Raw genomic sequence first — 230,686 nt, 5'->3', positions numbered from 1 at the left:
TACCCTACGGCTTTAGTTGGATCAACCCCAAATATTTTGCGCGTACGTTCATCCCAGTATAATTTGTCATTCACCACATCCAGGTCGAACACCCCGAAGTGAGCTGCTTTCTGGGCTAAATGAAGTTGCACCAGCACGGCATCGACGTCCGCCTTGGCATTACGCTGGTCGGTCACTTCATTGGCCACGATCTGTACACTGATGACCTCGCCTTTCCCGTTCCTGATAGGCTGATAGACGAAATTGAAATAGGTGGTCACCCATTCAGCACCGCGCTCGATCATCGTTTTGACATCGTTGCCGTAAAGGGGATGGCCTGCGTCCCTGACCTTTAAGATCAGGTTAGTTAAAAACTCGCTTTCAGATGCGGAGAGCACTTCACCCAAAGGCTTACCGATCGCCTGGTTATCAATACCCCATAATTCCAGCAGCTTGGTGTTGCCCGTATGTATCTTAAAATTTATTGCATCGATCACACCTACGGCAACGGGTGCGCTTTCCAATAGTAATTCCGCTTGCTGACTCGTTACGACCAGCGTATCATGCGTGTGTTCTAACTGGTCATAGGCGGTGCGGAGTTCTTCGCCGTAAGCCTCCATTTCACCGTTTACCGCATTCAGCTCCTCATTGACCTGTTGTAGCTGTTGGGAATTTAAAGTGCGTTCCGTAATATCGATCGCTGTATTGACGACCCCATAGATCCTGCCACCGTCGTCCCTAAGCGGCTTGAAGGAAAAATCAAAATATTTGGTCTGAAGCTGCCCGTCCACCAGCAACTCAGCCTGGCCATCCGGGTTATGGTATTCATTTCCACTCGTGTAAACATCGGTCAGTAATGCAAAAAAGCCCTGATCCCGGATCTCCGGAATAGCGTCCAGTAATTTCATGCCGGTCACACCAGCTTCTTTGGACCAGATCGCCAGCATTTGCGGGTTAACCGCACCGATAGTATGTTCAGGGCCTGTGAAAATAGCGGCTCCTATCGGGAGCGCATTAACCATAGTTTGTTGAGCGTAAGGGGAAAGCATGCGGACAAATATTGTCAAAAATAAGGTTTTTAATTAATAGGACAAAAAATTGGCTTAGCAGCAATTTCGCGGAATTAGTAGAGGCATCAATGTGATAACTGCTTAGCTAAACTTACAAACAAAAAGGATTCTATCCTGCATCAAAATGCGGGCATTCTATCTTGGAAAGAATCAGCTGTTCTCCAATCCAGATCCCAGGTCGACAGCTACGGCGGTTTCCAGCGAGTTTTCTGTTAGGATGGGCATACTGAAGTAGAATGTCGAACCTTTACCCAGTTCGCTTTCGATCCATACTTTGCCCTGGTGCCGTTTCAATATTTCCGATGAAATGAATAAGCCCAAACCCAGTCCTTCAAACCGCATAGCCGTATTGTCAACCCGGTAATACCGGTCAAATAACCTATTCACATGGGTCGGGTCAATGCCGATACCGAAATCCTGTACTGACACCACCAAATGATCGGATTCCAATTTACTGCTGACAATGACCTTCTCACCCTGTGGTGAATATTTGACCGCATTGGAAAGAAAGTTGTTCATGACCTGTTCCAGCCGAAAATGATCTCCGGTAAAGCTGATATCCACTGCATTTTCCAGGACGATATCATGCTTGACCGCCATGTGCCGGATATTCTCCACGCTTTCGGTCAGTAACTGTCGAAAACTGAAAGGCTGCATATCATATTCCAGTTTACCGGAATTTATTCTGGTAACGTCCAATAAATCGGCGATCAGCTTTTCTAAACGCTTGATGTGATCTGATGATTTCTGCGCGAAACCAGCTATGCGGTTGATATCCCCGCCCCGGAGCAGAAGCTGATTAAAAGCCTTGATACTGGTGAGCGGCGTTTTAAGCTCATGACTGGCGATCGAAATAAATTCATCCTTTTTCTGCTCATTTCTCTTTTGCAGATCTATATTCGTATTGGTACCCAGCCAAAGCTGGATCTTGCCGTTCTCGATCAACGGTACCGCGCGACCCAAGTGCCATTGATAATCACCATCGGCGAACAACAACCTGAATTCAACGACATACTCATTACCGTTCTCGATCGCGTGTAGCCACAGATCCATCGCCTGGGGCAGATCTTCAGGATGGATAAATCGCTGCCACCCTTCGCCAACGATAGCATCCATGTTTGCCCCGAAATCTTTGATGACCACCTGGTTCACATAATCGATCGCGCCTGATGCATTTGCGGTCCAGACCTGTTGCGGAATCGTATTTAACAGAAAGCTGAAGCGTTCCTTGCTTTCCTCTAACTGCCCGATCAGGTCGTGTAAATGTTCCTGCGTACTGACCAGCTCTTCATTCGTGGAGGCCAATTCTTCATTAGACGCGACCATCTCCTCGTTGATAGCACTCAGCTCTTCATTGGAAGCCGCCAGTTCCTCAGTAGTTTCCTGCAATTCCATCCGGCTTTGCTCTAATTGCTGACGCGACCGGACCGACTCGGTCACATCGACCACAGATGCCAGGATAGATTCTACCTGCTGGTCCTCGTTAATGATCGGATCATACGAGAAATTGACGTAAATATTCTTTTCAGAGCCATCCGGACGCTTGATCAGTACGGGTAGTTCCGGAAAGGCGATCCGTTCACCGGTATCAAAAACATTTGCAAGCAATTCCGGAAACGGTTGACCGACAAGTTCGGGAAAAACATCAATAAGCTTCTTTCCTAATGTTTGATCAGCGTCGCGCTGCCAGATCTCGTACATAGCAGCATTAGCCTGCTCAATGACCAGTTCCCGGCCGTTCAAGATCGTTAGTGCCACTGGTGTGGTCTGCACCATAGCATCCAAACGGTGTTTAGCCGCCTTAACAAATCTGCTGGCCAGCACCTGTTCGGTAACCTCTGTAGCTACGATCATCACACTATGCGTTTCCCCGTTCTCATCCTTGATCGGCTTGAAAACAAAATTGGTAAAGATCTGTCGCAGCTCCCCCTCATATTCCATCATCCCCGGAGCTTCGATGCCATAATAAACCTCTCCGCTGGCGTAGACATTTTCAAGGATCTGGAAAAATGCCTGTCCCTGTATCTCCGGCAGTGCGTCATAAATGGTCTGCCCGATCACAGCAGAAGACTTGCCCCATATCTTAAGTATATATTGGTTCGCTTGTTCTATGATAAAATTGGATCCGATCAATACGGCGATCGCAACCGGTGCATCATCGATCAGGTAGCGCATCTTGGCCTCGCTGGAGGTCAGCAAAGCAGTTCGTTGCGATACACGGTCTTCTAATTCGGCATTTAACTGGTTGAGGTGTTCCTGCGTTTGCTGGAGTTCCTCGTTAATAGAACTTAATTCTTCATTCGCTGCCGCCAGTTCTTCATTCAGAGCTTGCTCGTTCTCCAGATTATGCAGGTGCAGCTTTTCCTGTTCGACAGCTTTTCGGCCTAAGACCGCGTCAGTAACATCTGATGCGGTATGCAGCATACAATAAACAAGACCGTCGGCATCTTTGATCGGCCGGTATTCATAATCATAGTAGCTCGTCTGTAGTTGACCGTTAATCTCTAATACCGCAGGTATGTTTATCCCTGAAAAAGTTTGCCCTGTCCGGAAGGTATCCCGCATCTGCTCCAGGAATGGCTGTCCGACCAGTTCCGGAACAGCGATCTCTAAAGGAAGGCCGACGATGTCACGGGATTTGCCCCAGAACTGTAACATCGCTTCGGTCACCGCTTCGATAATTAGATCTTCCGTAGTATAAATAGCCGTAGCGATTTGTGAGCCGGAGAAGATGTCCAGTAATTGATCGCTATTAAGCAGTCGTGTCTTGTTCATTTATTTAAAGCAAACGATAAAATTAATAAATTATTTGCAGATCAAGTTTTGGGTAGAATTGGAGTTTCCTTATATCGGACTAATTATTATGCTATGAATTAAAAACTTATAATAGTTAAGTTTACGAAGATGGTATGTTATAAGCCGGCTGGCGACTGAATGTTTACTGATTTACCCAATGACAACATCGGTGTATACGATTGGAAATTTAGGCCGATCTAAACAACGCAATAATAGAAAGGTGGAAGTATGAACGAACACTATAGAAACAAGCGCTTTTTTAAGATTAAATTAGATAGCTAAATAAGATAAGCATCGGTTGACTTTACTTAGGCCTCTTATCCGAATGTTTACTGCTGGATGTTGTCAGCTTTGTAAAACCTGTTATTTTTGGGCATAGAATATGCCATATGTCACAGGATTGGATCAATAGATGGAATGAGCGCTACAGCAATAGCGATTTTGCTTACGGTGAGTTCCCGAATGAATACCTTCGAAAACAACTGACAAAATTAACACCGGGTAAAATACTTTTTCCCGCCGAAGGAGAGGGAAGAAATGCAGTATTTGCAGCCGGTCTGGGTTGGGAGGTGTCTGCTTTCGATATCAGTGGCGAAGGGCAGGAAAAGGCGGAGCAACTTGCCCGGAAGAATCAGGTTAGTATAGATTATCAAGTAGGGGAGATACAAACATTGGGTTACTTTGACGAGGAATTTGATGCAATCGCCTTGATTTATGCCCATTTCCCTGCAGCTATTAAATCACAAATACATTAAGCGCTTAGCCCATTATTACGCAAAGGCGGGACAATCATATTTGAGGCATTTAGTAAAAATCATCTTACGTATTTGAATAGAAACGAGAAAGTGGGCGGACCGAAAGATATTGAATCCTTATTTTCTATTGAAGAAATTCAAGCAGACTTCGCCAATTATGAGGTTATAGAGCTCGAAGAGTTAGAGGTTGATCTACATGAAGGACTTTATCACAACGGATTGGGTTCTGTTATTCGGTTCGTAGGCCGTAAACGATAGTACTATCATGTGATTCTATGGATGCGTAAAAGCTAATATAACTATAGTTAAGTGAGCTATCTAAATATCACCTCCGCAAATTATTTTGTGTCGTAATGCTTACGGTTCATATAGTTCCTAAGCTATGTAAACCACTAAAATTCCATCAGACGTTCCGCGGCAACTTGGAAGTGTGTTTCGCCGAAATTTGAGGTTGTTCCGAGAGGCCTGGTCAGGTGTTCCAGGGCAAACTGACCCTTTAACGCTGGTAAAATACCATGCTACCCATTACATTAATAATACATACGGCTAAACGGTCTGCCCGTGATTTATGAGAATCCAGGTACGACTTCAGCAGATCATCTTTTGCCGATAGCTCCATTTTTTTGAATTTTGTGCAGTATCATTAGCTGTAAAAACGGATCCCAAAAACTAACTGCGCGGAGATGTTCGGTTAACGGGTACATAATTATTCAAATTTGCAAAATGGCTTATATAGATAATATACCCTATCCGTGTATGTGAGGCATAACCCCGAGGCATATATTTAGTTGGAGATCAACGCTTTTGATTTAAAGATTTTTTTTATTTTAGATATAGTAATGGTGATGCAAAAGGTCAGGGTCTGGATCGTAAGTTGTTAATCACATAGTTCTTGAATCTTTTAATCACATAAATACGTATTGTTGCTATGCCACAACGGGAGCTGGAACGACTGCAGACGGTCAACCGATTTTTAAAATTACAGATCAGTAAAGAAACTGAGCTGCAAAAGATCGTGGAGCAGGCTGCAGCGTTGTGCAGTGCCCCAATAGCGATGATCACTTTTATGGAAGATCAATTGCAGCATATTAGATTTCGTGTAGGCACTGATCTTACGCAATTGCAGTATGATCGCTCTTTTTGCCAAAAAGCGATCCAGCAAGACGAAGTGTTTATTGTCGCAGATGCAAGTACAGATCCCTATTTTTCTGAGAATCCTTACGTCAAGAATCAACCGAATATTCGCTTTTATGCGGGTGCCCCACTCTGGACCAGTGAAGGAAATGCGATCGGAACGGTTTGTGTTTACGATGTAGAAGCTAAAAAGCTGAGTGCGATCCAGCAGCGGATGCTCAAAAGTATGTCTAAACAAATCGTTCATTTTTTGGAATTCGACGCCAGTCTGCAATTGCTCAAAGAGCAGTACATTGCCGCCAGAAATGTGGCGATCACCTTGCGTTCTTTTTTTGAAAGCTCCAGCTCCAATCATATCTTATTGGACCAGGAGATGTGTGTGGTAGCTTTTAATCAAGCATTTGATGATTTTACATTTGCTACTCAGGGAAGGCGTTTGATCCCGAACACCCTGTTGGTAGATTATCTACATGTCGGCTTTCGTTCGGATTTTACAGCTGCGTTCAACAAAGCACTGGAGGGTGAAAAAGTCACCCTCGAACGGCACCTTCAATACCAGCAGGGGCGGATCTGCTGGTATATGACCTTTGAACCGGCGTATGACCGTGAGCGGCAGATCATCGGCGTATCTTTCAACAGGATCGATATTACTGACCGCGTTAGGCATGAGGAGCGTGTTAAAGAGCAACAGCAAGCGCTTCGCAAGATACGCAACTTGGAATTGCATGAGCTGTATACGCCAGCCAGAGAGATCGTTCGCCTGATGGATGAAGTGAAGAATGATAGTGAACTGACCCACCTGGAAGAGATACAACTACTGGCGGAGGCTGTAAAGGAATTGCAGGAAAAAATTATGATTTAACTTCACAAAGTCAATGCCTAAACGTGAATTAGAAAGGTTGCAAGCCGTCAACCGTTTTTTAAAGTTAAAGATCAGCAAGGAAGAAGAGTTGCAGGAGATCGTGTCCCTGGCGGCAGACGTCTGCGGCACGCCCACTGCGCTGATCACCCTGATCGATGCAGATATGCAGTACATACCCGTTAAACAAGCGTTTGATTTTAAGACCACACCACGTACACAAGCGTTTTGCAACTATGTTATTGAGCAGCAGGATGTGATGATCGTGCCGGATGCTAGCTCTGATGAACGTTTTGTGAACAATCCACTGGTTACGGGGGATCCGAATATTCGTTTTTACGCAGGAACGCCATTAACTACGCAGGACGGACTTAATCTGGGTAGCCTATGCGTGATCGATCAGGTACCGGGTCAATTGAGCGAAGAGCAGCAGCAGATGCTGCAAATGCTGGCTCAGCAAGTGATCCAGCTACTCGAATTTGATGCCAGCCTGGAATTATTGAAAGATCAATTCCTATCCGCAAAAAAAGAAGAATTGACCATGCGGTCGTTCTTTGACAGTTGTACTTGTGCCCATCTGCTTTTGGACCTGGACCTTAAAGTGATCGCTTTTAGCAAAGCAATGAGCGACTTTATCAAGGCACATCACCACATCAATATTGCGCCGGGTTTTGCGATCATGGACCTGATCGATCCTGTAGATCGCGACAGGGTAATCCTCGCCTGCCAGGATGCATTGCAGGGAAGATCAACTCGTATGGAACGACACTTGGCGTTTAAGGATACTGCTTACTGGTGGGACGTGGCTGTGCATCCCGCCCGCAATCCCGATGGTGAGATCATCGGTGTGTCTTATAACGGCAGCGATATATCCGAACGCGTACGTCAAAAGAAAAGCGCAGAAGCCCAGCGGCTGCAACTCGACAAAATTGCCTTTGTACAGTCTCATGAACTCCGAAGGCCGGTGGCCACCATCAAAGGCCTGTTGACCTTGATCGACATGGAAGGCTTTTTATACAATTCCGGGCGGTTGCTCGGCCTCAGGGAAAACAATGAACGCTTAGACAAGAATATTCACCGGATCGTATCTTATACAACTAATTAGTCCCGTTATAATTTATAGCACCTTTTGGTGAATAAATACGTATAAAAAAATGCCAGCTGCCGACTAAGCTCCCAACCATTGTGAACAAAGAAAATCATCTCTTGCCAGCCAACGAACAGGATCGTCTCCGTGCGCTAACTAAATACTATATACTCAATACCCTTAGCGAAGCGGAATTTGACCGGATCACCGAGCTGGCTTACATCATCTGCAAGACACCGATCTCCCTGATCACCTGGTCGATGAGCAAAGGCAGTGGTTCAAGTTAAAAGTAAGGCTCGACATTAGCGAGACCCGTCGGGAACTGGCTTTTTGCCAGCATACTATTTTAGGTAACAATCTATTTGAAATACAAGATGCGACACAGGACGATCGCTTCAGAGATAACGAACTGGTTACAGGACGGCCAGATATTCGTTTTTATGCGGGATATCCACTGACAGACTAACAGGGTTATAACCTTGAAACGCTCTATGTCCTTGATCGTAAGCAAAGGGCATTGGATGAAGACCAGAGAAAAGCATTGCAGCTTTTATCCAAAGAAGTGATGACACTGATTACCGAGCGCAGGCAAAAGGAAGAGATACGGAGTTTGAAAAGCTTTATGCCCTATCCAGCGACCTAATCTGTTCGGCTGGCACGGACGGTCTTTTCAAAAAAAGGTTCATCAGAACGTTTAACACCGATTATGCGATAAAATCACTCTATTACCTATGCTCTCAAATACTCTTAATCTATAAATTAAATGCGATCAAAATCTCTCTGAAATACTGGCCAAACTCTTCAAATCGTCTAAAAAATAATTCGAAAAATATTCGGCTTGGGCTACTTGAAAATGGGGCTCTTACGAAGAAATTTGTGAGAGCCTTTTTCGTTGTTAACGCATTGTTAACGAAATTGAAGCTTGCTTTCGCTTACAGTAAAGATACAAATTGTGAGCGGCACTTTGGTTTATCTCCCTCTAAAAATCAAAACAGTCTTCTATTGCACAGCTTTTTACACTCTTTTTGAGATTGCAGTTAACCTTTAATTCGTTCTGTGAAAGAATTGAGATGCAAATGAATGAGAGAGACTGCATCACGTATTCCCCTGTTTACTTTAGATGCGTCTTTCAAAATAGTGACTAGATTAGGACTTATGATATTATCAATAAATCCCGTGGTCGATACGATGAACTGCGAATAGGTTGCTGATAGCACATTTTAACCAGCTGTCTACTCGCACCTATCAAATCCTGTAATTTCGAGTAAACCTTAATTACTGTAAAAACCCAAAAGAATACATGGCTATTAAACTTACAGATTTTAGTGTTTTGAAGCACCAAACAATAGCTAGCCCTTTTCAATCGGCTCCTGCATTACGGCATAAGAGGGCGTTAAATATTCATCTAATACTTTCGCATGAATGCTGCCATCTATTATAGTGGAGTTATTAATTATATTATTGAAGTAAATTTTACTTCACCTAATTTTAGTTTCCAACTATTAGCTAAAATGCGTTTTTTTGTTAAAAGCTATTTAAATATGACATGTGGTAAATTTATGAAAAGTGAAAAGCAATTTGAAATTGCATCAAGTAACGATTCTAATGAAGATGAAAAATTAGTAGTTGAAATTTATGAAGTGATAATGCCGGACGTAGAACCAAGTGAAGAAGATTATATCTTTTCAGATGAAAAATAAAAACGCCTAACTCCGGAACAGAAATATATCTTCTCCAGTTTACTTCATCACATCACGTACTAATGCTGCTTTATTAACTTGTTTTAAAGTGCTGACTTTTCTGTTTACCTATTTTTTAGGTAATGTGGCCTTTTGGTACAAATCTGGCCAATAAGCAACTCACCACTCCCTGGCTTCATCTAACAAATGCTTGTAGTTTTCCCCAACCGGTATTTGCTCAGTACCGATGAGAACACAGTTGCGATTAATCCGCTCAGCGTATGACGTGTTGATTAAGTATGAGCGATGAACCCTTAAAAAGGTAGATATGGGCAGCAATTCGCTCAGATACTTCATAGTCATGTGCGTGAGATAACTGCCTTTGGTGGTATGCAATTGAATATAATCTTTGATAGATTGTGCGTACATCAGCTCGCTGTGCATGACTTTGATTAGCTGGCCGGATACCTTGAAATAAGTGTATTTGTTTTCTACGGTGGCTTCAAACTGATACGTTTTCAGCAGCCGCCTGATGCTTTTCGCAAAGCGCTCATAGGTGATTGGTTTAACGAGGTAATCAACCGCTTCCAGCTCAAATCCGTCAACTGCATATTCACTAAAGGCCGTGGTGAAAATTACGGCGGGCGGATTCTTGAGTGATCGCCATAGGTCCAGTCCGCTCAGTTTGGGCATTTTTATATCTAAAAGCACCAAGTCTATTTGCTTGTCCGTAAGCGCTTCAAACGCTTCCAGTGCATTGCTGCAAATAGCTTCCAAGTGCAGCTCTGGCGTCGACGCAACAAACCTCTCCAGTACCTGCCGGGCCAACGGTTCATCATCTACGATAACGCACCTGATCATGCTTGCATAAGTGTTAAGTTAACGTGAAATTGCTTATAGTCTTCTTGCACCTCAAGGGTATATCGGTTCGGATAGAGCAACTCCAGCCTTTTCCGCACATTTTCTGTACCGATTCCCGGTACCTTCCGATAGGCGTTGCCTTTTGGTTTACTGTTCACCACCTCTAAGATAAGCTCTCTTTCGGTCGCGCAGACGACGATACGGACGAACCCGTCATCCGTTTCTTCCGCTAATCCATGTTTAAAGGCATTCTCTATGAAAGGTAGCAGCAATAATGGCTCAATTTGATGAGAAGCCTCTACTACCTGTACATCAAAAGTTATCCTTTTCTCCTCAGTATACCGCATCTGTTCCACTTCTACGTAGTTGTTCAGGAACTGTATTTCGCGCTGCAAGAATACCTTATTTTGATTGGCTTCGTACAATATATAGCGCATAAGTTCCCCTAAACGGGCCACCATCGGTGCCGTCAGAGGCGACTGCTGCAAGGCCAGCGAATAGATATTGTTAATGGTATTAAAAAAGAAGTGCGGATGTAGCTGTGCTTTCAAATAATTCAGTTCTGAAAACAACTGCTGCTCCTTTAACGTCTTCATGGCCTCGTTTTGCTGCAGGGTACGGATCAGAAAAGCTAAGCCTAAAAGCGGAAAAAACACCGAGATAAACAGATAATTCACCGCAAAATTCAGGCGATAGCCCAAAGTACGCGCGCGAATGTCAGCCGAAATAAAATCTGCATGTACGATAATCCAGTTCAATATATAATGGTTAGCTATCTGGTTTACGAAGACAAAACCAGTGAGGCAAAGCAATACACCCCAGATATTACTTTTAAGCACATACCGTTTAAGGAACAGCCAATAAAAGCCACCATACATGATAAAGCTAAAAGCGCCGCATACCAGCCGGTAATCCAGGTCTTCCGCAAAGCGGGATACATCATGCTGTTCATAAGTACTGAACTCTAGGTCACTGATGATCGAAATCATAAATGAGATAAAGAAGAGCACAAAAAGCTCGATGCGCAGGTATCTCCAGTTCCACTTTAAGCTAAGCTTTTGCATATCAGCAAAGTAAGTATAATCAATCTTATCAACTGAATGGTAATTTACAGATTTCGACTAAGCCCTATATTTTTTAGACCAAAACCTGAATAACGGCTTAGTCGAATTTTCAGGTACATTGGTCTAATTATGTATAGCACAAGGGTTAGCCGTAAATACATTTGGCTAAAACAAACTAACTTCACTATATGAAATATTTATTCAATGTTATCCTCCTTGCCAGCATGGTTCTAACGGCTTCTAGCAAATCTAACCCCGGGTATACGATTACCGGGACGGTAAGAGGCCTGGAAAATGGTACTTGGCTTTACTTGCGTTTGGCCAAACCCGATAAGGATATCGATTCGTGCCAGGTTAGTGACGGCCGCTTCCAAATGAAAGGTCGCATTCAGCAGAAAGCTACCCAGGTTTATTTACACACTGCCCGTTATACAAACTACGTAGCCTTCTGGCTGGAGAACGTACCCATCCAAATTCAAGTCAAAGCTGGAGAGTTTAAAAAAGGAATAATTACCGGTTCGGCAACCGAAGAAGAAAACAAATGGTTTGAACAACTCAAAAAGCCATTGGCAATCCAGGTAGATAGCATAGAGGAAGCACGCAATGCGACGCAAGACCAAGCCACCCGCAAAAAGCTTTCTGATCAGTTATCCGGATTAAAAAAGAAAGAAATACAGATGGACCGTAATTACGTACGCAACCACCCCAAGTCGCTGGTTGCAGCACACGTGCTCAGCGTTTACGCCCGCACCTGGGGCAAAGATACAGCCGCTGTTTTGTATAGCGGCATGAGTAGCGATTTGAAAAATTCCAGTTATGGCAGAGAGGTCAGTGAATTTATTGCTTTAAACCGCGATATCAAGTTGGGCGGTCCTTATGTGGATTTTCAGCAAACCAATACACAGGGCAAGCAAATTAAGTTGTCCGGTATCAAAGCCAAGTATATCCTGCTCGACTTCTGGGCATCCTGGTGCGGGCCGTGCCGCGAGGAAAACCCCAATTTAGTTAAAACCTATGCACAATTTAAAGACAAAGGCTTTGCCGTATTGGGCGTATCACTCGATGAAAACAAAAAGTACTGGCTGAAAGCAGTGGCGGATGACAAGTTAACATGGGAGAATGTTAGTGACTTGCGGGGCGATCAAAATAAGGCGGCCATGATTTACGGCATTAGCGCCATTCCTAACAACTTTTTAATTGATGCCAAAGGCACCGTTATCGCCCGCAACTTGCGTGGTCGAGCACTGGATGAAAAGTTGAAGGAATTACTACCCTAAAACTAATGTGACTTTTGAAGTGGCGCCATGCCACTTCATATTATAAGATTTTCTACTAAGTGGTTCGAATTTTGCCCGGTCTGGGCGGACAGAATTGATGCTCCCCACACTGGATATAATTCGAACCATTTTGATAAAACAATTAGAGTTCCTGAGCGATCTAAAGGCTATCTAAACAAATCTTATACTTTCGAGAGTTACAGAGCCGATAAGTGCGTGGGGACTCTTTAAATTAGCGGGTCACCTAGTATACACCACTTCGCTAAAGATAAGTAAGCTGCAAAATGAATAATATTGATACCAAAAGAATTTCAAGACTTACAGCAATCTTAACACAATTGCAGTCTAAAAGGATTTTAACTTCAACTACGCTTGCCGAAAAATTTGATGTAAGTGTCAGGACAATTTATAGAGATGTTAAAGTTTTGGAGCGTGCGGGTGTTCCTATATACATGAAAGATGGAAAGGGATACTCATTAATGGATGGGTATAGAATACCACCTGTTATGTTTACAGAAGATGAGGCAAATGCTTTAATAACGATTGAACAGGTGGTTATGAAAAGTAGTGACAGCTCTTTAATTACCGCTTATTCCGGAGCAATCAATAAGATAAAAGCAGTACTATCCTATTCAACTAAAGACAAAGTAGAATTATTAGAGAACAGAATTGCTGTAAGCCCCGCTATACCCAATGCTATAACGAGCAACTCTTTAACTGTAATTCAAAATGCATTAACATCATTTAAGGTATTAGATATCACTTACAAGTCGGCATCGAAAAATGAAATTACAAAAAGAAGCATCGAGCCATTTGCCTTGTATTATACGCTGCAAGAAAACTGGTCGCTCATAGCTTACTGCAGATTAAGACAAGATTACCGGATGTTTAATCTGGATAAAATTATAACCGTCACCCAGATTAATACAAGTTTCAAACCACATGAATTAACACTTGCCTCATATTTAAAAGATAAAGAAAAGAACTTCCGATACCCCTGACATACCGTTGTCATAGCACCATATTACTTTCGTAAAACATTAAGTAATAAATGGCAATATCATGAAATTAACATCCTTAAGAATTATAACTGCTAACATAAAAACTCTGGTTCGGTTTTTTGAACAGGTAACCGGATCATCCGCTCAATGGTACACAGATGATTTCGCAGAACTAGTTACCGGAACGGCTACCCTGGCCATAGGAAGCACAAGAACAATGAGTTTATTTGGCGAAAATTTAATAACCCCGGCCAGTAATAACAGTGTAATCATTGAGTTTAGAGTTGCGAACGTGGATGAGGAATTTGAAAGGATCAAGGATCTTATTGATAACATTGTTCAAGAACCAACCACCATGCCATGGGGTAATCGTTCGTTATTATTTCGGGATCCGGATGGTAATTTAATTAACTTTTTCACACCAGTTACGGTTGACGCGATAAAAAATTCAATTAAATTTTTGGTCCAAGCTGGATCGAATTCGAAGCAAATAGTAGAACAATTAAAAAAACGAATTCAGCCTGTGGTGAGTCTTATCACCCTACCATCAAAAATGTATAAACAAAAAAGCCTTACCGGGCATGGTAAGGCTTTTTACATTGGCTCCTGAGGTTGGACGTAATTCGAACCAAATCCTGAAACAATTAAACATTTTGAACGAATTGCAAGTGGCATAAAGGGGATTCGATTTAATTGCTTCAAAATAACAAGATTTAATTGCTGTTGAGGTCGATCGGTAATGTGAACCAAAAAGTGCTACCTTGCCCCGGTATGCTTTCTACCCCGATCAGTCCATTGTGTCGTTCGATGATCTCTTTACAGATATACAAACCGATACCAAATCCTGAGATAGACTTTGTTTCTTGTCCTTCAACTCTGTAAAAGCGATCAAAAAGCTTTTCCTTATCCGGTCCACTGATTCCAATACCATCATCTGTTACACTTATATGAGCATAATTACCCTTGGTTACGCATACGATTTGAATAGTTGTTTTCGGCGGCGAATACTTAGTAGCATTACTGATGAAATTATTGATTACCTGTTCTATCTTGTCCTTATCGACATAGACCCAGGTTTCTTCTACCGGTGCAAAAATGATCTTATGACTACTTGATTCAGGTACAATATTTTCCTCCACCTCCTTTATTAAGATGGCCATATCGAAGCGCTTCTTGTCTATGTAAATTTTTCCTGCCTCCAAGCGCGATACGTTCAGGAACCCGTTAATAAGTGTGGTCATTTTACCGAGCTGTTTGTGCGCCCGGGCAAGCATCCCCGCTATTATAGCATCGCCACTGGCTGATACTTTCTTCTGCGCAACCTGGACATAGCTGATGGTGGATGTAAGTGGGGTTTTTAGCTCATGACTTACCATCGAAATAAAATCGTTTTTTCGCTGCTCGTTCTGTTTGCGCTCTGTAATGTCTATAGATGAACCGATATATCCGGTAAAACTGCCATCAGGCTCAAAACGCGGCGAGCCGAAAGTGAGCAGCCACCGATACTCGCCACTTTTATTTAATATCCGGTATTCACCAGTATAAGATTCCCTTTTTTTGAGTGATTCTAAATAGAGACTGATATACGGGGGCTTATCATCGGGATGAACAAGATCAGACCATCCGAATTTTAAAAGATCCTGTACGCTTCTACCGGTAAGTGCAGACCATGCCTGATTAAAATAAGTAATGTCACCTGTTTCGTTACCGACACCGATCAGGATACCTGATCCTTCAGCCATATTTCGGAAACGTTCTTCACTTTCAGCAATTGCTGCCTCGGCTTTTTTTATATCAGTGATGTCCCTTGTGGTACCCGACACCGCTGTAACATCACCGTTTGCGTCTAATACCGGCGCTAATATATAATCGTATATACGTTTACCTAAAATAGCATGGGGGAAAGCAACTTCACCGCGCACACGCTCCTTAGTAGCCGCAACCAAGTCGATCTCTCTTTCATGCATTGCAGCGTGCCACTCTTCGTAACCGTTTTCCCGCAATCCCCGTCCGATAGCTGTTTCCCAGGTTTTGCCCCACATGGTCAGTAAAGCCTTATTGGCATAAATGAATTTATAGTCGAGATCAAACATATACATCAGATCTGGAGTGCCGGATATAATTGTCTCATAAATTACCTTTTGCTTTTCTATAGCATCTTTCGCTGCCCGTAGAGACGCTTCGGTGGTTTTTCTTTCAGTAATATCAGTGAACATACCCACCGCGCCGGTAATTCTGCCACTGGCATCGGTAACCGGCGCGGCATTCATTGTCAGAAACACTTTGCTGCGATCCGGACGCTGTATGGCAAATTCAAAATTGAAAACCGGCTTACCGGTGGCGATCGCGATCATGGTGGGGTGTTCTTCGTTACTCATAGGCCTGCCGTCCAGATGTGTGTTATACCATTCCGGGGAATTGCTGCTGCGTTCTGAAAACAGATCGCTATCTGTATTCAGAATCTGGTGCGCCATCGGATTAGCATATATAATGCGTCCATTTATATCGGTAACACCTACGCCTTCGGCCATATGGTCTAGCACACGTGCCAATTGCTGTTCATTTTCCTGTAGTCGCTGTTTTGCTTTTGTCGTTTCGTTACATACCACTAACACCCCTTCCGGTGTGCCGCCTTGTACCCTTATCGGATTGTAAGAAAAGGTCCAGTAAACATCGTCTAAAATGCCATTACGGTAAATCGGAATGAGCTGGTCTTCCAGATAGACGGCATTACCGGTTTCCAAAACGCCGGCGATCAAAGGGTAAATTACCGGCCAGATCTCTATCCAGCACTCTTCACCTTTTTGGCCAAGTGCTGCCGGGTGTTTGCTTTCTTCTCCAGGACCTAGTATCTCCCGGTAGGAATCATTGTAAAACTGAATCTTATCCTTTCCCCACCAAATAAACATAGGAAAACTGGAATCCAGGATCAGATTGACGGTAGTAATTAATTGTACTGGCCATCGATCCATCGGGCCGATAGCTGTTCCAGACCAGTCGAAAGACCGGACCCTGTCGGCCATTTCGCCTTTTGCATATATTGATATAGGTAGCTCGGATCCGGAAAGCATAAATACTAATACAAACTTAATTATAACGGCAATTGTTTGCTGAGTAAACGAGTATATGACGCCCGAAGTTCCCATATCCTGCCTGAACTTATATCTGATATCCCCAGACTGGGCCCGAACCGGTTTTTGGAGAGCACTCTTTCTCAGATCTTCCATAAAATATTCGAAAATTGCTTTATATGGGCTACCAATTAAAGAACCCTTTAGCTTTTTGCTGCAGGTTCTTTTGTTTCAATGCGCTTCTATTTGTCTTTGAGCATAATCAGCACCCATTTCTTTCGCTTTGTGACGGGTATCATTTTCTATTACGGGCGTAAACTGCATTATTGCAAAAACAAAATCATGAAATACGCTTATTCTTCAATTCTGGCAATCACCATACTCCTATGGGCATGTAATGGTGACAAATCTACACGTGGCTCTACCGCAGATACCGGCCGCCTGGCTAAAGCAACTAGCAAACCCACTGCACTGGCTACGCCCAACAATTCAACCATCCAATCCATGTCCACTAACAACGAGATAGAGATTACCGCTAATGACCGGATGCAATACAGCGATACCTTATTTAAAGTAAGAGCCGGAAAGCGGGTTACGGTTAAACTAACCAATATTGGAAAAATGCCTAAAAATTCAATGGGGCATAATTTCACTTTATTAAAAAGTGGCACCGATGTGGGTGAATTTGCCAATGAAGCTCTAGCAGCCAGAGATCAGGACTATATTCCACCCGCAATGGAAAAAGCTGTTATTGCACATACTAAATTGGTTGGGCCTGGCGAGAGTGACCAAATATCTTTTACGATAAAAGAAAAAGGGTTTTATGATTTCTTATGCACTTTCCCTGGGCACTATGGTAGTATGCGGGGCAAGATAGCTGCTGAATAATCACTTAATATTTAATCATTATCCTGAAACGTGACCCATATCATATTTCAGGATAATGATCATCATTTCTCGCGTATAGTTTTTAGCCCAATTTCGAAGTGCAATAATAGCACTGAACATGGCTACGAATATACTTACTCCTACTACCTGTTATCACTGCGGTGATGACTGCACCACCAACACTTACCAACTGGAAGAAAAAAGCTTTTGCTGTGCGGGGTGCAAGGGTGTTTATCAGGTGCTTTCGCAAAGCGGTTTGTGTAATTATTATACCTACAACGATCATCCTGGCGCTAACCGGGCACGTACCGACAAACGCTTTGAATACCTTGACGAGCCAAGTGTGGTAAGTGACCTGATTGACTACACCGACGATAAGATGACGGTGGTTACGCTTTACATACCCTACATTCACTGTAGCTCGTGCATTTGGCTACTGGAGCAATTGCATCGTATAAACCCCGCCATCTACTACAGCCGTATAGATTTTTTAAAGAAACAGGTTAATCTGCGTTTTAATAATGATGCCATTAGCCTGCGCCAGGTGGTTGAGCTGCTGTTTGATATAGGATATGAGCCACTAATTAGTTTACAGGATATAGTTAAAAAGCAGGCTACCGGCAAGAATGATAATTTGGTAAAAAAGATAGCTGTTGCAGGTTTTTGCTTTGGTAATGTGATGCTGCTGAGCTTTCCGGAGTATTTCGGTCTGTCTACCAACGAGCAAACATTCAGGCAGGTATTTGGCTGGCTCAATATCCTTTTTTCGGTGCCGGTGCTGCTTTATAGTGGTGCAGGTTATTTTACCTCGGCCTGGTATAACCTGCGCAATAAGGTACTGAACATTGATTTTCCATTGGCCCTGGGCATTGCAGTATTGTTCTTGCGTACCCTTGCCGAAATTCTTACCCATAGCGGCCCCGGGTTTGCCGATACGTTATGCGGCCTGGTGTTCTTTTTACTGGTGGGTAAATTTGTACAGCAAAAAACATATTATCATATATCCTTTGAGCGCGATTACCGCTCGTTTTTCCCGGTAGCCGTACAGGTACTGCAAGATGGCAAAGAAACACCCGTACCCTTATCTGATCTGAAAGTGGGGCAGCGCATCCGTATCCGGCATAACGAAATTATTCCGGCCGATGCGATATTACTAAAAGGGGATGCCTTAATAGATTTTAGTTTTGTAACCGGCGAATCGGTACCGGTAAGCAAGACACTCGGTGAGGTGGTGTATGCCGGTGGCCGTCAAACCAGCGAAGCCCTGGAATTGGAAGTGATTAAACCTGTGTCGCAAAGTTACCTCACCCAGCTCTGGAACAACGAGGCCTTTACCCGCAAGCAGGACAACCGCATGAAAACCTTTAACGAGCGGGTGAGCAAACATTTTACCATGGTGTTGCTGGCTATTGCTATAGGTTCGTTTCTGTTTTGGCTACCTACTGATTTTCGCCGCGGGCTATCGGCTTTAACTGCAGTGCTTATTGTGGCCTGCCCGTGTGCACTAGCGTTAAGCACACCGTTTACCATGTCGGCAGCGCTGAGTGTGTTTGACAAAAACCTGTTTTACCTCAAAAACACAGCGGTAGTTGAGCAACTAGCCCGCATCAACACCATTGTGCTCGATAAAACCGGCACCATAACCACAGGCGGCAGTAATGCAATAAGCCTGCATGCTGAATTACCGGGCATAGCAATGCAGGCAATTTATACACTATGCAGCAATTCGGGCCACCCGCTTAGCCGTCAGATATGTCAGGCGTTAGGCCATTTTCCCTTGCTTCCTATGGAACGCTACCAGGAAGTGCCAGGCAAAGGCATTTCAGGCTTTGTGAACGGGTATCATATACAAATAGGTAGTGCCTCATTTCTACTGCACGGAAATACTCCTTACAGTACGGGCACCGAAGTACACATCATGATAGACGGTGTTCATTGCGGTGCCTTTCAGTTCAGGCAAAGCTTCAGGCCGGGATTGCAGAATATCTTCAGCCTGAAACCCCAATTCAAGTTTTACCTGCTTTCGGGTGATCAGGATCATGAGCGTGAAGCGATGGCCCGCTTTTTTGATGACGAAGGGTACATGCACTTTGGTAAGTCGCCACAGGAAAAGCTGGATTTTATTAAGTCGCTCCAACTGGCCGATCGTAAGGTGATGATGATAGGCGATGGCTTGAACGATTCGGGTGCACTTAAGCAAAGCGACCTTGGTGTGGCCATTACTGATGATGTGAACAACTTTTCGCCAGGCAGCGATGCCATACTGGATGGCCGGTCGTTAAATAAACTGCCTGCATTTTTCAGATTCGCTAAAGATGCGGTCACCATTATTCACATCTCTTTTCTTATTTCGCTAACCTATAATCTTATTGGATTAGGTTATGCCGTTACTGGAGCCTTATCGCCTTTAATGGCAGCTATACTCATGCCGTTAAGCACCGCCACCATCATATCCTTTACCAGCATTGCCACACATGTGGCGGCCAAAAACAGGCATTTATCATGAGCATAATTTACTTTTTAATAGGGTGCAGCATTTTGCTGGCACTAATTTTCTTAGGCGCATTTTTTTGGGCTCAGCGCCATGGCCAGCACGACGATCTGTACACCCCTTCTGTACGCATATTATTAGACGATGAACCCAAGGAACAATTAAAAAATGACGAAGGTCAGTTTTTGAGTTAGCAGTCATCATTTAGCCGGTAAAGCTGCCGGCCTACTTTTACAACATTAAAATAGTTACGATCAACAAAATCATTTATGCAACCCGAAAAATTTTACTACGATAACAAAATTGTGCGCAACTTCGGGATAGCCACCATCGTCTGGGGTATTATCGGTATGACGGTGGGGCTACTCGTTGCCATACAGTTGTACAGCCCGGGAGCTAACTTGGGTAACCAGTACACTACTTTTGGCCGCATACGCCCGTTACATACCAACGCCGTCATTTTTGCTTTTGTGGGCAATGCTATATTTATGGGCGTATACTACTCTTTGCAAAGGCTACTCAAAGCCCGCATGTTCAGCGACATTTTGAGCAAAATACATTTTTGGGGCTGGCAGCTCATTATTGTTTCTGCAGTGATTACACTGCCTATGGGTTTTACTACCTCCCATGAGTATGCCGAACTGGAATGGCCCATTGATATTGCCATTACGCTAATTTGGGTAGCATTTGGCGTAAATATGTTTGGCACCATATTTAAAAGGCGTGAACGGCATTTATATGTAGCTATATGGTTTTACATTGCCACGTTTATAACGGTAGCTGTTTTGCACATTGTTAACTCTTTCGAGTTGCCAATATCGGGCTTAAAAAGCTATTACCTGTTTGCCGGCGTGCAGGATGCCCTGGTACAGTGGTGGTATGGGCACAATGCGGTGGCATTCTTTCTAACTACCCCTTATCTGGGTATGATGTATTACTTCTTGCCTAAAATGGCTAATCGTCCTATTTATTCATACAAGCTTAGTATCCTGCACTTTTGGGCACTCATCTTTATTTACATATGGGCTGGCCCGCACCATTTGTTATATACCACATTACCAGGCTGGGCGCAATCACTGGGTGTCGCTTTTTCCATTATGCTTATAGCACCAAGCTGGGGAGGCATGATTAATGGCTTACTTACCCTGCGCGGCGCATGGGATAAGGTGCGCGATGACGTGATCCTTAAATTTATGGTGGTAGGCTTAACCGCTTATGGTATGGCCACTTTTGAAGGGCCTATGCTGGCGCTTAAACAGGTGAACTCCATTGCCCATTTCACCGACTGGATTGTTGCACACGTGCACGTAGGCGCTTTAGGCTGGAATGGCTTTTTAACCTTTGCCATATTATACTGGTTAATACCCCGTATTTACAAAACTGAACTTTATTCCAAAAAAATGGCTTCGTGGCATTTTTGGTTAGGAACACTGGGCATACTATTTTATGCTATTCCGCTGTACTGGGCAGGTTTTACACAAGGCCTGATGTTAAAGGAATTTACGCCTGAAGGTATGCTGAAGCACCCCAACTTTTTAGAAACCACTTTGCGCATTTTACCAATGCATGTAATGCGCTCCATTGGCGGCGCACTGTACCTGGTGGGTGTCATTGTAATGGCTTATAACTTGGCCCGCACCATGACCCGCGGTAGTTTGGTAAGTAACGAAGCTGCTGAGGCAATGCCGTTAGAGCCTGCTTATGTAAAACAAAAGGGCGACTCATGGCACAGAGTAGTAGAGCGCAGGCCAATACAGTTATTAGTTTTGTCACTGCTGGTAATCCTGATAGGCACTTTCATCGAACTTATGCCTACCATGACCATATCTTCCAACATACCTACTATAGCCAGCGTAAAACCCTATACACCTTTGGAGTTACAAGGTCGAGATTTGTACATACGGGAAGGTTGTTCTAATTGCCACTCACAAACCGTAAGACCTTTTAGGAGCGAAACTGAACGTTACGGCGAGTATAGCAAAGCAGGTGAATTTGTGTATGATCACCCGTTTTTATGGGGATCAAAACGTACAGGGCCCGACCTGCACCGTGAAGGCGGCAAATATGGTAATGCCTGGCACTACAACCACATGATGGACCCGCGGTTAATGTCGCCCGGCAGCATTATGCCAGATTATGATTGGTTAATTACGCAAACGCTCGATACGAGTACTACTGCATCAAAAATTAATGCCATGCGTACTTTGGGTGTACCATACGCGGCCGGTTTTGCCCTGAAAGCAAACCAAGACCTGGATCAGCAAGCCCGCAAAATTGGCGACGATCTGGCTAAAGATCATATCAAAGTAACACCCGATAAAGAGATCATTGCCATTATAGCTTACCTGCAACGTCTCGGCACCGACATTAAAGCCAATAAAACAGCTAATAATCAATAACCATGTTTAAGCAGTTTACCGAAAATATAGCAGATAATCAGATTTACCTGCTTTTATCGCTGGGCATTTTTCTGGCCTTCTTTATAGTAGTAACTATTATGCTGATACGCAGCCGCAAAGAGCATAATGATTACATGAGCGCTGTGCCCTTAAATGACAGTTTTGACAAACACGATAGTACCCTATATCAATGAAATACTTTAAATCTTTGATCACACTTTTTATCGTATTGGCTGCGCAACCTGCCTGGGCGGCAGACGATAACCTGATTCCGCCCGATGTAAGAGATTACCTGGGCTACGGCGCTATGATGGTGATGATGATCTTGATCATTATCGCAATGCTGGTATTAAACAACACATTCAAAGCATTAGCTAAGGCACTTTTAAGTCCTGCTGAGTATGCTGAAATGGAGGCCGAGCGTAAGCAGGCTAAAGTTAAAAAGCCCAAAGGGGAAGTGGTACTGAAGCTACTCTCTTTAAAGCCATTGTCTGAAGAAAAATCTATACTGATTGAACATGATTACGATGGTATACAGGAGCTGGATAACCCCACACCGGGCTGGTTTATGTACTTGTTTTATGCTACCATTATCTTTTCGGTAGGGTACCTTCTTATCTACCATGTGTTTGATGCAGCACCCTTGCAGGATGAGGAATATACCATTGAAATGAAAATAGCCGCCCAAGAAAAAGAAGTGTTTTTAGCAAAAGCTGCCAACCAGGTAGATGAGAAAACAGTAAAACTTTCAACTGACGCAGCCATACTGTCTTCGGGTGCTGTTATATTCAAACAAAGCTGCGCACCCTGCCATGGCGAACATGCGCAGGGAATGGTTGGCCCTAACTTAACCGATGATTATTGGCTGCACGGCGGTAAAATTAATGACGTATTTAAAACCATTAAGTATGGAGTTACGGCCAAGGGAATGCCCACCTGGGAAAAACAGCTAACCCCCAAACAAATTGCCGACGTAGCCAACTATATCAAATCGGTACGAGGCAGTAAGCCGGCTAACGCTAAAGAGCCGCAAGGAGACAAGGAAAACGAAGACGGCAATGCTCAGGCAACCCAAACGGCTATGGTAGTAGCCCGTTGAGTGGTGCAAAGTATACCTGAATTATAAGTAATAATTGTGTGATGATGTTATCTGAAACGAATAAGCTGGATGCGGTAAGTGATGGAAAGCGTAGATGGATGTATCCGCTTGTTCGTAAGGATAAATTGTACCAGTACCGCAGCTGGTTAAGCTATATATACCTTATCTTATTTTTTGCTGCCCCTTACCTGCGCATTAACGGGCAGCCGGTACTGCTGCTTAATGTGATTGAGCGCCGTTTTGTACTGCTGGGCCAGGTATTTTGGGCACAGGATGTTTTCATGTTTGTACTGGCTATGCTGGTATTTGTGGTATGCGTGGTATTGTTTACCATTGCCTTTGGCCGTGTTTTTTGCGGCTGGGTCTGTCCGCAAACGATATTTATGGAAATGGTTTTCCGAAAAATAGAGATATGGATAGAAGGCAGCCCTAAGCAACGACGCCTGTTAGACCAAGGGCCTTGGAACAAAGAAAAAATACTAAAGAAAACAGGAAAGCATATAGCGTTTATTGTGCTTTCGTTTATCATAGCCAATACTTTTCTGGCTTATGTTATAGGCAGCGAAAGTTTATTAAGAATTATTACCGAACCTGTTAACAGGCATTGGTCGGGCTTTGCCAGTATATGGATATTTACGGGCTTATTCTACTTTGTTTACAGCCAGGTACGAGAAATTGTGTGTACCGTTATTTGCCCGTATGGCCGTTTACAGGGTGTATTAACTGATAAGCACACGCTTATGGTGGCTTATAATTATCTGCGTGGCGAACCGCGCGGTAAGCTTAAACGTCCGAGCGAGGAGCCCAAAGGAGATTGTGTGGATTGCGGCTTGTGTGTAGATGTTTGCCCAACCGGCATTGATATTCGGAAAGGCACCCAGCTAGAATGTGTTAATTGTACAGCTTGCATTGATGCCTGTAACCAGGTGATGAATAAAATAAACAAGCCGCTTAATCTCATTGGTTTTTATTCCGAAGAGATGATCGAACAAAAGGTTAAGCCATCCTTTACGGGCCGGATGGCTGCTTACAGCAGCGTAATGGTAATATTACTGGGAGCCCTTACCTACTTTATACTTCAACGCAGCGACATAGATATTACGGTGATGCGGTCGGCCGGTTTACTTTACCAGGAACAACCTGGAGGTTATATAAGTAATATTTACAGCGCCGATATTGTAAATAAAACCAACAAAATACAATCAGTTAAACTGGTTGCCAATAATGCCGGTGTAAAGATCAGATATATACAACCACTAAGTAAGCTGGATAAAGAGCAATCAGTACGCACTACATTTTTTATGCTCATACCGGCTAGCCTTATCCATACAACCAAAACAGAAATCAAATTAAAAGTAATGCAGGGCAATAAGGTGTTGGGCACAGCCAGCACCACCTTTATAGGACCTATAAATTAAAAAAGATGAAACTTAACTGGGGAAATTATTTAATAATGGGCATGGGAGCTTTTATGGTTTTCATTATTAGCATGGGCGTATATATGTTCGCCCAAACTAAAGACGATTACGATAAGCAATACTATGAAAAGGGCATCAACTTCGACCAGGATTTTAATCGTGGAAAGCAGGTTTATGCTGATAGGGCCGTACCTAAAGTAAGCTTTGATGCACAAAACATGCTGGTACAATTTGCTGCGCCTGCAAAAGGCAAGCTACGCTTTACCCGTGCAGCCGACAGGCGGATGGATAAGCTGTTCCCGGTTGAGTGTATTAAAGCTGCTGATCCGGTAATAATACCGCTAACAGCGTTTGCCAAGGGCCCTTACAAACTGCGTGTTGAATGGCAAAGTAATCTTAAGCAATACTTGTACGAGCAAGATATAACGATTAAATGAGCGAAGATAAGATAGCTTTCTTTATTGGTCTGTTTGGAAGTGTGCATTGCATTGGCATGTGTGGCCCCCTGGCTTTTGCCATACCCGTTGCACAAGGCCGCGGCTGGCTGCTGTTGGGCGACAAACTCATTTACAACCTGGGCCGTACCTTTAGCTATTGCCTCCTGGGCTTGCTAACCGGCTTGATAGGCCAGCAGCTTTGGCTAGCCGGGCTGCAGCAATGGGTAAGCCTTTTTAGCGGGATATTCATTATCATGGCCGCTTTTGTCCGCTTGCTTAAACTTTCTGTAAGCAGAAGTGCCGCCGTTAAAAATCACATGGGCTGGTTCAATCGCTTACTTTCACATGCTTTAAAGCACCAATGGGGCCACTTATTTATCGGTGTTTTAAATGGATTTTTGCCTTGTGGTTTTGTGTACCTGGCACTAGCTGGTGCGGTTAATACAGGTAACGTAATTAGTGCCGTACAGTATATGTTTTGGTTTGGCATGGGTACAGTACCGCTTATGTTGCTGGCTACTATAAGTAGCAGTTTAATCAGTATACCGCTTCGGCGCCAGGTAAACAAAGTTATTCCATATATCATGCTGGTTTTGGGAGTATGGTTTTTACTGCGAGGTTTAAACCTTAATATTCCTTACCTGAGCCCACCTAAAACAGTAACAGAAACCAGCATGTGCGGGTAAGGCAGTGTTTAGCTCAAATTTAACAATTACTAAGATTACATTTTACCGTAATGCTCTCGTAATAAGATGTGGCTTTGGCACGAGGCTGAATACCTAGAGGCACTGACCCTGATATAAACGCATAAGATCAGATATTTACCTGACATGATATTTGACCCGGAAGTGTAATAAGCAATTGATCGTCTGCATTGAGCACATGAAAGCCTGTGGTCACTGGCAATCTTGACAGGCCGTACAATTGGTGCCAGACAAAAGCGTCAAGATATAGGGTATCAGGCCGGCCAGCAAATGGGATTCGTTACGCAGACCGTTCAAAAGAAACTAGCCGTTTAGTGGTTAATCGCATGTAATGGGTGGCGGTTATGAAACAGGCTTGCTTTAGCATACCTTGTCAATCCGAATAGGCCGTTGTTTACCTGCCCAATCTCAAATGTGTGCTGATAATGATAATTTCGCTCTTCATATTCCCATTCCAAGGTCAGCTCCCAATTTCCGGCTTCCAATCCTCTTAGCGCAACGGTAAGATCTGTGCTGACACCAGTATCGAACCTGCGGCAAATGCTTGCATTTGTTTGTTCTGAAAGGGGACGGAACCGCAGTTTACCCCTAACCGGATGCTCGAAAGAAAATTTAAGTGTTTTCATTATCAGTAAATTAACTGACTCAAAATTAACCCTTTCGAGAGCCTTACAAAGTGATTAGGGTCATGTTTTAGATTGACGCTGGTCTTAGTTCTTTTATCAGCTTTCCCGGAAATTTGCGTCATCATCAACAAACATGACATCATGAAAAAGATTGCTGTTCTTACCGACTTTTCCGAAAGATCTGCTAACGCTGCCGCTTATGCTTTAGCGATTGCATGCCGCCTAAAGGCAGATGTATTACTGTTCCATACTTTTTTGGTTCCTTCATCTGAAACCATGGGTGCGCAGATCGCCTGGCCAATGGAAGATTTTGAAGAAATTAAAGCTGGCGCTGAAGCCACATTGCAGGAAACAGCCCAACAACTGAGCACAGCACTTGACCGCTCCAAAGTTGGATTTTGCCCAAAGATAGAATGTCAGGCGCAGGAAGGCAATTTAAACGCGTGTATGGAAACGTCCCTTGCCGGGCGTGATGTCGTCCTGCTGGTCATGGCCAATCATCATAAGGGTTTCTCGTCGTTGATGCTGGGCAACCATACCCAGCAAGTGCTGGACAACACTGATCTGCCGGTATTGATAATTCCTGAAGCAGCCAGCTTCCAGAATGTCAAAAAGATTGCTGTTGCCACCGACCTTAAGGACGATGACCTGCAGATCATTCATTCACTGGCTAACCTGGCACGGCCATTCAATGCAGAAATTCTGCTCACTCACGTTTGTGAGCACACGCCGGAGAATATGCGTAAGGTGGAGGATTTTTTACATAAGGTGACTAATAAGATTAATTACCCTAATATCTATCATCGTGAGTTTGATGAACACAATACCCATAAAGGATTGCAAGATATGGCGGGCAATGTGCAAGCAGACTTAATGGTTATGGTGCATCGTCGGAAAAATTTCTTTGAACAGCTGCTGGGAATCAGTTATAGTCAGAAACTGGCTGCAGAAAGCAAGGTGCCGCTACTGGTATTCCCTTACCCAACAGAAACGTTACCTGTTTTTTAAAAAGCTTCATACTAAATATTTATCATGAACAAGTTAGATAACAAAGTAGCGGTCATTACCGGCGCAGCAGCCGGAATGGGCAAAGCCATTGCTCAACTATTTGCCAGGGAAGGTGCAAAAGTAGTGATCTCGGATATTCACTTTGATGGTCTCCAAAAAGTAATTAAAGCGATTCAGAAACAAGGTGGCAATGCCATCGCTGTAACGGGCGATGTGTCTGACCAGCAACATGCTCAGGAACTGATCGACACCGCGTTCGCTAAGTATGGCCCGCCGGACATCCTGGTCAACAATGCAGGCATCATGGATAACTTCGTTCCGGCAGCTGAAATAACGGATGAATTATGGGAACGCGTACTTGCCGTAAACCTCACTGGTCCGATGCGGCTCATTCGCAAGGTGCTGCCCATCATGTCCGCAAACAAAGGCGGTTCAATCATCAACGTATCTTCCATCGGCGGCCTGCAGGGCTCACGTGCGGGTGCGGCTTATACAGCCTCAAAGCACGCACTGATCGGCCTTTCCAAAAATGTAGCCTTTCAATATGCCGATCAGGGTATTCGCTGTAATGTCATTGCTCCGGGCGGTGTTAATACCAGCATTGGAGAAACACTTAAATCGCCCAACAAATTTGGAATCGCCAAAGCGATGTCGGGGGCGGCTTTCAATCCCCGCAGCGGCGAATCCGGCGAGATCGCAACGATCGCCTCATTCCTGGCATCGAATGATTCCAGTTTCGTGAACGGTGCTGTGATCGTTGCAGATGGTGGCTGGACAGCCTATTAAACCCAACTTTTGGAATGCAACTTACAGAAGAGTTTAGCCCTGCCTAATCAAAGACAGGGCTTTTTAGATGATCAGCACAGTTAATTACGCCGACTGCTACTCAGTAGCGATACATAATACAGGAGCGTTGCTAACGAGCCTAAAGCCGCAACCACATAGGTCATAGCGGCCCACCACAGGGCGTCTTTAGCTTCGGCATGTTCCTGCCGGGTTTGCATTACGCTGTGGTTGTTATCCAGCCAGGCCAGTGCACGGCGGCTGGCATCAAACTCAACCGGCAAGGTTACAAAGCTAAATGCCGTAACTATACCCAGCGCCACCACACCAATAAACAACACAAACGGATTGCCCGAAAAAATGAGCAGCATAACGCCAATCATCAGTGTCCATTGGGTAAGTGTTGAGGCCGTGCTTACAATAGGCACCATAGCCGAGCGGAAACTAAGCCAGCTATAAGCCTGTGCATGCTGCACAGCATGGCCGCACTCGTGCGCAGCTACGGCTGCAGCAGCCACACTACGGCTGTGGTATACATCTGCGCTTAAATTCACGGTGTGGTTTTCGGGGTTGTAATGGTCGGTTAACTGACCTTCAACCGATATAACCTGCACATTGGTAATACCATGATCGCGCAGCATACGCTGGGCAACTTCGGCACCCGAAAGGCCTGATGATAAACCTATCTCTGCATATTCTTTAAACTTGCTTTTGAAACGCCATTGTACCGCCAGGCTAATTAAGCCAATGGCTATCATTAACAACCAGGCTGAGTTAAACCCACCCGGGCCCATGTAACCTAATATGAATTGTAAATGAATCATGTCTTTTTAACTATTATACTATAAGATCATCAAAAAGTATTCCGTAGCGGTTCAATAAGGCGTTGCTGTGCTTGGAGGGAAGTTAAGTTATAAAAGCTGTCAATAATACAGTATGGCAATGTTAAAATGTCGTATGCATTAAATATTAATCCAACTGTATCACTCCAAAACCTTGCCGCGTATAGCTAATAACCTTATCACAATTTCGATGAAAAAGATGATTATAATTTTATTGCTGGCAGTTGCGGCCACCTCTTGTAAAAAAGAAAGATACCGCAATCCTGAACCATGTCCAACTGATTTGAATGTGCTGAACTATGTGCAGCGCTATTACGATGATGGCACCTATTACACCGAAAATTACACGTACGATTATAACCTTCGCCTTGCTAAGTCTGAGCACCGCAACCAGGCAGGTGCATTACTGTCTTCGCTGGAGTATCATTATTCCAATGGGCTGCTCACGGGCGTAACACTTAATTCATCTGCCAAAAAAGTAGCCGAACACAACTATTATTATGCAGGTACCGGCAAGCCTGCTAAGTTTGAGTACCTGGAATATGACACGAGCAATATACTTAAATTGGTTTTTGAGCAGTTGTATGAGTACAATAACCAGGGGCAGATCATAAAAACCACCGTTAATCATTACAATGGTTTTCCGTCATATTATACCACAAGCTCTTATTCCAATGGTAACCTTACCGGCCAAAAGCAGTACTCGCTGCCGGGAGGTGCGCTTACAACAGAGTTTGTTTATGAGTATGATAACAAAGCCAATCCATACTACAGGCAAGTGGGGCCAGCTTTAGACAATGCCAGGTACTATTCAAAAAACAATATAACCCGCGTTGCCAATATTACAGCCGGTAGCGGGGCGGTAACCGAATTAGTTACCGAGTATGAGTACCGGGACAACCTATGGCCTGTAAAATCATATTATAGATATAATAGCGGCACTAAAACCTTAGGCACAGTTTACTTTTATAAATAAGGAAAAGGTAGTACAACGCCATAACGCAATGGTGTTATGGCGTCTTAATTCCAGTTCATATTGGCCTCTGTAGGATAAATATATTATTGAGAAAAATTTAATCGCCACCACCACACCCGCTGCACCCAGAGCCCGAGCAGCCCGAGCACCCGCTGCCACACCCACTATCGCCACCGCTATGACCGTCATGACCACCGTGCGTATGTGAAGAAGAATCACAGCCGCCTGAGCTATCGCCTCCGCAGCCGCTAATTTCGTTGCTGCGTTCTTTATTGGAACTTCGCAAATTGTAAATGAGCAGGCCGATGAATACTGCAGCCACCAAGGGGATCTCTAAAGAAGGTTCAACATCTTTAATTACAACAAAAAAAATTAAGATTGAGACGGCAATTGCCCAAAACGCTATTGTTTTAAAAGCATTAAGGGTTGAGCGTTTAACTAACGCAAAGTTGCTGATATTTACCCTTTGAAAATTAATATCTGAAAATCGTGTCGAATTATCCAGCCAGATGTCGGCGGGCGGTTCAGTCTTAAACTTTTCGGTGTAAACCTTAAAAGACTGTGTATAATAGCCATTAAATTTTTTTGTTTCGTGGCTGCCGCCTTGCGTAGGGTTGTGATGAATTTCCTGGTTAAGCGTGTTCTTGCAAAAGTCGACCCAGTAGGACTTGGTATAGGTTAAGTGCAAATGCCAGGCTTGGTCAACCGCGTCTGATGGTGTAATACTACCTGAAGAAACACAGCATAAAAAAACGAACTTTTTGTACTCTTCTATTACACGGATCGTATAATTCTGATCCCAGCCATTTTCTCTGGCCAGCCTATCCGAAAATTTAAAGCTAGACTGATTGTCATCCAGTTCAAAGCGCTTAATTTTATCCCAAAGGGCAGATTCCGAAGCAGTCATCCGTCTTGCTAAATTACGCTCAACTTAGGCATTGTAAGTAAAATATGCAAATGCGTTTGTAAAACACGTACTGATGTTAATGGTAGCGGCAACATGATGTTGCCGCTACCATTTTTGCATGAGTTTTGGAATCACTTAAGAGCTTGTATCGTATTTGCCATTTAACTGGGCCTGGAGTTTTAGTTTTTTATGCCAGTAAACGTACGACACTAAAATGAACACAAACCCTAAAAGAATTGGTGCCCAATTCTTAACCGGATCGCCCACGGCAACAAAAGAGTAAACAGCGCCTATTAAATCGAAAGTAAACCCGGCATAGGCCCATTCCTTAAGTCTGGGAAAGCGGGGTACAAGTAAGGCAATTACACCTAAAATCTTTAATATGCTTAATAAGGGCAGTACATGAGGCCCATATCCAATGTGTTTCATCATAGCTTCGCCCTCTGCATTGGGCATCAGGCCGCCAATGGCCGAAAACAGCATAGCTACCGCTAATAAAATGGTAAATACCCAATAAATAATGTTTACTTTTTTCATGACAGGTTAAAGGTTGTTGATGGTTATGATATTGTTGTTCGTTTGCCTTTTAAGCTTTTACCTAAGCAAACCGTGTTTAATTTACTCATCTTGAGGCATAACTTCGAGCACCGCTTGCAGGCGGTCAAAGTTTTCCTCATTAGCCGGAGTAATAAAAGCTTTCAGCTTTTGACATTCCTCTGCCGATTCAAACGCCATTGTAAATATAACTTTGGTTTTTCCCGGCAGCTCTTCAAAAACAAAAGAGCCGGTAAAGGCATGGTTAGATTGCAGGTGATCGTAAACAATAAGCTCGGGCACAACAATTTGGGTAAACCTGTTTAAATTCTCGTAGCTGTTGCCATCGGGTGCATGCATGGTGAACATCCAGTTGCCTCCTATAGTAAAATCAAATTCTTTAAAGATATTAGTAAAACCTTTCGGTCCCCACCATTTGGCCAGGTACTCGGGCTGCGCCCATGCTTTGAATAGCTGCTCGCGCGAAAAGTTAAATACCCTGGTGCTTACAATTTCGTTTGCTTTATCTGTCATCATCTTATTCGGCTATAGATTTGAGATATTCTTCCAACACATTGAATGAACCACCAAAACCTTGCTGCATAGACTGGGGCATTTTAGCAAATTGTGCCATTTCGTCTTCTGTAGCATTTATGGGTCCGCCTTTCAATGTCATGATTGTTTTTCCGTCTGTTTCTTTCAGGGTGAGCACGTTCTTTATTTCAAGCGGCCAGTTTGAAAAGAAAGGCCCACGGATGATGTTACCTTCCGGATCGGCGAACGAGCTTACAAAAACAAGTTTGTGCGGGGCCGAAACTTCATGAAAAACAAACAGCCCCCACATTTCGGTACCATTGGGATGATCCATGCAGTAATGAAAAGTGCCTTCCGGCTTCAGATCAAATTTTTTAATGGTAATGCGGCTTCCTTTTGGTCCCCACCATTTGGCCAGGCGCTCGGGCTCCGTCCATGCTTTAAACACCAGTTCGGGCGGTGCATCCAGTATGCGGGTAATCTCCAGTACAGGTTCTGTTTGTGATGTCATATTTATGATTGTTTGGTTTGAATTTCCTTTAAGTAGTCCTCCAGCGAATCGAACCGGCTTTCCCAAAGTTTGCGGTACTGTTCTACCCAGTTTGCCACTTCGCCCAATTTTTCAAATCTACCCTCACAATAACGCTCGCGCCCTTTGCGCTTAATTTCTAGCAAACCGCATTCAGTTAGTATCTTTACGTGTAAGGATACAGCCTGCCGGGTTACGTCGAACTTTTCGGCAATAGCATTTAAATTTTGTGGCTTCTCCGCTATCAGGCCAAGTATCGCCCTGCGGGTCGGATCGGCTATAGCCTGGAATACATCTCTTCTGGCATCCATTTCAATAGTTTTTACTGCACACAGCCCCAGTTGGTAATTACCCTGTAAATAACTGATAATACTATTTGCAAGTATCTGCTTGCAAATATATACGCAAGCATGTACTTGCGCAAATTTTTATTATTTATTTTCTTTAAGGAGTAACGTTTTATATAAAAAACAAACTCGAGCCATTAATATTAGGCGTAGTATAGTTGCTGGCTTACAAAGTTTTGGTCAAGAGTGTGTGACTTACCGGATTTGCTTGGTTACTATCAAAGCCTGCTCGTAAAAAACTGTATAATAGTTAGTTAAATGATGCTCTGAACTCAAGCGGCGACAGTTGCGTTTTGCTTTTAAAGAGCTTGTTGAAAGACTGCGGGTATTCGAACCCCAATTGGTAAGCAATTTCACTAACTGATAACGAAGTTGTGGTTAATATATCCTTCGCTTTCTCAATTAGTTTGTGATGAATATGTTGCTGTGCATTAAGGCCGGTTAATGACCGAAGCATATCGCTTAAATAATTGGGCGATACATGGAGCATTTCAGCAATATAGCGTACGGTTGGCAGGCCCTGTTGCTGCACTTTGCCGCTGTTAAAATAGTCTGTAAGCAGTTCTTCCAGATTAGTCAGCAGGTCATTATTAGCTTGTTTGCGGGTGATGAACTGGCGGTTGTAAAAACGGTTACAATAGTTAAGCAGCAATTCAATGTGAGATAGTATCACATCCTGACTGTAATGATCGGTTGCCGACTCATACTCCAACCGAATGTTCCGCATCGTTGTATCTATCATGGCCTCTTCCTTTTCTGATAGATGTAGCGCCTCACTAACAGCATAAGAGAAGTAGCCGTAAGACTTTATTTTGGTTCCTAATGTATGCCCTTGTATAAAATCAGGATGAACCACGAGCCACCAGCCCGATAACTGAAGACCTGCAACGATATCGGTGGTTACTACCTGCCCCGGCGAAAAAAACGTCATCACCCCCTCATCAAAATCGTAGTAATTTTGGCCGTATTTCATCGTCCCCTCAAAATTCTTTTTCAGTGCAATACAATAAAAGTTATAGCAAACGCTGCGCAGGCTTTCATCTGTATAGCAGGTAATCTCACTAAAGTCAATAACACTAATTAATGGATGCGCTGGCTTGGTTATTTTTAAGAGCCGGTGTAACTCGGCTATAGAGTTGATGGCATAAGGGGCATGATGTTCTTTACTCATAAGCGATGAATTCTTTAAAGTGCGGGCAAGAGCAAGTTACTAAAATGCCGCTTACCCTTACTTAGGGTTATGCTATATTAGTAGATAGTGTTATATGTTTCCAGGCTTCTATCTCCTCCTGTTCTTTTCGGCGGTGTTCGGTAACCAACTGATAGGTATCGGGGCCCAGCAGCAAGTGTAATGGAGGGTTGGGCATATCCGTTAAATCCATTAATATTTTAACCAGCTTCTCCGGATCGCCTATTTGTTTTCCGCTAAACTCACGCCACATTTTTTCGGCCTTGTCTAATTGATACACATCAATTTTGTTTTGGGCAAATGTCATCGACCCTTTATCCATAAAGTTAGTGCGAAACTGGCCGGGTGCAACTACGGTTACCTTAACGCCAAAGGGCTGCACCTCTTGCGCCAGGGCTTCAGACAAGCCTACCACCGCAAACTTGGCAGCATTATAACTGGCGGCCTTTGCAAAACCTACATACCCTGCATTGCTCGATATATTGATAAAGTGCCCCGAGCCTTGCTTCCTGAAATAAGGCATGGCTGCCCTAATGATATTAACGGTGCCAAATAGGTTTACATCCATACTACCACGAAACTCCTCGTCCGTCATTTCTTCCATGCTGCCCACCAGTGAATAGCCTGCATTGTTTACAACCACATCTAATCGTCCAAAGTGTTCAATGGCTTTTTGGATACTATCTTTTACATTTTTATCTGCTGTAATGTCGACCGCTAAAGGCAACAAATTTGCTTTATCGTTCGGTAATTGGCTTTCCAGCGCTTTAACATCTCTTGTTGTGGCAGCCACTTTATTGCCGGTTGAAAGAAGGAGTTTTACCAATGCCAGCCCAATGCCTTTTGAGGCTCCGGTTACAAACCATACTTTTTTATGTTCCATAGCTTAATCATATTTATTAGGATACAAAGATGGTAAGGCCCGACGCAAGCAAATTATCCGAATCCCCGATGGTTGTATCCAAAAAGGCCGTAAGCTTCTGCTGAGCAGATTGAAAAGAAGATGCCGGGACTTAAAATACAGAAGTTAAAATGTGATATTCCTTGGCGACATGTTATATTTGGTAAGACTGCGTATAGAGTGTTGTGCTTGTTATAACCAAGATAACCAGTTATGGATTTGATTGCAATAAATAAGATATTGGAATACATTTCTGCTCGTCCAGAATCACAAACGGCCTTTTTAACATTTTTGAAAGAATATGAGCATGAATTTAGAAAGCGTTTTGAGCAAGCTAATGGCTTTAGCGGGGCGGGTGTAGGCGCAGGATCGTTTAGTTTAGGAACAGGAGAATATATTATAGAATACGAGTGGCGTGCACAATTGAATGCCATCTGCATCACTTGGCTAGGCAGTAGAGAGGAGCATCAAGCTTATATAAAAGATAAATGGAGAATGATGCAGCCTGCAGGAAGAAAGTTTGTAGTTGAGCATGTTGTTATTACAGTAAGCGGAGGCCGAACCAGTACTAAACGTACTGTTGTTCCTTATGATGACGCTATCGAACCCACAACACCGCAGCCCCTAATGGTAGCTGAATTTGAAGCAGATTCCTATCAAAAAGTTGGAGAAGCTTTGAGCACGCGTTTCGAGTACGAACAGGCCTTGGGAAGAACTATGTCTATTTTTAGTGCTGAGCCAACTACACCAGAGTTTGCAGAACTTAATTTGTTAATTACTGCTGTAAAAACTTATGAAGCGCAGTATGTAAAATTCCCAGAACTGCGTTTACTTGACCTTATAAATCATAGGATGGCTATGTTTGGATTAACGTCGGAAAACTTAATGACATTTTTCGGCACACAAGAAAACAAAGATCTGTTCTTTGCCGGTAAAAAGCAGTTAACTAAAGGTAAGCTGCAAAAGTTATTTAAAATGTTAGGTATAAAAATTCCGGCTTCCGAATTTGAGTAATTAATGCGGAGCTATTACTACACACAACATGGCATAATTCAGTCGCTCGTGTACAATGGGTAAGTGTTGCAGGTAGCATTACTGTTACCGTATGGGGAAATAAATGATTGCTTTGATTTACTACATTTGAAAAAAAGCCTTTAACGATGAGCGAGATCAACAAAGAAGAAGTTAAACAGGAAGTGTTTGACCTGTATGATGACTATGCACACAACCGACTCGACCGGCGTGCATTTATGCAAAAGCTTTCTCTTTATGCCGTTGGCGGATTAACTGTGCCATCATTAATGAGTTTTTTGATGCCCGATTATAAAGGGAACGTACAAATTATGCCCGATGATCCGCGTTTAACATCTGAATATATCAATTATGCCTCACCCAAAGGCGGCGGTACAATTAAAGGCCTGCTATCCAAACCAGTAGATGCCAAAAAGAAATTAGGAGGTGTTATTGTGGTTCACGAAAACCGCGGATTAAACCCTTACATTGAGGATGTGGCCAGAAGAGCTGCCTTGGCGGGCTTTGTTTCATTAGCGCCCGATGCGTTAACACCGCTGGGGGGTTATCCGGGCAATGATGATGAGGGACGTGCTATGCAAAGTAAAAGAGACAAGGGCCAGATGGAAGAAGATTTTATAGCGGCTTACAATTACCTGAAAAATCATAAAGACTGCAACGGCAAAGTAGGTGTTGTAGGCTTTTGTTATGGCGGCGGCATAGCCAATATGATGGCTGTTCGTGTGCCGGAACTGGCTGCTGCGGTACCTTTTTATGGCAGCCAGCCTACAGTGGCTGATGTGCCTAAAATTAAAGCGCCATTAATGCTGCACTATGCATCGCTTGATACCCGGATTACAGCCGGCTGGCCAGCTTACGAAACTGCTTTGAAAGAGAACGGCAAAAACTACCAGGCCTTTATTTATGAAAACGTGAACCACGGCTTTCATAACGATACCACACCCCGTTATGACAAAGCCGCCGCAGAGCTGGCCTGGAAGCGCACCATTGACTTTTTTAGTGCGCATTTAAAATAGATGTTCTCTATATAAACAAACAAAGCCCTAAAATACATGAGGCTTTGTTTGTTGACATGACCATACCTCCCCGCTTATCTATTTGATTGATTATTATCATAACGCTCCTGATTTACAGATGATCAGCAAGCCCGAGGGCGCAGCAGCTACTAATTGGGCTTTGTGAACATTGTTATCCTTTTGTGAAATTTTATTGAGCCCATACTTTGGGTTGCTTTATTTGCTACTTTAGTTTTTATGGAAACGTTGGTTTTAAGGTAATCAGTGTAATAGCCGCAGGTTTACTGCACCTTAATAGCGCAAAATGAATAGCTTACAACTGCAGTTTGCTATACAACTGTTTCCACTAATTCATCAATCATCATAACAAAAAACAAAACGCCATGAGTAAAATCACATTGAAAGACGGAACCGAAATTTATTACAAGGACTGGGGAACCGGTCAGCCTATTGTATTTCATCATGGTTGGCCTTTATCAGGTGATGACTGGGACGCACAAATGATGTTTTTTTTGCAACAAGGCTTTAGAGTTATTGCACATGACCGGAGAGGGCACGGAAGATCTAGCCAAACTGCCGACGGACATGACATGGAAACTTATGCGGCCGACGTAGCCGAATTGACTGAGGCCCTTGATTTAAAAAACGCTATACACATTGGCCATTCTACAGGTGGTGGCGAAGTTATTCGTTACGTTGCCAAGTATGGAAAAGATCGTGTAGCGAAAGCAGTGCTCATTAGTGCAGTTACGCCTATCATGGCCCAAACTGAAAGTAATCCTGACGGCATTCCTATGTCGATATTTGATGAGATACGCGAAGGAACAGCTACCAGCAGACCTCAATATTTCCAGGATTTCACCCTCCCGTTTTATGGATTTAACCGTGAAGGTGCTAAAGTATCGCAAGGCATCAGAGACAACTGGTGGCGCCAGGGGATGATGGGCGGCATAAAGGCCCATTATGACTGTATCAAAGCTTTCTCTGAAACTGATTTTACAGAAGATCTTAAAAGCGTAGATATTCCGGTATTGGTTCTGCATGGGGAGGATGACCAGATTGTTCCGTTCGAGCTTACCGGTGTAAAAGCAGCTAAGCTTTTAAAGAATGGAAAGCTAATCACTTATCCGGGTTTTCCACATGGTATGCCTACAACAGAGGCAGCAACCATTAATAAAGATCTTTTGGCTTTTATTCAATCATAAATAAATCGAAGTTCAGCAAAAAAGCTGTCGCTATGTTAATAGCGACAGCTTTTTGCATTATAAAGTTCGCGGACTTGGTGGTTGAGGGTATTGCTGCTGTGGCAGAGGTCGATTTTAATAATATTCCAATTGTGTAAGCATTTAGCTTTTTTCAATATCCATACGTTGTAATAAACCATCGTTTATCAAGTAAACATGGGTTACTTTTCCTTCAAACAATATATTGCCTTCTAAATCCTTCACCAGTTGGTCAACCTTAACTTCTAAGGTGCCGTTTTCTCTCTCGTAAAAACCAACCGGCGTTACCTTTGGGTCTATCTCTTTCCATTGCCGTTCCCAATAAGCGCTTACTTCATTGTGCCCGTTTGCATAATCACCCTCCCATGCCTTCGACCATTTTACGTCAGGATGCATAACTTGTAGTATTGCACCAATATCCCTGGCGTTAAAAGCAGCATAAGCACTTTCAATTAATTCCTGTTTTTTTAGCGTGTTATCGTTGTCCGTCATATTTCTCTTAAAGTTTAAACTGTAAAATGTTGGGGCACCAAAGCTGTATTGCTTACACCCCATAGTAATTAATGATAGCGTTATACAGACAAGTGCATTTTATTTAAGAAATATCACCTGTAAAACGCGTACAGCCTATTTGACTTATAAGAAACAAGTGACGTTAAGCAACGGTTACTTTTACTAAGCCAGCTTTTTATTCCGTTTATTGCTCAGATATTTCCTCACCGGGGTGTCGTAAACTACCATTACCAAATATGCCGCCCCAACCAGCAGAAATATACTTACCGTGATGATAAGAGCCAGTTGTGTAGTGTCTGGCTTATGGCTGGTGTAATAATTACCAAACATCCATAACACGGCATAATGTGTCATGTACAAAGGGTAAGAGATGTTACCCAAGAAACTACATACCTTTTTAAAGCCGGGTGTTAACGGAGTACCTGCCCCCAAAGCGATCAGTAAGGGGAAGTATAACAACACCACCAAAGGCTCAGATAGCCAATTCCATTTGGAGGATGGCATAACAAAGGCCAAAAACAATAACACACCAGCACCCAAAAATCCCAGCTTGTTCTTAACGATCCAGTTTGAACGGTAAATAAGCAGTCCTGCTAAAAATGAATACGATATCCGGGCGCTTCCGTCCCAAAAGGTAGGGCCGCTCCAGCCACCCAATAAATTGCCTGAATGGTAAGCTACCCAGCAAATAGCCACTGCCGAAACGATGGTTAACAGCAACAGGTAGCCACGCCTGATTTTACAAAGCACAAGTGCGTAAACTATATTGGCAACGTACTCCCAAAACAACGACCACGATGGTGCATTGAAACTGAACAGGTTGAAACCCCTGTCGGCTATTACAGGTAAGGGAATAAGCAATATGGAGCAAAAAAATGTCAGGATAATTTTATCGGTGTTGTATAATTCAGGATGGCCGCCAAAAGGGTCGAACAAAAATGCCAGCAAACCTAATACCGACCCTGCTACTACTAAGGGGTGCAGCCGTATGATTCTTGCTTTAAAAAATTCAAATACGCCCATTTTGGCTATACGATCATCATAGGCATACCCAATTACAAAACCAGAAAGGCAGAAGAAAAAATCGACAGCCAAAAAACCATGTCCGATAAAATTCTGGCTGGGGTTGGTATAAACCCATTCCATAAAATGGAACAGGACGACCGCCAGGGCAGCAACGCCCCTTAAACCATCCAAAACTTCAAAATGCTGTTTGGTTTGCAGAATTACCGGGTCGGTTTGGTTTGTATGCATTTGATGTGCCTGTCGGAGTTTACAATAAGTTAACAGCGTTATTGCGGTTGCCGCAAATTATCTAAAATTTATAGACCAGCCAAACACACAAGCGATTCAAGCAGTAATGGAAATGACGCAAACACCAGGCGCTTAAAGATTCTCACGAATCAAAATCTTTAATTTGGCTTTTCTTTCACATGAGTTCTTAGTGGACAACATCAAACTTCATTATGAAGGTTCTGGTCAATCTCAAACTATTTACAGTCGATCGAGAAAGTTTGCAACGCTGTGGCTGGTGGATTTTTGTCAGCATCAACAGGATTAAAATTCATCTGATAAAACAGATTCGACTGCATTTACTGCATTGCAAGAAAGGGGCCGGATCAAGTATCTTGTACTATATATTATTCCTGCCTGAATATTATCAGACCCGATTTACTAACGAGAAAATCTCGTTCTAAATTAATTTCCTTTTTGCCACCATTTTTACGGTCTTATTAGACGCCTGTCTCCATAGAGCTTCTTTCAATTTTAACGCGTAGCGCTGTTCATTTTCTTTATTGAGTTCACTTTGTAGGATGGTGAAATGCCGGCTGAGCTGCCTTTTTATTGCTGGTGAGTTGAACCCTTCTTTTATATTAATTCCTGAACCATAGGATTCCGATGCTGCGCGATAAGCATAAGATATAAAATTATTTCGTCCAGTATGAGCATATTTCGCCAGTAAATCTTTGGTTAAGATTTTGGTTGTGTCTGACCTCTTCCCATAGGCTTTCAACACAGTGTTTCGGATACCCGCTTTCATCTTCCTGAAATAACGGGACAAACTTCCTGGCCGGATGTATACACGCTCTCCATCAAACTCAAATCCTAAATACTGTAACTTTTTTCTCTTACCTTTTACAGCATTTTCGGAACCATCAAATGCAACTACCTTTTTATAAGTTTTTCTAAAATCAATGACCTCAGTTTTATCTTTTTGAATTTTAAGACCATGGTAGTCGAGCTGTTGGCAAAGACGATCACGTAAATAATCAACATCCTTTGTTTTACATATAATGAGAATATCGTCACAATATCTTCGATAAACACTTTGCATTGTTGAACATAAATTATGCATATGCTTGTCGAATTCCAGTAAGTAAACATTGGATAATGTAGAGCTGATTGCTGAACCTTGTGGAATACCACGAGGAATCTGACCAATCCCCAAAGGGTGGTCCTGGGCTGAATTTTCTAAAAATGAATTGTTACAAGCAACTAAATTCATCCGGCGTAGATACCCAAACTTTTCATGCACTTGCCTCCCACCTGTCAGTGTATAAGGCATAATATCTAGTAAACTTTTACCTCGTTCAATCTTATCAAAATTGAAATGCTTTTTCAGGGAATTTGCAGCTGCATAACTGTAGGTCGTCAAAGCTTTAAAGACCGCAAAAGTATTTTCATCCATTTTTGGTGTCTCGAGCACGGTCTGCCAATGGCGTTTTAGTTCTGCATGAGGAATTGTGTCGAAGTATCCCTTGATATCAAAGCCAATCGCCGTATAAGCCCCACCAGTTTTGCACTTTTCGCTTATCTGATCGAAGATTTCCTTTGCGAATTGAATATTACATTTTCCATCAAGATCGTCGCGATAAGCCAGTACACATTCTGAGAAACCTTTGCCGCGAATATACTGCTGGTATTTCCGCTTGAGCATCAAATCAAAATATGTGAATATTAAAGCATCAAAATGGGCCGCAAAAGAAATAGGACGTTCTTTTGTATCTAAACCGTAAGAGGACAATTCATCCTGATATCTGTACCGAGGGGTTTTTATGAAAATCTTTAAAAACGGAAAGAAAGGGTGGCGAGCGATACCCTTTCCTGAAGGATCTTTAAGAAGGTTCTTTAACTTAATTAATCCTTTTTCGACGTCAAATGGCCTATCGAAATGGGTATATCTTTTGGGAAATGATGTTCGAGCTTTTACCTCGAATTCCTCCCAAACATCTTGGTCAAACGGCATTAGGTTGAATTTAATGGGACATTAGCCAGGAAGCATAACAGTCTTAACTTCCTGGCTAATGCACAATGTCTTTGCACTGCTAAGTTTATGACCACTCCAATCATACGAGGACTTTTCACCTCTACGAACTTTATTCCACACTTGGCCGGTAAATATCTCTATCGGCACTTACGAATTAAGCTGACTGTTCAACTTAACCCCTCAGGGTATTATTAAGGCTTGACTGAGCCTTTATTCCAGCGCCCTGAACGTTAAAATCTTGCTGTTATAGATTTCTTCGGTATACTGTTTCCAGTGGAGCAAATTTAAAAGCTTAATAACAATGATTGCTAAACACCTCTCAACGGTATTACCGTCCTCCGGAACATCAGCAGCGCAGGATTACCTGGTACTGGCGGTTCTCGTCTTGCGTTTCATCGAGAATTTGCTTAACTTTAATCGTCACCCCTCGGCCTGATCATTTGATCTCTTCGGGCGCTCTAAGATAAATTTTTAATAGTTATTAAGATTTAATAGTTTTCCACATTGATTTAGATTTCAACAAATTAACGACGAAAGTAATTCAATAACCAGAACTTAAATGGCATTTACCTAGGCGACTCAAATTTGTAAGAAGTCTATCCGGTTATTTACCGAATAGAAGCATTTCGATTATCGGTAGTCAAGATAATTCCATAATCAATAGGTGAACCCATCAGTACATATCTCGACCTACTTACCAAAAGATTTGAGAAAGCTCACTCATAAAATCGTTCTCTTGTAATAACACAAAAGCCTTTGCTGGTCACAAAGGCTTTTGTATTTAAGCGTTCTCCACCAATTCCCTGATGGTTTCGGCCGATTCCATGACGTCGTAATTGCTATCTCCGGTGAATACCTTGGTTACATTGCCGTCAAAATCGGGCACTTCGTAAAAATAAAGTATGTTGTTGACGTTAAAATAAATTCTGCGGTTATCGGGCGCTTCAGTTAGTACAATCACTCTTGGCATCTCTTCTCCTTTTTATACAGCAACAGGCCTAACTTGCATAGGTTTGAATTTTAACCAGCTTAATTATCAAACCATTTATGACGAAAAATTACGCTTGGCTTTAATCTATGTGTAAAGAATCATTTTTTTAGTAACCGGGCTTTTAACTGTGCTTCATATAACGAAGGCGGATTAACCGGTTGATCTTTTGATTCCCAAACGGCTTGATTACGATTGGCAAAGCGCCCGGGTGCTTGCTTACCGGCTACCCCAATGGCATAATTAGTGCCCGACACCCAAGGATTTTGTACCGCCGCCGATTGAACCTTACAGTTCCACAACACCTGCGTAACACCCGACCAGCCATGCCCGGTGCCATAATTGCCCCTATCCTGCACGTTGATCTCGCCATCAGTATCAATATTATCATACAAAGTGCCAGCCGCCCAGCGTTGGTGCGGGCCAATATCAGCATGAGTGCGGCGGGCTTTGCAATGGTAAAACACATTAGGGCCACATACCCTGGCACCGGTTACATAATCATGCCTACCCTCCGTGGTTTCGCAGTTGGTAACCAAATTCAGTTGACCATCAATCACAAATGAATAACGCCGCCCGCCTGTAATTTGTGATTTAGCATCCAGGCATTTAGAATTAGTAACGGTGATGTTTTTTGAGGAGTTGTTAATATCCACACACGAATAACCGAAGTACCGCGACGTAACATGGTTTACCCAGCAGTTCTCGGCTTTAGAGAAAGCTACCGCACGCCAGCCATGATCTTCGTCATTATCGCCGGCATATTCGGATTCAAAGTAAATGTCCTCTATACCAACCTCAGCTATACGGCCTGCAAAATTGTATTTAAACAATTGCCCGCCGCCATATTTAGCTTCCATTTGCATTACCACGGGTGCATCAACAACTACCTTATTACCATTAACGGCCGTTATGGTACGCTCAAATTCCAGGTTAAATTCTTTGGGCTGCCATTGTAAGGTGCCTTCACGCGCATCAATGCGATCCATCTGCAAATCACTAATCCATGTCTGCGTTCCGGGCCGGTATATGACCACCTTATCACCAGGTTTAAACAGACCGGCAGCTTTTACATTAAAGCTGTGCGCACCTACAGGCACAAACGCATCGGTTATATCGGTACGGCTTCCGGCTATTTCCTGCAAACGGCCGTCGCCACTAACTTGCAGCAATGTGCGTTGCCCTTTACCTGTGGCTACAATACAGGTTCCATTTGCGGTATTGCCTTCGCCCCGTATTACAATACCACCTGTAGTAATCCGGATAGTACCCGGCACTAAATATTTGCCTTTCTTAAGCAAAACAGCACCGCGATAGCCATTAGCATCTGGCGCACGGGCCGATACCTCGTTAATCGCATCCTGTATAATTTGCTCACTACTGCCTTCCGCAGCCGGGCTTATGGTTTTCACTACCTGAACATTAGGCCATTCCTTTTCGCCGCTATGGTAGCCTACATTACTAAAATCGGGCAGCGTATTACCTTTGGCATCGGCCTTATACTGTAAGGAGCCGTCTTTTTGTAGCCTTACTAAATCTGCATCTACCAGCGCTTGATGGTAGGCAGTAAAAGATAGGGATATTAACGAAAGGCTTAAAGCCGGCCGCCACCAGTACGACTTTTTTAATTTCTGAATAAGCATAAGCAATGCTATGATAATTGGTTGGCTTAAAAGTAAAGTGTAGCAATACTTTATGCAAATAGATGTGCAATTAATAGTTCTATATCGTAAAGTGCTAGGTACGGTTGCCCTTTCGTCATGCCCGATTTATATTATGCCGGTACAGCAGCCATAAAAACACCTTCATGATGAATTAAAAACGAGATGCCCTGCAGTTTAACAACTGCAGGGCATCTTAGCACTTGTGTAATTAACTTACTGAAAAGTATCTTATTTACAATCTTCGAAAGAAGCCATTTGCTGACGCAAATCGGCAATGTAACCTTTTAGCGCCTCGGGCTCGCCGTGGTACTCAAATGTTACCTTATGCTTAGTTTGCCCCCGCTGTATTTCAATCCACTCCGCACCACCGTCGGCACAATCGGGGCAGCCATAAACGGCATTAAGCTTACTAAACTTTGCAAAATCTATTTTATCTATAATCTGCTTCCACTGCTCCTCCGTGAGTGACTTTTGGCAAGTCTTGGTTTCCGGCCCTCCATTCTTCCTGCGAATAAGCTGAACACCGCTTTGCTTAACGGTAAGCTCGTTGTTGCAATAGCCTGCACACATACCAAACGAAGTACCATATTTGATACTATCGCTGCTGCTAACATTTTCTTTATCGCAGCCAGAGAACAACAAACCTGCCGTTATTATGGTAATAATAACTGTTAAATTTAAAATCTTTTTCATAAAGTTTAACATTGATACACTCATTACGCATAATTAAGCTACTGTGCTACAGCATTATGAAAATTTTCATTCTTATACCAATTCCCTGCGGCCGCCGTTGTCCAGGCTACGGTATATAGCCTCAATTACCTTCATATCTTTAAGTCCCTCCTCGCCAGGTACACGGGTTGGCTTACGCAGGGCAACACATTGTGCAAAGTTATCCATTTGGGCAGCTTGCTGGTTCATTGGCTGGTAAACCAAGGGGCCCTTAGTAGTTTTGCCTTGAAGACCGTTATAATAAAAACTCGGACTAAGTTCAAAGCCGCCCCGCTGCGTAGCAGCCTTTAGGCTGCTCCAATTATTATTGTAGCTGCTTTTACACTGCGCTTTAAAGCCGCCAGGAAATTCTAACTCAAAAAACACAGTTTCATCAACTTCGTTAAATAAATCGGGGCGTGTCTTTTCCTGTTGTGCGGTAACAGCTATTGGTTCCTCACCAGTGGTGTAGCGAGCGGCTTGTATGGTGTAAATGCCCATATCCATCAGTGAACCACCGCCCGACATTGCCTTTTTTAAGCGCCAAGTAGGCGTGCTTCCCCATCTAAAACCGTTGGCTGCTTCAAGGCTGGTTAGAGCGCCCAGCACTTTTTGCTGCCCAAGTCGCATTACTTCCTGATGGTAAGGATCAAAATGCAAGCGGTAACCAATAGATAGCATTCGGTTAGCTTTTTTACAGACATTAATCATCTCAAGGCAGTCTGCCACGTTAAGGGCCATGGGCTTTTCACAAATAACATGCTTGCCGGCTTTAGCCGCCCTAATGGTAAATTCCTTGTGCATAGATACCGGGAGCACCACGTATACAATATCAATATCCGGGTTGTCTTTTATGCTATCAAAATTCTGATAATTGTAAATGTTATTTTGTGGGATATTGTACTTTTTTGCCCAATCCTTAGCTTTGGAAGGCGTACCGGTTACAATACCAGCCAGGTAACAATGCTGTGTTTGCTGCAATGCAGGCGCCAGTTGCCCGCTGCTGTAACCGCCCAAGCCAACCAGCGCAATACCCAGCTTTTTACCAGGCTTGGTTTTAGCCCAGGCCGGCCATACTGAGCTTAGAATAAGAGTGCCTGCGCCTATGCCGGCGAGCCGCATAAACGACCGCCGAGAGAATGGATGCGTATTTTTCATAGGAGTATAATGGGGTTATACTCAAACTTACAGAAATCTTAAGATAAAACGATGCGCAATTTTAATCGATTGTAGTGAATTAAAACTCATTATCTGTAAACAAAAAGTCCCGGCTCTTTCAGGAACCAGGACTTTCAAAAATGTGTTATTACTATTAGTTCATTTTGAACGGTGCGACCAAATAGAACTCAGGTATTTGTGCATCGAACAGGCTGTTATCCAATAGACGCTGCATCTGGTATTCACCTTTCATGCTGCCCATATCTGTCTTTAAATTACACCCCGATATATACTCGTGCGATTCACCTGGTTCAATTATAGGCTGCTGACCAATCACGCCTTCGCCTTCCACTTCCCGGCGGCTGCCGTTTGAGTCGAATATATGCCAGTGGCGGCGCATGAGCTGAACGGTGTAATCACTTAAATTCTCAATATGTATTTTATAGGCGAACATATAATGCTCGTTTGCCGGATTAGAATATTCAGGCTGGTACTGTGTTTCAACCGAAATCCTAACCCCGTCTGTAATTGTAGTAGTAGCCATATCCAAAGTTATATTATCGCAAATCAATAATCAAGCCATTTCAGCTGTATATCTTTCATTTATTTGCCATAAAATGTCAAATAGCTCCTCGATATTTTCCGTTGATACCAGTCTCGTCCTGAACTCTTTAAAGTTTTCCAACCCCTTAAAGTAGTTCGAATAATGGCGGCGCATCTCAAAAACACCTGTTTTAGGGCCTTTCCACTCTATTGATTTTTGCAGGTGTGTTTTACAAACATCAATACGCTCGGCAATAGTAGGCTTTTCGCGATGCTCTCCGGTTTCAAAAAAGTGTTTTACTTCTCTGAATATCCAGGGATAACCAATAGCCGCTCTGCCAATCATCATACCATCTACACCATATTCTAACCGCCAGTTGGCTGCTTTTTCGGGCGAATCAATATCACCGTTACCAAAAATTGGTATCTGTATGCGTGGATTTTTCTTGATCTTGCTTATTAAGGTCCAATCGGCTACGCCTTTATACATTTGAGCGCGGGTACGGCCATGTATGGTAAGAGCTTTAATGCCTACATCCTGCAGGCGTTCGGCCACTTCATAAACGTTTTTAGTGTTATCGTCCCAGCCGAGGCGGGTTTTTACAGTTACCGGCAGGTGTGTAGCTTCCACAACAGCTTTGGTCATGGCTACCATTTTATCAATATCCTGCAACAAGCTGGCGCCGGCGCCACGGCAAGCTACGTTTTTAACCGGGCAACCGTAATTAATGTCCATCAGATCGGGCCCGGCTTGCGTGGCAATCTCCGTAGCCTCGCGCATGCTGTTAATATCACTGCCAAAAATCTGGATGCCAATGGGGCGCTCATACTCAAATATATCCAGCTTTTGCCGGCTCTTTGCGGCGTCGCGTATCAAGCCTTCAGACGAGATAAACTCTGTATACATCATATCCGCACCGTTTTGCTTGCACACATAGCGAAAGGGCGGGTCGCTCACATCCTCCATGGGCGCCAGCAACAGCGGGAATTCTCCTAAATCAATATTTCCTATTTGTACCGACATGCTTATCTTTAACCACCGCAAAAATACGAATTTTGCGGCAACTCTATGATCACTGAAAAACCAGAATATAAAAGCAAGGCAGACTTTACCCCTACTGTACAGTTTGTTATCTTTTGTGCAGTTGCCATTGGCTTAATTACTGCCGGTAATGTTATAGCAATGGGCATTATATTTATGCTTTATGGTTTAGATGCCTTAAAGCTTATTATGGCTATGAACTTGACCTCTCCGCAAGCAATACAGTCGCTTTGGCTATTGCAGATTGTGGGAACAACATTACCTATCCTGTTTACACCAATCGTGTTCAGCAAATTTATTGTACGCAATACATCAGCATATTTGCTTGCCGGCACGCGCTTTCCGCTGGCATTACTGGCCATTGTTTTCTCGCTGATGATCATGAGCAGCCCTGTTATGGAAGTGCTGATTAACCTTAACCAAAAAATGGTACTTCCTGATTTTTTGAAGGCCATTGAAGATTGGATGCGCTCATCAGAAGAGGCGGCGCAAAAGGCTACTGAGGCTTTGTTAAAGATGAACACATGGTTGGATATGGTCAAATGCCTGCTACTGGTTGGCCTGGTAACGGCCATTGCTGAGGAACTAATGTTCAGGGGGGCACTACAAACTATATTTATCAGGTGGACCAATAACCCCCATCTGGCCATATGGATCACGGCAACCTTGTTTAGCGCATTCCATATGGAGTTCTTTGGTTTTTTGCCGCGGTTAATGCTTGGTGTATTTTTTGGCTACTTTGCTTATTGGAGCGGCAGCGTTTGGCCTGCGGTATGGGCTCACTTTTTAAATAACGGCTCGGCAGTGGTGTTAACCTACCTTTATCAACATAAAAAGCTCAACATTGACCCCAATAACCAGCATGCCTTTAATTACAGTTTGTATGCTTTAAGTTTGATAATTACTGTAGCTTTGTTATTAATTTACCGTAAAACAGCTCTCGAAAGAAACAACCTCAGCGCGCATTAATGGAAAAAAACTGGGTTAAAATTTATACCTCAACCGATTACTATCAGGCCGAGATCATTAAACAAGTGCTTATTGAGCACGAGATTGGCGCCGTACTCCTTAACCGGCAATCATCATCACACCGTAACTTTGGCAATGTTGAAGTTTACATTCACGAAGAAGATTTTAGCAAAGCCATTGAGCTGATGGTAATGAACCAGATTAGTTTATGAAAACACGTGCTATAACCGGCATTATCTTTATTGTGGTAATGCTGGGTTCATTTTTTGCCGGTCCGGCGGTATTTGGCCTATTTTATTTACTGCTCGGCATCATTTGCCTGCAGGAGTTCTATAAACTTCTTAAAAAAGCAGGCTTACATCCCAACCTTCCGGCAGGCATCATTAACGGCGTTTTAATTTTTGGCTACTTTGCTTTATTGTGCTACCGTAATGCAACCGCTACACCCGATGCCGCATTTGATTTTCCGCTTTACAGGTACGTATTTTTATTGCCGGTAACGCTGGCTGCTATACTGGTATGGGAACTTTACCGAGAGTTTAATAATCCGTTTAGTAATATAGCCTATACTTTATTCGGGATTATATTCGCACTTATTCCGTTTTGCTTTTTCCATGCACTGGCTTATGTAAGCACCGGCTACAACCCGCATTTTCCAATGGCTTTTTTGTTTATGCTTTGGGCTAATGACACGGGTGCTTACCTGGTTGGCCAGCAGTTTGGCCGTACCAAGCTGTTTGAGCGGCATTCTCCTAAAAAGACCTGGGAAGGCTTTATAGGCGGCGTTTTGATCAGCGCACTGGTTGGCTACATCATTAGCTTGTATTTTAACGAGCTACCCTGGCGTAACTGGGTATCTATTGCTATTATTATAGGTACCGTAGGCACTCTGGGCGATTTAATAGAATCGATGTTTAAGCGCAGCATCAACATTAAAGACAGCGGCGGCATTTTGCCAGGCCACGGTGGCTTGCTTGACCGCTTTGATGGATTGCTGCTTGCGGCTCCGGTTGTTTTTGCCTATTTGTACCTCATTTTTAATTAGTATTTTTGCTTTCTTTTATTTCAATAAGCTATGACTTTTCATAAAGAAGGATATACCTCCATGGCCCTGTGCATTCTGTTTATATTTGTACTGAATGCGCTGGTGCACTTTTTTTATCCGGATGCCGTAGTGCTCAAATGGATTGTATACATCCTGTCGTTTTTACTGTTTGTGATTATCCTGCAGTTTTTCAGAAGCCCTAAATTTGCCATAACAACGCATAACCAGCATGTGATTTGCCCGGCAGACGGCAAAGTAGTGGTGATTGAAGAGGTGGAAGAGACCGAATATTTGAAAGACAAGCGCATCCAGATTTCAGTTTTCATGTCGCCTGTTAATGTGCACGTAAACCGTAACCCTATAGCAGGTGTGGTAAAATATTTCAAGTATCACCCGGGTAAATATCTTGTTGCGTGGCACCCTAAATCATCTACTGAAAACGAGCGTACTACCATTGCCATTGAAAACCCGGAAGGCGTAACCGTACTTTTCAGGCAAATTGCCGGTGCCTTAGCCCGTCGTATTGTTTGGTATGTTAAAGAAGGACAGCAAGTGGAGCAGGGCCAGCAATTTGGCTTTATTAAATTTGGTTCACGTGTTGATATCTTCTTACCTATAGGTACACAAGTTAATGTGAACCTGGGTGATAAGGTAAAAGGCGGCCGTACTATTTTGGCCGAACTAACAGCTTAATTGCTTAACCATTTAAATCTTATAACCATGAACAAGTTTGTACTCACTCTGGCTGCTGCCATGGCACTATCGGCCACTCAATCATTTGCACAAGATAAAGGCAAAAAGAAATGCGGTGGCGATTGTTGCAAAAAAGAAGCTAAGGCGGCTACGTTAAAGAAGACTAATACGGCCGTTAAAAAAGCTTAGGTATTTATATTAAAAAGGAAAAGCCCGTTTGACAACATCAAACGGGCTTTTCCTTTTAGCATTTTAGCATTTAAAACAACTGCTCTATAATCTGATCTGTACTCAAGCCTTCAGCTTCGGCGTGGTAACTGCGTACTATGCGATGCCTTAAAATAGGCTTGGCAACGGCCTGTACATCCTCAATATCGGGCGAGTACTTACCGCTGATTACCGCATGACATTTAGCACCTAAGATTAAAAACTGCGACGCACGAGGGCCCGCGCCCCAATTGAGTAAACGCTTAACCTGCGGTGTAGCCAGTTCACCCTGCGGACGTGTTTTAGACACCATGCGCACGGCATATTCCAACACATGATCTGTAACCGGGATATTCCTTACCAATTGCTGAAACTCTATAATCTCGCGTGCACTAATTACCTTGTTCAGTTGCACAGTATTCGTGCTGGTTGTATTCTTTACAACTTGCAACTCTTCAGCAAATGATGGATAACCTAGCGTAACGTTAAACATAAAACGGTCCAGTTGAGCCTCCGGTAAAGGATAGGTACCTTCTTGTTCAATAGGGTTTTGGGTAGCTAACACAAAAAACGGCTGATCCAGCTTATGGGTAACACCTGCCGCTGTAACCGCCTTTTCCTGCATGGCCTCTAAAAGAGCGGCCTGCGTTTTCGGCGGCGTACGGTTAATTTCATCGGCCAATATAATATTCGAAAAAATAGGGCCTTTTATAAACTTAAAGTGCCGGTCTTCACCCAATATTTCCGCACCGATAATGTCTGACGGCATTAAATCTGGCGTGAACTGTACCCTGTTGAAATTAAGATCGAGCACGCGAGCAATAGTTTGCACCAATAAGGTTTTAGCCAAACCGGGCACACCTACCAACAAGCAATGGCCATTGCTAAATATAGAAATCAGTACCGACTTTATAACTTCATCCTGGCCTACTATAACTTTCCCTATTTCGGCCTTTGTGTTTAAGTATGCCTGCCTTAAGGCATCAGCAGCTTCTACTTCTGAACGGTACGACGACATACAGTTGGTATATTATGGCTTAATTTGAGCGGTTTGCGTTGTATTTACCCATTCTTTTAACTGAGTGCAAGATTGAAACTCAGGATCGATGCGTACATAGGTGTTCTTTCTTTTCTTTTCAAACCACTCACTTACTGTACGGTTAGTTTTATCGGCTTGCGCGTTCTCTTTTAATCGCGGAAGATCTTGCGCAAGGTTGGCCTTATGCGCATTGGTTACCGAACGCAGGTAAAATACCTTATAGGTAGATTTACCGTCTTGCGCTGTTACCAACTGTGGTTTCGAAATACTGTTTACCTTCATGGTATCAACAACCAGCGCTACCTGCGGATCAAGCTTATCGGTTGGGATAAGCGTTGAGCGCGACTGCACATCCTCCGCATTCATTAACATACCACCGTTGTACTTGGTCTCTTTATCGTCTGAATAAACAGAGGCAGCGGTAGAAAAATCGATCTGGCGATTCTTGGTGATCAGGGTATAAACACTATCGGCCTTAAGCCTCGCACGCTCTAAGCTGGCTGGCGTGGTAGCCGGCGTTACCAGTACGTGGCGCGCATGTACCTGCTCACCCCTGCGCTCAATAACCTGCAAAAAGTGAAAACCGTAATCGGACTCGAACACGGGAGATATTTCACCGGCTTTAAGTTTAAACGCCGTTGCTGTGAACTCTTTTACCATTTGAGAGCGATCAAAGAAACCCAAATCACCACCATCAGGCGCTGAACCCGGATCTTGCGAATACAGACGGGCTATCGTACCAAAATCTTCGCCGTTTTTAACACGGGTGCGTAAGCCTTCTGCCTTGTCTCTGTAAAATTGCTTTTCATCTTTGTTCAGTTTGGGCTGAAACACAATTTCGCCAACCTCTACCTCTTTGTTATAAGAGGGAAGGCTATCTTTAGGAATACGCTCAAAAAAACGCTGCACTTCCTGCGGAGTAACGCTAACCTTCTCGGTAATTTTTTGCTGCATCTTTTCTGCAACCAATTGCTCCTTAATATCCGAACGTATCTCATCCTTATACTGGATTACAGAGCGGCCCAGAAACTGCTCGAGGCGGTCTTGCCCGCCGGCACGCTGAATCATACCGCGCATACGGCGGTCAATTTGTGCGTCTACATCATCTTCAGTTACACTAACGCTATCTATTACGGCCTGTTGAGCCAATAACTTTTGCGTCAATAACCGACCTAAAATAGAACACTTAATGGCAGGGTCGGGTGAGCCGCCCTGTGCCAGGTACTGTGCGTATGATAACTCAATATCTGATTTTAAAATAATGCTTCCCCCTACTACGCCGGCCACTTTATCCAAAGTGTTTTTTTGCGCGTGGGCAAGGGTAAATGTCAATAAGCAACTTAATAATACAATTCCAAACTTTCTCATGTACACTTTAATTGAGCGCTTGCCTTAGTATGCAGCAAGCACTTGAAATAAACCTCCGAATTTCGCAAATTTTCTGCACTTCGGCGGTATAAATATAGCATTATATACCTGTGGCATAATAATATGCGAATATGCCCATAAAGCTACAGATGCTTTAGTTATTTTTGTTAAAATTTGTTAAAGTGAGACCCGATACAACGCCGGCCCAACTACGCCACTTTTTAACCGAAGAACTTTATTTGCTCGCAGCGGATAAAGCGTTTTATGGCAACGCCTCTGCTGCCCAGGCACCTGTGCCAGATGCTGCTCCACAAGAGCCTGCCATCGTTAAAGAAACGCCCGCTTTAACATTTAAGTACTTAGGCGGCAATCAAAAAAAGATGCTTGTATTATGCCATTACGCTGATGCCGAATATATGGCAGATGCACATTTAACAGCGCTTACCAATACCATAGGCCGCCTGGGTTATACCCTAAATGATGTGGCCATTGTTAACCTTTTCAATTATGAGGACTCGGCCTGGCCTCAATTAAACAGTTTTTTTCACCCTCAAAAGCTGCTGATATTAGGCAATGCCGCCTGTCCGCAAGGCTTGCCTAAACTTGGCCAAAACCAGATGCAACCATTAGAGGGTTTAAAAGCGCTCTATACTTATAGTTTTACTGAAATGATAGGCCAGAAAGAGAACACTAAAACTTTTTGGACCCAGATACAAACCTTGTAATATGCCCGCCACCTTAGTATTTGCCACCCACAACCAGCACAAGTTACAGGAAGTTGCCGCTAAAACGGGCGATAGTTTGCATTTGAAAAGCCTTACTGATATTGGCTGCCACGATGAGATCGTAGAAGATGGCACCACTTTCAGGCAAAACGCATCTATTAAAAGCCGTTACATATACAATAAGTTTCACCTTAACTGTTTTGGCGACGACAGTGGGCTGGAAATAGAAGCCCTGAACAATGAGCCGGGCGTTTACTCGGCACGTTATGCCGGCCAACATGGACAACACGAAGCCAACATTAATAAAGTTTTACAAAATCTGCAAGGCGTTACTAACCGGCGAGCCTGTTTCCGTACGGTAATTTCCCTGATCTGGAATGGTGAAGAGCACTTTTTTGAAGGCACTATAAACGGCAACATACGCCAGGAAAAGGCCGGGGCTGAAGGTTTTGGCTATGACCCGATCTTTGAGCCCGACGGCTATAATATCACTTTTGCCGAGATGAGCATGGCCGAAAAGAACCGCATCAGTCACCGCGCTATAGCGATGGAAAAGCTAATTGCTTTTTTGAATGAACAGGCGGTTTAATATTGATATGGGCAACTACGTTAGACTGCTGCCAGCTAATACTTATCTATTTCTATCCCTCCTCAGCGCGGATTTGCTTTGCAAGCTTTTTCCGCTTTCTCTTATCAATATAAAGCCCAATTAAGGATTCACTCTGGAGCTATCACGCCTCGTAGGCTTGGTGGTAGTGCCAGGACCTTTCATGGTACTGTCTGGCATAGGGCGTTTAACTGTTGCCGGATCTACCAGCGGTGACCCCGACTTGGTTGCAGTGGAATCGGCAGGTGGCGGCTTAATGCCTGGCGGGCTTGATTTGCGGCTCGTGCCTGCTGGCGCTTTTGCAAGTGTCTTTTTAACCGGCATCTTTCCTGTAGGCTTTTTCCTGGCCAATGGCGATATGATGGATTCCTTAGATACAGGCCGGTCTTTAGGTTTCCAGATAAAGCCTTTTAATATCTTATCATCGTCGGTAGCCTTGTCAATCGGCTTAATGTTTTGTTCTACTTTGGTATACTGTGTAATATTGCTGGCGCTGTTATTTTTAAAATTAACCCGTATGCGGCTGCTTATAGTACGCAGTAACTGGGTTACTACACCGCTATCGCGGTTAAAGTAAATAGTTTCGGCATTACCATCTACAAACAGGCGCTGCAGCTTGTTGTCGGCAAAAAAGCCCCGCATACGTTTGCCGGCCACCTGATTAAAATGGGTGGAGTCATTCTTTTCGATATTGACCGTAAAGGCCGAAAGGAATATATCCATGTTATCCAGCTTCTTGTTTTTTAACTGCAAATAAATCGTATCACCAGAAATTTGTGATCCTTGAGTCCAGAACATAGGGTTCACAAAGCAACGCATGGTAGAATCGCTGTAACTGTAGAACATAGAATCTGCCTTGGCCTGTAAATCCGACTTAAATATTTTTGCATTATGATGAGCGCTCAGGATACGGATACGGGCCGTATCACTCAAAGTAAACTGCCTTTGCATAAATACCGAATCGGGCCGCGAGGGCTTCACAGCTAAAACCGGCTTTTTCTTCAATGTCGAGTCTTTTACTACCTTCTTCTTTTGTGTTGTATCTACCGGTTTAGGTTTGCCAAAATAGTCGGGCTTTAAAAAGCTCATATCCATCTTAATATCGGCGGGCGGCATCGGTATCAGGTTTTTAGTAGTTGAAAGCCTTAAAGGCGTCTTTTTAACTATAGCCGCTTTTGTTGCCATTAAACTCGTATCGCGTATACCGGCCAGCCGCATTTTCTCTTGCATGGCGCGCAGTACTTTGTTAGTAACAATCTGGGTTTCGAGCGTGTCGGCACCCCAGTAAATGGTATCGCGCTTAACACGCGGTGGCGGCTTTACGGCTAATGAATCATTACTGGTTGCTGTGCTTTTAACCGGTAAATTTTTGGCATTCGCTGTAGATTTAACCACAGGTAAGCTAGTGGCAGGCGTTGATTTTTTGGCAGCCGTGTTTTTGCTCCCCTTTACCGGAGCTGGTGGTACAACAGCCGAGTCTTTTTGTGTAGTATCACGCTGCTCGGTTATAAATATGGCGTATGGGTTTTGGGTGACTATTACACGCTCATCAGCTTTATAATAAGTTCCAAGCTGGCCTTTAATGGTCACCTTTTGCTCCTTATCATCAAAAGTTACATTCTTTACTGCCCTGCCATATCCCTTTAAGCGGTCAAAATAAAGGCTATCGCCTTTTAACGATTTTGTATTTTGCGTGTACAAATTCTTTTTACTGAAGAATGCCTCTTCGGTAATGGTATGGTACTCGCCTCGCTCGGTGTACAGTGTATCTTTGTCTTTACCAATAATTCGGGTAGGGCCATAAAAGTAAGATATACGGGTACCTGAATTGTAACGCAAGGTATCGGTACGGATAGTAGCATCAATAGTAGTGAGTACCACATTGTATCGAAAGTAAGCATCACGTGTGGACGCAAAATAATAACCGTTTTTGCTGATCAGGGTATTGTCCTTATTTACCAGCTTACCACCGCCTGTATAAGTACCAATGCGGGTAGCGGTATTGTACGTAAGGTAATTAGTTGTTAAAGTGGCGTCGCGGTCAACCATGCGTACATTGTCTGTAACCAAGGCCACGTGTGTATTACCGTTGTAATACAGCTTATCACCATAAACGTTCAGCGTATCGCCCTGATTAATGTTCACATTGCCGAAGGCGTCAAATGAATTTTTTTGCGGATAAAAATAGGCGCTGTCTGATCGTAGTGTAGAATTCTCTTGTTGAAAAATGCCCTTGTATACCTTAATAACATCTTCTCCATTGCGCTTCATGCCCTCACTGCGGTCTGACCGAATCAGATTAACTATGGTAGTTTTGGGCTTTCGTTGTGCAGTAGCCGTGGCAGCAATCAGTAACAGGATGTATATAAAGAGACATTTTCTCACGCTGCAAAATTAGTTGTTTGGTTGCGGTTATTAAATTAATAATTTTGGCTATGCTGCCGGTTCATCGTTTTACTGCCTTTATACAACAGCACCACCTGTTTGAGGCCCAAAGTTCGGTACTGGTTGCCGTAAGCGGCGGCATGGACTCGGTACTGCTAACGCATCTGCTTAAAGCGGCCGGCTACAAATTTGGCATTGCACATTGCAACTTTCAGTTGCGAGGCGCCGAGGCTGATGCCGATCAGCAATTTTGCCGGCAACTGGCCATTAATATGCAGGTGCCTTTTCACACTATCAACTTCGACACCACAGGTTACGCCATCGAGCATAAAGTCTCCATCCAGATGGCAGCCCGTGAGCTGCGTTACCAATGGTTTGAACGAGTGCGGCAACAACATGGTTACCATACCGTTGCGCTGGCACATCACCAAAACGACACAATTGAAACTATATTGTTGAACCTTACCCGCGGCACCGGCATTGCAGGCTTGCATGGCATTTTGCCCCAAAACAACCAGTGGGTACGTCCTTTATTATACTTAAACCGGGGGGAGATTGAAGAGCTGATGAAATTAAACAACCTGGCTTACGTTGAGGACAGCTCCAATGCATCAACCAAATATGCGCGCAACAAGCTGCGGCATGAGGTAATACCCCGACTAAAGGAGTTAAACCCTAACCTCGAAAACACCTTTGAACGCAACCTAACCCATTTCCGGGAATTAGAGCAACTACTGGAAATGCAGCTGGCAGCCCTGAAGAAGGAATTGCTGTTACCTCATGGTAATGAAGTTCATTTACCACTGGATGGTATTCGCCGGCTTACGCCACAACGGTTGTTGCTCACTGGCCTGTTGAAAGAATTTGGCTTTAACGAAACTACCATAGACGACCTGATTACCGCCCTGCCTAAGCACAGCGGACGGGTGTTTGATTCGGGCACACACACCTTGATACTTGACCGTGAACGACTAATTTTAACACCCAAACAGCATCATATACCTGCGCCTGTTCTTATACAGGCAGATGACACTATTGTAGCTTATGGCATTAACCATATACAAATAACACAAGCTGAAACACCTTTTACTATACCGCAAAACCCTAGCATTGCAGCCGTTGATTCAGATTTACTAACTTACCCGCTAACCTTGCGCAACTGGCAACAGGGCGATTATTTTATACCGCTGGGGATGGCCGCCCGTAAGAAGTTAAGCGACTTTTTCATCAACCAAAAGATTCCGCTGCATCAAAAAACAAAGGTGCCCTTAATTGTAAATGGCAACAATGAAATAATTTGGCTTGCAGGTTACCGGCTCGACAACCGGTATAAATTAACACCGCAAACTAAAAAAGTTGCTATCTTCGAATTATTATAAAGTCATGACAGCTACAAAACCGGTTTTTACTGAAAAGCAATATCTTGGCCGCGAATGGATACCGGTTACCATACGGCTTGCGTTGGCTATGGTGTGCTTTGCCGTTTATTTTTTTAAAGATGAGAATGAACGCAATGCCGACTTACTGGTAGTTGTAGGGTTTGCAATCGTTATATTGTCTATTATATTGGGTTTTGTAGTACACTTCAGTACCAGGGTGCAAAATAAAAGCATTTTACTAAACGGCTTGTGGACCACCCGCCTTGTTAAAATTGATCTGAACAGTATTGTAAAGGTAGAAACCGCTCCTTACAGCCGCTACCTGTTCAATAACCCGGTATATAACCTACACTCAAAAGGAACCATTAGGTTTTACACGGCAGGTAATGACGCCATTCATTTAACCGACCGCGATGGATTGGTATATATAATTGGCTCACAGCACTGCAATGAGTTTTTAAGAGCCATACAGGGAGAAATGGCAAGTAAGAATCAAGAGTAAACAATACAGATGCAATGGCTCTTACATTTAAGTGCCCAACTCTCACCTCTAATTCTTAAAAAACTGTAAACACCCCTCTTGTATATGGCAGGTTGCGTGTTAGTTTTTCCATTTGCCGTTCAAACACGTCTTTCGACTCCACCGACCCCATTTCATTCATCTTTTTTGAGTAACGCCACAGCAATTCGCCATCGGTACCGTTAGCTACTTTTATAGTTAGGGTTACTTCTGCTGTTTTATCATAACCAAATATAGCTGCCGTTACAACCCCTGCATTTGGTGTGTTTTCCTTACGCAGCATATCGCCAAAAATAACGGCATCTACGCCTAAAGCTCTGGCAATTTCATCTTTAGAGTAAACGTCTAAACTACCAGTCATGCCGGCCTGCTGCAACAGGCGATTAGTTTCAAGCACGTTCTGAAAGCGGACTTTGTATTTAAAGAATTCACGCAGCAGCGAGGAGTAGACCTCGAATTGTACTTGCTGGGCAAGTTCTGCCTCCTGGCGGGCGTGCCATACCGTATCCAGATTCTTCGGCGTTTTACGGTACGTTATCTGCACATCAAACGGCAGTATAGCAACGGTGTGGTGCGCTTTGATAGCTTCTTTTAAGTGCGGGCTTTTGTAAACTTGCTTGGCGGGTTCCAGCAACTGGGCCATAGCCTGACAGGCGAAAAGACATACGGCGAGTATGAGTATAACTTTTTTCATGATAAGGTTTTTAAGTTTTTACAACAGACTGCAAAAACACGAAAAGGTTACACGAGGGGTTGAAAAAAATCAAGGCTTTTACTGTCATCTATAGGATACAATGCTATAAAATAAAGAAGCCGGCTTATAAATAATAAGCCGGCTTCTTTATAAAAAGATTTTACGAATTATTTAGAATAAGGGAAGTTTCTTGACAGCTTACGCATCTGCCTTTCTACCACATCATCTGTTGATACACCTAAACTTTCGTTCATTCTTTTAGTATAACGCCAGATTAACTCACCGTCTGCACCGTCCGAAATCTGTAGAGTTATAGCACCTTCGCCGGTTTTACCACCAAAGCCACCAAATAATGCTGCCGAAACAATAGCACCCGCTTCGGTCTTGGTACTTTGTTGTTCAAAAGTACCGTAAATAACAGCATCAACACCGAGTATTTTAGCTATCTCATCTTTTGTATGTATATCTAAGCTATCAAGTACCTTGTATTTTTTCAAAAGTGTATTTGTTTTATCTACGTCCTGAAAGCTCACACTGTAGTTATCTGCTTTACGTAACAAAAAAGTGTACATGCTCGACTGCACCGATGTGCCCAGTTTAATTTCCTGCTGACGATTACCTTCTGCATCAAACCCTTTTGGTGGTTTCTTATAACTGATTTTGGCAGTAAATGGCAATATGGCTACTAACTTGTGCTTCGCTATCGCTTCCTTTAACTTGGGGCTTTCGTAAATTTGCTTAGAGGTTTCAAACTGAGCAGATGCTTTAAAAGCGATAAATAGAATTGTGAATAAGAGTAAGGTTTTCTTCATACTAATTTGATTTTTCTATAAATATAGAAGTATGCTAATGACTGCAAAATACTTTCAAATAAAAAAAGCCGGTTTGTCAACCAGCTTAAAAATTTTAAATTAGAGAAAATCTTATTGTAATTAATAGTTACTTTTTCAGCCCTATCTCTCGCAATCTTTCATCCAGGTATTCGCCGGCAGTCATGTCGCTGTACAGTTTGGGATGCTGCTCATCAATACAGCTATCTAAACTGGTAAGATCCATGTTTGATTTAGGATGCAAAAAGAAAGGTACCGAGAAACGTGAATTTTTCATTTCTTCACGTGGCGGGTTAACTACACGGTGCGTGGTCGATTTCAGCTTGTTATTGGTTAAGCGCTGCAGCATATCGCCAACGTTCACTACCACATCCTCGCCATGGGCTTTTACCGGAAACCACTCGTTCTCGCGGGTAAGCAGCTCTAATCCATCAGCGCTGGCGCCAATTAGCAAAGTAATGAGGTTAATATCCTCATGCGCGCCGGCACGCACCGCATCAGGAGCCAACGAATCAGGATCCTCAATGGGGAAGTAATGCAGCGTACGCAATATTGAATTACCATTACGCACTTTATCATCAAAGTAGCTTTCGGGCAGTCCTAAATAGGTGGCAATAGCTTCCAGTAGTAAAGTACCTGCTGCTTCCAGCTTTTGATAAACCTCACGTGTTACAGTATTAAAATCAGGCAGTTCCTCTACATATACATTATCAGGGTACTGATTTTTAATAGGGTCACCATCGGAAACGGTTTGGCCAATTTGCCAAAACTCTTTCAAATCGGGCACTTTAAACCCTTTAGCAGTTTCTTTGCCCTTGCTGGTGTAACCACGCTGGCCGGCCAGTTCGGGCTTTTCGTACTTAAGCTTTACGTCCTCGGGCAACGCAAATAAGGCTTTCACCTGTTGGTAAAGGCTGTCTATTAATTCCTTGCTTAGCCCGTGGTTGGTAATGGTCACAAACCCCGTTTCGTTAAATGCCGTACCTATGGCATCCGAGAATTTTTTACGGCTCTCCGCATCGCCATTCTTGTAGGTATTTAAATCTAACCGCGGAATATTTACTGTACTCATAAGTCCTTATTTGAAATTGATGGGTAAAATTATTTAATAAATACTACAACGTAGCAGCATGTAAAAAAATTCTTTCAATAGGTGATAAGCCTCTACCACAAACTATTTACATACAATACACAACAAACGTTAAACGCTTTTGCTTTATATGTGTCCAACCTTCAGCAATTAAGCCATTAATACCTATTATAATGAGAAGGTTTATCCAATATACAAAGTTATGCTGCCTGGCCCTTTTGGTTACCGTGGCAGTGTCTCATAAAGCAGCCGCTCAAGACGATGAAATAACATTTCAGGATTTTTACGATGAGCTGCAACAATACGGCACCTGGCTTGACGACCCCGAATACGGCAGCGTATGGGTACCCGATGCAGACCAGGATTTTAAGCCTTATGCCACCAATGGCCACTGGGTAATGACCGAGTATGGTAATACCTGGGTGTCCGATTACGATTGGGGCTGGGCTCCGTTCCATTACGGGCGCTGGCGGTTTGATGATTATTATGGCTGGGAATGGATACCAGGCTATGAGTGGGGACCAGCCTGGGTTGACTGGCGCAGCGGCGATGGCTATTATGGCTGGGCGCCACTTGGACCAGATGTAAGCCTGGATGCGGCCTTTGGTAACGATTATTCCATTCCAGAAGATTATTGGGTATTTGCTCCGCAGGCTTACATCAACAGCCCGGTTATATACAATTACTATGTGCCACGCCCACGTATTGTAAACATCTTTCGCCGTACTAACATTATTAACAACTTTTACACCCGCAACAGCCGCCGTTACATTGCAGGGCCAAGGGCTTTTGATATTGAAAGAGTTACCCGCAACCGTGTGCAAGTCTATAACATTAATAACCTGAACAGACCCGGTAGACTTTCTATCCGTAATAATGACTTAAATGTTTACCGCCCGCAGGTTAGACGGGTAGATTATGCGCGTCCCGGCCGTGTGGTAAATGCAAGTGCTTATCGCAATGCTAATCCAAACTTTCGCATTGGTGACCGCAACAGGGGCGCTTCAGTAAATTATCAAAATGCAGCCCGGCTGGCTAACATTGCCCGCAGTAATGATGCCGCTAACCGCAATGTAGTTAGAATAAACAGTAACCGTAATGATAACCGCCCATATAACAATAACCGCGATAACAGACCAAACCAGCCTTCATTTCCCAACCAGGGTAACAGACCTAACTGGCCCGACAGGCAAAGCGACCAAAACGGAAATAACAGCTGGCAACGCCGCCAGCAAAATCAAAACGGGCAACAATTAAGCGACCAGCAACGTAAAGAAGCCGAGGAACGCCGTCAGCAATTTGAGCAGCGCAGGCAACAACAGCAAACCGGCGACCAACAACGCCAGCAGCGTGATTGGCAACGCCAACAGGTGGAGCAGCGCAGCCAGCAGCAACAAGGCACACCGCAACAGCAAGGGAATGACCAGCAACAACAGCAGCGTGAACAGCAACGGAGAGATTTTGAGCAACGCCGCCAGCGTGGGCAACAACAAACTGAACAACAGCGACAACAGGCCGATCAGCAGCGCGAACAGCAACGCCAGCAGTTTGAACAGCGCCGCCAGCAGCAGCAAGCTGACCAGCAGCGCCAGCAGGGTGATCAATTACGCCAGCAGCAAGAGCAACGCAGGCAACAACAGGATCAACAACAAGCCCAAATGCGCCAGCAGGCTGAGCAGCAGCGGCAGGCGCAAGCTGATCAACAACGCCAACAACAAGATCAACAAAGGCAGCAGCAAGACCAGCAGCGTCAACAACGCGAGCAGGCCGAGCAGCAACGCCGCCAACAACAAGATCAACAACGCCAGCAGCAAGACCAGCAGCGTCAGCAACGCGAGCAGGCTGAGCAGCAACGCCGCCAACAACAAGATCAGCAACGCCAGCAGCAGGAGCAACAAAGGCAACAACGCGATCAGCAGCGTCAGCAACAAACGGAGCAACAGCGTCAGCAGCGAGAAACGCAGTCTGAGCAACAACGCCAGCGTCCACAACGTGGCGATCGCCGCCCTTAGATAAAACGCAATAAAATAAGCAGCCTGAATAAACAAAAGGCTGCTTATTTATTATAAACTTGTATTTGACAATAATGATGAAACTACTATTTAAAACTTTACTGGTGCTTTTATTTGTAGGTGCTTTGGCACAAACCGGAAAAGCACAGATCAACTTTACAGCAACCAATTGGCAACAAGCATTAAAGCAGGCTTCGGCTCAAAAAAAGCTCATCTTTGTAGATGCATACGCTACCTGGTGCGGCCCCTGCAAAATGCTCAAAGCCACTACTTTTAGGGACAAACAGGTAGCCGAGTACTTCAATAAAAACTTTGTAAATGCGGCATTAGATATGGAACAGGGTAATAACCCAAGTTTGGCTCAGCAGTGGGGCATGCGCGCCTACCCTACCTTAATTATTTGCAACTCTAAAGGCGAAGTGATATTAAACACTGTTGGTTACATCAACGCCAAAGATTTGATGCGTTTTGCCCAGGATGCACTGGCATCTAAAACAGGTATATAAATAAAAAGTCGGATCACTCTCGCAGTTATCCGACTCTACATCTACCTATGAAAAACAGCCCTTTGAGTAGGGCTATAATATATAGGCAATTGTTATACCAAGAGTTAAAAAGCCCGTTTTTAGAGCGCCTGAGTTGTCTTTAAGTACTACTCAATTAAATATGTAGAAATATTTACTGTGGAGTGTGAAATTGATTCCCAAAAATTTCCCGATAGTTAAACTGTGTTTTACTCCCTACCATCAGTACGGTTGCCTACCGAGCTGGTATCCCGGCGGGAAGCTGCCGTATCATGCGGATTATTTGAGGGCCCGCCAAATTTATTGCGCGGATTATCCTTGCACGATGCCAATAACACTAAAAGCATTCCGGTTATGATATATTTCGACAGTGTATTTGAACTCATTATTTTTAAAAACATGCTCAAGGCAACTTTTGTTTAATAATAGTTACCAATTTACCATTCTGCAGGCTGTATACCTGTGCAACCAATTTTGTATTATAATATCTTAAACTATATAACCTATAACGTGTTAAATTCTTTATGGACCATAACGTATTCCTTTTAGCTACCGATCCGAATGACCCTTGCCGCGACGTTATACACTCACGTGATAGTGCGTTAAAGGTTAAAGTATACTGCGTTACAAACGAAGATTTTACGCCGGACACCAATGAGATTCAGCTTTTTGGCTATGCCGACAATAAACTGTATGCATTCGAGACGATAAACATTAGTCCCGAAGACGCACTTGATGTGATTAGCGCTATACAATGGTACGCCGATTATATAGAATTTCCGGACATGGAAATATTGCCCGAAGACCCACGAATTGACCAAAGTGCCACGGGGTAAGATCATTGTTGGTTTACCATAGTCCCTAAACAATCCTGGACATAACTTGTAAGTTTAGTATTTACTACCTAAATACACATCGTAATGGCAAATATTACCGAGCAGGATATTATTAACCACCTTAAAGAAAAAATTAATTTTCACCAGCAAGAAGCTAAAAGGCTGGAAGGTATTTTAACTGCCTTTTTGCCCGAACTGGTTGCGGACAACGGCAACCAAACTAATCACATATCGCAACCAGCCGCAAAAGCCAAACTTGTTAAGGATGCTGCCGAGCCTAAACCTTCAAAAGAGCTGGAAATTCCGGAAAAGTATGCTGATAATTTGCCCATTACCGCTAAAATAGCCTTTGCCCTGAAAGAAATCGGTTCGGGCTTTAACGAAGACATTGCCAACGCCATGGCACAATACGAACCCAAGTCTGACGCTAAAACCATCAGCAGGCAAATCTCGAACGTGCTATCAAACCTTAAAAGTAAAGGCCAGATTACCGTGGAAAAATTTGGCCGTAAGGACAAATACTCATTACCAGCTTAAAATTCTTTTTGTATTATAAAGTCCCTAGTTTTAAAAATGATGATGAAAACTGTCAGTTAAATTATTAATCTACAAACTAATGATTTATCCTGGTGTTAATAACATAAACGTTTAAACATCATAATGGCTGATAATCAACAAGAACAAGCGCTATCGGAAATTTACCGCGTTAGCCGGGCCCAAATAGAACATCATGACAATGCCGTTAACCAAAGGGTTATATGGCTATCTATCGGTCAATCTTTTTTTTTCAATGTGTATGCAATGCTGGTAACAGCCAAAGCACCATCACCCGAATTATTTCAGAAGCAACAAATGCTGGCTGTGATATTCCCAATTGCAGCGTTAGCTGTAGCAGTATTCACTTTCATTGATGTGATAGCTGGCTTATTCTACATGCGTAAGCTACGCAGAAACTATAAAGCAGTTACCGACGGCAGCTCAGCTGAAAACTATTACCCTATGCTTAATGGCAATAAGCGCGACCGGGTTTTTCAACGGATATCCCCTTTTATGATACCGCTGATATTCATTATTACCTGGGTTTATCTTTTAATGTTTGATCATAATTTATTATAAAAAAAGAAAGGCTTCCTAATTATCAGGAAGCCTCTTTTTTTTAGTTTAAATGAAAGCCTATTAAACGCCGCTGAATATAGAGAAGCCACCGTCAACGTTGATAACCGTACCGGTAACAAAGGCTGATGCATCACTCAGTAACCAAACTAGTGCGCCAATCAATTCTTCGGCTTTGCCAAAGCGCTTATATGGCGTATTTTTTATAACCAGATTTCCACGCTCAGTATAGCTACCATCTGGCTGGGTAAGCAGCGTGCGGTTTTGCTCAGTCAGAAAAAAGCCTGGTGCAATGGCATTCATACGTATAGCATCGCCATAACGGTTGGCTGCTTCAACTGCAAACCACTTGGTGTAACTATCAACAGCTGCTTTAGCCATACTGTAACCCAGCACCTTGGTAACTGCCTGTTGCGATGCCATGGATGAAATATTCACAATACTCCCTTTGCCGCCTTTAGCCATTACCTCGCCAAATATTTGAGTAGGCATCAAAGTACCCCAAAGATTGAGGTCCATTACCTGGCGCATGCCCTCCATGTTCATGGTAAATATATCTTGGTCGGGCTGTATCACACCGCCTGGCATATTCCCCCCGGCTCCGTTAACCAATCCGTCAATACGGCCGTAGGTATCCAGTACTTTATCACGGGCAGCTATCAAGTCTGCCTCCTTCATTACATCGGTAATTAGCGCTATGGCTTTACCACCGTCGGCATTTACGGCATCAGCACGTTCCTGAGCTATTTTCTCATTACGACCCAATATACCCACGATACCTCCAGCCTTTGCAATACCCTTAATAAAGGCCTCGCCTAAAACACCGGTACCGCCGGTAACTAAAATCACTTTATCCTTGAGAGAGAAATCTTCCATTATTTAGAATTGATTGGTTTGCATTACAAATCAACTAAAAATTTGTCAGGAAGCACTATAGGTTAGTGTATTTTTTACATGTTAAATGTTGCAGTATCGCAGCCTAAAATAACTTTTTAAACATGCCGGAATAAAATCCCTTACAAGCGTTTTACACAGCCTTCCAAATGGCGTCTAAAAACCAGTTTTTACTATCAAAAAAATGGCAAACAGGGTTAAAGCCCGAATCATTGGCCATGCTGTCGGCCTGTTGTACCGTGTATTTTTGTGAGATTTCCATGTAGATATATTCATCCTTAGCAAAGCTTATGGTTTGACCGCAAAGCTGCACCTGCTGATCGGTCAAACTAATTAAGTAACTTTTGCAGGAACCAGTTTGAGGATCGTAAGTTGGATAATGCTCAAAAGCCTCAATATTAAAGTTGGCCCGCAACTCGCTGTTAATACGGGTTAACAGGTTAAGATTAAACTCTCGTGTGAAACCCTGAGCATCATTATAGGCAGCTAAAATAATCTTGGGGTTCTTTTTTAAGTCAACTCCCATCAGCACACTGTCTCCTGCGGTGAGGTGGCTGCGCAGTTCCACACAAAACTGCCGAGCATCGGTTACCGGCATGTTGCCAATGTTTGAACCCAGGAACATAACCACCTTACGCCTTTGTGAAAGTTGAGCTGCTTGTTCGAGCATTTCAAAATACTCACCCGTAAGGCCGGTGAGCTGCAGGCCCGGCAAGGAAGCCGGGAGTGCATCCTGCAAATAATTGATCACATGGCCCGATATATCGATGGGCACATAGGTAAACTCCGCCCGTTGGTTTAGCAGATGCCGTAGCAGGTGGGTAGATTTCATGGCATCGCCGGCACCCAGTTCGATCAGGTCAAAAGCGCTGCCATCGGCTATAATGGCCTGGGCCAGCTCTTCAGTTTGGCGGGTAAATATTTCCAGTTCACATTTGGTAGGATAATACTCTGCACAATTCATAATATCCTGAAAGAGCTCATCTCCGCGGGTATCGTAGAAATATTTTGCCTCCAGGTATTTGGGCGATGCAGTAAGACCAGCCAATATATCATCACAAAATTGTTGGTTGATGCTAAACTCGGCTACAGAGGTATCGGTATTCTTCATAAGTAACAATTACTATTTGGCTAAACGGATACCGTTAAAAAGCCAGCGCATATTTGGATGAAAAAAATTACGGTAGGTGATGCGGCTGTGCCCCTGTGGCGTAGCTTCTGAAGCGCCGCGCAGCACTTTTTGGCTAACCATGAATTTGCCGTTATATTCACCTATAGCACCGGGTGCTTTGTTAAAGCCCGGGTAGGGCAAATATGCGCTTTCGGTCCACTCCCAGCATTTGCCCCAATTAAAATGTGTAGCGGCTACTTCCCACTCAAACTCAGTTGGCAGTCGCATACCTTTCCAGGAGGCATAGGCATATGCTTCGTAATAACTAACATGCCCAACGCTTTCCTTCAAATCAAGCGGCTCTAATCCGCGCAGGGTGTAAACAAACCATTCGCCATCTATAAGGTGCCAGTACATAGGGGCGTTTACCTGGTTTACTTTTACCCAGTCCCACCCTTCGGCATGCCAGTTCCTAAAATCCTGATAACCACCGCTGTTAATAAACTCCAGATATTCACCATTGGTTACCAGGCTACCGCTAATCTCGTAAGCGTTCAGGTAAACCTTATGTCGGTTCAGTTCATTGTCAAAACAAAAATCTTCACCCTGATGCCCCACTTCATACACACCTTCGCTAATACTGATTAAGCCGGGGGTACTCTCAAACTTAGGGCAGGAATAATCCTTATCATAAGCGGGGAAAAGTGGGTTATGACCCAGTATATATTTAATATCGTAGTATAAGAGTTCCTGGTGCTGCTCCTCGTGGTTAAGGCCTAATATAAAAAGCTCCTTTACCTCGGGCGATGGCTCCTGGCATAAGAACCGCTCTATGGCTTCGTCCACATATTCGCGATAGCGGTAAACATCCAGCACGGTTGGCCGGCTCAGGTTACCCCTGTCAGTCCTGATTACGCGTGCGCCAACGGTTTCATAATAACTGTTAAATACATAGTTGAAGTTGGGGTCATACTCCTGGTAACCCATAAAGTACGGCTTCAGAATAAAGGTTTCGAAAAACCAGGTGGTATGGCCTATGTGCCACTTAGGCGGACTCACATCTGCAATGGGCTGTACAACGTAATCTTCGGTTTGCAAATGGCTGCAGATACGCTCGGTACGGCGGCGTACCGTTCTGTAAGAGTCGGCTAGGGTCATACTATTTATTACTATCCAAAAAGCGTTTCAGGTCGGTAATTGTTTTGATGTTAAGGTCATCAGATTGTTGTTTCCGCATCATTAAAGCATACGCATTATTAAAGCCTATTGGTTTTAACCATTGTATATGGTAACGCTGTTTAAACTGCTGCTGCACATATTGGTAAGTTTTATCCCGGTCTGCCCCCACCTCATTCACCACCTTGACTGAAGGCTGCAGTAATACCAATAAACCGGTGCCGGTATATTCGGGATAAAAGTCTATTTGGTTATTGGTTAGTGCATCGAAGCAAATTTTTGTACCGCCCAAACCGGTTTTGGTTGATGCAGTATAAGGCGTGTAGCCTTCAATCAGCATACTGTACATACTAGCCAAAATATATTGTTCGCCAAAAACCTTGGAGCCAATACGCACGGTACCCCCAGCACGGCCGTTTTGGCTGGGTTTGTATAAATGATGGGCAACTAAAAAATCTTTGGCTACACGTTCGGGCGTTTGGTGCAGGTAGTCGGTGCGGTAGTTTAGCTCCGTCATTACCGAATCATTAATATGGCCCGATAGCAGATTAAGTGTCTTTTCCAGTTCCGGAAACTTCGCCAAGGCATCCTGCCTTACTATAGGCGCTGCGTAGTAGGGCGGAAAGATGTTTTTGTCATCATCCAACACCATTAAGTTATAAGCTTTCAGGCGGCCATCGGTAGAGTAACCGCTAATAACATCAAGTTGCTTTTCATAAGCGGCTTTATACATCACGGCATCGTTAATCACGATCGTGTGCATTTTTAAGCCGTACTTTTGCTGCAATCCAAGGTTACCATCTTGTCGCCCCATAAACTCAGGTGTAAAACCGGCCGTTAGCTTAGTGCCCATAGCAGACGGAATTAAGTAGAAAGAGGCCAACAGGAGCGCTATAACCGGTAAGGCATACAAGCCAACTTTAAATTTTTTAAAACTAGTTTTTTGCAAAGCTGACAGTAGCAAATCGAACAGGATAGCCAATAGCGCTGCAGGAATGGCACCGGCCAGTATCATATTACTGTTGTTGAGCGATATGCCCCCAAAGATAAATTCACCTAATCCGCCGGCAGCTATGTACGATGCAAGGGTAGCAACGCCTACATTAATTACCGTAGCAGTGCGTATACCGGCTAATATAACAGGCATAGCCAAGGGCAATTCTACCTTAAGCAGCACTTGTTTTATACTCATACCCATGGCTAAAGCCGCCTCTTTTACCGCAGCATCAACCCCGGTTATGCCAGTGTAAGTGTTACGGATGATAGGCAAAAGGGCATATAAAAACAAAGCCACAATAGCCGGCTTTGCGCCTATACCCAACAAGGGTATCATAAACCCTAGTAAGGCAATGCTCGGAATTGTTTGCAGCACTCCTGCAATACCCAATACCGTGCCCGACAATTTCCTTTTACGCGCAATAAGTATACCCAGCGGCAAACCAATAACTACGGCAATTAGTAAAGAAACGAAGGTTAGCCCTATATGCTCAAGTGTTTGGGTAAACAACTTGCCCGACTGTTGCTGCATAAACTGCCATAACGTTTGCTGTTGCTCGTTCATACCGGTAGGTTTACTTGATACTGGTGATAAGCCGTCATGAGTTGCTCAAAAGTTATAGTTTTAGCCTCGATAGCCGGCGGCGGTACAATTAACACCTTTTCGGTATTGCCTTTAAGTACTTCCATAGCCATCCACATACTACAGGTTGATGGCAGGTTAACATCAGCACCCGATATATCAGTTGCGGGTGGTAATAGTTCCCATATATCTTGCAGGGTAATGGCTTTTAGTTCTAACTGCAGGCGTTGCGCGTTCAAAAAATCTTTTACAAATTTATCAGCCGGCTTAAACAGTAATTCGGCCGGTGTACCTATTTGCAACAGGCGCCCTTTATTCATCAACGCTATTCGGTTACCCAGTTCAAAAGCCTCTTGTACATCATGCGTTACCATTACTATGGTTTTGCGCTTTAATTCGTCCAGCTCTTTAAACTCAGCCTGTATTTGTGCGCGGGTAATGTTGTCTAATGCGCCGAACGGCTCGTCCATTAATAATACGGGCGCATCGGCCATCAGTGCACGCGCCAGGCCAACACGTTGTTGCTGGCCTCCGCTTAATTGGTTTGGATATTTTGTTAAAAGATCGTTAGGAAGATGCAGCTTATTGAGAAGCTCTTGCGTACGCTTATTGATGCGCTCATTATCCCATTTTAACAATTTAGGAACAACAGCTATATTTTCGGCAATTGTATAATGAGGAAATAAGCCATTGTTTTGCAATACATAACCCATATTACGCCGTAATAATTCTACGGGTTGTTTGGTTATGTCTTGTCCGTTAATATACACCTTACCGCTGCTAGGCTCAATTAAACGGTTCAGCATTTTTAAGGTGGTAGTTTTTCCGCAACCGCTGGTACCCAGCAAAATCAGGTTATCGCCTTCCGCAACCTCAAACGACAGATCATCAACGGCCTTGGTTTGGCCGTAATGCTTACTTAGGTTTTGGACCTTAATCATGGCTAAATATAACGATATTATACCAAAAGCAGCTTACATAGAACAATCACCAAATTTTGCACAGCGACAGTACATTTTGTTGTTAATACCGTTTCAGGATCTTACCTCAATCATCCAATTTCATGAACAGATTATTAAGCGATTCGCTATAAGTAGGGTGTGCAAAAATACAATACCGTATCCGGTCATAAGTTATACCGCCCTCCATAGCCATCTGTAAAACAGTCATGATTTCGCCGCCCTCCTCGCCTAATATGGCTGCGCCTAATATCTGCTTGGTATCGGCATCTACAACGGCTTTCATCAGGCCCCGGGTTTCGCCTACCTCAACAGCACGGGCTACGTTTTCCATCTTCAACACAGCAACTCTATAGTTTAAGCCCTGTTGTTTAGCTTCATTTTCGCTTATACCCACCCTACCCAGTTGAGGGTCAGTAAACATGCAGTAAGGTAGCGGACGACCGTTAGTGGTTAAATCCTCACCTTGCAGCAGGTTGCGCCATACTATGGTAAAATCGTTGTAGGAGATGTGGGTAAACGCTGGTCCGCCTTTTATATCGCCTAACGCATAAACGCCAGGCACGTTAGTTTGCAGTTTTTCATCAACCTTTATATACCCTTTATCGTCCACTGCTATGCCTGCAGCGTCGAGATTAAGCGCCTTGGTTTGCGGCTCGCGGCCCGCCGCTACAAGTACATGAGAAACCTCGAGTTGCTCTGTACGGCCGCCCAGATCAAGCGTGGCTAAAATTTTACCATCAGCGTTTTTTTCAAACTTTTTAGCCTGCGCATTGCCATGAATAGCAATTCCCTCTTCTTCCAAAATATGATTGACCTCGGTAGCTATGTCCTCATCCTCATGGCTCATAATGCGTGGGCCACGTTCCAATAAGGTGATTTGGCTTCCAAAGCGTCTGAACATCTGCCCAAACTCCAATCCTATATAATTACCTCCTATAACCAAAATATGATCAGGCACGGTCTCGAGTTCCAGTATACTGGTTGATGTTAAGTAATCGATGTTCTGCAGTCCATCAACATCAGGCACAACAGTTTGCAAGCCTGCATTGATAAAGACCCATTCGGCCTGTAATTCCTCAGTACCTCCTTCGTTCAATTTAACTTTAACTGATTTAGGGCCGGTAAAACTGGCTTCGCCAAACAAAAGGTCTATGTTAGGATCGTCTTCTAAACTTTTTTGATTGCCGCTGCGCGAGTGCATCACAATATCATCCTTGCGCTTTTTAATCTGAGGCATATTTATACTAAAACCATCAATATGCACGCCCAAATTATCACACCTACCGGCCAGGTAAGCCGCGCGAGCTGAGGCTATCATGGTTTTGGTTGGTGTACAACCATCATTTACACAGGTACCGCCAACCCAACGCTTCTCTATAATGGCCACTTTTTTCCCACCCTTGGCCATTTTACGTGCCAGCGGACTACCGGCCTGCCCCGAACCAATAACAATTACATCATATACTTTCATTATTCGCTTACCTTTACCCCTTTCCAAAAGGCAACATAATCTTTTATCTCAGCCGCAGCCGATTTAGGTTCGGGGTAATACCAGGCAGCATCCTTATTCTGCTGGCCTTCAACTTCTAATGTATAATAAGAAGCCAATCCTTTCCAGGGACAGGTAGTGTGGGTATCTGAAGATTGAAGAAAATCGGAATTAACGCTCTCTTTCGGAAAATAATGATTGTTTTCGATAACAATGGTTTGATCGCTTTCGGCAATTACGTGGTTATTCCATACGGCTTTCATAATGGATAGGTCATTGTGTTAACACAAGGCAGCAAGCCTTGTGGATGACATTAGTAAAAATAATCTTTTCATCCTTTTGTTTCATATACCCCCTTTTAAGCTTACACATAAAAAATTTAAACATTTTTTAACCAATATTTTTTACTTTTTCAGATAAACGTCTATCTTTGCAGTCCCAAAATAAGGGATTGTTCTTTGGTTTAAGCTATTGTGTTGGGCATTAAGTTAATATTATAGGTTAACCGAAACCAACTTTAGAATGCCAATTATATTTGGCCCGTTCGTCTAGGGGTTAGGACGCCAGATTTTCATTCTGGAAACAGGGGTTCGATTCCCCTACGGGCTACTTTGATGATTAAAGGAATGGTCAACTTTAATCATATCTTGATACCGACCACTTATTATTTGGCCCGTTCGTCTAGGGGTTAGGACGCCAGATTTTCATTCTGGAAACAGGGGTTCGATTCCCCTACGGGCTACTAAAGCGCCTTTCTTAATTAGAAAGGCGCTTTTTTTATAAATTCTTTTCCACTAATCTCCTATGGCTACATAGTAAACTGTTTTATAAATGTTATCTAAAGCAGGTTACTAACATGCCTTTATTACCATTGAAGATCTGTAAGCACAACTTCAAAATTACAGGTATGCTCACTCATGATATTAAGGTATGCCCCATCTGGTAGCGGTAAAGATTTTACTTCCGTGTACTTAAATTTATGGCCCTTTCAATTCGTGGCCTATTATATCGTTGGAGGAAAATTGGATAAAGGTGTAATAAAACATTTAACAGGAGTAGCCACAAAGATTTCACAACTCCGAATTTGAATGCAACAAAAACGTTAAATCCTAAAACTATAAGTAAGATGATTAAGTGGTCCAGTTCAGACTTTTTTGTTTGGTAATATAAATTCATCAAGGATTTAGTATTATTCTCGATCGGGTTGGTTTTTCGTGTAAGCTTTTCCCAGCCAATCAAAACCAGGAACTTTCTGAACAGATTTATTCCAAAACCTTCGTATACTTTCCCACGTCTTTCCCATTTCTTGTCTTTAAAGTAAGAAGAAGTGAGCTGACTTTTTAATGTGTCGGTAAAAAGAATCATAAAGAACATTAAAAGGAAATTCAGGATCCACGCAAACGAAAATCCGTCCATCTTGATATAATGAACCAAGGCATAAATCGAGCCAATTGCAATTACTCCAATTAATGTTAAGGTTAGGGTTTTTCTCATTAAGTACATTTATGGCGTTTAAATAAAGCATTGCCCAGTCAATTTCGATAATATGATCTTACCTTTTTCAATTTTTTCGGAGCTTTCCATCAGACATTAACTGGTAAGTCAATTTTTCTTTAAGCTTAGCGTTGCCGTTTTCAATTTGGTTAGTCACTATTGATATCTTGTAATTCTTGTCAATAGAAAATGTGGTAAGTTCTTTATAACGATCATCATCCGGCTCAAACCACTCACCTTCCACATACTGGTTAGCAACAACTTTCTTATCATTTATAGTAAGCAGGTAATAGCGGTAGCTAAAGTCGCCACAGTCCATCGGAACCAGTACTACATTAACTTTTTCAAAGTCGGGTAGCGAAATATACCTTAAACCCTTGTTTTCACAAAGGAAATCATCTACACCAGCAATTTCGCAAGGAAGAATCTTATAGTTGGCTTTTTCAGGATTGATAGTACCTTGGTAGGGCAGGGTATACTTGCTTCTTTCAAAACAATCACCTACATGCTCTTTAAAATCCTTATCAGTATACTTCTGTTCAGGGCCGGTTATATCGCCACTTGGTTCGCTTTGGTTCTCAGTTTTTATACTGTTACCAATGGGCATTTTGCGGTCGGCTACCTTTTGCGAGGTATTACTATTGCAACTAAAGAGGCCGCTAAATACAAAAAGCAGTATAACCGATAATGTATTCTGAAATCTCATTATAAACCTTTTACTTCAAACTACTCACTCTCCACAATGCAACCTTGGTTTAAAAATTCAAACCGTGCTGGTCAATCAGATAGATGAGCGACGCAATAGACGCAGCGCCTAATTCGAGCTCACGTTTGTTCACATTCTCAAACACATCATTAGGCGTATGGTGAATATCGAAATACCGTTGCGAATCCGGCCGGAAACCAATAAGCGCTATGTTAGGATGTGTTTCGCGTAGCGGACCGATATCCGTACCGCCGCCGCCTGCTACCATCCTGTCGGCTTCGTACGGTTCAAAAAGCTTTTTCCATTGCTGGTTTACCGCGTTCAGAAAGGCAGGCGTAGCACGCTCAAAGCTAAAGCCCCTTGGTGTAAAGCCGCCTTCATCCGTCTCAATAGCTGCAATATGCTCTTCCTTATCTTTTAAAGCCTGCTCTGCATATTTGATACCACCTTTGTGGCCGTTCTCCTCGTTCATAAAAAACACGGCACGCACATTATTTTTTGGCTTATAGCCTAACGCTTTAAATATGCGCAACACCTCAACCGACTGCATTACACCGGTACCGTCGTCATGTGCGCCTTCGGCTAAATCCCATGAATCGAGGTGACCGCCTACAGATATGTATTTATTGTTATTCTCGGTTCCTTTAATTTCGCCAATTACGTTGTACGATAAAACATCAGGCAGCATCTGGCAATTGGTTTTCAGAAAAAACTTTACCGGCGATGAACCTTTCTGCTTTAACAAGCTGCTTAACTTGTTCGCTGCTACTGTTGACAACGCTGCTGCGGCTATCTTAGGGTTAGTACCATAGTTGGTGCCACCCGTATGCGGATAGTTGTCCAGCGCGCTTGTAAGCGACCTAACAATGACTGCTACAGCGCCATACTTAGCCGCCATGCCGGGGCCAACATTACGCTGATCGCCGGCTGTACCGTAGGCCGATCCTGCTTCGATAAAGCGTTCATCAAACGGGCGGTTAAAAAACACGATTTTTCCTTTTATTTTGGCTTCGCCTAAAGTTTGCAGCTCCTGCACGCTTTGCAATTCAACCACCTCGGCCGTAATGCCGGCTTTTGGCGTAGCTACCGACATGCCCAGTGATGCCAGCGCTACAGGTGTGCGCGTATTGCCGCTAATTATAATCCCCTGCTCCTTTGCGCCGCGCTCCCAATGCGGCACCATTACCTCTTGCAGGTAAACGCGGTCGAATCCATAGCCGTCCATTAGCTTCTTGCTCCATTCAACTGATTTTTGGGCACCTGTTGAGCCACTCAGTCTCGAACCGATCTTTTTGCACAGGTAGCGCAGGTTTTCATAACACTGGCCGTTTACCAGCGCTTCATCAAAAATCTTGCGCATCATAACAGAATCGGTTTGTCCGTTTGCAGATATGGACAAACCCACACCAGCCACTAAGAACAGGACGGTAGCTTTTAATTTCATGAAAAGAGATGTTTTATGCCGTTAAGATAGCAATTAGGAAATCTTATCCCAACTCAGGCCGCCATTTTTTGCCTGAGAAGCTTGATGCAGGACTTGATTTTCGGGCAGGGTCAGTTGCGGATCATGCGCAAAAATATCTTCAACAGCTTTGCGTGCCTGTAGCAATAATTCCTGGTCGGTAGCCAGGTTAGCCAATTTTAAATCTAACACGCCGCTTTGCTGGGTGCCTTCAATATTACCCGGGCCGCGCAGTTGAAGATCAATTTCAGATATTTCGAACCCGTTATTGGTGCGAACCATGGTTTCAAGGCGTACTTTGCCTTCGCGGCTCAGCTTTTGACCGCTCATTAAAATACAATATGATTGCTCGGCACCCCGGCCAACGCGACCACGCAATTGGTGCAGCTGCGATAAGCCAAAACGTTCGGCGTTTTCAATAATCATTACAGATGCATTCGGTACGTTAACACCTACCTCAATTACGGTAGTAGCCACCATAATCTGTGTTTCACCTTTTACAAAGCGCTGCATTTCAAAATCCTTATCAGTGGCGGAGAGCTTACCATGCACCACGCTGATTTGATACTGCGGCGGCGGGAATTCACGCAACATGGTTTCCACACCATCCATCAGGTTCTTCAAATCCAGCTTTTCGCTTTCCTGAATTAGCGGATATACTACATACACCTGCCTGCCTATGGAAATCTCGCGTTTCATGAAGCCAAACATTTGCAGGCGCTGGGTTTCATAAAAATGCAAGGTTTCGATGGGTTTACGGCCTGCAGGCAGTTCGTCAATAACGGATACGTCCAAATCACCATACAAAGTCATGGCCAGCGTACGCGGAATGGGGGTTGCCGTCATTACCAGCACATGCGGCGGGATAGTGTTTTTGCGCCACAATTTGGCACGCTGTTCTACACCAAAGCGATGTTGCTCGTCAATTACCACAAAGCCCAGGTTTTGAAACTGAACGGCATCCTCAATGAGCGCATGCGTTCCTATCAAAATCTTGAGTTCGCCGCTTAGCAACTTTTCATGGATCACCTTGCGGTCCTTCTTTTTGGTAGAGCCGGTTAACAACGCTACCTCTAAAAAGTCATCCCCTAAAAGGCTTTTGATAGATATATAGTGCTGATTGGCCAGAATTTCTGTTGGAGCCATCATACAGGTTTGGAATCCATTATCAATAGCCAGCAGCATACTCATTAAAGCCACTACGGTTTTACCACTGCCTACATCGCCCTGTAGCAAGCGGTTCATCTGTACGCCGCGTTGGGTATCCAACCTTATTTCCTTTAACACCCGCTTTTGGGCATTAGTAAGCGGAAATGGTATTTTGTGATTGTAAAAGGTATTAAATGATTCGCCAACGCTGCCGAATATATTGCCTTTAAACTTTTGGGTGCGTAGCAGCTTATTTTTGAGCAGGCGTAATTGTATCAGGAAAAGTTCTTCAAACTTTAACCGGTGCTGAGCTTCAAACAACAAGTCTGGACTCTCGGGAAAGTGAATTTGGCGGTATGCTTCTGCCCTACCCATCAACCTGAACTTTTGAAGAATGTAAAGTGGCAGGTTCTCATGTATGTCTTTTGCATACTGCTCAAGCAATATAGCCACCAGTTTTTGCAAACCTTTACTATCAAGTGAAAACGTTTTAAGCTTTTCAGTTGAATTGTAACCCGGTTGCAAAGTCATATTCCCTTTGCGTTTAAGCGCCTCGGGCGAGTAAGGCTCCACTTCGGGGTGAGCCATTTGCGGCTTGCCGTTAAACATGCCCGGCTTGCCAAAAATAATGTAAGCCTTACCTACTATAAGGCTTTTTTCCACCCACTTTATACCCTGAAACCAGGCCAATTCCATTACACCTGTATCATCCTGTACATGTGCAATTAAACGCTTGGTATGCTTTTCGCCTATTATTTCTTTATGGGTTAGGCGAGCTATAACTTGTACGTAGGGTAGTTCTGGATTTATATCGCGTACTTTGTAAAAGCGCGTACGGTCAATATACTTAAACGGGTAATGCCGCAGCAGATCCTCATAACTAAATATACCCAGTTCTTTTTTTAAAACTTCGGCACGGGCTGTGCCTACACCTTTTAAATAATCAATAGGAGTTTGAAATACTGACGCGTTCAACGTTAACCGATATATAACTGCTTAGCCTTTATAGGCAATAACCGAAATCTCAACGTTCACATTTTTAGGCAGGGCCGCTACCTGTACAGTTTCGCGTGCAGGGAAGTTGCTACTAAAGTATGAGCCATAGATTTCATTCACTTTGGCAAAATCGCCCATGTCCTTTAAAAAGATGCTGCTTTTTACCACATTGCCGAATTCGAGTCCTGCCTCTGTCAAAATGGCTTTAATATTTTCCATCACCTTGGTGGTTTCCGTAGGGATGTCAGTCAGAATCAGTTCGCCCGACGCAGGGTCTAATGCAATCTGACCTGATACAAACAGCATATTGCCTGCTAAAACAGCCTGGCTGTACGGGCCAATTGGTGCCGGTGCGTTGGTGGTATTAATTATAGTGCTCATTATTTTTTAAGTATAAACCAGTCTATCAACTTCCAGATAATGCCCAGCACAAATATAATAATGGCTGTTGCATTAATAATGTGCATTACCTTCAGGTTAAAGCTGGTTGGGCGGTTATCGTTCTTTTTGCGGAAGAAGTACATAAAACAAAAGTAATAAAAAAAGGCTCCGGGTTATCCGGAGCCTTTTTCAAAGTATTAATTTCTATTAAAATTATTTTTGCAAGAACTCAACACGACGGTTCATTACACGTCCTTCTTCAGTTGAGTTGTCAGCAATTGGGTTAGTTTCACCTAAACCTTTTACTTTAACACGACGAGCTTCAACACCAGAGTTTACTAAGTAAGTTTTAACTGAGTTAGCACGGTCTTTAGATAAACGCAGGTTGTGAGCTGCAGTACCTTCAGATGAAGCATAACCGTTTAAAGTTACAGATTTAGCAGTGTTTGAACGCATATCAGCAGAAACTGCATCTAATACGCCGTAAGAAGAAGTTCTTAACACTGAGCTATCAAAGTCAAACTGGATGTTTGAGTAAGCTTGAGCAGTACCAGCACCATTACCAGCTAAAGAGTCAGTTGGGAATTTGATTGGGCAACCAGCACCATCAACTACTGTACCAGCAGGAGTGTTAGGGCATTTGTCAAATTGATCAGACACACCGTCACCGTCAGAATCTTTTTTCAGGTCGTTAACAGCGTTTTCAACGTTAGTAACGCGACCTTTTAAAGCTTCAACTTCTTGACGTAAAGCTGCATCATACAGTTCGTCATACATCATAGCAACTGGGTTAACCCACTCTAAGTTTGGTTTTGAGCTTGAACCGAAAGTGTACTCTAAACCACCGTAACCATATGAGTAACGGTCACGAGTAGGGTAACCTCTTTTCAGAGCGTCTAAGTTGTCATCATCAGTGAAGTTAACATTGTAGCCTAAGTTTAAGCCCCAAGCATCTGATAAACGGAATTTAACACCAGCACCAACTGGAATTACTAAGCTTTTTACATAGTGCTTAGAACCATCAGCGTTTGTGTAACGAGCTTCAGTACCACCAGTAGTGATGAAGTGTGGGTTATACCATACCATACCAGCACCAGCGTTAACGAAGAAGTTAACTGAATTTTTACGACGTAAGAAATCGATAGTAGCAACGTTTACTTTACCACTTAAAGTTCCTTGCCAAAAACGAGAATCGTAAGAACGGAAACCGTCACGTGCGCCACCAATAGCGCTGTTGTTGTTACCAGCAACTTTACCACCGTTTGCATCTAATTGCAAAGCAAATGAATGTGCTAATTGCCATTTTAATGAAGCACCGTAACCTAATGACACAACGTAGTCAGTGTAGTCATGAGTACCGCCGATAGCAGTAACTGGTGATACAGCGCCAGCGTTCAGGCCAAAGCTCCAGGTGTTGTACTGGCCTCTGCCACCAAATACTTTGGCGGTACCAGTTGATGTCGTTGTAGTGCTTGCAGTTGAATCAGACTGAGCATTGGCAGCGCCAACAGCTAAGAGAGATACAAAAGAAAGCGCGACTGTTTTCTTTAATGTAGAATAGTTCATAGTTTTAAGATTAAACAATTTTTAATTGTGATTTTACTTATTAAAATTAGTACTTATGTTTGATCGTTTACCAAACACCGTTCCAATTTTACTAATATTGGAGACAAATAAATGCAAAATTTTGTTTTATAAAAATTAAATGAACTTATTTCATGAAATATCTACCTATAGATAACAACTTATTTATTTTAAATAGAAAAAATTTCGTTTCACGATTAAAGCCCAATTCCATAGCCCTTTTTAATGCTAATGACGAATACCCACGTAGCGGAGATCAAACTTTCGTATTTAAACAAAATGCCGATTTCTTTTATCTGTCTGGTATAGATCAGGAGCAGAGTATACTGTTACTTTTCCCGGATTGTCCTAATCCACTATACAGAGAAGTACTCTTTTTAAGACAAACCAATGAACACATTGCGGTATGGGAAGGCCACAAGTATACAAAGGACGAAGCGAAAATGACTTCAGGTATACAAAGCGTATACTGGTTGCATGACTTTGAAGCAATTTTGCACAGTATTATAAACTATGCAGAACATATATATATCAATACAAATGAGAACGACCGGTTCCTGCCAGGTGTACCTTACCGCGATTTGCGATTCCTGGAAGACCTGCGCAGCAAATACCCGCTTCACTATTATGAACGCTCTGCTCCTATAATGAGAGACCTCCGCGTAGTAAAGTCGGCCGTTGAAATTGAACTGACCCAAAAAGCATGCGATATTACACGTGATGCTTTTACCCGTGTACTTAAATTTGTAAAGCCCGGCGTTGCGGAGTACGAAATTGAGGCAGAGATAACACATGAGTTTTTAAGGCAGCGTGCTACCGGGCATGCCTATACACCTATTATAGCATCTGGCCACAACGCCATTGTGTTACATTATATAGATAACAACCAGATTTGCAAAGACGGCGATGTAATTTTGTTCGACTGGGCAGCCGAGTATGCCAATTACAATGCAGACATGAGTCGTTCAATACCGGTAAGCGGCCGCTTCACTTCGCGCCAGCGACAGGTATATGACTCGGTACTGAGGGTGATGAAGCAGGCTACGCAAATGATAGTGGCCGGAACAGTTTGGAATGAATATCATGATGAAGTAGGCAAGATCATGACAGGCGAACTAATTGGCCTGGGTTTGCTTGACCGCCACGACGTGGAAAAACAAGACTCCAAAGCACCTTTGTATAAAAAATACTTTATGCATGGTACTTCACACCACCTTGGTTTGGATGTACACGACTTTGCCAGCCGCTACAAGCCATTTGAGGTGGGTAACATATTAACCTGCGAACCTGGCATTTATATACCGGAAGAAAGCCTGGGCATCCGCCTGGAGAATAACATCCTCATAACCGAAGGTGGCAATGTCGATTTAATGGCAGGCATTCCGTTAGAGGCTGAGCATCTCGAGGAAATCATGAATAGCTAAATTCTATCATATATTTTAAAAACAGGCAAGTACTTAACGGTGGTTGCCTGTTTTATTTTATATCGTATTTAACAAGCTGCCTTGTTACTATAGTGCCCTATACTAATCAGGTGGTGTTTTGTATCTTTGCTACCTACAATGGCGCAGGATGGACAACACACCCCAATAGTGGGCAAAAACAGGCTCAAGGTAGCAGTGCTCATATCAACCTATAACTGGCCTGAGGCTTTAGAGTTGGTAATCTTGAGTTTGCTGCGCCAAACGCGCATGCCCGATGAAATACTGATTGCAGATGATGGCTCGCGCCCGGAAACCACAGTGCTGATTGATCATTACCGGAAACTATTTACCGTTCCTGTAAAGCATGCCTGGCAGGAAGACAAGGGTTTTCGGAAATGTTTAATACTAAACAAAGCTGTAAAATTGTCTGAAGCGGATTACATAATTGAAATTGATGGCGACATTATTGTTAACCCCAAGTTTGTAGCCGATCATGAGCGTGCCGCCCGCAAAGGATACTTTATGCAAGGTAGCCGCACCATGCTTACCGAAGCCAAGACTAAAGAAATACTCCAAACTAAACAAGTCAACTTCCACTCCCTGTCGCAAGGCTTATACAGCCGTTTTAATGCGGTACGTATACCCTTGTTGTCCATGTTCTTTAAGCCCGATCCGCGCAGCTCCTGGAATGTAAAGGGGTGCAACCTGGCTTTTTGGCGCGCCGATTACATTAAGATAAACGGATACTACAATGATTTTGAGGGTTGGGGCTGGGAAGACTACGAATTTGGTGCGCGCCTTATTAATGCTGGTGTCCTGAAAAAGCGCCTTAAAATGGCGGCTATCAGCTATCACATCTTTCATCCCTGGCATGATAGGGGCAACTTCTTGCCCAACGAGCTCATCTACCGAAAAACCGTAAGCGATAAACTTACTTACTGCCCCAGCGGCTACCACGAAGTTTAGTTTTTTACCGCTAACGGTGCCTGTATATTACTAAAGCTATAATAGCCAAAGTGTAAATAGCCAGCTTTACAATCTTGTAACGGTTAAGCCTGAAGTGCCGGGCCTTGGTGCTGCCATCATAGCTGAAACGTTCACCCAGTCCGGCTAACCGGAATCTTTTGAGGTTACCAATCAGCGTTCCCCATTCATATACCAAGCGCAAGCGCATAACGTTAAAGGCGGTTCCGAAAGACAGCCTTTTGTTATTGCGCCGTACTCGCATTATGTTGGTTATATATTCCGCAAATAAACTAATTGCTATAAAGAATAAGCCATAGTTCACAACAGGCCGGTAAAAAAAGTGGACCACAAATACCGCTACCACTATACAAAACAAGGTTTCGGGTGTGTTCAAAAAATCGTACCAGCGGTAAGCCGGATTACGTTGGGCTAGGTAACTGTTACCTATACCATAACGATAAAAGCGGGTGTAGTCTGCCCGCCCATTGTTCCACCAGGGGTGCTCGGCCTGTGCATGGGGCAAGCAGCGATAATTAGCAAATCCGTTTTGTGCGCGTATACGCAAAAAAAACTCTACCTCTTCGCCTCCACCCGTTTTAGGATAAGCTGATGAGAATCGCACATCTCCCAAAGCACTGCGCTTCACCATAATATTAGCTGATGCTCCCCAGGCAAAGTATTCATTATGCTGCGCTGCACCAAAAATAGCCATTGAACCATTAGCATAAACCGCCCGGGCAAAAGCTGTGGGTGCAGGGGGCATAGTTACTAATCCAATAAAGCCAATTTCATGCGATTGTTGCTGTGCGGCGGTTGCGTAAGTAAGCAATAAGTCCGGATTTACTTCGATATCGTCATCCAAAAACAAAATCCAGTCGCCTTTACCAGCTTCAATGCCGCGGTTACGGGTGGCCGATGCGCCCAAATTATTTTCGTTAATAATCAAACTAACCGTTTCATTATCTACCAGGGCTGCTATGCCGGCATCAGGCACCAGTGTAGGGTTATCGGCAATTAAAAAGAAGTGTATAAGCGTATCGGCAGGCCTTCCTAACTTTAGTATAGGCAATAAAGTAGCCGGTGTTAGCCGGAAAGAAGGAATTATGACATCAATACTGATAGGCATGCCGTATGTTTGTGCAAAAATAGCTTAATTTATCAGTTTATGTTTAAAGCCGTTTAACATGAGGCAGGGAGGCAGCCGTACCGTTCAAAACCAGCAACTACCGCTGGTAAGCATTATTATAGCTACTTATAATGCAGCAACACATTTGCCTGGCTGTCTGGATTCGATTACAGCACAGGCTTACCCGGCTATTGAAGTGATTATTGTAGATGGCGGGAGCACCGATGATACTATTACAGTTTTGCAACAGTATAATGCATACGTTAACCGCTGGGTAAGCGAACCCGATAAAGGCATATACGATGCGCTGAACAAGGGCACCGGGCTGGCCACCGGCAAATGGCTGTACTTTTTAGGGGCCGATGACCGCCTGCTTACCGGCTTTAGCGCAATGGCACAGCAACTGAAAGACGAGGACACTATATATTATGGGAACACCAAAGCCGAAGGGCCGCTGTTTACAGGCGAGTTTTCGGCATATCGGTTAGCTAAGTACTGCATAAACCATCAATCCATATTTTATCCTGCCAAGGTGTTTCAAAAATACCAATACAGTTTAAAGTACCGCATTTATGCCGATTATGCGCTGAACTTACAGGTATGGGGTGATAAATCTATCAAAAAACAATATGTAGACATACCAGTGGCCTGGTACAACTTAACCGGCTTTTCGGCAGTGGCTAATGATGAGGCTTTCAAGCACGATAAGCCCCAGATCATTAAAAAAAGTATGGGCTGGTTAATGTACCTGCGCTTTTTATACAAACGCCGCAAAGAGCAAAGCAGGCCGGGCAGTAACTTTTATTAAAGCACACGTATGAAAGTACTGTTCGATCATCAGATTTTTTCACTACAAAAATACGGGGGCATATCCCGCTACTTTGCCAACCTGCATCGTGGCTTACAGTCTGCGGGCCATCAAAGCGCTATTACCGCGCTATATGCCGAGAACGAATATGTTAAGCATGACGCATTCCTGCTAAATAACAACCTGGGTGAAAGTTTATGGAAGGGAAAGTTAAATAAGTATTACAAATGGAACAGACGCTTTTCGCGCTGGAGTTTTAAAACACGCGCCTTCGACGTATTTCATCCTACTTATTACGACCCCTACTTTATTAAATACCTTAAAAAGCCCTGCGTAGTTACTGTGCATGATATGGTACATGAGCTATACCCCGAATACTTTCCGGATGCAACGGAGGTAATTGCCCGAAAAAAGCTGGTGATGGAACGGGCAGATGCGTTGATTGCCATATCAGAGTTTACCAAAAGTGATATAATAAAAGTATACCCGCAGCTGGCTAATAAGATACACGTGGTGTATCATGGCTACCTAGCTCCGGACGGTTCAACCGATAACTTAATTAAAGAGAATGTAACACTGCCCCAAAATTACCTGTTGTTTGTGGGAGAGCGCTGGCACTATAAAAACTTCCCCTTGTTTGTGAAAGGCATAAGTCCGCTTTTACAGGCTAACCCCCAGCTTAAACTGGTTTGCGCGGGCGGTAAGGCTTTTACTAATGCCGAATTGCAGCTATTCCATCAACAACGCATTGGCACACAATGCCAGCAAATGGATGTTACCGATATGCTGTTGCAGCAGTTATACCGGCAGGCTAAATTATTTGCTTTCCCTTCGCTGCATGAAGGTTTTGGCTTGCCCTTGTTGGAAGCCTTTGCCAACCAATGCCCGGTGATATGCAGTAACAGCAGCTGTTTGCCAGAAATTGCCGGCAATGCGGCCATCTATTTTGACCCCTTGCAACCTGCCGATATAGAACAGGCAGCTGCACAGGTGCTTGGCGATGAAAATTTACAACAGCAGCTGAAGCAAAGGGGAAATGAAAGGCTTGCTTTGTTTACCTTTGATGCTTGTGTGCAAAACACTATAAAAGTTTACCAATCTGTTTTATAAGCTCATGAAAGTAGCAGGTTTTACCTTTATCCGCAATGCGGTAAAAAATGACTACCCCGTTGTGGAAGCCATTACATCTATACTATCCATTTGCGACGAATTTGTAGTAGCGCTGGGCAATAGTGAAGATGATACCGAAGAACTGATTAAAGGTATCAATTCACCTAAGATCAGGATCATTCATACCGTTTGGGATGAATCTTTACGCGAGGGAGGATCGGTGTTTGCCGCCGAAACGGATAAAGCCTTTGCCGCTATTTCACCCGATGCCGACTGGGCCTTTTACATACAGGGGGATGAAGTGGTACACGAAAAGTATTTGCCGGTTATTCAACAGGAGATGGAAGCTAACTTAAACGACAAGGCTATTGAAGGCTTGTTGTTTAAATACCAGCACTTTTATGGCTCGTACGATTACTACGCGCATTCGCGCCGATGGTACCGTCGCGAGATAAGGGTTCTGCGCAACAATAAAAACATCCACGCTTACCGGGATGCCCAAGGTTTCAGATGGGCCGACCGCAAGATTAACGTAAAACTGATTGACGCTTATATTTATCATTATGGATGGGTAAAACCACCTAAAGGACTGGAAAGCAAACTGCGTAATTTTAATCAGTTTTACCATGATGACACCTGGATAGCTGAAAACCTGCCCGAAAAGTTTGAATTTGATTTTAAGAATGCAGACCGCCTGCTGGCTTTTGAAGGCACACACCCGGCCGTGATGCAACGCCGCATTAAAGCTCAAAACTGGAAGTTACAGATAGACCCCGAACAACTCAAAAAGAAAATGTCGCTCCGTCGCCGCATACTTCAAAAAATTGAAGATTGGACCGGCTGGAGGGTTAGTGAATATAGAAACTATAAGTTGGTAAAGTAACGAAGCAATACCGTAGATCACAGATTGCGGCTTGTACAGGGTTTAACCTCTATCGTTGCTCCTTGATGTAAAGGATAGTTACGCACGCTTACAATTTGTTCCAGACACTCAACTTTTTTTGCAAAATCAGCCTCCACTAACTTTAATAATTTGTCCGAACAATTCCTTATAAACAAAAGACGCCCGGCAAGCGGGCGTCTTTTGTTCAGTATAGTGTAAAACTTACGGTTGTTGCGGTATTACGTTAGTGTAACGGTTGGATTTCTCCAGGTTTATATAGTCGGTCATAATTTGGCCAGCTTCCATTTTCAGAAAATCCAAGTCTTCGTTTTTAGGACGCGTTGCACCTTTTTTAAGAGGAGCTAGCCCTAACGCCGTACGGCGCAGGTTGTTGCGTTCAAAGGTCTTTTGTTCTTCTGAATCCCGTTCTTTTTTAAGGTCGGCCTCGTTTAGGGTTACGCTGGTTTCGCTTTGGCGCTTTTTATAGTCGGCAATGTCTTCCAGCATATACTTGTAATTGGGGTTGCTAGCCATACGTTGCTCATGTAGCTTGGTTAGCTGCGGAATCACACTGCTCAGATCGCCAACCTTGGTATAAGCACTTTTCTGAACCATATCAAATGGTAAAGCTGATGGCTCGGTATCCTCGCCATATTTATCTAACGGGATAACAGATGGGAAACTTATATCTGGCGATACGCCTTTGTGCTGTGTTGAGCTGCCGCTGATGCGATAGAACTTAGCGATGGTTAAATTTAACTGTCCAAATTTAGACTCTGCACCCGTGCCAGATGATTTTTTGTTCATGGCAGTGGTAATCATTTCCTTAATAGATGGATTGATGACCTTGTCCAGTTCAATAGCGCTTTGCACGGTACCTTTACCATAAGTTTGTGTACCAATGATCAAACCACGGCCATAATCTTGAATGGCACCAGCAAAGATTTCAGAGGCTGAAGCGCTAAAGCGATCGGTTAACACGGCAAGCGGACCAGCGTAAGCAACAGCCGGATCTTCGTCTTCGTTCACTTCCACACGGTTGCGTGTATCACGTACTTGTACTACAGGGCCATTCTTTATAAATAAACCAGTAAGCTCAATGGCTTCAATCAGCGAGCCGCCGCCGTTTTGACGCAAATCTAAAACCACACCATCTACACCTGCGCGTTTAAGGGTGTCTAAAATTAGTCTAACATCGCGGGTGGTGCTTTGATAGTTAGGATCTTTTGCACGGTAAGCATTAAAATCAATATAAAATGCCGGTACGTTAATTACCCCAATTTTAACGGTTTTACCATTGGAGTTATAGGTACGTATCTCTTTTTTAACCAATTGATCCTTCAGCACAATTTTTTCGCGCACCATTTCAACCAGTTTAGGCTTTGAGCCAGCTCCTGCTCCTTTTGGTAATATGCGTAAACGTACAGTAGTACCTTTGGTGCCGCGTATTAAGGCTATAGCATTCTCTATACGCCAGCCCACTACGTCCTGAAACTCGCCGGCTTTGCCTTGGGCCACGCCTACAATGCGGTCATCAATATTAATTTGCTTGCTTTTATCGGCAGGGCCACCGGCTACAATAGTTTTTATGGTGATGTACTCGTTTTCTGATGCCAGCGAAGCGCCGATACCTTCTAACGAGCGCGACATTTCGATATTAAAATTAGCCGCGTTGGCCGGGTTAAAATAGTTGGTGTGCGGATCTACCGATTCGGTAAAGGCATCCATAAACAACTGGAAAACATCCTGATTGGATATTTTTTTGGACTGCGAAAGCAAATTTTGGTAACGCTTGCGTAAGGTTTCTTTATTCTTGGCAACGTCTGCATTGGCCAGTTTAAGGTTCAGCAGGTCATATTTAACGCGCTGGCTCCACAACTTGTTCATGTCACCTTCTGATGATACCCAAGGCTGCTTTTCCCGGTCGTAAGTAAAGGTTTCGTTAGTATTAAAATCGTATGGCTTATCCAGTTGCGCTAATGAGTAATTGATGCGCTCGAGGTAGCGCTTCTGGTAAACGTTAAAAATATAGAAAACGTTATTCAGGTTGCCGGTTTTCAGGTCGTCGTCAATCGTAGTTTTAAAACGCTCAAAATCCTTAACGTCAGATGCCAGTAAATAATTACGGTTATCATCAAGCGATTTTACGTAGCGGTTATATACCACTTCGGACAACGAATCGTTCAGCGCAACTTTTTTGTAATTATAACTGGAAATAAGCGAGGCTACTTCTTTGGCCACCACGCTTTGTTGCTGATCGGGCTGGAGATTATTTGACCCATCCACCTTCTCAGCACCCGGGGTTGAAGCCTGGCAAGCCAAAGCGGCGCCCAACACCAGGAACATATATAACTTTTTAAACATTTCTTTAACCGGTTTTAATTTAATATCTGGTAGATTATAAAACATCAATATTAGTGCCTATATTATACAATTGCCAAAGTAAATAAAAAAGAGACAGCATTTTAGCTGTCTCGTAATATACTAATGTAAATATAGGATACAATGTTTGGTAAGTGGTTATAATTTACCTAATACTAACAGGAATGTTATTACTGTGACTTTTAAAGGAGAACCAGCTCTTACTTAACCTTATGCTAATCGACTTCCCTAAACAAAAAAGCCTGGATTAAACCAGGCCTTCATTAAATATTTTTAGGCTTAATTATAAAGCAGCCTGACTGTTAACACCAACAGCGGGCTTTAAAGCAGCCAGTTTGTTTAATTGCAACAAGTCCAGCCGCTTTTTAACCGATTGAACATCATCTTGCCAGTTATGTGCCGTGGCCATAGTGCGGGCCTCTTCCAGATCCTGTTGAGCCAAGGCAAAATCGCCAATGGCCGATTTTACGCTAGATAGTTCCATTAAATTAGCAATGGTTAAACGATCATTACTTTGCTGGCGCGAAAGGTTATTACTTTGCAGAAAAAACCATTTAGCCTGCGACAACTTGTTTTGCTGCACGTATATTTTAGCCAGTTCGTTAAAACTGTAACTGGCATCTTCATACTCCCTGAAACGCATTTGGTGCTGTGCAGTTTTCATTACTATACGCTCGGTAAGCTTTAGGCTGTATGGGGTTTGTCCTATTTCAACACGGCTTATCTTATTACCTTTTAGCTGAGCGGCCGGTAAACGGAATGGCCGACTTTTAGTTTCGGCAATCAACGGATAACGTGGGTGTTTGGCAAAGGGCCAAAACTGCGCCGAGGCCGACATAGCAATGGTACAAAAAAAAGCAAGTAACAATACTTTCATTGAGCTGTTGTTGAGTTTCTTTAAATTAATTAGCAAGTAAAATTACCGCTATTTTAGTAAACGCAAAGCAATTAAAGTGTAATTTAACTAAATACTTTGATATTCTCGTCATACGATGCCCACACCATATAAGGGTGAGTGTCAGCATAATAAATATCGCCTGCTGCGGTAAGCCCAATTATACCGACAAAGCCGTCAAAAGGTTTCATTTCAGTTAAAGTTTTTTCAGTAGCTTGTTGCAAAGTCATACCGTCGCTCACGCGGGTCACAATTTTGGTAGCTACACCACCGCTTACAATATCCTCGCCTACTCCGGTACAGGATATAGCCGCTACACCATTGGCATAGTTGCCCGCCACCGTAGCCGAATCGCTTACACGACCGGGCATTTCAAAGCCCTTACCACCGGTTGAAGTAGCTGCAGCCAGGTTGCCATCAGCATCAAGTGCTACACAGCCAACGGTGCCTAATCTTATCGAGTCATTAAGCTTGGTTTCGTATTCCTGCCGGCGTTGAGGTGTTTCAGGGTTATAATAATCGAAACCATTCTCACGGGCGTATTGCTGGGCACCCTTGCCGCTCAAAACCTTGTCTTCTGCAGCTTGCAGTTTTTGGGCAATCAGAATAGGGTTCTTGACCTCCTCAACGTTTATTATACCCGAAAATTTCAATGTTCTGCCGTCCATAAGCGAGGCGCTCAAACGTATGCAGCCATCGCTTTGTATTTGGGAGCCGGTACCAGCGTTGAAAAGCTCATTGTTCTCGAGTAAGCTAACCGTGTAAACCACTGTTTCGGTAGCGGTGTGCGTTTGCAGATAATCATACCCCTGCTGCACAATTTGCTTTAGGGCTTCCTGCTTAGCATGCTTCACCTCCTGGTTAGTACCCGATTCGCTGAAAAAGCCGCCATGTATAATAATTTTCATAAGGTAAAACAGGTTAGATTGTTACTTAAAAACAAAAATAGGCGTTTTGATACAAGCGAAAGATATTTTATGAAGGATAGTTACTTTTTTCGCGGAAGCGTCGCCCTACACCTTTAGACTTAATTAAGGAACGTAATTTTATCTATAATTCCATCTTAACAACAAGCTCTACTCCTACCCTGCTTCTAACCTAATCTCTGTCTGGCACCTGTAAATAAACGCCTTCCTCTACCTTGGTTTTCTTTTTGATGATTAAACGGTGCTGTGCCAGATCGTATTTGTCGAAGATTGACATCACATGTACCTTTAAGCCGTCAATAGAGACCGGTGCGCCCATCTCAACATCGTAAATATTAGTTTCTACCATGCTTTTACCGTCCACAACAATAGTAAGCCCTGAGCCTATGGCTTCCATCAGGCTGCCTTCGGTGATAAGCAGACCGGCATCCTCACCCAGCCCAATGCCCAATATGCCTGGGTTGCTGGCCACAGCGTAAAACAAACGCCCTATACGGCCACGCTGCACAAAGTGGGTATCAATAATAACCGAATCGATAAAGCCAAGTCCGGCAGTAATTTGCACTTCGCCTTTTACCAGTGCATCACTGCTTTGTCCGCGATAGATCATGTTGGTAGAGGCCGCAGCCGCGCCTGCAGATGTGCCGGCTATGATGAAGTTCTCGTGGCAATAACGCTTTTTCAGTATCTGCAAAAACTCTGTGCCGCCAAAAATTGCGCTCAGGCGCAGTTGGTCGCCGCCGCTGAACATTACTACATCGGCTTCGCGTATACGGTTCAGGTAATCTGGCTGGCTGGCATCCTCCCGGCTGCGGATATCTAGTACATTCACGTTAGCTACTTCAAGCTGGTTAAACGCCCGTACATATTCCTCACCAACCAGTTCGGGTATTTGCGAAGCTGTGGTAATAACTTCTACTTTTGAGGCTAGTTGTTTGGCCGATTCATTGATCATCCGTCTGAGAATGCCCCGCTCAAAAAACTTGAGATAATCGGGCTGCAAAAAATGTTCTTCGGCACTAATGTTGGTGCCCATATCAACGGCGCCGCCAATAATAATGAGTTTACCTTTCGGGACAGTCATCGCAAGTAGTTTAATCAATAATTACAAAGTAAGATAAAAATGCAGTTAAAGTAGTTTTTAAATAAATAAAATCGCTCTGCACCATCAAAAATTGCATTGAATTGTTACAAAAGCTAAATTCAGCTTCCATCAATATCATCATCTCGAAAAAACGACACGTTTACCTATGAAAATAGAGAAAATACAGGTACTACGCGGACCCAATATATGGAGTATAACCCGCAAAAAATTAATACAGATGCGCCTTAACCTTCAGGAAATGGAGGAGCGGCCAACCAATACTATCGAAGGCTTCTATGAGCGCCTTAAAGAACTGATTCCCAGCCTGTATAATCACCGCTGTTCGCCAGGCGTACCGGGCGGCTTTTTTGAGCGGGTGCAGGAAGGTACCTGGATGGGCCATGTGATTGAGCATATTGCCTTAGAAATACAAACCCTGGCCGGCATGTATACCGGCTTTGGCCGCACCCGCGAAACCAAAACACCGGGCACTTACAATGTAGTTTTTAACTATGTGGAAGAAAACGTTGGCATTTTTGCCGCTAAAGCTGCCGTTGCCATTGCCGAGGCGCTGATTGCCGGACAAGATTATACACTGGAAAAGGATATCCAGGAGATGCGGGAGTTAAGGGAAAATTCAAGGTTAGGTCCTAGCACAGGTTCTATTGTGGAGGAAGCGATATCGCGCGATATACCCTGGATAAGATTAAACAACCAATCGTTAGTGCAATTAGGCTACGGCAAAAACCAGGTTCGCATACGCGCCACCATGACCGAGCATACCAGCAGCATAGCGGTAGACCTTGCCGGCAATAAAGACGAAACCAAGCGCATACTGCAGGAACAAGCCATCCCGGTGGCCAAAGGCATCACCATTACTTCGGCCGCCGAAGTAAAAGAGGCCATCCGGAAAGTGGGCTTCCCGTTGGTATTTAAACCACTGGACGGTAACCATGGCCGTGGCGCCACCATCAACGTAAAAACTGAAGAAGAAGCTGTAGCTGCTTTTGAACATGCCGCACGTATATCACGACGGGTAATTGTAGAAAAATTTATTACCGGGCATGATTTTAGAGTTTTGGTAATTGATAACAAAATGGTAGCGGCGGCCCTGCGTGTGCCGGCGCATATTAAAGGCGATGGTACGCAAAATATTCAGCAACTTATTGACCAGGAGAACACCGACCCGCGCCGCGGATACGGTCACGAAAATGTGCTGACCCATATTTCGGTTGACCGTGATACCATGGACCTGCTTACTAAAAAAAGATATACCCTGGATACGGTGCCGGCCAAAGATGAAATAGTTTATTTAAAATCAACCGCTAATTTGAGCACCGGCGGCACGTCTATCGATGTTACCGACCAGGTACATCCCGAAAATATATTTATCTGCGAACGCATCTCAAGGATAATTGGACTGGATATATGCGGTATAGATGTGATGGCTAACAATCTAACCGAGCCTTTAACCGAGAACGGCGGCGTAATACTTGAAGTAAACGCAGCACCGGGTTTTAGAATGCACATTGCGCCAAGCGAGGGCTTGCCGCGTAATGTAGCCGGGCACGTGGTGGATATGCTTTACCCGCAGGGCAAATCGTCGCGCATTCCTATTATTGCCACTACCGGCACCAACGGCAAAACCACCACAACACGCCTTATTGCACATATTGTGAAAAACAACGGCTACCGTGTAGGCTTTACCACCTCAGACGGTATTTATGTGCAAAACACGATGATGGTAAAGGGCGATACTACCGGGCCTAACAGTACCGAGTTTATATTAAAAGATCCTACGGTTGAGTTTGCCGTACTCGAAACAGCGCGCGGTGGCATTCTGCGCTCGGGCCTTGGGTTTGGACATTGCGATATTGGAGTAATTACTAATATACAGGAAGACCACCTGGGTATTTCAGATATACACACGCTCGATGATCTGATGCGGGTAAAAAGCGTTGTTATTGATTCGGTTAAAAGAAGCGGCTGGGGCGTACTGAATGCCGATAACAAGTACTGCGTAAAGATTGGTAAGCAGGCCGATTGCAATATTGCCTACTTTAGCCGTAACGAGGACAACCCGGTTATTAAGGCACATTGCCAAAAAGGTGGCATAGCTTGCGTGTACGAAAACGGTTTTGTTACCATAAAAAAAGGCGATTGGAAGATACGTGTGCAAAGAGTAACCGAAATACCGGTAACCTTTGGCGGTACGGTTACCTTTATGATTGAGAATGTGCTGGCTGCTACGTTAGCTACTTACTTATGGGGCTTTAAAACGGAAGATATTAAAACATCCCTGCACACCTTTGTACCATCGGCCAGCCAAACCCCCGGGCGCATGAATATCTTTAACTTTAAGGATTTTAGGTTTATGGTGGATTTTGCCCACAACCCCGATGGTTACCATGGTATAAAGGAGTTTTTAGCCAATATTGAATCGCCACAGAAAATAGGGTTGATTGCCGGTACCGGCGACCGCCGAGATGAAGACATCCGCGAATTGGGTCGTATTGCCGCTACTATGTTTGATCATATACTGTTACGGCAGGAAGATCACCTGCGTGGCCGCACCCGTGAAAATATAATTGGCCTTATGCGTGAGGGCGTACATGAGGTAAACCCCAACTTGCCGTGCGACGTGCTTGACAGCCAGTTAGACCCTATTGAATACGCCATACAACTGGCTAAACCAGGCGCCTTTATAACCACCTTAAGCGATGCCGTACATAACGCCGTAGGTATTGTACAGGATTATCAGGAAAAAGAAAGAAACGGATTGTAAGACCTATATGCAAGAAATAAGAGCTAAAATGCTACACAACCCTGTTTTACTATCAGCCCTTATTTTTTAACGCTGTAGAACTTAAGTAAAAATGCCACAACAACATGGCGGCAATGCTGCGGTAGGGCCGCCATGTTTCGGCAAAGGCTAATAGTTGCGACTGGGAGGTTGAAGCAGGCAATTGTTTTAGCCGTTTAAATGCGTTAATAATAGCCAGGTCGCCGATGGGGAAAATATCGGTGCGGTGTAAAACCATAAGCAGATAAATATCTACCGTCCAGTTGCCTATCCCTTTTAAAGCTGTAAGGCGGCTACGTACTTCATCATCAGGCAAATCGGCCAACTCCGCTAAATCCAATTGCCGGTTCAAAATAGCTTCGGCCAAATATTTTGTATAAGCGGTTTTTTGCCGGCTAAAATAGCAGGCACGCAGTTCCTCATCAGTAAGCATCAGCACCCGGGCAGGTGTAACCTCTTGTATGCGCTCCTTTAACTTATTTAAAGCCGATAAAGCCGAAGCCAGCGACACCTGCTGCTCGAGAATGATATGCACGAGTGATTCAAAAGCATTAGCCCTCGACCAAAATGGCGGATAGCCATAATTTTGGATAACTTCGGCAAAATCCGCATCTTGTTTAGATAGCTGGTCGCACACTTGCTGATAGTTATTTTGATGGAATGTCTTTATAGGTTCTGCATTCATTATGGAAAGCGTATAGTATTGCAAGATAAACTTTATTGATTAACAGCATAATAGAAAGGAGATATGGCTTTTGCAAAAGAGTGGTATACCCAGATGATTTAAAAACTAAGTAATGCCCGAGCAGTTTATTATGTTCAGATTATTTAGCTGATGGAAAAATACTGCACGCCAGAGTTCGTATTTAAAAAAGTGCTTTCACTTCCCAACCATATCGTATTCATTATTTGTATACTGATAACATGGCCATTAATCATTTTATATGCTATAAAGGGTTATCGTTACCTGGGCATGAGTGGCATGTATTTGCTTGTAGGTTTGTTCTTCTTCATATTTAAATTGCTATTTAACTATTGGTCGAAATCTGTAACCATATATTTTGACAGGAAGCGGATGTATATTAAGGAAGGCAATAAGGAATATACAGGGTATTTAAAGCGCGAAATATTAGGCTTCTACAGCTACAATTACGACGAGCAGTACAGGTCTTTTATTTCCATTAAGATCATATTCAAAAATGGAAAAACGATCAGTCTCACAGATGCTGATGTTTCACAAAAAAAGGATGCAGAGAAAGAACTGATGCTTAAAAGATTTTTGGTTTCGGCAAAAAGGCAGTTAGGATTTACTTTCATCAAAAAAAACCGATGGCGCTCTTTGTTAAAGTTAGGAGCGCATTGGTATGCCGAAGATCCAAATGAAAAAATACCAGACATAAAAGAGGCCGATCTTGAATAAGATCGGCCTCTTTGTTTATTATAACTTTTACAATTACGCTTCTACCGCCGCACCTACCAGGTTTTTTGCTACCAGGTACTCCGCAATTTGCACGGCATTGGTAGCAGCACCTTTACGCAAGTTGTCTGATACTATCCAGCAGTTTAAGGTATTAGGCTGGGTTTCATCGCGACGGATGCGGCCCACAAATACTTCGTCTTTCTCGTGCGCTTCAAGCGGTGTTGGATATTGTAGTTTGGCTACATCATCAACCACAACCACACCTGGCGCTTTGCTCAGCAGGTCGCGCACTTCGGTAAGGTCAAAATCATTTTCGAACTCAATGTTAACTGATTCCGAATGACCGCCCATAACCGGGATGCGTACCGTTGTAGCTGTTACGCGAATACTGTCATCACCCATGATCTTTTTGGTTTCCAGCACCATTTTCATTTCCTCTTTGGTATAACCATTGTCCTGAAAAACGTCGATATGCGGCAATACGTTCAAGTCAATTTTGTATGGATAAGCCATTGGGCCATCAATACCTTTACGCTCGTTGAACAATTGATCAACCGCTTTTACGCCCGTACCGGTTACCGATTGGTAAGTGGATACCACTACGCGTTTAATCTTGTATTGATCGTGCAGGGGTTTTAAGGCCACTACCATTTGTATAGTTGAGCAGTTAGGGTTGGCAATGATTTTATCCTCAGCTGTTAACACATCAGCGTTAACCTCCGGTACTACAAGTTTCTTGGTAGGATCCATGCGCCAGGCCGATGAATTATCGATAACGGTAATACCGGCCTCGGCAAACAAAGGTGCTTGCTCCAATGAAGTACTGCCGCCAGCCGAAAACAAGGCCAGATCAGGCTTTTGCTTTATCGCATCCTCAACAGAAACCACCTTGTATTGCTTACCCTTATAAGTAACTTCTTTACCTACACTTTTTGCTGAAGCAACGGGAATTAACTCTGTTACCGGAAAGTTGCGTTCTTCCAGAATCTGCAACATTTTAGTACCCACCAAACCGGTGGCACCTACTACTGCGACTTTCATTGTCTTGTTTAAACTTTAATAATTAAAAAACGTTAATTTTCAAATGTACATATTATTTAACAAAATAATCTCAACTATAAGCCCTTAAAGCTGGTTTTAGCGCCTTTTGAATGGGTTTCAGCACCCGGCATTTTAACAATCGTACAAAATAAAATTTCACGTATTTTAACAACGCAAATACGGTAAACTTTATTAGCAGAAGTACGATTGCTCAAGAACACGTTTAATTGTTATATATAGCGGGTTTAAAGTCATTTTTTTAACTTTGTAACGTCCAAATATTATATTGCATGAGCGAGAAGATTTTAGTGATAGGCGCTAATGGCCAAATTGGCACCGAACTGGTAACAGCCTTAAGAAATCAGTACGGAGCAGAGCAAGTTATCGCCTCTGATATTAACAATCCGGCTTATGCTATACGCAATAGCGGCCCGTTTGAGTTTGCAAACGTGTTGGATAAGGAGAACCTGCACCATCTGTTTCATAAGCACCAGCCTACGCAGGTTTACTTGTTAGCTGCCATACTTTCGGCCACAGGAGAACAAAAGCCCAAGCTGGCCTGGGATCTGAACATGAACGGCCTCATTCATGTACTTGACCTGGCCGTGGAGTTTGGCACAGCCAAAGTTTTCTGGCCAAGCTCTATTGCTGTTTTCGGACCAAACTCGCCCAAGCAAAACACCCCGCAGTATTGCATAATGGATCCTAATACTGTTTATGGTTTTAGCAAGCTGGCAGGTGAACGCTGGTGCGAATATTACCACGCCAAACATGGGCTTGATGTACGCAGTATACGATATCCGGGCATCATCAGTTGGAAAGCCGCTCCTGGCGGGGGCACTACAGATTATGCCATCCATATATTTTACGAAGCTTTAAAAACAGGCACTTATCAAAGCTTTTTGTCGGCCAACACCATGCTGCCTATGATGTATATGGATGATGCCATTCGGGCAACCTTGAATTTAATGGAAGCACCTGCCGAAAACATCAGTATCCGCTCCAGTTATAATTTAGCGGGCATGAGTTTTACACCAGCTCAACTAGCCGAGCAGATTAAGCAGCAAATGCCCGATTTTTCAATTAGCTATGCTAATCATGATCCTCGCCAGGCTATTGCCGACAGCTGGCCGCAATCTATTGATGACAGCCAGGCTAAAACCGACTGGAACTGGCAGCCGGAATACGACCTGAAACGACTTACGGAAGAAATGCTGAAAAACTTAAAGAATAGCTTAAATTTGTAAGCTGCAACAGTTGTTATCCTGACCAATAGTAAGGTATCATTTCCAACAGTTATTGTTATAGGTTTGGAAAGTTTTTACGTTAGTACTCGAAATAACTTTTGCACTTATTATCTATTAACAAATAACTATTCACTATAAAATGGGAAGAGCATTTGAGTTCCGTAAAGAGAGAAAATTTAAGCGCTGGGCCAAAATGGCCATACAGTTTACCCGTTTAGGTAAAGAGATTGTGATGGCCGTTAAAGATGGCGGTCCCAACCCTGAAACCAACTCACGTTTGCGCACAGCCATGCAAAATGCCAAAGCGGTAAACATGCCTAAAGATCGTGTTGAAGCGGCTATTAAACGCGCATCAAGCAAAGACGAAAAAGATTACGAAGAGTTGGTGTATGAAGGTTACGCGCCACACGGTGTTGCCGTATTGGTAGAAACCGCTACCGATAACACCAACCGTACCGTAGCTAATGTACGCAGCTATTTCACCAAAGTGGGTGGTACGCTGGGCAAAACCGGCTCATTGGATTTTGTATTTAGCCGTAAATCTGTTTTCAGCTTTGATCCGGGCGAGCGCGATTTGGAAGAACTGGAGTTTGAATTGATTGACGCTGGATTAGAAGAGCTGTTTGTAGAAACTGACGAGGAAGGCAAGGACATTGCCGTATTACATGCCGCCTACGAAGATTTTGGCAAAATGCAAAAAACACTTGAAGGCATGGGCATTGAGTTAAAATCTGCCAAATTAGAGCGTATTGCATTATCTACCACTGAGATTAGCGAAGAGGCCGCTGCCGACGTATTAAAGCTGATTGACAAGCTGGAAGAGGACGATGATGTGCAGGCAGTATATCACAACATGGCTGAGTAAGGGTTAGCCCAAAAAATAAAAGCCCGACCACGATAAGTTGCACGTAATAACTGAGAAGTATGCGATCTGCCTAATATAGCGTAATCGCATACTTCCTCGACAATGGCAGCAGGCTCAATCCGAAATCAAACATCCGAAATTACCAACCCATGTTATTTGAAGAGTTTTTTAAAAAAAAGAAGATAAACCTGGATGCCTTGCAACAAGGCGACCTCGGCTTGTTTTCGGAATTTAAGGAACACTATGAACAAATGGGTGAAAAGAGTTTTGACCATACCAAAAAGTTCTGGTTCAATAAATTGCGGCGGCAGTACCCACTTCCACCGGAGGTAAAAACCGAAAAATTAAGGGCAGAGAACCAGATAGCGGAGCAAACGGTATCAGATACACTTACAGAACCATCGCCACGCAACGAGGCGCCAAAACTAGGATTTAAGCCTAAGTTTAAAACAACTGAAACTTCAACTGCCGCACCTGCCACACCTAACCCTGTTGAAAACAACACAGTAGATGATATGGCAAGTGTGCCGTCACCTAAGCCTGCCTACGTTCCCCGTTTTCAAGCTAAAAGCGCTACGCCCAAACCAGCCGCTGAAGCAGAACAGGCAAATACCACATCAACGGAAGCAGCTGCTCAGCCAGAGGCTGAAAATAATGATATCCCGGTTACAGAAAACGCTGTAAACCCGCCAGTCAAACCTGGTTTTAAACCACGCTTTAAGGCCGGCGTTACTACAAACAAACCGGCTAATGAACAACAGCCAGTAACGGATGCACCGGAACCACCAACTCCACCAACCACTGAAGCTGGCGCAGCAACCCCATCTGACGCACCCGCTAAAGTGGGCTTCAAGCCACGTTTTAAGGCCGGCGTTACAACCAGCAAACCAGTTGGTGAACCCAGTGTACCTACAGAAGGGGAACCCGAAAAAACGAACTCCGGAGAGAAACAAACGGAGGAGCAACCGACTACTACAGATACCCAGCCCAAACCCGCCAGCTTAGGTTTTAAGCCACGTTTTAAAGCAGGGGTAACCACCACCAAGCCTGCCGACGAGCCGATAGTGGGGCAACAACCTGATGATACATCCAAAGCAGAGCCGATAGCACCTGAAGAGTTGCCAGAAGCCGTACCTCCAAAACCTATTGATACACCAAAGCCCGCATACAAACCGCGCTTTAATCCTAAAATGATAAAGCCAAAGCCAGACGAAGACACCAATGAATAAAAAAAGCTTATCAATTTTTAAACTGATAAGCTTTCTGTTTCTTGACTCTTGTTTACTAACTCTTATACCCCCTACTCGGCCAGTTGTACTTTACTTTTTTTAGTCACGTTTACTGGTTGAGGCACTTTAACATAATAACCAGTACCGTCGTATACGCGTTTACGGGGATGGGATTGGCACTCGGCTGAGCAGCAGCCCTCCATTTTAGAGCCGCACTCATCACACTGGGTAAAGTGTTCGTTGCACTCAGGGTTAGCACAGTTGATCATTTTATCGGTAGTACTGCCGCAGTTAAAGCAGGTAGAAATTACCTTAGGATTAATCTGATTCACGTCAACCGTTAAACGGTTATCAAACACATAGCATTTACCTTCAAAATCCTCACCGCCAACTTCTTTGCCATATTTAATAATACCGCCGTGCAGTTGGTATACATTCTCAAAACCTTCATGTAACAACAGGGCCGAAGCCTTTTCACATTTTATGCCGCCTGTACAATAGGTCAATATCTTTTTATCCTTGTATTGAGCCAGCTCGTTAATTTTTGAAGGGAAATCACGAAAGTTCTCAATATCTAAAGTGACTGCGTTTTTAAAACGACCGACCGAATGCTCATAATTTGAGCGCACGTCCAGGATCACCACATCATCGCGGTCTTTCATTTCTAAAAACTCAGCAGGCTCAAGGTGCTTACCGGTTTGCTTTTGCGGATTGATGATGTTAGGATCGCGCAGGCCCGAGTGCACAATTTCGGATTTGTAACGCACATGCATTTTTACAAATGAAGGTTCGTCTACCTCATCAATCTTAAAATCGGTATGGGCGAAACGCTCATCGGCATGCACAGCATCCATGTAGCTTTTGCAAGCTTCAACCGTGCCCGATACCGTACCGTTCAGCCCTTCGTCAGCTACGATGATACGGCCGGTCAAACCTAAGCTTTTACAAAATTTTAAATGATCGGTAGCAAATTGCTCCGCATCAGCTATTGTTGAATAACAATAATACAGTAGGGTGTTATACTTTGCCATAAAACATTGATACTGGTTCAAACAGCGTTAAATGAGGTGCAAAGATAAAAGTTTATTTGGAAAGGATAAAGGGTAACTCAATTGCCTTTACTGCGGCTTGTTTAAAATGCTAAGTTCAGAGTTTCAGCATCAGGTATTCCCTCTCGTTGAGAAAATCCTCTTGCTGTCCAAAATCACCTCTGCTTACCTCAAGCCATAAAATATCCTTATACCCTGTACAATGCGGCGGCTACCCTCAAATGCAATACCGTAATCTACCCGGAAAATAAAGCGCTGTACACCTATATAAACTTCGGAGTAGTTGCTCTTAACACCTTGTATAAGCGGGTTGTTACCTACCCCTGAGTATGCAGTGTGTTGGGCTTGGGTAAGGTAATTTACACCAATCACCTCTTCCAGTTTAAGTTTGCGTACGAAAGGTATCTTGCTCAGGAAATTGCCGGCAAAATTATGTTCATAGTGCGCCTCCAGAAAAGAGCGATCAGTGCTGTAATCGTAAAAATCGAGGAAGTGAAAGCTACCGATGGTTGGATTGAACACTGTACCCTGATTACCAAAAAAGTGGTTATAGTCCATAAAGTACAAACTGCGGTGATTCAGGAACGTACCGGCGGTAATTTTAAAAGACGAGAAACCAACCAGACCAATTTTTAGCCGGTCATCAAATACATCCAGCGAAGCAAAATCATAATTTACGTCCGACCCTAATAAGCCGCTTATACCTTTGCGGTAGTTAAGCCGCACTTTTGGATAGCGTGACGGTTCAATGTATTTACCATCGGGCCGGGTTACATACTGCTGCCTGAAGGTAAAGGTAAGCGATGCGCGTGCTGTAAGCGCCTGGTTTTGCGGAAACAATTGTGTCTCCACCTCGGGCGGGTTAGATAATGGGTTGTTAGCTGTGTATTGCTTGTCGGGCACATCTTTAATGTGATTGAACGACACATTGTACAACTGCCGCCTATCTGCGTAAGACAATTGGGTGTTTAACAACAACCCATTGGCTACTTCACGCTGCCAGGCCACCACACCAAATTTGGTACGGTACAGTTTAACATAGTTATTTTCGTACAAAAGCGAACTTAACGTATTAAACAGCAACGAGCGGGTACCGGCGTTATTCAAATCCATAACATCGCTGCCAAACCGTGCCGAGAAGGCACCCTGATTGGCCGGATCGTAGTTATACGTTAGACCTAAATTAGCACTAAATAATTTCGCGGCAAAGCCATACCGGATGTTAGGCGTTACACTGAACGACTGCCCGTTATCAAACCCCTTAATGTAATGCACTTTTGCACTTACGCCCCAGCCCTCAACTGTATTATAAAATATGGTTTGGTAAGGCTGATAAAAATAAAGTGACTGCCGGGTTTTACGGTCATACAACTGCTTACCAAAAAAGAAGTAACTGATAGGATTGAATCCATTTTGCGCCCGGTTTACGGAATCGAGATACTGTGGCTTGCTTTGAATGACAGCTATACTGTCTTTGCGTGTATAGTCCAGTTCTTCCAGATTGGTAAGCGGCACCGGCCGGTTGTTGGCCCAGTAACGGGTAGGCTTAGCATTAGCTTGGGTATCAATACGCATTACCTCACCATTAAAGAAATCTTCAGGGAACTTTGGATTGAGATTGTAATTGTTGTAGATAGCCAGATAATAACCTTTAAATTTAAACCCTAATACGCCGCCCTTGAAATCAAAAAGAGTTGACGTAGGCATCCAGGTACTATCCGTAACGGGTATATATTGCTGGCTTATATTAAGTGTATCTACAAAATTAATATTAGCGTCTGCTTTAGTGAGGTACAAATCTATACCATAAATACGCCAGTCGCCTTCTACTACATACACATTGCCCTGGTAAACAGCTTCATGCTTACGTTTAGGTATTACCTGTATCTTATCAATACGCCTGCCGCTTTTTATAGAACGCCCTACCAGCTTATAATCATAAAACGACATAGCGTTATTCGCAAACGGCGACACAAACGGCCGTGTGCTTAAGCCCTGTATCTCAAAACTGTTTTGATAAAAATTCACCTGCAGGTCTGAGGCTTTGTTATAACTGAAAGCCGTATTCTGCCCTGCCGTTCTGGAGGCTATCATAATCTCGCGTATGCGGTCAGGGGTACGGAAGTTATACTGTGAAAGAGATTCAGACTGGTAAATGATACCCTTGGTAGTGGTATCAATCTGCAAAACGCTGCGTACATCACGCCCCAAAAGACTTTTCGGAGCGCTGGTTAAACGCTGTACACCTTTTACAAACACGGCGCATGAATACTCCTGAGTTTGGTTTAAATAGTGCTCACGTTTGGCTATTACCTGGCGCATAATATTAGCTGCCGGGTTACCTTCGTCGCCGCTACCGGCCTCGCCCTGTAAAACAAAAGGCTCATTGGCCAGCGTAACGTTCAGCACCTCGTCGTGGTTAGTAATGGTTACTTTTTCGGTACGTTCTAAATTACCCACATAGCGGTACACGACTTGGTAAGTACCGGGGTTCAGCCTAAATTCATAGTCTCCGTCTTCGTTAGCTGTGCTACCATAAGTAGTATTACGAATATATATGGCCGCAAATGACACCGGCTTTTTACTCTCATCGGTAATTTTACCTGATAAGCGGTAGGTTTGCGCAGATACTTGTACGGCAGCAGCAATAAAAAATATAAATAATGAATATGCTTTCATGGTGGGAGATGTCATAGTGTATATAGCTTTTATAGGCAAAATGTTTGTTTTGAACCTAATTTATTTGTACCGCTGAGTTGATTAGGGCTTAATGGCCTATAATGCTTACCTTTGTACTTTAACACATTTTACCATGTATAACACTTTAAAGCCGGTTTTACAGCAAGAATTAGCTGAAATTGAACAAGCCGGACTATATAAACGCGAACGTATAATTACTTCGCCACAAGGCGCCGATATAGAAGTGCTTGGCGGGCAGGAAGTGATTAACTTTTGCGCTAATAATTACCTGGGCCTTTCATCACACCCCAAGGTAATTGAGGCGGCAAAAAAAGCGATTGACGATCATGGGTATGGCCTGTCATCGGTACGTTTCATTTGCGGCACCCAGGATGTACACAAGGAACTTGAAAAAAAGCTATCTGAATTTTTAGGTACAGAAGATACGATATTATATGCAGCGGCTTTTGACGCTAACGGCGGTGTATTTGAACCGCTGTTTAACGATCAGGATGCGATCATATCCGATGAGTTGAATCATGCGTCGATTATTGATGGTATACGTTTGTGCAAAGCACAGCGCCAACGTTACAAACACGATGACATGGCCGATCTGGAAGAGAAACTAAAAGCTACGCAAGATCTGCGTCACCGCATCATTGTGACAGACGGTGCTTTCTCCATGGATGGCACGATAGCGCAGCTAGATAAGATTTGCGATCTGGCCGACAGGTACAATGCCTTGGTGATGATAGACGAAAGCCACTGTTCAGGCTTTATGGGCAAAACCGGACGCGGTACGCATGAGCACCATAACGTAATGGGACGTGTGGATATCATTACCGGCACGCTTGGCAAAGCGCTGGGTGGTGCATCTGGAGGTTTTACTGCCGGCCGTAAGGAGATTATCGACATGCTGCGTCAGCGCTCACGTCCGTACTTATTCTCTAACACACTGGCGCCATCCATAGCGGGTGCATCTATCACTGTGTTGGATATGCTAAGCGAAACTACCGAATTGCGCGACAAGTTGGAACGCAATACCCAATACTTCCGCCAAAAAATGACAGAGGCCGGGTTTGACATTAAGCCGGGCGTACACCCTATTGTACCGGTAATGCTATATGAGGCTAAGCTATCGCAACAGTTTGCCGCCCGTATGCTGGAAGAAGGCATTTACGTAATAGGTTTTTATTACCCGGTTGTACCACAAGGCAAAGCCCGTATCCGTGTACAAATATCGGCCGCTCATGAGCAGCAGCACCTCGATAAAGCCATAGCAGCCTTTACCAAAGTGGGTAGAGAACTGGGCGTAATTAAATAATACTGTTTAATTTTATCTTTGTGTTGGTTTAAAGACCGGCACACCAAGTTTAACATCCATTAAGTCCACCGCTATATAATGCAAGATTTAATTAATCAATACGCCGCCGAGGTTGAAGCTTTCGCACCGGCCACCGCCGAGGAGCTGGAAACTTTCCGCATTAAATACTTAGGTACCAAAGGCCTTATTAAAGACCTGTTTGAGCAGTTTAAAAATACTACACCTGAGGAAAAACGCACCTTAGGTAAGGTACTTAACCAGTTTAAGCAATTAGCCGATGGCAAGTACCAATTACTAAAAGAGCAATTTGACTCGGAGCAAACAACGCAAACCTCGCAGCAGGATCTGACCTTGCCGGGTGAGGGATTTGCAGTAGGTTCACGCCATCCGCTATCATTGGTACGCAACGAAATTATTGACATTTTTAAACGCCTGGGCTTTGTAGTGGCCGAAGGGCCGGAGATTGAGGACGACTGGCACAACTTTTCGGCTCTGAATTTTCCTGAAGAGCACCCGGCGCGCGATATGCAAGACACCTTCTTTATTACTAAAGATGGCGGTAAAGACAGCATTGCTCTACGTACGCATACTTCATCGGTACAGGTACGTATGATGGAGAGCGGCAAGCCGCCGTTTCGTGCTATTATGCCGGGCCGCGTTTACCGTAACGAGGCTATCTCTGCCCGTGCACACTGCTTTTTCCACCAGGTAGAAGGTTTGTATGTGGACGAAAATGTATCCTTTGCCGACCTGAAACAAACGCTGTATCATTTTGTGCAGGAACTGTATGGCGAAGGTACCCAGGTTCGTTTCCGCCCGTCTTACTTCCCTTTCACTGAGCCATCAGCCGAAATGGATGTATCATGCAGTATTTGCAAGGGCGCTGGCTGTAACATGTGTAAATACAGCGGCTGGGTTGAGATTTTAGGTTGCGGCATGGTTGATCCTAATGTATTGGAAAACTGTGGTATTGACAGTAACAAATACACAGGCTTTGCTTTTGGTATGGGTATTGAACGTATTACCAATCTTAAGTATGTGATACGTGATTTAAGACTGTTCTCAGAGAACGATGTACGTTTCCTGAAGCAGTTTAAAACCGAAATTGTATAAGCATGAAGCAACTGGTTTATCTGATAGGATTGGTGCTGTTGGCAGGATGCGGTAAAGGTGACCAGAGCTATGTTCCTAATGTAACGGTAAATTTCCAGGCGCCTCTTACCGATCCGCGCCTGAATAAGCTAAACAGTGCCGGGGGGGCCGTTACTATAAACGGCTACGGTGTTGCAGGTTTAATTATATACCGTACGGCAGGCAATAGTTATGTAGCGTATGACCGATGCAGCAGCTACCAGCCCGAAAAACGTTGCGCGGTTACTATTGATGACACCGGCCTTACTGCAACCGACCCCTGCAGCGGTTCTAAATTTCTGCTGAGTGATGGTTCGCCGGTTAAAGCGCCGGCAACACGGTCCTTAAAAACCTATAGCGTTTATAGCAATAATATTAGCATATTTGTGTCTAACTGATAAATGGAAGCCGACAAAGTAAGAGAAAGCATAAAACGTTCTTCACAGGAACTATTTCGCAAGTTTGGCTACCATAAAACCAGCGTTAACGAGATTGCCAAAAAAACCAAAATTGCCAAAGCTACTATTTACAAGTACTTTGACAGCAAGGAGGCTATTCTGCATTCGCTACTAATGGACTATATTCAGGTAAGTGTTGATGAGCTGATCCATGCAGACACGCCCGAACTGGATGAGGAAGCGCACCTGACCAGCCTTATCATGAAAACCTGCCGTCTCTCTTACACCGTTTGTAACGAATTTATTGGCTGGGACTTCATTCGGGAGTCGGCCAACTCCCAGGAATTTTTACGTAACTTCTCTAACGAGTTGGAGGACCTCCTCGTGAGCTCATTCACCCGTTTAACCGGCATGCGCAAAAACGAAAGCTATCCCCAACGTATCCGCTTTTTAATTAAGTGCAGCAAGAATATTGTATTCAGCTTTGCCTTTACATCTGTAAGCGATTCGGATGTGCGCAAAAACTTTGTATCATTTCAAAAAGAAATACTCCCCTATCTGGTTAAAGCAGCAATTCTGGTAAAGTAAAAGTTGTTGCCTGCCTCATGTATCTGCTGAGCCGATCGCTTAATTTAGTTAGCATTAAAGCACCTTAAATTTTTCAAATAGTCCACATCCGGGTGCATGGGATAAGGCTATTTTAATTTGCCGACGCGCCATCTCATTATTAAAATAATAAAAAAGATCTGTAATACAGTCTTTTGCCCTCGCTTATGTCGTATCAATTAAAATAATGGCAATTTTTTAAAACCATTATATTTCTATGGCGTTTATTGCCTACATTGCATAAAATTACCGTTTTTATTAACGATTTCAACATACTTACCATGAAAGCACTATCGAATATTCATCCACAAGATTTTGAGCCTAAAGGTAGTAATCAAAACAATTATTACTTACTGGCCATGTTGCTTACCGTTGCTATCCTTTTAGCCTGCGGTTACTACGACCAAGTCTTAGCAACTACTTTAAGATAGTTCAAACTATTTGCTCAAAAAATTAGGCTTCGCCTTATAAATACGGAGCCTTCCCTCTAAAATCGGCACAGTTATAGTTGTGTAACTTAAACACACAACTATTATGAAGACATTAAAGCTGTTACTCAGTTCTATATTTCTTTTAGGGCTGGTTACCCTTTGCACAAATTTATTAGCAAACACAACTTATGCCGCACCAGCGGTTGAGGGTTGGTATTTCAGAGCCATAAGTGGCTATCCTGCTGCCATAAGCTTTGAACCGGTTGTGCTCTTTAAAAACGGAGAGTATTTTGAAATAGCCGACGAGCCGCTTGAAACCCTGAACGTTGCTGCATCAAAAAGCAAACAGCCTGCCGCCTGGGGCACCTGGAAAAAAAGCGGCGCTACTTTCTTACTCACCAATAGCAAGGGCAAAACGTATGATTATAAACTGGGTGCAGGCAACTGGTTTCCGGCTTATGCTTATACCGGCTCGCTCAAACTCAAACCGGCTTATGAGAAAGCCAGCGGCGGCAACTACGGCAATGGTGTTAATGCTTTAACCATCAGCACCATATCCTTTACCGATGCCACGCACTTCACCTGGGGTAAAAACGGTGGCATATCGGCTCCTAACGCCAGCGCCTGGAAAAAATCAGCTTCGGCAGGTACATACAAAATAACCGGACATACCATTACCTTCACTTTTACCGATGGCAAGGTGCTTAAAACATCATTTGCACTCGGTGCAAAGGGCTCACCCGCCCGGCCAGACAATGGCTTGATCTTTATCGGTGGCTATCCTTATACAGATACCGAATAGCGTTTGATGATAAAAAAACATTTAAGTCTTGTTTGTTCCAAAGCAAATCCTTTACTTTGTAACTAAAAGTACTTTTCAGTGGAACAAAGTAAAATACACGAGGACCTGGCTTCTATACGGAGCATGATGGAGCGCTCTTCAAGATTTCTATCCTTGAGCGGACTATCCGGCGTTTTAGCCGGCGTATATGCCCTGGTAGGTGCAGGCCTGGCTTATGGCGTTATCTATCAGCCTTATGGTTTGTTCGGCCATAGTGAATATGCTGGTGGCGACCACTATACCATGGATGATGCATCGGCTCTCCTATTCACCCCCACTGTAGCGCAATTATTCTTTATAGCGTTGGCTGTTTTGGTTGCTTCATTAGTAACCGGCTATGCCTTAACAAGGCGTAAAGCTAAAAAGCAAGGGCAGGCGCTGTGGGGTAAAAGCAGCAAGGCATTACTGTTTCAAATGGCAACGCCGCTTATTACCGGTGGTTTGTTTATTCTGATTATGCTGAGCCGCGGGTACTTTGGTATTGTATCACCGGCCTGCCTGGCCTTTTACGGCCTGGCTTTAGTAGGCGCCAGCGCTTATACTTACCATGACGTAAGGTACCTGGGCATTTGCCAGATTGTGTTAGGCATTATAGCTGCGGCTATGCCGGGTTATGGGTTATTGTTATGGGCTATGGGTTTTGGCGTGCTGCATATAATTTACGGCACCCTGATGTACTTTAAATACGACCGGTGAAAGTACCTTTTGATAAACTGGACAAAGCCTTTGAGAACCGCGTAAGGTTACAGATCATGAGCGTGCTGATGGTGAACGAAAGTTACGACTTTACCTCGCTTAAAGAACTGCTCGATGTTACCGACGGCAACCTGGCATCAAACCTTAAGGCGCTCGAAAAGGAAGAATATATTGTGGTGAATAAAAGCTTTGTTGGCCGTAAGCCTAACACCAACTACCAGGCATCGGCCAAAGGCAAGCAGGCATTTCAGCAGCACTTAAACGCGCTGGAACAACTCATTAAGCAGCAAAAAAAGTAGCTGATATTGCAGCTATTTTTTTTGCTTAAATACTTTCAAAAACAAAGTACTTTTAAAAAATAAAACTATGGAAATTCAAAAACCTTCATCCCCGCAGTTCAGAGACTCTGTTCTACTGAAAATGCTTGTTATCCTGGTCATTGCAGTGGTGCTGCTTATGCCATCCTCATGGATACAAGGCCTGATTATGGAACGCTCGTCCAGACAACAGGAAGTGATCAACGATGTGTCAGACAAGTGGTCGGGCAGCCAGCTTATACAAGGGCCTGTGCTGGTAATACCTTACAAAAAACAGGTAATAAAGAGAGATACAGCCAACAAAGAAGTAGTTAAAGAGTACACCGAAACCTTATACCTCATGCCCGAAAACCTATTCATCAAGGCCAAGGTAAATACCGAAACCCGTAAGCGCGGCATTTTCGAAGTAGGTGTTTATAAATCGCTGGTTAGCATTACCGGTAATTTTGACCGCGCTGATCTCGCCAAACTGCAAATCGATTCTTCATCTATTATGTATGACAAAGCCAGGCTGGTATTTGGCATCAGCGACTTAAAAGGACTCTCATCAAACCCTACCATCAAAGTACAAAACCAGACGCTGGCGGTAGATCCCGTGTTGAATAACGGCGACATGCTGGATAATGGATTACAGGCCGCCGTTAATCTGACTACAGTAACAGGCAACCAGATCCCTTTCAGCTTCGTGCTGGATTTAAAAGGCAGCGAGGCGCTCAACTTTTTACATACCGGCAAAACCACCCAGGTTGAAGTTAACGGCAACTGGCCCAGCCCCAAGTTCGACGGTCGCTACCTGCCCGATACCAATCATATCGATCAAAAGGGCTTCAACGCCAAGTGGCGCATGTTATATTACAACCGCCCTTTCCCGCAGCAATGGGCCGCTAACGATGGGCTGCTTAATAGTTTAAAACTAAATAAAAATGCTTTGTTTGGCGTGGAACTGCATGTACAGGTCGATGAGTATCAGAAAACTATGCGCACAACCAAGTACGCTATACTCATCATCGTACTCACCTTTGTATCGCTTTTTTTAACCGAAGTGATTCAGAAACGCAAAATTCATTTGTTTAATTATGCGCTTATTGGCGCAGCCATGATTGTGTTTTACACCCTGCTGCTATCCTTTACCGAGCACGTGGGTTATAATTTAGCATACCTTATATCGGCCGTAGCTACCATCGCACTAATTGCGTGGTTTACAGCCTCTCTGTTGGCCAATCAAAAGGCAGCGTCGTTATTCGCGCTTATTTTAAGCATATTTTATGGGTTTATCTTTATCATCATCCAACTCGAAGACTTGTCGTTACTGGTAGGCAGTATAGCGCTTTTTATCATCGTAGCCGTACTCATGTACTTCTCCCGTAAAATAAGCTGGGACTAATCTAATCGCCTGGAGCTGGACAGGCTCCGGGCGATTTTTATATTAAAAACAACATAATGAATACTAGAAACGAATTAGCAGAAGCGAACGTTAACCGATGGTGGCGGATCAAAAGAGAAGAATACAACAATGGCTTGCTTATAGCAGGCGCTGCCACATTTATACTGCTCACTTGTTGGATAGCAACCGTCGTGAACTTCTCAACCGAAGGGGAGTACATTCCCATAATACTATTTTGCTTTGTAGTAGCGTATGTTATCTACATGCTTATAGCTCACTTGCTTTATACTTTTGGCTGGGTAGCCGATGTATGGCTCAATCATCATGATGATGAAAATTATAGGCAGATGCTGTTCAAAGTTATTTATTGGGCATCGGTGGTTATCCCGCCCCTGCTAATTCTGTCGGCCATTATATTTACTACCTACATTTTCTATAACATGCCCGATTAAATACTTTTTGGCTATGGTTGTTACCGTAAGATAAAATTAAAATAATCATTATACCAATTTGGTTTTTGGTATAAATGTTTGTTATTTTTGCTTACACCTTAAACACAAATCCTATGAGACGCGAATTAATAGAATTTTCAGACCGGATTGACGAACAATTTGAGCCTGCCGTAACAGAAACCGGCGAATTGTGGATAAACATGCTAAACTGGTTTAGCACAATACCTAACAAGAGCAAAAGGCCTGAGCCCCCTTATCAAACTTATATCACCAAAGAAGGTCGTTTGGTTTCGGCCGATGGTGTATTTTAAGAGCGTACTTTAACGTTTTGTATTGGGTTTGCTTAACTTTGCAGCCTAATGAGAAAAGGAAGAGGCCATAGGCCCAATTTAAGTTTCGAAAACGTAAGTGTTATTGACATAGCCGAAGAGGGCAAAGGTGTAGGCAAAACGGAAGACTTTGTTTTGTTTATTGAAAAAGCCGTGCCCGGCGATGTGGTGGATGTAGAAGTTTACCGCAAAAAGAAAAATTTTGGCGAAGCCAAGATCACTAACCTTAAACAGCCATCAGCCCACCGTACACAGCCGTTTTGTGAGCATTTTGGTACCTGCGGTGGCTGTAAGTGGCAACACATGACCTATGAGGCTCAACTACAGTTTAAACAAAAAGCCGTTACTGATGCCCTAAGTCGCCTGGGTGGCATTGAGGTTAGCCACGCCCTGCCCATTGTACCCTCGCCGGCCGATCGCTATTACCGCAACAAACTGGAGTATACTTTTAGCAACAAGCGCTGGCTAAATGATGGCGAGAACCGCACCGATGACCCGATGGAGATGAGCGCGCTGGGCTTTCACATACCCGGCCGTTTTGATAAGATATTGGATATATACCACTGCTACCTGCAGGCCGATCCATCAAACGATCTGCGTTTAAAAATACGTGATTACGCGCGGCAGCAAGGCATGACGTTTTATGACGTAAAAGCCCATACCGGTGCATTGCGTAACCTTATCATCCGCACCTCATCAACCGGCGAGCTGATGGTGATTGTAGTATTTGCACATGCTACCGACGATGAAGTAAACAATATGATGAGCTACGTAGAGCGCGAGTTTCCGCAAATTACATCGCTGCTTTACATACTTAACCAAAAAAAGAACGATACCATTTTTGACCAGGAAGTGATTGCCTGGAAAGGCCCTGAATACATTCATGAACACATGAACGAAATTCAGTTCCGAATAGGCCCCAAATCGTTTTACCAAACCAATGCCATACAAGCACAGCGGCTTTACGAAATTGCGCGCGATCTTGCCCAATTTAAAGGTAATGAGCTGGTTTACGATTTATATACCGGCGCAGGTACAATTGCCAACTTTGTAGCTGGCCATGTTAAAGAGGTTATTGGTGTGGAGTACGTACCCTCGGCCATTGAAGATGCCAAGGTAAACTCCGCCATCAACAATATACATAACACTAAATTTTACGCCGGTGATATGAAAGACGTGCTTAATGACGACTTTGTAGCAGCGCATGGTAAACCCGATGTAATTATAACCGACCCGCCCAGGGCTGGTATGCACGCCGATGTAGTAGCACGACTGATGGAAATTGAAGCGGAAAAAATTGTGTACGTAAGCTGCAACGCCGCCACACAAGCCCGCGACTTAATTGTACTTAAAGAAAAATACAACGTTACACAAATACAACCGGTAGACATGTTCCCACACACGCAGCATGTGGAGAACGTGGTATTACTGGAATTAAAGAAGTAAAGCGGAGCTGTGGAAGGGAGTAACGGGCAGTACATTTTGTTTGTACGCCCCTCGCTCTACTACATAGCATCTCAAAACCAACTTATGGATCCGGAAGAATTACTGAACGAGAATAATAACCAGAAGCAAGAAAGTCCGCTAAAAACCCTGGAGGTGGATCTGCGCTTATACAGCGAGTCGCTGAGAGAAGTAGCGGTAGAAATTATGGTTGAGGGCCTATCGGCCTACCCTATATTTGTAGCGCACCAGCACGAGGTGAAACTGGGAGAACTGATTTTAGATAAAGAAGATCTGAATACCGACTGGACTATTCATGCTTCTACCCTGGAAGAATTTGTAGAAAAAGGCATCGTTAAAAAAGAATTAAAACAGCGCTTTATTGACACTTACAAAAGCCCGCATGATTACATGTGCGTATTTGTAATTGTACCTGAAGGCGCCAACTTTGTATTTTTCCCATACGGAAAGGAATAATATATTTGTTGAGAAAATCGGTTCTATACAGTGGTTGCATATTTAAAGAAAACAACTGCATATTTACCAGTTTACAAAGTAGAACCTGCAACTTACAACCAGCTGCCATGGCCGAAAAGCTTTTAATACTCAATCATCAGCAAATACAGCAAAAGATTGACCGCATTGCTTACCAGATTCTCGAAGATAATTTTGAGGAACAAGAAATAGTTATTGCCGGCATACTGTCGCAAGGCAGCGTTATAGCACAACGCCTTAAAACCGTGTTAGAAGGCATTGCGCCGTTTAAGTGCACCATGATTAACATTGAATTGCAAAAAGACAGCAGTACGCTGCAATTCAGCACCGACGCCGATATAAACGAATGCCGTAACAAGGTAGTAATACTGGTTGACGATGTTTTAAACAGCGGCAAAACCCTAGCCTACGGTTTCGGCGTTTTTCTGGATGTTCCTCTTAAAAAGTTACGCACGGTAGTGTTGGTAGATCGTAATCACAAGAGTTTCCCGGTAAGTACCGATTTTTCCGGCATAGCCTTGTCTACAGTATTAAAGCAGCATGTGTACGTATCCCTTAGCCAAAATGGCCAGGAAGATGCTGTTTACCTGGGGTAGACTTTTTAAAAAAAACAAGCATGCTTAGTGCTTATACATATTCATTAATTTTAACAGTACGCCGTTAGTCCAGCCAAACCCATCCTGCAAGGGGTATTCGCCCCCACCGGCTTTGGCGTTGATGTGTTGTATATCATATTTTTCCACCAGCTTTCCGGTTTGATTAAATGTGTTTAAGTTTAATTTTATCCAACGGGAAGCTATAGTTTGGGCCAGGTCTTTGTGCTTATAATTTCTTAAACCCACAATGGTAATATACTGCAAGGGTGCCCAGCCATTGGGCTGATCCCACTGCTGCCCGGTACCCGTCAAAGTGGTAGCTACCCCGCCCGGCTGTAAAAACTTTGCCTCAATTAAGGCTGCCACCTGTTTGCCTTGTGCATTGCTGGCTATATTAAAAAACAATGGATAAGCAGTTGCGATGCTCGCCTGGTTTGATATTGTTTTTTGTTGCCAGTTATAATCATAAAAGCAACCCGCTTTGCTATTCCAGCAATATTTAAGCAATGCTGCTTTACGTTTGGCTGCTTTAGAACGGTACAACGCTGCCGATTGCTGGTTACCGCTTATCTCAAATGATTGTGCAAGGGTAGTTTCCAGGTTATACAACAAACAGTTCAAATCAACCGGTATTAAACTGGTGGCTTGAAGGGTTGCCAGGCTTTTGCCATCGGCCATCCATCGGCTGCTAAAATCCCAACCCGATTCGGCAGCAGCTCTAATGTTTCGATAAAATTCTGCCTTGTTCTGTTTAGTTTGCCGGGCCGCCAGTACATCTTCCCTGTATGATTCTTCACGCGGCTGCGTGCTTGCATCCCAATACCGGTTAAGCAAACTGCCATCGGCCATTCGTACTACATGCGCATACGCCTTGCCAGCTTTTAAGGCTTCACTACCCTGCATCCAGTACTGGTACTCTTTTATAAGTTGTGATTGATAAGTAGTCAGCGTTTTGACGCCTTTATGTTTGGCCAGCAACTGCACCATTAAGGCAAAAAACGGAGGCTGCGAACGGGTTAAATAATAAGTGCGGTTACCATTGGGTATATGCCCATGTTTATCTATCAGGTAAGCAAAGTTCTTAACTACACTTTCTATCAGTACAAACTGCCTGGCTTCCTCAAGTCCAAGCATGGTAAAGTATGAATCCCAGTAATATACCTCCCTGAATCGACCGCCCGGCACTATATAAGCATGTGGCAAGGGTAGCAGCGTGGTGCCTTTAACAGTGTCGGCTACGTGTTGTAGCACGGTCCACAGGGTATCAATATGCTTGCGGATGCCGCCTTTAATATTGCTTCGGTATTGTGTACTGTTTTCGCTCGGGGCCGAAAAGTATTGCTTAACAAACGCTTTAAGGTTAAAGCCGGGCTTACTTTTCTCAACCTGATAAGCTTTTAAAATAACCGCTGGCGGTTGCCTGGCCGATACATCTACAAAAGTTTTACCGTCGGGGAAAATCTGCTGCATCTGCACTGCTTCAAATAAACCCGGATATAGTTGTGCAGGGGTTTCAGTTTGTGCATAGGCTAATACTGAACAGCAAATACTGATAAGTATCAATAATAATCGTTTCTTAAAACGCATATTGGTTAAACCATATACAGCGCAAATTGTCATACTAAAGCAAAGAAAAAAATACATGTTTAAACATGTATTTTTTTTCTTATACATTTGTAACATAAATTAAAACTGAAATGAAAAAATTGACGACCTTATTTACAGCAGTTGTTGCAGTTGCCTTAGTTGCCTTTAAACCTGTTGCACCAACAACCTACAGAGTTGACACAGAAAAAAGTAAAATTGAATGGACTGGTAAAAAAGTAACCGGCCAGCATACCGGCACTATAAAATTAGCCTCTGGTGAAGTTGCCGTTAACGGTAAAGTACCTACCACCGGCAAGTTTGTAATTGATATGACCAGCATGGATAATACCGATCTGAGCGGCGATGGCAAAGCTAAATTACTAGGTCACTTAAAATCTGAAGATTTCTTTGGCACTGAAAAATATCCAACAGCTTCGTTCCAGACTACTAAAATTACGCCTGCAGGTGCTGGCAAAGTAAATGTAACCGGTAATTTAACTGTTAAAGGTAAAACCAGTGTTATTACTTTCCCTGCTACTTATACATTGGCCAACAATACTTTGAATGTTAATGCGTTAAACGTAAAAGTTGATCGCACTAAACACGATATTCGTTATGGTTCGAAAAGCTTTTTTGCAAGCATTGGTGATAAAGCAATTGACGACGAGTTTCTTTTAAATATAAATTTGGTAGCTACGCGCTAACATTTATATCATTTAATCGTATTAATAAGTCCCGGTGCATGTTTGCGGCGGGACTTTTTTTATATTACAACTTTTAGGAGTGAAACAATTTACAAAGGCATTCCGTATAGAGATTTATTATGACGAGCAACTCCAAACCTCTTAGCATATTACTGGTTGACGACGACGAGATAAACAATTTTATTTCGATTAAATTAATTAAGAAAGCGCTGATTTATACTGAAATAACAGCTTGTTTAGATGGCAGTTATGCTATAAACCAACTTTTGGAGATGCAGGAGAAAGATCCGGAAAGCTTACCTGACTATATATTGCTTGACATAAATATGCCCATTATGAACGGCTGGGAGTTTTTAGATGAATTTAAACGCCTGGGATTAGATCCGCTGAACAAAACCAAAATCTTCATCATATCATCTTCGGTATTCAGCAATGATATTAATAAAGCAAAATCTTATGACCTGGTAAAAGATTTCATCTCCAAGCCACTTAACGTCGAAAAAATAAAAGAGCTGTTTGCTGTTGAAAAAACCGTTTAATAAGGCGTTATTGTAAACGTTTCGTCCTGATACTGTACTTTTCCTATAGCGGTCGACTTGGCATGGTAAAACAAGCAAACCCAATTTTCGGCCGCTGCTTTCTGCCCGTACTCGTCTCGCAAGTGCATGGCTTTGCGCCCGTCATAATCATACTTAGCCGCAAACTTTCTTAATAACTGTTCCGGCTCCGGCAATTCATCACCACCAAAAAAGCATTTCTGCCCATCCTCTTCCAGCAAAAACACCTGGTGAAATTGTGTGTGCCCACCCGACAGTTCAAAGTGAATGCCTGGCCTAACCTCGCCCGAACCTTCTACAAACTCAATTCTGGCTTCGCGCTGCAGCGTTTCAAAAATAGGCAAGCGGTAGGATGATGATTTGCCCGACAGCGCATAATCCCATTCGCCTTGTTGTATAACATGCACCGCCTGAGGAAAGCTTGGTTCCAGCTTGCCATTACGTTCCACTACCAGGCCGCCTGTATGGTCATAATGCAGGTGCGATTGCAGCACCAAGCTTACCTCGCCCGGCGCAAAGCCAGCCTCGCGTATATGCTGGTGCAATAAGAGCTCTCCTTTATCATCTTTATAACCTAAACCGCTGTCCAGTACAATTAAATCGCGCTCGGTTTTAACCAAAAAAGGATTTACATGAATAAACAGCGAGCCAGGACGATCTTTTGCGTTATCGGTTGCAGGATTAAAGGGTATAAATTGTTTAGATGAGTCAACCGAGTAAGAGCCTTCGCCTAATGCAAAAATTTCCATAGTTATAGGATGCGCGTGTGTTAACAGAAATGTACCTTTGTTGGTTATTACCCAACAACTACATTAAAGGTTTGAAAGCACAAAAGTATGCAAAAACGGTGGTCACTAAAGCATAATCCCGATATAAATGCGGTACAAGCGCTCTCTACCGAACTGGGCATCGATCCGGTGTTGGGTACATTGCTATTGCAGCGCGGCGTAACAAACTTTCAGGATGCCCGTTACTTTTTCAGGCCAGATCTGCGCCACCTGCATGATCCTTTTCTGATGATGGATATGGAAAAGGCCATTACGCGCATAGAACAAGCCATCACGCGCAACGAGAAGATATTGATATTTGGGGATTACGATGTAGACGGTACTACCGCTGTAACTTTGGTATATAGTTTTTTTTGCAAGCGTTACACCAATCTTGAATATTACATACCCGACCGTTATACCGAAGGGTATGGCATATCTACAAAAGGTATTGATTATGCTAAAGCCAATGACTTTTCTTTAATTATTGCGCTGGACTGCGGTATAAAATCAATAGACAAAGTAGCTTACGCCAACGAGAAAAATATTGATTTCATTATTTGCGATCACCACATGCCGGGTGAAGAACTGCCCGCCGCCATGGCCGTTTTAGACCCTAAGCGGCCTGATTGTAACTATCCGTATAAAGAGCTATCGGGCTGTGGTATTGGCTTTAAGCTCATACAGGCTTATGCACAAAAAAACAACATACCTTTTGAGGAAGTAACGCAATATCTGGATTTGGTAGCAACCAGCATAGCCTGCGACATAGTACACATTAGCGGTGAAAACCGTATTCTGGCTGCTTTTGGGCTTCAAAAAATTAATGATGAACCCAGCATTGGTATACAGGTATTGAAGGAGCTTGCCGGTAAAACCAGCTATTATACCGTAGCCGATATTGTGTTTTTGATTGGCCCGCGTATAAACGCTGCCGGGCGTATTGACGATGCCAAGCATGCGGTTGAACTACTGCTAGCTACCGATACCGATTTGGCCCGCGAAAAAGGAATGCTCATCAGCGTAAAAAACACCGAGCGCAAAGAGCATGATCTAAACATTACCGATGAGGCGCTGAGCATGATTGCCAATGATGTACTGGCGGCCGAACGCAAATCTACCGTGGTATTTAACGAGAAATGGCATAAGGGTGTAATAGGCATCGTAGCGTCACGCCTTACCGAAAAATATTATCGCCCAACCATCGTACTTACCCGCTCCAACGGGCACGTAGCTGGCTCGGCCCGTTCTGTAGTAGGTTTTGATTTATATGAGGCGTTGTGCGGTTGCAGCGATTTGCTGCTACAATTTGGCGGCCATAAATACGCCGCCGGCCTTACCATGAAACCAGAACAGGTTGATGCTTTTACACAACGTTTTGAGGAAGTAGTTAGCGCCAGCATAACTGAGCAGCAACTTATTCAGGAAATACTGATTGATGCAGAATTACAACTGGCACAAATAACGCCTAAGTTTTTCCGGGTATTAAATCAATTTGGTCCCTTCGGGCCCGAAAACATGTCGCCAGTGTTTGTAAGCCGTAATGTGACGGTCTATGGCGGGGTCAATCTGGTAGGCAGCAATCATATTAAAATGTCGGTTTATCAAAACAGCTCGCCTTTGTTTGATTGCATTGCCTTCAATCAGGGTGAATGTATTGAGGATATACGCCAGGGTAAACCGTTTGATATTTGCTATACCATTGAAGAAAACATATGGCGCGAAAAGCGTTCGATACAATTAAACATTAAAGGAATACGTTGCTAATTCAGTTGCCTGTGATCTGTGTCCAGCTGTATGAGCTTCTTTAGCAACAGGTAACCGACAACTAAAAACAGGCCACGGGCCGCATCATCAACCGACAACTGAAAAAACTATGAACTTACGTGCCGACCATCTGGTAAAAAAATACAAACAGCGAACCGTTGTTAACGACGTTTCATTCAACGTATCGCAGGGTGAGATCGTTGGCTTGCTGGGGCCTAACGGCGCGGGTAAAACCACCTCGTTTTACATGATCGTAGGCTTGATAAAGCCTAACGAAGGCCGCATCTATCTGGATGATGAAGAGATTACCAACGATGCCATGTACCGCCGGGCACAAAAAGGTATTGGCTACCTGGCACAGGAAGCCTCGGTATTCCGGAAACTAACCGTAGAAGACAATATTAAGGCTGTGCTGGAAATGGGTACAATGAACAAGCAGCAGCAGAAAGACAAATTAGAGGAGCTGATTGACGAGTTCAGCTTACATAAAGTACGCAGAAACCGTGGTGACCTGCTATCGGGCGGCGAACGGCGGCGTACCGAGATTGCCCGGGCTTTGGCAGCCCAACCTAATTTTATTCTGTTGGATGAGCCATTTGCAGGTGTAGATCCTATTGCGGTTGAAGAGATTCAGAGCATGGTAGCCAAGCTTAGGCACCGTAATATTGGTATCCTAATAACCGACCACAATGTACAGGAAACCCTGTCTATAACCGACAGGGCTTATCTCCTCTTTGAGGGAAAGATATTAGAATCGGGCGTACCAGAGGTACTGGCGGCAAATGAGATGGTGCGTAAAGTTTACCTGGGCGCAAACTTTGTGCTAAAAAGAAAAACTTTTGTTTAATTTGCCAGGTACCATATGACCATTATAAACTCAGTTGTTACCTGGTTCATGAAAAAGCGGATCCATCAGATTGAGCTTTTTATGAAATATCCTAATGAAGTTCAGGATGAATGGTTTAACCAGCTCATTAGCAACGCGGAGGATACCGAGTGGGGAAAACAACACCACTATAAAAGCATTCAATCACTGGCCGACTATAAGGAGCGTGTACCTATACAAACGTACGACACGCTGAAGCCTTACATTGAACGTATGCTCAAAGGAGAGCAAAACGTGCTTTGGCCTTCAGATATAACCTGGTTCGCCAAATCATCGGGTACTACCAACGATCGCAGCAAGTTTATTCCGGTAAGTGAGGAATCACTGGAGGAGTGTCACTTTAAAGGCGGCAAGGATATGCTGACCATTTATTGTAACAACCGGCCCGATACAATGCTATTTACCGGTAAAGGGTTAACGTTGGGTGGCAGCCACCAGGTAGGGCAGTTAAGTACCGATATCTTTTTTGGAGATCTCTCGGCCGTTATTATGAAAAACCTGCCTATGTGGGCCGAGTTTTTGCGTACACCCAATCTCGAAATTGCCTTACTCGAAAACTTTGAGGAGAAAATTGAGAAGATGGCACATGCCACAAAAAACGTAAATGTTACTTGTATTAGCGGCGTACCCACCTGGAATATAGTTTTATTTAAACGCCTGCTCGAAATAACTGGCAAGAACAACCTTCTTGAAATATGGCCTAATCTGGAACTTTATTTTCATGGAGCAGTAAGCTTTACCCCGTACCGTGAGCAGTTTAAAAAGCTGGTACCCAGTAGTGACATGTATTACCTTGAAACTTATAATGCATCGGAAGGCTTTTTTGGCATTCAGGATCGGGAGGAACCCGGGGATATGTTGCTTATGCTGGACTATGGCATTTTTTATGAGTTTTTGCCCTTAGAACACCTACATGATGAAAACCCGCAAACACTTGGTTTAGATGAGGTACAAATAGGAAAGAACTACGCCCTCATCATCAGCACCAATGCCGGTTTATGGCGGTATATGATAGGAGACACCATAAAGTTCACCTCGCTCGATCCTTACCGCATACAAATAACCGGTCGTACCAAGCACTTTATTAACGCCTTTGGCGAAGAGGTAATCATAGACAACGCCGAGCGCGCATTACAAGAAGCCTGCCGCCAAACCGAAGCCATTATACGCGATTATACCGCTGCACCGATTTACTTTACCGACAGCAAATGTGGCGGGCATGAATGGATAATTGAATTTGAACGTAAGCCTGCCGAGTTTGAACGCTTTGTTGACTTACTAGACGAAACCCTGCGCAGGGTAAATTCTGACTATGACGCCAAGCGTTTTAAGGATCTGGCGCTACTTCGCCCCAGGGTACACTCGGCCCCTGACGGCACTTTTGTACAATGGATGAAGAACCGCGGCAAACTGGGTGGCCAAAATAAGGTCCCCCGCCTGGCTAATAACCGCGAGTATCTAGATAGTATTTTGGAGATGATGAATTAAGGCCGCTTACAGGCTTGCCTTCATTATGTTGAATGTATTTGATACCCGTTTGGCCTGTATGCCGTTGCTCAAACTTTGCATAACTAATTGCATACAAGATGCTAGAAGAAGTTACCTGGTGTATAGTCAGTAACTTTATCTATTTAAAATTTATTCTCACCTTAACCGTCTCCGGCTTACCGTTTACATTAGGTAGCCATGCCGGCCCTGCTTTAATTATAGCTATAGCATGCTGATCAGCTTCCTGGCTTACTGATTTGGAGATCTTAAAATCACTTAACGTTTTATCCGGATTTACCACAAAGCTTAGCTTCACCGTACCGGTTTTATCATCGGGCGATTGAGCTTCATTTTCAAGATATTCTTTAAATTGATCCCAGCCATATATAGGGTGCGCCCTTTTAATAACTTGCTGCTTGGGAGTTATGCCTGCTACAACCACCTCGGCAAGCGCCCGGTTATCACTTGATAAATAAACCTTGATACTGTCGTTGCCGTGTACCTTTAATTGTTCGGCCTTATAACCAATATAGGCTATGCGCAGCTCATCTTTATCAGCAGCTGTAATGCTGAATATACCGTTAACATTGGTGTTTGTACCACTACCTGAATTAAGGTTTTTAACCATAGCGCCAACAACGGGCTGGCCGTCATCTTTGTACAAAACCTGCCCGTTAACCATTATTACAGGTTTAACTTTTGCAAGTTTTGCTTTGCTGGCAATAGTGAGGCCTGCTACCCTACCCTGCAGAGCTGAATCCATTGTTGCCGCCCGTAAATTTAAAGCGCTTTTGCCTATAAGATCTTGCTTTCGCGAAGTACCATAGCCAACCACCACTACATCATCTAATTCTTTCGCTTTTTGCAGTGTATCGGCTACCTCGTTTAAGTACCCTTGTGCTGCATTAGTTGAAGGTGCAGCTGCTACTTTGGGTAAAACCAAGGGATGTTTTTGCTTTTGTACGGCAATGAGTGGCGGCGTGTACAAGCTATTAGACGCAGCAGGTTTTATAACAGCTTGCTTCTCTTGCGGCACCGCCTGAACTTTAAGAGGAGCCGGTTGCTTTTGTACCACATTTGTTTTATCAGCCTGTTTACCAGCAGGTACATTAGCAGCGGGCCTGTAGTTAAGTAGCCACCATCCACCTATACTTATAAAAAGCATTACTGAAGCTGCTACAGCAATTTTTGGCCATAGTACTACGCGTTTGGCCTGCGGCTTTACCCTTAGTTGTAACCGGCTGGCCAAATTACCCAGGTTAGCGTTTTGATTGCTATTAGTTTGGGCATAACCTTCCAGTGCGTCCATTAAAAACGGATCGTCAAGCGCCTGGCGTTCCAGCTCATGCATAGCACGCGCATCAAGTTCACCGTTCAGGTACTTTTGTATTTGCGATATGTCGTTTTTTTTATCGCTCACGGTTATTCTCCAAACAAATTTTCAAATTCCTTTTGCCGTTCTGTATATAACTCTTTACCTCGTTTAAGCTGTAGCCTGTAAGTTCGGCTACTTCCTTATAACACTTCTCTTTAATATAAAACAAATCAATGCTCTTTTGCTGTTGAGGTGTTAGCTTTTGCATGCACCTTTCCAGTTGTTGCAAATTTTCCTCGCCAGCACCAGTATCATCAGCATCAGGATGCAAAACAAACGGAAATTCCACAAGCTCACCTACACTTAACGTTTCGATTTTTTTATGAGCCCGTAGTTGCATGAGGCAAAAATTACGGCTCAGCACATACAACCAGCTCCTGAACTGCTTAACCTCGTGCCGGCTTGCTTTAACAATAAGCTCCTCAAATATCTGCATAACCGCGTCTTTGCTTTGCTCCTCGTCCTGCAAATACTTAAGGCACACACCATACACCAAAGGCATGTACTGTTCATAGAGCTGGCCCAGCACGGCCAAATCGCCGGTTTGACGATAGCGTTGCAGCAGGGCATCATCGCCCGCCTCATCCGGCTTATGCTTTTTACTGAACCAGCTCATGTAAGTGCTGTAAAATAATTTTTTTATCCGGCTTATGGAAATTGTATAAAGGCCGCATCCTTATCACAAATTAAACTAAACAGCCATGAAAAAAATGATCTTATTACTGCTGCTCAACTGCGCAGCTCTTGCACCGGCTCTGGCCAGCCGTATGGTAACCGGCCATGTGTTTGACGCGAGTAACAAACAACCGCTCGTCGGCGTAGCTATCCGTATCGAAGGCGGCTTCACAGGTGCAGCTACCGATATCAATGGCTATTATCACTTGAGTATTCCGGGCAATAACACAACTTTGATGGTAATATACATTGGTTACGAAACGCAGAAAGTAAAAGTTGGCAAACAAAGCACCCTCAATATTTACTTAAAGCCATCAAAAAGCACCTTAGATGAAGTGGTGGTTATGGGATACGGCGTTTCGGAAAAGCGCGATATCACTGGCAGCGTCGCTAACATGTCTCCAGCCCCTATGTACAATCAATCGCTTGCAGGCCGCGTAGCGGGGATACAGATAACGGGTGCACAACAAAAAAATAAAATACGCGGCATTTATATGCCTGCTCCCCAAGAAAGTGAATCGTACAAAGGCATTACCGAGAACGGTTTTCAAAATCCGAATGACAATCCCTTGTCTACTTTCTCTGTTGATGTGGATGCTGCCTCGTACAGCAATATAAGACGCTTTATCAACAACGGCCAATTACCGCCAAAGGATGCCGTTAGAATTGAAGAAATGATCAATTACTTTGCATACAACCTGCCTGCACCAACCAATGGCGAACCCGTTGCCATACATACAGAACTTTCTGCCGCACCATGGAACCCTAAGCACCGCCTGCTGCGTATAGGCTTAAAGGCGCGTGTAGTGGCAACCAACAAACTACCGGCATCAAATCTGGTATTTCTGATTGACGTGTCGGGGTCTATGTTTTCGGCTAACAAGCTGCCCTTGGTACAATCATCACTTAAGATGCTGGTAGATCAATTACGCCCTCAGGATAAGGTAGCCATTGTAGTGTACGCCGGCGCTGCCGGACTTGTACTGCCATCAACTTCCGGTGATCAAAAAACAACTATAAAAGATGCTATTGACCGCCTGCAGGCCGGCGGTTCAACAGCGGGTGGCGAGGGCATAAAGCTGGCCTACAAAACCGCCAAACAAAATTTTTTAAAGAGTGGTAACAACCGGGTTATTATGGCTACGGATGGTGATTTTAATGTGGGTGCCTCATCAGACCAGGATATGGAGCAGCTAATTGAACAGGAACGTAAAAGCGGCGTGTTTTTATCGGTGTTAGGCTATGGCATGGGTAATTATAAAGATAGCAAAATGGAAACCCTTGCCGACAAAGGCAATGGTAACTATGCTTACATTGACAACATTACCGAAGCCCGCAAAACGCTGGTGAGCGAGTTTGGCGGCACTTTGTTTACGGTAGCCAAAGATGTTAAACTACAATTGGAATTCAACCCTGCCAGGGTGGCCTCTTATCGCTTAATTGGTTATGAAAACCGTATGCTGAACAAGGAAGACTTTAACAACGACCTTAAAGACGCCGGAGATATGGGCGCAGGTCATAATGTAACAGCTTTGTATGAGATTATACCTGCCGGGGTGCATGATAAGTTTACTAATAGCGTTGACCCGCTTAAATATCAGAAATCAGCACAAGCGACTACCAACTTTATATCTAATGACATGCTTACCATAAAATTTCGCTATAAAGAGCCAAATGGGTCGGTAAGTAAGGTAAGCCAGGCCGTAGTGATAGACCAGCCAGTGGCTTTAGCCAGTACCACAAATGATTTCCGCTTTGCCTCGGCAGTAGCCGAGATAGGTATGCTCCTGCGCGACTCGGAGTTTAAACAAAACGCCAAGTATGACGAAGCCATTAAACGAGCCCGTGCAGCCAAAGGCAGCGATAATGAAGGCTATCGGGCTGAGTTTATTAAATTAGCTGAAAGCGCCAAGTTGTTAAGTAAAAGTGCGCTTGCTGCAGTTGAAGAGTAATTGCTTTATAAAGTCCGTTGAAGTAATGGATAATCTCCCATCTTTGACGGGCTTTTTTATCTCCATACCCTAGGTTTATCCACGCCCATTATGCGATTTAGTTAGTACTGTGTTATATCCTATTTGGGTGTTTATGTATTTCGGAGACGAAGCGGTTATTGGAAAGCATATTTACCTGTACTAATAACGCAGATGACATAATCTAACAATACAAAATGCCTATTCATCAACCCCAAAAGCATTAGCTAAGGTTATGCCCAGGGCTTCGTACTTGTCTTTAACGGATGTATCGTACCGGTATAGGAAGTGAGAAAAGATGAGTTCGCCTGTTGCAGGTAGCTCGGCTACTATTATTTTGTAGAGATACTGGGTATTGCCCCGGTAACCCTTTACCTGAATACTGTAATTATATCCTTTAATACCTTTACAAAGCGACATGATCTTTACACGCCTGAGCTCCTTGTCCTTACCAGATTTAATGGTTTTGATATAATCATCAACCGCTTTTTCTACAACCTGTATATCTGTAGCTCTTAATGCCCGCTTACGGCCGAGCGGAAAAGGAACTACCTGCCCGGCGAAAATCTTAAAAGTAGCTTGCTTATCGGGACTAATGTAAGTTACGGTGTCAATATATGCATCAGTCTTTTTGCGTACCTCGCTAACAACTTCCTCTTTAGGCCATATCTCTGTAAAATATTTTGGAAACGAATAAGCATAACTGTAAGACACATTTCTTGATGTGGCGTAGAGATTGGTATCGACTAAACTAATGGTTTTGCCCTCAAATTTACACGGCGCATTGCGATCCAGCAGGCTTTTGAGCTGAGCTTGCTGAGATTGCCCCTGTACACATAACGTGCAGCAGGCCATCAATAGGTTTAGAAGCAGTGCTTTCATCCGGTACTCAATTTTTTACCTAAGGAAAAAGCCCCTTGGCTTTCACCAAAGGGCTTCTCTTATACAAGAGCTTAATTTGTTGTTATATCAATAACCTTACCGGTTCTTCCAGTAATGATTTAACGGTATTTAAGAATGCAGCAGCTGTTGCACCATCAACCGTGCGGTGATCGGCACTTAGCGTCACTTTCATTACATTACCTGGTACTACAGCGCCGTTTTTAACTACCGGCACTTGTTGTATGCCTGCTACCGCAAGTATACATGAATCAGGCGTGTTAATGATAGCTGTAAAATCGTCAACACCAAACATACCTAAGTTAGATATGGTAAAGGTTGAGCCTTCCCAATCAGCAGGTTGCAGCTTTTTGTCTTTTGCTTTCTTGGCAAACTCTTTAACCTCAGCACTAATGCGGCTTAATGATTTACCATCAGCAAAACGTACTACCGGTACCAGCAAACCTTCGTCTACCGCAACAGCAATACCGATGTTCACATGCTCGTTGAAACGGATTTTATCGCCTAACCATGAAGAATTGATAGCCGGGTGTTGTTTTAAAGCAACAGCACAAGCTTTAACTACCAAATCATTAAATGATATTTTAACCGGTGATACTTCGTTCATTTTGCCGCGGGCAACAATGGCCGAATCCATATCGATAGAAACAGTAACGAAGAAATGCGGCGCGGTGAACAAGCTTTCAGATAAACGCTTGCCAATAACCTTGCGCATTTGCGTTACTGGTTTTTCGGTGTATTTTTCCTCGCCTATAAACGGAGCCAGGGTAATAGTTGGACCTGCTTTAGCTGCACCCTCTTTAGCATTAGCGCTGGCGGCTTGTTCGGCCTGTACTTGCGCCGTAGTAACGCCCTCACCGGCAGACTTAGCAGATGGGGTAAATCCTTCCACGTCTTTTTTAACAATGCGGCCACCTTCGGCGCTACCTTTAACCTCGTTCAGGTTAATGCCTTTATCTTTAGCTATTTTGCGAGCTAAAGGAGAAGCTTTAACACGGCTGTCGTCTTCGTTAGATGAAGCAGCAGATGAAGTTGTTTCTGCAGTTTCTTGCTGTGCAGGAGCCTCTTCGGCTTTAGCAGCAGCAGGGGTACCTGCACCAGCTTTTAATAGCGGGGTAACATCGGTACCTTCTTTACCTACAATGGCAATAATATCATTTACTTTGGCGGCCTGACCTTCTTCAACACCTATATATAATAAGGTGCCTTCTTCGTAGCCCACAACCTCCATGGTAGCTTTATCAGTATCCACATCGGCTAATGAGTCGTCTGCTTTTACCTTATCACCTACTTTAAAGTTCCACTTGTTAATAACCCCCTCTGTCATCGTATCGCTCAGGAGCGGCATACGGATAACAGCGGCCGGAATATTAGAAGTATCTACAGCAGGTTCAGCAGCTTTTTCGGCTACCGGTGCGGCAGGTGCTTTATCTTCGGCCGGTTTAGCTTCGGCAGCCGGTGCAGCACCGCCTTCCAACAATGGCTTGTAGTCTTCGCCCTGGTTGCCAATAACGGCAATTACAGCGTCAACCGGTGCAGCGCTACCTTCTTCAATACCTATATAAAGTAAAGTACCGTCCTGGTATGATTCAAAATCCATAGTGGCTTTATCGGTTTCAACCTCGGCCAATAAATCGCCTGATTTTACCTTGTCGCCAACTTTTTTATGCCATTTAGCGATAACACCTTCGGTCATGGTATCGCTCATTTTGGGCATCTTAACTACTTCAGCCATATTCTATTGATGAATAGTTTGGTTTAAATTGTTTATAATAAGTTAGTCGCGGATGTACGGATAGTCACTTTGAACGTATACATCGGTGTACAGTTCAGAAGCCTCAGGCCATGGCGACTCTTCGGCAAACTGTACAGCTTCGTCAACCTGTGCTTTTATTTTAGCAGCAATCTCTTCAAACCATTTTTCGTCGGCGTAGCCGTTTTTCTCAATAGCTTGTTTTACTATCTCAATAGGGTCTTTAGCTTTATAGCTTTCTACCTCTTCTTTAGTACGATACTTTTGCGGATCGGACATGGAGTGACCTTTGTAACGGTAAGTACGCATCTCCAGGAAGGTTGGTCCTTCGCCGGCACGTGCACGTTGTGCAGCCTCGTCCATTGCGTTATGTACAGCAACCGGGTCCATACCATCAACAGCTGATGAAGGGATACCGTAAGGCAAACCTAATTTATAAATATCAACATCGGCGGTAGAACGGGCTACTGATGTACCCATGGCATAACCATTGTTTTCACAAACAAAAATAACCGGCAATTTCCAAAGGGCAGCCATGTTGAAGGTTTCGCCCAAGGCACCCTGGCGTACAGCGCCATCACCCATGTAGCAAACGTTAACAAACTCGGTTCCTTTGTACATTTCGGCAAATGCAATACCGGCACCCAACGGAATCTGACCGCCCACAATACCATGCCCACCATAAAAGTGATTGGCTTTGTCGAACATGTGCATTGAACCGCCTTTACCTTTAGATATACCTGTAGCCTTACCATACATTTCGGCCATGATAGCACCAGGTGATGTACCTTTAGCTAAAGCATGTGCGTGATCACGGTAAGTAGTAATCATACTGTCCTCATGACGTAAAGCCGATACAGCTCCAGCCAAAACAGCTTCTTGTCCAATATATAAATGACAAAATCCTCTGATTTTTTGCTGTCCGTATAATTGTCCTGTCTTTTCTTCAAACTTACGCATCAGGAGCATAAGCTCATACCACATCAGGTAGGTGTCTTTAGTTATTTCGATTGAACTCATTTATTAAAGAATCAATTTCTGTTTTTGGGATGCGCAAATCTAATTATATCCTTGAAAAAAATCGATTTTGGAACGCATTTGTTAAAAATATTTTACTTTACACCCACCCCATACTGTGCTAACTTAATCATGGGTTAGGCATTATTAATTCTTAAAAAAATATTTTTCAGTATTTGGTTAATTGAAAATTTTATATAGCTTTGTATTCAACAATAGACACCAGTGTCCATTTTAATAAACAAGTAACTAAGATAACCCCAAAAACTGTTGATTAGATGAAGAAATTGTTCCTAGCTATTGCCCTGTTTTTGAGTATTTTGAGTGCACAAGCACAAACAAAAAGTGTTCCAAATCAAGGAGAGACAGAGACCGAGGAAGATAAGAGTTTAGCAAAGGATTACTTTTCTCAAATCATGGGCGTAGCGATGTCTGCTACATCTAACGTAAAACTTTTTCAATTTGTATACGACTGGATTGGCACCCCTTACCATTTAGGTGGTGATACCAAACGCGGTATTGATTGCTCAGGTTTTGCTTACCAACTGTATACTAAGGTGTTTAACACCGCTATTGGCAACAATAGCCGTAACATCTTCAGCATGGTAAACCCGGTTGGTAAAGAGGATTTAAAAGAAGGAGATTTGATTTTCTTTAAAATTCACAGCCGCGCTATTACACATGTTGGTGTTTATATTGGCAATGGCAAATTTGCCCACGCTTCATCAAGCAAAGGTGTAATGATCAGTTATCTTGCCGACCCTTACTGGACCCGCTACTATTATAAAGGCGGCCGGTTATTAGCAGACGCCCCTCAGAATAATTAATATATATACATTATAAAGCTCCCGCCCTAAAAGCGGGAGCTTTTTTGTTTAGTCGGTATCTTTGGTATTTTTTACCAGGCCTATGCCCGAAAAAAAGAATAAGATCGAAATAATGCCTACTACAACAGATGTAGTAACATTACCCGAATGATTGATTACCTGGATACCGGTATAAATTAATCCGGCTATACCTAACACGGTAAGTATAGCGCCAAACGTACGTTTTAAATTCATAGTAATTATTTTGTTTGATTGAGTGATACTTATGGTTATTCGATTATATTTATTGACTTATAACACCATTTTATGATTGCCGTTTGGATTATTGTATTTATTTTATTAGTTATTGCGTTCACATCATTTGTAACCATTAAGCAAGGCACTGTTGGCGTGGTAACCATTTTTGGCAAATACCGCCGTATACTACTGCCGGGGCTAAACTTTAAAATACCTTTAATTGAGGTTTTATATGCCCGTATCTCCATTCAAAACCGCTCGGTAGAACTGGAATTTCAGGCCGTAACGGTCGATCAGGCCAATGTTTATTTTAAGGCCATGATTCTGTACTCGGTTTTTGACCAGAGCGAAGAAGCTATCAAAGCTGTAGCATTTAAATTTGTTGACGAGCGCAATCTGATGCAAGCCCTGGTACGCACCGTAGAAGGTTCTATACGTGCCTATGTGGCTACCAAGCGCCAAAGCGATGTACTTATACTACGCAGAGAGATTGTAGAGCATGTAAAGGAACAGATTGATAATATACTGGAAGGTTGGGGCTACCACCTGCAAGACCTACAGTTAAACGATATTACGTTTGATGAGGTGATCATGAAATCGATGAGCCAGGTAGTGGCCTCTAACAACCTGAAAGCCGCTGCTGAAAATGAAGGCCAGGCTTTACTGATTACCAAAACCAAAGCTGCAGAGGCCGAGGGTAATGCTATTAAGATTGCCGCCGAAGCCGAACGCCAGGCATCGCAATTGCGTGGCCAGGGTGTAGCGCTGTTCCGCGAGGAGGTGGCTAAAGGTATGAGCGTAGCTGCCAAAGAAATGCACCAGGCCAATATGGACACCTCGGTAATCCTGTTCACCATGTGGACCGAAGCTATCAAGCATTTTTCTGAAAATTCTGACGGTAACGTTATCTTCCTGGATGGCTCGGCCGATAACATGCAGCGCACCATGAAAGAAATGATGGCAATGCATAGTTTGAATGTAGATGCGAAAAAGTAGGGTGCGATGAGAAAAGGTTTAGTGGTTACAGTTTTGTTAGTAGCGGCAAATATGTGCTATGCTTCAGACACAACTACCGCTAACTTCATTACGCAAACCTACAAGCAAATTATTAATACCTCTTATCGTTATTACTACATACAAAACGAAGCTAAGAGCCTTATCAAAAACAAAGCACATTTTGCTGACATAGATTTTGAACTAACAAACGCTCCACAAGAAGTGCCTATACAGGATTTAAAATTAAACCTTCAAAAAGACACGGCTGCATTTAAATGGAACGACTATCCACTCCCTTATGCAAGATATGTAGATGAAAAGAGTTTGCCCTTCTATCCGTTTCAGAACATAATATTGAAATATGTCCCAATAGCTACAAAAGCATCAACTATAGACAGCCTTTGGAAAAAACATATTGTTGCAGTACCTGTTAGCTCAGGCGCTAACGAAAAGCAGCTTAAGAGAGCTGAGTTAAAAGTAATGGCTGCTATAAGGAAGAAACCTGAAGAAGAAAAGAACTACTACATCATATGGAAGCCGGTATTTTCTTCCGACAAAAGGTTTGCGTTATTAGCAGTTGATGAAAATGGACAGGGGCATACCTACATTTTTAAACGTGATGGTAACCGATGGTTAATAATTTATAATAAATGTTGGGTTGCCTAACATTTACGATTTGTTTTAATGGAAAGAATATCATCAATACTAAATTCCACAACCCTGCTAAACCCTTCTTCGTAAAAGGAGTCAAAATCAAAAAAATACTCCTGATTAATGAAGCAACGATATGTGCGATGGATGGGTGCCTTAATGCTTTTACTGCTAGGTTGCAGTATGGCAATGGCGCAGCCTTACCGGCAATTAACCCCCAGTGATTTTACAGGCATGGTGCCAACAGGAAGCGGTTTTTATGTAGCACACACCAGCTGCAACGTAACCATGAACTATGATGTGCGCAATTACCGTAGCAATTACCACCTTACTTTTGATGTGAAGTTGAGCCTCAACCGCGACCGCTCGTGGATTAACCGCCGAATGATTACAACGCCCGATATGATGGCCGAGGTTTTACGGCACGAACAGGGCCATTATCAAATTGCCTACCTTATGCAACAGGAAATGATAAGGGAGTTAACGCAAAACCGCTATACAGGCGATTATCAACGCCAGGCCAATGCTATCTTTAAACGTATTGACGACAAATACCGCCAGATGAACGAAGATTATGACGATGACACCCAGCACATGCAAAATCGCAAACAACAAACAGCATGGGTTAATTTCTTAAATCAACAAGTAGCACAGTTTAGCAGCTTAGCGATGAATTACTAATTACAAGAAGTATAAAAGATAAAAACCTACCGACCCGACACGGGCTACGCTAGCATACCCTTAATAAAAAGGCCTTCATTCGTTAAAATGAAGGCCTTTTTTATATCTACTTTAAATCTCAATTAGCTTGTCTTCCTTTGCACATAGCCAAATACCTTTTGCAACAATGGCGTGGTGCGGGCTGATAAGTTAGTGCGTATACTCAGTTCTTCTAAGGCTATACGATAGAACAAACCGTCGATGGCCTTTTGAGTGACATAGCTATCCAAATCAGGATTAAGCTTATTAAAGGTTAATGGAATCTTGTTATAAGTTGTGGCCAGCTGACTATAATAACGGGTGGCACCTACCTTAGATAAGCTATTGTGAATAACCGGCTGAAACTCGGCCGTTAGCTGGCTGGTAGTAACGCGCTTAAAATATTGTGTTGCGGCATCTTTACTGCCACCCAGCAATATATTGGTTACATCCTGTATGGTCATTTGTTTAATAGCCGACACAAAAATAGGCTTGGCCTTGCCTGCAGCATCCTCAGCCGCACGGTTAAGCGACAGTACCACATCATCGCAAAGCTTGTTAAAGCCCAGCTTACGTAGTGTATTTTCGGCCTTTTGTGCCTCAGGAGGAAAAAGCAGTTTAATAGCTGCATTGCCGAAAAATCCATTAACGGCCGATAGCTGGCTGGCGCTTTTATCAGTACCAACCTCGAGGGCCTGTTTAAGGCCGCTTATCATTTCGAGCGTGCTTGGGGTGGTGGCGGTTTGAGCCGGGTTATATATTCCCCCGCCAGCGTTGTTTACTGCCGCATTTAAAGTATCGCAGCTGCTGGTTACCGAAAAAACGAACAGTAACGGCGCAAAAGTTAGTATCTTTCTCATAAGTAAAGGTATGACAAAGCTACGGCCCGAAAGTTTACTTGCTATAAGAAATGCATTATTGTAAAAATAGCCGCAGCAACAATAGCAGATATTGGGATAGTAATTACCCAAGCCCAAAGCAAATTGATAGTTACGCCCCAGCGCACAGCCGATACCCTTTTGGTTAAGCCTACACCAATAATAGAACCGGTGATAGTATGCGTAGTTGAAACCGGAATACCCAAACGTTCGGTCATGAAAAGGGTAATAGCACCAGCAGTTTCTGCACTTACACCTTCGAGCGGGGTAACTTTGGTAATTTTACTGCCCATGGTTTTAACAATCTTCCAACCGCCACTCATAGTACCTGCAGCAATAGCGGTGTAACACGCTAATGGAATCCAGTCGGGCATGGTTTGGCCGTTGGTAATTACGTTTGAAGCAACTAAAGCAACGTAGATTATACCCATTACCTTTTGTGCATCATTACCACCATGTGCGAAACTTAATGCAGCCGATGATATAAGCTGCACAGCCTTAAACCAACGCTCTGCTACAGCAGGCCTGGAATTTTTGAACAGGTGCAGAATAATTATGGTAATAATATAAGCAATGATTAAGCCTATAAAAGGAGCCAGTACAATATAAGCGATAATTTGAGTTACGTAATGTGTATTGATAGCTGCTAATGGATTTGACCCCATAAACATGGCATTAGTTATACCGGCACCTGCAAAGCCACCTATTAGCGTATGCGATGAACTTGACGGGATACCGAACCACCAGGTAACTAAGTTCCAAGCTATGGCGGCAATAAGGCCGGCCATAACTACATGCATGGTAATAAACTGTTCGTGAACGGTTTTAGCCACGGTATTGGCTACTTTATGATCTTTAATTAAAAAGAAGGCTAGAAAGTTAAAAGCCGCAGCCCACAACACCGCCTGAAACGGCGTTAATACTTTGGTTGATACTACGGTAGCAATAGAGTTTGCCGCATCATGAAAGCCATTAATAAAGTCGAAGATTAGCGCCAGGCAAACAACAACAACAAGTAAAGAGGTAACCATGCAGTAAGGGTTAAAACAATTAAGCGTTTTTAACTAATATCGATTCCATTACATTGGCTGCATCCTCACACATATCGGTTGCCGTTTCAAGCGCAGCTAAAATCTCTTTGTATTTGATGAGTCTGAGTGGGTCTTTCTCGTATAAAAACAAATCGGCTACAGCGCGGTCAAACACATAATCGGCCTGGTTTTCCACACTGTTGATGCGGATACAGGAATCGGCTATGGCGCGTACATTCTTTAAATCTTTTAACTCACGTACCGCTTTCTCCAGGTCAACACTGCCCTGTAGTATCAGGTCAGATAATTTGCAGATAGGCTCCGTATACTCCTCAATGTTATATAACATCATACGGTTTGCAGAGCCTTGTATATAATCGGCCACATCATCAATAGCGGTAGCCAGTGCGTGGATATCTTCACGGTCAAACGGCGTAATAAAGTTTTTACCCAGTTCCAGGTATATCTGGTGAGTCAGCTCATCACCTTTGTTCTCTAGCTTATCAATCTGTTTAAATAGATCAATACGGTGTTCACCATCCTTGCTATTTACCGCCTCAACCAAAATAGTAGCCATATCTATAACATTGGTAGCGGCCTGTTCAAATAGGGGGAAAAACACTTTTTTATCCTTTGGGACAAAATACTGGAATATGCTGTTCAATGACATCTTCGTTTCAATAGTTTTGGCAAAGGTAACTTTGCAATGTTAAATTAGTGTTAACTCTTTAAAACCGGTATTACCTGAAAAGGTGACTGTTTTACCTTTTGCAGCGTAAATCCGAAGGTGGATCCCACCCCCACCGTGCTGCGCACGTTAATAGTTTGCTGGTGCGCTTCAATGATATGCTTAACAATAGCCAGGCCTAAGCCCGATCCCCCCACTTCGCGTGAACGGCTGCTATCAATACGGTAAAAGCGTTCAAATAAGCGTGTTAAGTGTTTTTCATCTATACCCGCACCATCATCCGTTACTTCAACAAGAATCTGGTCGTGCAAATCAAAAAGACTTACCGAGGTACTGCCGCCACGCTTGCCATACTTAAACGAATTGTCTATTAAATTGATGAGTACCTGACAAATCTTATCACGGTCGGCAGTTACCAAGTAGGGCTCGTCATACTTTTGTTTAAATACCAGTTTAATGTCGTGCTGCTTCGCTTTCAAGTCCAGCTGCTCAAACACCTCCTTAATCAGGTCGTTAATTTTAAACTTGGCATAATTGATGGGTATTTCGCCAGATTCTAACTTGGAAATCTCATCCAGGTCTTTAATCAAGTAACTCAGCCGGTCAACATTACGCTGAGCTTTGTTTAAAAACTGTAAGGCCATATCCCGGTCTTCTACTTCGTCATCCAGTATAGCTTCGATGTAACCTTGTATAGCAAACAGCGGGGTTTTAAACTCGTGCGATATGTTGGACAGAAACTCCCGCCTGAATTTTTCCTGACTGCGTAGTTGCTCAATTTCTGTCTTTTTTTCACGTGCCCAAGCTTTTACTTCCTTTTCCACGTCGCCAATAGGATCTGTACTGGTCGATTCGCCTAAGGCGTCACGTAAATCGCGCCCTAACTTAAGATTATGAATAAGCTTGTAAATGAGCTTTATCTTGGAGTACAGGTACTTCTCAATAAGGTAATAGAAAACCATATAACTGGTTACAAAGCTTATGGCAAAGGTTAGGGTTACATCATACCACTTATGCTGAAAGTAGAAGTTAACTACCGACAGGGCGATGGCCACCGCTAACGCGTTGATGAATACCAGTACACTGAGTTTCATATAACAAAGTTAGGCTTTATAAATGATTACCTGCCAGCGGAAAGCCCACTTCCAGCTAATTTTATAATGCGTAATGCCGGCCTTTGCCAGCAGTTGCACCAACTCTTGCTTTTTAAAACTTCTTTTAACCGATAGCGGACCATCATGCCGCATCATGGGGTTGGGTATGATGAAGGCAAATATGGCTTTTAAGGAATAATATAATAACCAGTGCCGATGCAAATCGGTAATAATAATGCCCCGCCGTGCACAACTCAGCATCTTTTTAACAAGGGCTATCCAGGCATCATCTTCAAAATGATGGGTAAACAAGCTCGATACCACTACGTCGAACTGGTTTTCTGTTAGCTCGTTGCTCATCACCTCTGTTTGCAGGTAATTTATGTTGTTGTATGCAGCCGTTTCCTTTTCGGCAAAGGCAATAGCGGCAGGTGCTGCATCCACACCGGTTAAATGCAACGGTACCTGTTGTTTTTTTGCCCAGGCCGCAATAGCTTTTAGTGCGTCGCCGCCGCCGCATCCCCAATCGCTCAGGTGATTCCCTGCCTGTACAGGAAACTGCTGTAAAGCCTTAATTAACGTTTTATGACCGCCAAACCAGGCATTTAAATTGCCCAAGCCTTTCAGTACTGGGTCGAGCTCTGTGGCTGGCAGGGCAAAATCGTCCATAATTTCATCAACGCCGGTAATGCGTTTGCGCAGGTTAACCATAAATGCTCCTTCCGTGGGTTTGTTTAACCATCCAGTTGGTTACACCAGGCAAATGCTTTAAGGTTTCAATAGCGGCATGCATTAAAATATTACTACCAAACAGGCTTTGCAGCTGCCTGCCTACCCACAACCGCCGGGCAAAATGCTGGTTCCAACTTAAGGTGTATGCTTGCTCCAGTACTGCCCTCTGCTGCAAGCTAAAAGCCGGCTCGCCCTTATAATGCTGAATAATAATATTGCTTAATATTTTTGCAGAATGGATAGCCATAGTCATTCCGTTACCGCACAGAGGGGCAATCATACCGGCTGTATCGCCACTCATGAGTATGTGCTTTTCAACAGGTTGTTTTTTTTCAAAAGATATTTCGTTGATCACTTCAGGCTTATCCATCAGCCATTCGGCATTATTAAAAATTGCTTTTTGATAGGGGTTTTGGTTAATAACCTTTTCTTGCAAGGCTTCCAAACTGCCCAGCCTGCGCAAATCATCCCTATGTGCTAATGAGCAAACACAGTAACGATCACCCTCTATTTTGGATACGCCACAGTAGCCGTTCCTGAAGCTGTTAAGCTGTATCAAATCGGTAGGGAAATCAATACGCGCATGCTGCTTAATGCCTACATAAGGGCTGCGCCGATGAAAAAAAGACCTGTTAAGCTTGTTATCAAGGCTCGACCGTTTACCAAAAGCACCAATCACCAATGGCGAATGCAAGACACTATCCGGCAATTCAACCTCGAAAAGATTTTGCATAAACCTGATATCGTTAATACGGGTTCCGAGTAAGAACTTAACGCCTTCAGCAGCACACATCTCATACAAATAGTTATCTAACAAATAACGGCTTATGCCGAAGCCTCCCAGGTCTAATTGCTGTTTGAGTTTTGCGCCTGATGTGGCAGTGACCTCTAAACGGTTAATTCGTGATGCACCAAGACTATGAACATTAATTCCCAGGTGCTCCAAAAGCGGCAGTATTTCGTTGGAGATATACTCTCCGCATACGCGGTGAAAGGGATATTGCTTTTTTTCAATTAAGGTAACCTGCAAGCCGGCCCGGTTTAGCATCAAAGCGTTAAACAGCCCGGCTAATCCGCCACCTGCAATAATCACATCGGCCATGGTTTAGTGAAGTTTAAGCACCATGCCTTCAACAGTTAACCCCGGGCCAAAACCAAAACTCAGCACGTTATGACCAACAGCTTCATCATCCTGCATTAGCCTTTGCAGTACAAACAAAATGGTTGCTGATGACATGTTGCCGTAATTATTTAGCACCTCATAAGCGTATGCGTTAGCATCACGGGGTATTTCCAGGCCTTGTTCAATAGCCTCCAATATTTTACGGCCACCCGGATGAATAGCAAACTTACCCACCTGCTCAAAACACAAGCCTGCCTTGCCGAGCAAACGCCCGGCAAGGCCTTTTATATTTTTTAGTATTTCTTTAGGCACCTTGGTGGTAAGTGTCATCTCAAAACCGGTATTTCCAATAAGCCAACCCATTTCGTTTTGGCTATCCGGTATAATTTCAGCATAAAAGCCCAGCAGTTCCAACGCTGGCTTAGCGTTTATCTTGGTGGCTGTGTTTTCGACCAGTACAGCGCCAGCGCCGTCGGCAAAAAGGGAGTTGGCTACCCAATTATTAATAGTGTTCACCTTTTGAAAATGCAGCGAACACAGCTCCACACTTACAATAAGCACCTTTGCCTGCGGGTTAGCCCGGCAAATATAATCGGCCAGCTTAAGCGCATTAATTGCACCATAGCAACCCATAAAATTAATGCAAGTTCGCTCGGTAGAATGAGGAAGGCCCAATTTTTCAACCAGATCAATATCGATTCCGGGGGCATACATACCGGTACAGCTAACCGTAATCAGGTTAGTAATCTGGCTGGTTATGCCTTCATAGTCGCTCAGGCAATTCTGTGCGGCTTTCAGCGCAATATGAATGGCTTTTTCCTGGTAGTATAACAGCCGTTTATTGGTAGTTACAAAAGGTTCAAGATCGGGCGTAGGCTCAAAAAAGGTGTAATCGGCCCTGTCTGCGCCAAAATCATCAACTACCGAATAGCGGTATTGGATGCCCGAATGATCGTAAATAGCTTTAAGACGCGCGGCCTGCTCTTCGGGCAAGCCAAACACATCAACCATAAACTCATAAGAATAGTGCTGCGCAACCTTGTTAGCCGGATTCGCAGTTCCGATTGAACTAATACAACTACCCATAAAACTTTGTTATTTGCTGGTCTCTACTACGAGATCAACAGTGGCCTCGTCGGCCAGCACCATGCTTTTACCGCCCACGCCAAAATCGTGTCGGTTAATTTTAAAGCTGCCTTTAAACAGCCCCGCGTTGGCACTTTCTATATAGGTAAATGGCACTTCTACAGGTTTTGTTTTGCCTTTTATGGTCATATTAAAGTTTCCGACAAAGTTGTTACCCCCTCTATGTTTAAAGGCGGTAGACTTCATTACAATCTTAGGATAATGCTCTACATCAAAGTAATCTTCGGCCTTGAGGTGGTTATCGCGCATGGCATTATCCGAGTCGATGGTATTGACATCAATCGTTGCTTCGATAGTGCTGGTGGCTAAGTTGGCTTTATCAAATATAATATCGGCCTGCAAACCGCCCAGCTTACCGGTAGTTTTTATACCCAGGTTTTTGATCTCGTAATTAACTGCGGATTTAGTAACCGTTTGCTTGGTTTGCGCAAAGGAATGGGCAGTAATCAATAACGCAATTATAAAGCTTAGTTTTTTCATCAGGGCTATTCAATTCAATATATAAGACAAACGTAATGATTGACTATTTAATCTGTATAGCGTTAATGTAACGATATACATACGAGATTAAAAATCAGCAATTGGCTAAAAACAAAAACCCCGGCTGTATAGCAACCGGGGTTTTTGTTTGTTATAAACTTTATTTTCTATTTCAAATAAAACTCAGTTTTGCCCATAGTGTAACCATCCGAATACAGAAACACTGTGTAAGTACCTTTAACAAACTTTTCAGGGTTCACCCAATCGAGCGTGTAAGTAGTGCCGTCATCCTTAAAATCGATAGCGGTTTTATAGGTAAACTGCAGTTCCTGACCATCAGCCGTAAACACGCCGCTGTCTGTCATTACAATCAGGTTGCCTGCCGGGTCAATAACACGCATAAAAATATCATGTAAGCCTTTTTCGGCTACCGGGTTACCGGCAATATTAAAGTTTACTTTTATTTTTTTAGCCGGACCAGCCCTGTTTACATCCACTTCTTTACCACTGCCTTTAACTTTATAAGCAGTAACCTGCGCCCCGCCCAATTTAAGTGCTGATGCCACTTTAACCTTGGTGCTCAGTTCCTGGTTTTGTTGTTCGAGCGTAGTAGCTTTTTGCGATACAGTAGCTACCTGGCTCTTTAATGTATCACGCTCAGTAGCTAACGATGCATTTTGTTGTTTGAGCTCCTCGATATCTGCAGTGTACTTAGTTACAAAATAGCGCAGTTGTTTGATATCTTCCTGAGCTGTCCTTAACTCAGCAACTGATAACTGCCCTTTAGCTAAAGCTCTTCTTAAAACCACAATTTTAGCCTGCAATGAATCATTACGTGCCTGTAACTCGGCCGATAATTTGGCTTTGCCTGTGTTTACTTCTTCGATCTGTGCTTCCAAGCTATCCAGTTCCGTTTGCAAACGATGCTTCTCATCATCGCTTTGCGTAACCACACGGGCAACATCTTTCTTTTTCTGCAAGTACAGGTAAACATCCGTGCCGAGTAAAGCAACAACCACTACAATCAGAAAATATATGACGTTCGAATTCTTTTTGGAGGTTTGTTCAGATTTGTTTTCCATTTATGTTCAATTAGATTTATTTGGTTATGGTACCCATTTAAATAAATAATAACGCTGGTTACTTTAAAAACTGATAATATAACCTAAAACATTTTTGTGTTAAGCGCTAACCTTTTAACTCTAAGCAAATAATTGTTGAATTACTCCACAGCTATTTTAACCGCTACTTAAGAGCAAAATCCACCTTTAACTACTACAAATCAAACAGTTAAAGCACACCGCACACCTACAAGCCTTATAAACTTGTGCGCTAAAAATAAAGACAATAACCATAAAACACAAAATCTGCCGTTAAATAAACCTGTGAACCAAAAGACCTTATTGTTAGTTATGTATCTTTGCTACCCTTAAAATGAGTGTTTTGCTGTATATGAAACAAAGATTAGTGCTTACGATAGCCGCCTTGCTTACCTGCTTACAATTATTAGCACAAACCGATACTATACAGCAACATAACCCTACGCCCAAGCGCGAATTCAGGGGTGTTTGGGTAGCAACCGTAACTAATATTGACTGGCCTAGCGCGCCCCGCCTTTCCAGCGAACGGCAAAAAAACGAACTGATAAATATCTTTGATAACCATCAGCAAGCAGGCATGAATGCCATTATGCTGCAGGTGCGCCCAGCCGCCGATGCTTTTTATGCCAAAGGTCGCGAGCCTTGGTCACGCTGGCTTACGGGCAGGCAAGGTGTAGCACCCGAACCATTTTATGACCCACTGGAGTTTGCCGTGAACGAGGCACATAAACGCAATATGGAACTGCATGCCTGGTTTAACCCTTACCGGGCTACTATGGATGCCAATACATCGGCACTAAGCCCGCAGCACCCTATCCGTTTACACCCCGACTGGTTTTTTTCTTACGGTGGCCGCAAACTATTCAATCCTGGGTTGCCCGATGTACGCGAGTATATTATACAGGTAATACTGGACGTAGTAAAAAACTACGATGTAGACGGCATACATATGGACGATTATTTTTACCCCTACCCTATTGCCGGGCAGCGCATAAACGACCAGGCCACTTACGAGCAGTACGGCAGCAATCGTTTTACCGATATACGCGACTGGCGCCGCAACAATGTAGATACCCTTATACATGCACTGGCCGACAGCATACACAAATACAAGCCTTACGTTAAGTTTGGCATTAGCCCGTTTGGCATATGGAAGAACAAAAATCAAGACCCTGATGGTTCAGAAACCAATGGCGGATCATCTTACTTTGAGCAATTTGCCGACAGCCGCAAATGGGTTAAGGAAGGCTGGCTGGATTATATTAATCCACAGGTTTACTGGCATTTTGGCAACCGGGCAGCTGCGTTTGAAAAGTTAACCAGTTGGTGGAGCGACAATACTTACAACCGCCACCTCTACATTGGGCAGGCAGCTTACCGTATTAACGAACCCCGTAATTCGGGCTTTAAAAACCCCGACCAGATACCAGCACAGATACGGTATATACGAAATAATGCCCGCATACAAGGTAGCGTGTATTTCAGTTCGGTGTCTTTAAGGCGCAACTATGGCGGTTTAAACGACTCTTTACGTAATCATTATTACGCTACCCCTGCATTGCCACCCTTAATGCTTTGGCGCGATTCTGTACCCCCTAACGCACCCCGCCAGCTGGCTGTAGGCCGCACCGAGCGCGGACTGATATTGCACTGGCAAGTACCCTTACTGGCACGTGATAAAGAACTGGTTTATGGTTACGTGATCTATCGCTTTTACCAGGGCGAAAAGATTGACCTGTCTGACACTAAGCACATTCTTCATATACAATACAACCCCATGCTCTCGGCCGAGGATAACACAGCCGAGCGGGGCAAAAACTATGTGTACATCGTAACGGCTATAGACCGCATGAAAAATGAAAGCGAGCCTATAGCCGTCACAGCACCTTACCGGTAGTTAACTGTTCATTACTGCACCACCGTTAATATCCAGCGTTTGGCCAGTTATAGATTGCTGACTTAACAAATAGGCTACCAACGCGGCTACTTCTTCGGGCTGGCTCATGCGCCTTAGCGGCACGCTTTGCATGGCTATATCGTAAAACTCATCTTTAGTGATGCCTATACCATCGGCAATTCCCTGCAAGCCCTCCTGTGACATTTCGGTATCCACCCAACCCGGGCATATGGCATTCACCAAGATTTTCTCAGGTGCAAACTGTACCGCCCACGAGCGCATCAGGCCCAGCAAACCCGCTTTTGACGCACAGTAAGCCGAGTAGTTGGCTACCCCTAAACGGGCCAGCACCGACGATGTGATAATGATGTGCTTAGTACCTTCAGCCTTATGCAGCAGAGGCAAAAAGGCATTTACAAAGTTGTAGGTGCCGGTTAAATTGGTGCTAATGATATCATTCCACCTGTCGGCTTCGCCCCAGTAATTCTCGCCGCCTATGCCTGCATTTGCCAACAGCCCGTTAAAAGTTAAGTTGCCTAATTGATTAACTGCGCTTTCCAGGCTTACTATGTCACGCACATCGGCTGTTAATACTTTATGGTTGTCACCTGCCAAGGTTTTGAGAGTTTGCTGAAGGGTTGCGGCATTACGGCCCAGTAAGATGCACTGATTACCGGCTGCAGCCAGATTTTGTGCCATAGCCCGACCAATGCCGCTGCCAGCTCCGCTAATAAGATAAATATTCATAAAATAAAAGTAGCTATTTGTTACCGGCATGTGCAACTTAGCACAATACACAATTTAAATCACCCGAACTGGCTCAGTTAGTCAGCAAGTGCTGAAGACTATTATTACAAACACCATCAGGAATAGCTTGGTTATAGAGGCACTATTTTAGCCTGTAAAATGGTGCCTCTATATTTAGTGAAGTACTGTTTATTATACGCCGGTTTAAGTGGTTTATTGCATAATTGAATATCCTTTTTTAGAAGCCATTTAAACGTGCAATTGCCACATGAAAACCTTATATCACATAAATTAAAGTCAGCCGGGTATCTAACGTTCTTTACTGCTTCCTTTAATTGCTCCAGATAGTCGTCAAGGGGCTGATAACCCTTTCTATAAATCGGGTTCTATACAATCATTCACATAAAGCACATTACTGTCTCTTAACAGAAACAGTGTACTTCACAATTTTTTAACATTAAATAAACACTTGTGCGTGCCGGGTGTACCTATACATACCCTTATCAATTTTAATAGCATGAATATTATCCTCGCACTATTTGGAGAAGGAAAAGATTTGAATGTACTGCAAATGTGCAGCCGGGCATTAGTAGTGTTCTTTATAGCTTTGGTTATGGTACGTGTTTCGGGCAGGCGCACTTTCGGTAAGCGCACAGCATTCGATAACACATTGGCTATTATACTCGGCGCTGTGTTAAGCAGGGCCATTGTAGGTGCCTCTCCATTTGTACCTACCATTTGCTGCAGCCTGTTACTGGTGCTTTTACATCGTTTGTTGGCCTACGCGTGTATTAAAAGCAGTTTTATTGACCGGCACCTAAAAGGCATGAGCGTACCCCTATACCGCAATGGCCAGCTAGATGAAGATAACCTGACCCGTAGCTTGCTCACTAAAAAAGATATTATGAGCGACGTACGCCTGAAAGGTAATGCTACCTCACTAAACGAGATACATGAAATTTATATGGAAACCAGCGGCGAGGTAAGCGTAATTAAAAAATCGTAAGTTGGTACCTATAAGTGGCTTAATAACAAATAATACTTAACTTCGTCCAAAAGATCTTTCAGTTAACTAGGAAGATAGCGTATTCATAACTCGTTCGTTAAGTCATACGTTTTTTAATACCTCGATCATAGAATGGAGCATTGAATTAGGCGTTACGCTAGTATGCCGAAACTTTTGCAGTCAGGCGAAAGATTTGAGGTTTAATATAACAAGATACAGATACTTAATATCCCCGTTTGTGACCCTCACCCTTAAAACCGAAGGCTGCTTACGTTGATAAATACCAAAGAATGAGTAAGAGTACTCACAACAGATTATTGGAACTTGATGCGCTGCGTGGCATTGCAGCCATAAGCGTTGTTGCTTTTCATAAAGCAATGGGAACGCCGCACAACAACCTATTTTTCAATTACGGCTTAACCGGTGTTGATCTTTTTTTTATTATAAGTGGCTTTGTAATTTTAATGAGCCTAAAAAGGGCAATTTCGCCACGTCAGTTCATTATTGGTCGTATAATTCGATTATACCCGCTGTACTGGATTGCGGTTAGCCTTGCGGCCATTTCCTTATTGATAACAGGTGACGCAGCACTTAACGGCGTATTTGCTATTAAATATTTGGCTAACCTTACCATGGTGCATCCATATTTTTTACAAGGAAACATGGATGGCGTTTATTGGACGCTTTTGGTAGAACTGCTTTTTTATGCCGTAATGGTTACCCTGTTCAGCTTCAATAAACTAAATAAGATCGAACTTTGGGGAGCATGCCTTTTACCCGCCTTATTTATTTATGCACTATTTTTAAGGGCGCACATTGGCACATGGGGTGTTCGGATTCATCGCTTTATGCCCTTAATTGAGTTCGTACCTTTGTTTCTCTCCGGAGTTGTGTTTTATAATTTGAAGTTTGAGCAAAAGACCGTTGTTAGGTTCTTGATATTAGCAGGCTGCTTTGTAACACAAATTGCCTTGTTTCATTTAGGCAAGGATAGAATACGCTGGATTACAACCTACGAATACATTTTACCCCTAACGGTGTATTACCTTGCTTTTACGCTTTATTGCTATAATAAATTAGGATTTATAGTTAATCCGGTTACGATATTCATTGGCACTGTCTCTTACCCAATTTATTTAACACACGGTACAGTTTCCAGGTTATTTCACGCTACAGGTTTCTTCGCCTCCAATTTTTGGTTAGAGCTGCTTGCAAATATTTGCCTAACTACTTTGCTATCGTTTATCCTGTTTTACTTTATAGAAAAACCCATACTGCGCTTTGCTAAAGGCAGGTGGATGAGCAGCCCTAAAAAGACTCCAGAGCTGGCCCGGGCATAATATATTATTACTTTATTATTGCCAATTGCGGTAAATACTAATTCGTAATAATTAACTTTTTTATATTGTCCCGATAACATCATACTGTGAGTAATCAACTTGTTATGGACGCTATAATATTCCTATCTGTAATTGTACAGCTGGCATTATCATCTTATTTATGGCTGCCTATCATATTACTTTGCTTTTCATTCGCAGCAAAGCTGTTTAAGCATACAGTCTCGCCTGTATCGATTCCGGGTAAATGCAAAAAATCTTATAAATTCGGTATCATCATTACGGCGCACCGCGAAACCAAATTTTTACCACCCATAGTCGACTCCATATTAAAACAGACCTATCAAAACTTTGAAATCTATATTGTGGTCGACGATTGTGATATAAGCGGCCTGCACTTTACCGACGAGCGTATTCATTTATTGAAGCCGGAAACACCGCTTAATACAAACACCAAATCCATACAATACGCTATAGATCGCTTTTCGGCCGGTACAGAGGTGATGGTTATTTTTGATCCGGACAATCTGCTGCATCCTACTTTTTTGGAGGTCATGAATAATTACTATAATGCCGGATATAAAGCCGTACAGGCCAACCTTAATCCTAAAAGCGTTAACGGCATGTACGAAGAAATGGATAATGCCGGGGCTACCTTTTATTCCTTTCTTGATCGTACTGCACGTACGGCGTTAGGCTTTTCAGTAACTATGTGGGGCTGTGGCGTATCGGTACTTACCAGCGTATATGCACATATTAAGTATAACAACAAGAGTAATATGGGCGGGTTTGACAAGCATATGCAGGCCGAAATTGTGCAGCATGTACCTGTTATAGCCTATGCGCCTGAAGCCGTATTTTTTGATGAAAAGGTGAGTGATGCCAAAAATTTGGAGTCGCAGCGGGCCAGGTGGATCAATGCTTATTTTAAGTTTTTTCCGGAAGGTTTTAAAGTCATGCTGAACGGCATTTTTGGCCGTAATGTAAACGTTGCCTTTTTTGGTTACAATTTAATACGGCCGCCTTATTTTCTCGAAATATTGATAGCCGTAGCATTCATTATTATTGGCTATTTCACCCACCAAACCATGATGTTCTTTTGGATTGGCTCCTTGCTTACATTTCTCATCTCGTTTATATCTATCGTGCTTCTCTTTTCGCCAGCCAAAAGCAGGAACGGGTTATGGTATATGCCGTTGTTCTTTTTTCATCAGGTGAGGTCCATGCTCAAAATAGGCCTCAATAAGCGCTCTATCTTAAAAACCGAGCATTTTAAGGTGCTCTATATTGATGACGTTATATAACCTTTATCGTTTGAATCCACTAAAAAAGCTATACTTCTCTACAGTAAATAAACTGAACATTGATTATCTGAAAAGGAAATCGGACATTAAATTGCTGGCACCCTACTATCACCTGGTAAGCAATGAGCCGGTTCCTTACCTACAGCACTTGTACCAGTTTAAAAACACCAGTCAGTTTGAGCATGACCTGGATTATATGCTGAAGCACTTTAACCCCATTACGTTAAAAGAAGTAATAGATCACATTAAAGCGGGTACTGCAATCAAAAAAAACAGCTTTTTAATTACACTGGACGATGGCTTAAAACAGGTGCATGAGGTAATTGCTCCAATATTATTAAAGAAAGGGGTTCCGGCTGCATTATTTATTGTTCCTACTTTTCTTGACAATAAATTCCTGTTTTACGATTTAAAAAAGGGGCTGATTATAGATGCGCTGCTAACAAAACCTCCATCAACCATTGTGCTAAGCCAGCTCAACAGCACATGCCATTTAAAGCAGGCTGATGTTCAGGGCATTGTAAGCTATGTAAAGGCAATCAACTATTTAAACAAAGAGAAGGTTGATGAATTAGGAAGTATACTAGAAATAGATTTTAATAACTTTCTGAATAAGACGCGGCCTTTTATGACGACGGCCCAGGTTGAAGATTTTATTAGTAAAGGTTTTGATGTTGGTGCACATAGCATGACGCACCCCTGTTATAACTTGGTACCTATAGCGCAGCAGATAACAGAAACTCAAGAATCGGTAAAGTGGGTAGCCGATACTTTTAACCTGCCCTATAAAGCCTTTGCGTTTCCGCATGTAGATACGGGCGTAAGTCAACAATTTTTTGATGCTGTTTTAACAGGCGAGAGCGCTATGAGGCCCGATGTTATCTTTGGTAACAGAACCGCGATGCTTGAACGTAGCCACCATATTTTTCACCGGTACATTGGCGAAAACCCCGCTATAAATGCCGGAGCTATGGCAAAAGCCGTTCTTAGCTATAATACGTTTAATAAGCTTAGGCAAAAGCCTTACATACATCGGCCATAACCGTCCCTTTAATCACCTAACAGTGCTTTCAAAGTTTCAATAGTATCAGCTTCCTCCTTGGGCTTATCATGCCGCCAGCGCAAAATACGGGGAAAGCGTAGCGCCACACCCGATTTATGCCGGGTTGATTTATTGATTCCTTCAAAGCCTATCTCAAAAACAAGCTCGGGTTTTACGGTGCGCACCGGACCAAATTTTTCGAGCGTGTTACGTTTTACAAAAGCATCTACCTTATTAATTTCTGTATCGGTTAGGCCCGAATAAGCCTTGGCAAAGGGCACCAGTTTATCACCATCCCATACGGCAAAAGTATAATCGGTATACAAGTCGGCCCGGCGGCCATGGCCTTTTTGCGCATAAATCATCACTGCATCAACCGATAGCGGGTCTATCTTCCACTTCCACCAATCGCCCCGGCGGCGGCCAACCTGGTAGTGTGCATCTTTACGCTTCAGCATAATACCTTCGGCCACCATAGCGCGCGATTGTTCACGTATGGTAGTCAGCTCTTCCCAACTGTTAAAACTAATGAGCTCCGAAATCCTGAAAACTTCCGGATAAGGCGTAACGGTTTGCAATCCTTCCAGCAATTGCCGCCTATCAGTTTGTGTTTTGTAGCGGATATCCTCACCGGCATACTCCAGGCAATCATATGCAATAAGAGCTACAGGGCTTTCTTCCAATATCTTTTTGGTGAGCGTTTTACGGCCAATACGGGTTTGCAGTATGGCAAAGGGCAAAGGTAAACCGTTTCTAAAAGATAATATTTCGCCGTCAATCACCGTACCATCGGGCAGGGCATGTAAAAATGGGTGCAGCTCCGGAAACTTGTCGGTTGCCAGGTCCTCACCCCTGCTCCAAATAAAAATATCGCCGTTCCGTTTAATAAGCTGCGCTCTGATGCCATCCCATTTCCACTCGGCCTGCCACTCCTGTGCATCACCCAGCAGGCTCTGCAATGCCTCAGGCGACTTTTGGACGGTGGAAGTTTCCTGAACCGGATAAGCCAAAAAGAATGGGTACGGGCGGGATACATCTTCCAGAGCCGTATCTGTATGGGTAAGATCCTCAAACTGGTAAGTTTGCGGCGCCCAGTTACCCATGAGCCGGTGCGTAAGCGTGGCCGCATCCAGGCCCGTCAGATCTGCCAGGGCCTTAGTAACTAGGTTTTGCGAAACCCCTACCCTAAAGCTGCCGGTTAGTATCTTATTAAATACGAAACGCTCCTGCGCATCCAGCATAGCCCATGATTGGGTTAGCCAGTGTTGCTTTTCCACTTCAGGCTGGTTGTTCAATGCGTTTATTTCGCCTATCCACTCCGTTAAGGTTTTGTTGCTGCTGTTTTCATGATCGGGCAGCAGGAGTGCCACGGTTTCGGCCAGGTCGCCCACCACATGGTAGCTTTCCTCAAAAAGCCAGGCCGGTATATTTGATGCCTCAATAGCCCAGGTTCTGAACTGTGTGGAATTAATTTGCCGCTTGGGGTTACGCCCTGTAAATAAGGCGAGCATGTGCATTTTATCAGTATCAGACACACAGGCCAGGTACTCTTTTAAAATCTTAACTTTTTCGTTGGTTTTGTTTGTCTCGTCGAGCGAGGTAAAGAGCTGGGCAAAATGCTTCATATAGCTGCCCCTCCCCGGCCCTGCCCTAACGGGAGAGTGTTGATCAGTTCCTGTTCTGCTGCTTCAGTCACCTTATTGTCGATGATTTCTACATCAGGTGCATCCTGCTCGCCCCCCTCTGTTAAAGGCTGCGGAGGAACTCCTTCTTCCTCGCCGCCATATAGCGTGTGCACCTCATGAGCGTCAAACCCTATCTCAGACAGGTAGCGGGCAAAACTGGCGGTATAGCCGTGTGTTAAGTAAACCTTTTCGCAGCCGGTAGCATCAATGGCGCTTACCAGGCCATCCCAGTCGGCATGGTCTGATAATACAAAGCCCCTGTCGGCCGCACGCCTACGCTTGGCCCCGCGTAAAGCCATCCAGCCCGAGCAATAACCAAAGCTATAGGGTTGAAACTTACGCATCCACGGTGTACCCACTGATGAAGGCGGCGCAATTATGATGCCTTTGCGCACCTCTTCCTTAACCGAATCTGCGGTGATGCGCTCGGTTGGCTGTAATATAACGCCGTTGCGGCGCAGCGCTTCGTTTGTATTTTCAATAACACCATGCGTATATACTTTACCGATAGATAGATCAAGGTTTTGGAGAATGCGCTGCGCTTTGCCTAGTGAGTAACCTACAATAACGGTAGCAAGGTTGTTGTTAACATTTTGCTGCCACCAGCGATTCACATCGGCAAAGGTTTCGGTTTGCGGTTTCCACTTATATACCGGCATCCCAAACGTGCATTCAGAAATAAAGTGATGACAGCTTACCGCTTCAAAAGGTGTGCATACGCCATCATCTTCTACTTTATAATCGCCCGATACTACCCAAACCTGTCCCTGGCTTTCAATCCTTATCTGGGCCGAGCCTATTACATGCCCTGCGGGATGTAAGGAAATTTTAACGCCATTCTTCATTACCGTTTCGCCATACTCAACTGTTTGCAGTTGTATATCGCCCAGGCGGTACAGCATTACCTCACGCGAAAGATGATGCGCCAGATAGTGTTTATGACCTAGGTAAGCGTGATCGGCATGGGCATGGGTAATTACGGCATCATCCACCGGTTGCCAGGGGTCGATGTAGAACTTGCCCTTGGCACAATAAATTCCTTTATCGGTAAATTCAAGTAGTGGTTTTTGCAGCGACATATGTATTACTAACGGCGTTTACCGGGTAATGGTTTGATGCTGCGTTCTTACAACCTTAAAACGCTTTTTTCAGAGCCCCGTTTTCATCTCAAAATAATCTGGCACTGCTGAAACCATAAACAATCCGGTTAATAATGAGGTTATTTTACTATAGCAGCCGATACACTCATTGCATTATACCACAGGGAGTAAAACAAAGTAACATGGCAGAAGTAACACACCCCATCATCGTGATCGGGTCATCGGCAGGGGGCTGGGAGGCCTTACCCATAGTGCTCGAAAATTTTCCGGAGTATCTGGCGGCATCAGTGTTTGTGGTTCAGCATTTCCCGAGTGATACTATGGGTACAGCTTTCCTAAATCATTTATCGGCTCATAGTGTTCTCCCATGCGCATTTGCTGTTGATAATGAACCTATCCGGCCATCAAGGGTTTATGTTGCCCCACCCGATTTTCACCTGCTGCTAACTAAAGACCGCGTACGCATTACCAAGGGCCCGCGCGAAAACAGCTTCAGGCCGGCTATTGATACTATGTTTCGCTCGGCTGCTGCTCATCATCATTCGGGCGTTATTGGTGTAATACTTACCGGCGTGCGCGATGATGGCGTGGAGGGCATGGCTGCCATAGCCAGAAGCGGAGGTATAACCATGGTGCAGGATCCGGCCAATGCCCCATACCCTGATATGCCGCAGGCCGCTATAAAGCATATTGATGTAAATTACATTACTCGTACGGTAGAAATGGGACTGGTACTTTCAGGATTAATTTACCAACCTGCCAAATCAAAGGAAGCTATTTCCGAAGATATTTTAAAGGAAGCCGCTATTGCCGAACGGGTACTTACCTCACTCGATATAGTGGAACAAGGTGCCAAGGGTACCGGCTTTACCTGCCCCATGTGTGGTGGCGTATTATGGGATATAGACCACGGCATTACACACAGTTATCGCTGCGCTGCAGGACATGCCTTTACCTGGGAAAACCTGTACCAGCTTAAAGCAACCGAAGTGGAAGAAGCTATGTGGGCATCACTGCGCCTAATGGAAGAGCAAAAGCGAATGTTATTAAAGTTCCCGCTATTACCGCGCGAAAGCAACTCCTTACAAAGGCGGGTTGAAGAACTTGAACAGTATGTACAAACCCTGCGTGCCATGTTGCTCAAAAGCGGAGACGGACGGCTACCTGAGGAGCATGATGTTTAATAACAGTTTTAAAGACTGAAATTACCCTTTGAACATAATAAATCCCGGTAACTTTATCAGTTATCGGGATTTAAATCTTACCTGAAAAAGGTACGTATTCAGCACAAAAAACTTATACGCGTTTTGATTTGATACGTGCAGCTTTACCGGTAAGCGCGCGCAGATAGAATAATTTTGCACGACGTACTTTACCGCGGCTGTTAACCTCAATTTTATCGATGTTAGGAGAGTTTACAGGGAAGATACGCTCAACACCTATACCGTTTGATACTTTACGCACGGTAAAAGTTTCAGTGCTGCCAGCGCTGTTGCGTTGGATAACTACACCTTGGTACAGCTGCACACGCTCTTTGTTACCTTCTCTGATTTTATAGTGTACAGTTACAGTGTCACCTGATTTGAATGCAGGAAGTTCCTTTTTTTCTACTGACTGCTCTTCAACAAATTTTACTAAATCCATGATTTTAAGCTCTTAATGCGATTTTTAGCCCGTAAAAATCGGATTGCAATAATAGGGATTTTTTTAGATTTAAAAAAGTGATTTTTGTTTTTTTCTTATTATTTATTTCTGGCTGGGTTCGCCGCAAAAGAATTAGCTGTCAGCAATGTAATACTTAAATCTCCATGCCGGCAGTAAGTGATTATATACCTGCGGCAACTACCAGCTGTAATTGAACTTCTATTGTTGTTGCTCTGGCTTTTTAACACAAAACTTGCTTTCGCCACCTCCAACCAGACGTTACTCCCCTAAAAGATCAGGCCTGCGCTGGCGTGTGCGTTCGATAGCTTTTTCAAAGCGCCATTTCTCAATTTCGGGTGTGTTGCCGCCTAACAGAATATCTGGCACTTTATGTCCATTCCAATCGGCGGGACGGGTATACAATGGTGCGTCCAACAATTCTCCCTGAAAGGAGTCAGATAAGGCCGAGGTTTCGTCAGACAATACGCCGGGTATCAGCCTCACTACCGTATCAACCAATACAGCCGCGGGTAGTTCTCCACCCGATAACACATAATCGCCTATAGAAATCTCGCGGGTTACGTATAAATCGCGGATGCGCTGATCGATTCCCTTATAGTGCCCGCACAGTAAAATAATGTTCTGCTTGATGGATAGCTGATTGGCGATAGATTGATTGAGCGTTTCCCCATCCGGACTCATAAAAATAACTTCGTCGTAGGTACGCTCATTTTTCAGCTTGTCTATACAGTTAGCGAAGGGCTCTATCATCATAACCATGCCGCTACCGCCGCCGTACGGGTAATCGTCTACGTTTTTATGCTTGTTCGATGAATAATCGCGCAGGTTGTGCACGTGTATTTCGGCAATCCCTTTTTTTTGTGCGCGCTGCAGTATTGAATGCGCAAACGGGCTTTCGAGCAGGCCTGGCAACACAGTGATAATATCGAAACGCATGATTTTTAAATATTTTAAAGAATACAGATAAAAAACAGTAGTTATATTGAACGATAGTAAGAAACCTTTTCGGGTAAATGGCTTGTCGCTTAGAAAGAATTGCCCGTTAGCACTCGGAATGACAAGTGGGGTTAAACACTATCAGGGGTTTAAATATACATCCAGTAATCCTTCAGGCAAGTCAAGGTAAACTTCGCCGCCTTCCAGGTCAATGCCTTTAATAAAATCAGTATTGAGCGGAAAGAGCACTTCGCGGTTCTGATAATGCACAGATGCTATAACCTGCTGCGGGTATTCAATTACTTCAGTTATTTCACCTAACTCACCATGCGTTTCATCAATGGCAATAAAGCCTTGCAGGTCCATCAGCGTAAAATCGTCTTCGCTTTTTTCAGGCTTTAGTTTATTGGGCAGGTATACATCCTTTTTTACCAACGGCGTAGCCTTATCAATATGATCAACTTCTTCCAGGTACAAATAAGCTGTATTGGCTTGGGGGTATTTAATACTGCTTACAAAGTACGGCACCAGCTTACCAGCCACATCCAAAAACACGGCATTAAAATTAATATCCTGCAAGCCGGCAAAATCGGTATACAACTGCAACTCGCCTTTAAGGCCACGCGTTTTTAATACGGTGCCTATTCTGAAATAATCTTCTGCTTTCATCCCTAAGGGTCTGTAAACAACAATAGCGAAGCACCGGTTAAAGCAGCTTCGCTATTGCATTATTAATATTAAAAAATTACTCGGCCGACTCTTGAGTAGTTGTCTCTTCAGCGCCTTCTTCAGTAGCTGGAGCTTCTTCTTCGGCTACCGGAGTATTTTTAGCAGCAATAGCTGCAGCTCTGTCTTCGTTTTTCTTAGCCTCGGCAGCTAAAGCAGCTTTGCGAGATTCGTCTTTAACGCTGTTTAAGTTAGTTTTTTTACCAGTGATTTTTTCTTCCTTCTGGTCTAACCACGCCGCAAATTTAGTATCAGCCTGATCTTGAGTTAAAGCACCTTTTTTAACACCACCTTGCAGGTGTTTTTTGTATAACACACCTTTGTATGAAAGGATAGCACGACAAGTATCGGTTGGCTGAGCACCGTTATCAACCCATTCGAAAGTTTTATCGAAGTTGATATCGATAGTAGCAGGGTTAGTGTTTGGGTTGTATGAACCTAAACGCTCAATAAAACGACCATCACGTGGAGCACGTGCATCGGCCACTACGATGTAGTAAAAAGGCTTACCTTTTTTACCATGTCTTTGCAATCTGATTTTAGTTGCCATTTCTTTTTCTTCTTGTTATGTATTCAACATGTCCCCGGAGTTCTTTCTGCGGGGCTGCAAAGATAAGAAAAAGAATATAAAACTCAAATAGTTAGCCTAATCCTACTCATAAAATAAGCAATACTTTGTTTTAGACAGCAGAACAACAAGGCTATAGCCAATTTAGCCCAACAACCTTAACTAAACAAAGCCCTTAGTTTGTATTTTCAAGGCTTTATGGTAACCTGCGGTTCCAAGCCGGTTTGCGTATTTTTCAGCCCATCCTTCCAGAAAGATCTAAATCAGCATTACTTACCTTTCACATAGGCTGACAGCATATCAGATTAAGTTATTATTGATGACTATAAGCTAGCTTTACACAACCACATTTACAGAATAAAAAAGCCGGCTAACCTGTAAGGTTCCCGGCTTTTAAAACGTTTAAAAAGTATGGCTTTTATAGCGACAGAATATCTACTATTCGCAGCAAGTTAGCATCTACTTCTGTATTATGCTTAATGGCATTTTCGAAAGGTGTATAAGCTATCTTTCCGTTGATTATACCGATCATTTCATGACTGTGGCCCGCCATAAGCGCCTCCACTGCCGCCACGCCGCAACGGCTGGCCAGCACGCGGTCCATACAAGTTGGGTGTCCGCCACGTTGCATGTGTCCCAGCACTGATACGCGTGTATCGTAGTTAGGATATTTTTCTTTTACCAATCGGCCAATCTCAAAAGCGCCGCCTGCTTCATCCCCTTCAGCTACAATTAAAATTTTAGAAGATTTATCTCTGCGGCCTTGCTCCAAACGGTGATATAAAGCTTCCAGGTTAGTTTTAGTTTCCGGGATCAGAATAGCCTCAGCACCCGAAGCAATACCGGTACGCAGCGCAATAAGGCCCGAGTCGCGCCCCATTACCTCTACAATAAACAAACGGTCATGTGATTCGGCTGTATCGCGTATTTTATCCACTGCTTCAACTACGGTGTTGATAGCCGTATCGTAACCAATGGTAAAGTCGGTACCTTGTAAATCATTATCGATGGTACCCGGCAAACCTACAATAGGAATACCAAACTCATTACTGAATATTTTTGCACCGGTAAAGGTACCATCGCCACCAATGCCTACCAGGGCATCAACGCCGTAACGTTTCAACTGCTTGTAAGCTTGCTGGCGGCCTTCGGGCGTTCTGAACTCTTCGCTGCGGGCGGTTTTAAGAATAGTGCCGCCGCGCTGTACAATGTTGGCTACCGATTTACGATCCATCGGAAACAAATCGCCGCTGATCATACCTGCGTAACCACGGCGTATACCTGTTACCTCAAGGTTATAATATAAAGCCGTTCGAACCACAGCCCGTATGGCGGAGTTCATGCCCGGCGAATCGCCGCCTGAAGTATAAACACCAATGTTCTTAATTTCTGCCATTGTTTTTCTGATAGGCGGCTTTGCCGCTGTCTAAAAATTCAATATAGTTATTCACATCATAGTTAGCCCCTTGCGGCGGAACCAGGACATCGCCTTTAGCGTTAACTATAACGTAATACGGCTGCGAATTTACATTAAATTTTGAAGCTTCATAATCGCTCCACTTATTGCCAATGGTTTTAATTTTCTTACCGCTAAATTCCGATATCTTTTGATCTGCTGCCGGAAGTTCCGTTTTCTCATCCACATAAAGTTCGAGCATTACAAAATCATTGGCCAGACGCTTATGTACCGCCGGATCGCTCCAAACTTCGTTTTCCATTTTACGGCAGTTGGCGCATACCCAGCCCGTAAAATCAATTAATACCGGTTTGCCAAGTTCTTTTGAAACCTGCATAGCCTGATCGTAATCATACCATTCATTTAAGCCGGCATGCTTACCGTTAACAAACAGCTTTTCGTATTTTTTTTCTTTTATAGAAACGGCTTGAACGGATGTTTCATCTGCCGATGAAACACCTGCCGATAGATTAAAATCCTGCGTGGCCGGCGGCGGTAAAAATCCGCTCAGTGTTTTAAGCGGTGCACCCCATAACCCAGGTATCATATAAGCCACAAAAGCAAAAACTATTACTGCCAAAAATGTGCGTGGCACTGACAGGTATGGCACATCGCTATCATGCGAAAATTTAATTTTTCCTATTAAATACAAGCCCAACAAAAATGCTATAGCAATCCATAATGACAGGAACACCTCACGGTCGAACCAGTTCCAGTGGTAAGCCAAATCAACATTTGATAAAAACTTAAGAGCAAAGGCCAATTCCAGAAAACCCAAAACCACCTTTACGCTATTTAGCCAACCGCCCGATTTAGGCAATGACTTAAGTGCCGAAGGGAACAACGCAAACAGCGTAAACGGAATAGCCAGTGCTAACGAGAAGCCCAGCATACCAATGGCGGGCGCTAAACGCTCCCCTTTTGATGCTGCCTCTACTAATAAAGTACCAATAATTGGTCCTGTGCATGAAAACGACACCACTACCAATGTAGCTGCCATAAAGAACAATCCGGCCAAGCCACCTTTATCCGAATTTTCGTCGAGCTTATTAGCTAAAGAGCTGGGAAGGGTTAGCTCGAAAGCGCCTAAAAACGAAACGCCAAATACAATAAGCAGTAAGAAGAAAAATAAGTTAAACACCCCGTTTGATGCCAGTGCATTTAAAGCATCCGAACCAAAAACAAGCGTAATAATCAATCCAAGCGAAACATAGATCACAACAATCGACACACCATAAATAACTGAATGTAGGATACCCTTACTGCGCGAGCCCGCCTTTTTAGTAAAATAACTTACGGTTAAAGGCAATAACGGATATATACACGGCATTACCAGCGCAGCAAAACCACCTAACAGGCCTGCAATAAATATTTGCCAAAGCGTTTTAGGCTTTTCTACCTCTTTTTGAGCAATGGCGCCGGCTGCTTTGATGGCTGTAGGCGTAACGCTTTTGTTAATAGAAGTGTCGGTAGTTACTGCTGTATCGGCAGTGACGGGCTGTACATCAGTAAACTCCAGGCCGGCGGTTGATACGGTGTCAGTTTCCTGGGTAACCACCTTTGCAGAGGCGGGCCCGGTTGTAATTAGCATAACACCGAGCAAAAAGCCCAGCATGGTAGTAATTAAGGTTAAGCGGCTATGTCGTGCTTTCATATATGTTTTGGGTTCCGCTTATTTTACCGGGACAGTAAATTCAACTTCATCTGGCGGCAGGCATTTGCGGTCATTACAGGTCATGTATTCTACCTTACCTTTTACAGTAGTAGCGCCAGCGCCCTTCAATTTAACACGTTGCTGAAATATTACCGAATTTTCGAAATAGCTTACATTCATTTTAAAAGCCGATTCAAATTTGGTGATAGGATTTGGCTCGGCAGTTTTGCCAACCAGTGTATAACCTTTTGCTGATGCAAAAGTAAAGTTAGTAGCAACAGGGCCACCTTCTTTTAAATTTTGTGAGTAAATATGCCATCCTGGTTCAATAGTAGCTTTTACAAATACTACCGCCTCGTTGGCGTTTATTCTTTTTGCAGTGTAGCTCCATTTTACCGGCTCCTCAATTTGTGCAAAAGCAGCAGCTGTAAAAAACAGCGCTACAATCATTAACAATGCTTTTTTCATAAGTTAGTTCTTGTTCAAAAATTCAATTTCCTTTAAATTGTAAACCTTAAGGTTGGTGTTTTGCATAACTTCCAGTTGTCCGTTTGCATTCACACCGGTAATAACGCCTTCAAATATAGTATCGTGTGCTTTAAATTTACCGGGTATATTCGCCCAATACAGTATTTGATGATAAGCCGCCTTTATCTGACTGCTGTTACCAACCTTTAGTTTAAGATACCAATGTTCAATACGGCTGCAAATTTCAAACAATAAAGCCTTTAAATCATAATCTGTATGTAAGATTTGCCGCAGTGATACGGCATTGGGAACCCAATCAGGGAAACAGGTTTGATTTACGTTGAGCCCTATACCAATAATCGAATTTTTAATAACACCGCCCTGAACCTGGTTTTCAATTAATACGCCGCCCAGTTTTTGATTACCTACATAGATATCATTGGGCCATTTAATTTTCAATGACGGTCCAACCAGCGGTAGCAAGGCATCGTATATACCTAAACTTATGGCGCATGTTAGTTCAAATTGCCGGTTAAGCGGTAAAAAGCTGGGTTTCAGTAACAAGCTAAAGGTTAGGCTTTCGCCTTTAGTACTAAACCATTTGTTTTGCTGCTGCCCGCGCCCTGCAACCTGATCTTCTGCCATAATGACCGTGCCTTCGGGTACTGGCTCAGATTTTGCCAGTATATTCTTAACGAATGTATTTGTAGAGTCAACTTCTTTCAGGGTGACCAAATTTTGTCCAACAAATAATCCTGAAAAAATGTTATTTTGCAAAGTATATAAGTCTAAGTAATAATTCTTACATTCAAATCGTTCAAAATTAAAGGTTTTTAATGGTAAAAAACAAAGCGCTAAATGAATCCACTTATATTTCTGAATTAGCTATACACGGCATTCAGGAAAAAAAGGGAAATGATATTGTCAGATTAGACCTCCGAAATATAAAAAGCTCCGTATCTGATTATTTTGTGATCTGTCATGCTGATTCGGGCACACAAGTAAGAGCAATAGCCAATAGTATCGAAGATGAGATTTTTAAAGCTACGCAAACCGAACCATGGCGTAAAGAAGGCCTGGAGCATGGCGAATGGATACTGCTGGACTACGTTGATGTAGTAGTACATGTGTTTAAGACAGATAAAAGAGAGTTTTACGGCGTAGAAGATTTGTGGGGTGATGCCGAAATTAAGTACTATAAAAGCGCCTAACCATCTGCTTTTGCTGTAATGTACTAAATATTTAAAGATGGTTATATGAGCTTGTATTAACGATGAAAGATAGTAAATCAGATAAACCCAAATCCTTCCGAAGGATACCGAATAGAAAAATAACACCCAAGCCGCCCCGGTTTAACTTTATGTGGCTCTATGTCATTGTAATTTTGGCCTTGCTGGTGGTGCCGTACATCCTGAACGGCAATAGTGGTGGTAAAATTGACTTTAGCCCGCAGTTTGTAAACATGTTGCGTAACGGCGACGTGGATAAAGTAGTGGCTTATAAAGACGGCGAGCGCACCATTGCCGAAGTTTATATTAAAAAAGACAGTTTGCGCAAGCCGGAGTATGCTAATTTAAAAGATAAGCGTACACTGAACATGAATTCAAACGGTCCGCAGTTCTACTTTACCGACGCATCTTTCGATAGCATGAAGCAATCGATACTGAACGCCGAGAAAGACCTGCCCGAGTCGTCGAAAGTTCCTATTCAGTTTGAGCCTGCTCATGATAGCTGGCTGTCAAACTGGCTGGTACAAGGCGTAATTATGCTGTTGCTGTTTGCCGGCTTGTGGTTATTCATTATGCGCCGCATGAGTGGTGGTGCAGGTGGTGGTCCCGGCGGTCAAATTTTCAACATTGGCAAATCCAAAGCTACCCTTTTTGATAAAGAAGCCCAGATCAACGTTACTTTTAATGATGTTGCCGGTTTGCAGGAAGCAAAAGAGGAAGTTATGGAGATTGTAGATTTCCTTAAAAACCCGAAAAAGTATACTAACCTGGGTGGTAAGATTCCTAAAGGTGCATTGCTGGTAGGTTCGCCGGGCACAGGTAAAACATTGATGGCTAAAGCCGTTGCGGGTGAAGCGCAGGTTCCGTTCTTCTCACTATCGGGTTCAGACTTTGTAGAAATGTTTGTGGGCGTAGGAGCATCACGTGTACGTGACCTGTTCCGCCAGGCTAAAGATAAGGCGCCATGTATCATCTTTATTGATGAGATTGATGCTATTGGCCGTGCCCGTGGTAAAAACAATATTGTTGGTGGTAATGATGAGCGCGAAAACACGCTTAACCAGTTACTGGTTGAGATGGATGGTTTCGGTACCGATTCTGGTATCATTATCCTGGCTGCCACTAACCGCCCTGATGTGTTAGACTCAGCCCTGCTTCGTCCGGGCCGTTTTGACCGTCAGATCTCGATAGATAAGCCTGACCTGATTGGCCGTGAGCAGATATTTAAAGTACACTTAGGCCCGTTAAAATTGGCTGAAGGTGTTGATGCCAAAAAATTATCAGCACAAACTCCTGGCTTTGCCGGTGCTGAAATTGCCAACGTTTGTAACGAGGCCGCTTTGATAGCCGCCCGCCGCGACAAGGTAGCGGTTGATATGCAAGACTTTCAGGATGCGATTGACCGTGTGATTGGTGGTTTAGAAAAGAAAAACAAGATCATTTCTCCGGAAGAGAAACGAATTGTGGCTTACCACGAAGCCGGTCATGCTATAGCAGGTTGGTTCCTGGAACACGCTGATCCGCTGGTAAAGGTATCTATTGTGCCCCGTGGTGTTGCTGCTTTAGGTTACGCCCAATATTTACCACGTGAGCAGTTCCTGCATACTACCGAGCAGTTAATGGACGAGATGGTAGTATCAATGGGTGGACGTGTAGCAGAAGATATAGTATTCGGCCGCATTTCGACCGGTGCTTTGAGCGATTTAGAGCGCATTACCAAACTGGCTTACGCCATGGTGAAAATATATGGCATGAACAAAGAAGTAGGCAACCTATCCTTTTACGACCCGCAAGGCGAGTACCAGTTTAACAAGCCTTACTCTGACACTACTGCCGAGCTAATTGATGCAGAAGTACGCAAGCTGATTGATTCGGTTTACCAACGCACTAAAGGCTTACTTAATGAAAAACGTTCAGGTTTGGAACTGTTGGCTGCCAAATTATTAGAAAAAGAGGTATTATTTCAACAAGACCTGGTAGAGCTCTTGGGTGAGCGCCCATTTGAAAACCGTACCACATACGATAAATTTGTGAACGGTGAAGCTGCCTTAAACCCAGAAGTAGACAATAACGCTATTCCGGAAAGCGTAACCAACCCTGAAACTGCACGCATTGACGGCAGTACACCTAACAATTAATTTAAATTCTGTTTATATTTAAAGCCACTAGCAATAGTGGCTTTATTTTTTTGCATGAAAGACAACACCACCTCTAAGGAAAAGATGCTAAAAAAGGTGCGTAAAGCTTTGCTGGAGCGCCGCGATAACCCTTATCCCAATCAGGAAGATCTGCCGCTTTACGGCACACCAGCCGAAGACGAGATACTGGAAGTGCTTTTTGCGGAGGAATTTATTGCTGTGGCCGGCCAGTTTGTTTTTTGCGAGGACGAAATACAGTTTATAGAATCGCTGCTTAACCTGGCTGAGCAGCGCAACTGGCATAAAATATATTGTTGGGAACCTGGTTTGCAAAAGATACTGGATACTTACGATTACCCCTATTACGAAACCGACAAAGACTTTGAACATGCCGAAGTAGGGTTTACCCTTTGCGAAGCCCTAATAGCCCGCAATGGCAGCATTATGCTGAGTAATGGCAGTATGGCTGGAAGAAGGCTAAGCATTTACCCGCCTGTTCATATTGTATTAGCTTACACCTCGCAACTGGTGCTCGACCTTAAAGACGGATTTAAACTCATGAACGAAAAATACGGCAAGCGCCTCCCCAGCATGATTACCACTGTTACCGGCCCAAGCCGTACAGCCGACATTGAAAAAACACTGGTTCTGGGTGCCCATGGCCCCAAGGAGTTGTTCGTGTTTCTGTTGGATGGTTAGCGGGATAAAGCTATTCCAACTCCAAAAGCTCCACCACCTTCTCGGCCGTTAAGCTTATACCCTCGGCTACTACCTGTGCTCTCAGATAAAATTTTTCGCGGTCGGCGAGTTTATCAGCAATAAAGCTTATCAATTCGTCGCCATGCTTGTCGCGCAATAAGGGGCGCTCTTCCCGGCTGTTTTCCAGGCGGCTGGCTAAGGCTTTGGGTGATAGTTTAATGTACAGGGTGGTGCCGTTTGCGTTCATCCAATCCAGGTTATCGAAAAAGCAGGGCAAGCCACCACCGGTTGATACGATAGCATGATCAGGGTAAACAGTATTCTTAAGCACCTCAGCTTCGGCCAGTCGAAAAGCAGTTTCGCCAAAGCTCGAAAAATACTCGGCAATGCTCATGCCGGCTTGTTCTTCCAGCACATGGTCAAGGTCAATAAAGCTATAACCCAAACGTGCGGCCAATTTGCGGCCTAACGTTGTTTTGCCGCAGCCCATAAAGCCAATTAAAAAGATGCGCTTCATTTTTTGAGAAAAGATTTTTTGACCAGGAAGGTCATCAATAACACAAAGCCCTCAGCAACTACTGCCGGAATACAAATAATACTGAACATGGGGCTACCCGGCCATCCACCCCATATAACAATGGTGATGATAAAAGAGATAACCAACGATACCAGCAGTACAAGCACCAGCCGGGGTACAGCCATAAACTTTTTAAGTTGCAGCCACTGTATAGCGCGAGCTATGCACCAAACCGGGAAACTCATGTAAGCGATGAGCATCAGCAGTTCGGGTAATGAAATATTAGCTTGTGGCATTACTTAATCAAATTTTACACGCGGATCTATCCAAACGTAAATCATATCAACCAGAATATTGATGACTACAAATATAAAGGCAATAAACAGGATGGAACCAATAATGACCGGAAAGTCCGACATTTCTAACGCATCAACCGTTACCTTGCCTAAGCCATTGTAACCAAACACATACTCTACAAAGAAAGAACCTGCCAGCAATGAGGCAAACCAGTTAGCTATAGCCGTAATAACCGGGTTAAGTGCATTAGGCAGCGCATGGCGGTAAACAATAGCATTTTCGCTTAAGCCCTTTGCACGCGCGGTACGGATATAGTCTTGGTTAAGCACCTCGAGCATAGAGCTGCGAGTAAGCTGCACAATAATGGCCAGCGGCCGCAGGCCAAGCGTAAAAGCAGGTAGTATGATATTACGCCACGTAATCACCTCGCCTTTAAATGGATCGTAACTATACAGGCTGCCCGTCATGTTCAAACCCGTATAATGGCTCAACACAAAGCCAAACAGCCAGGCAATAATAATTCCCGCAAAAAAAGATGGTGCCGATATGCCAAGAACCGAAAAGCCAACCGCAAAACGGTCAACCCAGGTGTTTTGATGCACGGCGCTCAGCACGCCCAACAATACGCCTAATACAATGGCTATGAGCATAGCTAATACGGCCAGTGCAAGCGTATTAGGGATTACGTCCATCAGCAATGCGGCAACCTCCTTATGTGTTTGGTAAGAGCGGCGCAGATAAGGCCACTTCAAACATACGGCATGCGTTTTAGAAACAGGGAATAATTGCACGTAGCCATACCGTTCTTTTTGCTCGGCCGTACGCTCGTGCAAACCAATAGGTGATAGATCGTTCAGGTAATAAGCAAACTGCACACTCAACGGCTTATCCAGACCAAACTCTTTGCGGACGGCTTCTAACGATTGTACGTCAGAGCGTTGGCCCTGCGTCATGCGGGCAGGATCAACCGGCAGTATATTGAACAGGAAAAACACCACCACAACAATGCCTACCATAACGGCCAGGCTATATCCAATTTTACGGAATAGGTAGCGTATCATAACTCTTTATTGTTTTTGCAGATATTGTTTCACCAGTTCGTCATACCCGGGCGCTGTATGGTAATGCCACTTTTTAATTACCGTGCCGTTTTTAAGCAGCATAATGCCCGGGTTAGCACGCACCATGGTCTTCAACGGCACGCCATCAGCATGAAATATCTCCATAGCCAAATGATGTGTTTTGCTGAATGCGGCAGCATCTGCCGGCGATGCTGCTGTAAGTAGTACAGTGCGAACGTTGTAGTTCTGTGTTAAGTTGATAGCCAGTGCATTAAGACGGTTAAGGGCTTCAGTATTAGCATTTTTCAGGTCGTAGGCCACTATCCACAAGTTGTAAAACGGATTGGATAACAGTTCCTGTGTATAATCGCTTCCGTGGCCGTCGTTAATAGCCAAATCGCGTATTTTAGGTTCAAAACCTTTTTTTACCAGGCGTCTTTGGGGTTCTCCCTGTATTTCCCAGTTGGCGTCTTTCCAGATACCGGTTTTTATATAGTCAGTGTTACTAATGTCTTTTTCTGCACCGGTGGCTTTGTTTTTAAGGTGGTAGGTTAACTCATACTCGTCGGGCTTAGCGCCTGGAGGCGTCTTCATCTGGTCGGCTATGTTGTTGCCTACTTTGTAAGGTAAAAAATCGATAACGGGCAGGTAGTTGTAAGTGTAAAAACCAAAGCCCAGCGCTATAACAGTTGCGGCTATGAGCCAGCGTATTTCGGTACGTGTACTAACCAGTGGTCGCATTTTATCCCGGTTAAAAAAGAGTACCATTACCAGCAGTAACAGCACCATATCCTTCCCGAATGACTGCCACGGCGTAAGCGGAATGGCATCGCCAAAGCAACCGCAGGTTTGTACCACCTTAAAAAAGGCGGAGTAAAAAGTGAGGAACCCAAAGAAAATGATGAGCAGCAGCAGCCCCCAGGTGATTGCATTGATACGAATACCGATGATGAGCGCAAAACCTAAAATCATTTCTAACGCGCATAATATGATTGACATAGTCAGCGCTAAATCGTTCAGAAAAGTAACATGAAATACCTCAAAGTACTCTTCCAGTTTGTACGAGAAGCCCAACGGATCATTGGCTTTGATAAGGCCCGAAAAGATAAAAAGCAGACCTACCGCAATACGGCAAAACCAAATCAATGAGTTTTTCATTTCACATCTAATTTTATCAACGCAAATACCGCGTAATTGAGCATATCCTGGTAGTTTGCCTTTACGCCTTCAGATGCCAGCGTTTGGCCCTGGTTATCTTCAATTTGCTTTACACGTAACAACTTCATCAAAATCAAGTCGGTTAACGAACTAATGCGCATATCACGCCAGGCCTCACCATAGTCATGGTTCTTATCCATCATCAGGTTATAGGTTTCCTTGGCATAACGTTCAAACAAGTCGCTTACGTGGTCAACCGATAGTTCAACCGGCATTTCAGGAGTACTCTCCAGCTGCATCATGGCAATCAGGCAATAGTTTACAATGCCAATATACTCACCAGTAATATCATCGCCCACTTTGGATATCTTTTTTTCTTCGAGCGTGCGTATACGCTGCGCCTTAATAAAAATTTGATCGGTAATGGACGACGGACGAAGGATGCGCCAAGCCGTTCCGTAATCGCGCGTTTTTTTGATGAACAGGTTCTTACAAACGTTTATAACAGCCTCGTATTGGGTTGCAGTATTACTCAAAGTACTCGTATTTAAATTTTGTTCGGATATTTGCCTCACACGGCCCTGTTAAAAGCCGTTAGTAAATGGCTAAAGATACAGTTTTTCGTAAAAAGGCAACGCTAAATGCTGGCGGCAGGGTGCTTGATTTAAGTAAACCACAAGTAATGGGCATTATTAACTTAACGCCCGATTCCTTTTTTGCCGGCAGCCGTAAGCCCGCCATTGGTGATGCACTGCAGCAGGCGGGCCAAATGCTTGCCGATGGTGCCGCGCTATTGGATCTGGGCGCTTATTCATCGCGCCCCGGTGCAACGGATATAGACGTACAGGAAGAAACAGACAGGCTGCTGCCAGTAGTAGAAGCGATAGTAAAAACTTATCCGGATGCTGTTTTATCCATAGATACGTTCAGGGCAGGGGTAGCGGAGGCTGCTATTAAAGCGGGCGCTCATATTATTAATGATATTAGCGGCGGGCAGCTCGATGAGCAAATGTTTAATACTGTTGCCCGGCTACAGGTGCCTTATATTTTAATGCACATGAAAGGTACACCGCAAAACATGACGCAGCAGGCTCAATATGACGATGTTTTTAGTGAGGTGTTCGATTATTTTGTACAGCGTTATACTGAGCTCAAGCTGTTAGGCGTACATGACGTACTTTTAGATCCGGGCTTTGGTTTTGCCAAAACTGCCGAACATAGCTATACGCTTATAAACCGATTACAGGAGTTTGACATGCTGGAACTGCCGGTGCTGGTAGGTATATCGCGCAAGCGCATGATTTATGGCTTATTAGGAACTACAGTTGCTGAGGCTTTAAATGGCACAACAGTTTTAAACACCATTGCCTTAGGTAAAGGTGCCAATATTTTGCGTGTGCATGATGTGAAGCCGGCGGTAGAAGCGGTTAAGCTATGGCAAAGTGTTAACGGGTAAGTCCTGTTAAAGCCTACTCATAGCTGTGCCGCTCAAAGTCATAATCAGATTGGGCAGATATGATCTTTTTCTTCTTCTGAATATCGGTATCCACCTGGTGATCGTAAACATTATCAGTAACGGTAATTTCGCGGTCTTTATCGCGTTCGGCAAAGTGGATATTGGCCTCTGTCATTTGTGCAAGTGCCACATCATACGGGCCTTTGGGGGTCATCAGCTTCACAAATACCGGCAAGCATTCAAACAAGATGAATAGGTAACCGATAAATGATTGCGCCAGATAGGTATCCAGATCCTTAGTGCCATCCTGCCTGAAAGACAGCTGACCCAATGCCCAATTTCGGTCAGCAAAACCGGCCACATTAGCCAGGCTATCTAACTGAAAATTGGTAAACAAGCGGGTACTGTTCAGGCCTTCATAATCCTTACGCTGGCCCAGGTACTGTTCCATCCGGTTCAAATCGTCGGTCACTGTTTTTAAACGGTTCTGCTTTTCTAACAGTATCGATTCCTTTTGCTTGGCATAGGTGCCGTAGCCGGTAATGCCGGAGGTTTGATTGGTTTTATCGCCAAAAACTTCCTGGTTCAGTTGTACTCGCGAGCGGTTAATGTCGCGCTCTAACGAATCTTTTTCCTTTTTCAGATCGTTGTTTTTAGCCAGCTCCATGGCATATTTTTGGCCATATGTTTTTTGCAGGGTGTCTATCTTGCGGTTCTGACCTTTGAGGTAAGCATCTTTTAACTTGTTACGGATCTCTTTATCAAAAATCTTTAACTCAAGCGGGCGAGAGATAACCATACCAATCATAATAGCCAGTAAAATACGCGGAGTGGCCTGCAATATCTGCTGGTTAGTGCTGCCCTGCTTGTTAATGCTGGATACAATGTAGCGGTCCATATTAAAAATGGCCAAACCCCATATTAAACCAAACAGTATAGCAAACACCGGTGCAATAGGATTGCCGCTAAATACAAAGTACATGGCATAGCCGCCCGATAAGCTGGCAAACAAGGCAGTAAAAAATATAGTGGCCCCAATGCCCACATACTTATTGTGCTCAATGGGATATTTTTTCAGGGTTTCGATATGCGCTCCCGAACAGAACCAAAAGAAACGGGTAACTTTTCTCATCAATTACTAAACTACAAAAATAATGGTTAACCTGTAAGTAAAACGCCGTTAGGTACTGATTGTTACACTAATCCGACTGAATATTTATAGATTAAAAAACTACCTTTGACCTATAATTTAAAACAAACCATGAAAGAGATAACTGTTGAAGAGCTGAAAAGAATGAAAGAAAACGGCGAAGATTTTCAGCTGGTAGATGTACGTGAAGATTTTGAGTATCAAATGTCGAACCTGGAAGGTGAAAACATCCCATTGGGCGGTATTTTAATTGAAACCGATAAAATAAGTAAAGATAAACCTGTAGTAGTAATGTGCCGCAGTGGCAAACGTAGTGCTATGGCTATTATGCAGTTAGAACAACAAGGCTATACCAACCTATACAACCTGCAAGGCGGCATACTGGCGTGGGCCGACCAAATAGACCCCACTATTAGCGTATATTAAGCTATGGGGTTTAAAATGTTTTTGAGCGTGGTGTACAATATAGGCATATTTATAAGCCTGTACATGGCCTATTGGGGCTTTACGCATCAGCAATATATTTTTGTAGCAGCCGGTATATTAATAGCAGCCTTATTTATATTTTTAAAAATACGATTGCTAAAGCAGGTAAAGGCTATGGAAAGACCTGTAAAAAAATAAACAGATGATACTCATTTTCCTGGGTGTTTTAATTTTAGTGGCAGGTACCGTTTTAAAACGTTCGGCCTCGGCAGGCAGCCGTTATGGCGGCGTGGCTACTACTGTAGGTATAGTAGTTATAGTGCTGGGCATAATACTGTCGGCATTTAAAACGATACCGCCCGGGAAAGCAGGTGTGCAAACCCTTTTTGGTAAAGTGCAAAACAACGTACTCGAAAGCGGTTTGCATGTCATCAATCCGCTGGTTGACGTTACGCCATTCAACATCCAAACCCAAAACTACACCATGAGCGCCATACACAGTGAGGGCGACGTATCTGGCGACGATGCCATTCGGGTGTTATGCTCTGACGGTTTGGAAGTAACCATCGATCTTTCGGTGTTATTCAGGGTTGATAAAAACAAAGCTCCTTTCATTTACCAAAACATTGGAGTTGATTATATTGATAAAATTGTGCGCCCGGTGGCCCGCACCGCCATACGCGATAACGCTGTAAATTACCAGGCAGTAGATTTGTACTCCACCAAGCGCGACGAATTCCAGAGCCGTATTTATAAGTATATAGCCAGCAACTTTGCCAAAAATGGCATGGAATTACAGCAAATATTAGTGCGTAACATCAGTTTGCCAGCTTCGGTAAAAGCCAGTATCGAATCAAAAATTAACGCGGAACAGGAAGCTCAAAAAATGCAGTTCGTACTACAGAAAGAGCGGCAGGAAGCTGAGCGCAAGCGCGTAGAAGCCCAGGGCATTGCCGATTACCAGCGCATTCTCTCTACCGGCCTATCCGACAAGCAGCTGCAATACGAAAGTATAAAAGCGCAAAAAGAAATTGCCCTGTCGCAAAATGCCAAGGTGATTATTATGGGCAATGGCAAAACGCCGGTCATATTTAGGAAACCAATAGGTTTGGAGCCAAGATTAGGGTGTCACCAGATGTACGACCAATTTTTAACTTACGGGCCTAAGCATAAGTTTTATTGTCATCGGGTGCAACTGCAAGCCTATGGCATTGCATCTCTTACCAGTACCCCTAAACAGATTGCCACATCACTGGAGCTTTCTACAATGATAAGACAGATAATGCTACTTATGCATCCAACTTTAAGCAATGGATACCAATTGCTTAAACCGTCTCTTTTGAGCGGTAAAGGAAATTAAGCGTCTATTGTGTGCTTCTCTCCTATTTGCTGCCTCCACATGGCGTAATACAAGCCCTTTTGGGTAATCAGATCGATATGCTTGCCCTCTTCAATAATGTTGCCTTTTTCGAGCACATAAATCTTATCAGCATGCATAATGGTGCTTAAGCGGTGGGCAATTAATATGGTAATGTGATCCTGATCTTCTGAAACGTCTTTAATAGTTTCAGTGATCTCTTCTTCGGTTAAAGAATCTAACGCTGATGTAGCCTCATCAAACACGAGTATATCGGGCCGGCGTAGTAGAGCGCGTGCAATAGACAGGCGTTGCTTCTCGCCACCTGACACTTTTACGCCGCCTTCGCCAATTACAGTATCTAAACCCTTATCTGCACGGGCCAGCAAGCTTTGACAGGCCGCGCGGTGCAATACGTGCATGCATTCCTCATCAGTAGCGCCGGGGCGCACAAATTGCAGGTTCTCACGGATGGTTCCCGAAAAGAGCTGTGTATCCTGGGTTACAAAGCCAATCTTCTCGCGCAGGCGGTCCAGATCAATTTCTTTGCTAAGCACACCGTTGTACAATACATCGCCCTGTAAAGGCTGATAAAGCCCCACAAGCAGCTTAACCAAAGTGGTTTTGCCCGAACCTGATGGACCAACAAAAGCAATGGTACTGCCGGTTCTTACATCAAAGCTTATATGATTAAGTGCATTACGGTTAGCCGTTAAGTGTTTAAAGCTAACGTTGAAAAAGGTTAAATCTTGCACCTTTTCGAGCATTACCGGTTTTTCAGGCTTTTTATCTACTGGAGTGCTAATAATACGTTCAAAATTAGCCAGCGATATTTGTGCCTCGCGCCATGACAAGATCACGTTGCCCAGTTCCTGCAGAGGGTTGAACAAAAAGAACGAGTAAAACAGGAATGTAAAATACTGCCCTGCCGAAATGGTCCCTTTAAAAATGAGCAATAACAATACAACAATCATGATACTGCGTACCAGGTTAACCGTGGTGCCCTGTACAAAGCTCATGCTGCGCACATACTTTACTTTTTTCAGTTCAAGATCGAGTATCTTGTAGGTAGTTTTATTTAGCCTTTCAATTTCCTGGCTAACCAGGCCCAGGCTTTTTACCAACTCAATATTCCTTAACGACTCTGTGGTTGAACCGGCCAAAGCTGTGGTTTCGCCCACTATTTTACGTTGTATATTTTTGATGCGCTTACTTAGCGCGGTGCTCACAAATGCAATTACCGGTATGGCACAGAAATAAACCAGCGTTACTTTATAACTTACGTTAAAAGAATACACAATAACAAACACCATACCCACTAAGCTCACAAATAACACGCTGATAAAGGAAGTAATAAACTTTTCGCTATCCAGCCGCACTTTTTGCAGTATGCCCAGCGTTTCACCACTGCGCTGATCTTCAAATACCTGGTAAGGCAATTCCAACGAGTGCTTTAACCCATCAGCATACATGTTGGCGCCTACCTTTTGGGTAATAATGTTGGTAAAGTAATCCTGAAAGTTTTTGGCTATACGCGACACCATGGCTGCACCAACGGCCAAACCAACCCACGTCAGCACACCCCACACAAACTGATCATGTGTAAGGGTATTTTTCTTTTCGATGAAACGGTCTACAATACGACCGGTTATGTAAGGATCGAGCAGGGAGAAACCGATATTGAAAGCAGCCAGCAACAGGGCCAGCAGCACAACCAGGCGATATCTGGTTAAGTATGACAAAAGTATTTTCATGATAACAGGGTGCAAAAATAGAAAAGGGAATGATGCAAAGCATTCATTCCCTTTAATTTGACGTTGACTTAAGAATTAAACCGTCATGATGTCTTTTTCTTTGGCTTCAGATAACTGGTCAACCTTAATGATATAGGTGTCAACCAATTTCTGGACTTCGCCTTCGCCGGTTTTAATTTCGTCTTCCGAAACACCTTCCGATTTAAGCTTCTTAATTTTATCGTTGATATCTTTACGGATATTACGGATGGCTACCTTGCCAAATTCGGCCTCGCCTTTTAATTTCTTAACCAACTCACGACGACGCTCTTCGGTTAGCGGCGGTACGTTGATGCGGATAATCACACCGTCGTTCTGTGGATTTAAACCCAAACTTGATTCTTTGATTGCCTTTTCTATGGGACCTAACAGTGTTTTTTCCCAAGGCTGTATAACCAGCGTACGGGCATCAGGTGTATTTACGCTACCTACCTGACTTAAAGGAGTTGGCGTACCATAATAATCAACCGTAATACCATCAAGCATGCTTGGGCTTGCTTTGCCAGCACGTATTTTAGATAGCTCGTTATCAGCATGATCAATTGCTTTATCCATCAAAGCCTTAGCGTCATTCAGTTGCTTTTTAATGAGTTCGCTCATTTTATTTTGGTTTTTGTAGGTGCAAAAATAGAAATTTTAGTGAATTAGTTGTGTTTCACTAACTGTACAATATGTGCGAAGGAATAATATTTTGGCTTTTCAGGTTTCGAACCAGGCATAAGAACCGGGAGCCAATCGGCATTATTTACCTTTTTAAACGTAGGCGCGCCCTTGGAGGCCTTCCTGTCTGTGTAAGTGTTTACTTCAAAAGTTCGGTCAATTTTATCCCTATAAAAGCTTCCGACTTTTCTTCTGTAACCAACAAAATAGTGCCCGGGCTTAAGCACTATCTGCTCATCAAAAAGATTAGACACCATTGCGTGTTCATGAAATAACCCCTTTATAGGATTTACCAAGACACTGTTCCCTGGTTTACCACCATTATCTTCATACAAAACGAATTCAAATGAGGGTTCGTTACCTTTCCAAACTTCAGTAACTGGAATCAGTAGTAATCCTACTACACTTGGGGCCTCAATATCAATCCGAGTTACCTTCTCAACAATAGTATCACCTTGCTTTGTGCTGTCTATAGATGTAACATTAAAACTACTATTTTTTTGTATAATCTGTGCCTGCAATGGAGAAGCATAGTTAAGTATAATAGGTTTTAATGCCTGGCCTGAACGTTTTAAAACTACGTCTTTAACACCTGGCTTAATAACAATGGATGTATCCCGATAACCCGCCATATGCAAACGGCATACAACGCCAAGATTTCTTATGCGAATATAGCCAGACGAATCGCTGACTGCGGCAACTACATTATACTTTGATAAGGCTACACCCTTAACTGGCTTTCCCTCCTGATTTGTTACTGCAAACTCAACAAGTTGGGCTTTGCTGTAGTGGAAGATGAATAAGAAAACCGTTAAAAATACAGTCTTAACCATATATAAATTATCTTACCAGAGTTCCAACTTGTTCGCCCTGGGCTATTTTCATGAAGTTGCCGGGCTTGTTCATATCAAACACGATGATAGGCAGGTTATTTTCCTGGCAAAGGGTAAAGGCGGTCATGTCCATTACATTCAAGCCTTTATTGTATACTTCCTGGAAGCTCACTTCATCGTAACGCGTAGCGGTGGGGTCTTTCTCCGGGTCGGCGGTATAAATGCCATCCACACGAGTACCTTTTAATACTACGTCGGCTTTAATTTCGATAGCGCGTAATGATGCTGCCGTATCGGTTGTAAAGTAGGGGTTACCGGTACCGGCACCAAAAATCACAATTTTGCCTGTCTCCAGGTGTGACATGGCCCGACGGCGGATGTAAGGCTCACATATCTGCTCCATTTTAATGGCCGATTGCAAACGGGTATCAACACCGATACCTTCCAGGGCGCTTTGCAGGGCCATGCAGTTAATTACAGTGGCCAGCATGCCCATATAATCGGCCTGCGCACGCTCCATGCCCGATTTTTCGGCGCTTAAACCTCTAAAAATGTTACCTCCGCCTACTACGATGGCAATTTCTATACCAGCATCGCTCACACTTTTTATGTCATGTGCATACTGCAATACACGGTTATTATCAATACCATATTGCCGCTCACCCATTAAAGATTCGCCGCTTAGCTTCAGTAATACTCTGTTATATTTCATGCAGATAAATGATTTATATTATGGGGTTGATTTTATTTGTATGGTGTAGTGTACCGTTCAGAACTGATGATAAAAAATTAAATTCCGGGTCAAAAATAATTAAATCTGCGTCATATCCGGCCTCAACTTTGCCTTTGCTTGTTAGCGCTGCCAGTTGTGCGGGGTATAACGTAGCCATGTTGATAGCCTCAGGCATATCTATGCCAACTTTGTTTACACAGTTTTTGACGGCATTCAACATCGTTAGTGCTGATCCCGACAGGGTACCATCAGGCATTGTATACCGGTCGCCGGTAAATTGGTGCTGATAAGTGCCTTCGGTAGCCTCTGTAACGGCATCGGTAATCAAAAAAAGCTTATTGCCCAGCTGGCGCTTGGCCAGGGCTATCATGGTAAAATTTACATGGATGCCGTCGGCCACTATACTGGTGTAAGGCCGTTCTTCAAATATAGCCGGAATGATACCCGGCTCGCGATGGTGCATGGGCGGCATAGCATTGTACAAATGGGTTACCGCTTGTACCGGCTTATTTAAAAATGCCTTGCCTTGTACATAGGTAGCGTCACTATGGCCTGATGACAGAATGATATTTTGCTGGTGCAGGTAATCAATTACTTCCTGGTCCTGTAACTCGGGTGCAAGGGTTATCATTTTAATTTCGCCGTTGGCAAGTTCAATCCAATGTTTTACCTCATTAAGCGTAGCCTTTTTAATGTACTTAGCCGGGTGTGCGCCTTTGCGTGCTGCGTTTAGGTAAGGGCCTTCAAGGTGTAAGCCTAAAAAATTACCTATACTTTTGGAGCGGTAGGCTTTTGCTGCTGCAATGGCCTTTAGCACAACCTCATCACTATTGGTAGCTACGGTAGCTAAAAAGCCGGTACAGCCCTGTTGCAGTAAGGTGGTTTCCATTTGCTGCAAGGCCTGAGTACTGGGAAGGCCGCCAAAAAGGGAGCCACCTGCACCGTATATCTGCAGGTCAATAAGTCCGGGGGCAAGAAGAGCCAGATTTAAATTAATGCGCTCGGCATCAGCAGGAATTTCGGCTTCGTTTACGATGGCGTCAATCTTGCCTGCTTTTAGAATAACAGCTTTGCCTGCGGTAAGGTTACCGTTGGATACAATAATGGTATTGTATAAAGCCGTTAACATAAGTTTATATTAAATAAAAGTGCAAAAAAAATCCCCGCCTTTAAAAAGGCGGGGATTATAAATTAAGCTCCTAAAGCTACTCGCTTAAATGCAGTAACCGTTAAGCCTTTATCAACGGTGTTCAGAAACTGAGCAACGCTTTTTGATGAATCTTTCACAAAGTCCTGGTTTAACAGGGTTGAGTCTTTGTAGAACTTGTTCAGTTTACCGGCAGCAATTTTTTCAACCATTTCTTCTGGTTTGCCTTCTGCACGGATCTGATCTTTAGCAATTGCTAATTCGCGCTCTACAGTAGTAGCGTCAACATCGCCTTTATCTAAAGCAACTGGGTTCATGGCAGCAATTTGCATAGCTACGTCTTTACCAGCCTCATCGGCACCGGCAGGATTGCCGCTTAAGCCTACTAATACACCTAAACGGAAGTTACCGTGAATGTAAGCAACAATTTTTTCGCCTTCTAAAACAGCATATTTAGATACACCGATTTTTTCGCCGATTTTACCGGTCATGGTAGTGATGGCTTCGCCAACAGTTACACGGCCAACTTCGGTATCAATCTCTAAAGCGTTTACTTCTTCGGCAGTAGCAGGCAGGGCTTGTACAGCAACGTTAGCAATAGCGTTAGCAAAAGCGATAAACTCAGCGTTTTTAGCAACAAAGTCAGTTTCGCAGTTTAGCTCAACAATAACACCTTTTTTGCCATCTTCAGAAGTACGGGCAATAACCACGCCTTCGTTTGATTCTCTGTCCTGACGGCTGGCGGCTACTTTAGCGCCTTTTTTTCTCAAATAGTCAATAGCTGCTTCAAAATCACCGTTAGTTTCGGTTAACGCTTTTTTGCAGTCCATCATACCGGCACCAGTTTGCTGGCGCAGTTTATTTACGTCTGATGCAGAAATTTGTACTGTAGACATTGTATGTTGTGAGTTGTATGTTGTGAGTTTTAAGTAACCCGCAACAAAGGGTTAATCTTATTTAAAATGTATAAAGTTGTGAGTATGTACTGCAAGTGTAACCTGCAATATATAACTCACAACTCTAAACTTATAGCTTATGCTCCGTGGCCTTCGCTGCCAGAACTGTCAGCAACGTTATCCGGCGCCTCAGTGGTAGCTGCTGCTTCTACAGCATCAGTTTCAGCTGTTACTGCACCTCTTCTGCTACGGCGACCGCCTTCAGTAGCTTCGCCACCATCAGCTTTTGCTTTCGCTGCTGCACCTTCTTTTTCAGCCTCGTCATCTTTTTCACGTTTACGCTCGTCTAAACCTTCCTGAATAGCCTGGATGATGATACCGGTAACCAATGAAATTGATTTAGTAGCATCATCGTTAGCCGGGATAGGGAAATCGATGTTTGAAGGATCAGAGTTAGTATCCACCATTGCAAAGGTTGGGATGTTCAACTTTAATGCCTCAGATACAGCAATGTGCTCTTTCTTAACGTCGATCAGGAAAAGCGCAGCAGGTAAACGGTTCAGGTCAGAAATACCGCCTAATAAAGTTTCCAGTTTGATACGCTCACGCTGAATCATCAGACGCTCTTTTTTAGAAAGGTTGCTGTAAGTACCGTCTTTAGTCAGTTTATCGATGTTTGACATCTTTTTGATTGACTTGCGTACGGTAGCAAAGTTAGTTAACATACCACCTAACCAACGCTCGGTTACGAAAGGCATGTTTACTGATTTTGCATAATCAGCTACAATGTCTTTTGCTTGTTTCTTGGTAGCAACAAACAAAACCTTGCGGCCTGATTTTACAATTTGTTTTATAGCGGCAGCTGCCTCTTCAACCTTGGTTAAGGTTTTATTTAAATCGATAATGTGGATACCGTTGCGCTCCATGAAAATGTACTGCGCCATTTTCGGATCCCATTTGCGGGTAAGGTGACCAAAGTGTACACCTGCATCCAGTAAATCCTGATATGTTGTTCTTGCCATTGTTGTGTCCTCCTTAAAAATTAACGTTTACTGAATTGGAATCTTCTGCGTGCTTTACGACGACCTGGTTTTTTACGCTCCACCATACGTGGGTCACGGGTCATTAAACCTTTGGCGCGCAATGCAGGTTTCTTTTCAGCATCAAGTTCAACAATAGCTTTAGCGATAGCTAAACGAACGGCCTCAGCCTGTCCTTTTACGCCACCACCTGCAACGTTTGCAATGATGTCAAATTTATCACTTGAACCAGATACCAGTAAAGACTGGGTTGCAACGTATTGCAATGGCAAGGTTGGGAAATACTCTTTGTAATCTTTACCGTTAACGGTAAGGGCGCCGCTACCATCGTTTAAGTAAACGCGGGCAACAGCTGTTTTTCTTCTGCCTGAAGTGTTAGTTGTTGGCATTCTCTTTTCTCCTTAAAAAATTAAAAGTTAATGGTTGTAGGGTTTTGTGCGGCATGAGGATGCTCGGCACCGGCATATACATGCAGGTTACCATAGATTGCACGGCCCAAACGATTTTTAGGTAACATACCACGAACGGCTTTTTCAATTATGCGCTCGGGGAATTTAGCCATTAACTCCTTAGGAGAAATGAAACGCTGACCACCTGGATAACCAGTGTAAGAAACGTATTGCTTGTCGGCAAATTTGTTTCCGGTCAGTTTTACCTTGTCTGCGTTAATAACGATCACGTTATCACCGCAGTCTACGTTTGGAGTGAAGCCTGGTTTGTGTTTACCTCTGATGATTGCAGCAATCCTAGAGGTCAAGCGCCCCAAAATCTCGCCTTGTGCGTCAACAACTACCCATTGTTTGTTAACGGTCTTTTTGTTGGCTGAGACAGTTTTGTAACTTAACGTATTCACTTGCTTTGAATTAAATTATATTAAACAGTTTACTATACCCCGTAATTTCGGGACTGCAAAGATACGAGTATCCATTTAATTTACAAGCAGTTTGATTAAAAAAGTTGAAGACTACAGGCTCTGTAACTGCAGTGGTTGTTTTGAATAGGATAACCTAATACAGTTAATTACGACATCAATGTCTATTTATCATTTTTAGCAAATCGCTTACCGCGGGCATGGGTTGCCCTAAAATAACATCTTCATACACAGGGCGCACTAAATGGTTTCTTACTTTGTACTCCAGCAGCTCACCTTCTGCGGCAAGCGTATAAATCATTGCTGGCTTGCTACTATCCTTTATAATATATGTTCGGTAATGAAAATCGGCATTGACAGGATAGTTCTCTTGATCTAATTTTGCAGCATCAGGGCTTATTCTTAACAGAATTGTGGTATTCACATGTATCACACTTTCTATTTGGTAAATCTCCAAGCAATGCTTCCCCATTCGTTTCCAGGATGTAACAGTATTTGCACCGACTTTCTTGTTAGAATAAGTCATGCTATTTAAAGCTAAGCGGGCATATGGATCAAATAACACCAGAGTGTATTTTCCATCTTTCTTATTTAAACGCACACCATGCGTCTCACTTAATATCTGTTTACCTCGTTTTAAGTCGGCAGCCAAATAACAAGAAGTCTTTGCATTTTGGAGTAACAAGAGCAGCATTAACAATTTAATGACCATAGAAGATAAAATTTAAGTTGCGTGATGTAATAACTATATTTAAAGCAACTTTTTCCTTACACATGAAAAAATATTTGCTTAAGCTCTCGTTGCTATTTTGTTTACTTAGCAATTTCTTAACTGCTTGCCAAAAAGATGCTCCCATTACCCCTTTGGTAACTACGAAGCCACTAACCGGCTCTGTTAGTACTACACCTGCAGGCGATTACCAGCCCTTAACCAAAGGCAGCTTTTGGAAATACGATAATATTTTAGCAACTAGTGTAGATGTAAACACAGTTACTATTACCGGTAACACCTCTAAAATTAATGGAAAAACTTACTATGAAGCTATAAATGATTCGCAAGCTAACGGCACTACCATAGGTTTCTATAATAATGATGGTGGCGTTTACAGATTTAGGACAACTAATGCTGTTGTTGGTATAACTGCAGAATTAACGTTTTTAGATGAAAATAAGGCTGTGAATGAAACCTGGACGGCACCTATAACCGACAATGGTTTGGTTAATAACATACCTGGCCGTTTAGCAGGTAAGGTAGTTGAAAAAGGCATAAGCCATACCGTAAACGGTAAAACATTTAAAGATGTGATACACACCGCTGCCGATTTACAGTATGACACAGGAGGCTACTCTACCGTTCTCACTTATAATTTGTATTATGCCAAAGGCATTGGACTTATTGAACAGGTGAGCACGATAGCAGGCGTTACAATTGTTAATACGAAACTGGTAGAATACAGTATCAAATAACGCAGTAAAGCAAAAAAGACCATGCCGAATGATGACATGGTCTTTTTTGCTTTACTGATGTGTTTAATTACTGCTTGGAAAATATTGGTTTACTAAATCCAACACCGTTTGCGAACGGAGTGGCTTATGATAAAACGTGGCAATATCTTTATCCTGCATAGCGCGTTCGCGGTCATCAGCATTTAACGAGGTGGTTAGCATGATAACAACTATACGGGCCTTTTGGCTTTCGCTCAACTCGCGGTAAGCATCCATAAATTCCCAGCCATTCATACCTGGCATGTTTATGTCCAAAAAAATGATACCCGGGTGGTTCACTGGTGTTGTGCCGGCATATTTACCGGTGCAAGTTAAAAACTCAAGCGCATCACTCGCCGAAGTCAGGGCTTGCACATCCACTTCCAAACCGGTTTTTTCAATTACCTTCTTGTGCAGAAAGTTTGTAGGTCTGTCATCATCAATCAACAGCACACAATCCAGATCCTTAATTTTTGTCATTTTATATTTATAAATCTACCGTAAAATAAAACTTGCTTCCTTGGCCTGGTACCGATTCTACCCGGATATCACCATTATGCATAGCCGCTATTTTCTTACAATTAGCCAAGCCTATACCGTTACCCGGGTATTCATCACGGTTATGCAACCGCTGAAATATCAGAAAGATCTTTTCCGTATGTTGGGGCTCAATGCCAATGCCATTGTCCTTAACCATAAACTCCCAACCGCTGTTGCCCCGGCTGCCTGCAATTTCGATAACCGGACTTACGTCTTTTTTCGAAAACTTCATAGCATTGGTAATCAGGTTCTGAAAAAGCTGTCTCAACTCTGTACGGTACCCTTTTACAGCAGGCAGATCCTGGCAAATGATTTGCGTGCCGGTAGCCGAAATACGAGCGTCCAAATCATTAACAATATGTTGCAACAGCTCGTTTAAATCAATGTACTCTGTTTGCTTGGTTTTACCAATACGTGAATAATCCAGCAAATCCTTAATCAGATACCGCATCCGATGAGCCGCATCCTCAATAAAGTCCACATACAATTGCGCATCGTCATCGTATAAATGACCATACTCTACTTTTAGCAGCTCAATAAAATTACTTATGGTTAAAAGCGGTTCCTGTAAGTCGTGTGATGCTATGTACACAAACTGTTCCAGTTCCTGATTTTTTATTTCCAGCTGATTCATATGCTGGCTTGTAGCTTCGGCAGCCAGCTTTTTCTCTGTTAAATCGCGTGTAATTTTGGTAAAGCCAATTACGTTGCGCTGCTCGTCGTGTATAGCAGCTATGGTAATCCTTCCCCAAAACCGGGAACCATCTTTACGCACACGCCACCCTTCATCAACAACCTGGCCTTTGTTACGCGCAACACTAATGAGCATTTCGGGCTTTTTGATAGCCTTATCAGCCTGGGTATGAAATATGCTGAAGCTCTTGCCAATAACCTCTTCTGCACTATATCCCTTAATGCGCGCTGCCCCTTTATTCCAGTTCTCAATATTTCCGTTTACATCTAAAAGTAAGATGGCATAATCTTCAATCTCCTCTACCATATTAAGCATACGGAGACTCTTCATCTTATCATTCATCTTACTTAAATTGGTGTTGCTTATTTATAGGTTTATAAAAAACACTTAAAATTAAGCAATAAAACACTCGCTATAAAAGCTTTGTGCCTAAATAGCTACCTTTTAGCTATTTTTAAAGCAAGGGTTAAGTTATGTTTACCCCAAAGTTAACATGCTACTCATCGCCTTGCTTTTGTAAGCTTAACGCCATAAATTAAACTTTGCACTGACATGTACGCTGCATAGCCTGATTATTGTACTGTAGAACAATATGAATAACATTCGTTTAAGCGTATTAGATCAATCGCCTGTGCGCAAAGGAGTAAGTGCCAGCCAGGCAGTGCAGGAAACCGTTGAACTGGCAAAGCTAACCGATACATTAGGCTATACCCGTTTTTGGGTATCCGAACACCATAATACCGGCAGCCTGGCCGGCTCTACCCCCGAGGTGTTGATAGCGCACCTGGCGGGACAAACACAGAACCTGCGCTTAGGCTCGGGCGGTGTGATGCTGCCTAACCACAGCGCCCTCAAGGTGGCCGAAAACTTCCGTATGCTCGAAGCTATGTTTCCGGGCCGTATAGATTTGGGCATGGGTCGCGCGCCGGGTACAGACAGGCTTACTGCTTCCGTACTCAACCCATCAAACCAGTTTAGGGAGCAAGACTTTGTGGAACAGTTGATGGATTTGCAAAACTATTTTCATGATGCCGCCGAAACCGGACCAGTGGCAGCCAAAATACGAGCTATACCACAGGTTGATACCGTGCCGGGCATGTGGCTGCTTAGTTCGAGCGGACAAAGCAGTTTGTTTGCTGCACATTTCGGCATGGGTTTTTCGTTTGCCCATTTTATTAACCCTGTAGGCGGTGCCCAGGCAGTAGAACTTTACCGTAGCCGTTTTCAGCCATCACCAGATCAGGCACAGCCAGAAGCCAATGTGGCCATCTTTGCTTTTTGCTCGGAGGATGAAGAAAAGGTAATGCAACACCAGGCGGTAATGGACTACCGTTTTCTGCAGTTTGAAAAAGGTGGTGGGATCAATCCATTAGCGTATGAAGATGTGAAGGATGCCGTATACACTGCGCAAGATCAGGAACGCATACGTATGAACCGCAGGCGCATGATAGTTGGCACTCCCGAAAAAATGAAAGCTCAAATTACCAGGCTGGCCGAAACCTATGCAGTTGATGAAGTAATTATTATTACCATTGCTGAAGATTTTGACGACCGTTTGCAATCATACAGACTATTATCAGAGCAGTTTAACCTTGTTGCACAACCCTCAGCTCTGGCACATTAATTTGGCTGCTTAAATTTTGTAACGGGCATATCATAAAAAAAGTTGGCCACACAGCGGGCCAGCTTTTGTTGTGGATAACTATTAACATCTTAGATTTTAAATGTTACCTTTGCACAAACAAATTTTACTATTAAATATTGTTTATAGTACTGTACTATAATACCTTTCGAAACGTGATTATTATTATTTTTTTTGTTGCCCACTGGTTTTTATCTCTATTTTTTCAAACCTTTTATTTACACCGGTACGCCGCTCATAAGATGTTTACCACGCCTAAGGTAACCGAGCGTATCTTTCATACCCTAACGTTTATTTGCCAAGGGTCATCGTTCCTTAACCCCCGTGCGTATGCTATTATGCACCGCGAGCATCACGCTTACAGCGACACGGAGAAAGACCCGCATTCGCCGCATTTTTTTACCGATGTATTTCAGATGATGTATAAAACCGCCATCAGTTTCCGCATTTATGAGAAAAGAATTCGTGAACCTGAGGCTCAGTTTAAAGGCAATTACCCCGAGTGGCGCTTTTTAGATTATTACGGCTCCCATACGGTTACCCGCATTTTGTTTGGTTTGCTGTATGTGGCTTTCTACACTGCTTTTGCTACGGCTTGGTGGATGTGGCTTTTATTGCCCCTACATTTTATTATGGGCCCGTTACACGGCGCAATTGTAAACTGGTGCGGTCACAAGTATGGCTACTCTAACTTTGATAATGGCGACAAGTCAAAAAACACTACGCCATTTGATTTTTTGATGCTGGGCGAGCTTTTTCAGAACAATCACCACAAACGCCCTAACAGCCCTAACTTTGGCGCCCGCTGGTTTGAAATTGACCCAGTGTACCCAGTGATGAAAGTAATGCACTATATGCGCATTATTCGCCTCCGCAAACCGGCAATTGCTTAGTAAGCGTTGGAATATAAATTTTTAACTCAAGAATACTGATAGGAAGGCGTTGATTATTCGACGCCTTTTTTGTTGCAGAACAATTCGCTGATAAGGTACCTTTTAACAAAACTCTTGATTCCTGACTCTATACTCTCCACTCTAAACCACTATCTTTGCCGCTCATAAACAAACAACTATGAGCGTATCGGTATTAGCGCAAACCCTTAAGGGTTCTGAAATTATAAAAATTGGAAACGAGATAAACGAATTGAAACGCCAGGGGCAAAATATTGCCAATCTAACCATCGGCGATTTTGACCCGAACATATATCCCATACCCGATGAACTGCGTGAGGGTATTATTGAGGCTTACCAGGACAACCAAACCAATTACCCACCTGCCGATGGCATATTGGAGTTACGTAAACAGGTGTCGGCATTTTTAGCCAAGCATCATAACATACAGGTTACGCCTAATGAGGTATTGATATCCAGCGGTTCACGCCCGTTAATTTACTCCACCTTTTTGGCTTTGGTTGATGCTGGCGACAAAGTAATTTACCCTGCACCATCATGGAACAACAACCACTATTGCCATATTACCGGTGCGCAGGAAATTGCAGTTATTACACATCCCGAAAATAACTTTTTACCTAAAGCTGCCGATATTGCGCCACATATTAAAGGTGCCACGCTACTTTGCCTTTGCTCGCCGCAGAACCCTACCGGCACCATGTTCGAAAAAGCAGACTTAGAAGAGATTTGCGACCTGGTAATTGCCGAAAATGCCACCCGCCAGCCAGGCGAAAAGCCTTTGTACATTATGTACGACCAAATTTACGCTATGCTTACCTTTGGCAAAAAGCATTACGATCCGGTTACGTTACGCCCCAAGCTAAAAGACTACGTAGTATATATTGATGGCATTTCGAAATGCCTGGCAGCTACCGGCGTACGTGTGGGCTGGGGCTTCGGTCCCGAAAACATTATTGGCAAAATGCGCTCAATTGTAGGCCACATGGGTGCCTGGGCGCCAAAAGCCGAGCAGGTGGCAACAGCCCAGTTTATACAGCAGGATGAGCAGCTGCAGAATTACTTAAGTAATTTTAGCGGCCGCATACAGGAATGCCTTAATACTTTATACCAGGGCTTTCAACAATTAAAAAGTGAAGGTTTTGCAGTTGACGCGATTGAACCCATGGGTGCGATTTACCTAACTATTAAGGCAGACTACATTGGTAAAAGCACGCCCGAAGGCGATGTGTTAAAATCATCGGCCGATATTAACTTCTATCTGATCAAAGCCGCTAAAGTTGCATTGGTACCGTTTTCTGCCTTTGGCGCTGATGATGATGTTACGTGGTTCCGCGCGTCGGTTGGTACTTCTACGTTAGAAGATATTCAAGGCATGATCCCACGCATCCGTGAGGCACTGAGCCAGTTAAAGTAAGTTTACAAGTACCGGATTTAAGGCCTAAAAAATACTACTGTCATCTCGAGCGTACGCGAGAAGTCTTTTTAAAGCGATGAGCTTACACCTTCAAAAAGATTTCTCACTATCGTTCGGGATGACATTTTTTGTTTATGATCGACTGACCAAACCTGCTCTCAAAACCCCGCTTCTTATTACCTATGCTGCATCTGATATATACCTTACCAAACTGCGCTTGGCAACCGGTAAAAGCGTTTCTTCCAGCGGAAAGCTTATTTCGCTTTGTACATGGTACATGGCCGGGTTGGGTAAGTGTTTGCGGTTCTTGATCAGTTGCAGTTTAATAGACTCCGGGGTGTTTACAAAATTAGGCTCAAAGGTATCTACCAGGCTAATGTGTATGCCGCGGTATTTGTCGTCTGCGTTCTCAAACAGCGTAATCTGGTACTCGTAAACCCAGTTGGTTTTTTGGCTGCCATTGCGCAGGGTGAAGTAGCCGTTATAGGGCAAAAGCGGCACTACGCCTACCGGGTCAATATCGAGGCAGCTCTCTACAAAATCGTAAATATGTTTGCCGGTTTGTATGGCAGGGTCCATTTTACGCATAGCATAACCAATAATGTGCTCTATCTCATTCATTGTGACATCATCCTGCACCATTCTTTGGTAAGTAAGCTTCAGTGCCTCAAAATCCGCCTTACTTAGCCGTTGTGGAAAGCTATGCTGTAAAACAGTTTTGTTGTTCTTAAACTCAAGCAAGTTATTATAATGAAATATGAGATCGGCCAGGTTTGGGTACAGGTGATTCTTGTCGAAATGCCGGTTTATCTCTTGCAAGTAGCCTAATAAAACGTACTTTTTGTGTTCAAAATCAATTGCTCCCTCAATAAACCAGTTCTTGCTTAATGATTTCATACGCTAACTTTTTTAAGGTTACCTAATTTAAAAATAAAAAAGCCAACTTTGCAACATGCCTGCCGGAACACTTTACTTAATCCCGGTTCCGCTTGCTGATGATGCCGCGGCCCAATCCTTTACGCCCTATTTGGTACATACTATTAACCAGATAAGCGATTATATTGTTGAGAACGAAAAAACTGCCCGCAAATTTTTAAAGTTGGCCGGTTTAACTATACCTCAAAGTCAGCTTGTTGTACATGATTATGGCAAGCACCAGCGTAACAATGACCTGAAAGACTTTTTCACCGGCCTGCTTGCCGGTAAAGACGCCGGTTTAATGAGCGAAGCCGGCTGCCCCGGCATTGCCGATCCAGGTGCTGATATTGTGGCCGAAGCACACCGCAGAGGCATCAAAGTGGTACCGCTGGTGGGGCCAAGTTCTATATTGCTGGCCCTAATGGCGTCGGGCTTTAATGGGCAAAGCTTTACGTTTCATGGCTATCTGCCTATTGATAAAGTGCAACGCAGTAAACGTATTAAGGATCTGGAAAATCAGGTGGAGCGTTTGAGTCAAACACAGCTGTTTATTGAAACGCCTTTTCGCAATAACCCGTTGTTAGACGAGATACTCAAAACCTGTAAGCCCTCTACCCGCTTGTGCATTGCCTGTAACCTTACTGCCCCCAATGAGTTTGTGAAAACACAAACCGTTGCCCAATGGAAAAAACAACAACCTGATTTACATAAAAAGCCAACTATATTTTTGCTGTATAAATCGTAAAAGCAGTGGTGTAATACTGCAATTAGCGGGTAACAGCTGTATGCTATTTGATGGTCGCAAAACCATTTAAGAGAGGTGTGCGTTTGCTTTATTAAAATTAGCCTCATGCCTCAGCATAACTACAATCATTTGCCAAACCTATTTGAAGCCGCCCGCAGTTGTGACCCCATTAAAGTAAAACAGCTGATTACGGCAGATACCGATTTATCATTAATGAATGAGTATGGCTTTAACGCATTACAATGTGCTGCTGCGGGCAGCAATTCATGCAAAGATGAATCTAACTTAATAGAAACCCTGAAAACGCTGATAGAAGCAGGCAGTCCGTTAGAAGCAAAAAGCGGCGACGGGAGAACGGCTCTCTTTTTGTTAGCTGAATTTTCGCCTTTTGTTGCACCGGTTCAGTTTATGATTGATGCCGGGGCGAATGCTGACGTTAGCGATAAGCATGGTAACCATATTACGCGGAATGCAATGATGGAAGAAGTGCAGGAGTTACTGAGCCAAATTACCGGCGTGGCTTTGCCACCAGAGGCCGAACCAGAGCCCGAACCTGTAAAAATGAGCTCAGCGGCATGGAACAAGGCCCGAAAAGCTATTGACAAAGTATTTGAAGAATTAAACGGTATGAACATTATTGCGTTAGCAGACGCCGGTTATACGCAATCAGATGCTTTTGCAGACTGTTCGCAACTTTTTCATGAACGTGAGAACAACAAGGATATAACTGGCTTTTGCTTTTACACCCGGCAGGATTTAAACACCGCTAAACGGAGCAGCCAATTATATTTAGGCATTTGGGGTGCTCCTAATGGCAATGATGAGAATACAATTGCCATTGGCGAGCAAGTCATATCAGTGTTTGAACAGCATAATTTTGAAACCAACTGGAATACCACAGCAGGAACCCGACCTTGTGTTTTGTTGTACAGTTTTAACGCATAGTCGAATTTTTCTGACCATATTTGAGTTATATGACGCCTGTTGCACAGGGCCCCGCCCAAGTACTCATCATAGGTGCCGGCCCTTCCGGATTAATGATGGCCGCTCAGCTGCTTCGCTATGGCATACAACCGGTTATTATTGACAGTCGTCAGGGTCCCACGCATCAATCAAAGGCATTGGCTGTACAGGCCCGCTCGTTAGAGATTTACCGACAGTTGGGTATTATTGACCCGGTTATTAAAGGCGGCAGGCAGGCGTCGGGCTTACATTTTAATTATGATGGGCAAGCTAAAGCTACCTTCGCTATAAAAGATACAGGTCAAGGCTTTACCCCGTTCCCATTTATTCATATTTATGAACAAAGTAAAAATGAACGCGCGTTGCTTGGCTATCTCACGCAAAACAGTTGCCCGGTTTACTGGAACACCAGCTTAATTTCGCTGCAACAAGGAACGGGCGTAGTTAGCGTAACGCTTGACAACCAGGAACAGCAATATAAGTTGATTTGCAACTGGCTGATTGGTGCTGATGGCGCACACAGTACCGTTAGGCACCAATTACAAATCCCTTTTACCGGCGATACCTATCCCAGCCAGTTCTACCTGGCCGATTTGGTGCTGGATAGTGATGAGGATTTTATGAACCTATTTTTAACACAAAAAGGGTTTGCCGGCTTTTTCCCCATGCCACAAAAAAACGCCTACCGCGTAGTAGGTAATATAAGCAATGATCTATTGAACAAAGCAGACCTGACGTTTGAAGACGTATTGCCTAATTTGAATGAGAAAGTGCGCAAGCCATTAAACATCAACGAATGTACTTGGTTTACCACCTACCGTTTACACCATCGCATGGCCGAAAAATTTAACTTGGGCCGTTGTTTTTTAATTGGCGATGCCGCCCACATACATTCGCCGGTGGGTGGACAGGGTATGAATACCGGTTTGCAGGATGCCTACAACCTGGCATGGAAACTTGCAGGCATTATAAACAAGCGGCTAAAAGCTGAAGTGTTAAACACTTACGCAACTGAGCGCATGCCGGTAGCCCGCAACTTGCTCAAAACTACCGACAGGGCTTTTAAAATGGTAATGTCGCGCAATTTGATGGCGGGCCTGTTCAAGAAATTTATATTACCGCTTGTATTAAAGCGGGCCTGGCTGAATCAAAAGAGCCGGTTCGAGTTTTTTAAGCGTATTTCTCAAACCGATATCAGTTACCAGCACAGTAGCTTAAGCCTACACCTGAGCCAGTTAAAAACTATTAAAGCCGGCGACCGCCTACCTTATTTAAAGCTGTATGACGAAAAAAAGCAGCAGGAGACCGATCTGCATGCCTGGTGCAGTAAGCCGGGCTTTACGTTGATAACCATGGGGCCATTACAGGAACTTTATGTATTTAGCCTGGCCAAGTGGATTACACAGAACTACAACGGCTGGCTTAACTTCTTTCATCTTCCGCCTTCGGTAAAAAACCAGCAGGTGTTCGATGCTTTTGAGATTCGTACCGGGCAAAGCAAAGCAATAATTATACGCCCAGATATGCACATAGGGCTTGTTAACGATGTAGTTGATTTGGAAATGATGAAGAATTACCTGGAAAACGTAGCAGGGTGCCTCCCAGATGAGCGTATTATTTAATCATGTTACAAGGCTGTCATCTCCAACATTACTGGAAATCTTTTTCCGCGGATAAGCTGATTGCTTTGAAAGAGCTCTCCGCATACACTTTAAAAGACATTTTTATATCTAATTAAATATTAGTCTTTTAAAGCCCTATCTTGGAGAGAGGGTTGGAAGGAGCCTTTACCCGTGTATAGTTTCTTTCTTACCGTAATTTTTTATCACTTCGGCCTCGTAGGCTAAAAAGGCTGTCCAGCGGGAATCTACATCAACTTTGCCGGCATACTTTTTAGCCAGGCGAATAAAGGTCGTATAATGGGTGGCCTCACTAATCATCAGCTCATGGTAAAAGGTGGCCAGTTCAGCGTCGTTAATATTCTCTGACAAAACTTTAAAGCGCTCACAACTGCGTGCCTCAATCATGGCAGCAAACAACAGTCGATCAATCAGCTGTTCTTCGCGGCTGCCACCCTTCTTCAGAAATTTTAATAATTCGCCCACATAATCATCCTTACGCTCGCGGCCCAGCACATAGCCACGCGCCAGTATAATATCATGCACACGCTTAAAATGGTCCATTTCTTCCTGCACCAGCAGCGCCATTTCCTGCACCAGATCGCTCAGGTTTGGGTTTTGCACAATAAGGGTAATGGCATTGCTGGCTGCCTTTTGCTCACAAAAAGCATGATCAGTCAAAATTTCTTCAATATTGCTTTCTACCACGTTAGTTACCCAACGCGGGTCAGTAGGCAATTGCAGTTTCAGGATGGTTTTCTCGCTCACAAGTGCAAAGATAATGAAGGAAGGGTGAAGAGCCAAGAATCAAGGGCGAGGACTTTTACTTAGCAAATTTTGCAAACAAGGTTTACTTAGATTGCTAATTTAAACCTTAATCTTGTTTTCTACCTACAAATCAGCTGTACAAATTTTTGCTCTCAATAAACCTTAGCACAGGCTCGGGCACAAAGTACTGCACGTTCTTTTTTTGGGCAATAGATTGGCGGATAAAAGTGGCCGAGAGTTCCATAAGGGGCGTCATGGTAATGGTTACGGATGGATGCGAAGCCAGCTCTGCATTTTCGTAACCAGGGCGTGGGTAAACGTATACTTTATAATCGCGTAAAATGAGCTTGTAATTCTTCCACTTAGGTAAGCTGGCCAGGTTGTCTGAACCCATAATTACAGCAAATTCATGTTGCGGGTATTGTTCTTTGAGGTGAGTAAGCGTATCAATAGTGTAGGATGGCTGTGGTAGCTTAATTTCTATATCGCTAACTTCCAGGTTATCGGCATGATCGGTAGCCAGGCGGGCCATTTCAAGACGATCATAAGTGTTAATGAGGCCGCCATATTTTTTGAATGGGTTTTGCGGCGTAACCACCAGCCATACCTTATCCAGTTCGGTATAGTTAGCCATATAATTCGCAATAATTAAATGACCAATATGGATGGGATTAAACGAACCGAAAAGCAGGCCTATCTTCATTTCTACTCTGTTTGCAGTTAAATTACTCAATTACCGTCAATATAGCAATGGAGAATAACTGCAATTCTGCAGTTAAGTTTTACCCGTTCAGGAAATCACCAACCAATTGCTCAGCTTCCTGACACGCGGTATGCAAATCGTAATTCTTTAGGATTACATCAAACTTAGGCGCATAGTTCAATTCTTTTTCAGCCTTATCAAACCGCTCTTGCAACTTGGATGGGCTATCAGTACCCCGGCCAGTAAGGCGTTCTTTAAGTACTTCGAGCGATGGCGGCTGTACAAATATAGCCAGGGCCTGATCCTGGTATTTGCGTTTAAGGTGAAGGCCTCCTTCTACATCGATATCAAATATTACGGTTTTCCCTTTTTTCCAGATCCGCTCAATCTCCTGCCTTAAGGTGCCGTAAAATGTGCCGGTATATACCTCTTCAAACTCCACAAACTGCTTTTTGGCAATACGGTGCAAAAATTCTGCCTGGCTAATAAAGTAGTAATCTTTACCATGTTCTTCATCACCCCGGGCCTCGCGGGTAGTAGCCGAAATGGAAAACTCTAGCTCCGGAAATTTAGAAAGCAGGTGATGCACAATAGTAGTTTTACCAGCGCCCGACGGAGCAGAGAAAATAAGCAGTTTACCCATTTTAGTTATTCAGTTATTTGTTATTAGGTAATAGATGGGCCACTAAACTACTTTCTTAGCAACTTAATAACCCTGTAACTTAATAACTATAGCACATTTAATAATTGTTCTTTTATCTTTTCAAGTTCCTCTTTCATGCCTACTACCAGCTTTTGCATGGCAGCATCATTAGCTTTTGAACCTAAGGTGTTAATCTCCCGGCCAATTTCCTGAGAAATGAAGCCCAATTTTTTACCATTGGCATCGGCGCTTTGCAGGGTTTCTAAAAAATAGAGGCAATGTGTTTTCAAACGCACTTTTTCTTCGGTAACATCAAGCTTGTCTATGTAATATATCAGTTCCTGTTCGAAACGGTTCTGGTCAATATTCTCGCTTCCAACAGCATCGGCCAGGTATTGGTTAAGCCGCTCGCGTATCAGGGGGACGCGCTTGGGGTCTTCAATTTCTACTTGTGCCAGGTTGTCCATAATAACCTGAATGCGGCCGGTTACTTCCTGCTGCAATACGTTACCCTCATCACTCCTAAATTGCTGAAAGTTTGACAAAGCTTGTTTAAACGTACTGTCTACGGCTTTCCACTCCTCTTCGGTGATGGTTTCTTCGGTATATTTAACTACCTCGGGTAAGCCCAAAGCCAGTTGCATAAGGTTACCTGCCGGTTCGTTCAATTCGGCGCTTACGGCTTTTAACTGTTCGTAATAATGTTTTAGCAGGGCAGTATCAATACCGGCAGCTTTAACGGCCGAGCCGGTTTGCTCCACATTGATGGATAGGTTTACTTTTCCGCGTTCAATTTGCTTGTTGCACTCGGTGCGTAATTGAAATTCTTTTTCAGAAAAAGCCTTAGGAATTCTTAACGATAGTTCCAGGAATTTGCTATTCAGGGATTTGATCTCAACGGTGTACTTGGTGCCGCCCGCATCGTGGGTTGCAATGCCGTACCCTGTCATGGATTTTATCATGTGCAAAGATAGCGTTTTTTAGGAAATGCTAAGTAGTTGACCGGCGAGTAGTTAAATATCTTAACCGCATAGCAGGAAAAGCTTAACTATTTTTAACAGATGGACCGTTTTATTAACCGTAACTTTGTAGTAAGAAATGAAGTTACTGCAGCGTTTTTTTACTTTGATAACCATTAGCCTATTACTGGCTTTACTGCCCGGCCTGGCTTTTTCGCAAACGCAGCAACCATTAAACGGTATTATTTTTAACAATAAAACCATGAATAGGGCTGCACAGGTAAGTGTAACTAACCTGCGGCACCATTCCATCGTTTTTAGCAGCGATATAGGCACTTTTAGTATTGCGGCAGCGCTTGGCGATACTTTGCTGTTTACCAAAGCAGGATTCACCAGTCAAAAACTGGTTACCGGCATTCAAAGAGATATGATGGTGTACATGGTGCCTGCGCTTAAACTGGAAAGCGTGATAGTAAAAGGCAAAACACGCAAGCAGGAACAACAAGAGGTTATGGACACCTACCGCAGCAAAGGCATTTATTATAACGGCAAGCCACCGGCACTTTCCTTTCTCTCTTCACCGCTAACGGGGGTATATGAGTTGTTTGGCAAAGAACCCGGACGCGCACGCCACTTTGCGGCACAAATGAAGCGCGAAAACGAGCAGACCGAAGTTAACAAGCGCTATACGTTTGACTTAGTTAAGCGCATAACTCAACTACCCGACGAAGATGTAAAGCCCTTTATGCTGGCCTACAACCCGCCGTACCCCGAAATTTTGAAGTGGAATGATTACGAACTAATTCAGTTTATCAACACCTCTTTTGCCGGTTACAAACAAGCTAAGCGTTTACCTAAGTTAAATTCGTTAACGGAGAAAGAGAAACCAGTTAATCAATAAGATGTAACGTAGCTATAACTTTAAAACGCTGGCACAAAGGAGTTCAAATTGAGGTAACTGCTAAATTCCTAACGCTTCACAAGCTTTCTCAGCCGCCAGCTTTTCGGCGTTCTTCTTGCTGAATTCTTTACCAAGGCCCATAATTTCGCCATCAACGTTTACCTGTACGGTAAATAGTTTACTGCTTTCACCATCCTGGTTTTCGGCTAATTCAAACATCACATCTTTGCCGTGGCGCTGGCACCATTCAATGAGCTTGCTTTTAAAATTAGTTTCGGTTTGCTCAAGGGTATGAATATCAATATGCGTTTTAATAATGCGATTGATGAGAAAACCTTTGGTAAAGTCGTACCCTTTATCCAAATACACCGCACCTATGAGCGCCTCAAAAGCATCACCAAAAAGCGAGCTCTGGCGGGTAGAGTTTACCATGCGGTTATCATACTGTATCAGCTGATCGAAACCCAGCTTACGGGCCAACTGGTTTAAATTGTTGCGGCTTACAATTTTGGATCGTAGTTCGGTTAAAAAACCTTCATCCTGGTAAGGGTACATTTTAAATAACACTTCGGCCACTACACTGCCTAAAACGGCATCGCCCAAAAATTCCAGCCGCTCGTTACTGTTCTTAACACCCTTTTTAATAGACTGCGCAACCGATTTGTGCCGAAATGCCAACCGGTATAAAGACAAATTGCCCGGCACGAAGCCGAGCAAATTCTTTAATGTTTTTACGTATTTACGGTGAGGCGATAAGTAAAGCTTATATAACCGGCTGATAGGCATCAAAAACGAATAATTATTCTTCGTATTTTTTAAATATCACTGAAGCGTTGTGACCGCCAAACCCAAAACCATTGCTTTGTGCAGCTCTCACTACACGTTTTTGCGATTGGTTAAAAGTAAAATTAATACGCGGATCAAAAGCCGGATCATCGGTAAAGTGGTTGATGGTTGGCGGAACCAAATCATTTTTCACAGCCAAAATGGCTGCAATAGCTTCAACCGCACCAGCAGCACCAAGCAAATGCCCGGTCATGGATTTGGTTGAACTGATGTTGATCCTGTAAACCTCATCACCATAAGCTTGTGTAATTGCTTTCACTTCCTGCGGGTCACCAATAGGTGTGGACGTACCATGAACGTTCACGTAATCTATATCGGCGGGGGTCATGTTAGCATCTTCCAGTGCGGCTTTCATTACCAGGGCAGCGCCTAAACCTTCGGGGTGCGGTGCTGTCATGTGATAAGCATCGGCACTCATGCCGCCGCCTACCATTTCGGCATAAATTTTTGCACCACGCGCTTTGGCGTGCTCCAGCTCTTCCAGGATAATCGTACCTGCACCCTCACCTGCTACAAAACCGTCGCGGTCCAGATCAAACGGACGCGAAGCTGTTGCCGGATCATCATTACGGGTACTCAGCGCATGCATGGCGTTAAAACCACCAATGCCGGCCTCGTTAATAATGGCTTCAGAACCACCTGTAATGAACATGTTAGCTTTACCTAAACGAAGGTAGTTAAAGGCATCAATAAGTGAATTGTTGGATGACGCACAGGCCGAAACCGTTGTAAAATTAGGCCCTCTTAATCCATATTTGATAGAAATATGCCCTGGGGCGATATCTGCGATCATTTTTGGAATAAAGAAAGGGTTAAAGCGCGGCGTACCATCACCTTTGGCAAAGTTTACCACTTCATCCAAAAATGTTTTTAAGCCGCCAATACCCGAGCCCCAAATTACACCGATACGATTGGTATCCAGCTTATCAAAATCTAATGCTGCATCTTTAACCGCCTCTTCGGTGGAGTATAAAGCGTATTGCACAAAAGGATCGAGCTTACGGGCATCTTTGCGGCCCAGAAAAGCATCGGCATCAAAATTTTTGACCTCGCACGCAAACTTTGTTTTAAAGTGCGTGGTGTCAAAACTTTTAATCAAGTCAGCGCCACTCACCCCGTTAATTAAACCGTTCCAGTATTCTGAAACCGAATTACCAATCGGAGTAAGCGCACCAAGCCCGGTTACTACTACTCGTTTAAACTCCATCTAATATTTTTGAGGGAGTTCTTATTTAACGTTTTTTTCCAGGTAAGCAATAGCCTGGCCTACAGTACCGATAGTTTCAGCCTGATCGTCAGGGATAGCTACGTTAAATTCTTTTTCAAACTCCATGATCAGTTCCACGGTGTCTAATGAGTCAGCACCCAAATCGTTGGTGAAACTAGCTTCAGGCGTAACTTCACTTTCGTCAACACCTAATTTTTCCACGATGATTGCTTTTACTCTTGAAGCGATATCAGACATAATAATCTATGTTAAAATGATTAAATAAAAATTCTGTGCAAAGAAAAATAAATTTACTTAAATATCAAATCTAAAATCTTAGCATTGGTTACAACAAAATTTTATTGCAACGGTTTCAGTTCGTAGCTTTACAGCGCAAAAATATCTAATATAGTTTTGACAAAAAAGGTTTTAAAGTTTGAGATCGATCTTGACTTCGTCCTGATAGCGATCAATACCCCCTTAAAAGACTACCGGGTTTGTCACTTTATTAACAAGTATCTGAACTTTGATTTTAAAAAACAACCCGAATTAGCGGTTGACATTTACCAAAGCACCACCGAGCCAGCCTACTTTTCGATATACCATTACCAGTGGGAAACCACCGAAACCGATTTTTATTTTATCGCCAATAAGGGCTCTGAGGGCCTTTTAATACCCGAAATGCGCGAGGTTGATTATTTTTTTATGATCAAAAACTTTATTGATGAAACCGATTTAAATAACATTTTAAGCCTGTTAAATCGTATACCGGAAATAATGGCCGCCGTAAAGATTGAACCTAAAAAGATAAAATCACGTGAAAATCTATTATTTTAGCGCAAATTTTGAAAGTGTAATCTTTACACCATCACCGTACATTTTAACTACGACCAGATAAAACCAACATATGAAATTATCTTACAACAGAACTAAAATTGTGGCCACCATGGGCCCGGCCTCGTCTAAAAAGGATGTATTATTAGCGATGGTTAAAGCCGGGGTCAACGTTTGCCGCCTTAATTTTTCGCACGGCAGACCAGAAGATCACCAGAAAACGATTGATCTGATTCGCGAAATTAATGAGCAGCACAAAACCAATATCGCTATTCTGGCCGATTTACAAGGCCCGAAAATCCGTATTGGCCTGGTAAAAGATGGCGGTATCCACCTGGTAAACGGCAAGCACATTAATATTACTACCAAAGAAGCCATAGGCGATGAAAATAACATTTACATCACCTATGATACTTTTCCGCAGGATGTACAAGCTAACGAAATCATCTTATTGGATGATGGAAAGCTGCAACTTAAGGTAATTGAAACCAACCGTAAGGATAACGTGCTTTGCGAAATTATACATGGCGGCATTTTAACATCGCGCAAGGGTGTTAACCTGCCCAACACCAAGGTTTCTATCCCCAGCTTAACCGAAGAAGATTTAACCAACCTGGAATTTGCATTGCAAAATGATGTAGAGTGGATTGGTTTATCATTTGTACGCACAGGAGAGGATATTGTAGAATTAAAACGTATTATTAGCCGTAGTGGTAAGGCAGCCCGCGTAATTGCCAAGGTTGAAAAGCCTGAAGCGATTGACAACATTGACGATATTATTGCCGCAACCGACGGTGTAATGGTGGCCCGTGGTGACTTGGGTGTTGAAATGCCTTTGGAAGAAGTGCCTCTGTTACAAAAAATGATTGCCCGTAAATGCCGTGCGGCTTCAAAACCGGTAATTGTTGCTACCCAAATGTTAGAGAGCATGATTACTACCCCACGCCCAACACGTGCCGAGGTGAACGACGTAGCCAACTCCGTACTTGACGGTGCCGACGCAGTGATGTTGAGCGGCGAGACATCGGTAGGTGAGTTTCCGCTAATCGTTATCGAGACCATGGCTAAAATTGTACGTAATGTTGAGGAGCGCGGCTATCCGTTTAATGCACCCAAAGATGTGTATGAGGACAATAGCCATCCAAATTATTTAAGCAATGCCGTTTGCGAGTCTGCCGTTCACTTATCACAGCACACCAACGCAGTAGGCATCGTATCGATGACATTTTCAGGCTACACTGCCTTCGAAATTTCGAGCCACAGGCCAAAAGCTAATACCTACATCTTTACCTCGAATAAGCAATTACTGAACGCGCTTAGCCTGGTTTGGGGTGTTAAAGCTTTTTATTACGACAAGCTGGACAGCACCGACGAAACCATCAGCGACGTAAATAACATACTAAAAGGTGAAAATCTAGTTGAAGTAGGTGATGTGGTTATCAACACTGCAGCTGTGCCAATTTCAAACCAAGGCAAAACCAACATGCTGAAGGTAACTGTTATTGAATAAGTAACTCAATAAGTTTTAAAGCCGCTCCTTGAGCGGCTTTTTTGTTTTAGGCCAGCTCATAATGAGGTAGCAAGATATTCCTGCCTAATCAAAACCCATGCACGATGTTCACCTGAGCAATGCCTTATAGCGTTATGATGGCGCTGTTGCCTCTCAAAGCAAAGTCCTACCTGCCAAACGGCAACTACTCTTCTAAAGCGTTTAAACAGGCCTTAGCGGCCAGCTTTAACATGAGGACAAACCTTACATCAACTGATTGTAACTATGGCTTATCCATAAATTTAACAATATGGATGCAACAACCTCATGTTTGTTCTAATGACACTTCTTGTCAACAGGTTATGCGAGCGTAATTTGGTAATCTCAGCCCATGATATTTAAAAGCCTACTATTGTTATCGCAATGCGTAAGTTAATTGCTGTTACTCACTCGTTTGCTCCCGGCGCATAGGCCGAGCCAGTGCAACACCCGCCACCGCGCACCATCCCCTGCTGGGTGCAGTGGCATACCTGCGCTTATCTTCCTTACGGAATCTTACGTACCCATGTAAATCATAACAGACAACAAAAAATATCAACACCGTTATATTGAGCTGCAACGAGAACCTTTGCTGCAATTTATTTTCTATAACACAAAAAAGCCGCCCTTGTAAAGGGCGGCTTCGCTTAGTTAATCAGTTAAACCAATTACTTATTATAAATCTTGGCTGAATTACGATAACCGGTTGCGGTATTGCTATACCAATCGGTAAAGCTGGTACCGCCAGAAGTTGCCCATTCTGAGAAATGCAGGTAGGCTTCGTTAATTGGCTGCAGCTCAAACGGATGATTGAACGTACCGTTGTAGCCAATAGCCCATGGCCAGTTTTCTTTCGATATGTAGTATTTACCGCTGCCTGGTACAGATGCATCATCGTCGGTGCCAAACAAACTGTTAGTTGCTTTATCGGTAGGTGCAAAGCCCGGCAGGTGAATCTCATAACCACGACGCATATCGCTGATAAGGAACGGATTGAAAGACGACACTTGCAGGTTGGCAGCAGCAACCGGAGAAGTAAAGGTAATGTTTACGGTAGCAAGGCTGCTGGTTACTTTATCTTTGGTTGATAACACATTAATGAAGTAAGCACCGTCGGGGTTTCTGATCAAATTCTCATGATTGTCAAACGGAACAATTACCGCTTTACTTTGACCGCTTTCTACACCGCTGCTGGCTTTATTAATACTAGGAGCCTGTTGCCCGGTAACTGCGCTTACTGCAGCTGCTGCAACCGGTAACTGCACACCAAAACCATTGTGGAATGAGGCACCTGATGCGGCTACGCTGTACTCACCTTTTAAGTTAACAACTTGGTTGCTGGCATTATTAATAAAAGTGTAGCGGTAGCTCACTACCAAATCGTTCAGGTCATAATCACCCTTTTTAGGCCAGTTATCTTCAAAAGCAATGTTAGCATAAGTACTGGCTGACGGGTAGTAGCTCACATAAGCTCTAGTAGGATCAGTAGGGAAAGCATCTTGCTCATCCTGCACACCATCACCATCGGTGTCGCCACCCTTATCAATTACAGTAACACCTGAGTTAGATATAGCGTTGGTTACTGTTGAAGTGGTATAAAATATCAGGTCATTAAAGTCCTCGTCTGATGTATAACCATTAACATTAGCGCTTGCTGATTGACGGTTACAATCTTCAAAGCCAGTTAAATACAGGTTATGAACATCATCGTACAAAATTACGGAGTGCTTACGCAAAGTACTGTTGCTCTCAGGGTTAAATCCATTATCGCTAAAGAACTTTTGCGCACTGGTACTTACACCGCTACCAGTCCAAGCATCTTGTAATAATACAAAGGCAATAGACGTGCCTGCATCAAAGTTGCCCAGTTTCACCTTATCGCCGGCTTTTAAGCCACCGCCCGAACCATAGGCCGATGCATTAGGAAATACGTAAGTAATCTTATCGATACCATCAACAATAGTTCCGCCACTGCTTCTCGAAGGCGGGTTACCCGTTCTATAAGTATAGTAGGCTAAAGCGCTTTGATAGCCAGCGCCTTCAGCCACAAAAGTAATGTACACGTCAGATGTTTTAACCACGTTGATGGTTGAAACAGCATTTGATGAAAGGTATTCTGGGTGCTTATCATTCACTTTGCTTCCCTCAGGCAATGAGGCATTGATGTAAGACAGCAATGATGCATCAACTACATCAGGTGTAGTTTCCAGATACACCGGCCGGCCTAAGCTTCTTGGGAAAGTTGATGTATTAGTAAAAGCAGTAGAGGCACTGTATGAACCGGGGTAGCTGTATTCAGTAGCTAAAAAACCGGCAACTTTTTGGCTCAAGCCTGTTGCAGAAGCAGAACTGTTAACAGCATCGGCAATCACATCGCCAGTGTAGCCGTCTTTACCGCCTAATGTAACGGTGATGGTATTACCGGCCGAGATAGCTGCCTGTGCGTTACGCATTACACCCAGATAAGCCGGGTCAATAATCAATTTGGTAACTGATGTTGGCACCGTAACTACACCTTGCAGCACACCGCTGCTATTAGTTACACCTTTAAAAATCGGATCGCCGGTATTGGTAGGCAAATAAACGCTTACAACTACGCCGCCCAGTGCCTCGTCGTTATTAGCTTTAAGGGCTAGGTTCAACGTAACGTTTTTGGTTGTGTTGAAGTTAAACCCGTCTGGCGCAATTTTCGCGAGCGTTGTTGTCTCCTCTTCAGGTTGGTTGCGATCCTTTTTACAGGATGACATCGCTACCACACCTGCTAAAAGGGCATAAGTAAAAATGGATTTCATATAAAAAATTGAGTTGTTTAAAAGTGATATAGCGTTTTCAGATAAATGCTTTAGCTAATAGGATGTAAGCGCTAAGAGGACGATGAAATACCTTGTTGCAATAGGCCCTGATGAGAGATTGGCCTGCACAAATTTGTACAGGCAACGCAGTAAGGGCTTTAAAGCCGGCGTAGTATAAGTAAAGGTTCTATTCATCTATTAATAGTCATATTAAACTTACTTACACTGTTTAAGCGGGGGAATAAGTATTCCATTGGCGTCCTGGAGTAGACACATTAAGGAAATCACCAGAAATTCTGGATTTTGCAACACCCTGCTGAAACAGCGGGTTGATTAATTGCCGGCGTTGATAATCAACCTATATATACGACTTATACGGTTTAATATACAGATGGGTTACGCCCATTTAAAAAAATATTAAATGGAAGTATAAAATATTACCAATAACTAAATAGAAATTAATATTTAATTACGATTTAAATAAGGTGTTCAACGGAGGATTATTTCTGTTACGGATGTAAATGCGCCTTTCGTTATAGAAGGATTCAACTTTGGCGACCACTTGTTCTTTATAGGGGCGTATGTCAAAAAAAAAGCCGGTTTTGCACCGGCTTTCTGTTTATTGCTTTTTAGTGGTGATAACTACCACACCGTCTTTCGACTTCTCGCCATAGAGGCGGGTAGCAGCTTCATCTTTCAGTACGTTTATGCTTTCAATATTTTTGGTATCCAACTTTGTAAGCAACGTTCCGGGTGGCATTTCTTTGCCATCAATATAAATCAACGGTTTTTCGCCAGCTGCTGTGCGCTCATTATACCTGAATGTTACCAACATCTTTTTTGTGGCCTTGCTGGTATCATTTTCACCTGTAGGTTTAAAACGCACATTTCTAATCATATTAAAAGTGGTTCGGCTTGCTTTTTCTGTATCAATGGCTTCATTAATCCCTTCATCTGTAGTAAATACAACAGGTACGGTATATTGCACGCGTACCTTCCGGCCGTTCTGCTCACCTGCTACCCACTTGGGCGATGCCGATATAGCCCTGACAGCTTCTTCAGCCAGCCCATTACCCGGATTATTAATAGCTTTTACATCTGATAACGATCCATCCTGCTCCACTACAAAAGTGACTATTACCCTGCCTTTTTGGTTATGCTCACGGGCACCAGCCGGATAACGGATCATTTTTCCTAAAAACTCATGAAAACCGGCCATACCACCTGCGAATGACGGTAACTTTTCCACCGAGGTAAAGACTTCGTTATGGGCTACTTCTGCACTACTGTCGGCGTTAACCGGAATACTACCGGCTGATAAACTTACTGGTGTTGTACTTTGTGTTGGAATACCGGCCTGGCTTAGCTGCAGCTCTTCTGCCCGCACTTTCTTCTTTTCTTTATCAGTTATGGGGTTTGTAACCAGCTTCTCCACAGCCTGAGGCGTGAGGGGGGCTTCGATAGCAAAAACCTTTTCGGCCTGTTTTTGAATGCTGGTAACAACAACGCTATTGTTTAAGGTAGCCGACGACAAGGCCAGCATCAGCGCAAATAACGGCGCCGAAAAACCATACTTAAGCAGTGCACTATAATGCGATTTGTTTTTTTGCAGCATTAGAATACGCTGCTTAAGCACGCTGTTATTGAAAAAAGGATTAAGCAGATGATGTACCGGGGCATTAAAGGTTTGACTTAACAGCAGCATGGCATACTCCGCCCTGCTAGCGCCGGCTTTGAGCGCATCGCGGTCAGCAATAAACTCATGAATGTGTTTTATACTACTACGGTACAAGTAGGCCACCGGGTTAAACCAGTTGAGTATCATGATCAGCTCAATCAACAAAACATCAGCCGAATGCCACTGACGGGCGTGCACTTCCTCATGCGCTAATATAACCCGATGGTTATGTAACTGCTCATCTACCTTTATTTTTTTAAAGAATGACCATGCCGCAGCCACCTGCCCGTTGCGCATAATGCGGCTAAGCAACATTAACTGCCATACCAATTTTAAAGAGAGTACAACAATACCGGCTATATAAACCCCGCCAATTACCTCGCCCAGCGTAACCGGATCTGGCTGTACGGCTTTAATGCGGAATATCACAGCCGGACCGGCACTATAAATAGTTTGCTGTACTTTTTGAGTAATAAACCATTGTTTAACTACATCGAGCTGAATAATGGGTATAAGAAATGACATAACCGCAGAACCTATCAGGTAAATGCGATTGAGCTGAAAAAACGTCTCGCGCCGTAGCAACAAAGCATAAAATCCATAAAACATGATCAGGTACAGGTTGCTAAGCAATAGATAATGCCACCAGGTCATAACTTAATGCATTAAATTATTTGTCCTTAAATTTTTCAATCAGTTTCATAATCTCGTCAGCCTCTTTCACGTTAATCTTTTCTTTCTGCACAAAAAACGAGAACATGCGTTTTACAGAATTATCAAAATAGCCGGTCAGCAATTTATCTGAGGCAAAGTTTTGGTACTCATCCTTGCTGATGATGGGATGATACTCATGACTTTTACCATAAGCGGTATGCCCTACAAAACCCTTAGTTTCTAATATACGAATGATGGTTGACACCGTGTTATAAGCCGGCTTGGGCTCGGGCAGCTGGTCAATCACATCTTTTACATATCCTTTTTTGATTTGCCAAAGCACATGCATCAGTTGCTCTTCTGCACGGGTTAGCTCTTTAATTTCCATGGTGCGCTATTATTTACTATTTTGGTACAGTACCGGACTGCATTGTGCAAAACGGGTGTTACCAGTAATATTAATTTTGTAATTCTGTATAAAATCTTTCAGCAAAGCTACAAACTGCTTTTGCTTTTCTTCGTTAAGGCTGGTAGTTTTTAGGTTTACAAGGTAATAACTAATGCTGCCGTCCGGTTCAAAATAAATCCGGTTAAATATACGTGTGGGCTTATCCCATATAAATCCATGTTGGTTTAAGTACACCTGCAGATTATTAAGCATCTGTGTATAGGCCTTTATAAACTCACCTGTCTTTTGCCCTTTAAAAACCGCCTTTGTGCTGTCGGCATCTAAAGCACTGCCATAAGCTTTGTCTAACTTCATCATTGAATAGCCTTGCTGTTCGGCATTCTGAAAGGTATCGGCCACATGCTGCGCGTGGCAGCCTAATGATAGCAGAAGCAATACAGGCAATGCAATGATCTTAACGGTGTTCATTTTAATAAAGCTACAACTAATTCTTTAGTCGTCAAACTTTTTTTTGCCTCGCCTGAACATTTGCCATTTAAAATAGTTGTTTTGCTTATTAAATAAACCTACATGCATATTACTTTTCATGGTGCCGCACGCAATGTAACCGGCAGTAAACATATTGTTCAGTTAAATGGCGGCACTACTATACTTTTAGATTGCGGCATGTTCCAGGGCCTGGGTGAAAAAACCGAGGACATGAATGAACACTTTGGCTTTAATCCGCAAAAGGTAGATTACATGATCCTTTCACATGCCCATATCGATCATTGCGGCCTCATACCTAAACTGGTGGCCGAAGGATTTGATGGCACTATTTTCTGTACCGCCCCTACCATGGAGCTGGCTCGCATACTGTTGATGGATTCGGCCAAAATACAGCAGCAGGATACCGATTACATCAATACTAAACGTAAAAAAAGGAATCAGGAACTGTTAACGGCACTTTATACTGAAGAACAGGCCATAGATGCGCTGCGCCTGTTTAAAATAGTGGCTTATAACGAAGAGGTGGAAGTAACACCGCGCATTAAGTTTATACTGACCGATGCCGGGCACGTGATAGGCAGCGCAGCGGTACACTTGTCCATCTTGGAAGAGGGTAAGCAAACCCAAATAACCTTTAGCGGTGATGTAGGCCGTTACAGTGATTTACTGCTGCGCTCCCCGCAAAAGTTTCCGCAGGCCGATTATATTTTACTGGAGTCGACCTACGGCGATTCGCTGCATAAAGACCTTGGGCCAATTGAGGATGCTTTGCATGAAATTATCCACCAAACCTGTGTAGTTAAGCGCGGCAAGGTTATTATACCGGCTTTCAGTGTGGGGCGTACGCAAGAACTGCTTTACGCATTGAACGCGCTCGAATTGCGTGGCATACTACCCGATGTAAATTACTATGTGGACAGCCCGCTATCAGACAAAGCCACGCAGGTAATTAAAGACCACCCTGAGGTATACAATCAGGAGGTGAAAGAAGTGATGAAGATTGATGACGATCCGTTTGCATTCAAAAATCTACGCTTTATACAATCTACCGAAGAATCGATAGCCCTGAATGAGGATACACGGCCCAGTGTTATCATATCCTCATCGGGCATGGCTGAGGCTGGCCGGGTAAGGCACCATATCCGTAATAATATTAATAACGATAAAAATACCATATTAATAGTGGGCTATTGCGAACCTAACTCGCTTGGTGGTCATTTAATGCGTGGCGACAAGGTTGTTTATATTTTTGGTGACGAATATGAGGTAAAGGCCGAGGTATGCAGCATTAAAAGCATGAGTGCCCATGGCGATTATGAAGACCTGCTACACTTTTTGAACTGCCAGAACCCTAACGAAGTGAAAAAGATTTTCCTGGTACATGGCGAGTACGAAACCCAGCAAAAGTTTGCCGATACGCTAAAGGAAAACGGATTTAACGAAATTGCAATACCTTACCAGCACGAGCGTGTAGATTTGATGTGAAATGGTTATTAGCGGCTTAAGCAATAAATTATTATTGGGCAGCCCAACCATACAACATACTGATTAATCACTGTATTATTTGATTACTTAATATATGAAATAATATAGTTCAGGGGAGTTTATTATCCTGAACACGGTAGAAGCTCACCGCAAAAAATATCTGCAGAAAGCTGGGGCGCCAGTTCCTTTACCATTTGGCCACGATGCGGGGCTTTCGATTTGATATAATTGCTATAGCATGTTCATTAATGCCTCAATCACCTGGGGTACACCTATTGTAGCTTTAGCTTCTATTTTATGCACTTCGCCACCGCTGCGTACATAAGGTATGTGTGGGTCTATAATATATTTTGGAACATCAGCAGGTACGTAATCAATTAAGCCAGCAGCCGGGTAAACGGCTAGTGACGTACCTACAAGCATGAAAATATTGGCAGTGGTACATAGTTGTGCAGCCTTACTAATCATAGGCACATCCTCGCCAAACCACACCACATGCGGGCGCAGAGGCGATCCCAGTTCACAAACCTCGTCCATGTTTATCTTCCAACCCTCAATTGGGTAAGTAAGCTTTGGGTTAATGCTCGATTGCGACCGTGTGATGATACCATGCAAATGCACCACCTGTTTTGAGCCGGCCCGCTCATGCAAATCATCAATATTCTGCGTAACAATGGTTACATCATACTTATCCTGCAAACGAGCCAGCGCGTAATGAGCCGCGTTGGGTTGCGCTTCCAGTACCGATTTTCGGCGCATGTTATAAAACTCCTGCACTAGCGCCGGGTTACGCTGCCAGCCGTGGGGCGTGGCTACTTCCTCAATATCATACCCTTCCCAAAGCCCATCGCTGTCTCTAAAGGTTTTTAAGCCACTCTCTGCACTAATGCCTGCTCCTGTTAATACAATAACTTTTTGCATATTATAAAACTTATCTGCCAATAAGCACCGTTCAATCAACAAGCATACTTCAAAGCTGTTTACCCCGCTCCTGCTAATTAAATTTCGGCTTTAAGTTACCTCCGACAACCTGCTTAGTTTCGCTATACTTCTTTTGCCTTTTTCTCTTCCGCTTCCTCAATTTCATCGGCATCTGGTTGCATAGGTTTCTGTTCAACAGCGGCCAGCTGCTCGTACTGCAGGTTAAGGAAAATCGGAAAATGATCTGATCCAAAATTATGCAGGCGTTTTATTTGCCGCAGCTTAAAATGCGTTGAAGAGAAAGCATGATCGAGCGGAAAGCGCAGAAACGGATAATGCGCATTAAACGAATTAAAAAAACCGCGGCCCCGACGCGGGTCAAGCAAGCCGCTCATTTTCAAAAAAAGCTCAGTAGTATGACTCCAGGCCACATCATTTAAATCGCCGGCTACAATAACGGGTAAATTGCTGGCCTTAGCTAAATCGGCTATTATTAAAAGTTCCTTATCGCGCTCGGTCGACCGTACGTTCTCATTGGGTACGGGCGGTGTAGGGTGCACCGCATAAAACTGTATTTGTTGGCCATTAGGTAAGCGTATTTTAGTATGTATAGAAGGAATGCCTTCCTCCACCAGGTATTTAACCTCCGTATCGCTTAACTCCAGTTTAGCGTACAAGATAAGCCCGTAGGTATTATTTAATGGCACTTTTACATGGTAAGCATAATCGTTCTCCAATACCCGTGTGTGCTGCTCCCAAACCTCATTGGCTTCCAATAAGATCACCACATCAGGGTCGGCTTTTCGTACCTCCGCAACACAGCCTTCCTTGTTCGGATTAAACTCGTAAACGTTGGCAATCATCAGGCTTATGCTTTGTTCGGGGATGGGTGCACCGGCAGCCAATACCTGCTTTTTGCCTAAGGCAGTAAACGGTAAAATAAGGCTTAACAAGTATGCAGCATTAAGTAAAAGAGCCAGGCCAATGCCCCAGTAAACTAAAACGAGGCCATGGTAAAATACCGCCCATAAAACAAGGCAAAGGAGTACCAGTGCCAGCTTTTGCAGCCTGGGGTAATCAAACACCCTAAAAATCCAATAATCGTTACGTACCAGGGGCAGCAGCGTACAACAGAACAGAAAGCAGGCGTATATTGTGAGAAATAGATTCAATGGTTATCAGCAAATTTTAAAGCGCTAAAAGTATGCTTAAAAGATTTTTAATACCAATAAAGTTTTTGTTTAATGTGATTAAGGAGGGCGCGTGGCCTCTAGTTGGAAACAAATGCAGGATTTTAAAGGTGGGGCAACTGTTGTCTTTTGTTGAAAAAAGACGTTTTGCACGAGGCTTGCCAGGTGGAACGCTTTATTACACCGCTATTAAGCTACAACCTTAATTAATACCTATCCAAAACAAAAACAGCCTCCCTATAAGGCAGGCCGTTTTTGTTATGAATAAGTTCAAACTGTATTAGTTGGTGCCGGTTGCTTTAACTGCTTCTTTACGTGGCAGCATCTCAGCACGTTGAGCTGTATTATACACAAATGAGGCAACAATGGTAGCGGCCTGTTTAAGGTCGTCTTCCACTAAACGGTCATAAGTGTCCTGGTTGCTATGGTGAGTGCGGGTGTTATAATCCATACCATCCTGAATGAACTGGAAGCCGGGTATGTTCACGGCATCAAATGACTGATGATCGGTACCACCCGTATTACTGATGGTAACCGTAGTGGCGCCCAAATCGTTAAACGGCGCTAACCAGCTCTGGAAAATTGGGCCAACAGCTGCATTACCTTGCAGGTATACGCCACGGATTTTACCGGTACCGTTATCCAGGTTATAGTAAGCCGATACCTTGGCCTGCTCAGCCTTTAAAGTATCGCGTTTACCAAAGTGCTGGGCCACATAACCCCTCGAGCCAAACAAACCTTGCTCTTCTGAACTCCAAAGCGCAATACGGATAGTACGTTTAGGTTTAAAGCCAATAGTTTTCAGGATACGCATGGCCTCCATCATTACCGCACTGCCTGCAGCATTATCGGTAGCCCCCGTACCGGCGTGCCATGAATCAAAGTGGCCGCCTAACATAACCACCTGCTCTTTCAGCTTTTTATCGGTGCCCGGTATTTCAGCAATTACGTTATATCCTTGCATATCGTCGGTGTAAAATTGCGTTTGCACATCGGCTTCCATTTGCACCTTTTGGCCGGCACGTAGCAGGCGTACTATGCGCAGGTAATCTTCGCCGCTGGTTTCCAGCTCCGGCAAAGCCGCTTTTGCTGTATCGGCATATGATGCGCCGTTAGTGGTGAACACCGTACCATCGGTACCACGGCCCTGGCTTAATATTAAAGCGGCGTTCTCCTGCTGTAAAAAGCTGCTGATAGCGCCACGCATAGCGGCGGCCTTACGGCGCGCGGCCATAAATGCCTCCATTTGCGGGTTGCCCGCCCTTTGGCCCCTACCACCAGCTTGTGGTGTTACAGCAGCCATTTTGGCTAACTCCTCATCGGTATAGCGTGAGGCATCTGGGTTCTTGCTACGCACCAAAGCATTAGCCTGGTCGAATACGATGATTTTGCCGCCTAATTGCCCTTTGTATTTAGCCAGATCGGTTAGGGTATCTACTTTTACCAGTACCACATCGCCTTTGATTAGGCCCTTAGTGCTGCTGGTCCAGGCTTTAGGGATGGCAATAATAGCATGGTAGTAGGGCACTGTAATAGCTGCATAGTTTTTGTTCACCTGCCAGCCTTTACCAAATTTGCCCCAAGGTTCCAGTTTAGCGTTAACCAGGCCGTAGCTCTGCAATTCTTTTACTGCCCAGTTTTGTGCATTTTTTAAGCCTGGCGAACCAGATAAACGCGGACCGGCTACATCCGTTAAGTAGAACGCAGTTTTCATAACCTGTGAGTTTTTTAAACCCTCATTACGTATTTTTTGTACGATTGCCTGATCAACCGCCTCTTGTGCTGCTGCAGAAAGGCTAATACCTGCCGTTAGCAACGAAAAAAGTAAAGATTTTTTCATATTTTGAATAAGTTTGTTATCGATTTAACAAACTTATTCAAATAAAACACAACATATCGCAATAAGCCTTAAAAACTTTGTTACGAAAAGGGCTTTTTTTTACAACGAGAGCTAAAATAGAGGCTCATAAAGTGGAATCTTTGAAAATTATGCGAACCCACTTTACACAATGCACAAAGCAGCGGAAATTAATTCACTAATAATTTATACCCGCGACCATGAACATTGATGATTTCCACACGTGAATCATCTTTTAAGTATTTGCGAATCTTGCTCAGAAAAACGTCCATACTGCGACCATTGAAGTAATTGTCGTCATTCCATATATTAAGCAGCGCTTCCTCGCGGGTAAGTACTTCATTTTTATGCAGGCACAACAAGCGCAATAATGCCGCTTCTTTAGTGGACAGCTTCTGTACGCCGCTGTCTGATTGTATTACCTGAGCGGTAAAATCGAAGTCGTATTTACCTATTTTAAACTGCGTGGGTTTTTCTTCTTCCTTAGTACCGCCTGTAGCCGTACGCTTGAGCAAGGCATTAATACGCAACAGCAGTTCTTCGATACGAAAGGGTTTGGTTATATAGTCGTCGCCGCCAAGGTTAAAGGCTTGGGTTTTGTCTTCCATCATTCCCTTGGCAGTAGCAAAAATAATAGGCACTTGCTGGTTTAGCTTACGGATCTCTTTACCAAGGGTAAAGCCATCTTTTTTGGGCATCATTACATCGAGTATCAGCAAATCAAAATCACTCTTGGTAAACTCCCGCAAGCCGGCCTCACCATCTTTACTCAGCACTACGTCAAACTTGCCTTTCAGTTGTAAGTAATCTTGCAGCAGGTTGCCCAGGTTAGGGTCGTCTTCTACCAATAGTATTCTCTTCATGCAGCAATGTTGAATTTCAGTTCAAACTCAGAGCCTTTTTCTTTCTCCGACCGCACACTAATCATTCCCTCCAGGCGCTTAACAATGGTGTTCACATAGCTCAGGCCAAGCCCAAAGCCCCTTACATCGTGCAGGTTACCGGTTGGTACGCGGTAAAACTGCTCAAATATCTTAGCCTGCTGGTCGCGGCTCATACCTATACCCCTATCGGCCACCCTTACAACCAACTGACCACCTTTGTTGAGCGTGGTAATGGTTAGTTCCGGGTTTTCGCGGCTGTATTTAATGGCATTATCTATCAGGTTATAAATTACGTTCGAGAAGTGCAGCTCGTCGGCCTCTATTACGGCATCGTCTGCATCAAGGTGCAAATCAACCTGTGCATTGCTTTTCTGCAAAATAAGCTGCATGCTATCCAGCACCTCTACAATCAGGTCATTCACATCAACCGGTTTCTTATCCAGTTTAAAGTCGTTCTTCTCAATACGGGCAATGTTCAGCACCCGCTCTATATGGCTGCCCAGGCGCTCGTTCTCCTCGTAAATAATATTGGCCAACCGGGCTACACGGGCTTTATCTTCAATAATCTCTTTATCCTGTAAGGCCTCACTGGCAATCATGATAGTTGATACCGGTGTTTTAAACTCATGTGTCATGTTGTTGATGAAATCGGTTTTCATCTCCGATATTTTCTTTTGCTTAAGGATAGAAAAGATGGTATATCCGAAACAAAAGATAAGCACCAGCAACAGCCCGCCGCTGATAGACAGCATGTAGGTCATGGTGTTTAAGATATGCGAGTTCTTGTCGGGGAAAAACATTCGTATTTTACCCGGATCATTGATTACATCTTGGGCAAAGATGGTCGTTTCATAAGTGTCGGCCACATTAAAAACAGGCCTTTCGCCAACAATATCATAGGCTTTTGAAAACAGGAGCGAATCGTTATTGGCAGAGGTTACCTCATAACTAGGGGGCAAACTGATGCCTTTGTTACGCAATTCTAAACGCAGGAGCGAATCGAGAAAAAACGGATCAATACGCTCTTTGAGTGGCTGATCAGCTTTGTTATATTCTTCGGCCAGTTTGGCCATTACAGTTACATCTACATTTTTGAGCTGCGCCAGTGAATCAGCTTTGAGCATTTGCCTAATCTGACTAATGCGCTTTTGCTTCAGCCTACGCTCGTGCTCGCGTTGCCAGAGGGGGTTAATGTGCGTTACGGCTACTACCTGACGGCCCAGTACAGGGTCAGGGTAGGTATAGAAAGACGTATCATATTTTCGCAGCTTTTTGGGCTTGGTAATATCGGTAATTTCGGGTGGCAGGGGGCGCTGGTGTACAAAGCCCAGCTCATCGGTAAACTCTTCGACCCTTAAACGTACATTAACCATGCCTTCCTGCGGTTCGCCGTAAAGCTCTTCATCTACTTTACTGCTTAGTAAAATACGTTGCAGGCTATCGCGCAGCATCGATATTTTGAGGTCGTGCAGCGCTTTGCTTTTATCTGACAGTTTTTTGCTGTTAACCAATGCCTCTGTTATGGAATCACTTTTCTTTTTGGATAGCGTATAACGGGTAATTTTACGCGTTTTGACGCCATTGGCCCTGTCATTTAAGAAACGGTTAGCATCATGTTGTTTTAATTTGTCTTGAACAACATTAAGCGCCTCGGCCACATCACGGTCAAACAGCTCAGATTGCTGCTTGTAAGACTGTCGCAGAAAAAAATACTGCATAGCAATTACGCCTAACAGGGCAAACCCCATCAGGCCAATAATTAATCCTATACTCGTCTTTTTCATTGTATCACAAAAATAATGTTATTAAGGCTCAGCAAAGTTTCTTTAACAATTTTTAACACTATTAAAGTTTACTAAATTAACGCCTGCTGCTAAATGAAAAACGCATTGCAAATCATATAATCAAAAAGGCCATTTGATTTATTCAAATGGCCTTTTGTATCATCTTGTGTCTATATTACGACAACCGGTTAGAACGGCAGATCGTCATCATCTGGAGCTGCGTTAATATCAACCGGTGGAGCGTACTCAGGGGTTGCGCTTGCTGCACCGCCGCTTAATACATTAATACGCCATAACTGCAGAGAGTTAAAATAGCTTTTTTTACCGGTTTTGTCAGTCCATGGGCGACCGCGAAGGTTGAAAAACACCTCCACATCATCACCCACACGTACGTTATCCAATAAATTGCAACGGTCCTGAATTGCTTCAAATTTAATGTACTCAGGGTATTGCGGATTCTCTATATATTCAACAACCAGCTCTCTCTTCTTTAACGATTCCGTAACCTGTTGGGTTGGCGATACTTCGTGTACTTTACCTTTAATATCCATAATCTTGCTTATAAAACGTAAAGTTAATATTTTAAGATTGCATTTTCAGCATATTTTAATCCTAAATTTGCGCTTAACATGCAAATTTTTAACACTGAGAGTAAAATAATTATTACTTGCAATAAACGCCTTTCGCCGTACCTGCAACAAGAGGTTGAGGCTTTGGGCTACACTATAAAAAGAACGTTTCAAACCGGTGTTGAGCTGGTTGGAACGGTAAACGACTGCATCCCGCTAAACCTTAATTTACGCTGCGCCAGCCAGATATTATACCTGCTCAAAAGCTTTGAGGCAGAAGATCCGCAACAGCTGTATGATGAACTGGTACAGATAGAGTGGGAAAAGCTAATCGATTTTAGCGGCTATTTTTCCATCACCTCTAACGTAAATAATGAGCATATACGCACGCCGCTGTTTGCAAATGTTAAGGTGAAAGACGCGGTAGTTGATCGCATCAAGGCACAGAAAGGCATCCGGCCAAATTCTGGCCCGGAGCTTAACAAGGCCGTACTGCACTTGTACTGGCAGGATAACAAGGCAGATATTTTTGTTGACACCTCGGGCGAAACGCTGGCCAAGCACAGCTATCGCAAAATACCAGGCAAAGCCCCCATGCTGGAAGCACTGGCGGCATCCACTATCATGTCGACCGGTTGGGATAAACAAAGCACCTTTATCAATCCCATGTGCGGCTCGGGCACCCTGGCTATTGAGGCAGCCCTGCTGGCCACCGATAAAAGCCCCGGCCTGTTCAGGATGAACTATGCCTTTATGCATTTTATGGGTTATGATGAGCAGGTGTTTTTTACTGAGCGACGCAAGCTAAAAGATAAAGCACGCAAGGATACCGGCTTTAAGATCATCGCTACCGACATATCAGACGACGCAGTGGATATTGCCCGAAAAAACGCACGTACCGCCGGTGTGGAACATTTGATTGATTTTGCAGTTTGTGATTTCGCAGATACCGAAGTACCCGAGCAACATGGCATAGTAATGTTTAACCCAGAGTATGGCGAACGCCTAGGCACACATACTAAGCTCGAAGCCACTTACGCCCGCATAGGCGATTACCTGAAGCAACAATGCAAAGGTTATAAAGGTTACGTATTTACGGGCAACCCCGATTTGGCCAAAAAAATTGGTTTACAGGCCAGCCGCCGCATTGAATTTTACAATGGTAAGCTCGACTGCCGCTTACTGGAATACACTATTTACGAAGGCAGTAAACGTGAACCCAAATCAGAATAAATGAAACGTTTTATTTTTGTAGCCGCTATTTTATTATCGGCTTTGCACAGTCGTGCACAGCAAGGCCTGGCCTTTCCATTTCAGGGTGGCCGCGAGGTGATGATGAACTATTTTAAAAATAGTGTTGTTATACCCGATGAACTAAAAAAGGCAAAAGCCACAGGTACCGCAGTTCTTAAATTTACAGCAGATCAAAAAGGTGCCATTCAAAAAATAGTTGTGTACTATGCTGACGATTACATCATCACTGTACCATTTATTGATGCTCTGAGAAAATCAGACCGCAAATGGGTTATCCCTGATGAAGAAAAATTGCATGATTTTGTGATATCGTTCACTGTGAATTTAAATATGCCGGCGGGTAAAGCCAGTGCCGCCTTACAAAAACAGGTATATGATTCCTATAAAAAACGCAAGCCAATTTTTGCTACCAATCAGGTTCCGTTAGATATGGCCACGCTGTTACCAGCTATAATTGTTACTTATTAAGGGTTAATTTGCAGCAATCTAAACACCGTTTGAATAAATTTTTTAATTCATATTAAATATTTAAAACCGCTGGTTGTTCTACTTCGTAAATTCCGGTATCAAAAACAAATTATGATGGGGAAGGAAGCGATCAAGAACAAGATTAAAACTGTTGCTGTTAACATCAGAAAAATAAGAGAGTTTAGAAATTACACCCAGGAGTATCTGGCCTTAAAGCTTGACATTTCACAAAATGCCTACAGCAAAATAGAACTCGGTTATACAAAAATAACCCTGGAGCGACTGTACCAGATAGCTCAAATATTGGAAGTAGATTTATTCGAACTTATTAAAGCCGAACATACCGAACCGGCTCAATTTATGCAGGTTGCATCAGTAAGCGCCTAACATTATTTTTTCACTGTTATATTTGCAGCTTATAGCCAGCAAATATAACAGTATGTATTCCCAACAACTTATTGATAAAACGGCAGCCTATGTGCAGCAGACCCTACAGCAGGCCGAAGGTGGCCATGACTGGTGGCACATTTTACGCGTATGGAACAATGCCAAACACATTGCCCAAACCGAACCTGCCGATTTGATGGTGGTGGAACTGGCCGCCCTGCTTCATGACATTGCTGATAGTAAATTTCATAATGGTGATGAAGAGATTGGTCCGCTAACGGCTGTTGCCTTTTTAAAAAGAGAGCAAGTAGATGATGCTGTTGTAGAACATGTTGCGCAAATTATCAGGCACATGTCTTTCAAATCCAGCTTCGCTGAACAGGTTTTTCACTCACCCGAACTGGCTGTTGTACAGGATGCTGACCGGCTGGATGCCATAGGCGCTATTGGTATTGCACGGGCTTTTAATTACGGCGGATTTAAAGGCCGCGAATTACATAATCCTACTTTGCCCCCTAACCTGCAAATGAGCAAAGAGGAGTATAAGAAAACAACGGCTCCAACAATCAATCACTTTTACGAAAAGCTGCTGCTGCTTAAAGATAAAATGAACACGCCAACTGCACGCCGCATGGCTGAGCAAAGGCACGAGTATATGCACACCTTCCTGGAACAGTTTTATGCAGAATGGGAAGGGCTACGATAGCTGACATTAACTATTTGGCTCAAATGGCATTTATACCTGGCTCCTGCCAATGATGCCTTTCATTGCAAAACACTTTTATAGCACATACTGCTTGAGCTGAGTGTGCTATAAAAGAAGCCCATACCTGCCTAATACTTATCCTTTTGCTTCCGGGAAGTTCAGAAAGAACGTTGTACCCTCGCCTATGACGGTCTCATACCATACCCTGCCACCGGCATTTTCGATAGAGTTTTTCACAAATGCCAGTCCCAAACCGGTGCCCGAACTTTTGGTGGTAAAGTTGGGTTCGAATATACGGTCGCGCAGGTTTTCGGGGATGCCGTTGCCGTTATCCTGTATCTTTAATAATACGCTACCCCTGTTAATGGTGTAAGTAATTTCAATGACACCCAAGCGGCTTTCGGGCATGGCCTCAATTGCATTTTTAAGCAGGTTGTTAAAGCAGCGCAAAAGCTGGTCGCGGTCGGCCATTACCATAAATTCAGCTTCTGGGTGTTCATAGATAATTTTCACATTATCCATATGCTTAAAAATAATAACAGCCTGACCCAACGTTTCAAACATACTGAGGCGTTGCATGCGGGTATCGGGCATTTTAGCAAAAGCCGAAAACTCCGACGCTATAGACGACAAACTTTCTATTTGCTCTACAAATGATTTACTGAAACGCTCAAACTTGGCATCAAATCGGGGGTCTTTATCTCTCCATGATTTTTCCAGTAATTGCAAGCCCAGCTTAAGCGGCGTAAGGGGGTTCTTAATTTCGTGGGCAACCTGTTTGGCCATCTCGCGCCAGGCGCTTTCCCGCTCTGATTGGGCCAGTCGCTGGGCGCTGTTCTCAAGTGCGGCAATCATTTTGTTATATTCTTTTATCAGGGCGCCTATCTCGTCATCCTGATTCCATTTTATAGGCTCGTTCTTTTTACCGTAAATGGTTTTACTCAGGTTATATTGAATAAAGCTAAGCGGGGCTGTTATTTGCCTGGCTACCAATACAGCGAACATGCCTATAGCCACAAATATAAGCGCGTAAATATTGATCATGGCATTCAGGAAAGTACCAATACGCTCACGATAATCGGCCTCGTTAGAAAAGTAGGGCAATTGCAGATAACCTATTGTACCGCTTTTAGTAGTACGGATGGGCACGTAGGCTGCTTTATAATTGAGTATCCCAATGCGTTCGTCATTAATAAGCAGCGACTTCTGAAGCTTGTTCAATAAAACGAAGGCGCGGGCATGCATACGGCGCCCTAAAATACCATAATCATATATCTTAGGCCTGGTTGAAAGTACCGGAATTCCATCTTTGTTGAACAGGATCAGGTCGGTAGAGAAATTGTCGGCAAAGTTATTGAACCTAACCTGCGTATCTTCATCAATGTTTTGCAGGTTTTCCGGAAAAATGCTTTCAAACTTCGCTGCAATGGTGGTGATCTTGGTACTGATCATTTCATTTTGCTGCTCTTCGTACTGCGTAGTGATAGATAGAAAAGTAATAACGCCTACCAGCACTAAAGTAACTACAACGGCAAATATCATGGAGAACTGAATACGGGTTTTGTACAATAACGTCTGCCGTTTAAACCCAAAATTCCAGCGTATGCTGTGCGATGTGACTTTTATAACGGTAACATGCCGCCATAACCAATTAACCAGAATAATGATGGCGCTAAAGGCAAGCAGCACCACAAAAAAGAAAGTGAGCGACGCTACATAAGTAACCAGATCGTTCTCCGGAGCTGATACAACAATAACCTTACGCAGGCTTGGCTGATAAATTAAATGGCTGTAACGGGTTAAACGCTGATACCATGGCTTGGCGTCATCATCTTCGTAAGTGGTTTTAAAGGTATATTTTTTAAGTTCACCTTTTAAATCAGCGTTTACAACATTATAATCATAACTACCACTCTGGCTTAGTAAATGGCCATCGCTATAAAAAGCGAAAGAGTAATTTTTAAATTTAGTGTCCCGCTTAAATTGATTGTCTATAAGCAACTCAGGGAAACTGCCGCTATCTTGTATGGCTTTAGATTTTAATTCTACTATAACCGTACCCAGCAAGGCATCTTTTGCATAAACCGGAAGTATGGCAAAGTAACTCAGAAAGCCGAAGTTTTCATTTTCACGGTAAAAGTAGTCAGACACCTTAATCGAGCTGAAAACAACCATGTCTTTAAAGTCATTCAGAATGTAGTCGTCGTTGCTTAGTATTGGCCGGCCACTGCGGTCAAACTCATGTATCGTACAATCAAAATCAGAAAGGTAACCATCAAAATAGAGTCTCTGAAAGCGGTTTCTTAAATAACCTGCGTTATGGCTGGTATCATTAAAATAGCGCTGCAACACAGGGTCACGTACGATCTGCTTTTCAACGTTTTTAAATATTTGCGTTAACTTAGGGTTATTGCCATTGTTGAGCTGCTCAATAAGTTGCTTGCGGGTTCCTTTTTCCTTATCGGCTTCGAAGCGGTTAAGCTTAATGGATGCTATCCAGGAGCAGATCAGTATGATGCTTACATAAGTAACAGCATTGAGCGTACCGCTGTCATATTTTAACGAATAATACCTTATAAATACCAGCAATGCCCAAAGCAGATAAAAAAGCGTAAACCCTGTTGAGAGAGAGATTAAAGTAGCTGCCAAGATAACACCAGCAAAAATAGCCAGCTTCACCTTTGGTTTAATGCTTAACTTTTCGTTTACTACCAGTAAGGTTTCAACTAAAAGATAAAATATCAAAAAGCTGAAGCACGACAGCAATACGCCTACCAAACTGTACCCGGTCAAATTGAGTACGTTGTTAACGTCAAAGTTAATGTTGGAATTGGTAACTAACTGCTTGTACAAATACAGCATGCCCGAAGAAGCCAGCATAAGCACCCCAATTGCACCAATGAATATAAGGTAACTCATTGTTTTTGCAGGCGGGCGCTTTAGTAATTTATGCCGATAGCTATAGAGGTACGCAACAAACCAGCATAAAAAAAGCGTGTTTATGCCAAGGTCGCCAAGGCTTGGAAACAGCTTGTTCAGTGTAAATAAATGGGGATTGAACAAGCGTAAACTACTGCTAAAATCGGGCAGGTGAAAATACAGGTTTATAAAACGGATAAGCAGTATACTGCATGCCAGTACAACTACCGATAGCCCGAACTTTTTACGATGCACAAAGTGATTGCAAATGCTGATTACGAGCAGGCAAAAAAACAATAGTCCGGCCAGCCATAACACTATCTCCCAGGTTAGGTGCGTATAATTAACAGCATCAGGTACAAGCTTAACCGAAAAAAGGTATTGTTTATTATTATTATGGATGTGGTAAACGTCTTTATCATCAACATCGGCTATGTCAATGTTGTTATTTCTAAGCAATTTAGGCTCGAACACATTTTGCAGAAACTCATTCTGAAACCTAAATTTACTTTTAACGAAGATGAACGCTATAGCCGTAAAATTGCCCTCGGTTTTTTGTATAGCCTCATAATAACCGTTAGACTCTTTTATAAAGCTGCTGCCCGGTTTATATTTATTGAAGCGTTCGGGGATGACCTTTACACCAGTCCAGTAAGCCAGCTTATTGTTTTTGTAGGTAACTAACCAAATGCGTTGCTGTACTGTAAGATTTTCAATTAGCTTTAACGCTTCCTGGTTATTGTCGGGCATCTGCTTAAGCAATTCAAACTGCTTACCCGAAAACAACTTGTCTACCTGCTTTTCCTTTTGGTGCAAATTTTCTTCAAGCAGGTGCGCGCTACGCATAAAACCGTTGCGCGGTGTATAACTGTTACGTAAAATTATTGCGGTGAGCAGCAAGCTGGCACACAGCAAAGCCAGTAATAAACGTATTTTGGTAAAGGTGGTCAATTTGGTATTGCAGATGTTGTAGAAATCAAATATATCATAAAAAATAAAAGCCGCATTGGTTTGCGGCTTTTATAAAATTATTGGGCTACGGTTAAACTATCGGTCGCAGCGCTTCGGTCAACTTTTTTAACCAGTCCCTGCAGCACATTGCCAGGGCCCACCTCGGTAAACGATGTGGCGCCGTCCTGTAGCATATGTGTTACCGTTTGGGTCCACCGTACAGCACCGGTTAGCTGAGCAACTAAGTTTTGCTTAATTAAGGCAGCGTCAGTATAAGGCTTGGCATCAATGTTCTGGTAAATTGGGCAAACAGGCTCTTGTATGTTAGTATTTACAATGGCGTGCTCCAGTTCAACCCGTGCAGCTTCCATTAACGGCGAATGGAATGCACCGCCCACATTTAAAATGAGTGCACGTTTGGCACCAGCGGCTTTCATTTTTTCGCACGCCAGTTCCACACCGGCTATTGTGCCCGAAATAACTAACTGACCCGGGCAATTGTAATTGGCGGGCACAACAACTTCGCTTACCTGCTGGCAAATATCTTCAACCGTAAAATCATCCAGGCCCAAAACAGCAGCCATGGTTGAGGGCTGTATTTCGCAGGCTTTTTGCATGGCATTAGCACGTGCAGCAACCAGTTTAAGGCCATCTTCGAATGACAAAGCACCGGCAGACACCAGCGCCGAAAACTCTCCTAAGGAGTGACCGGCAACCATCTGCGGTTTAAAATCATCACCGGCAACTTTAGCTAAAATTACGGAGTGTAAAAATATTGCAGGCTGGGTAACCCTGGTTTGCTTCAGGTCTTCGTCGGTACCGTTAAACATAATATCGGTAATGCGGAAACCCAGTATCTCGTTAGCCTGCTCAAACAGTTGGCGGGCACCTTCGTGCTGGTCGTACAGGTCTTTGCCCATACCTACAAACTGAGCACCCTGGCCTGGAAAAATATATGCTTTCACGTTAATTATTGGTTATTGAGTAATTCAGTTAAATAATTTAAGTTGTCTTAATAGCACGGCTCAGTTGCCTTCTTGGCACTTTAGTTACCTGCTTTTTGGCTCTTCTTTAACTTAATTTACTGGTTATCAGATTTAAGAATTCCGTCCGGGTTTTCTCTTTAAAAAATTCTCCGCTAAAGGCCGAAGTGGTCGTTACCGAGTTTTGCTTTTGTACGCCGCGCATGCTCATGCATAAATGCCGGCATTCAATTACTACACCAACGCCTAATGGTTGCAAAGTATCTTGTATACAATCGCGAATCTCATTGGTTAGGCGCTCCTGCACCTGTAAGCGGCGTGCAAACACATCAACAATCCGTGGTATCTTGCTTAAACCCACTACGTGGCCATTAGGAATATAAGCGACGTGAGCTTTTCCAAAAAATGGCAGCATGTGGTGCTCACACATAGAGTACACTTCAATATCTTTTACCACAACCATCTGGCTATATTCCTCTTTAAACATAGCTGATGTTAGTATTTCCTTAGCATCTAAATCATACCCATGGGTTAAGTACAACATAGCTTTAGCCATACGTTCAGGCGTTTTAAGCAATCCTTCACGGTCGGGGTTTTCCCCTATTTGCTTTAGTACGTTGTGGTAGCTGCCGGATAAATTAGTGATCAGCTCAGGATTATAGCGGTCAATTTTTTGATAACCTTCTATACCTTCGTTCCGGTCGGGCAGGTTGTCGTCGTCGTCAATCATGAAATTGTATTAGTTGCCAAAGTACTCGGCAGAGTTATTTTCGGTTTCAAACAGCCTTACAGAGTGTAAAAAAACACCTTCGTAAGCTTCAATAGGCGCTTTTAACTGGTTAAATATTTCGATGCAAAGTATTTCGGTTGATGCCATTTTACCCTGCATAAAGTCAACATCCTTATTCAGGTTCTTGTGGTCAAGCTTTTCAATTACATGCTCGTTAATAATCTCTTTGAGCTCTTTTAAATCAATCAGATAACCGGTAGCATGCGTTATTTCGCCTTTTACGGTAACAAACAAATTGTAGTTGTGCCCGTGCCAGTTAGGGTTGGCGCACTTTCCAAATACTTCCTGATTTTTTTCTGCGCTCCATTCCTCACGGTACATCCGGTGTGCAGCATTAAAATGCTCTTTGCGCGTTATATGTATCATCATAACAATTATTGGGTGCAAATATACAAAACAAAAACAGGCAAGTTGTTTTATCTTAGCCTGCATGAATATATTGCTGGTAGCCGCCACACGTGAGGAAATAGGCCCTTTGCTGGAGAGTGGCGTTTTTGGAACGAACAACGGAAAACGAAGTACCGAGCAAGAGGATTTATGCAATACGGAAAAGACTAAAAATCAATTGCAAAAGCCTGTCGATGGCGAATCATCCTTCGTCCGCTCCTCATTTAATGCATCCCAATCTAACGAAACCGCATTTCATACCCTCATTACCGGCGTTGGCATGGTGGCAACCGCTTATGCACTGGGGCAGCATTTGGCTATCAATCAGTATGATCTGGCTATTAATTTAGGCATAGCCGGTAGCTTTGACAGGGATATTGCTTTAGGAGAGGTGGTAGAGATAACCCAGGATACCTTTACTGAATCAGGCGCCGAAAACGACCAAGACTTTATCACGCTGGATGCTTTAGGATTTGGGCAAATAACTTATACAACCCATGCCCGCCTCACTCAATATTCTTCCCGGCAAGCCGTTAGGCAGGTAACTGCAGCTACGGTGAATACCGTTCATGGCAACGATACATCCATCGCAAACCTTCAACAGCGCATTAGCCTGCAACTGGAGAGCATGGAAGGCGCGGCCTTTTTTTATGCTTGCCAGCAGGCTTGTGTGCCTGCTTTGCAAATCAGGGCAGTGTCAAATTATGTAGAGAAGCGCAATCGCGATGCCTGGAAAATAGGTTTAGCCATTAAAAATCTAAATACATTTGCAGAAGCGTTACTCCGCGGGTTGTGAATTGTGTGTTGCAGATTTTGATGTTTTTAAAAAGCTGTAACATTACCCACAACCTGCAATACATCCCTACAAATAAAACGTTATGAAATTAACACTAGGCTTTTCGCCATGCCCCAACGATACTTTTATTTTTGATGCGCTTATTCATCATAAAATTGACACCGAAGGTTTAAATTTTGAGGTGTATTATGATGATGTAGAAACCTTAAACCACAAAGCGATGCGTGGCGAATTGGATGTGACCAAACTAAGCTACCATGCATTTGCTTATGTGGCCAACAAGTATGTATTGCTTGATGCCGGCAGCGCCCTTGGTTTTGGCGTAGGGCCGTTATTAATTTGCAAGGGTGATGAGCAAAAAGCTTATGCCGATCTGCAATCCGAAAACCGCACCATTCGCATTGGTATACCGGGCAAATACACTACCGCAAACTTTTTGCTGAGCCTGGCCTTTCCAAATGCAGTTAATAAACAGGAGATTGTTTTTTCGGATATTGAGCAAGCGCTGCTGGATGACCGCATTGAAGTTGGACTCATCATCCACGAAAATCGCTTTACTTACCAAGACAAGGGTCTGAAGAAAATTTTGGATCTGGGTGATTACTGGGAAAAACAAACAGGGTGTGCTATACCACTTGGTGGTATTGTAGCCAACCGTAAATTACCGGTAGAGGTGCAGCACAAAATTAACCGTGTATTGCGCCGCTCGGTTGAATATGCATTTGCCAATCCGAAATCGGGTCTGGATTTTATCCGTTCGCACGCGCAGGAAATGAGCGAGGAGGTAATGTACAAGCACATTGACTTATATGTAAATCAATACTCGCTTGACCTGGGAGTTGAGGGCAAAAAAGCTATACAACTGATGTTTGACAAAGCCAAAGAGCACGAAATAATTCCGGAGATTAAGGAAAGTTTGTTTCTTGACGGCACCTTGTAAAATTCTTTTGAAAGGAAGGCTTAAACAAACCCGTGAGTCATTTTAAATAAACGAGAGATCTTTTCGGAGTGGAAGACCAATAACCCTTTTGTTCCGAAAAGATTTTCCACTATCATTACAATGATATCTTTGATGAAGATTAACGGCAATCCTACAGCTAAATACCTGAGGAAGTACTACTTTTCGGCCAGCAAATTATCTGTCAACCTCTCAAACTCGTTTACAAACCCGCTGTAATAAGCGCCTGTACCGGGGCCGCTAAAGCCGGTATAAATTTTGCGCACTTCGCCCTTTTTATCAATTATAATGGTGGTAGGGAACGCTAAAAAATTGCTGAGCATAGGCAGACTTTTAGCGGTCTCTTTTTTGTTGTTGGTGTAACCGGTTAGCAACAGAGGGTAAGGTATGTTAAAATGATTTTTCTCCTGCGTTACGGCTTTTTTTGATTTCTCAAAATCGGCTGTACGTTCATAAGCCAATCCAACAACTTCAACGCCTTTGTTGTGGTACTTTTTGTAGTAGTTTACTAAGTAGGCTGTTTCATCCATACAATTAGGGCACCATGAACCCATTACCTGTAATATCACCACCTTATTTTTGAAACGAGCGTCATTCAAAGAAACCTTTTGTCCGTTTAGATCCGGAAAAGAAAAATCAATTCGTTTATAGCCCGGCTTCAAAACGGTTAATGAGTATGCATCAGGTAGTTTGGCGTTGGCATTTTTAACGGCAGCCCACGGTGTTGTACCAAAATGGCCATCGGTTATCGTTTGCCCATCTTTAATAGTTGCGGTAAAAAGAAATGCGTGGCCGCCGTCAAAGCAGGACAGGTAAAGTTTGTTGCCACTAACGCTCCCCTCCAGATAACGGTAATCGCCAGTGGTAGTTAAAAAGGTGCCAGTAATGCGGTTGCCGGTTTGCTTAAACTCCCCTACTGTAGTATCACGGTCGGCACCTTCACCAAACACGGCCGACCACCGGCCTGAGATGTTAAGGAAAGGCTTCTCGGGCGATTTGAAGAAACGCCATTTATCACCATACGTGGCCGTAAAGGGCGTAGCGGCGTCCCTATTGCCCAGGTGTTTAATCCACTGACCGGTAAGACCAGCACCTTGTTGCTGCAGTTTGAACTCAGAGTCGAACAACGGCATATTTATAAATACAGAGTCGGCGTTAAATTTTATATCTGTTACCTTAAACCGCTCGTTTGCGTTAATGATGGTTAATTGCTGACGGCCTGCTGTATCTTTCACTTCGAAGTTGAAAGGCAGTTCGCCGGCGGCCGGCTTTAACACGCCGCGCCAAATTCCTGTTTTTAATTTACCTTGAGCAAAGACCGAGACTGAAAACAACAGGGCTACAAAGGTGAACGCAAATAATTTCTTCATGTAAGAGATTAACATATGGTGGCAGCAAAGTAAATGAAAAGCATCTATATAATCTACCAACTATGTAGATTTTGACGATACAACAAGAAAAGGGTTTAACCTAAATTTTTGGCATAAAAAAAGAGAGCTACTTTCGAAGCTCCCTTTCCCCTAATTAATTTAAACTATTGATTAAACCCAAAACAAAGAACAAAATCATCTCAACTTGGGTGCTTGAGAATTCTCTTTAAATATGTTGTAACATAGGTAGATGTTACATTTTATTTCCGTTTTTCAGTTAGATGCAGAGTCGTTAAGATAATAACAAAAGTGAAGCCACAAATTTTAAAAGCCAGTTATCACCTTCATTTTGTTGATACCAGATACAAGTGAATCATTTGACATTTTCATCCATAAAAATCCAATAACCGTTTATTGGATTTAAGCCCTCCTCAATAATTAATGCTTAATTATCAAACCATTACACCCTCAAAAAAACTAATTTCTAATAATTTAATCAGTGTTAACCTTTTCATAAAGCTTGAAAAAGATCCACTAAAACACTTCTAAAACTTTCTTAAAAATAACATCCAACAGCCTTAAAAAGGTATTTAAATAGGTTTTTGAACAGCCAAAATTATTTCGAAATATTTATGCTGCTTAAATTTTGATGTACTCTTTTTGAAACAATTCCATAAAAACAGACACAATTTTGAAAAACATGTACCTTAAAACATACAATAAGTAGAATTTTGTATCAAAATCACACAGCCTTTGGCAACTCGAGTGAGCGAGCTATTGTCACGACTTATAACCCTCATGATGACGCTTATAAACTCTTATTTAAATTTATAAATTTACACATGCATCTTTTTTTCGCTATAGCCGACTGGCTTCAGCAGCAAAGCTGGCTCGAACTTACCGGCGTTGTTACAGGCCTCCTATGCGTTTATCTGGCTGCCATCAATAATATTTGGAACTGGCCATTTGCAATTGTTAACACTGCCATTTACATTTTCATTTTTGCTAAGGCAGCATTGTATGCCGATATGTGCCAGAACGCTTATCTGTTTGTAATTAATATTTACGGTTGGTATTATTGGAGCAGGCAGCCTGCTCATACCCATAAGGTTCCCGTTGTGCGAATTAATAAAAAGTTGGTTGTCACCTTGCTCTTAGTAGCAGCGCTGGTATCACCAGCCTTAGGCTTTTTATTGGTCAAACTGTCTTCAGTGTTACATTATCAACCAGCGGCTTTTCCCTACCTGGATAGTTTTTGTACCGTTGTTAGCTTAACAGCGCAGGTATTTATGGCCCGCAAAATTTTGGAAAACTGGCTTATCTGGATTTTTGTGGATGTTATATATGTAGGCATCTATATTAGCAAAGACCTGCAGCCAACCGCTTTCATGTTTGGCGTGTATGCCTTACTTGCCTTAAAAGGCTATATTGATTGGTGGGAGGATTACAAGCGGCAACTGCCCGAAAAAGTTTCCTGACAATTGCCCCTGGCGCTTTGCCTATAATTAATAAATGCTCCGGCTGGCACCGCCATCAACCGGTATGGTTGCGCCGGTAATGTACGAGCCTTGCGCCGAAACCAGGAAAGCTACTAAAGCGGCCAGCTCATGCGGCTCACCAATACGGCCCAATGGTATTTTAGCGGCCCGTTCTTTCAGCGCTTCATCAGCATTCTTACCGGGCGGCAGCGTGTGCTTTAGGCGGTCGGTAAGTATCATACCTGGCGCTACGTTGTTTACTGTTATATTGTAAGGCCCCAGTTCGTCAGCCATCATTTTAGCCATGCCTACAACACCCATACGCATACTGGTTGAAAGCACCGAGTTGGCCAGAACGGATTTAACCGACCCGCTAATGATGTTGATAATACGGCCGCTTCCTGTCTTCTTCATATGCGGCAAAGCAAGCCTGCTCAGCCGGGCAAAACTCAGCAAATTCAGATCAAAGGCATTTTGCCATTGTTCTTCGTTAAAAGTCTCAAACGCCGCAAAGGGTGGCCCGCCCGCATTGTTTACCAAAATATCTATCCGGCCAAACTTTTCGGCCACCTGGCTAATCAGGTTTTCCGTATCGGTAGCTTTAGTTACATCAGCAGCAATAGCGGTAACGGAGCCACCGGTTTGCTGCTCAATATCCTGAGCTGCGTTAGTGAGTTCATCAATATTTCTTGAGGCAACAATTACAATTGCACCCTCCATAGCCAGTGTTGTGGCAATTGCCTTGCCTAAGCCTTTGCTCGAAGCCAGCACAAGTGCTACTTTATGGGTAAGTTTTAAATCCATATTAAATGTTCAACAGTTTAGCACATTCAAACTTATTGCGGATGCTATATTACTTTAATTTGTTAAATAAGTACATCTATAGTTTAAAACTAAATTCGTTACCACATGGCACAACAGATGCAAAGTTAACTTAGGAATCCGGCAACGAATTTTATCGGCCTAACAAAATTTAACAGTTAACCTTACAGGACATTTGTTGTTGTATTTTAGTGCCGGGTATGAATAAATTTTTAAAGGGATTTGGCTATGCATTTACGGGGCTAAAGTATGCTATGCTTACACAGCTTAATTTTAGAGTGCATTTGGTGGCTATGCTTTTAGCCGTGTTTATGGGCTACTCGCTGCACATTTCGGCGACTGAGTGGCTTTGGATTAGCCTTTGCATTACCCTGGTGTTATTAGTAGAACTACTTAACACCGCCATAGAGCTTTTAACAGACCTCGTATCGCCGGAGTACAACCCAAAGGCGGGGCATGTGAAAGACATATCGGCAGCGGCTGTGCTGCTAACCGCACTTTTTGCATTGGCAACCGGCCTTGTTATCTTTTTACCCAAGCTTATAAGCCTTATAAAACATGCTGCATAAAACCAGAGGCATTGTACTTAAGTTAACTGACTACGGCGAAACCAGCGCCATAGTACAGATCCTTACCGAGAAATTTGGATTACAATCTTACATCATTAATGGTGTAAAAAAGCCAAAAGCTAAAATATCACGCAATATGCTGCAGCCCCTGCATTTGCTCGATCTGGTGGTGTATCATAAAAATACAGGTGCCGTTCAACGTATCAAAGAACTTAAAAATGTGCCACTACTACAGCACATGCCTTACGATGTAGTAAAAAGCAGTATCGCCTTATTTTTGAACGAAGTATTGTACAAAGCCATCAAACAGCAAACGCCCGATGAACAATTATTCGAATATATTTTTAGAAGTGTTGAGCTATTGGATAACCTAAATGAAGGGTTGCCCAACTTTCACCTCGTATTTTTAATTGGGCTTACCCGCTATCTGGGCTTTTACCCGGATAACAGCACCGCTACAGATGCCGATTATTTTGACATGCGCAACGGCGTTTTTACCCGTTTTAAACCCGAGAGCAGTCTTTTTCTTTCACCACCGCATACGCAAAACTTTTACCAGCTATTAGCCCGCGGCTTCGACAATTTAAAAACAATTAAATTGGGTAATGACGAGCGCCGCTACCTCATAACCCGGCTGCTGGAATACTATGCCCTTCACATTGAAGGATTCGGCTACATACGCTCGCATGAAGTGCTGGAAGAAGTATTGAGCTAATCTTCTTTTATACCAAATAGCTTTTTAAACATGCTCTTGTCTTCTTTGGCGCTTTGGTTGCCTATAAGGTATCCGTATGGCTTTAGTGGCTCTATATGGTCACACAGTACCTTAAACATACCCAGCAGCGGTATGGCAAGCACCATACCGGCAATGCCCCAAATAGCCTCTCCTACAACAATTATTAAAATAGTAAATAGCGGATTTAAATTAACCTGGTTACCAACTATCAGCGGCTCCAGCACGTAGGTTTGTGTAAACTGTACAATAGCATAAGTTATAAGCACGCCAAATACTACGTTAATATCACCGCCCTGCGCAAAGGCAATAAGCACCGTAATAGAAGTACCTGTAATATTCCCTGCAAAAGGAATAATTTCCAGTATGCCACATAAAATGGCAAAAAATATAGCGCCTTTGATACCTACAATGCTAAAACCAATGCCATACATAATCCAAAGCATAACAATCATAACAGCAAGGCCCGTTATATACTGCTGCGTTACGCGACTGGCCCGGTACATGATTTTCTCAGCCACAGGTTTATTCTCTACGGCTACAAGTCTGAGCACAAAGTTTTTGAAATGAGAACGGAAGTAAAGGAACAAAAACACATACACCAACACCAGCACCACACTCACCAATAAACTTAAAGTTGAAATAACAGTACCCAAGGCCATCCCTGCAGCTTTTTCCATCCCGCCCGATTTTTGTTCTTTAATTATTTGCTGTTGCTCGCGGGTAGTAATGCCAAATTGCGAACGCACAAATTGCTTCAACTGATCAAATAAATCGCTTAACTGCGCCTGTAGTTTAGAAAAATCTTTTAACAAATCACCAATTTGCCAGTGCAACAGCAAAACCAGGCCAACTACAAGCAGAAAAAAAAAGAGTAAGCTTACAAACGAAGAAAGCCCCCGGTTTAGCCCCCTCCTTTCAAGCCAGTTACTAAAGGGCATAAGCAACATAGCCAGTACGGCACCATAAGTTAGTGGAATAAGTACCGATTGCGAGATGTATAAAACAGCAACCGACAAAAGAAACAAAAGCAAAAAACGGATAGTATTGGATAGGTGCAGCATAAGCAAATATGAAAAAAAAGCAGGGCTATTTATAAA

General features: G+C 43.4%; 231 protein-coding genes and 2 tRNA genes (1 of these 233 only partly in view). 107 read left to right on the top strand and 126 right to left on the bottom strand.

Annotation, left to right across the window (positions count from 1 at the left end):
• Both ABDD94_RS02915 and ABDD94_RS02910 read right to left on the bottom strand, forming a co-directional pair.
• Positions 1–1,001, bottom strand: partial view of a PAS domain-containing protein gene (locus tag ABDD94_RS02915; protein WP_345954605.1) — the beginning only. 1,900 nt of this gene lie to the left of the window's left edge; 1,001 of the gene's 2,901 nt are visible here — the first part of the coding sequence; its start codon is at positions 999–1,001; the stop codon falls past the left edge of the window.
• 198 nt (positions 1,002–1,199) lie between these two features.
• Complete coding sequence (locus ABDD94_RS02910; protein WP_345954604.1) at positions 1,200–3,824, bottom strand: PAS domain-containing protein; 2,625 nt, start codon at positions 3,822–3,824, stop codon at positions 1,200–1,202.
• A gap of 410 nt (positions 3,825–4,234) precedes the next feature.
• Here ABDD94_RS02910 and ABDD94_RS02905 point away from each other — a divergent pair, with 410 nt between their 5' ends.
• Positions 4,235–4,600 (top strand): class I SAM-dependent methyltransferase, encoded by a 366-nt coding sequence (locus ABDD94_RS02905; RefSeq protein WP_345954603.1) that lies wholly within the window; start codon positions 4,235–4,237, stop codon positions 4,598–4,600.
• A gap of 72 nt (positions 4,601–4,672) precedes the next feature.
• Positions 4,673–4,858: a hypothetical protein gene (locus ABDD94_RS02900; protein WP_345954602.1), complete on the top strand. Its 186-nt coding sequence runs from the start codon at positions 4,673–4,675 to the stop codon at positions 4,856–4,858.
• A gap of 238 nt (positions 4,859–5,096) precedes the next feature.
• On the opposite strand, the gene ABDD94_RS02895 is transcribed toward ABDD94_RS02900, so the two are convergent.
• Positions 5,097–5,219 carry a hypothetical protein gene (locus ABDD94_RS02895; RefSeq protein ID WP_345954601.1) on the bottom strand — a complete coding sequence of 41 codons (123 nt, stop codon included), beginning with the start codon at positions 5,217–5,219 and terminating at the stop codon, positions 5,097–5,099.
• A gap of 309 nt (positions 5,220–5,528) precedes the next feature.
• Here ABDD94_RS02895 and ABDD94_RS02890 point away from each other — a divergent pair, with 309 nt between their 5' ends.
• From ABDD94_RS02890 to ABDD94_RS02875, 4 genes are all read left to right on the top strand, one after another.
• On the top strand, positions 5,529–6,596 hold the full coding sequence (locus ABDD94_RS02890) for a GAF domain-containing protein (protein WP_345954600.1): 1,068 nt from the start codon (positions 5,529–5,531) through the stop codon (positions 6,594–6,596).
• A 13-nt stretch (positions 6,597–6,609) separates the two neighbouring features.
• The gene (locus ABDD94_RS02885; RefSeq protein ID WP_345954599.1) at positions 6,610–7,698 is read left to right on the top strand and encodes a GAF domain-containing protein; all 1,089 of its coding nucleotides are present in this window, start codon (positions 6,610–6,612) and stop codon (positions 7,696–7,698) included.
• 80 nt (positions 7,699–7,778) lie between these two features.
• On the top strand, positions 7,779–7,967 hold the full coding sequence (locus tag ABDD94_RS02880) for a hypothetical protein (RefSeq protein ID WP_345954598.1): 189 nt from the start codon (positions 7,779–7,781) through the stop codon (positions 7,965–7,967).
• 1,131 nt (positions 7,968–9,098) lie between these two features.
• Positions 9,099–9,380 (top strand): hypothetical protein, encoded by a 282-nt coding sequence (locus ABDD94_RS02875; protein ID WP_345954597.1) that lies wholly within the window; start codon positions 9,099–9,101, stop codon positions 9,378–9,380.
• A 159-nt stretch (positions 9,381–9,539) separates the two neighbouring features.
• On the opposite strand, the gene ABDD94_RS02870 is transcribed toward ABDD94_RS02875, so the two are convergent.
• Both ABDD94_RS02870 and ABDD94_RS02865 read right to left on the bottom strand, forming a co-directional pair.
• The gene (locus tag ABDD94_RS02870; RefSeq protein ID WP_345954596.1) at positions 9,540–10,220 is read right to left on the bottom strand and encodes a LytTR family DNA-binding domain-containing protein; all 681 of its coding nucleotides are present in this window, start codon (positions 10,218–10,220) and stop codon (positions 9,540–9,542) included.
• The gene (locus ABDD94_RS02865; protein WP_345954595.1) at positions 10,217–11,284 is read right to left on the bottom strand and encodes a histidine kinase; all 1,068 of its coding nucleotides are present in this window, start codon (positions 11,282–11,284) and stop codon (positions 10,217–10,219) included. Before ABDD94_RS02865 ends, ABDD94_RS02870 begins: the two co-directional genes overlap by 4 nt.
• 188 nt (positions 11,285–11,472) lie before the next feature.
• Between ABDD94_RS02865 and ABDD94_RS02860 the strand changes: the two genes are divergently transcribed.
• The 3 genes from ABDD94_RS02860 (at position 11,473) to ABDD94_RS02850 (ending at position 14,172) form a co-directional block, all read left to right on the top strand.
• On the top strand, positions 11,473–12,561 hold the full coding sequence (locus ABDD94_RS02860) for a TlpA disulfide reductase family protein (RefSeq protein ID WP_345954594.1): 1,089 nt from the start codon (positions 11,473–11,475) through the stop codon (positions 12,559–12,561).
• Between the two features lie 284 nt (positions 12,562–12,845).
• Positions 12,846–13,562 carry a YafY family protein gene (locus ABDD94_RS02855; RefSeq protein ID WP_345954593.1) on the top strand — a complete coding sequence of 239 codons (717 nt, stop codon included), beginning with the start codon at positions 12,846–12,848 and terminating at the stop codon, positions 13,560–13,562.
• A 61-nt stretch (positions 13,563–13,623) separates the two neighbouring features.
• Entirely contained in the window at positions 13,624–14,172 is a 549-nt protein-coding gene (locus ABDD94_RS02850) for a VOC family protein (protein WP_345954592.1), read from the top strand.
• A 103-nt stretch (positions 14,173–14,275) separates the two neighbouring features.
• Here ABDD94_RS02850 and ABDD94_RS02845 read toward each other — a convergent pair whose 3' ends face one another.
• Entirely contained in the window at positions 14,276–16,789 is a 2,514-nt protein-coding gene (locus ABDD94_RS02845; protein WP_345954591.1) for a PAS domain-containing sensor histidine kinase, read from the bottom strand.
• A gap of 186 nt (positions 16,790–16,975) precedes the next feature.
• On the opposite strand from ABDD94_RS02845, the gene ABDD94_RS02840 reads away from it, so the two are divergent.
• From ABDD94_RS02840 to ABDD94_RS02800, 9 genes are all read left to right on the top strand, one after another.
• The gene (locus tag ABDD94_RS02840; protein ID WP_345954590.1) at positions 16,976–17,521 is read left to right on the top strand and encodes an azurin; all 546 of its coding nucleotides are present in this window, start codon (positions 16,976–16,978) and stop codon (positions 17,519–17,521) included.
• A gap of 118 nt (positions 17,522–17,639) precedes the next feature.
• The gene (locus ABDD94_RS02835; RefSeq protein ID WP_345949324.1) at positions 17,640–20,027 is read left to right on the top strand and encodes a heavy metal translocating P-type ATPase metal-binding domain-containing protein; all 2,388 of its coding nucleotides are present in this window, start codon (positions 17,640–17,642) and stop codon (positions 20,025–20,027) included.
• Positions 20,024–20,206, top strand: coding sequence for a cbb3-type cytochrome oxidase assembly protein CcoS (gene ccoS, locus ABDD94_RS02830; protein WP_345949325.1), 183 nt, complete (start codon positions 20,024–20,026; stop codon positions 20,204–20,206). Before ABDD94_RS02835 ends, ccoS begins: the two co-directional genes overlap by 4 nt.
• Before the next feature lie 75 nt (positions 20,207–20,281).
• Positions 20,282–22,411 (top strand): cytochrome-c oxidase, cbb3-type subunit I, encoded by a 2,130-nt coding sequence (gene ccoN / locus ABDD94_RS02825; RefSeq protein WP_345954589.1) that lies wholly within the window; start codon positions 20,282–20,284, stop codon positions 22,409–22,411.
• A 2-nt stretch (positions 22,412–22,413) separates the two neighbouring features.
• Positions 22,414–22,605, top strand: a complete 192-nt coding sequence (locus ABDD94_RS02820; protein ID WP_345949327.1) for a hypothetical protein — start codon at positions 22,414–22,416, stop codon at positions 22,603–22,605.
• The gene (locus ABDD94_RS02815; protein WP_345954588.1) at positions 22,602–23,510 is read left to right on the top strand and encodes a cbb3-type cytochrome c oxidase N-terminal domain-containing protein; all 909 of its coding nucleotides are present in this window, start codon (positions 22,602–22,604) and stop codon (positions 23,508–23,510) included. Before ABDD94_RS02820 ends, ABDD94_RS02815 begins: the two co-directional genes overlap by 4 nt.
• Before the next feature lie 41 nt (positions 23,511–23,551).
• Entirely contained in the window at positions 23,552–24,928 is a 1,377-nt protein-coding gene (gene ccoG / locus ABDD94_RS02810) for a cytochrome c oxidase accessory protein CcoG (protein WP_345954587.1), read from the top strand.
• A 5-nt stretch (positions 24,929–24,933) separates the two neighbouring features.
• Positions 24,934–25,365, top strand: coding sequence for a FixH family protein (locus tag ABDD94_RS02805; RefSeq protein WP_345954586.1), 432 nt, complete (start codon positions 24,934–24,936; stop codon positions 25,363–25,365).
• On the top strand, positions 25,362–26,051 hold the full coding sequence (locus ABDD94_RS02800) for a sulfite exporter TauE/SafE family protein (RefSeq protein WP_345954585.1): 690 nt from the start codon (positions 25,362–25,364) through the stop codon (positions 26,049–26,051). Before ABDD94_RS02805 ends, ABDD94_RS02800 begins: the two co-directional genes overlap by 4 nt.
• 329 nt (positions 26,052–26,380) lie before the next feature.
• Here the strand turns inward: ABDD94_RS02800 and ABDD94_RS02795 are convergent, their stop codons facing one another.
• The gene (locus tag ABDD94_RS02795; RefSeq protein ID WP_345954584.1) at positions 26,381–26,695 is read right to left on the bottom strand and encodes a hypothetical protein; all 315 of its coding nucleotides are present in this window, start codon (positions 26,693–26,695) and stop codon (positions 26,381–26,383) included.
• A 141-nt stretch (positions 26,696–26,836) separates the two neighbouring features.
• Between ABDD94_RS02795 and ABDD94_RS02790 the strand changes: the two genes are divergently transcribed.
• Both ABDD94_RS02790 and ABDD94_RS02785 read left to right on the top strand, forming a co-directional pair.
• The gene (locus ABDD94_RS02790; protein ID WP_345954583.1) at positions 26,837–27,703 is read left to right on the top strand and encodes a universal stress protein; all 867 of its coding nucleotides are present in this window, start codon (positions 26,837–26,839) and stop codon (positions 27,701–27,703) included.
• 24 nt (positions 27,704–27,727) lie between these two features.
• A complete protein-coding gene (locus tag ABDD94_RS02785; protein WP_345954582.1) occupies positions 27,728–28,489 on the top strand; it encodes an SDR family oxidoreductase in 762 nt (253 codons plus the stop codon).
• Positions 28,490–28,569: 80 nt separating this feature from the next.
• On the opposite strand, the gene ABDD94_RS02780 is transcribed toward ABDD94_RS02785, so the two are convergent.
• On the bottom strand, positions 28,570–29,310 hold the full coding sequence (locus tag ABDD94_RS02780) for a zinc metallopeptidase (RefSeq protein WP_345949335.1): 741 nt from the start codon (positions 29,308–29,310) through the stop codon (positions 28,570–28,572).
• 208 nt (positions 29,311–29,518) lie between these two features.
• Between ABDD94_RS02780 and ABDD94_RS02775 the strand changes: the two genes are divergently transcribed.
• Positions 29,519–30,304 (top strand): hypothetical protein, encoded by a 786-nt coding sequence (locus tag ABDD94_RS02775; RefSeq protein WP_345954581.1) that lies wholly within the window; start codon positions 29,519–29,521, stop codon positions 30,302–30,304.
• 97 nt (positions 30,305–30,401) lie between these two features.
• On the opposite strand, the gene ABDD94_RS02770 is transcribed toward ABDD94_RS02775, so the two are convergent.
• The 7 genes from ABDD94_RS02770 to ABDD94_RS02740 all read right to left on the bottom strand — a co-directional run bounded on the left by ABDD94_RS02770 (position 30,402) and on the right by ABDD94_RS02740 (position 35,227).
• Positions 30,402–31,211, bottom strand: a complete 810-nt coding sequence (locus ABDD94_RS02770) for a hypothetical protein (RefSeq protein WP_345954580.1) — start codon at positions 31,209–31,211, stop codon at positions 30,402–30,404.
• Between the two features lie 135 nt (positions 31,212–31,346).
• Positions 31,347–31,748, bottom strand: a complete 402-nt coding sequence (locus ABDD94_RS02765; RefSeq protein WP_345954579.1) for a DoxX family protein — start codon at positions 31,746–31,748, stop codon at positions 31,347–31,349.
• An 81-nt stretch (positions 31,749–31,829) separates the two neighbouring features.
• The gene (locus tag ABDD94_RS02760; RefSeq protein ID WP_345954578.1) at positions 31,830–32,282 is read right to left on the bottom strand and encodes an SRPBCC family protein; all 453 of its coding nucleotides are present in this window, start codon (positions 32,280–32,282) and stop codon (positions 31,830–31,832) included.
• Between the two features lies 1 nt (position 32,283).
• Complete coding sequence (locus ABDD94_RS02755) at positions 32,284–32,790, bottom strand: SRPBCC domain-containing protein (RefSeq protein ID WP_345954577.1); 507 nt, start codon at positions 32,788–32,790, stop codon at positions 32,284–32,286.
• A 2-nt stretch (positions 32,791–32,792) separates the two neighbouring features.
• On the bottom strand, positions 32,793–33,119 hold the full coding sequence (locus tag ABDD94_RS02750; RefSeq protein ID WP_345949341.1) for a metalloregulator ArsR/SmtB family transcription factor: 327 nt from the start codon (positions 33,117–33,119) through the stop codon (positions 32,793–32,795).
• Positions 33,120–33,405: 286 nt separating this feature from the next.
• The gene (locus tag ABDD94_RS02745) at positions 33,406–34,326 is read right to left on the bottom strand and encodes a helix-turn-helix domain-containing protein (protein WP_345954576.1); all 921 of its coding nucleotides are present in this window, start codon (positions 34,324–34,326) and stop codon (positions 33,406–33,408) included.
• 67 nt (positions 34,327–34,393) lie between these two features.
• Entirely contained in the window at positions 34,394–35,227 is an 834-nt protein-coding gene (locus tag ABDD94_RS02740) for an SDR family NAD(P)-dependent oxidoreductase (protein ID WP_345954575.1), read from the bottom strand.
• 231 nt (positions 35,228–35,458) lie between these two features.
• Here ABDD94_RS02740 and ABDD94_RS02735 point away from each other — a divergent pair, with 231 nt between their 5' ends.
• The 3 genes from ABDD94_RS02735 to ABDD94_RS02725 all read left to right on the top strand — a co-directional run bounded on the left by ABDD94_RS02735 (position 35,459) and on the right by ABDD94_RS02725 (position 38,498).
• The gene (locus ABDD94_RS02735) at positions 35,459–36,259 is read left to right on the top strand and encodes a hypothetical protein (protein WP_345954574.1); all 801 of its coding nucleotides are present in this window, start codon (positions 35,459–35,461) and stop codon (positions 36,257–36,259) included.
• Between the two features lie 146 nt (positions 36,260–36,405).
• The gene (locus ABDD94_RS02730) at positions 36,406–37,293 is read left to right on the top strand and encodes a dienelactone hydrolase family protein (RefSeq protein WP_345954573.1); all 888 of its coding nucleotides are present in this window, start codon (positions 36,406–36,408) and stop codon (positions 37,291–37,293) included.
• Positions 37,294–37,676: 383 nt separating this feature from the next.
• Positions 37,677–38,498: an alpha/beta hydrolase gene (locus ABDD94_RS02725; protein WP_345954572.1), complete on the top strand. Its 822-nt coding sequence runs from the start codon at positions 37,677–37,679 to the stop codon at positions 38,496–38,498.
• A gap of 141 nt (positions 38,499–38,639) precedes the next feature.
• Here the strand turns inward: ABDD94_RS02725 and ABDD94_RS02720 are convergent, their stop codons facing one another.
• The 9 genes from ABDD94_RS02720 to dusB form a co-directional block, all read right to left on the bottom strand.
• Positions 38,640–39,008: a nuclear transport factor 2 family protein gene (locus tag ABDD94_RS02720; RefSeq protein ID WP_345954571.1), complete on the bottom strand. Its 369-nt coding sequence runs from the start codon at positions 39,006–39,008 to the stop codon at positions 38,640–38,642.
• A gap of 183 nt (positions 39,009–39,191) precedes the next feature.
• Positions 39,192–40,283 (bottom strand): acyltransferase, encoded by a 1,092-nt coding sequence (locus ABDD94_RS02715; protein WP_345954570.1) that lies wholly within the window; start codon positions 40,281–40,283, stop codon positions 39,192–39,194.
• A 439-nt stretch (positions 40,284–40,722) separates the two neighbouring features.
• Positions 40,723–42,276, bottom strand: coding sequence for a reverse transcriptase domain-containing protein (locus tag ABDD94_RS02710; protein ID WP_345954569.1), 1,554 nt, complete (start codon positions 42,274–42,276; stop codon positions 40,723–40,725).
• An 802-nt stretch (positions 42,277–43,078) separates the two neighbouring features.
• The gene (locus ABDD94_RS02705) at positions 43,079–43,267 is read right to left on the bottom strand and encodes a hypothetical protein (protein WP_345954568.1); all 189 of its coding nucleotides are present in this window, start codon (positions 43,265–43,267) and stop codon (positions 43,079–43,081) included.
• 119 nt (positions 43,268–43,386) lie between these two features.
• Positions 43,387–44,928, bottom strand: a complete 1,542-nt coding sequence (locus ABDD94_RS02700; protein WP_345954567.1) for a DUF4955 domain-containing protein — start codon at positions 44,926–44,928, stop codon at positions 43,387–43,389.
• A gap of 249 nt (positions 44,929–45,177) precedes the next feature.
• Positions 45,178–45,642 carry a hypothetical protein gene (locus ABDD94_RS02695; RefSeq protein WP_345954566.1) on the bottom strand — a complete coding sequence of 155 codons (465 nt, stop codon included), beginning with the start codon at positions 45,640–45,642 and terminating at the stop codon, positions 45,178–45,180.
• Positions 45,643–45,714: 72 nt separating this feature from the next.
• Complete coding sequence (locus ABDD94_RS02690; RefSeq protein WP_345954565.1) at positions 45,715–46,818, bottom strand: Gfo/Idh/MocA family oxidoreductase; 1,104 nt, start codon at positions 46,816–46,818, stop codon at positions 45,715–45,717.
• A 154-nt stretch (positions 46,819–46,972) separates the two neighbouring features.
• Positions 46,973–47,362 (bottom strand): Co2+/Mg2+ efflux protein ApaG, encoded by a 390-nt coding sequence (apaG, locus tag ABDD94_RS02685; RefSeq protein ID WP_345949354.1) that lies wholly within the window; start codon positions 47,360–47,362, stop codon positions 46,973–46,975.
• Between the two features lie 30 nt (positions 47,363–47,392).
• Positions 47,393–48,385, bottom strand: a complete 993-nt coding sequence (dusB, locus tag ABDD94_RS02680; protein ID WP_345954564.1) for a tRNA dihydrouridine synthase DusB — start codon at positions 48,383–48,385, stop codon at positions 47,393–47,395.
• Positions 48,386–48,430: 45 nt separating this feature from the next.
• Between dusB and ABDD94_RS02675 the strand changes: the two genes are divergently transcribed.
• From ABDD94_RS02675 to ABDD94_RS02655, 5 genes are read left to right on the top strand one after another with little or no spacing between them, the layout of a single operon-like run.
• Positions 48,431–49,372, top strand: coding sequence for a CPBP family intramembrane glutamic endopeptidase (locus ABDD94_RS02675; protein ID WP_345954563.1), 942 nt, complete (start codon positions 48,431–48,433; stop codon positions 49,370–49,372).
• Positions 49,372–49,584, top strand: a complete 213-nt coding sequence (locus tag ABDD94_RS02670; protein ID WP_345949357.1) for a DUF2007 domain-containing protein — start codon at positions 49,372–49,374, stop codon at positions 49,582–49,584. Before ABDD94_RS02675 ends, ABDD94_RS02670 begins: the two co-directional genes overlap by 1 nt.
• Positions 49,581–50,417 carry a phosphatidate cytidylyltransferase gene (locus ABDD94_RS02665; RefSeq protein ID WP_345954562.1) on the top strand — a complete coding sequence of 279 codons (837 nt, stop codon included), beginning with the start codon at positions 49,581–49,583 and terminating at the stop codon, positions 50,415–50,417. The genes ABDD94_RS02670 and ABDD94_RS02665 overlap by 4 nt, the downstream gene beginning before the upstream one ends.
• A gap of 30 nt (positions 50,418–50,447) precedes the next feature.
• A complete protein-coding gene (locus tag ABDD94_RS02660) occupies positions 50,448–51,110 on the top strand; it encodes a phosphatidylserine decarboxylase family protein (RefSeq protein WP_345954561.1) in 663 nt (220 codons plus the stop codon).
• A gap of 27 nt (positions 51,111–51,137) precedes the next feature.
• Positions 51,138–51,299 carry a hypothetical protein gene (locus ABDD94_RS02655; RefSeq protein ID WP_345949360.1) on the top strand — a complete coding sequence of 54 codons (162 nt, stop codon included), beginning with the start codon at positions 51,138–51,140 and terminating at the stop codon, positions 51,297–51,299.
• Positions 51,300–51,369: 70 nt separating this feature from the next.
• Here ABDD94_RS02655 and ABDD94_RS02650 read toward each other — a convergent pair whose 3' ends face one another.
• Both ABDD94_RS02650 and ABDD94_RS02645 read right to left on the bottom strand, forming a co-directional pair.
• Positions 51,370–52,335, bottom strand: a complete 966-nt coding sequence (locus ABDD94_RS02650) for a MoxR family ATPase (protein WP_345954560.1) — start codon at positions 52,333–52,335, stop codon at positions 51,370–51,372.
• 12 nt (positions 52,336–52,347) lie between these two features.
• Positions 52,348–53,724 carry a peptidylprolyl isomerase gene (locus ABDD94_RS02645; protein WP_345949362.1) on the bottom strand — a complete coding sequence of 459 codons (1,377 nt, stop codon included), beginning with the start codon at positions 53,722–53,724 and terminating at the stop codon, positions 52,348–52,350.
• A gap of 182 nt (positions 53,725–53,906) precedes the next feature.
• Here ABDD94_RS02645 and ABDD94_RS02640 point away from each other — a divergent pair, with 182 nt between their 5' ends.
• Together ABDD94_RS02640 and ABDD94_RS02635 are read left to right on the top strand one after the other, a co-directional pair.
• Entirely contained in the window at positions 53,907–54,449 is a 543-nt protein-coding gene (locus tag ABDD94_RS02640) for a hypothetical protein (protein WP_345954559.1), read from the top strand.
• A 1-nt stretch (position 54,450) separates the two neighbouring features.
• Positions 54,451–55,038 (top strand): non-canonical purine NTP diphosphatase, encoded by a 588-nt coding sequence (locus ABDD94_RS02635; RefSeq protein ID WP_345949364.1) that lies wholly within the window; start codon positions 54,451–54,453, stop codon positions 55,036–55,038.
• Positions 55,039–55,158: 120 nt separating this feature from the next.
• Here the strand turns inward: ABDD94_RS02635 and ABDD94_RS02630 are convergent, their stop codons facing one another.
• Positions 55,159–57,441 carry an OstA-like protein gene (locus ABDD94_RS02630; protein WP_345954558.1) on the bottom strand — a complete coding sequence of 761 codons (2,283 nt, stop codon included), beginning with the start codon at positions 57,439–57,441 and terminating at the stop codon, positions 55,159–55,161.
• A 50-nt stretch (positions 57,442–57,491) separates the two neighbouring features.
• Between ABDD94_RS02630 and tilS the strand changes: the two genes are divergently transcribed.
• Both tilS and ABDD94_RS02620 read left to right on the top strand, forming a co-directional pair.
• The gene (gene tilS / locus ABDD94_RS02625; protein ID WP_345954557.1) at positions 57,492–58,820 is read left to right on the top strand and encodes a tRNA lysidine(34) synthetase TilS; all 1,329 of its coding nucleotides are present in this window, start codon (positions 57,492–57,494) and stop codon (positions 58,818–58,820) included.
• A 4-nt stretch (positions 58,821–58,824) separates the two neighbouring features.
• On the top strand, positions 58,825–59,322 hold the full coding sequence (locus ABDD94_RS02620; RefSeq protein ID WP_345949367.1) for a hypothetical protein: 498 nt from the start codon (positions 58,825–58,827) through the stop codon (positions 59,320–59,322).
• 55 nt (positions 59,323–59,377) lie between these two features.
• Here the strand turns inward: ABDD94_RS02620 and ABDD94_RS02615 are convergent, their stop codons facing one another.
• The 3 genes from ABDD94_RS02615 to ABDD94_RS02605 all read right to left on the bottom strand — a co-directional run bounded on the left by ABDD94_RS02615 (position 59,378) and on the right by ABDD94_RS02605 (position 61,936).
• Positions 59,378–60,034, bottom strand: coding sequence for a hypothetical protein (locus ABDD94_RS02615; RefSeq protein WP_345954556.1), 657 nt, complete (start codon positions 60,032–60,034; stop codon positions 59,378–59,380).
• 167 nt (positions 60,035–60,201) lie between these two features.
• Positions 60,202–60,846 carry a hypothetical protein gene (locus tag ABDD94_RS02610; protein WP_345954555.1) on the bottom strand — a complete coding sequence of 215 codons (645 nt, stop codon included), beginning with the start codon at positions 60,844–60,846 and terminating at the stop codon, positions 60,202–60,204.
• A 127-nt stretch (positions 60,847–60,973) separates the two neighbouring features.
• Positions 60,974–61,936: a 2-oxoglutarate and iron-dependent oxygenase domain-containing protein gene (locus ABDD94_RS02605; RefSeq protein WP_345954554.1), complete on the bottom strand. Its 963-nt coding sequence runs from the start codon at positions 61,934–61,936 to the stop codon at positions 60,974–60,976.
• 191 nt (positions 61,937–62,127) lie between these two features.
• Here ABDD94_RS02605 and ABDD94_RS02600 point away from each other — a divergent pair, with 191 nt between their 5' ends.
• Complete coding sequence (locus ABDD94_RS02600; protein ID WP_345954553.1) at positions 62,128–63,966, top strand: DUF6600 domain-containing protein; 1,839 nt, start codon at positions 62,128–62,130, stop codon at positions 63,964–63,966.
• A gap of 74 nt (positions 63,967–64,040) precedes the next feature.
• Positions 64,041–64,472, top strand: coding sequence for a thioredoxin domain-containing protein (locus tag ABDD94_RS02595; RefSeq protein WP_345954552.1), 432 nt, complete (start codon positions 64,041–64,043; stop codon positions 64,470–64,472).
• 227 nt (positions 64,473–64,699) lie between these two features.
• Here ABDD94_RS02595 and ABDD94_RS02590 read toward each other — a convergent pair whose 3' ends face one another.
• Positions 64,700–64,876, bottom strand: coding sequence for a hypothetical protein (locus ABDD94_RS02590; protein WP_345949374.1), 177 nt, complete (start codon positions 64,874–64,876; stop codon positions 64,700–64,702).
• 138 nt (positions 64,877–65,014) lie between these two features.
• Here ABDD94_RS02590 and ABDD94_RS02585 point away from each other — a divergent pair, with 138 nt between their 5' ends.
• The 3 genes from ABDD94_RS02585 to ABDD94_RS02575 all read left to right on the top strand — a co-directional run bounded on the left by ABDD94_RS02585 (position 65,015) and on the right by ABDD94_RS02575 (position 66,442).
• Positions 65,015–65,326: a hypothetical protein gene (locus tag ABDD94_RS02585; protein WP_345949375.1), complete on the top strand. Its 312-nt coding sequence runs from the start codon at positions 65,015–65,017 to the stop codon at positions 65,324–65,326.
• Positions 65,327–65,410: 84 nt separating this feature from the next.
• On the top strand, positions 65,411–65,863 hold the full coding sequence (locus ABDD94_RS02580; protein WP_345954551.1) for a hypothetical protein: 453 nt from the start codon (positions 65,411–65,413) through the stop codon (positions 65,861–65,863).
• Between the two features lie 123 nt (positions 65,864–65,986).
• A complete protein-coding gene (locus ABDD94_RS02575) occupies positions 65,987–66,442 on the top strand; it encodes a hypothetical protein (protein ID WP_345949377.1) in 456 nt (151 codons plus the stop codon).
• Between the two features lie 60 nt (positions 66,443–66,502).
• Here ABDD94_RS02575 and ABDD94_RS02570 read toward each other — a convergent pair whose 3' ends face one another.
• From ABDD94_RS02570 to ABDD94_RS02540, 7 genes are all read right to left on the bottom strand, one after another.
• Entirely contained in the window at positions 66,503–67,315 is an 813-nt protein-coding gene (locus tag ABDD94_RS02570) for an SDR family oxidoreductase (RefSeq protein ID WP_345954550.1), read from the bottom strand.
• A gap of 151 nt (positions 67,316–67,466) precedes the next feature.
• On the bottom strand, positions 67,467–68,444 hold the full coding sequence (gene egtD, locus ABDD94_RS02565; RefSeq protein ID WP_345954549.1) for an L-histidine N(alpha)-methyltransferase: 978 nt from the start codon (positions 68,442–68,444) through the stop codon (positions 67,467–67,469).
• A gap of 12 nt (positions 68,445–68,456) precedes the next feature.
• The gene (gene egtB, locus ABDD94_RS02560) at positions 68,457–69,602 is read right to left on the bottom strand and encodes an ergothioneine biosynthesis protein EgtB (RefSeq protein ID WP_345954548.1); all 1,146 of its coding nucleotides are present in this window, start codon (positions 69,600–69,602) and stop codon (positions 68,457–68,459) included.
• A 1-nt stretch (position 69,603) separates the two neighbouring features.
• Positions 69,604–71,181, bottom strand: coding sequence for an ABC transporter permease/substrate-binding protein (locus ABDD94_RS02555; RefSeq protein ID WP_345954547.1), 1,578 nt, complete (start codon positions 71,179–71,181; stop codon positions 69,604–69,606).
• Positions 71,178–72,140 carry an ABC transporter ATP-binding protein gene (locus ABDD94_RS02550; RefSeq protein ID WP_345954546.1) on the bottom strand — a complete coding sequence of 321 codons (963 nt, stop codon included), beginning with the start codon at positions 72,138–72,140 and terminating at the stop codon, positions 71,178–71,180. The genes ABDD94_RS02555 and ABDD94_RS02550 overlap by 4 nt, the downstream gene beginning before the upstream one ends.
• A gap of 106 nt (positions 72,141–72,246) precedes the next feature.
• On the bottom strand, positions 72,247–73,632 hold the full coding sequence (locus ABDD94_RS02545; protein WP_345954545.1) for a mercuric reductase: 1,386 nt from the start codon (positions 73,630–73,632) through the stop codon (positions 72,247–72,249).
• Positions 73,632–73,913: a DUF427 domain-containing protein gene (locus ABDD94_RS02540; RefSeq protein ID WP_345949384.1), complete on the bottom strand. Its 282-nt coding sequence runs from the start codon at positions 73,911–73,913 to the stop codon at positions 73,632–73,634. The genes ABDD94_RS02545 and ABDD94_RS02540 overlap by 1 nt, the downstream gene beginning before the upstream one ends.
• Before the next feature lie 274 nt (positions 73,914–74,187).
• Between ABDD94_RS02540 and ABDD94_RS02535 the strand changes: the two genes are divergently transcribed.
• Positions 74,188–74,259, top strand: a tRNA-Glu gene (locus ABDD94_RS02535).
• Between the two features lie 61 nt (positions 74,260–74,320).
• Positions 74,321–74,392: transfer RNA gene (locus ABDD94_RS02530), tRNA-Glu, on the top strand.
• 215 nt (positions 74,393–74,607) lie between these two features.
• Here the strand turns inward: ABDD94_RS02530 and ABDD94_RS02525 are convergent.
• The 7 genes from ABDD94_RS02525 to ABDD94_RS02495 all read right to left on the bottom strand — a co-directional run bounded on the left by ABDD94_RS02525 (position 74,608) and on the right by ABDD94_RS02495 (position 81,404).
• Positions 74,608–75,015 (bottom strand): hypothetical protein, encoded by a 408-nt coding sequence (locus ABDD94_RS02525; protein ID WP_345955975.1) that lies wholly within the window; start codon positions 75,013–75,015, stop codon positions 74,608–74,610.
• 196 nt (positions 75,016–75,211) lie between these two features.
• The gene (locus tag ABDD94_RS02520; protein ID WP_345954544.1) at positions 75,212–75,850 is read right to left on the bottom strand and encodes a hypothetical protein; all 639 of its coding nucleotides are present in this window, start codon (positions 75,848–75,850) and stop codon (positions 75,212–75,214) included.
• 49 nt (positions 75,851–75,899) lie between these two features.
• The gene (locus tag ABDD94_RS02515) at positions 75,900–77,294 is read right to left on the bottom strand and encodes a M20/M25/M40 family metallo-hydrolase (RefSeq protein ID WP_345954543.1); all 1,395 of its coding nucleotides are present in this window, start codon (positions 77,292–77,294) and stop codon (positions 75,900–75,902) included.
• A 33-nt stretch (positions 77,295–77,327) separates the two neighbouring features.
• Positions 77,328–79,436: an ATP-dependent DNA helicase RecG gene (recG, locus tag ABDD94_RS02510; RefSeq protein WP_345954542.1), complete on the bottom strand. Its 2,109-nt coding sequence runs from the start codon at positions 79,434–79,436 to the stop codon at positions 77,328–77,330.
• A 21-nt stretch (positions 79,437–79,457) separates the two neighbouring features.
• A complete protein-coding gene (locus tag ABDD94_RS02505; protein WP_345954541.1) occupies positions 79,458–79,838 on the bottom strand; it encodes a RidA family protein in 381 nt (126 codons plus the stop codon).
• Positions 79,838–79,981 (bottom strand): DUF6728 family protein, encoded by a 144-nt coding sequence (locus ABDD94_RS02500; protein ID WP_345954540.1) that lies wholly within the window; start codon positions 79,979–79,981, stop codon positions 79,838–79,840. The genes ABDD94_RS02505 and ABDD94_RS02500 overlap by 1 nt, the downstream gene beginning before the upstream one ends.
• 70 nt (positions 79,982–80,051) lie before the next feature.
• Positions 80,052–81,404 (bottom strand): OmpA family protein, encoded by a 1,353-nt coding sequence (locus tag ABDD94_RS02495; protein ID WP_345954539.1) that lies wholly within the window; start codon positions 81,402–81,404, stop codon positions 80,052–80,054.
• Positions 81,405–81,556: 152 nt separating this feature from the next.
• On the opposite strand from ABDD94_RS02495, the gene ABDD94_RS02490 reads away from it, so the two are divergent.
• Both ABDD94_RS02490 and ABDD94_RS02485 read left to right on the top strand, forming a co-directional pair.
• A complete protein-coding gene (locus ABDD94_RS02490; protein WP_345954538.1) occupies positions 81,557–82,846 on the top strand; it encodes an aminopeptidase P N-terminal domain-containing protein in 1,290 nt (429 codons plus the stop codon).
• Between the two features lie 138 nt (positions 82,847–82,984).
• Positions 82,985–83,812, top strand: a complete 828-nt coding sequence (locus ABDD94_RS02485; RefSeq protein WP_345954537.1) for a glycosyltransferase family 2 protein — start codon at positions 82,985–82,987, stop codon at positions 83,810–83,812.
• A 10-nt stretch (positions 83,813–83,822) separates the two neighbouring features.
• Here the strand turns inward: ABDD94_RS02485 and ABDD94_RS02480 are convergent, their stop codons facing one another.
• The gene (locus tag ABDD94_RS02480; protein WP_345954536.1) at positions 83,823–84,938 is read right to left on the bottom strand and encodes a glycosyltransferase; all 1,116 of its coding nucleotides are present in this window, start codon (positions 84,936–84,938) and stop codon (positions 83,823–83,825) included.
• Between the two features lie 58 nt (positions 84,939–84,996).
• Here ABDD94_RS02480 and ABDD94_RS02475 point away from each other — a divergent pair, with 58 nt between their 5' ends.
• Genes ABDD94_RS02475 through ABDD94_RS02465 form a run of 3 tightly spaced genes read left to right on the top strand, consistent with a single transcriptional unit; the run spans position 84,997 to position 87,739 of the window.
• Positions 84,997–85,746 carry a glycosyltransferase family 2 protein gene (locus ABDD94_RS02475; RefSeq protein WP_345954535.1) on the top strand — a complete coding sequence of 250 codons (750 nt, stop codon included), beginning with the start codon at positions 84,997–84,999 and terminating at the stop codon, positions 85,744–85,746.
• Positions 85,747–85,755: 9 nt separating this feature from the next.
• Complete coding sequence (locus ABDD94_RS02470) at positions 85,756–86,856, top strand: glycosyltransferase family 1 protein (protein ID WP_345954534.1); 1,101 nt, start codon at positions 85,756–85,758, stop codon at positions 86,854–86,856.
• A 4-nt stretch (positions 86,857–86,860) separates the two neighbouring features.
• The gene (locus ABDD94_RS02465; protein ID WP_345954533.1) at positions 86,861–87,739 is read left to right on the top strand and encodes a glycosyltransferase family 2 protein; all 879 of its coding nucleotides are present in this window, start codon (positions 86,861–86,863) and stop codon (positions 87,737–87,739) included.
• Positions 87,740–87,961: 222 nt separating this feature from the next.
• On the opposite strand, the gene ABDD94_RS02460 is transcribed toward ABDD94_RS02465, so the two are convergent.
• From ABDD94_RS02460 to ABDD94_RS02445, 4 genes are all read right to left on the bottom strand, one after another.
• Positions 87,962–90,103, bottom strand: coding sequence for a carboxy terminal-processing peptidase (locus ABDD94_RS02460; RefSeq protein ID WP_345954532.1), 2,142 nt, complete (start codon positions 90,101–90,103; stop codon positions 87,962–87,964).
• Positions 90,104–90,404: 301 nt separating this feature from the next.
• Complete coding sequence (locus ABDD94_RS02455) at positions 90,405–90,998, bottom strand: hypothetical protein (protein WP_345949399.1); 594 nt, start codon at positions 90,996–90,998, stop codon at positions 90,405–90,407.
• An 83-nt stretch (positions 90,999–91,081) separates the two neighbouring features.
• Positions 91,082–91,924 carry an isoaspartyl peptidase/L-asparaginase gene (locus tag ABDD94_RS02450; protein ID WP_345954531.1) on the bottom strand — a complete coding sequence of 281 codons (843 nt, stop codon included), beginning with the start codon at positions 91,922–91,924 and terminating at the stop codon, positions 91,082–91,084.
• A gap of 190 nt (positions 91,925–92,114) precedes the next feature.
• Entirely contained in the window at positions 92,115–93,026 is a 912-nt protein-coding gene (locus ABDD94_RS02445) for a cyanophycinase (RefSeq protein ID WP_345949401.1), read from the bottom strand.
• A gap of 166 nt (positions 93,027–93,192) precedes the next feature.
• Here ABDD94_RS02445 and cphA point away from each other — a divergent pair, with 166 nt between their 5' ends.
• Positions 93,193–95,811: a cyanophycin synthetase gene (gene cphA, locus ABDD94_RS02440; RefSeq protein ID WP_345954530.1), complete on the top strand. Its 2,619-nt coding sequence runs from the start codon at positions 93,193–93,195 to the stop codon at positions 95,809–95,811.
• Positions 95,812–95,863: 52 nt separating this feature from the next.
• On the opposite strand, the gene ABDD94_RS02435 is transcribed toward cphA, so the two are convergent.
• A complete protein-coding gene (locus ABDD94_RS02435; RefSeq protein WP_345954529.1) occupies positions 95,864–96,514 on the bottom strand; it encodes a DNA-3-methyladenine glycosylase 2 family protein in 651 nt (216 codons plus the stop codon).
• A gap of 150 nt (positions 96,515–96,664) precedes the next feature.
• Here ABDD94_RS02435 and ABDD94_RS02430 point away from each other — a divergent pair, with 150 nt between their 5' ends.
• On the top strand, positions 96,665–97,249 hold the full coding sequence (locus ABDD94_RS02430; protein ID WP_345954528.1) for a hypothetical protein: 585 nt from the start codon (positions 96,665–96,667) through the stop codon (positions 97,247–97,249).
• A gap of 33 nt (positions 97,250–97,282) precedes the next feature.
• Here the strand turns inward: ABDD94_RS02430 and ABDD94_RS02425 are convergent, their stop codons facing one another.
• Entirely contained in the window at positions 97,283–98,290 is a 1,008-nt protein-coding gene (locus ABDD94_RS02425) for an aspartate-semialdehyde dehydrogenase (protein ID WP_345954527.1), read from the bottom strand.
• A gap of 290 nt (positions 98,291–98,580) precedes the next feature.
• Between ABDD94_RS02425 and ABDD94_RS02420 the strand changes: the two genes are divergently transcribed.
• The 3 genes from ABDD94_RS02420 (at position 98,581) to ABDD94_RS02410 (ending at position 101,631) form a co-directional block, all read left to right on the top strand.
• Complete coding sequence (locus ABDD94_RS02420; RefSeq protein WP_345954526.1) at positions 98,581–99,537, top strand: NAD-dependent epimerase/dehydratase family protein; 957 nt, start codon at positions 98,581–98,583, stop codon at positions 99,535–99,537.
• A gap of 139 nt (positions 99,538–99,676) precedes the next feature.
• Complete coding sequence (locus ABDD94_RS02415) at positions 99,677–100,402, top strand: YebC/PmpR family DNA-binding transcriptional regulator (RefSeq protein WP_345949407.1); 726 nt, start codon at positions 99,677–99,679, stop codon at positions 100,400–100,402.
• 149 nt (positions 100,403–100,551) lie between these two features.
• Positions 100,552–101,631, top strand: a complete 1,080-nt coding sequence (locus ABDD94_RS02410; RefSeq protein ID WP_345954525.1) for a hypothetical protein — start codon at positions 100,552–100,554, stop codon at positions 101,629–101,631.
• Positions 101,632–101,702: 71 nt separating this feature from the next.
• On the opposite strand, the gene ABDD94_RS02405 is transcribed toward ABDD94_RS02410, so the two are convergent.
• Both ABDD94_RS02405 and ABDD94_RS02400 read right to left on the bottom strand, forming a co-directional pair.
• Positions 101,703–102,662 (bottom strand): rhodanese-related sulfurtransferase, encoded by a 960-nt coding sequence (locus ABDD94_RS02405; RefSeq protein ID WP_345954524.1) that lies wholly within the window; start codon positions 102,660–102,662, stop codon positions 101,703–101,705.
• A gap of 183 nt (positions 102,663–102,845) precedes the next feature.
• On the bottom strand, positions 102,846–105,359 hold the full coding sequence (locus ABDD94_RS02400; protein WP_345954523.1) for a DUF5686 family protein: 2,514 nt from the start codon (positions 105,357–105,359) through the stop codon (positions 102,846–102,848).
• Positions 105,360–105,492: 133 nt separating this feature from the next.
• Here ABDD94_RS02400 and kbl point away from each other — a divergent pair, with 133 nt between their 5' ends.
• From kbl to ABDD94_RS02330, 14 genes are all read left to right on the top strand, one after another.
• Positions 105,493–106,683 carry a glycine C-acetyltransferase gene (gene kbl, locus ABDD94_RS02395; RefSeq protein ID WP_345954522.1) on the top strand — a complete coding sequence of 397 codons (1,191 nt, stop codon included), beginning with the start codon at positions 105,493–105,495 and terminating at the stop codon, positions 106,681–106,683.
• 78 nt (positions 106,684–106,761) lie between these two features.
• Complete coding sequence (pheS, locus tag ABDD94_RS02390; protein ID WP_345954521.1) at positions 106,762–107,796, top strand: phenylalanine--tRNA ligase subunit alpha; 1,035 nt, start codon at positions 106,762–106,764, stop codon at positions 107,794–107,796.
• Positions 107,797–107,798: 2 nt separating this feature from the next.
• Positions 107,799–108,212: a hypothetical protein gene (locus tag ABDD94_RS02385; RefSeq protein WP_345949413.1), complete on the top strand. Its 414-nt coding sequence runs from the start codon at positions 107,799–107,801 to the stop codon at positions 108,210–108,212.
• 3 nt (positions 108,213–108,215) lie between these two features.
• The gene (locus tag ABDD94_RS02380) at positions 108,216–108,800 is read left to right on the top strand and encodes a TetR/AcrR family transcriptional regulator (RefSeq protein WP_345949414.1); all 585 of its coding nucleotides are present in this window, start codon (positions 108,216–108,218) and stop codon (positions 108,798–108,800) included.
• Positions 108,801–109,099: 299 nt separating this feature from the next.
• Positions 109,100–109,249, top strand: coding sequence for a hypothetical protein (locus tag ABDD94_RS02375; protein ID WP_345949415.1), 150 nt, complete (start codon positions 109,100–109,102; stop codon positions 109,247–109,249).
• A 103-nt stretch (positions 109,250–109,352) separates the two neighbouring features.
• Positions 109,353–110,051: a hypothetical protein gene (locus tag ABDD94_RS02370; protein ID WP_345954520.1), complete on the top strand. Its 699-nt coding sequence runs from the start codon at positions 109,353–109,355 to the stop codon at positions 110,049–110,051.
• A 78-nt stretch (positions 110,052–110,129) separates the two neighbouring features.
• Complete coding sequence (locus ABDD94_RS02365) at positions 110,130–110,786, top strand: hypothetical protein (RefSeq protein WP_345949417.1); 657 nt, start codon at positions 110,130–110,132, stop codon at positions 110,784–110,786.
• Positions 110,783–111,085: a transcriptional regulator gene (locus ABDD94_RS02360; protein ID WP_345949418.1), complete on the top strand. Its 303-nt coding sequence runs from the start codon at positions 110,783–110,785 to the stop codon at positions 111,083–111,085. Before ABDD94_RS02365 ends, ABDD94_RS02360 begins: the two co-directional genes overlap by 4 nt.
• Positions 111,086–111,152: 67 nt before the next feature.
• Positions 111,153–112,487: a cell envelope integrity protein CreD gene (gene creD / locus ABDD94_RS02355; RefSeq protein WP_345954519.1), complete on the top strand. Its 1,335-nt coding sequence runs from the start codon at positions 111,153–111,155 to the stop codon at positions 112,485–112,487.
• Between the two features lie 56 nt (positions 112,488–112,543).
• Entirely contained in the window at positions 112,544–112,939 is a 396-nt protein-coding gene (locus tag ABDD94_RS02350) for a hypothetical protein (RefSeq protein ID WP_345954518.1), read from the top strand.
• A gap of 113 nt (positions 112,940–113,052) precedes the next feature.
• Complete coding sequence (locus ABDD94_RS02345) at positions 113,053–113,250, top strand: hypothetical protein (RefSeq protein ID WP_345954517.1); 198 nt, start codon at positions 113,053–113,055, stop codon at positions 113,248–113,250.
• Between the two features lie 48 nt (positions 113,251–113,298).
• The gene (rlmD, locus tag ABDD94_RS02340) at positions 113,299–114,714 is read left to right on the top strand and encodes a 23S rRNA (uracil(1939)-C(5))-methyltransferase RlmD (protein WP_345954516.1); all 1,416 of its coding nucleotides are present in this window, start codon (positions 113,299–113,301) and stop codon (positions 114,712–114,714) included.
• Between the two features lie 84 nt (positions 114,715–114,798).
• Positions 114,799–115,188: a hypothetical protein gene (locus tag ABDD94_RS02335; RefSeq protein ID WP_345949422.1), complete on the top strand. Its 390-nt coding sequence runs from the start codon at positions 114,799–114,801 to the stop codon at positions 115,186–115,188.
• 107 nt (positions 115,189–115,295) lie between these two features.
• Positions 115,296–115,802 (top strand): phosphoribosyltransferase family protein, encoded by a 507-nt coding sequence (locus tag ABDD94_RS02330; protein WP_345952121.1) that lies wholly within the window; start codon positions 115,296–115,298, stop codon positions 115,800–115,802.
• Positions 115,803–115,826: 24 nt separating this feature from the next.
• Here the strand turns inward: ABDD94_RS02330 and treF are convergent, their stop codons facing one another.
• The gene (treF, locus tag ABDD94_RS02325) at positions 115,827–117,389 is read right to left on the bottom strand and encodes an alpha,alpha-trehalase TreF (RefSeq protein WP_345954515.1); all 1,563 of its coding nucleotides are present in this window, start codon (positions 117,387–117,389) and stop codon (positions 115,827–115,829) included.
• Positions 117,390–117,499: 110 nt separating this feature from the next.
• On the opposite strand from treF, the gene ABDD94_RS02320 reads away from it, so the two are divergent.
• The gene (locus tag ABDD94_RS02320; protein WP_345954514.1) at positions 117,500–118,093 is read left to right on the top strand and encodes a YceI family protein; all 594 of its coding nucleotides are present in this window, start codon (positions 117,500–117,502) and stop codon (positions 118,091–118,093) included.
• Positions 118,094–118,212: 119 nt separating this feature from the next.
• On the top strand, positions 118,213–118,632 hold the full coding sequence (locus ABDD94_RS02315; protein ID WP_345949425.1) for a response regulator: 420 nt from the start codon (positions 118,213–118,215) through the stop codon (positions 118,630–118,632).
• Here ABDD94_RS02315 and ABDD94_RS02310 read toward each other — a convergent pair.
• The gene (locus ABDD94_RS02310; RefSeq protein ID WP_345954513.1) at positions 118,629–119,399 is read right to left on the bottom strand and encodes an MBL fold metallo-hydrolase; all 771 of its coding nucleotides are present in this window, start codon (positions 119,397–119,399) and stop codon (positions 118,629–118,631) included. The two genes, ABDD94_RS02315 and ABDD94_RS02310, sit on opposite strands and share 4 nt — an antisense overlap.
• Positions 119,400–119,486: 87 nt before the next feature.
• Between ABDD94_RS02310 and recJ the strand changes: the two genes are divergently transcribed.
• From recJ to ABDD94_RS02295, 3 genes are all read left to right on the top strand, one after another.
• A complete protein-coding gene (gene recJ, locus ABDD94_RS02305; RefSeq protein WP_345954512.1) occupies positions 119,487–121,184 on the top strand; it encodes a single-stranded-DNA-specific exonuclease RecJ in 1,698 nt (565 codons plus the stop codon).
• Positions 121,185–121,293: 109 nt separating this feature from the next.
• Complete coding sequence (gene lptB / locus ABDD94_RS02300; protein WP_345949428.1) at positions 121,294–122,031, top strand: LPS export ABC transporter ATP-binding protein; 738 nt, start codon at positions 121,294–121,296, stop codon at positions 122,029–122,031.
• 15 nt (positions 122,032–122,046) lie between these two features.
• Positions 122,047–123,558, top strand: coding sequence for a GH3 auxin-responsive promoter family protein (locus ABDD94_RS02295; RefSeq protein ID WP_345954511.1), 1,512 nt, complete (start codon positions 122,047–122,049; stop codon positions 123,556–123,558).
• Between the two features lie 139 nt (positions 123,559–123,697).
• Here the strand turns inward: ABDD94_RS02295 and ABDD94_RS02290 are convergent, their stop codons facing one another.
• Together ABDD94_RS02290 and ABDD94_RS02285 are read right to left on the bottom strand one after the other, a co-directional pair.
• Entirely contained in the window at positions 123,698–124,978 is a 1,281-nt protein-coding gene (locus ABDD94_RS02290) for a TonB family protein (RefSeq protein WP_345954510.1), read from the bottom strand.
• Positions 124,968–125,549 (bottom strand): sigma-70 family RNA polymerase sigma factor, encoded by a 582-nt coding sequence (locus ABDD94_RS02285; protein ID WP_345954509.1) that lies wholly within the window; start codon positions 125,547–125,549, stop codon positions 124,968–124,970. Before ABDD94_RS02285 ends, ABDD94_RS02290 begins: the two co-directional genes overlap by 11 nt.
• A gap of 85 nt (positions 125,550–125,634) precedes the next feature.
• Between ABDD94_RS02285 and ABDD94_RS02280 the strand changes: the two genes are divergently transcribed.
• Positions 125,635–127,560 carry a von Willebrand factor type A domain-containing protein gene (locus tag ABDD94_RS02280; protein WP_345954508.1) on the top strand — a complete coding sequence of 642 codons (1,926 nt, stop codon included), beginning with the start codon at positions 125,635–125,637 and terminating at the stop codon, positions 127,558–127,560.
• Positions 127,561–127,779: 219 nt separating this feature from the next.
• Here the strand turns inward: ABDD94_RS02280 and ABDD94_RS02275 are convergent, their stop codons facing one another.
• The 3 genes from ABDD94_RS02275 to pdhA form a co-directional block, all read right to left on the bottom strand.
• A complete protein-coding gene (locus tag ABDD94_RS02275) occupies positions 127,780–128,460 on the bottom strand; it encodes a hypothetical protein (protein WP_345954507.1) in 681 nt (226 codons plus the stop codon).
• 82 nt (positions 128,461–128,542) lie between these two features.
• Positions 128,543–130,213 (bottom strand): 2-oxo acid dehydrogenase subunit E2, encoded by a 1,671-nt coding sequence (locus ABDD94_RS02270; protein ID WP_345954506.1) that lies wholly within the window; start codon positions 130,211–130,213, stop codon positions 128,543–128,545.
• A gap of 42 nt (positions 130,214–130,255) precedes the next feature.
• Positions 130,256–131,251, bottom strand: coding sequence for a pyruvate dehydrogenase (acetyl-transferring) E1 component subunit alpha (pdhA, locus tag ABDD94_RS02265; protein WP_345949435.1), 996 nt, complete (start codon positions 131,249–131,251; stop codon positions 130,256–130,258).
• A 275-nt stretch (positions 131,252–131,526) separates the two neighbouring features.
• Here pdhA and ABDD94_RS02260 point away from each other — a divergent pair, with 275 nt between their 5' ends.
• Positions 131,527–132,075, top strand: coding sequence for an NlpC/P60 family protein (locus tag ABDD94_RS02260; RefSeq protein ID WP_345949436.1), 549 nt, complete (start codon positions 131,527–131,529; stop codon positions 132,073–132,075).
• 48 nt (positions 132,076–132,123) lie between these two features.
• Here the strand turns inward: ABDD94_RS02260 and ABDD94_RS02255 are convergent, their stop codons facing one another.
• Positions 132,124–132,309, bottom strand: a complete 186-nt coding sequence (locus tag ABDD94_RS02255) for a hypothetical protein (RefSeq protein WP_345949437.1) — start codon at positions 132,307–132,309, stop codon at positions 132,124–132,126.
• A 72-nt stretch (positions 132,310–132,381) separates the two neighbouring features.
• Between ABDD94_RS02255 and ABDD94_RS02250 the strand changes: the two genes are divergently transcribed.
• The 3 genes from ABDD94_RS02250 to ABDD94_RS02240 all read left to right on the top strand — a co-directional run bounded on the left by ABDD94_RS02250 (position 132,382) and on the right by ABDD94_RS02240 (position 134,640).
• Entirely contained in the window at positions 132,382–133,308 is a 927-nt protein-coding gene (locus ABDD94_RS02250) for an SPFH domain-containing protein (protein ID WP_345954505.1), read from the top strand.
• Positions 133,309–133,314: 6 nt separating this feature from the next.
• Positions 133,315–133,974 carry a hypothetical protein gene (locus ABDD94_RS02245; protein WP_345954504.1) on the top strand — a complete coding sequence of 220 codons (660 nt, stop codon included), beginning with the start codon at positions 133,315–133,317 and terminating at the stop codon, positions 133,972–133,974.
• Positions 133,975–134,082: 108 nt separating this feature from the next.
• Entirely contained in the window at positions 134,083–134,640 is a 558-nt protein-coding gene (locus ABDD94_RS02240) for a DUF922 domain-containing protein (protein ID WP_345954503.1), read from the top strand.
• A 122-nt stretch (positions 134,641–134,762) separates the two neighbouring features.
• Here ABDD94_RS02240 and ABDD94_RS02235 read toward each other — a convergent pair whose 3' ends face one another.
• The 9 genes from ABDD94_RS02235 to ABDD94_RS02195 form a co-directional block, all read right to left on the bottom strand.
• The gene (locus ABDD94_RS02235) at positions 134,763–135,518 is read right to left on the bottom strand and encodes a DUF4197 domain-containing protein (protein ID WP_345949440.1); all 756 of its coding nucleotides are present in this window, start codon (positions 135,516–135,518) and stop codon (positions 134,763–134,765) included.
• Positions 135,519–135,559: 41 nt separating this feature from the next.
• The gene (locus ABDD94_RS02230; RefSeq protein WP_345949441.1) at positions 135,560–136,567 is read right to left on the bottom strand and encodes an inorganic phosphate transporter; all 1,008 of its coding nucleotides are present in this window, start codon (positions 136,565–136,567) and stop codon (positions 135,560–135,562) included.
• 19 nt (positions 136,568–136,586) lie between these two features.
• Positions 136,587–137,237, bottom strand: coding sequence for a DUF47 family protein (locus ABDD94_RS02225; protein ID WP_345949442.1), 651 nt, complete (start codon positions 137,235–137,237; stop codon positions 136,587–136,589).
• Positions 137,238–137,287: 50 nt separating this feature from the next.
• A complete protein-coding gene (locus ABDD94_RS02220; RefSeq protein ID WP_345949443.1) occupies positions 137,288–138,349 on the bottom strand; it encodes an ATP-binding protein in 1,062 nt (353 codons plus the stop codon).
• 9 nt (positions 138,350–138,358) lie between these two features.
• Entirely contained in the window at positions 138,359–139,060 is a 702-nt protein-coding gene (locus ABDD94_RS02215) for a methyltransferase domain-containing protein (RefSeq protein WP_345954502.1), read from the bottom strand.
• Entirely contained in the window at positions 139,053–140,183 is a 1,131-nt protein-coding gene (locus ABDD94_RS02210; RefSeq protein ID WP_345954501.1) for an NAD(P)/FAD-dependent oxidoreductase, read from the bottom strand. Before ABDD94_RS02210 ends, ABDD94_RS02215 begins: the two co-directional genes overlap by 8 nt.
• 3 nt (positions 140,184–140,186) lie before the next feature.
• Positions 140,187–141,290 (bottom strand): type III polyketide synthase, encoded by a 1,104-nt coding sequence (locus ABDD94_RS02205; protein WP_345954500.1) that lies wholly within the window; start codon positions 141,288–141,290, stop codon positions 140,187–140,189.
• Between the two features lie 9 nt (positions 141,291–141,299).
• A complete protein-coding gene (locus ABDD94_RS02200) occupies positions 141,300–141,830 on the bottom strand; it encodes a YceI family protein (RefSeq protein WP_345954499.1) in 531 nt (176 codons plus the stop codon).
• 167 nt (positions 141,831–141,997) lie between these two features.
• Entirely contained in the window at positions 141,998–142,912 is a 915-nt protein-coding gene (locus ABDD94_RS02195) for a hypothetical protein (RefSeq protein ID WP_345949448.1), read from the bottom strand.
• Positions 142,913–143,282: 370 nt separating this feature from the next.
• Between ABDD94_RS02195 and ABDD94_RS02190 the strand changes: the two genes are divergently transcribed.
• On the top strand, positions 143,283–144,827 hold the full coding sequence (locus tag ABDD94_RS02190; RefSeq protein WP_345954498.1) for a family 10 glycosylhydrolase: 1,545 nt from the start codon (positions 143,283–143,285) through the stop codon (positions 144,825–144,827).
• Here ABDD94_RS02190 and ABDD94_RS02185 read toward each other — a convergent pair whose 3' ends face one another.
• Entirely contained in the window at positions 144,828–145,574 is a 747-nt protein-coding gene (locus ABDD94_RS02185) for an SDR family NAD(P)-dependent oxidoreductase (RefSeq protein WP_345954497.1), read from the bottom strand.
• A gap of 517 nt (positions 145,575–146,091) precedes the next feature.
• Between ABDD94_RS02185 and ABDD94_RS02180 the strand changes: the two genes are divergently transcribed.
• The 4 genes from ABDD94_RS02180 to ABDD94_RS02165 all read left to right on the top strand — a co-directional run bounded on the left by ABDD94_RS02180 (position 146,092) and on the right by ABDD94_RS02165 (position 150,263).
• Positions 146,092–146,580 (top strand): YetF domain-containing protein, encoded by a 489-nt coding sequence (locus tag ABDD94_RS02180; protein ID WP_345954496.1) that lies wholly within the window; start codon positions 146,092–146,094, stop codon positions 146,578–146,580.
• A gap of 290 nt (positions 146,581–146,870) precedes the next feature.
• Positions 146,871–147,920 (top strand): acyltransferase, encoded by a 1,050-nt coding sequence (locus ABDD94_RS02175; RefSeq protein WP_345954495.1) that lies wholly within the window; start codon positions 146,871–146,873, stop codon positions 147,918–147,920.
• Positions 147,921–148,024: 104 nt separating this feature from the next.
• On the top strand, positions 148,025–149,221 hold the full coding sequence (locus tag ABDD94_RS02170; RefSeq protein ID WP_352432885.1) for a glycosyltransferase: 1,197 nt from the start codon (positions 148,025–148,027) through the stop codon (positions 149,219–149,221).
• Positions 149,208–150,263 carry a polysaccharide deacetylase family protein gene (locus ABDD94_RS02165; RefSeq protein ID WP_345954493.1) on the top strand — a complete coding sequence of 352 codons (1,056 nt, stop codon included), beginning with the start codon at positions 149,208–149,210 and terminating at the stop codon, positions 150,261–150,263. Before ABDD94_RS02170 ends, ABDD94_RS02165 begins: the two co-directional genes overlap by 14 nt.
• Before the next feature lie 8 nt (positions 150,264–150,271).
• On the opposite strand, the gene ABDD94_RS02160 is transcribed toward ABDD94_RS02165, so the two are convergent.
• Together ABDD94_RS02160 and ABDD94_RS02155 are read right to left on the bottom strand one after the other, a co-directional pair.
• On the bottom strand, positions 150,272–151,888 hold the full coding sequence (locus ABDD94_RS02160) for an ATP-dependent DNA ligase (protein WP_345954492.1): 1,617 nt from the start codon (positions 151,886–151,888) through the stop codon (positions 150,272–150,274).
• A complete protein-coding gene (locus ABDD94_RS02155) occupies positions 151,885–153,027 on the bottom strand; it encodes a ligase-associated DNA damage response exonuclease (RefSeq protein ID WP_345954491.1) in 1,143 nt (380 codons plus the stop codon). The genes ABDD94_RS02160 and ABDD94_RS02155 overlap by 4 nt, the downstream gene beginning before the upstream one ends.
• Positions 153,028–153,230: 203 nt before the next feature.
• Between ABDD94_RS02155 and ABDD94_RS02150 the strand changes: the two genes are divergently transcribed.
• Positions 153,231–154,232 (top strand): chemotaxis protein CheB, encoded by a 1,002-nt coding sequence (locus ABDD94_RS02150; protein ID WP_345954490.1) that lies wholly within the window; start codon positions 153,231–153,233, stop codon positions 154,230–154,232.
• Between the two features lie 112 nt (positions 154,233–154,344).
• On the opposite strand, the gene rplS is transcribed toward ABDD94_RS02150, so the two are convergent.
• The 8 genes from rplS to ABDD94_RS02110 all read right to left on the bottom strand — a co-directional run bounded on the left by rplS (position 154,345) and on the right by ABDD94_RS02110 (position 161,298).
• Positions 154,345–154,692 (bottom strand): 50S ribosomal protein L19, encoded by a 348-nt coding sequence (gene rplS, locus ABDD94_RS02145; RefSeq protein ID WP_345949458.1) that lies wholly within the window; start codon positions 154,690–154,692, stop codon positions 154,345–154,347.
• Between the two features lie 279 nt (positions 154,693–154,971).
• Positions 154,972–155,649, bottom strand: coding sequence for a tRNA (guanosine(37)-N1)-methyltransferase TrmD (trmD, locus tag ABDD94_RS02140; RefSeq protein ID WP_345949459.1), 678 nt, complete (start codon positions 155,647–155,649; stop codon positions 154,972–154,974).
• 141 nt (positions 155,650–155,790) lie between these two features.
• Positions 155,791–156,318: a ribosome maturation factor RimM gene (rimM, locus tag ABDD94_RS02135; RefSeq protein WP_345954489.1), complete on the bottom strand. Its 528-nt coding sequence runs from the start codon at positions 156,316–156,318 to the stop codon at positions 155,791–155,793.
• 76 nt (positions 156,319–156,394) lie between these two features.
• A complete protein-coding gene (locus tag ABDD94_RS02130; protein WP_345949461.1) occupies positions 156,395–156,925 on the bottom strand; it encodes a 30S ribosomal protein S16 in 531 nt (176 codons plus the stop codon).
• Between the two features lie 436 nt (positions 156,926–157,361).
• On the bottom strand, positions 157,362–158,339 hold the full coding sequence (gene pfkA / locus ABDD94_RS02125; protein ID WP_345949462.1) for a 6-phosphofructokinase: 978 nt from the start codon (positions 158,337–158,339) through the stop codon (positions 157,362–157,364).
• Complete coding sequence (locus ABDD94_RS02120) at positions 158,326–159,990, bottom strand: cytochrome c biogenesis protein CcdA (RefSeq protein WP_345955974.1); 1,665 nt, start codon at positions 159,988–159,990, stop codon at positions 158,326–158,328. Before ABDD94_RS02120 ends, pfkA begins: the two co-directional genes overlap by 14 nt.
• 81 nt (positions 159,991–160,071) lie before the next feature.
• On the bottom strand, positions 160,072–160,521 hold the full coding sequence (locus ABDD94_RS02115) for a protein-disulfide reductase DsbD N-terminal domain-containing protein (RefSeq protein ID WP_345954488.1): 450 nt from the start codon (positions 160,519–160,521) through the stop codon (positions 160,072–160,074).
• A gap of 3 nt (positions 160,522–160,524) precedes the next feature.
• Positions 160,525–161,298, bottom strand: coding sequence for a biotin--[acetyl-CoA-carboxylase] ligase (locus ABDD94_RS02110; RefSeq protein WP_345954487.1), 774 nt, complete (start codon positions 161,296–161,298; stop codon positions 160,525–160,527).
• A 59-nt stretch (positions 161,299–161,357) separates the two neighbouring features.
• On the opposite strand from ABDD94_RS02110, the gene rsfS reads away from it, so the two are divergent.
• From rsfS to ABDD94_RS02095, 3 genes are all read left to right on the top strand, one after another.
• Positions 161,358–161,732, top strand: a complete 375-nt coding sequence (gene rsfS, locus ABDD94_RS02105; protein WP_345949465.1) for a ribosome silencing factor — start codon at positions 161,358–161,360, stop codon at positions 161,730–161,732.
• Positions 161,733–161,794: 62 nt separating this feature from the next.
• Positions 161,795–163,888: an ATP-dependent zinc metalloprotease FtsH gene (gene ftsH, locus ABDD94_RS02100; protein WP_345954486.1), complete on the top strand. Its 2,094-nt coding sequence runs from the start codon at positions 161,795–161,797 to the stop codon at positions 163,886–163,888.
• A gap of 54 nt (positions 163,889–163,942) precedes the next feature.
• Positions 163,943–164,587, top strand: coding sequence for a lactate utilization protein (locus ABDD94_RS02095; RefSeq protein ID WP_345954485.1), 645 nt, complete (start codon positions 163,943–163,945; stop codon positions 164,585–164,587).
• A 10-nt stretch (positions 164,588–164,597) separates the two neighbouring features.
• On the opposite strand, the gene ABDD94_RS02090 is transcribed toward ABDD94_RS02095, so the two are convergent.
• The 5 genes from ABDD94_RS02090 to ABDD94_RS02070 are packed head-to-tail and all read right to left on the bottom strand — an operon-like array spanning position 164,598 to position 168,156.
• Entirely contained in the window at positions 164,598–165,104 is a 507-nt protein-coding gene (locus ABDD94_RS02090) for a shikimate kinase (RefSeq protein WP_345954484.1), read from the bottom strand.
• On the bottom strand, positions 165,101–165,400 hold the full coding sequence (locus tag ABDD94_RS02085) for a hypothetical protein (RefSeq protein ID WP_345954483.1): 300 nt from the start codon (positions 165,398–165,400) through the stop codon (positions 165,101–165,103). The genes ABDD94_RS02090 and ABDD94_RS02085 overlap by 4 nt, the downstream gene beginning before the upstream one ends.
• A 3-nt stretch (positions 165,401–165,403) precedes the next feature.
• Positions 165,404–166,462, bottom strand: a complete 1,059-nt coding sequence (locus ABDD94_RS02080) for an ABC transporter permease (RefSeq protein WP_345954482.1) — start codon at positions 166,460–166,462, stop codon at positions 165,404–165,406.
• A 6-nt stretch (positions 166,463–166,468) separates the two neighbouring features.
• Positions 166,469–167,620: a BT_3928 family protein gene (locus ABDD94_RS02075; protein WP_345954481.1), complete on the bottom strand. Its 1,152-nt coding sequence runs from the start codon at positions 167,618–167,620 to the stop codon at positions 166,469–166,471.
• Positions 167,617–168,156: a DUF1599 domain-containing protein gene (locus ABDD94_RS02070; RefSeq protein WP_345954480.1), complete on the bottom strand. Its 540-nt coding sequence runs from the start codon at positions 168,154–168,156 to the stop codon at positions 167,617–167,619. Before ABDD94_RS02070 ends, ABDD94_RS02075 begins: the two co-directional genes overlap by 4 nt.
• Positions 168,157–168,221: 65 nt before the next feature.
• Between ABDD94_RS02070 and folP the strand changes: the two genes are divergently transcribed.
• The gene (gene folP / locus ABDD94_RS02065) at positions 168,222–169,076 is read left to right on the top strand and encodes a dihydropteroate synthase (protein WP_345954479.1); all 855 of its coding nucleotides are present in this window, start codon (positions 168,222–168,224) and stop codon (positions 169,074–169,076) included.
• A 13-nt stretch (positions 169,077–169,089) separates the two neighbouring features.
• On the opposite strand, the gene ABDD94_RS02060 is transcribed toward folP, so the two are convergent.
• Positions 169,090–170,208, bottom strand: coding sequence for a DUF4407 domain-containing protein (locus ABDD94_RS02060; RefSeq protein WP_345954478.1), 1,119 nt, complete (start codon positions 170,206–170,208; stop codon positions 169,090–169,092).
• A 129-nt stretch (positions 170,209–170,337) separates the two neighbouring features.
• On the opposite strand from ABDD94_RS02060, the gene ABDD94_RS02055 reads away from it, so the two are divergent.
• From ABDD94_RS02055 to ABDD94_RS02045, 3 genes are read left to right on the top strand one after another with little or no spacing between them, the layout of a single operon-like run.
• Complete coding sequence (locus tag ABDD94_RS02055) at positions 170,338–170,652, top strand: rhodanese-like domain-containing protein (protein ID WP_345949475.1); 315 nt, start codon at positions 170,338–170,340, stop codon at positions 170,650–170,652.
• A 3-nt stretch (positions 170,653–170,655) separates the two neighbouring features.
• Complete coding sequence (locus ABDD94_RS02050; RefSeq protein ID WP_345954477.1) at positions 170,656–170,850, top strand: DUF6358 family protein; 195 nt, start codon at positions 170,656–170,658, stop codon at positions 170,848–170,850.
• A 4-nt stretch (positions 170,851–170,854) separates the two neighbouring features.
• On the top strand, positions 170,855–172,012 hold the full coding sequence (locus ABDD94_RS02045; RefSeq protein WP_345954476.1) for a prohibitin family protein: 1,158 nt from the start codon (positions 170,855–170,857) through the stop codon (positions 172,010–172,012).
• Here the strand turns inward: ABDD94_RS02045 and ABDD94_RS02040 are convergent.
• The 10 genes from ABDD94_RS02040 to ABDD94_RS01995 form a co-directional block, all read right to left on the bottom strand.
• Positions 172,009–173,763, bottom strand: a complete 1,755-nt coding sequence (locus ABDD94_RS02040) for an ABC transporter ATP-binding protein (RefSeq protein ID WP_345954475.1) — start codon at positions 173,761–173,763, stop codon at positions 172,009–172,011. The genes ABDD94_RS02045 and ABDD94_RS02040 overlap by 4 nt on opposite strands.
• A 75-nt stretch (positions 173,764–173,838) precedes the next feature.
• Positions 173,839–174,402, bottom strand: coding sequence for a ribosome recycling factor (gene frr / locus ABDD94_RS02035; protein WP_345954474.1), 564 nt, complete (start codon positions 174,400–174,402; stop codon positions 173,839–173,841).
• Between the two features lie 44 nt (positions 174,403–174,446).
• A complete protein-coding gene (locus ABDD94_RS02030; protein ID WP_345954473.1) occupies positions 174,447–175,295 on the bottom strand; it encodes a hypothetical protein in 849 nt (282 codons plus the stop codon).
• A gap of 7 nt (positions 175,296–175,302) precedes the next feature.
• A complete protein-coding gene (gene pyrH, locus ABDD94_RS02025) occupies positions 175,303–176,007 on the bottom strand; it encodes a UMP kinase (RefSeq protein ID WP_345949480.1) in 705 nt (234 codons plus the stop codon).
• Positions 176,008–176,020: 13 nt separating this feature from the next.
• Positions 176,021–177,157, bottom strand: a complete 1,137-nt coding sequence (nagA, locus tag ABDD94_RS02020; RefSeq protein ID WP_345954472.1) for an N-acetylglucosamine-6-phosphate deacetylase — start codon at positions 177,155–177,157, stop codon at positions 176,021–176,023.
• A 62-nt stretch (positions 177,158–177,219) separates the two neighbouring features.
• The gene (tsf, locus tag ABDD94_RS02015; protein ID WP_345949482.1) at positions 177,220–178,071 is read right to left on the bottom strand and encodes a translation elongation factor Ts; all 852 of its coding nucleotides are present in this window, start codon (positions 178,069–178,071) and stop codon (positions 177,220–177,222) included.
• Between the two features lie 137 nt (positions 178,072–178,208).
• Positions 178,209–179,093: a 30S ribosomal protein S2 gene (rpsB, locus tag ABDD94_RS02010; RefSeq protein ID WP_345949483.1), complete on the bottom strand. Its 885-nt coding sequence runs from the start codon at positions 179,091–179,093 to the stop codon at positions 178,209–178,211.
• A gap of 20 nt (positions 179,094–179,113) precedes the next feature.
• The gene (gene rpsI, locus ABDD94_RS02005) at positions 179,114–179,500 is read right to left on the bottom strand and encodes a 30S ribosomal protein S9 (protein ID WP_345949484.1); all 387 of its coding nucleotides are present in this window, start codon (positions 179,498–179,500) and stop codon (positions 179,114–179,116) included.
• 20 nt (positions 179,501–179,520) lie between these two features.
• Entirely contained in the window at positions 179,521–179,964 is a 444-nt protein-coding gene (rplM, locus tag ABDD94_RS02000; RefSeq protein ID WP_345954471.1) for a 50S ribosomal protein L13, read from the bottom strand.
• A 175-nt stretch (positions 179,965–180,139) separates the two neighbouring features.
• A complete protein-coding gene (locus tag ABDD94_RS01995) occupies positions 180,140–180,694 on the bottom strand; it encodes a hypothetical protein (RefSeq protein WP_345954470.1) in 555 nt (184 codons plus the stop codon).
• Between the two features lie 62 nt (positions 180,695–180,756).
• Between ABDD94_RS01995 and ABDD94_RS01990 the strand changes: the two genes are divergently transcribed.
• On the top strand, positions 180,757–181,449 hold the full coding sequence (locus ABDD94_RS01990; protein WP_345954469.1) for a hypothetical protein: 693 nt from the start codon (positions 180,757–180,759) through the stop codon (positions 181,447–181,449).
• A gap of 63 nt (positions 181,450–181,512) precedes the next feature.
• Here the strand turns inward: ABDD94_RS01990 and ABDD94_RS01985 are convergent, their stop codons facing one another.
• Both ABDD94_RS01985 and ABDD94_RS01980 read right to left on the bottom strand, forming a co-directional pair.
• Positions 181,513–181,947, bottom strand: coding sequence for a response regulator (locus ABDD94_RS01985; protein WP_345949488.1), 435 nt, complete (start codon positions 181,945–181,947; stop codon positions 181,513–181,515).
• A gap of 7 nt (positions 181,948–181,954) precedes the next feature.
• The gene (locus tag ABDD94_RS01980; protein WP_345954468.1) at positions 181,955–183,031 is read right to left on the bottom strand and encodes an ATP-binding protein; all 1,077 of its coding nucleotides are present in this window, start codon (positions 183,029–183,031) and stop codon (positions 181,955–181,957) included.
• A gap of 262 nt (positions 183,032–183,293) precedes the next feature.
• On the opposite strand from ABDD94_RS01980, the gene ABDD94_RS01975 reads away from it, so the two are divergent.
• The 3 genes from ABDD94_RS01975 (at position 183,294) to ABDD94_RS01965 (ending at position 186,668) form a co-directional block, all read left to right on the top strand.
• Complete coding sequence (locus ABDD94_RS01975; protein WP_345954467.1) at positions 183,294–184,325, top strand: LLM class flavin-dependent oxidoreductase; 1,032 nt, start codon at positions 183,294–183,296, stop codon at positions 184,323–184,325.
• 173 nt (positions 184,326–184,498) lie between these two features.
• Positions 184,499–185,236, top strand: a complete 738-nt coding sequence (locus ABDD94_RS01970; RefSeq protein WP_345954466.1) for an acyl-CoA desaturase — start codon at positions 184,499–184,501, stop codon at positions 185,234–185,236.
• Between the two features lie 178 nt (positions 185,237–185,414).
• Positions 185,415–186,668, top strand: coding sequence for an aminotransferase class I/II-fold pyridoxal phosphate-dependent enzyme (locus ABDD94_RS01965; RefSeq protein WP_345954465.1), 1,254 nt, complete (start codon positions 185,415–185,417; stop codon positions 186,666–186,668).
• Between the two features lie 180 nt (positions 186,669–186,848).
• Here ABDD94_RS01965 and ABDD94_RS01960 read toward each other — a convergent pair whose 3' ends face one another.
• Positions 186,849–187,565 (bottom strand): hypothetical protein, encoded by a 717-nt coding sequence (locus ABDD94_RS01960; protein WP_345954464.1) that lies wholly within the window; start codon positions 187,563–187,565, stop codon positions 186,849–186,851.
• Positions 187,566–187,620: 55 nt separating this feature from the next.
• On the opposite strand from ABDD94_RS01960, the gene ABDD94_RS01955 reads away from it, so the two are divergent.
• From ABDD94_RS01955 to ABDD94_RS01945, 3 genes are all read left to right on the top strand, one after another.
• Positions 187,621–188,331 (top strand): SAM-dependent methyltransferase, encoded by a 711-nt coding sequence (locus tag ABDD94_RS01955; RefSeq protein WP_345954463.1) that lies wholly within the window; start codon positions 187,621–187,623, stop codon positions 188,329–188,331.
• A gap of 105 nt (positions 188,332–188,436) precedes the next feature.
• On the top strand, positions 188,437–189,276 hold the full coding sequence (locus ABDD94_RS01950) for a hypothetical protein (protein WP_345954462.1): 840 nt from the start codon (positions 188,437–188,439) through the stop codon (positions 189,274–189,276).
• 29 nt (positions 189,277–189,305) lie between these two features.
• Positions 189,306–190,916 (top strand): FAD-dependent monooxygenase, encoded by a 1,611-nt coding sequence (locus ABDD94_RS01945; RefSeq protein ID WP_345954461.1) that lies wholly within the window; start codon positions 189,306–189,308, stop codon positions 190,914–190,916.
• Between the two features lie 165 nt (positions 190,917–191,081).
• Here the strand turns inward: ABDD94_RS01945 and ABDD94_RS01940 are convergent, their stop codons facing one another.
• The 4 genes from ABDD94_RS01940 to ABDD94_RS01925 form a co-directional block, all read right to left on the bottom strand.
• Positions 191,082–191,681, bottom strand: coding sequence for a tRNA-(ms[2]io[6]A)-hydroxylase (locus ABDD94_RS01940; protein WP_345949497.1), 600 nt, complete (start codon positions 191,679–191,681; stop codon positions 191,082–191,084).
• 130 nt (positions 191,682–191,811) lie between these two features.
• Positions 191,812–192,384, bottom strand: coding sequence for a nicotinate (nicotinamide) nucleotide adenylyltransferase (nadD, locus tag ABDD94_RS01935; RefSeq protein WP_345949498.1), 573 nt, complete (start codon positions 192,382–192,384; stop codon positions 191,812–191,814).
• Positions 192,385–192,463: 79 nt separating this feature from the next.
• Positions 192,464–193,027, bottom strand: coding sequence for a guanylate kinase (gmk, locus tag ABDD94_RS01930; RefSeq protein WP_345949499.1), 564 nt, complete (start codon positions 193,025–193,027; stop codon positions 192,464–192,466).
• Between the two features lie 86 nt (positions 193,028–193,113).
• Positions 193,114–193,989 (bottom strand): YicC/YloC family endoribonuclease, encoded by an 876-nt coding sequence (locus ABDD94_RS01925; protein ID WP_345954460.1) that lies wholly within the window; start codon positions 193,987–193,989, stop codon positions 193,114–193,116.
• Between the two features lie 136 nt (positions 193,990–194,125).
• On the opposite strand from ABDD94_RS01925, the gene ABDD94_RS01920 reads away from it, so the two are divergent.
• Entirely contained in the window at positions 194,126–194,887 is a 762-nt protein-coding gene (locus ABDD94_RS01920; RefSeq protein WP_345954459.1) for a hypothetical protein, read from the top strand.
• A 60-nt stretch (positions 194,888–194,947) separates the two neighbouring features.
• Here ABDD94_RS01920 and rnc read toward each other — a convergent pair whose 3' ends face one another.
• From rnc to ABDD94_RS01905, 3 genes are read right to left on the bottom strand one after another with little or no spacing between them, the layout of a single operon-like run.
• Entirely contained in the window at positions 194,948–195,673 is a 726-nt protein-coding gene (gene rnc / locus ABDD94_RS01915; RefSeq protein ID WP_345949502.1) for a ribonuclease III, read from the bottom strand.
• 13 nt (positions 195,674–195,686) lie between these two features.
• Complete coding sequence (gene fabF, locus ABDD94_RS01910) at positions 195,687–196,940, bottom strand: beta-ketoacyl-ACP synthase II (protein WP_345949503.1); 1,254 nt, start codon at positions 196,938–196,940, stop codon at positions 195,687–195,689.
• Between the two features lie 21 nt (positions 196,941–196,961).
• Positions 196,962–197,198, bottom strand: a complete 237-nt coding sequence (locus ABDD94_RS01905) for an acyl carrier protein (RefSeq protein WP_008508386.1) — start codon at positions 197,196–197,198, stop codon at positions 196,962–196,964.
• A 156-nt stretch (positions 197,199–197,354) separates the two neighbouring features.
• On the opposite strand from ABDD94_RS01905, the gene ABDD94_RS01900 reads away from it, so the two are divergent.
• Both ABDD94_RS01900 and pyk read left to right on the top strand, forming a co-directional pair.
• Complete coding sequence (locus tag ABDD94_RS01900) at positions 197,355–197,777, top strand: IPExxxVDY family protein (RefSeq protein ID WP_345949504.1); 423 nt, start codon at positions 197,355–197,357, stop codon at positions 197,775–197,777.
• A 70-nt stretch (positions 197,778–197,847) separates the two neighbouring features.
• Positions 197,848–199,284, top strand: a complete 1,437-nt coding sequence (gene pyk / locus ABDD94_RS01895) for a pyruvate kinase (RefSeq protein ID WP_345954458.1) — start codon at positions 197,848–197,850, stop codon at positions 199,282–199,284.
• Between the two features lie 686 nt (positions 199,285–199,970).
• Here the strand turns inward: pyk and ABDD94_RS01890 are convergent.
• The 5 genes from ABDD94_RS01890 to ABDD94_RS01870 form a co-directional block, all read right to left on the bottom strand.
• The gene (locus tag ABDD94_RS01890) at positions 199,971–202,094 is read right to left on the bottom strand and encodes an LruC domain-containing protein (RefSeq protein WP_345954457.1); all 2,124 of its coding nucleotides are present in this window, start codon (positions 202,092–202,094) and stop codon (positions 199,971–199,973) included.
• Between the two features lie 54 nt (positions 202,095–202,148).
• Complete coding sequence (locus tag ABDD94_RS01885; protein ID WP_345949507.1) at positions 202,149–202,289, bottom strand: hypothetical protein; 141 nt, start codon at positions 202,287–202,289, stop codon at positions 202,149–202,151.
• A gap of 424 nt (positions 202,290–202,713) precedes the next feature.
• A complete protein-coding gene (locus ABDD94_RS01880; RefSeq protein ID WP_345954456.1) occupies positions 202,714–204,426 on the bottom strand; it encodes a TonB family protein in 1,713 nt (570 codons plus the stop codon).
• A 16-nt stretch (positions 204,427–204,442) separates the two neighbouring features.
• On the bottom strand, positions 204,443–204,814 hold the full coding sequence (locus ABDD94_RS01875; protein ID WP_345949509.1) for a BlaI/MecI/CopY family transcriptional regulator: 372 nt from the start codon (positions 204,812–204,814) through the stop codon (positions 204,443–204,445).
• A 9-nt stretch (positions 204,815–204,823) separates the two neighbouring features.
• Positions 204,824–205,303 (bottom strand): hypothetical protein, encoded by a 480-nt coding sequence (locus ABDD94_RS01870; RefSeq protein ID WP_345954455.1) that lies wholly within the window; start codon positions 205,301–205,303, stop codon positions 204,824–204,826.
• A gap of 102 nt (positions 205,304–205,405) precedes the next feature.
• Between ABDD94_RS01870 and ABDD94_RS01865 the strand changes: the two genes are divergently transcribed.
• A complete protein-coding gene (locus tag ABDD94_RS01865; RefSeq protein ID WP_345954454.1) occupies positions 205,406–206,809 on the top strand; it encodes an MBL fold metallo-hydrolase in 1,404 nt (467 codons plus the stop codon).
• 231 nt (positions 206,810–207,040) lie between these two features.
• Here the strand turns inward: ABDD94_RS01865 and ABDD94_RS01860 are convergent, their stop codons facing one another.
• The 6 genes from ABDD94_RS01860 to ABDD94_RS01835 all read right to left on the bottom strand — a co-directional run bounded on the left by ABDD94_RS01860 (position 207,041) and on the right by ABDD94_RS01835 (position 213,997).
• A complete protein-coding gene (locus ABDD94_RS01860) occupies positions 207,041–207,730 on the bottom strand; it encodes a Sir2 family NAD-dependent protein deacetylase (RefSeq protein ID WP_345954453.1) in 690 nt (229 codons plus the stop codon).
• A 122-nt stretch (positions 207,731–207,852) separates the two neighbouring features.
• Complete coding sequence (locus ABDD94_RS01855) at positions 207,853–208,902, bottom strand: endonuclease/exonuclease/phosphatase family protein (protein ID WP_345949513.1); 1,050 nt, start codon at positions 208,900–208,902, stop codon at positions 207,853–207,855.
• A gap of 298 nt (positions 208,903–209,200) precedes the next feature.
• Positions 209,201–210,760 carry a M20/M25/M40 family metallo-hydrolase gene (locus ABDD94_RS01850; RefSeq protein ID WP_345954452.1) on the bottom strand — a complete coding sequence of 520 codons (1,560 nt, stop codon included), beginning with the start codon at positions 210,758–210,760 and terminating at the stop codon, positions 209,201–209,203.
• Between the two features lie 188 nt (positions 210,761–210,948).
• A complete protein-coding gene (locus ABDD94_RS01845) occupies positions 210,949–211,641 on the bottom strand; it encodes a response regulator transcription factor (protein WP_345949515.1) in 693 nt (230 codons plus the stop codon).
• The gene (locus ABDD94_RS01840; protein WP_345954451.1) at positions 211,638–213,446 is read right to left on the bottom strand and encodes a HAMP domain-containing sensor histidine kinase; all 1,809 of its coding nucleotides are present in this window, start codon (positions 213,444–213,446) and stop codon (positions 211,638–211,640) included. Before ABDD94_RS01840 ends, ABDD94_RS01845 begins: the two co-directional genes overlap by 4 nt.
• A gap of 188 nt (positions 213,447–213,634) precedes the next feature.
• The gene (locus tag ABDD94_RS01835; RefSeq protein WP_345949517.1) at positions 213,635–213,997 is read right to left on the bottom strand and encodes a DUF3127 domain-containing protein; all 363 of its coding nucleotides are present in this window, start codon (positions 213,995–213,997) and stop codon (positions 213,635–213,637) included.
• A 78-nt stretch (positions 213,998–214,075) separates the two neighbouring features.
• Here ABDD94_RS01835 and ABDD94_RS01830 point away from each other — a divergent pair, with 78 nt between their 5' ends.
• The 4 genes from ABDD94_RS01830 to ABDD94_RS01815 all read left to right on the top strand — a co-directional run bounded on the left by ABDD94_RS01830 (position 214,076) and on the right by ABDD94_RS01815 (position 216,830).
• Positions 214,076–215,248, top strand: coding sequence for a class I SAM-dependent RNA methyltransferase (locus tag ABDD94_RS01830; protein WP_345949518.1), 1,173 nt, complete (start codon positions 214,076–214,078; stop codon positions 215,246–215,248).
• Entirely contained in the window at positions 215,249–215,737 is a 489-nt protein-coding gene (locus ABDD94_RS01825; RefSeq protein WP_345949519.1) for a hypothetical protein, read from the top strand.
• A 111-nt stretch (positions 215,738–215,848) separates the two neighbouring features.
• Entirely contained in the window at positions 215,849–216,124 is a 276-nt protein-coding gene (locus ABDD94_RS01820; RefSeq protein ID WP_345949520.1) for a helix-turn-helix transcriptional regulator, read from the top strand.
• 52 nt (positions 216,125–216,176) lie between these two features.
• Positions 216,177–216,830, top strand: coding sequence for an HD domain-containing protein (locus ABDD94_RS01815; RefSeq protein ID WP_345954450.1), 654 nt, complete (start codon positions 216,177–216,179; stop codon positions 216,828–216,830).
• Between the two features lie 135 nt (positions 216,831–216,965).
• Here ABDD94_RS01815 and ABDD94_RS01810 read toward each other — a convergent pair whose 3' ends face one another.
• The 4 genes from ABDD94_RS01810 to ABDD94_RS01795 form a co-directional block, all read right to left on the bottom strand.
• Positions 216,966–220,700 (bottom strand): ATP-binding protein, encoded by a 3,735-nt coding sequence (locus ABDD94_RS01810; protein ID WP_345954449.1) that lies wholly within the window; start codon positions 220,698–220,700, stop codon positions 216,966–216,968.
• 77 nt (positions 220,701–220,777) lie between these two features.
• Entirely contained in the window at positions 220,778–221,665 is an 888-nt protein-coding gene (gene fabD / locus ABDD94_RS01805; RefSeq protein ID WP_345954448.1) for an ACP S-malonyltransferase, read from the bottom strand.
• 106 nt (positions 221,666–221,771) lie between these two features.
• Positions 221,772–222,413 carry a GTP cyclohydrolase I FolE gene (folE, locus tag ABDD94_RS01800; RefSeq protein ID WP_345949524.1) on the bottom strand — a complete coding sequence of 214 codons (642 nt, stop codon included), beginning with the start codon at positions 222,411–222,413 and terminating at the stop codon, positions 221,772–221,774.
• Between the two features lie 9 nt (positions 222,414–222,422).
• Positions 222,423–222,839 (bottom strand): 6-carboxytetrahydropterin synthase, encoded by a 417-nt coding sequence (locus tag ABDD94_RS01795; RefSeq protein ID WP_345952123.1) that lies wholly within the window; start codon positions 222,837–222,839, stop codon positions 222,423–222,425.
• A 64-nt stretch (positions 222,840–222,903) separates the two neighbouring features.
• Here ABDD94_RS01795 and mqnB point away from each other — a divergent pair, with 64 nt between their 5' ends.
• Positions 222,904–223,656: a futalosine hydrolase gene (mqnB, locus tag ABDD94_RS01790; RefSeq protein ID WP_345954447.1), complete on the top strand. Its 753-nt coding sequence runs from the start codon at positions 222,904–222,906 to the stop codon at positions 223,654–223,656.
• Positions 223,657–223,738: 82 nt separating this feature from the next.
• Positions 223,739–224,596 (top strand): 1,4-dihydroxy-6-naphthoate synthase, encoded by an 858-nt coding sequence (locus ABDD94_RS01785; RefSeq protein ID WP_345954446.1) that lies wholly within the window; start codon positions 223,739–223,741, stop codon positions 224,594–224,596.
• 176 nt (positions 224,597–224,772) lie between these two features.
• Here the strand turns inward: ABDD94_RS01785 and ABDD94_RS01780 are convergent, their stop codons facing one another.
• A complete protein-coding gene (locus ABDD94_RS01780) occupies positions 224,773–225,984 on the bottom strand; it encodes a TlpA disulfide reductase family protein (RefSeq protein WP_345954445.1) in 1,212 nt (403 codons plus the stop codon).
• Between the two features lie 842 nt (positions 225,985–226,826).
• On the opposite strand from ABDD94_RS01780, the gene pnuC reads away from it, so the two are divergent.
• Positions 226,827–227,462 carry a nicotinamide riboside transporter PnuC gene (gene pnuC / locus ABDD94_RS01775; RefSeq protein WP_345954444.1) on the top strand — a complete coding sequence of 212 codons (636 nt, stop codon included), beginning with the start codon at positions 226,827–226,829 and terminating at the stop codon, positions 227,460–227,462.
• Positions 227,463–227,489: 27 nt separating this feature from the next.
• On the opposite strand, the gene ABDD94_RS01770 is transcribed toward pnuC, so the two are convergent.
• Positions 227,490–228,266 (bottom strand): SDR family oxidoreductase, encoded by a 777-nt coding sequence (locus tag ABDD94_RS01770; RefSeq protein ID WP_345954443.1) that lies wholly within the window; start codon positions 228,264–228,266, stop codon positions 227,490–227,492.
• Positions 228,267–228,484: 218 nt separating this feature from the next.
• On the opposite strand from ABDD94_RS01770, the gene ABDD94_RS01765 reads away from it, so the two are divergent.
• On the top strand, positions 228,485–228,853 hold the full coding sequence (locus ABDD94_RS01765) for a diacylglycerol kinase family protein (RefSeq protein WP_345954442.1): 369 nt from the start codon (positions 228,485–228,487) through the stop codon (positions 228,851–228,853).
• The gene (gene recO / locus ABDD94_RS01760; RefSeq protein WP_345949531.1) at positions 228,843–229,568 is read left to right on the top strand and encodes a DNA repair protein RecO; all 726 of its coding nucleotides are present in this window, start codon (positions 228,843–228,845) and stop codon (positions 229,566–229,568) included. Before ABDD94_RS01765 ends, recO begins: the two co-directional genes overlap by 11 nt.
• Here recO and ABDD94_RS01755 read toward each other — a convergent pair.
• Positions 229,565–230,650, bottom strand: a complete 1,086-nt coding sequence (locus tag ABDD94_RS01755) for an AI-2E family transporter (protein ID WP_345954441.1) — start codon at positions 230,648–230,650, stop codon at positions 229,565–229,567. The genes recO and ABDD94_RS01755 overlap by 4 nt on opposite strands.
• Between the last annotated feature and the right edge of the window lie 36 nt (positions 230,651–230,686).

The sequence above is a fragment of the Mucilaginibacter sp. PAMB04168 genome (assembly GCF_039634365.2).
Lineage (GTDB): Bacteria > Bacteroidota > Bacteroidia > Sphingobacteriales > Sphingobacteriaceae > Mucilaginibacter.
Note: the sequence above shows the minus strand (reverse complement) of the source record. Positions and strands in the feature narration are given on the sequence as shown.

Bases quoted from the DNA above. Each gene is read 5' to 3' on its own strand.
- ABDD94_RS02910 (WP_345954604.1), bottom strand. From the start codon at position 3,824: ATGAACAAGACACGACTGCTTAATAGCGATCAATTACTGGACATCTTC.
- ABDD94_RS02905 (WP_345954603.1), top strand. From the start codon at position 4,235: ATGTCACAGGATTGGATCAATAGATGGAATGAGCGCTACAGCAATAGC.
- ABDD94_RS02895 (WP_345954601.1), bottom strand. From the start codon at position 5,219: ATGGAGCTATCGGCAAAAGATGATCTGCTGAAGTCGTACCTGGATTCT.
- ABDD94_RS02890 (WP_345954600.1), top strand. From the start codon at position 5,529: ATGCCACAACGGGAGCTGGAACGACTGCAGACGGTCAACCGATTTTTA.
- ABDD94_RS02885 (WP_345954599.1), top strand. From the start codon at position 6,610: ATGCCTAAACGTGAATTAGAAAGGTTGCAAGCCGTCAACCGTTTTTTA.
- ABDD94_RS02875 (WP_345954597.1), top strand. From the start codon at position 9,099: ATGAATGCTGCCATCTATTATAGTGGAGTTATTAATTATATTATTGAA.
- ABDD94_RS02870 (WP_345954596.1), bottom strand. From the start codon at position 10,220: ATGATCAGGTGCGTTATCGTAGATGATGAACCGTTGGCCCGGCAGGTA.
- ABDD94_RS02865 (WP_345954595.1), bottom strand. From the start codon at position 11,284: ATGCAAAAGCTTAGCTTAAAGTGGAACTGGAGATACCTGCGCATCGAG.
- ABDD94_RS02860 (WP_345954594.1), top strand. From the start codon at position 11,473: ATGAAATATTTATTCAATGTTATCCTCCTTGCCAGCATGGTTCTAACG.
- ABDD94_RS02855 (WP_345954593.1), top strand. From the start codon at position 12,846: ATGAATAATATTGATACCAAAAGAATTTCAAGACTTACAGCAATCTTA.
- ABDD94_RS02850 (WP_345954592.1), top strand. From the start codon at position 13,624: ATGAAATTAACATCCTTAAGAATTATAACTGCTAACATAAAAACTCTG.
- ABDD94_RS02845 (WP_345954591.1), bottom strand. From the start codon at position 16,789: ATGGAAGATCTGAGAAAGAGTGCTCTCCAAAAACCGGTTCGGGCCCAG.
- ABDD94_RS02840 (WP_345954590.1), top strand. From the start codon at position 16,976: ATGAAATACGCTTATTCTTCAATTCTGGCAATCACCATACTCCTATGG.
- ABDD94_RS02835 (WP_345949324.1), top strand. From the start codon at position 17,640: ATGGCTACGAATATACTTACTCCTACTACCTGTTATCACTGCGGTGAT.
- ccoS (WP_345949325.1), top strand. From the start codon at position 20,024: ATGAGCATAATTTACTTTTTAATAGGGTGCAGCATTTTGCTGGCACTA.
- ccoN (WP_345954589.1), top strand. From the start codon at position 20,282: ATGCAACCCGAAAAATTTTACTACGATAACAAAATTGTGCGCAACTTC.
- ABDD94_RS02820 (WP_345949327.1), top strand. From the start codon at position 22,414: ATGTTTAAGCAGTTTACCGAAAATATAGCAGATAATCAGATTTACCTG.
- ABDD94_RS02815 (WP_345954588.1), top strand. From the start codon at position 22,602: ATGAAATACTTTAAATCTTTGATCACACTTTTTATCGTATTGGCTGCG.
- ccoG (WP_345954587.1), top strand. From the start codon at position 23,552: ATGATGTTATCTGAAACGAATAAGCTGGATGCGGTAAGTGATGGAAAG.
- ABDD94_RS02805 (WP_345954586.1), top strand. From the start codon at position 24,934: ATGAAACTTAACTGGGGAAATTATTTAATAATGGGCATGGGAGCTTTT.
- ABDD94_RS02800 (WP_345954585.1), top strand. From the start codon at position 25,362: ATGAGCGAAGATAAGATAGCTTTCTTTATTGGTCTGTTTGGAAGTGTG.
- ABDD94_RS02795 (WP_345954584.1), bottom strand. From the start codon at position 26,695: ATGAAAACACTTAAATTTTCTTTCGAGCATCCGGTTAGGGGTAAACTG.
- ABDD94_RS02790 (WP_345954583.1), top strand. From the start codon at position 26,837: ATGAAAAAGATTGCTGTTCTTACCGACTTTTCCGAAAGATCTGCTAAC.
- ABDD94_RS02785 (WP_345954582.1), top strand. From the start codon at position 27,728: ATGAACAAGTTAGATAACAAAGTAGCGGTCATTACCGGCGCAGCAGCC.
- ABDD94_RS02780 (WP_345949335.1), bottom strand. From the start codon at position 29,310: ATGATTCATTTACAATTCATATTAGGTTACATGGGCCCGGGTGGGTTT.
- ABDD94_RS02775 (WP_345954581.1), top strand. From the start codon at position 29,519: ATGAAAAAGATGATTATAATTTTATTGCTGGCAGTTGCGGCCACCTCT.
- ABDD94_RS02770 (WP_345954580.1), bottom strand. From the start codon at position 31,211: ATGACTGCTTCGGAATCTGCCCTTTGGGATAAAATTAAGCGCTTTGAA.
- ABDD94_RS02765 (WP_345954579.1), bottom strand. From the start codon at position 31,748: ATGAAAAAAGTAAACATTATTTATTGGGTATTTACCATTTTATTAGCG.
- ABDD94_RS02760 (WP_345954578.1), bottom strand. From the start codon at position 32,282: ATGATGACAGATAAAGCAAACGAAATTGTAAGCACCAGGGTATTTAAC.
- ABDD94_RS02755 (WP_345954577.1), bottom strand. From the start codon at position 32,790: ATGACATCACAAACAGAACCTGTACTGGAGATTACCCGCATACTGGAT.
- ABDD94_RS02750 (WP_345949341.1), bottom strand. From the start codon at position 33,119: ATGGATGCCAGAAGAGATGTATTCCAGGCTATAGCCGATCCGACCCGC.
- ABDD94_RS02745 (WP_345954576.1), bottom strand. From the start codon at position 34,326: ATGAGTAAAGAACATCATGCCCCTTATGCCATCAACTCTATAGCCGAG.
- ABDD94_RS02740 (WP_345954575.1), bottom strand. From the start codon at position 35,227: ATGGAACATAAAAAAGTATGGTTTGTAACCGGAGCCTCAAAAGGCATT.
- ABDD94_RS02735 (WP_345954574.1), top strand. From the start codon at position 35,459: ATGGATTTGATTGCAATAAATAAGATATTGGAATACATTTCTGCTCGT.
- ABDD94_RS02730 (WP_345954573.1), top strand. From the start codon at position 36,406: ATGAGCGAGATCAACAAAGAAGAAGTTAAACAGGAAGTGTTTGACCTG.
- ABDD94_RS02725 (WP_345954572.1), top strand. From the start codon at position 37,677: ATGAGTAAAATCACATTGAAAGACGGAACCGAAATTTATTACAAGGAC.
- ABDD94_RS02720 (WP_345954571.1), bottom strand. From the start codon at position 39,008: ATGACGGACAACGATAACACGCTAAAAAAACAGGAATTAATTGAAAGT.
- ABDD94_RS02715 (WP_345954570.1), bottom strand. From the start codon at position 40,283: ATGCATACAAACCAAACCGACCCGGTAATTCTGCAAACCAAACAGCAT.
- ABDD94_RS02710 (WP_345954569.1), bottom strand. From the start codon at position 42,276: ATGCCGTTTGACCAAGATGTTTGGGAGGAATTCGAGGTAAAAGCTCGA.
- ABDD94_RS02705 (WP_345954568.1), bottom strand. From the start codon at position 43,267: ATGCCAAGAGTGATTGTACTAACTGAAGCGCCCGATAACCGCAGAATT.
- ABDD94_RS02700 (WP_345954567.1), bottom strand. From the start codon at position 44,928: ATGCTTATTCAGAAATTAAAAAAGTCGTACTGGTGGCGGCCGGCTTTA.
- ABDD94_RS02695 (WP_345954566.1), bottom strand. From the start codon at position 45,642: ATGAAAAAGATTTTAAATTTAACAGTTATTATTACCATAATAACGGCA.
- ABDD94_RS02690 (WP_345954565.1), bottom strand. From the start codon at position 46,818: ATGAAAAATACGCATCCATTCTCTCGGCGGTCGTTTATGCGGCTCGCC.
- apaG (WP_345949354.1), bottom strand. From the start codon at position 47,362: ATGGCTACTACTACAATTACAGACGGGGTTAGGATTTCGGTTGAAACA.
- dusB (WP_345954564.1), bottom strand. From the start codon at position 48,385: ATGTCGGTACAAATAGGAAATATTGATTTAGGAGAATTCCCGCTGTTG.
- ABDD94_RS02675 (WP_345954563.1), top strand. From the start codon at position 48,431: ATGATCACTGAAAAACCAGAATATAAAAGCAAGGCAGACTTTACCCCT.
- ABDD94_RS02670 (WP_345949357.1), top strand. From the start codon at position 49,372: ATGGAAAAAAACTGGGTTAAAATTTATACCTCAACCGATTACTATCAG.
- ABDD94_RS02665 (WP_345954562.1), top strand. From the start codon at position 49,581: ATGAAAACACGTGCTATAACCGGCATTATCTTTATTGTGGTAATGCTG.
- ABDD94_RS02660 (WP_345954561.1), top strand. From the start codon at position 50,448: ATGACTTTTCATAAAGAAGGATATACCTCCATGGCCCTGTGCATTCTG.
- ABDD94_RS02655 (WP_345949360.1), top strand. From the start codon at position 51,138: ATGAACAAGTTTGTACTCACTCTGGCTGCTGCCATGGCACTATCGGCC.
- ABDD94_RS02650 (WP_345954560.1), bottom strand. From the start codon at position 52,335: ATGTCGTCGTACCGTTCAGAAGTAGAAGCTGCTGATGCCTTAAGGCAG.
- ABDD94_RS02645 (WP_345949362.1), bottom strand. From the start codon at position 53,724: ATGAGAAAGTTTGGAATTGTATTATTAAGTTGCTTATTGACATTTACC.
- ABDD94_RS02635 (WP_345949364.1), top strand. From the start codon at position 54,451: ATGCCCGCCACCTTAGTATTTGCCACCCACAACCAGCACAAGTTACAG.
- tilS (WP_345954557.1), top strand. From the start codon at position 57,492: ATGCTGCCGGTTCATCGTTTTACTGCCTTTATACAACAGCACCACCTG.
- ABDD94_RS02620 (WP_345949367.1), top strand. From the start codon at position 58,825: ATGACAGCTACAAAACCGGTTTTTACTGAAAAGCAATATCTTGGCCGC.
- ABDD94_RS02615 (WP_345954556.1), bottom strand. From the start codon at position 60,034: ATGAAAAAAGTTATACTCATACTCGCCGTATGTCTTTTCGCCTGTCAG.
- ABDD94_RS02610 (WP_345954555.1), bottom strand. From the start codon at position 60,846: ATGAAGAAAACCTTACTCTTATTCACAATTCTATTTATCGCTTTTAAA.
- ABDD94_RS02605 (WP_345954554.1), bottom strand. From the start codon at position 61,936: ATGAGTACAGTAAATATTCCGCGGTTAGATTTAAATACCTACAAGAAT.
- ABDD94_RS02600 (WP_345954553.1), top strand. From the start codon at position 62,128: ATGAGAAGGTTTATCCAATATACAAAGTTATGCTGCCTGGCCCTTTTG.
- ABDD94_RS02595 (WP_345954552.1), top strand. From the start codon at position 64,041: ATGATGAAACTACTATTTAAAACTTTACTGGTGCTTTTATTTGTAGGT.
- ABDD94_RS02590 (WP_345949374.1), bottom strand. From the start codon at position 64,876: ATGAGTTCAAATACACTGTCGAAATATATCATAACCGGAATGCTTTTA.
- ABDD94_RS02585 (WP_345949375.1), top strand. From the start codon at position 65,015: ATGGACCATAACGTATTCCTTTTAGCTACCGATCCGAATGACCCTTGC.
- ABDD94_RS02580 (WP_345954551.1), top strand. From the start codon at position 65,411: ATGGCAAATATTACCGAGCAGGATATTATTAACCACCTTAAAGAAAAA.
- ABDD94_RS02575 (WP_345949377.1), top strand. From the start codon at position 65,987: ATGGCTGATAATCAACAAGAACAAGCGCTATCGGAAATTTACCGCGTT.
- ABDD94_RS02570 (WP_345954550.1), bottom strand. From the start codon at position 67,315: ATGGAAGATTTCTCTCTCAAGGATAAAGTGATTTTAGTTACCGGCGGT.
- egtD (WP_345954549.1), bottom strand. From the start codon at position 68,444: ATGAAGAATACCGATACCTCTGTAGCCGAGTTTAGCATCAACCAACAA.
- egtB (WP_345954548.1), bottom strand. From the start codon at position 69,602: ATGACCCTAGCCGACTCTTACAGAACGGTACGCCGCCGTACCGAGCGT.
- ABDD94_RS02555 (WP_345954547.1), bottom strand. From the start codon at position 71,181: ATGAACGAGCAACAGCAAACGTTATGGCAGTTTATGCAGCAACAGTCG.
- ABDD94_RS02550 (WP_345954546.1), bottom strand. From the start codon at position 72,140: ATGATTAAGGTCCAAAACCTAAGTAAGCATTACGGCCAAACCAAGGCC.
- ABDD94_RS02545 (WP_345954545.1), bottom strand. From the start codon at position 73,632: ATGAAAGTATATGATGTAATTGTTATTGGTTCGGGGCAGGCCGGTAGT.
- ABDD94_RS02540 (WP_345949384.1), bottom strand. From the start codon at position 73,913: ATGAAAGCCGTATGGAATAACCACGTAATTGCCGAAAGCGATCAAACC.
- ABDD94_RS02525 (WP_345955975.1), bottom strand. From the start codon at position 75,015: ATGATTCTTTTTACCGACACATTAAAAAGTCAGCTCACTTCTTCTTAC.
- ABDD94_RS02520 (WP_345954544.1), bottom strand. From the start codon at position 75,850: ATGAGATTTCAGAATACATTATCGGTTATACTGCTTTTTGTATTTAGC.
- ABDD94_RS02515 (WP_345954543.1), bottom strand. From the start codon at position 77,294: ATGAAATTAAAAGCTACCGTCCTGTTCTTAGTGGCTGGTGTGGGTTTG.
- ABDD94_RS02505 (WP_345954541.1), bottom strand. From the start codon at position 79,838: ATGAGCACTATAATTAATACCACCAACGCACCGGCACCAATTGGCCCG.
- ABDD94_RS02500 (WP_345954540.1), bottom strand. From the start codon at position 79,981: ATGTACTTCTTCCGCAAAAAGAACGATAACCGCCCAACCAGCTTTAAC.
- ABDD94_RS02495 (WP_345954539.1), bottom strand. From the start codon at position 81,404: ATGAACTATTCTACATTAAAGAAAACAGTCGCGCTTTCTTTTGTATCT.
- ABDD94_RS02490 (WP_345954538.1), top strand. From the start codon at position 81,557: ATGAAATATCTACCTATAGATAACAACTTATTTATTTTAAATAGAAAA.
- ABDD94_RS02485 (WP_345954537.1), top strand. From the start codon at position 82,985: ATGGCGCAGGATGGACAACACACCCCAATAGTGGGCAAAAACAGGCTC.
- ABDD94_RS02480 (WP_345954536.1), bottom strand. From the start codon at position 84,938: ATGCCTATCAGTATTGATGTCATAATTCCTTCTTTCCGGCTAACACCG.
- ABDD94_RS02475 (WP_345954535.1), top strand. From the start codon at position 84,997: ATGAGGCAGGGAGGCAGCCGTACCGTTCAAAACCAGCAACTACCGCTG.
- ABDD94_RS02470 (WP_345954534.1), top strand. From the start codon at position 85,756: ATGAAAGTACTGTTCGATCATCAGATTTTTTCACTACAAAAATACGGG.
- ABDD94_RS02465 (WP_345954533.1), top strand. From the start codon at position 86,861: ATGAAAGTAGCAGGTTTTACCTTTATCCGCAATGCGGTAAAAAATGAC.
- ABDD94_RS02460 (WP_345954532.1), bottom strand. From the start codon at position 90,103: ATGTTTAAAAAGTTATATATGTTCCTGGTGTTGGGCGCCGCTTTGGCT.
- ABDD94_RS02455 (WP_345949399.1), bottom strand. From the start codon at position 90,998: ATGAAAGTATTGTTACTTGCTTTTTTTTGTACCATTGCTATGTCGGCC.
- ABDD94_RS02450 (WP_345954531.1), bottom strand. From the start codon at position 91,924: ATGAAAATTATTATACATGGCGGCTTTTTCAGCGAATCGGGTACTAAC.
- ABDD94_RS02445 (WP_345949401.1), bottom strand. From the start codon at position 93,026: ATGACTGTCCCGAAAGGTAAACTCATTATTATTGGCGGCGCCGTTGAT.
- cphA (WP_345954530.1), top strand. From the start codon at position 93,193: ATGAAAATAGAGAAAATACAGGTACTACGCGGACCCAATATATGGAGT.
- ABDD94_RS02435 (WP_345954529.1), bottom strand. From the start codon at position 96,514: ATGAATGCAGAACCTATAAAGACATTCCATCAAAATAACTATCAGCAA.
- ABDD94_RS02430 (WP_345954528.1), top strand. From the start codon at position 96,665: ATGGAAAAATACTGCACGCCAGAGTTCGTATTTAAAAAAGTGCTTTCA.
- ABDD94_RS02425 (WP_345954527.1), bottom strand. From the start codon at position 98,290: ATGAAAGTCGCAGTAGTAGGTGCCACCGGTTTGGTGGGTACTAAAATG.
- ABDD94_RS02420 (WP_345954526.1), top strand. From the start codon at position 98,581: ATGAGCGAGAAGATTTTAGTGATAGGCGCTAATGGCCAAATTGGCACC.
- ABDD94_RS02415 (WP_345949407.1), top strand. From the start codon at position 99,677: ATGGGAAGAGCATTTGAGTTCCGTAAAGAGAGAAAATTTAAGCGCTGG.
- ABDD94_RS02410 (WP_345954525.1), top strand. From the start codon at position 100,552: ATGTTATTTGAAGAGTTTTTTAAAAAAAAGAAGATAAACCTGGATGCC.
- ABDD94_RS02405 (WP_345954524.1), bottom strand. From the start codon at position 102,662: ATGGCAAAGTATAACACCCTACTGTATTATTGTTATTCAACAATAGCT.
- ABDD94_RS02400 (WP_345954523.1), bottom strand. From the start codon at position 105,359: ATGAAAGCATATTCATTATTTATATTTTTTATTGCTGCTGCCGTACAA.
- kbl (WP_345954522.1), top strand. From the start codon at position 105,493: ATGTATAACACTTTAAAGCCGGTTTTACAGCAAGAATTAGCTGAAATT.
- pheS (WP_345954521.1), top strand. From the start codon at position 106,762: ATGCAAGATTTAATTAATCAATACGCCGCCGAGGTTGAAGCTTTCGCA.
- ABDD94_RS02385 (WP_345949413.1), top strand. From the start codon at position 107,799: ATGAAGCAACTGGTTTATCTGATAGGATTGGTGCTGTTGGCAGGATGC.
- ABDD94_RS02380 (WP_345949414.1), top strand. From the start codon at position 108,216: ATGGAAGCCGACAAAGTAAGAGAAAGCATAAAACGTTCTTCACAGGAA.
- ABDD94_RS02375 (WP_345949415.1), top strand. From the start codon at position 109,100: ATGAAAGCACTATCGAATATTCATCCACAAGATTTTGAGCCTAAAGGT.
- ABDD94_RS02370 (WP_345954520.1), top strand. From the start codon at position 109,353: ATGAAGACATTAAAGCTGTTACTCAGTTCTATATTTCTTTTAGGGCTG.
- creD (WP_345954519.1), top strand. From the start codon at position 111,153: ATGGAAATTCAAAAACCTTCATCCCCGCAGTTCAGAGACTCTGTTCTA.
- ABDD94_RS02350 (WP_345954518.1), top strand. From the start codon at position 112,544: ATGAATACTAGAAACGAATTAGCAGAAGCGAACGTTAACCGATGGTGG.
- ABDD94_RS02345 (WP_345954517.1), top strand. From the start codon at position 113,053: ATGAGACGCGAATTAATAGAATTTTCAGACCGGATTGACGAACAATTT.
- rlmD (WP_345954516.1), top strand. From the start codon at position 113,299: ATGAGAAAAGGAAGAGGCCATAGGCCCAATTTAAGTTTCGAAAACGTA.
- ABDD94_RS02335 (WP_345949422.1), top strand. From the start codon at position 114,799: ATGGATCCGGAAGAATTACTGAACGAGAATAATAACCAGAAGCAAGAA.
- ABDD94_RS02330 (WP_345952121.1), top strand. From the start codon at position 115,296: ATGGCCGAAAAGCTTTTAATACTCAATCATCAGCAAATACAGCAAAAG.
- treF (WP_345954515.1), bottom strand. From the start codon at position 117,389: ATGCGTTTTAAGAAACGATTATTATTGATACTTATCAGTATTTGCTGT.
- ABDD94_RS02320 (WP_345954514.1), top strand. From the start codon at position 117,500: ATGAAAAAATTGACGACCTTATTTACAGCAGTTGTTGCAGTTGCCTTA.
- ABDD94_RS02315 (WP_345949425.1), top strand. From the start codon at position 118,213: ATGACGAGCAACTCCAAACCTCTTAGCATATTACTGGTTGACGACGAC.
- ABDD94_RS02310 (WP_345954513.1), bottom strand. From the start codon at position 119,399: ATGGAAATTTTTGCATTAGGCGAAGGCTCTTACTCGGTTGACTCATCT.
- recJ (WP_345954512.1), top strand. From the start codon at position 119,487: ATGCAAAAACGGTGGTCACTAAAGCATAATCCCGATATAAATGCGGTA.
- lptB (WP_345949428.1), top strand. From the start codon at position 121,294: ATGAACTTACGTGCCGACCATCTGGTAAAAAAATACAAACAGCGAACC.
- ABDD94_RS02295 (WP_345954511.1), top strand. From the start codon at position 122,047: ATGACCATTATAAACTCAGTTGTTACCTGGTTCATGAAAAAGCGGATC.
- ABDD94_RS02285 (WP_345954509.1), bottom strand. From the start codon at position 125,549: ATGAGCTGGTTCAGTAAAAAGCATAAGCCGGATGAGGCGGGCGATGAT.
- ABDD94_RS02280 (WP_345954508.1), top strand. From the start codon at position 125,635: ATGAAAAAAATGATCTTATTACTGCTGCTCAACTGCGCAGCTCTTGCA.
- ABDD94_RS02275 (WP_345954507.1), bottom strand. From the start codon at position 128,460: ATGAAAGCACTGCTTCTAAACCTATTGATGGCCTGCTGCACGTTATGT.
- ABDD94_RS02270 (WP_345954506.1), bottom strand. From the start codon at position 130,213: ATGGCTGAAGTAGTTAAGATGCCCAAAATGAGCGATACCATGACCGAA.
- pdhA (WP_345949435.1), bottom strand. From the start codon at position 131,251: ATGAGTTCAATCGAAATAACTAAAGACACCTACCTGATGTGGTATGAG.
- ABDD94_RS02260 (WP_345949436.1), top strand. From the start codon at position 131,527: ATGAAGAAATTGTTCCTAGCTATTGCCCTGTTTTTGAGTATTTTGAGT.
- ABDD94_RS02255 (WP_345949437.1), bottom strand. From the start codon at position 132,309: ATGAATTTAAAACGTACGTTTGGCGCTATACTTACCGTGTTAGGTATA.
- ABDD94_RS02250 (WP_345954505.1), top strand. From the start codon at position 132,382: ATGATTGCCGTTTGGATTATTGTATTTATTTTATTAGTTATTGCGTTC.
- ABDD94_RS02245 (WP_345954504.1), top strand. From the start codon at position 133,315: ATGAGAAAAGGTTTAGTGGTTACAGTTTTGTTAGTAGCGGCAAATATG.
- ABDD94_RS02240 (WP_345954503.1), top strand. From the start codon at position 134,083: ATGAAGCAACGATATGTGCGATGGATGGGTGCCTTAATGCTTTTACTG.
- ABDD94_RS02235 (WP_345949440.1), bottom strand. From the start codon at position 135,518: ATGAGAAAGATACTAACTTTTGCGCCGTTACTGTTCGTTTTTTCGGTA.
- ABDD94_RS02230 (WP_345949441.1), bottom strand. From the start codon at position 136,567: ATGGTTACCTCTTTACTTGTTGTTGTTGTTTGCCTGGCGCTAATCTTC.
- ABDD94_RS02225 (WP_345949442.1), bottom strand. From the start codon at position 137,237: ATGTCATTGAACAGCATATTCCAGTATTTTGTCCCAAAGGATAAAAAA.
- ABDD94_RS02220 (WP_345949443.1), bottom strand. From the start codon at position 138,349: ATGAAACTCAGTGTACTGGTATTCATCAACGCGTTAGCGGTGGCCATC.
- ABDD94_RS02215 (WP_345954502.1), bottom strand. From the start codon at position 139,060: ATGGTTAACCTGCGCAAACGCATTACCGGCGTTGATGAAATTATGGAC.
- ABDD94_RS02210 (WP_345954501.1), bottom strand. From the start codon at position 140,183: ATGGCCGATGTGATTATTGCAGGTGGCGGATTAGCCGGGCTGTTTAAC.
- ABDD94_RS02205 (WP_345954500.1), bottom strand. From the start codon at position 141,290: ATGGGTAGTTGTATTAGTTCAATCGGAACTGCGAATCCGGCTAACAAG.
- ABDD94_RS02200 (WP_345954499.1), bottom strand. From the start codon at position 141,830: ATGAAAAAACTAAGCTTTATAATTGCGTTATTGATTACTGCCCATTCC.
- ABDD94_RS02195 (WP_345949448.1), bottom strand. From the start codon at position 142,912: ATGGAAAACAAATCTGAACAAACCTCCAAAAAGAATTCGAACGTCATA.
- ABDD94_RS02190 (WP_345954498.1), top strand. From the start codon at position 143,283: ATGAAACAAAGATTAGTGCTTACGATAGCCGCCTTGCTTACCTGCTTA.
- ABDD94_RS02185 (WP_345954497.1), bottom strand. From the start codon at position 145,574: ATGAATATTTATCTTATTAGCGGAGCTGGCAGCGGCATTGGTCGGGCT.
- ABDD94_RS02180 (WP_345954496.1), top strand. From the start codon at position 146,092: ATGAATATTATCCTCGCACTATTTGGAGAAGGAAAAGATTTGAATGTA.
- ABDD94_RS02175 (WP_345954495.1), top strand. From the start codon at position 146,871: ATGAGTAAGAGTACTCACAACAGATTATTGGAACTTGATGCGCTGCGT.
- ABDD94_RS02170 (WP_352432885.1), top strand. From the start codon at position 148,025: ATGGACGCTATAATATTCCTATCTGTAATTGTACAGCTGGCATTATCA.
- ABDD94_RS02165 (WP_345954493.1), top strand. From the start codon at position 149,208: ATGACGTTATATAACCTTTATCGTTTGAATCCACTAAAAAAGCTATAC.
- ABDD94_RS02160 (WP_345954492.1), bottom strand. From the start codon at position 151,888: ATGAAGCATTTTGCCCAGCTCTTTACCTCGCTCGACGAGACAAACAAA.
- ABDD94_RS02155 (WP_345954491.1), bottom strand. From the start codon at position 153,027: ATGTCGCTGCAAAAACCACTACTTGAATTTACCGATAAAGGAATTTAT.
- ABDD94_RS02150 (WP_345954490.1), top strand. From the start codon at position 153,231: ATGGCAGAAGTAACACACCCCATCATCGTGATCGGGTCATCGGCAGGG.
- rplS (WP_345949458.1), bottom strand. From the start codon at position 154,692: ATGGATTTAGTAAAATTTGTTGAAGAGCAGTCAGTAGAAAAAAAGGAA.
- trmD (WP_345949459.1), bottom strand. From the start codon at position 155,649: ATGCGTTTCGATATTATCACTGTGTTGCCAGGCCTGCTCGAAAGCCCG.
- rimM (WP_345954489.1), bottom strand. From the start codon at position 156,318: ATGAAAGCAGAAGATTATTTCAGAATAGGCACCGTATTAAAAACGCGT.
- ABDD94_RS02130 (WP_345949461.1), bottom strand. From the start codon at position 156,925: ATGGCAACTAAAATCAGATTGCAAAGACATGGTAAAAAAGGTAAGCCT.
- pfkA (WP_345949462.1), bottom strand. From the start codon at position 158,339: ATGGCAGAAATTAAGAACATTGGTGTTTATACTTCAGGCGGCGATTCG.
- ABDD94_RS02120 (WP_345955974.1), bottom strand. From the start codon at position 159,990: ATGCTAATTACAACCGGGCCCGCCTCTGCAAAGGTGGTTACCCAGGAA.
- ABDD94_RS02115 (WP_345954488.1), bottom strand. From the start codon at position 160,521: ATGAAAAAAGCATTGTTAATGATTGTAGCGCTGTTTTTTACAGCTGCT.
- rsfS (WP_345949465.1), top strand. From the start codon at position 161,358: ATGGTAAAAAACAAAGCGCTAAATGAATCCACTTATATTTCTGAATTA.
- ftsH (WP_345954486.1), top strand. From the start codon at position 161,795: ATGAAAGATAGTAAATCAGATAAACCCAAATCCTTCCGAAGGATACCG.
- ABDD94_RS02095 (WP_345954485.1), top strand. From the start codon at position 163,943: ATGAAAGACAACACCACCTCTAAGGAAAAGATGCTAAAAAAGGTGCGT.
- ABDD94_RS02090 (WP_345954484.1), bottom strand. From the start codon at position 165,104: ATGAAGCGCATCTTTTTAATTGGCTTTATGGGCTGCGGCAAAACAACG.
- ABDD94_RS02085 (WP_345954483.1), bottom strand. From the start codon at position 165,400: ATGCCACAAGCTAATATTTCATTACCCGAACTGCTGATGCTCATCGCT.
- ABDD94_RS02080 (WP_345954482.1), bottom strand. From the start codon at position 166,462: ATGATACGCTACCTATTCCGTAAAATTGGATATAGCCTGGCCGTTATG.
- ABDD94_RS02075 (WP_345954481.1), bottom strand. From the start codon at position 167,620: ATGAAAAACTCATTGATTTGGTTTTGCCGTATTGCGGTAGGTCTGCTT.
- folP (WP_345954479.1), top strand. From the start codon at position 168,222: ATGGCTAAAGATACAGTTTTTCGTAAAAAGGCAACGCTAAATGCTGGC.
- ABDD94_RS02060 (WP_345954478.1), bottom strand. From the start codon at position 170,208: ATGAGAAAAGTTACCCGTTTCTTTTGGTTCTGTTCGGGAGCGCATATC.
- ABDD94_RS02055 (WP_345949475.1), top strand. From the start codon at position 170,338: ATGAAAGAGATAACTGTTGAAGAGCTGAAAAGAATGAAAGAAAACGGC.
- ABDD94_RS02050 (WP_345954477.1), top strand. From the start codon at position 170,656: ATGGGGTTTAAAATGTTTTTGAGCGTGGTGTACAATATAGGCATATTT.
- ABDD94_RS02045 (WP_345954476.1), top strand. From the start codon at position 170,855: ATGATACTCATTTTCCTGGGTGTTTTAATTTTAGTGGCAGGTACCGTT.
- ABDD94_RS02040 (WP_345954475.1), bottom strand. From the start codon at position 173,763: ATGAAAATACTTTTGTCATACTTAACCAGATATCGCCTGGTTGTGCTG.
- frr (WP_345954474.1), bottom strand. From the start codon at position 174,402: ATGAGCGAACTCATTAAAAAGCAACTGAATGACGCTAAGGCTTTGATG.
- ABDD94_RS02030 (WP_345954473.1), bottom strand. From the start codon at position 175,295: ATGGTTAAGACTGTATTTTTAACGGTTTTCTTATTCATCTTCCACTAC.
- pyrH (WP_345949480.1), bottom strand. From the start codon at position 176,007: ATGAAATATAACAGAGTATTACTGAAGCTAAGCGGCGAATCTTTAATG.
- nagA (WP_345954472.1), bottom strand. From the start codon at position 177,157: ATGTTAACGGCTTTATACAATACCATTATTGTATCCAACGGTAACCTT.
- tsf (WP_345949482.1), bottom strand. From the start codon at position 178,071: ATGTCTACAGTACAAATTTCTGCATCAGACGTAAATAAACTGCGCCAG.
- rpsB (WP_345949483.1), bottom strand. From the start codon at position 179,093: ATGGCAAGAACAACATATCAGGATTTACTGGATGCAGGTGTACACTTT.
- rpsI (WP_345949484.1), bottom strand. From the start codon at position 179,500: ATGCCAACAACTAACACTTCAGGCAGAAGAAAAACAGCTGTTGCCCGC.
- ABDD94_RS01995 (WP_345954470.1), bottom strand. From the start codon at position 180,694: ATGGTCATTAAATTGTTAATGCTGCTCTTGTTACTCCAAAATGCAAAG.
- ABDD94_RS01990 (WP_345954469.1), top strand. From the start codon at position 180,757: ATGAAAAAATATTTGCTTAAGCTCTCGTTGCTATTTTGTTTACTTAGC.
- ABDD94_RS01985 (WP_345949488.1), bottom strand. From the start codon at position 181,947: ATGACAAAAATTAAGGATCTGGATTGTGTGCTGTTGATTGATGATGAC.
- ABDD94_RS01980 (WP_345954468.1), bottom strand. From the start codon at position 183,031: ATGAAGAGTCTCCGTATGCTTAATATGGTAGAGGAGATTGAAGATTAT.
- ABDD94_RS01975 (WP_345954467.1), top strand. From the start codon at position 183,294: ATGAATAACATTCGTTTAAGCGTATTAGATCAATCGCCTGTGCGCAAA.
- ABDD94_RS01965 (WP_345954465.1), top strand. From the start codon at position 185,415: ATGAGCGTATCGGTATTAGCGCAAACCCTTAAGGGTTCTGAAATTATA.
- ABDD94_RS01960 (WP_345954464.1), bottom strand. From the start codon at position 187,565: ATGAAATCATTAAGCAAGAACTGGTTTATTGAGGGAGCAATTGATTTT.
- ABDD94_RS01955 (WP_345954463.1), top strand. From the start codon at position 187,621: ATGCCTGCCGGAACACTTTACTTAATCCCGGTTCCGCTTGCTGATGAT.
- ABDD94_RS01950 (WP_345954462.1), top strand. From the start codon at position 188,437: ATGCCTCAGCATAACTACAATCATTTGCCAAACCTATTTGAAGCCGCC.
- ABDD94_RS01945 (WP_345954461.1), top strand. From the start codon at position 189,306: ATGACGCCTGTTGCACAGGGCCCCGCCCAAGTACTCATCATAGGTGCC.
- nadD (WP_345949498.1), bottom strand. From the start codon at position 192,384: ATGAAGATAGGCCTGCTTTTCGGTTCGTTTAATCCCATCCATATTGGT.
- gmk (WP_345949499.1), bottom strand. From the start codon at position 193,027: ATGGGTAAACTGCTTATTTTCTCTGCTCCGTCGGGCGCTGGTAAAACT.
- ABDD94_RS01925 (WP_345954460.1), bottom strand. From the start codon at position 193,989: ATGATAAAATCCATGACAGGGTACGGCATTGCAACCCACGATGCGGGC.
- ABDD94_RS01920 (WP_345954459.1), top strand. From the start codon at position 194,126: ATGAAGTTACTGCAGCGTTTTTTTACTTTGATAACCATTAGCCTATTA.
- rnc (WP_345949502.1), bottom strand. From the start codon at position 195,673: ATGCCTATCAGCCGGTTATATAAGCTTTACTTATCGCCTCACCGTAAA.
- fabF (WP_345949503.1), bottom strand. From the start codon at position 196,940: ATGGAGTTTAAACGAGTAGTAGTAACCGGGCTTGGTGCGCTTACTCCG.
- ABDD94_RS01905 (WP_008508386.1), bottom strand. From the start codon at position 197,198: ATGTCTGATATCGCTTCAAGAGTAAAAGCAATCATCGTGGAAAAATTA.
- pyk (WP_345954458.1), top strand. From the start codon at position 197,848: ATGAAATTATCTTACAACAGAACTAAAATTGTGGCCACCATGGGCCCG.
- ABDD94_RS01890 (WP_345954457.1), bottom strand. From the start codon at position 202,094: ATGAAATCCATTTTTACTTATGCCCTTTTAGCAGGTGTGGTAGCGATG.
- ABDD94_RS01885 (WP_345949507.1), bottom strand. From the start codon at position 202,289: ATGAATAGAACCTTTACTTATACTACGCCGGCTTTAAAGCCCTTACTG.
- ABDD94_RS01880 (WP_345954456.1), bottom strand. From the start codon at position 204,426: ATGACCTGGTGGCATTATCTATTGCTTAGCAACCTGTACCTGATCATG.
- ABDD94_RS01875 (WP_345949509.1), bottom strand. From the start codon at position 204,814: ATGGAAATTAAAGAGCTAACCCGTGCAGAAGAGCAACTGATGCATGTG.
- ABDD94_RS01870 (WP_345954455.1), bottom strand. From the start codon at position 205,303: ATGAACACCGTTAAGATCATTGCATTGCCTGTATTGCTTCTGCTATCA.
- ABDD94_RS01865 (WP_345954454.1), top strand. From the start codon at position 205,406: ATGCATATTACTTTTCATGGTGCCGCACGCAATGTAACCGGCAGTAAA.
- ABDD94_RS01860 (WP_345954453.1), bottom strand. From the start codon at position 207,730: ATGCAAAAAGTTATTGTATTAACAGGAGCAGGCATTAGTGCAGAGAGT.
- ABDD94_RS01850 (WP_345954452.1), bottom strand. From the start codon at position 210,760: ATGAAAAAATCTTTACTTTTTTCGTTGCTAACGGCAGGTATTAGCCTT.
- ABDD94_RS01845 (WP_345949515.1), bottom strand. From the start codon at position 211,641: ATGAAGAGAATACTATTGGTAGAAGACGACCCTAACCTGGGCAACCTG.
- ABDD94_RS01840 (WP_345954451.1), bottom strand. From the start codon at position 213,446: ATGAAAAAGACGAGTATAGGATTAATTATTGGCCTGATGGGGTTTGCC.
- ABDD94_RS01835 (WP_345949517.1), bottom strand. From the start codon at position 213,997: ATGGATATTAAAGGTAAAGTACACGAAGTATCGCCAACCCAACAGGTT.
- ABDD94_RS01830 (WP_345949518.1), top strand. From the start codon at position 214,076: ATGCAAATTTTTAACACTGAGAGTAAAATAATTATTACTTGCAATAAA.
- ABDD94_RS01825 (WP_345949519.1), top strand. From the start codon at position 215,249: ATGAAACGTTTTATTTTTGTAGCCGCTATTTTATTATCGGCTTTGCAC.
- ABDD94_RS01820 (WP_345949520.1), top strand. From the start codon at position 215,849: ATGATGGGGAAGGAAGCGATCAAGAACAAGATTAAAACTGTTGCTGTT.
- ABDD94_RS01815 (WP_345954450.1), top strand. From the start codon at position 216,177: ATGTATTCCCAACAACTTATTGATAAAACGGCAGCCTATGTGCAGCAG.
- folE (WP_345949524.1), bottom strand. From the start codon at position 222,413: ATGATTGACGACGACGACAACCTGCCCGACCGGAACGAAGGTATAGAA.
- ABDD94_RS01795 (WP_345952123.1), bottom strand. From the start codon at position 222,839: ATGATACATATAACGCGCAAAGAGCATTTTAATGCTGCACACCGGATG.
- mqnB (WP_345954447.1), top strand. From the start codon at position 222,904: ATGAATATATTGCTGGTAGCCGCCACACGTGAGGAAATAGGCCCTTTG.
- ABDD94_RS01785 (WP_345954446.1), top strand. From the start codon at position 223,739: ATGAAATTAACACTAGGCTTTTCGCCATGCCCCAACGATACTTTTATT.
- ABDD94_RS01780 (WP_345954445.1), bottom strand. From the start codon at position 225,984: ATGAAGAAATTATTTGCGTTCACCTTTGTAGCCCTGTTGTTTTCAGTC.
- pnuC (WP_345954444.1), top strand. From the start codon at position 226,827: ATGCATCTTTTTTTCGCTATAGCCGACTGGCTTCAGCAGCAAAGCTGG.
- ABDD94_RS01770 (WP_345954443.1), bottom strand. From the start codon at position 228,266: ATGGATTTAAAACTTACCCATAAAGTAGCACTTGTGCTGGCTTCGAGC.
- ABDD94_RS01765 (WP_345954442.1), top strand. From the start codon at position 228,485: ATGAATAAATTTTTAAAGGGATTTGGCTATGCATTTACGGGGCTAAAG.
- recO (WP_345949531.1), top strand. From the start codon at position 228,843: ATGCTGCATAAAACCAGAGGCATTGTACTTAAGTTAACTGACTACGGC.
- ABDD94_RS01755 (WP_345954441.1), bottom strand. From the start codon at position 230,650: ATGCTGCACCTATCCAATACTATCCGTTTTTTGCTTTTGTTTCTTTTG.